A 230,686-nucleotide genomic window follows, 5' to 3' on the forward strand; every position below is an offset into this window, starting at 1 on the left:
TATCTGCGTCTTGCTCTATGGCGCCGGATTCACGTAAGTCCGATAATAAGGGACGCTTGCTTCCTCCTCTTGTTTCTACGGCTCGTGATAATTGAGACAGGGCAATTACAGGAATATTCAATTCTTTGGCCAGTGCCTTTAAATTCCTGGAAATAGTGGAAATCTCCTGCTCTCTGTTTCCAATACTTTTACCGGTATTTCCAGTCGTCATTAACTGCAAATAGTCAATCACAATGATTTTTACATTATGTTGAGATACCAACCGCCTTGCTTTTGCCCGCAAATCAAAAATAGACAGAGAAGGAGTATCGTCTATAAAAATAGGAGCATTGGATAATTTCTTTACTTTGACATTCAGCTGCTCCCATTCGTGCGGTTCCAGGTTTCCTTTACGCAATTTCTCCGAGGTCAGTCCGGTTTCAGAAGAAATCATTCTGGTAATAAGTTGTACCGATGACATTTCCAGCGAGAATATGGCTACGGGATACTCAAAATCAATCGCCATATTTTTAGCCATGGAAATCACAAAAGCTGTTTTACCCATACCCGGCCGTGCTGCAATAATCACCAGATCGGAAGGTTGCCACCCGGAAGTTAGCGCATCCAGTCTGTCAAACCCGGTAGCTAAGCCACTCATACCCTCCTGATTGGAAATATCCTGAATTTTTTTTAACGCTTGTTTTACCAGATCTCCTGCATCTTCGGAGCTTTTTTTAAGATTCCCTTGAGTTACCTCAAAAAGTTTTGCTTCCGCACTGTCCAGCAAGTCAAACACGTCAGTAGTTTCATCGTATGCATTTTCAATAATATCATTTGATATGGTAATAAGTTTGCGCTGAATATACTTTTGCAAAATAATACGGGCATGAAACTCAATATGTGCCGAAGAGGCTACTTTTTGAGTCAGTCGGATTAGATAAAAATCACCGCCTATAATATCTAACTTTCCGTCTTTTTTTAATTGATTGGAAACCGTAAGTAAATCAATCGGTTTTGATTCCCGGAATAAATCAAAAATTGCCCGATAGATTTCCTGATGCTTTATTTCATAAAAAGCATCGGGGTGTAAAATATCAATCACATCATCAATGCCTTTTTTATCAATCATCATAGCACCAATTACAGCCTCTTCCAAATCAACAGCTTGTGGTGGAATCTTCCCTTTTTCAAGGCTGATGATTCTCGATTTTTCTATTTTTTTTCCTGTAATCGGGTTTGCTTTTTCCATAAGGGGCAAAGGTAGTTTTTTAATTGGTAAACTTTAAAACGTTCCTCCTTTTTATTGTGCACAAATTTTGTTAACCAAGTTGTTATTATCTTGTTAATAACCCCTAAAAATGTGAATTATGATGCCATTCAAAACCGGTATAACGTTACTCAAAAAATGAAGCTGATTTTCCCTATATACAGTTTGCGAACTTTTTATTTGAGACCTTTGCAAAATAGTGATATATTCTGTATTGAAATTGATTTGACTTCAAATTTCTTCCTTCTCGAAAATTTTAAATCCTCAAAAACCAATAGGTTATTCCGGTTCAAAATTTTCTTCGGGCGTCGAACTTTTTTGCCAAATCAATTCTGCAGAGGTCTCTATTTATTACTTTCAACTTTTAAACTTTCCAACTTTAAACAGTATTAGTACATTTATGCTAATGAAAAATAAAAAAATTAATTTATACCTGACACTATTTTTGGTGATTCAAATACTATTTATACAAATAGTTTCAAATACTCCCGAATTTATAGAGAGATATTATGCTAATGGCATTTATCCCATTATTAGTTCTTTTTTTAGAATTATTTTTGGCTGGATTCCTTTTTCCGTAGGAGATATATTGATTTTTTATTTTTTTTATATCGCTTTGCGATTTATTTATTTCCTTTTTAGAACTAAGTTTAAAAATCTAAGATTCAGATGTTTGCAAATTACGGCTTTCTGTTCTGTCGTTTATTTTTGTTTTTATCTTTTTTGGGGGCTGAATTATTACCGTCAGCCGTTATCAAAAAGCCTGGATTTAGAGCAATCCGGTTATACTACAAAACAATTACTTTCTTTATCCCGACGGATGATTTCGGAATTGAATGCTATACATTTGACGATTACTAAGAATGATTCCGTAAAAATAGTTGTCCCTTATTCACAAAAAGAAATGTATTCGATAGCTACAAACGGATATGACGACCTTTCTAAAAATTATCCTCAATTCTCTTATTCTTTTCGTTCGGTAAAAAGTTCTTTGATGAGTTTATTGCAATCTTATAACGGTACATCCGGGTATATGAACCCTATTACCGGTGAAGCACAGGTAAACCGTTTCATTCCAAAAACAGGATACCCTACTACCACCTGTCATGAAATGGCTCATCAAATAGGTTTTGCAGCGGAGAACGAAGCAAATTTTATAGGTTTTTTGGCGGCTATACATAATGAGGATACGTATTTTAAATATGCGGGTTACCGAATGGCAACACGTTATCTCATTTTTGAAATATACAAAAGAGATAAAAAGCAGTATAAAGAAATACTGCAAACCATCCATAAAGGAGTTCTAGCAGACTTTGAAGAAAGTGCAACATTTTGGGAGTCTTATAAAAACCCTTTTGAACCGATACTAAAAAAAGGGTATCATGCTTATTTAAAAGCGAACAAACAAGATAAAGGCATTCAGTCCTATAATTATGTAGTAGATTTATTGATTTGCTATTTTGAAAAAAAGCTATAAATTATATCCTATGGAAAACATAATTATTCTTGGTAGTATATACGTTTTTGTATCTGAGATCAGGTAATCTGAAAAACGATTACTTTGCTTAAAATTAGCATTAAAAAGGTTCTGTACACTAATTTTATAACTCCAGGAGCTGTTTTCATTTTTGTATGATAAAGTGGTATTGGCAATTTCATAAACATTTTTTTGTTGTAAAGTTTCATTTTGGTATGTATTTCCGGTATAATCAAAATTAAAAACAAATCCTTTCAAAAAATCATAATCTACAGTTACAAAAGGTTGATCTGTAATAAACTTAGATGTATTGCCGGATGAAATAAACCTTCCTACTTCTCTTTTAAAGCCGATTTCTATGGTTGGAAAATTATCAAATAAAGTTTCGAGGCCAATTGTATAATCGTAATTATTATTTTTATTGATTTGTATGTCTGTATCTGCTTCCTGGATGTATTTTGAATTGTTAAAACCTACATCAAATTTATATTTTATTTTCTTAATGCGTTTTTCCAGATGTATATTTCCTCTAATGCTTTCATACGGGTTGCCAAATAACTTTACTGTTATAAATTGATTGATACCATTAAAATCAACTGTATTCCTAACTCCTTTCACTTGTTTGTTATAATTTACACTTGCAAATAATAACAAACCCCTGTATAAACTAAATCTGCTATAATAAACTCTTGCATTATGAAATAAGTTATTTTCCAAATTTTCATTTCCTTTAAAAACCGAATTATAAGATTGTAAATAAAAGCGGCTGGCAAATTTGTTTGCATCGGAAAAAGAAGTTCTTAGGCTATAATTCAACTGTAGCTTTTTTGCTTTGTTAAACTCAATTTTTGCTAAAAAATCGGGTAATACAACCCATTTATTTTTATTTATACGGATTTGCCTGTTTAGTTTCCATTGATATTGGCGTAGATACATTCCTTGCTTAAAAGTAAAAATACCTGTCCTGAATTTATAATGTATGCCTACAAACAAATCATTGAGTGTAAAGTTGAAATTATTCCCAAATCCATCGGATGAAAAATTATTGATGGTACCATTATCTAATTCCTGACTGTCATCCGTTAGAAAATCTTCTTTTAAAAACTTGTTCCCAATGGTTGTATAGATATGATTGTTATGATTGAGTTCCCAAAAGTGTTTAAAAACAGCATCTGTATTTTGTTCTTTACTATTCTTTAGCTGATTTATTTTATAAAGGTTTTGTTGTCTTTCTACCGGAATTAATCCGTTAAAAACAGTGTCTTGTGTCTGCCAAAAATGGGTACTGTTGTTTTTATCAAAAATATAACTAAATACGGCAGAAAATGTATGTTTGTCTGACTGCCTTTTATGCCATTCCATATTCTGGTTTATATAAGTTGCCTTTAAGTTTCTGTCAGTTATAATAGTATTAGTATGGGTGTTAATTAAAGAAGTAATCATATTACCCTTGTCATTGTGGGTTCTTTTTACCTGGGTTCTTACATACCATTTTTCTTGTGTATCGGGTGTATATTCTGCAGTGAAGTTCCCTATGCCCAATAGATTATCTGCTTGTGTTGTATTCGTTTTCTGCTCTGTAAAACCGGCCCCCGTATAGTCATTAAAAGTTTCTAAAAAACTACCGGTATTTGTATTTGAAAAAATAGCATATCCGGAAACATCCAGTTTAGAAGTAGCTGTTTTGGTAATGTTTAGAGCCCCAAATTTTTGTTCGCTCCTTAGCAGATCTACGGTTTCCAAAAACTGAGAGAAATTTCCGCTTTGAAAATTAAAATTACCACTAAAAACAGCATTTATGCCTCCTGAAAAAGACAGATAATCTTTAAAAGTAAATGTTTTTTCGCCAATATTATTACTGTTTCCTATGAAATTCACATTGGTTTTGGGTGAATAGTAAAACAAATTCGCATTGGTTTTATAAAAATCCCGGTTTCCTCTTCCAGCCTCAACATCACCAAAAACAAAACGTTTTTTGTCTTCTTTTAATTGAATGTTCATTGCCATTTCTTCGGAATCTGACACGTTTTTTAAAAAAGCCACTTCATTATAATTGTCTATTACTTCCACATTGCCCACAGCGTCCGCAGGAATGTTCTCTACTGCTAATTTTGTACCGCCGTTAAAAAACTTTTTACCATCTACCAGCATTTTAGTAACTTTTTTGCCCTGTACGGTTACTTTACCATTTTTATCAACTTCAACCCCCGGCAGTTTTTTGAGAACATTTTTTAGTTTTCTTTCCGTACCATCTGTAAATTTTTCTGTTCTATAGATGGTGGTATCTCCTCTGACAGTTACAGGCATTTCTATAACTACTTCATCTAGTTGTTCTTCTGATTGTTGTAAAATGAAGTTCTTTTGTGTGTCTTTTGAAGCTATAAATTGATAGCTGATAGGTTTAAAACCCAAATAAGAAACAGTAATAGTTAGGGTATCTCCTTTTTTTAAAACTAATTTATAAAAACCTTCATTATCTGTAATAGCAAATAGTAGGTTTTTGGAAATATTTTTAGGTTTAGCAATTACATTTGCATAAGATAGAGCAGTTCCTAAACTATCTTTTACCTTTCCTTTTAATACTATTTTTTGAGTATAAATATTGTGTGAAAAAAGAAAAATTAATAAACATATTTTTTTCAAGTTGAATATTATTTTTTAGTAGATATATTTATTTCAAAATTATTAAAATCCAATACTTTCTCCAATTTCTAATGCCTTTTTGTAGTATTCTATTTCATTAATTTTTATACCACCACTAGGCTTTTTTAGTACAATTTTTTTTGTGGGGTTTAATATAATTTTAGTTACTTTAAAAACTATTTTTCCAAAATTTACTTCCAATACCAAACCTGGTAATCCATTATATAAATTAGGTCCATAAGGAACTGGAATCTGCAAAGTAAACCATGCTGAAATTCTTTTGCTATTTTTAGCACTTAGTTTAGAGTCCTTTTTTTCGTAATCTTTATATTTTCTAATAGCCTTATAGCAAGTGTATTCTCCAATTTTTTTTGTCTCTTGTGTAATTTCCCATTCAGCTATTTTATGAGTAATCAAAAATTCTTCGCCATAAGCTTCTTTCTTTAAAATTAACTCTCTACTGTTTCTATTTGTATAGAAAATACCGGAGCCACCACCAGTAAGGTCTAAAAAACTGATTTTAATCTTATTTTCATTTTCAATTTTCATACTTTTATTTTGTTTTTGATATAATGATTCATTTTCTGTAAATTTTAAAACAAAATTAGCAGGTATTGAAAAGAAAATAGGGAGGTTCTTTTTACCTTTATTAGACTGAAAGGTTTCATCTGCTTTTACAGTATATTCAATAATGCCTGAAAATTTCTGCTGTGAAAAGATAAAACTTGAGTAAAGTAATAGTATAATTTGTAATTTTTTCATTTCTAATTTATTTTTGTTATCGGTTTGTAAATTAATTTTTTTGTTACAAATAAATAACCAATTATCAAAACTCTAATTTTAAAAGTTTGATAATTGGTTAAAAAACAAGTCTATTAATTATAATAGCAATCAGCGTATATTGCATGATAAGCTTCCATCATCAATTCATAATGTGCTCCACCACGACTAATATCTAAATTATATTCTGCAGCTGCATTAAGTATTATTCCTCTTGCATAACTCGCACAATTAACAATCTCAGTAACCTTAATAGTTTCAGTTGCTTTTAAATTAGAAGAGTTTACATTCATCATGATTCCTGCTGTGAAAACAAAAGCAATAGATAAAAATAATTTTTTCATAATTTTTAGGTTTTATGAAATTAACCAACTTTCAAAAGTTGGGTTGGGAACTATTTCCCTTTTGATAACCATTTAACTTTCACATTTTGTTTACTCCTCTGAGTTCAATCTCTATTAAGTGAGTGACTTTGGTCATTTCATATTATGACTCTTTCTTTTCTGAACTTCTTATTTTTAACGTAATGTTTCTCTCAAATAGCTACCAACGATTGAATTTACCACTTTCAAACTTATCGTATCTTTTGGATAGTACCAAAAAAACAAATGGCTTTTTTGGACTAACGGTTTTCAGTGAAGGGAAGCCACTACCTGAAAACCGTTAGTCTTAAAAGTGTAAGCTTTATTTTCATTATTTCACTTAATATAACTGGTTAATTTTATAGTTTGATTATGGCCTGCTTCACAAAACATAAAAACAAACGACAAAAACTTAGCAAACCTTATTATTTTATACCCTTTTATATTATCTTTTATGATAGTTATGGATCATTTCTTTTGCAATATCATTATACTGTTCCAGCGTTACTTTCTTCCCTTTGGTTGGCTTTTGAATTTGAATATTTTTCTTGAGTGATATATTTATTTCAGACGCTCTGTAAAGTAAAGGCCCCTCTCTTAATTCTATTATCAATCCGGGTAATCCAAAATAGTCTTTCGGGCCGTAATTGACAGGCAGTTCAGGGGTATACCAGGCAGTAATTTTCTTAACAAACGTACCCCTCTTGTTTTCACCTTCTTTTTCCGTATTGGCTTTATAACAAATATAATTGCCTATCTTTTTGGTTTCTTGAGTTAAATTCCATTTTACTTTTGGAACATCAATGAGAAATAACTCACCAAAAGCTTCTTTTTGATGCACTATTTTTTTAGCATTTTTATCTGTATAAAATACTCCTTTACCAATCATTATTTTAATTAAATTAATTTTCCTTTCATTTATTTTAAGTTTTTTATCTTCTTTAAAAACAGATGCATTCTTATTAAAACGTAGTTTAAAATTAGCTTTCCCTTGATTTTTAATAGTAGAAATTGCCATGTCCTTGGCATATTTTGAACCATCAACCTTTTTACTGACTGCTTTTAATTTATCTTCATCAACTTTCATTGTTATTTCATAATTTATTTCACCACCGGAAACTTGTTTCTGGGAGAATACATTCATACTCAGGAAAAGGAAGGTGTAAATAATTTTTTTTGTAATCATTTTTAATTTTTATAAAAACCCGGAAATGCTTTCTTTTGCATCTTTTTAAATTCTTCCTGATTCACTTTTTTTACATCTTCAGGCTCTTTTATTACCATTTTTTTTGGTGGATTAATTTGAATTTTAATAGCTGTAATTAGAATAGTATTTCTACTGATTTCTAAAATCATTCCGGGTAAACCATAATAATCCATTATTCCATATCCGTATGGAATTTTTGGGGCATACCATGCCTGTACTGTTTTTTTACCGGTTCTCTTATTTCTTAAAATTGCTTTATAACACAAATAACCACTAATAAATTTTGTTTCTTGAGTCAGCTCCCATTCAGGCAATAAACTTTCAATTAAAAAACACTCTCCGAGTAGCTCACAATTTAATGTGCTGTTTTTATAGCCAGTATCTGATTTTTTCGTATAATATTTATTTTTTCCGCCGGACATGATATGAGTAAGGTTAAAGTTTTCTTGTGAAGAAGTAACCATTCTATCTACTGCCGTATATTCGGAAATTTTATTATTAAACTTTAGAAAAGCTTTAATATCCTTTGCATTTTTATAAAGATTGTTAACTTCTCTCTTTATTATTTTTTTGTCTTTATCCGATTCTTTTTCCTCTTTGACATATTTTATAGCCTTTTTCGAAGATGCTTTATAAGTAATTACTCCTTCTATATTTTGTGAATAAAATACAATTATATTAAAAAAAGCAAAAAAGAATATGTTTATATGTTTATTACTCATTTATATTAACAAGCTCTATAACAATCTGTAAAACCTAATATCTTACTTTTATATTTATTAATACTACTCTCTTTGAAAGGAGAATTTCTTCGTATTAAATCTTTATAATCTTCATCTGTTAATTTCTTTACCCCTTTAGGTTTAGTTAGTTTACTGTTTTTTATATTTAGCTTAATTTTAGAGATTGTAAAGGTATATCTAATGTATACCAAGCTTCTGTTTTTTGGTTTTTAGAATTTATATCAATTGCTTTATAACACAAGTATTTATCTATTTTTTTTGGTTTGCTGTGTTAATCTCCATTTTGTTGGTAGCATTTCAATTAATATTGGTTCTCCTAAAATTTCTGACTTATATCAGTTTTTATACTTATACCACCTTTTTGTCATTTTTCTATTTATCTCATTAAACTCCTCAAGTGTAACTAATTTACCTTTGCTCGGTTTATTTATTTCAATCCTTTTTGATGGATTTAAAATAATTTTTTTAACATAATACTGTATTTTACCTTCATTTAACTCTAGTATTAGACCAGGCAAGCCTCCATAGCCTTTTGGCCCAAAATTATATGGTAAACTAGGAGCATACCAAGCAACAATCTTCTTTCTAAATGTTCCTCTTCTACTTTTTATAATTTCAAAACTCATCGCTTTATAACAAATATAGCTCTCAATTTTTTTTGTTTCATTTATCAATGTCCATTCTTCATCAACAAGATTACTAGTAATATTAAATTCTTCTCCGTAAGCATTTAGCTTTTTAATTTTTGTTTTCTTGAGTAAATCTTGATAATATTCATCATCTCCTCCTGTTAGCATTATTGCAAATTTATCTATGTCCTTTTCAATACTAATCTCTCTTTTATAATAGGATTTGTTATCTTTAAATATCAAACTATATTCGAATTTATTAGAGTTTTTTTTCAAAACTTTATTGAACATTTCAATGTTTTCTCTAACCTTTCCCTCTTTAACACTATTACTACTAAATACTTTATTTGAAACCAGGCGTTGTTTATAAGTCACTATGCCTGTCTTATTTTGAGAGTATAATGAAAAATTGCAAAGACAAACAATTAAAAAATAATATTTAAAATTTCTCATATTTATTATTTTAAAGCAAAGGGTTTGTTATAACAAACCCTTTGCTTTTTTAATTATTAAGTTAATATATTACACACTAATTCAATAGCTTTAGCTATATCATTTGCCTGATTTGGATGAATACCATTATCAACTAAAAAGAAAAATATCTGACCACCTAACTGAAAACACGCATCTGGGTCTGATTCAATTTCTACTTGTTGAACTTCAACTTGTTTTATTAAATTAGAATTACTATCGATACTTCCCATAGTCGTAATTGTCATTCCCATAACGAAAACTAGGGTTAAAATTATTTTTTTCATCGTGTAAAAATTTAAATTGTTATTTATTTAATTTGAATTTTATCTGATTGAACAAGTTCAAAATTCCTAAAACTTGTAGAAAAAGGTTTATCTTTGCAAAACTTTCTCTGTTTGGTATTGTGTATTTACATAGGCAGTGGTTTTAAGCAATATTTCTATTTTCAGTTTTTGTATTCTTAAAATTTACAAGCGGAGAAAGCACGTAGCATTTTTTTAGCTATTGAATATATCACTTTCAAACTTATCGTATCTTTTGGATAGTACCAAAAAAGCAAATGGCTTTTTTGGACTAACGGTTTTCAGTAAGGAGAAATTACTACCTGAGAACCGTTAATCTTAGAAGTACAAACTTCATTCTTATACCAAAAAAGAATAAATAAACTAAGAATTATTTTTTTCATAGGTTATATTTAGAAGACTCACTTTTCAAAAAGTTTTTTATTTATTCTTTTTTTTAAAATAGCTAGGAAACATCTCTTTTGCTTTTTTCTTAACAAATTCATCAAACTCTTTTCTTGTTAGTTTAATTCCTTTCTTAAGGGGTTTGATATTTTTCTTTTTAGATTTCGAAAAATGAATTTTTGTAGCACGGAGAGTCATTTTACCATTATCTAACTCTAATATTAACCCCGGTAATCCGAAATAGCCGGCAGGGCCAAAAAAACCGGGCAATTCAGGGCAAAACCACGCAATAACTTTAAATCTGAAAGTTCCTTTGATATTAGTTACTATATCTTCTGAAATGGCTTTATAGCATTTAAAATCACTGATGAATTTGAATTCATCAGTGATTTTCCATTTTTTAACCTCTATTTCAGTCAGAAAATCTTCACCTAAAAAATGATATTCGTTAAGGTAAATAGCATCTTTTTTATTCACATAAAATTTTCCGTCTGTTCCTCCAATTGAGCCTGCTATCTCTTTAAGGCCATAATCGGATTTACCCATTTTAAGTTCATTTATAGTGAACAAAGAATGATCATTTTCTACAAGTAATTGATAAGAAACTTGTTTGGAGTACTTAGCAAGTAATGAGTTTAATTTACTGATCTCTTTCTTATAAGATTTAACTTTACTGGTGTCAAGTTTAGAGCGAAAATCTTTAACGTAAGTAATGCTTAAAAGTTTATCTTTCTGTGCAAAAGCATTTTCGGATTTACCTATAAGCACTAATAATATAGCAGGTAAAAGAAATTTCATAATCTAAAATAGAGGTTAATGATTATTTAAAGTATACTAATTGTTCAATGCAACTCCTAATACAAGTAAATATCTACACGCTTCCGTCGCAGCAATTCCTAATGCTATTGCTCTATTCCCTGGGTGCCCTGCTTCGTGTGCAGCTATAAAGACGGCTGCTCCAATTTCAACACAAATCTGTGGTATAAAAGTAGTTACTGTAGATTCTTTAGTATTTGTTGTAGTCTCTGACAAATTAATACAATTACTATAATCTGTTGTGACAATTAACTCTTCATTAGAAGAATCAGTATCATTGATTTTTAGTTCATTCGGATTCGTTCCATAACTTAATCCAAAAGTTAACAATAAAGTTAAAGTTAATACTATTTGTTTCATTTTATAAAAATTTAAATTGTTATTCATTTAATTTGAATTTTATCTGATTGAACAAGTTCAAAATTCCTAAAACTTGTAGAAAAAGGCTTATCTTTGTAATACTTTCTCTGTTTGGTATTGTGTATTTACATAGGCAATGGTTTTAACCGATATTTCTATTTTTAGTTTTTGTATTCTTAAAATTTACAAGCGGAGAAAGCACGTAGCATTTTTTTAGCTATTAATTTACCACTTTCAAACTTATCGTATCTTTTGGATAGTACCAAAAAAACAAATGGCTTTTTTGGACTAACGGTTTTCAGTGAAGGGAAGCCACTACCTGAAAACCGTTAGTCTTAAAAGTGTAAGCTTTATTTTCATTATTTCACTTAATATAACTGGTTAATTTTATAGTTTGATTATGGCCTGCTTCACAAAACATAAAAACAAACGACAAAAACTTAGCAAACCTTATTATTTTATACCCTTTTATATTATCTTTTATGATAGTTATGGATCATTTCTTTTGCAATATCATTATACTGTTCCAGCGTTACTTTCTTCCCTTTGGTTGGCTTTTGAATTTGAATATTTTTCTTGAGTGATATATTTATTTCAGACGCTCTGTAAAGTAAAGGCCCCTCTCTTAATTCTATTATCAATCCGGGTAATCCAAAATAGTCTTTCGGGCCGTAATTGACAGGCAGTTCAGGGGTATACCAGGCAGTAATTTTCTTAACAAACGTACCCCTCTTGTTTTCACCTTCTTTTTCCGTATTGGCTTTATAACAAATATAATTGCCTATCTTTTTGGTTTCTTGAGTTAAATTCCATTTTACTTTTGGAACATCAATGAGAAATAACTCACCAAAAGCTTCTTTTTGATGCACTATTTTTTTAGCATTTTTATCTGTATAAAATACTCCTTTACCAATCATTATTTTAATTAAATTAATTTTCCTTTCATTTATTTTAAGTTTTTTATCTTCTTTAAAAACAGATGCATTCTTATTAAAACGTAGTTTAAAATTAGCTTTCCCTTGATTTTTAATAGTAGAAATTGCCATGTCCTTGGCATATTTTGAACCATCAACCTTTTTACTGACTGCTTTTAATTTATCTTCATCAACTTTCATTGTTATTTCATAATTTATTTCACCACCGGAAACTTGTTTCTGGGAGAATACATTCATACTCAGGAAAAGGAAGGTGTAAATAATTTTTTTTGTAATCATTTTTAATTTTTATAAAAACCCGGAAATGCTTTCTTTTGCATCTTTTTAAATTCTTCCTGATTCACTTTTTTTACATCTTCAGGCTCTTTTATTACCATTTTTTTTGGTGGATTAATTTGAATTTTAATAGCTGTAATTAGAATAGTATTTCTACTGATTTCTAAAATCATTCCGGGTAAACCATAATAATCCATTATTCCATATCCGTATGGAATTTTTGGGGCATACCATGCCTGTACTGTTTTTTTACCGGTTCTCTTATTTCTTAAAATTGCTTTATAACACAAATAACCACTAATAAATTTTGTTTCTTGAGTCAGCTCCCATTCAGGCAATAAACTTTCAATTAAAAAACACTCTCCGAGTAGCTCACAATTTAATGTGCTGTTTTTATAGCCAGTATCTGATTTTTTCGTATAATATTTATTTTTTCCGCCGGACATGATATGAGTAAGGTTAAAGTTTTCTTGTGAAGAAGTAACCATTCTATCTACTGCCGTATATTCGGAAATTTTATTATTAAACTTTAGAAAAGCTTTAATATCCTTTGCATTTTTATAAAGATTGTTAACTTCTCTCTTTATTATTTTTTTGTCTTTATCCGATTCTTTTTCCTCTTTGACATATTTTATAGCCTTTTTCGAAGATGCTTTATAAGTAATTACTCCTTCTATATTTTGTGAATAAAATACAATTATATTAAAAAAAGCAAAAAAGAATATGTTTATATGTTTATTACTCATTTATATTAACAAGCTCTATAACAATCTGTAAAACCTAATATCTTACTTTTATATTTATTAATACTACTCTCTTTGAAAGGAGAATTTCTTCGTATTAAATCTTTATAATCTTCATCTGTTAATTTCTTTACCCCTTTAGGTTTAGTTAGTTTACTGTTTTTTATATTTAGCTTAATTTTAGAGATTGTAAAGGTATATCTAATGTATACCAAGCTTCTGTTTTTTGGTTTTTAGAATTTATATCAATTGCTTTATAACACAAGTATTTATCTATTTTTTTTGGTTTGCTGTGTTAATCTCCATTTTGTTGGTAGCATTTCAATTAATATTGGTTCTCCTAAAATTTCTGACTTATAAAAGAATTCTTTAGTTTCAGAATTTGTGTAAAATTTTCTATTACTACCTGCAAAAATTTTAGTAAAATTCATTCTTTTATTTGATTCGTTTTGCATCTTTTCTTTTACGCTATATAAAGATTCTTTTTCATTAAATAATAATACGGCTTCTATATCTTTTGAAAGTTTAATTAGTTTTTTAACATCTTCTTTACGTTTTTTTGATATTTTGGTATTTTTCTCTAACCTAGAGAGATCAGGTTTATTTATACTAACTTTGAACTCGTTTAAACTTTTTCAATTTGCTAAAAAATGGGTGTTTTTCACTCTGTTTTGTCTTTTTTTCCTTCCGTATTGCTGCTATGCAACTCAAAAAAGCCTTCAACAGAACTAAAAACTTCTAATTTTCGCTTAAATTCAAAAAGTTTAAACGAGTTCATTGCTAAGATTCAGATTTTTATAGCATTCGAATTATATATTATTTCTTTAGTATTAAACAGATGTCATACAATTTAGTTTTTCTTTTCAGTTTTTATACTACTTATACCACCTTTTTGTCATTTTTCTATTTATCTCATTAAACTCCTCAAGTGTAACTAATTTACCTTTGCTCGGTTTATTTATTTCAATCCTTTTTGATGGATTTAAAATAATTTTTTTAACATAATACTGTATTTTACCTTCATTTAACTCTAGTATTAGACCAGGCAAGCCTCCATAGCCTTTTGGCCCAAAATTATATGGTAAACTAGGAGCATACCAAGCAACAATCTTCTTTCTAAATGTTCCTCTTCTACTTTTTATAATTTCAAAACTCATCGCTTTATAACAAATATAGCTCTCAATTTTTTTTGTTTCATTTATCAATGTCCATTCTTCATCAACAAGATTACTAGTAATATTAAATTCTTCTCCGTAAGCATTTAGCTTTTTAATTTTTGTTTTCTTGAGTAAATCTTGATAATATTCATCATCTCCTCCTGTTAGCATTATTGCAAATTTATCTATGTCCTTTTCAATACTAATCTCTCTTTTATAATAGGATTTGTTATCTTTAAATATCAAACTATATTCGAATTTATTAGAGTTTTTTTTCAAAACTTTATTGAACATTTCAATGTTTTCTCTAACCTTTCCCTCTTTAACACTATTACTACTAAATACTTTATTTGAAACCAGGCGTTGTTTATAAGTCACTATGCCTGTCTTATTTTGAGAGTATAATGAAAAATTGCAAAGACAAACAATTAAAAAATAATATTTAAAATTTCTCATATTTATTATTTTAAAGCAAAGGGTTTGTTATAACAAACCCTTTGCTTTTTTAATTATTAAGTTAATATATTACACACTAATTCAATAGCTTTAGCTATATCATTTGCCTGATTTGGATGAATACCATTATCAACTAAAAAGAAAAATATCTGACCACCTAACTGAAAACACGCATCTGGGTCTGATTCAATTTCTACTTGTTGAACTTCAACTTGTTTTATTAAATTAGAATTACTATCGATACTTCCCATAGTCGTAATTGTCATTCCCATAACGAAAACTAGGGTTAAAATTATTTTTTTCATCGTGTAAAAATTTAAATTGTTATTTATTTAATTTGAATTTTATCTGATTGAACAAGTTCAAAATTCCTAAAACTTGTAGAAAAAGGTTTATCTTTGCAAAACTTTCTCTGTTTGGTATTGTGTATTTACATAGGCAGTGGTTTTAAGCAATATTTCTATTTTCAGTTTTTGTATTCTTAAAATTTACAAGCGGAGAAAGCACGTAGCATTTTTTTAGCTATTGAATATATCACTTTCAAACTTATCGTATCTTTTGGATAGTACCAAAAAAGCAAATGGCTTTTTTGGACTAACGGTTTTCAGTAAGGAGAAATTACTACCTGAGAACCGTTAATCTTAGAAGTACAAACTTCATTCTTATACCAAAAAAGAATAAATAAACTAAGAATTATTTTTTTCATAGGTTATATTTAGAAGACTCACTTTTCAAAAAGTTTTTTATTTATTCTTTTTTTTAAAATAGCTAGGAAACATCTCTTTTGCTTTTTTCTTAACAAATTCATCAAACTCTTTTCTTGTTAGTTTAATTCCTTTCTTAAGGGGTTTGATATTTTTCTTTTTAGATTTCGAAAAATGAATTTTTGTAGCACGGAGAGTCATTTTACCATTATCTAACTCTAATATTAACCCCGGTAATCCGAAATAGCCGGCAGGGCCAAAAAAACCGGGCAATTCAGGGCAAAACCACGCAATAACTTTAAATCTGAAAGTTCCTTTGATATTAGTTACTATATCTTCTGAAATGGCTTTATAGCATTTAAAATCACTGATGAATTTGAATTCATCAGTGATTTTCCATTTTTTAACCTCTATTTCAGTCAGAAAATCTTCACCTAAAAAATGATATTCGTTAAGGTAAATAGCATCTTTTTTATTCACATAAAATTTTCCGTCTGTTCCTCCAATTGAGCCTGCTATCTCTTTAAGGCCATAATCGGATTTACCCATTTTAAGTTCATTTATAGTGAACAAAGAATGATCATTTTCTACAAGTAATTGATAAGAAACTTGTTTGGAGTACTTAGCAAGTAATGAGTTTAATTTACTGATCTCTTTCTTATAAGATTTAACTTTACTGGTGTCAAGTTTAGAGCGAAAATCTTTAACGTAAGTAATGCTTAAAAGTTTATCTTTCTGTGCAAAAGCATTTTCGGATTTACCTATAAGCACTAATAATATAGCAGGTAAAAGAAATTTCATAATCTAAAATAGAGGTTAATGTGGACTTGCTACATTTAGAGTGACAAAGAGTTAAGCTAATTTTATCTAAAATAACTTAACCATATGAAACGAAGAAAATACAGTAAAGAGTTTAAAATTAAAGCAGTAGAATTAAGCAATGTACGAGGTAACACAAAGCAGATTGCCATGGAATTGGGAATCAGTGCAGATCTTATTTACAGATGGCGTAGAGAATTAGAACAGCGTCCTGATTTAGCTTTTAGCGGTAATGGCGTCAAACAACTCACAGAAGATCAGAAAGAGTTAGAGCGATTACGTAAACAGCTCAAGGATGTTACCATGGAGCGGGATATCTTAAAAAAGGCCGTGAGCATCTTCTCCAAGAGCGATCGGAAGTATTGAAATTTATCAAAGATTACAGTAGAGAATATCCGGTTGGGAAGATGTGTAAAATTTTTAAAATTAGTAGAAACAGTTATTACAGGAGTAAGAATTATGTTCCATCAGATAGAGATGGAAAAAATCGTATGCTACTCTCTGAGATTCACCGTATCTGTGAGCGAAGTAAATCTACTTATGGAAGTCCTAGAATTACAGAGGAACTCAAAGCTAAAGGGTTTAAAGTATCTAGGTCTAGGGTAGCACGATTGATGAAAAAACACGGGATTAAAGCAGTTCGTAAAAAGAAATTTGTTGTCACGACAGATTCTAAGCATCAATATCCAGTAGCTGATAATGTATTGGATAGAGATTTTAAAGCTACCGCTGCTGCACAGAAATGGGTTTCTGATATTACCTATTTAAAGACTGCACAAGGATGGCTGTACTTAACGGTAATTATTGACCTGTTTGATCGTAAAGTCATTGGTTGGTCTTTGAGCAATGGACTCAAAGCAAGACAAACTATCATTGCTGCATGGAGAATGGCTGTAAACAACAGAATGCCTTGTGAAGGTATGATTTTTCATTCTGATCGAGGTGTACAATACGCATCTCATGCGTTTGTTAATATCCTTAAAAGTTATCATGTAACACCCAGTATGAGTAGAAAAGGAAACTGTTGGGATAATGCAGTAGCTGAATCTTTTTTTAAAACAATCAAAACAGAACTAATGATAGACAATAAGTTTATATCCAACAAAAGTCTTCAAATTAAAGTCTTTGAATACATAGAAACTTGGTACAACAGATACAGAAGACATTCTGCTCTTGGTTACAAAAATATCATCGAATTTGAAAAATTATATCAAATCAAAAATGTAGCTTAACTTTTTGTACCATTTTTTGTTGCATATCCAAAACTACCAATACTATTAACTTTGAACCCTTATTATGCTTATACGTTGTTGGTAGCCGTTTTCATTCAAACGCAATTTCTATTATTTTAAAAATTCCATGTTAAATTTACTAAAAAATACATTGGTAATAGATTACTTCTAAATATTGCTGTCGATATGTCAGAAGTTTGAAATTGTTCAAAGTTCTTTTCATTAGTCAGGTTTCTAATAATAAAACTTGTTTCCCATTTTTTGTTTTTAGGTTTATGCCTTAAAGTTGCATCTAAAAAGAAAAACTGTTCATCTGATTTTTCAGTATTAGGTAAGTAATAATCAGACGAAACTATAAAAGACCATTTTTTATTAGTTTTTAAAATGACTTTGAAAGTGTTTTGCCAAGATTTATTTGTAAATGCTGCTTGATTTTCGTTTTTTGAATTGGAATATTGGTAAGTAAATGTATTTTTAAAATTAATAAAAATATCAAACGCTGTTTTCCAAAAAAATGAATTGCTTAAAAATTGATTTTTATTTTGTCTTAAATCAGAATTATTTACCACATTTCTAAAGTTTGAAATAGAATAATTGCTTGTTAACTTTAAAGTAGATTCAATAAAAGGAATATATTTTGAAACTTGTATATTCATATTCCAATTGCTATTCTCTTGTGGTAGAAAGAAGTATTCTATTTGCGTGGTATTTTCTGTGATGTTTTGATTGGTAAAAAAGTTTCCTGTTGACTTTAGGTAACTTACATTTACATTAAGTTGAAACTGATTATATAAATCATTATTAAAATATAACAAACTATATCTTTGACTGTTCTGTAATTCTAAACTTGGTATATTATTTATGGTAGTTCTGTTATTAATTAAGACTTTATTTAAGAAAAAATATTGTTCTTCGTTGGTGTTTTGATTATAACCTAAACTGACAGATAAAAAGGAAATCGAATTCAATTTATATTTTAAGTTTAAAGCAGGTTCAAAAATAAAATCGTTTTTAGCTTCTTCTACATTTTCTATATTTTGTTTCAATTTTTGATTTAAAACACGAATAGAGTATGAAGGCGAAATTTGCCAATTTCCTCTATTAAAATTATACACACCCCTTTTGAAAATATTAGTTTGAGTATAAGAAAAATTGTTTTCAGAAATCGTTTGCACTGAATTAAATAATTTAGAAGCAAAAGGTGAGGAATTCAAATTTGCACCTACAGAAAAAATATATTTATCTCTTTTTCCTGAACCGAGATAAGTTGCTTTTCCTTCAAGGAATGTTTTTTGAAAATAGCTTTCTTGTGTGTCATTTAAAGCATTGCTATCAAATAGCGATGGTGTTACTAAAATTCTGTGGTAAATCATTAAACGAATGAAACAAAGAAACTTGTAAAGCTTTTTTATCAGATAGCTTTTTTGTCCAAAGTAAATCTTGCTTTAGATAAAAATCTTCTGTATTTAAAAATGTTGAAAACGTATCTGTTTGATTTTGAACAACTGTAGATGGTGTTTCAATGTTCTCTTGCCTTAATCTTAATTTGTATTCTAAAAGAGAGGTTTTAGATGTATTGTATTTTACTTTAACATCACCACGATATTGTTGAGGTTTTTTAGTTATAAAAGTATTGTCTGATGTTATAAAATTTTGATTATTTATTTCAAATTGATTTTCAAATAATTGATTAGTACTGATTCTATCTTTTAGATAGTAAAGATTAGTTTTGATACTCAAATTTGGTTTAAGTTTAAAAATAGCATTGTAATTCCCAAAGAACTGATTGTTAATATTAACTCTTTTATCATCTAACAAATTAGAGAATTGTGTTTCAGGAATTATTTTTTTTGTAGTGTAATTTGATTCTAAAAGTTGTTCAGTATTTAGGTTAAAACTGAAATAATCAAATGGAGAATGATTAATTCCAATATTATTTCTTGATATAGTTGAAAATGATTTTACTATTCTATTTATCAATAAAATGTTAGAATTTATATTTAATACGCCTTTATTTTCATTTTGCATACCTAAACCAACGTCAAAACTACCTGATAAATCAGTTTTTCCTTTTTTTAATTTTAAATTTAGAGAAACCTTACCACCTTGCTCTATACCTTTTAAAAGATGATTTTCTGAATAATTGTCTATTGCTTCTATTTGTTCTACCATATCTACATTGATATTTTTTGTACCTAATGTATAATTAAAACCAAAAAGATTATCTCCGTCTAACGTAACTGTTTCAATAGATTTTCCTTTATATTTTATTTCACCTGATTGTTCATTAACTTGAATGCCTGGTAGTTTTTTAATGACTTCTTCTATCTTACGTTCACTATCATCTGTATACTCTTTGACCCGTCCTGAAATATGTATACAAAAAACAACAAGTATATGTATAAAAATGATGGATATGTAAGACGTTATAGTGAGAGTTTTAAACTCAAAGTATTAGCAGAACTTACCAAAGGAAACCATTCCAAAAGACAAATTGCCTTAACTTACGGCATACAATCTAGTACGATAAACGTATGGATTAAAAAATATGACCGTAAAGATTTAATGAACACCCGTGTAACCGTGCAAACAGACGACGAATTATCCCGTATTAAAGCCCTTCAAAAAGAGCTAAAACAACTCAAAGATCTTCTTATTAAAAAGGATCTAGATAAACTTGTGAATGATAGTTATCTTGAAGTAGCTGCTGAAAATCTTGGCTATAAAAATGTTGAAGAATTAAAAAAAAACTTAAACATAAAGCCTTAATGAAAATAGCACCGATTAATAGAAAAAAAAGAAGGTACGCCATCGCTACTATTTGTAATGCTTTCGAGTTAAAAAGAGATGCTTATTACAAATATCAAAAAAGGTTTGTTCTTAAAAAACAAATAGAACAAAATGTAATAATGCTTGTTAAAAAAAGCAGGAAAACATTACCCAGAGAAGGTACTAGAAAGCTAATGAAATCCTTACATAATGATTTTAGGAAACAGAATATAAATATAGGTAGAGACCAGTTATTTAGAATCTTAAAAGAAAATAATTTGTTAATTAGAAGGAAAAAATATTCTTCTAAAACAACCAACTCTTACCATCGTTTTTATAAATATAAAAATATCATAAAAGACCTGATCATTAATAGACCTAACCAAGTTTGGGCTTCGGATATTACCTATATAAGAACTATAAATGGATTTTGTTATTTAGCACTTATTACTGATATGTATTCAAGAAAAATAGTAGGCTATGATATTAGTGATAGTTTAGAACTTAAAGGCTGTGTTAGAGCTTTAAATAAAGCTATTTATCAAACTAAAAATACCGAAGAAATCATACATCATTCTGATAGAGGAATACAATATTGTAGCAATGTTTATACTCAAATTTTGAAAAGAAAAAAGATACAAATCAGTATGACCCAAGAAAATCATTGCTACGAAAACGCAATGGCCGAAAGAGTTAACGGAATTTTAAAAGATGAATTCTTCCTCGACCAAACATTTACAAATATCAATCACGCCAAAAAAGCAACAAAAAATGCAATCAAATTATATAATAATAAAAGATTACATTTATCTTTAGATTATAAAACACCTAATTACGTGCACAAAAATGTAGCATAAATTTTAATAATTAACTGTAGCCCTATTTTAGGACGAGACACTTTTACACTATATCTTATAGTGTCCTTTTTTATTGTAAAGGGTCTTTTTTTAGATGTAATAAAAACTTCGTCTAAAAAGATCGTTCTTTCTATTAATTCAAATTTTAAATTGATAGTTTTCACATCTAATTTTTTTAATAAAAGAACTTCTTCCTCATAACCTAAAGTTTGAATAGTGATATAAAGACTATCATATTTTCTCTTTAAAATATGCTCAAAGTACCCATTTTTAGCAATGGTGAATTCTTCAAAAGTATTTGATTGTTTTTTTTTGTTAAAAAATACATTTGCTTGAGAGATATTATTTCCATAGCTGTCCTTTATTGTACCTTTAACTACTAGTTGACCTATCGTAGTTTCTGAAAAAAAAATAAAAAAAACGAATAATATTTTTTTCACTTTAAAACTTTAGTTTTTTAATGCCTAAATCCTCTATTCTGTCAGTAATTTCTATGCTTCCTGACTCACCTTCTCCTGATAGTGATTTCATTCGTTTTAATGCATTTAACAAAGTATTCCTGTATTGCTCTTTAAATTTTTCCCAGCTTATATTTTTTGTTTTTTTAAAAGGATTGCTAATTTTTAAATCCTTATTTTGTATGGAAAGTTTAAGTGCTTCAAATGATACATAACCATCCTCGCTTTTAACTGATAATATAACACCAGGTAAACCATCGAATTTCCACGGACCAGTGCTAATACCTTCAATCTCTGTTGTGAAGAAAGCGGTATATTCTCTACCGCGAAAGTCAGTTTTAGCAGAAATACAATTTTTTCCTAAAATCACTTTTTTTATATCACTATCAATTGTCCATTCTATTTTATTTATTTTCTCACCTATACATATCATTTTATTCATAATCAAATCATTAAGAAAAAGTGTATCTTTAAAATAATCCTTGTATAACATTTCATTAAATGAATAGTCGTAAGTGTTATCATCCATTTTAACAAGTCTTACAGCTCCGATTTTTTTCACATTTTCGATGAATTTTTTGTATTCATATTTAGTAGAATCATTTGAAATTCCATAAAAAATAGATTTATTTTTATTAAAAATCATTCTAAAAACCTCTGTTTTAGACAATAATGCTTCTTTAGTGTTTATTTTCTTTTCATATTCAACTGTTAATGTTTGAGCGTAAAAAAAAAACGTTTGTGAATAGAATAATTAAGGTTATATATGTTTTCATGAGACGTAGATTTATGTTAAATTTATAAACAGCACAATTAGGTTAAGAAATTTTTAAACTAATTGTACTGTCATAAAAATCAAAACTATTAGGTATAATATGGCATATTATTACCTCCACCAGAGGGTGCTCTCATAAATTGTGCAACCGCTCCTGCAAGTTTTTCGGCACATCTTCTCCCTGCTCTTTCGCATGAGCTTAGAAAGTTACCTGCACTAGCACTAAATTCAACACCTCCTATGTTTACAGAACATGAAACTCTACAGAATGATGATTTTGTATTATCATTGGTTGACAATTCTACATTATCTTTAGTAGATGATTTAGAAAATGTAATCCCATTAATATTGATAATTGATGAATTTTGGACTTTTGTGTTGTTTGCAAAAGCAAACGTTCCTACTAGCATAAACGCTAGTGCAAAAAATACATTTTTCATATTTAGTTTGTATTTAATGGTTAACCAACTTATTAAAGTTGGGGCGGGAAAAATTCCCTATGATCTTAATTCAACTCCAATATTTTGTTTATTCTCAAGGTTCTATCTCTATTAAGTGAATGGCTTTTGTTGTTTCAATTTACAGCTTTTTCTTTTTTCAGAACCTCTAATTTTTAACGCAATTGTCATCAAATGGCTACCAACTATTGAATTTACCACTTTCAAACCTATCGTATCTTTTGAATAGTACCAAAAAAACAAATGGCTTTTTTGGACTAACGGTTTTCAGTAAGGAGAAGCTACTACCTGAAAACCGTTAGTCTTAAAAGTACAAACTTCATTCTTATTTTTTTCCTTATCTTTGCGTAAATAAATTTTCAAATGAAAAGAAAACACCGCTCCCAAAATACTCAAGATAAGGTTGCTGTAATTTTAGAAAAAATTATAACTCGCAGAAAAAAATTAAAAATCACGCAAGCAGATTTAGCAAGTCAATTAAACATATCTCTTAGTGGATATTTCAAAATTGAAAAAGGGAACAACAAATTAGACATTTATCGCCTCATTGAAATTACAGAGATTTTACAAATTGATTTAGGCTCTTTTTTTAAAGGCCGGGACAAGCAATGAATTTCTTAAAATTATGTTAAAATTAAATTAAAAATTTAATACCAATCGAGTTCTCAATACATTTATAAATCAGAACCTGTTTAAGCGAGTTCTTAGTTAAATAACCAACCTTACATGAAAAAACCAATTTTAATATTCTTATTATTCGCTATTTCAATGGTGAATGCACAGGATTATTTTCCCTCCAATACCGGTGTAAAAACGACAGATAATAGTACAGTTGCATTTATCAACGCAAAAATTTATGTTTCTTCAACCGAAAGTATCAAAAAAGGAAGGTTACTGGTGAAAGACGGAAAGGTAGTCGACGTCGGTAGGTCTGTCGAAATCCCCAAAGGAACCAAAACAGTGGATCTTTCGGGAAAAACCATATACCCTTCTTTTGTAGAAGTTTATTCGGGTTTCGGGATAAAAAAGCCCTCCCGACCCAAAAACCCGAACAGAAAGCCGCAGTATGATGCCGGTAGAACAGGGTATTATTGGAATGACCATATTCGGCCGGAGATCGATGCTGCCACATTATTTAAATTCGATGATAAAAAAGCCAAGGAGTTACTGAATATCGGTTTTGGTGTTGTAAATACACACCTGCACGACGGCATTATAAGAGGTAATGGCATATTGGTTGCCCTCAACAGGCAATCTAATGATGCTTACAGAATTCTGGACAAACATTCCGCACAGTACCTGTCTTTTAGAAAGAGTGTGCAATCCGGGCAATCCTACCCTACCTCAAGAATGGGTGCAATGGCTTTATTGCGACAAACATATCTGGATGCGGATTGGTATGCCGGCGGAAATGCAAAAAACAAAGATGCATCCCTGGCAGCACTAAATAAAAATAAAGGGATGGTACAGATTTTTGATGCCGGCGGGTATTTAGATGCTTTAAGAGCTGATAAAGTAGGCGATGCATTTGGAATCCAGTATACCATTGTTGGAGCAGGTGATGAATACCAAAGGGTGAAAAACATCAAAGCAACTAATGCCACTTTTGTGATCCCGATCAACTTTAGAAAAGCCTATGATGTGAGCGACCCGTTTTTAGCAAATCAAATTGCGTTGAGTGATATGAGAAAATGGAATCAGGAACCTGCAAATCCGGCTATTTTAAGTAAAAACGGAGTGAATTTTTCCCTGACTACTCACGATTTGAAATCTCTGAGCTCTTTTCACAAAAACCTACGAAAAGCAATTGCACACGGATATGACAAACAAAAAGCGCTAGCTGCTTTAACAACCATTCCTGCTCAAATTTTAGGAAACCAAAAGATTGGAAACCTGAAAAACGGTTCTCATGCCAATTTCTTAATTACTTCGGGAGATATTTTTGATAAAGAAACGATCATCTATGAAAATTGGGTACAAGGAAATCAACATGTTGTGAACTCCATGAACAGCAAAAATATTTCAGGAGAATACACATTGGTTTTAGATGACAAAACATTCGACTTAACGGTTCACCGCACTGCTGCCAAACAAACAGGAAGTTTAAAAAAGGACGGTAAAAAAGTCAAATCTGCATTTTCTTTTAAAGATCAATGGATTCAGCTAACCATAAATGACAATGGAAAGTTTACAAGGCTCATCGGTAATGTTGCTGCTAATGGTAGTTTACAAGGAACTTATTATGATAACAAGGGGAATGAATCTACCTGGATAGCTACTAAGAAAAACACGGGCAAAAAAAAGAAGAAGGAAAAAAAGAAGAAAAAATCTGCTGTTCCCGAAGTAATTCCCGTAAGTTACCCGAACATGGGTTTAGGGAACTTTACGCAACCGCAACAAGAAACCATTTTAATTAAAAATACTACTGTCTGGACCAGCGAGAAAGAAGGCATATTAGAAAACACGGATGTATTATTAAAAAATGGCAAGATTGCAGAAATTGGTAAAAACATCAAAGCAAGAAGAGCAAGAGTGATTGACGGTACGGGAAAACATTTGACAGCGGGGATTATTGATGAGCATTCACATATAGCGGCATCGGCTATTAATGAAAGCGGCCATAATTCTTCAGCAGAAGTAACCATAGAAGATGTTGTAAATCCGGACGATATTAATATTTACAGAAACCTGACCGGTGGCGTTACCTCTATTCAAATTTTACATGGTTATGCAAATCCTATAGGCGGGCAATCGGCTATCATCAAACTAAAATGGGGTGAAAATGCAGATCATTTAATTTATAAAGATGCTCCCAAATTTATCAAATTTGCTTTGGGAGAAAATGTAAAACAATCCCGTTCCACAACAAGTTTCCGTTTTCCGCAAACAAGAATGGGTGTAGAGCAAGTATTTACAGATTATTTCCAAAGGGCAAAAGAATACGACAAACGAAAGAAAAGCGGAAAGCCCTATAGGAAAGATATTGAACTGGAAACGTTAGCCGAAATTTTAAACAAAGAGCGTTTTATTTCCTGTCATTCTTACGTTCAAAGTGAAATCAATATGCTGATGAAAGTTGCAGAAAAGTTTGATTTCAATATTAACACATTTACACATATTCTGGAAGGTTATAAAGTAGCAGACAAAATGCAAAAACACGGTGTAGGCGGTTCCACTTTTTCGGATTGGTGGGCCTACAAATATGAAGTGAATGATGCGATTCCATACAATGCTTCCGTCATGCATAATGCGGGAGTTATCGTAGCCATTAATTCCGATGACCGGGAAATGTCCAGAAGATTGAATCAGGAAGCAGCCAAGACTATCAAATACGGTGGTATGACTGAAACAGATGCCTGGAATATGGTAACTATCAACCCGGCAAAATTATTACATATAGATCACAGGGTTGGAAGTATTAAAGCGGGTAAAGATGCAGATGTTGTATTGTGGAGTGATCACCCGTTGTCTGTCTATACCAAAACGGAAAAGACCATTATAGAAGGGAAAGTATTTTTTGATATTGAAGAAGATATGAAAAAACGCAGAGCGATAAAAGAAGAGAGGAATAAGCTCATAAATATGATGCTAAAAGAAAAAATGAATGGAGGAAAAATGCAAACTCCCGGGAAGAAAACCAGTAGGAATTTTCATTGCGATACAGAAGAAATACAAAACTAAGAATCATGAAAAAACAATATATATACCACTTACTATTTTTCTTTTTAACCGTAAGTATAGTTGCGCAGCAGACTCCTGCTCCAAAACAGAGTACTGCTTATAGTATTGAAGGTGCTACCGCACATATAGGAAATGGGCAGGTGGTAGAAAATGCACTTATCATATTTGATAAAGGCAAAATTGCATTTATAGGGAATGCTAACACAAAAATCGCTCGTAAGGGTACCATTATAAATGCAAAAGGCAAGCACGTATATCCCGGTTTTATTGTTGCAAATACGTCTTTGGGCTTGGCAGAAATAGATGCGGTAAAAGCAACCAGAGATTTTCAGGAAACAGGCTCTATGCTACCCCATATAAGAAGTTTAATCGCTTATAATGCGGAAAGTAAAGTTGTAGAATCCATGAGGCCTAACGGCGTTTTAATTGCCCAGGTAACACCGAGAGGAGCTACTATTTCAGGAACTTCCTCCATAGTGCAATTAGATGCCTGGAATTGGGAAGATGCAGCGCTAAAAACAGATGACGGTATCCATATCAACTGGCCCGGTAGTTTTAAGAGAGGCAGATGGTGGCTGGGAGAAGATCCTGCATTAAAACCGGATCCAAAGTATGCGGAAAATAAACAATCTGTTAGTGATTTTTTTACGAATGCCAAATTGTATTTGGCCGGAAACCGTAAACAAAAGCACTTGCCATATGCTGCTACAAAAGGGTTGTTTAACGGAAATCAACAGTTATTTATTCATGTTAACAGGCAGCGGGAAATTGCTGATGCTGTCAATATGTTTAAAGAACTGGGAATAAAAAAAATGGTTATTGTTCGCGGTAATGAGGCGCATAAAGTAGCCGATTTGCTCGTAAAAAATAACATTCCTGTCATTCTGGACAGACCTCACAGAGTCCCTGCCAATGAAGATGACGACTATGATTTCCTTATAGAAATGCTAAAATACTGGTAGATAAAGGAATTACCGTTGCGATTGGCATGGAAGGGCAAATGGAAAGAATGAATACCAGAAATATACCCTTTTATGCAGGTACCTGTGCTGCTTATGGCCTTGGCAAAGAAGAAGCATTAAAATTGATTTCGGGAAATGCTGCTAAAATTTTAGGAATTGATGAAACTACAGGAACATTAGCCGTAGGAAAAGATGCCACCTTATTTATTTCCGAAGGAGATGCTTTGGATATGAGAACAAATATGGTAACAGCTGCATTTATACAGGGAAGAAAAATTAGTTTGGAAACACATCAAACGAAACTTTGGAAACGATACGATACAAAAGTCAAATTTGAAAGATTGAAAGATTGAAAGATTGAAAGATTGAAAGATTGAAAGATTGAAAGATTGAAAGATTGAAAGATTGAAAGATTGAAAGATTGAAAAATAATGATTTTTTTGACTCAAAAAAAGCAGTATAATCTTGATTTTGCCATCTCTGATAAAGGCAAGGTGGTAACACTTCACGCCAAAGATTGTTAAATCTCTGAGTATTGTACTTGTAATAACAGTACATATAATGGTCATTGCCATATTATACTATGCTGTTATTAACTAATTCCTGTTAAAGAATGAAAAAAGATTGGTATTCAAAAACAAAATGGGGAAATTAAACCAACAGCTAGCAATGGTAATCCTTGTATAATTTCGCAGGGATAAAATTTTCTGATTAAAAAAACACTTTCAAGGTGTTTTTCTATCAAACATTTTTTTGTTAAATACGAGTCAAGTCAACTTTTAACACGGAACTTTCTAACCTGAAACTTCTTAATTTGAAACCGTATGCCCTATGTGTATTTTAGCTATTCCTTTTTTATTGGAAATTTTCACATAATTATAACCCTGGTTTTTGAATGTTAATTCAAACCCGTCAGTTATTTCTTTTCTATTGATAATTTTAGAAGGGGTTGTCAATTTATAAATCAGGTCCTCATGGCCGGGTTTATCTTTAAGATTAGTAGCCAATTCTTTTTTAAACTTTTGTAAAACACTTTGTTCGTGTGCTGATAACTGGGGCGATGATTGCCCGAACAAAGTAAGCGGCGTGCTTGCCACTAGTGCAATTCCTGTTAAACTTGCGGTTGATAAAAATGAACGACGTTTCATATATAAGAGGTTTATTTATTAAAATTAATTCAAATAACTCCGGAAAAATCCCCAAGGTATGCTAACAAATATACAATTATTTCTGTTGAACTCATTTAAACTTTTTGGATTTAAGTGAAAATTAGAAGTTTTTAGCAATTCAAATACGGAATATATCGCTATTTTGACAAAGGTCTCACCATTCTATTTCACTTTTATGAATACTCTTTAAATATTGATTTGTTTTGGAGAAATGCTTATTTCCAAACCAATAGCCTTTGTTTGCACTGAGCGGTGACGGGTGCCCGAAAGACAAGACATAATGTTTTTGGGTATTGATTTTTTCTCCTTTTTTCTTTGCAAATCCGCCCCATAACAAAAAAACTACCTGTTTTTTCCGAGTTGAAATTTGTTCGATAACAGCATCTGTAAATTGCTCCCAGCCTTTCCTCTGGTGGCTTCCGGGTTGACGAGCCTTGACAGTCAGTGTGGCATTCAATAATAAAATTCCTTGTTTTGCCCAAAACGATAAATCTCCGGAAACAGGATATGGCTTCCGAATATCTGCTTCTATTTCTTTAAATATATTGACTAATGACGGCGGGTGCTGAACTCCGTCTGCTACTGAAAAGCACAGGCCGTTAGCTTGTCCAAAGCCATGATACGGATCCTGGCCGATAATAACTACTTTTACCTGATCAAAAGGACAGTGATTAAATGCCGCAAAAATAGCACTCCCCTTTGGGTAGCATCGATGATTTGTATATTCGTACTTTACAAAAGAAACCAATTCCCTAAAATAATTTTTTTCAAATTCCGGTTGAAGAATATTTTTCCAACTTTCATCAATATGGACTTGCATTGTTTATTATTTTTGTAAATAATCAAAGATAAAGGTTTTGAAAAATACCATCTCAAAAAAAGTATTATTAGATTTAGAATTTGAGACCGTCTTAGAACAAGTTGCTAATTTTGCTATTTCAGAACCGGGCAAACAGGAAATTAAACAAATTGTTCCCATCACTGAGAAAAAGTATTTATTGCAAGAGTTAGCATTGGTAAATGAGTACCTGGCTTCTTTTGAAAATGAAAACAGAATTTCAAACCACTATTTTGAAACTATTACTGTCGAAATTCAAAAATTAGGTATTGAGAACAGTTTTTTAGAGCCCCAACAGTATTTAAAATTAGCAACCATCTCGGAAACCGTCAATGAGCAAAAGAAATTTTTAAAAAAATTCAGTACGTATTATCCAACATTGTATGAGTTGAGCGAACATATTGAATTTACAAACCATATTATTGCATCTGTAAAACAAATCATTACTTCTTACGGAGAAGTTGTAAATTCGGCATCGCCTGTATTAAAACAGATTCGAAAAGAAATTGGTCTTGTCAGGAGTAAAATTGCGGCTAGTTTTAACAAAGAATTAAGTAAAGCCATCGCTGCCGGGTATTTAGCCGATATTAAGGAAACCATTATGGGCAGTCAGCGTGTTTTGGCAGTACAGGCCATGTACAGGCGAAAAATTAACGGTAGTATTCTAGGGTCATCAAAATCCGGAAGCATCGTATATATGGCTCCGCAATCGACTTTGAGTTTCAGCAGAGAGTTGCAAAATTTGGAATATGAGGAAAAGCAGGAAATTATAAAAATACTAAAAGATTTATCCGATGAGTTACGCCCTTTTCAAGATCTTTTTAAAAAATACTTTGCTTTTTTAACCCGTCTGGATGTGATAAGCGCAAAAGCCAAATATGCAGATTCAATTCATGCATTGCTACCTACCATTGTCAATGAAAAAAAAATATATTTTAAAAATGCCTTCCACCCTATTCTTTGGCTAAAAAACAAAGCACAAAAAATCGCCACTATTCCACAAACTATTGAATTGCATGATCAACAACAAATCATAGTGGTTTCCGGGCCCAATGCAGGAGGCAAAAGCATTACGTTAAAAACCGTGGGGCTCTTGCAGCTAATGCTGCAAAGCGGTTTGTTAATCCCTGTCGATGAACGTAGCGAAACCTGTGTTTTCGATACCATTTTGACAGATATTGGAGATAATCAATCTATTGAAAATCAGCTAAGTACATATAGTTATCGTTTAAAGAACATGCGTCATTTCCTGCGAAATTGTAATGAAAACACCTTGTTTTTAATCGATGAATTCGGTACCGGATCTGACCCCGAATTAGGGGGTGCTTTGGCAGAAATTTTTTTGGAAGAGTTTTATCATAAAAATGCCTTAGGTATTATTACTACTCACTATGCCAATTTAAAAATATTGGCAAATGAATTGGAAAATGTCGCAAATGCAAACATGCAGTTTAATGAACGTACGCTTGAGCCTTTGTATATCCTGGATATCGGGCAGCCCGGGAGTTCTTTTACTTTTGAAGTGGCTCAAAAAAACGGAATACCGTTTCGCTTGATTAACCGGGCAAAAAAGCGAATTGAGAGTGAAAAAATCCGATTAGATAAAACCATCTCGAAGCTGCAAAAAGAACGCAATAAATTGCAAAAGACCTCTCAAGGTTTGGAAAAGCAAAAATCAAAAGGACAAGAGCATATAGAAAATTTACAGGAGAAAGAGCAAAAAATTCAGGAAAAATTAGCCGGTTTTCAGGAATTATATGATAACAATCAGCGGATGTTATCTTTGGGAAGAAAAATTAATGAATTGCTAAATACATATTTCCAGACAAATAATAAAAAAGAATTGACTGTTAATTTCAATAAATGGGTTGCTGCCGAAAAAACAAAATATATAAAGAAAAACCCCGGAAAATCCGGTAAAACTCAAAAAAAAGAGATCAAAGCCCGAGAAAAAAAAGCAAAAGAGACGATTAAAAAAATAGAAAAAGAAGTCTTGCAAAAAGTAGTTAAAGTTCGTGCTGAAAAGAAAAAAGAAGCACTTAAAATTCAAAAAGCCAAAGAAAACTATATTTTTAATATCCATGACAGAGTGCGTTTGCCGGACGGAAACGCCGTAGGAACCATTGAAAAAATTGAAAAGAAAAAAGCATTTATCAACTATGGGATGTTTACTACCGAAGTATCTTTAAGTAAATTAGAGCTCGTTGAAAAAAGTAGCTGATACAGTGGAAAGTATAAAAGTTATAAAGTGTAAAAGTTTAAAAAAGCTTACGGGTTTTGAGGGAAAAAGTAAATTCGTTAATGCATGATCCTGAACAGTAGTTCTTTTAAAATATCTCCTTGACTTAGATGATATGCTCCCACTCCCTTACTTTTCATATCTGCTTCACGTAACCATGTGGTCACCTGTGCTACTTTACGCATCGGATAGTTTTTTGCCGCAATAACATATTCATCTGCAAAATAAGGGTTTATCCCCAGTGATTTGGCTACCGAGTGCTTCGATTTGTCTTTTAGTCCATGAAATGATAACAACTGTGTAAAAAATGTATTGAGCAAAGAAATGGTCATCACTATCGAATTTTTTCCAGGATTTTCAGAAAAATAATTGATAATTCTATTAGCCTTTACAATATTCTTTTTTCCAATGGCTTTTCTCAATTCGAAATTATTAAAATCTTTGGAAATCCCTATATTTTCTTCAATATGTTGCGAGTTAATGGTAGTTCCTGTCGGTAGTGTTAGCATCAGCTTATCCAGTTCATTACTGATCTTGCTTAAATCGGTTCCTAAAAACTCAACCAGCATTTGAGCTGCTTTGGGTGCTATCTGGTAATTTTTTTCGCTTAGCAAGCGACTGACCCAATCAGGTATTTGATATTCATACCATTTTTTACTTTCATAAATCAAACCGGACGCGGTGATAGCTTTATATAGTTTTTTACGTTTATCAAGTGTCTTATATTTGTAGTTGAGAACTAAAATAGTGGTGATTTGGGGATTCTCGGCATAACTTGTTAATTTTTCGATATGCCTGCTCAGATCTTGTGCTTCTTTTACAATCACCACCTGATATGGTGCCATCATAGGAAATCGCTTTGCAGAAGATACAATATCCTCTATGGTAACCTCTCTCCCGTATACTATTTGCTGATTAAATTCTTTTTCCGTTTCATTTAAGACCGTTTTTTCAATATAATCTGAAATTTTATCAATATAGTAAGGTTCATCGCCCATTAAAAAATAAATAGGTTTGACAGCACCTTTTTTAATTGTTGAAATGATTTCACTTATTTTATCCATATAAAATTATTACCTCGGTTTCAATGAACTCAAAAATTCAAGGGTTTAAAAAATGTTTTAATTACTCTTTTTATATCATTTTAACTTTCTTTCTCAAGAGAATAATTGTTGTTTTTTGTAATATTTTAAAAAAGTTGAGGAAACTTTTAACTTGATACTTTATAACTTTTTAACTTTATAGCTTTTAAACCATGCAGCCATTACATTTTCCGTCTTATACTTTTAAAATCAAAAATAGCGAAAATAAGGCGCTGATTTTTGATAATTTTAGAAAAAAATACATCATTTTGACTCCTGAAGAGTGGGTACGTCAACATGTGGCCCGATTTTTAACAGAAGCTAAAAAATACCCTGTTTCTCATATCGCTATTGAAAAACAGCTAATATTTAACAGGCTGAAAAAAAGAACAGATATTGTTGTTTATAATAAAGCAGGAAACCCGGAAATTATAGTGGAGTGCAAATCACCTGCTGTTTCCATAAAGCAGGAAATTTTTGATCAAATAGCGAGGTATAATCTAAAATTGAAAGCAAAATATTTAATGGTTACCAATGGATTGGAACATTATTTTTGTAAAATAGATACCAAAAACGAGTCTTATATTTTTTTAGAGGATATTCCCGAATATCAATTTTAGCGAATCTTTACCATTTTAAGTAACATTTAAAATGTAAGTTTGCATTCTTGAAAATAGCCATTGTCATATTAAATTGGAATGGTAAAAAATTGTTAAAACAGTTTTTACCATCTATCGTAAACTTTAGCTCGAATGCGGCTAAGATATACGTAGTAGATAATGCCTCTACGGATACTTCTGTTTCCTTTGTAAAAAAATATTTTCCGACGGTTTCTATCATTCAGAATACACAAAACGGGGGTTATGCAAAAGGGTATAATGATGCCCTGCATATTATTGATGCGGATATTTTTTGTTTGATAAATTCTGATGTAGTGGTAACCCGCAATTGGTTAGCTCCCGTTATAAACATTTTTAAAGAGAACAAAAATACGGCCATTGTACAGCCTAAAATTTTAGATAATAAAAACAAATCGTTTTTTGAGTATGCAGGTGCAGGTGGGGGCTTTATTGATTTATTTGGATATCCTTATTGCAGAGGAAGGGTCTTTAATACCTTAGAAGAGGATAAAGGTCAGTTTAATGATATTGTATCCATTTTTTGGGCTTCCGGTGCGTGTTTTTTTATTCGAGCTGAAGTATATCAACGCCTGAGAGGTTTTGACGAAGATTATTTTGCTCACCAGGAGGAAATTGATTTGTGTTGGCGTGTTCAGAATGAGGGCTATGATATAAAATACGTGGGAGGTGCTACGGTATATCACGTTGGTGGAGCTACACTAACAGAAACCAATCCCAGAAAAACTTTTTTGAACTTTAGGAACAGTTTATTAAATGTAGTAAAAAATGTACCTGAGCAGCGGTTTCTGTTTGTTGTTTTGTCTCGTTTAATTCTGGACGGGATTGCCGGGTTGAAATTTTTACTGGAATTAAGACCTATTCATACGTTTGCTATTATACAAGCGCATGTCAGTTTTTATAAAAACTGTTATCGGTTTTTAAAAAAGAGAAAAAAACTACAAAAAAAACCGAATTACCATTCGCATATAAGTGTTGTTTGGCAGTATTTTGTTTTGGGTAGAAGGAAATTTAAGGATTTAAAATAATGAGACCTTTGCAGCATTGATTTGACATAAATTGTTTATCATTCCTATTTTAAAAGTGCTTTTAACTCGCTTATATAAAAAGTGTAACAAATTCATCATAAAACCTCTAAACCTCCCTTTCCTTCTCTGATTATTTTTGGATCATTGTCTGTTAAATCTATAACTGTTGATGCCTGGTTATCTCCATACCCTCCATCAATTACAATATCAACAATAGTATTCCATTTCTCATAAATCAATTCAGGATCTGTGGTATATTCCAAGACATCGTCTTCATCGTGAATTGAAGTAGATACAATAGGATTCCCTAATGCTACAACTAAAGCTCTGGCAATATTATTGTCCGGTACGCGAATACCTACGGTTTTCCGCTTCTTAAATATTTTAGGTAATGAATTACTTCCCGGTAATACAAATGTATAAGGACCCGGTAAGGCTCTCTTTAAGATCTTATATGTAGAAGTATTTATTTGCTTAACATAATCGGATAAATGGCTCAGATCATTGCATACGAAAGAAAAATTAGCTTTGTCCAACTTAACTCCTTTTATTTTTGCAATTTTTTCCAATGCCCTGATATTGGTAATATCGCAGCCCAAACCATATACGGTATCAGTCGGATAAATAACCAGTCCACCGTTTTGCAATACTTTTACAACCTTATTAATTTCTTTTTGATTTGGGTTTTCATTATATATTTTAATGAGTGCTGCCATGACATAAAAACTGAAAAGCTTAGATTTATATTCGATCTAAACTTTATTTTGCATAGTTTGAGAAGTATATTTTCAGGACTTATCTACCATTCTAAATCCTTCTCCATGAATATTTAAAATTTCTACACTATCATCATCTTTCAAATATTTCCGAAGCTTTGCAATATAGACATCCATACTTCGGGAAGTAAAATAATTATCATCTCTCCATATTTTAGTCAATGCTAATTCTCTTGGCATTAAATCGTTTTTATGAACAGCAAGCATTTTAAGAAGCTTACTTTCTTTAGGCGATAATTTTTGAGGTTCACCATTCTTTCCTACTGACAAATGTCTCAGTTTAGAATTGAAAAAAAATTTACCTATAGAAAACTCAAATTGTTCGTTTTCCGTGGATTTATCAGATTCTTTACGTTGTAAAATAGCTTTGATTTTGAATAGTAATACTTCAGAATCAAATGGTTTATTCAAATAATCATCAGCTCCTACTTGATATCCTTTTAAAACATCTTCTTTAAGTGTTTTGGCTGTCAAAAAAATAATAGGTATTTCTTTGTTAGTAGCACGGATATCTTGTGCCAGAGAAAAACCATCTTTACGGGGCATCATCACATCCAAAATACACAAGTCATAATCGCTGTTTTTGAACATAATCAGCCCTTCTATTCCGTCTTTTGCATATGTGACGTTATAATCATTTAGTATTAAATAATCTTTTAAAACCGTTCCAAAATTCGGATCATCTTCTACTAATAAAATTTTTGTACTTCCCATAATTATTATATTTAAATTAACGGTAGTTTAATTGTGAAGATACTACCTACTCCCTTTTCGCTTTCAACAAAAACTGTTCCATGATGATTTGTTACAATTTCTTTTACATAGGCCAATCCTAATCCGTGCCCCTTAACGTTATGTATATTCCCTTTTTGCTCCCTGTAAAACTTATCAAAAACATATTTCTGTGCATTTTTGGTCATACCAATACCTTCATCCTTAATTTTAATAATGAAAAATTTATTGGTACTCTCTGTATATACATCAATTTTAGGAGGATCTACGGAATATTTTAATGCATTTTCCAACATATTTACCAATACATTTGTCAGATGAAACTGATTCGCAAAAACTTCGGTTTGCATTGCTTGAAAATGTGTAGAAATCGTTCCTTTTTTATCTAATACCAATAATTTTACATGTGTAATTGCATCTTCTATCAGGTCGTGAATATCTACTTCCTCTTTTGCAATTTCAATTTGATTTTTTTCTAACTTTGATATTCTCAATACATTTTCTACCTGACCATGCATTCTCTTATTCTCGTCTCTTATCATTTTCACGTAATGCATTACTTTATCGCTGTTACTGATAATTTTTGGATTTTTAATAGAGTCTAAAGCCAGGTTGATAGTTGCAATCGGGGTTTTAAATTCATGCGTCATATTATTTATGAAATCCGTCTTTATTTCCGATATTTTTTTTTGTTTTACCAGTTGATATAGCGAGCTTGAAAACGCCAGTATAATGATAAAAATGAAAAATAAGGACAGTAATAAGATATATGAAATTTCAGACAGAATATGTTTGTTTTTTGTTGGAAAAGTCACAAAAAGTTTATAATCACTCAACCCTTCCTCATTAATAAATAACGGGTAGCTATAACTTTCTTTTGTATCAATCGTATAATATCCCGATTTTAATTTGGTGGCCAACCCTTCATAATTATAAACCCCGTATTTAAAATCGATGTCTATATTTCTTTTTCCAAGTTCTTCTTTTAATGTTGTTTTTATTTCTTTATTGCTAATTCTTTGATGTATGGGTTTGTATTTTTTGTAATCACTCAAGTAATTGATAACGTCTTTTCCTCCCAACAGATCAAATTGTTTTGTTGTGGAAAACCTGCTTTCGCTTATTTGTTTTTTAAAGTCATTTGTTCCGCCAAGTAATTGTGCCTGAAAAAAATCTTTTTTGATGTTTATTCTTTTATAGATCACCGTATCACTGTCCAGAAAACCGAGTGGCATTTTAAAATCTTCCTCCAAAATAGTAGCACCAAAAGTGAATTTTTGTTTTTTGACAGTGTCTATTTGTTGTAAAAAAATATTTTTTATGCCTGCTTTATCTGCTAACTTTATATTCCTGAAAATAGGTTCGTATTCTCTTATAAATTGATCTTTTTCTCTTTCTGCTATTCTTTCCGATGTGCTTGCCAGAGATTTAATTACATCATTGTCAAGTTCCCTGTCTTTACTTTTTACGGCATTATCTATCCAATAAAGCTGCACAGAGATGATTCCTATCAAAGAAACACTCATAAGAACAACGATAAGAATAAACATTCTTTTCCCCATATATCAAAAATAGAAGATAATTTTTCGCAGCCGGGTAATTTAACTTAGATTAACAAAAAATATATTCTTCTTAAGAATATTTTAACAAAAATATTGGATTATTTTCAAATTAAGATTGCTTTTTTGTTAAAATATTATGAATTTTATCAACTTGAAGTGTTAATGAGTTTTTATAATTATTTGCAATCATATAATTAGATAACATTATTTTTTTTTCATCTCTCCATTGATTCTTTATTCTGGCAAGCACCTCTTTTTTAGAAACTCCATCTCTTTTCATGACCCGATAAATTCTTTCATCTATTTCGGTACAGACGGTGATTACAAAATCACAAAACCGATCGTTTCCTATTTCAAAGAGAATAGCATTTTCATATAAAATTAATTTGTCTTTATGAGTTTCTGAAAACTTTAAAAAATGAGTACGTACTTCCAGGTGTACAATAGCATTTAATTGATCTAGCTTATCTTTATTATTAAAAACTTGTATAGAAAGGTAGTTTCTGTTCAGCTCCCCATTATCATATGCTTTTTCACCAAAGTGCTTTTTAATCTTCTCAATAATGGTCAGGGAAGTATTAATTAATTTTTTAGCTTCTTCATCAGCTGTATAGATCACAACATTATCAAATTTCTTAAAGAGGTGTGCAACCGTAGACTTACCGCTTCCAATCCCGCCTGTAATTCCAACAACCATAAAGTCAGTTATTTTTGAATTAAAAAATCTATTTTATTGGGTGCAATCTTTACATTCTCAACCAAATCGGATTTCATCAATAATTTAGGAATCAAATAGGTTAAATTATTTTGTTGCGAAAATTCATAATCACAATGTATGCCAAATGAACTTGCGTGTATCCTATTAAAATTGGATAACCCTACTTTAAAAGAAACTTTAACTGTTTTAGGAAATGTATTAATCACAACATCTTTTGGTAAATTGTCTATGACAAAAGGGATATTCAAACTACCTTCCGTAAATTTATCTACTGCTGCATTTATTTTTATTTCTTTGAGGTTATCTGTGAATTTTATCGCTCCTGTTGGCAGTAATAATGAAACTTTTTGGTCAATAGAAGTATTTACATCACTCAGAAGTATTTTTTCGGTTTTAACATGTGTAATAGTATCTACTATTCCTTCCGGACCCGAAATCGTAATTGAGTCAGGTTTTGATATCAGTTTATCAGAAAAATCATATCCCGGCATAAAGGATATAGTAGCATCTACATATACAGGCACTTTTTTAGTTCCCAAATACCCCAAATCGAAAAATATGGAATCCTGTACAATATAATCGATACTCAACTCAGAGTTTAGTTGTTTTTTTATCTTGAGTTCCTGTAAACTTGCTAATAAAAAATATTTAGTTCCTTTTAACTTGGTTAACCCGGCAGCGTCAATAGTAAGCCGTTTACCAGATAGTTTTGCAGTAATCAACCTGAAACCTGTTCCTTTTACATGGATTGGGATTTCTTGTAAAGGTGGTGATTGAAGTATTCTACTCTCAGGTAAATTTTTATACTTTACTTTGAATAGCATGGTAGTCTCATATTCTTTGGAAAATTTAGTCAACATCCAAAAAACAAAAGCCAACGCTACAAATAGAAAAAAATTTTTGGGTAATGATCTTTTGAATAGCATAATTCACATGCGAGATATATTTAGCTACTAATTAAATACGAAAATAATCTAAGATGTCCAATGTCAAGTCAATAAAAATAACTACGATACCTTGCCAAATTCTTTTAAATTGAAATAAAGTTCCTCATTTTGACGATTTTTTGGAATTGTTATCGTTATTTTTTATTAATTGCAGACTGATACTTTTTGCTTAGTTCCAGTGATATAGCGGCTCTTTCAAATTTAATTCTTCCTGCCCCTGTTTCTATAGTAACAGTACCATCCTTATCATTCAATTCGGTTATTTTACCATGAATACCACTAGTAGTAATTACCTTGGCTCCTGTTTTAATATTATTCTGAAATTTCTTTTCTTTTTTTTGTTTGGATATTTGCGGTCTGATCATAAAAAAATACAAGACCAAAATCATTGCTATAAAAGGGAGCATACTAGTAAAACCGGATCCCTCTGAACTTGCTTGTAAAAAAATGGCTACATACATTACTTTTTTGTTTTAGGAATTACATTTCCAAAAATTCGAACTACTTCCCGACCTGTTGCCGTATTTGTATACAGAGTAATATCTTTACTCTGCCTGTTTGGTTTTCCCGCAGTATTAAATGTTACCTGAATTTCTCCGGATGTTCCGGATTTTATAGGTTCTTTAGGCCAGGCAGCAACAGTACATCCGCATGTTGCCTGTGCATCGGTAATAACCAAATCAGTTTTACCGGTATTTGTAATAACAAAAGTGGTTTCAATAACTTCCCCTTCGATAACAGTTCCAAAATCGTATGATGTTTTATCAAATTCAGCCGCCGCCGCTCCTTTTTTAATCGTATTATCTCTCTCTTTAGCTGTTACTAAATTTTGCTCTTTTACTTTACCTGATCCTTTTTTCTCTTTACAAGAAATACAAATAACAGTTGCCAGTGCAATGATTAATAAAAATGATATTTTTTTCATAATAGTATTAAATTTCCGTAAAAATACTAAATTATAGCAATCCTCTGCCCACTTTTACCAATCTTTTATCTTCGGTATATTCTCTGCACAATTTATCTAATACTCCATTGATAAAATAGCTACTTTTTTTAGTAGAATAGTCTTTGGATATTTCTATATACTCATTGATGGTTACTTTTGTCGGGATAGACGGGAAATTTAAAAATTCACAAATCCCCATCTTAATTAAAATCATATCTATATCTGCAATTCTATCACTCTCCCAGTTTGGAGTCTTACGCTCAATATCTTTTTCGTATTTTTTATGGTTTAGTATTGTTTTTCTAAAAATAGCCGAAACAAATTCCTCATCATCTTTGTCTTTATACAAACTTCCAATAAAAAATGGAGATACAGGGTTTAATTTATGTAGTGTTTTCACTATCCATGTATTTACAAAAGGTAGGTCATCTATCCAACTAATAGTAGTATCTCCAAAGTATTCAAAAAGTTTTTCATTAGGTGCTATGATTTCTTTAAAAAAATCTACTATAAAATTTCTATCTGACTTAAAAGAGCTTTCTTTGGTTTTTAAATAAGTGTCAAAAAGCCTGCTTTTTGCGAGGTTATCCCAGATAATTTTTACATATTCATCATCTTTTTTCCAATGGTCTAATGCGTGTTCTTTTGTATATTTTTTAATTACACTGCTTTCCGAAAGTATCTTAATTGCCGCATTTTCTATAAACTTGGTATTGGGGGCCAAATCTTCCCGGGTAGCTAAAAATTTTTTCTTAGAGATTTCCAGTTTTTGTTGTGCTAAGTTTTTAACTTCTACTAATAACTGCAAATACAGAACATATAAATCGAGCATTTTTTTTATACTGTGTTTTAAGAATTTTTCTTCTTTAACCACATCCGTATTTTCCGAATGGAGCATTGCATATACAGATTGCATTACTTTTATTCTAATATGTCTTCTGTTAATCATGTTAAAGAACTCAATTTAAAAAAAGAGCGAAAGAAAATCTAACGCTCTGTAAAAATAGAATTATTAAATGAGTTCATTATCTTATTCGGACTTTTTTTTAGTAGTGTCAATTCTTTTTTGAGCAATATTAAAAGCTGCCTTATATGTTGTTATATTTTCTACTTCCGATAATTGAAATATTTCTAAAGTCGTATTGAATATATTTTCTGTTTTTCGAATACTTTCTTCTTTATTATATCCTTCTAATTCTGCATATACATTGATAATGCCTCCGGCATTTATCAGGAAATCAGGAGCATAAGCAATTCCTCTTTCTCTTAATAATTTACCGTGTCTGATCTCATCTGCTAACTGATTATTTGCAGCACCTGCAATCACTTTAGCCTTTAATTGATCTATGGTACTGTCGTTGATAGTTGCTCCTAAAGCACAGGGCGCATATATATCCACATCCAATCCGTAAATATCATTTCCCAATACTACATTGGTGTTATATTTTTTACTCAGTTCTTCCAGTCTTTTCTCATTTATATCATTTATAATTACCTGAGCTCCTTCACCGGTAATGTGTTTTACAAGTATTTCGCCAACATGACCCATACCTTGTACCAGGATTTTTTTACCTTCTAATTTTTCAGTTCCGAATTTATATTTGGAAGCGGCTTTCATTCCCATATACACTCCGTAAGCAGTAACCGGGGAAGGGTTGCCTGATCCTCCGTTAGTTTTGGAAATGCCGGTTACATATGGAGTTACCTCTCTGATAATATCCATATCTCTCGTTTCCATTCCGACATCTTCGGCTGTAATATATTTTCCGCTTAAAGTGTTGATAAACGCTCCAAATCTACGCATTAGGTCGTCGTTTTTTTGAGTTTTAGCATCTCCTATAATAACGGCCTTGCCTCCACCAAGGTTTAAACCGGTAATCGCTGATTTATAAGTCATCCCTCTGGACAAACGCAATACATCATTTAATGCATCCCATTCGGAAGCATATGACCACATTCTAGTGCCTCCCAATGCAGGGCCTAAAGTTGTATTATGTATTCCGATAATTGCTTTTAAACCTATATCTTCGTCATTGCAAAAAACAACTTGTTCATGTCCTTCAAAAGAAGCCTGACCAAAGACCGGATTATTTTTTATGTCACTGATATTTATGATTTCTGATGTCATTCGTAGTAGTTTTTGATAAATTAAATATTTCTCAAAAATTGATATGCAAAAATAAGATTTTGTTAAATAGCAGCAAATAAAACAACATTTATTTATATATTTTTAAACAAGAATATATTAACAATTTTTTATAAATGAAAGCATTACGATACTTAAATACCTATTTTCTAAAATACAAATACAGGCTGCTTTTAGGTATCTTTATTACAGTGCTGTCTAAGCTTCTGGCATTAGAAATTCCGCAAATCATCCGAAAATCCTTAAATACGGTAGAAGATTATCAAAAAGGGATGGTTACTGATATAAAAGTAGTTGAATATGATTTATTTGTGAATGTCATCATCATCATTGGTATTGCCATACTCTCCGGCTTTTTTACTTTTCTAATGCGGCAAACAATTATCGTTACATCCAGGTTAATTGAATTTGATTTAAAAAACGAAATTTATCAGCAATACCAGAGGTTATCTCCTAACTTTTATAAAAAAAACAGAACAGGTGATTTAATGAACCGTATTAGTGAAGATGTTTCTAAAGTCAGAATGTATGCCGGGCCTGCTATCATGTATTCTATGAATATGATTGTGCTGTTTGTAGTGGGTTTCACCAATATGTTTAGAATTGATGCAAAACTAACTTTATATACCTTAATTCCTTTTCCAATATTGTCGATTTCCATTTTTATACTTAGTAAGAATATTAATAAAAGAAGTACTGTTGTACAACAATATTTATCTAAACTTACTGCTTTTAACCAAGAATTTTTCTCGGGTATCAATGTGGTAAAATCATATGGGATTAAAAATATGGTCATTTCAAATTTTGATACACTTGCCGACGAGAGTAAAGAAAAAAACATTCATTTATATAAAATAAACGCATTGTTTTTTCCGCTAATGGTGTTGCTCATTGGGTTTAGCAATTTGTTGGTCATCTATATTGGCGGAAAGCAATATATCTCAGGTGAGATTCAAATAGGTGTCATTGCAGAGTTTATCATTTATGTAAACATGCTTACATGGCCTGTTGCCGTTGTTGGGTGGGTTACGTCCATGGTACAACAAGCTGAAGTCTCTCAGCAAAGAATCAATGAGTTTTTACAACAAGAGCCCGAAATTAAAAATGAAAATACAGATGCTGTTGATATAAAGGGAGATATTGAGTTTAGGAATGTTACTTTAACCTATGACGATACCCATATTACCGCTTTAAAGCATGTGAGTTTTAAGGTAAATGCAGGAGAAACGATTGCCATTATGGGAAAAACAGGTTCCGGAAAATCCAGTATTGTACACTTGGTTTCCAGGCAGTACGATACCACAGAAGGTGCTGTATTGATTGACAACAGGGATGTTAAAAACTGGAATTTAAATACTATAAGAGCGCAAATGGGCGTTGTTCCCCAAGATCCGTTCTTGTTTTCAGAAACCATAGAAGATAATATTAAGTTTGGTAAAGCAGGCGCCACAACCGAAGTCATTATAACAGCGGCTAAAAATGCTGTTGTACATGATAATATTATAGATTTCAAAGAGGGCTACCGTACCGTTTTAGGAGAACGAGGAGTAACATTATCCGGGGGTCAGAAACAACGTGTTTCCATAGCCAGGGCAATTATTAAAGATCCTAAAATTCTAATTTTTGATGACTGTTTATCTGCTGTTGACACGGAAACAGAAGAAAAAATACTGGACAATCTGGCAAAAGTTTCTAAAAATAAAACCACATTTATCATCAGTCACCGTGTTTCTTCAGCAAAATATGCGGATAAAATTTTGATTTTAGATAAAGGGGAAATTATTCAGCAAGGCACTCATAACCAGCTAGTAACGAAAGAAGGGTACTATAAAGAATTGTACGATCAACAACTTTTGTAAAAAGAAATGTAACCTTGTTTTTGCTACCTGAAATATTTTGTTAGTTTTGTTTAAATAATTAATATATTATAACAATTATGGCAGAGAGAGTAGAACAAGAAGAAATCTTTTCACAAGTTTTAAGAGCAGGGAGAAGAACTTATTTTTTTGACGTTAGATCAACGAAAGCGGACGATTACTATTTAACTATCACGGAAAGTAAGAAGTTTACTCATGATGATGGTTCTTTCCATTATCAAAAACACAAGATCTATTTATACAAAGAAGATTTCTCTGATTTTCACGAAATGCTTACCAAAGCAACAGAATATATTATTGACAAAAAGGGGACTGAAGTAATTAGTGAACGTCATAAAAAAGATTTTAAAAAAGAAAGTACTTCGGAAAGTAAAACAGATAACAAACCCACAGAAAGTTTTACAGATGTTAGCTTTGAAGATATCTAGATTTTCTTAAAGCTGCTACAGTACATTTTTTAAAGTAGTTATCTTTAACTGTGTTTCTTCCCATTCTTTTTCGGGACTGCTGTGTAGGGTAATTCCTCCACCTACATAGAGGTTTGCCGTTTTTTCTTCGATTTCCATACAGCGGAGATTTACAAAGAATGAAGAAGTGTTCTCTAAATTCATTTCTCCCAGAAAACCTGTGTAGAATTTTCGATCATACCCTTCTTTTGTTAGAATAAACATTTTAGCTACCTCTCTGGGCAAGCCACAAACTGCCGGTGTTGGATGTAATCTTTTCAGTAGCGTTTGTAAACTTGCTTTCTGCACATCAAACTTCCCTGATATAAGCGTTCTTAAATGCAGTACATTGCCCGCCCGTATACTTTCTCTTTCTTGTATCTTTATGTCCTTAACAATAGGTGTCAATTGGTCTTGTATAAATGTGGTTACTAATTGTTGCTCTTCTAATTCTTTGGCCCCCCAAGATAAGGTATTAGCATTAAATACTTGTGTACCTGCCAATGACATAGTCAAGAAAGAAGAATTTTTTACCTGCAATAATGTTTCCGGGGTAGCTCCCATCCACATTCCTATTTTCGGATGATACCACATATATACCATAGCTCCTTTATAAGTAGCAAGCAGTTTTAAAAAGGTATTTATACAATTCCAATTCTCTATCCGTAATACTTCTTTTCTGGAAACTACAATTTTTTTTATGGTGCTTTTTTTGATATCTTCAATGGTCTTTTTAACCAAATTGATATAACTTCCCTTAGCACTTTGAATTGTTCTATATCCTGATTTTTCGTGGTGTTCAATAGTATCATCAGCAAGTTCAGATACAAAATTCGATGCCTGCATTGGAATTAAAACTGTCTTCTGAACAGCATCAAAAGGAGCAAAAACAAATCCGGATTCCCTGTATTTTGATGTGTGAAAAAGCATATCATTTTTTTGAAAGAAACCACAAACGTTTTTTGAATCGGGCTTTCTGTAAACCACAAAAGGAAGTTGTTTTTCCAATGCTTTTTCTATATGATTTACAATATTCAATCCAGCAGTTTTAAAAGTTCTTTTTTTATCAACTCTTTATGTGACCATACTAACTCATGACCGGCATCATCTACAGTAATTAATTTAAATTGCTTCCCGGGGAATTGTCTTTGTAAAAAAAGCGAATTTTCGTAGGGCACTATCCAATCCGTATTGCCGTGAATACTTAAAATTTGATTTTTATTTTGATTCCAATGATCTTCAAATTTAGATAAATCCTCCCGATGCGACATTTTTTCTTTAGCAGCTTGTTTCCATACGTGTGGCACTGTCCATCGAGTGAATCTCCACTTATAGATGTTCAACAAAAAAGGCATGGGTTCTACTTTACCATACACTGCCGGTGCAATTAATATTATATTTTTTATTCTAGTTTTAGCAGCCAAAGCTATAGGGCCTCCGTAAGAGTATCCGACAACAATAGTATTTGGATCATTGTCTATGATGCTATCTAACATTTCTGCTTCAAAAGCAATAGATTCCTGAACTTGATATTTGTCTTTATAATTATATCCAATCCTGTCATAAGAGATCAAATTTGCTTTTTGTAAAAGTGAGTTATCGATTAAATATTCTTTGAAATTCATAGCAGAGCCTATGGTTCCGTGAACAAAAATAATGGTGGGCAATGCGGTATCTTTTCGAATACTAACTTTTCTGTATTCAAAATTTTTAAAATGTCCTCTTGTCAGAGATACATCTGCAAAACCGGTTTTGAGTTCTTTGACAACTGTCTCATCAGATTCTGGTTTACTAAGCTGATAAAAAGCTATATACAAGCCTATAAAAGTAATGCATAGTATACCAAAAAAAAAATTTAACATTTTTTTTAACCGCTTCATTTCTGCCTTTTCTCTAATACAATATTTGTCATTTTGCAAACAGATATGAGCTGATTTTCTTCATCTACCACTTTCACTTCCCATAAGTGCGTTGAACGGCCTTTATGAATATTTTTAGCCGTTGCAAAAACAACTCCTTCTGTTTTGGATTTAAGATGATTGATGGTGAGTTCAATTCCATTGACAAATTGTGAAGAAGTGTCAATAAAAAAATTCGAGGCGACACTTCCAACACTTTCCGCCAGGGCGGCGGTAGCTCCTCCGTGCAATTTCCCATAAGGTTGATGAACCTTAGAGTTTACCGGCATTTTTGCCGTTAAAAAATCATCTCCGACAGCTATAAACTCAATTGCTAATGTCTCCATCAATGTATTTTTACAGCGGTCATTAAATTTTTGAAGTAGTTCTTTTTTATTCATTATAAAAACATGTAAAATGTAAAAATACACATAATACCATTTCTGATTTAAATTTATCCGCTAAAAATGGCACTTTTCGCTTACGGTTCAAAATAATAGCGTTTAAAGCTTGAAAGTTCCAAGTTAAAAGTAGTCAAGTTCACTCAAAGTTCACATTTAACTGAAAAAAAGCACTTTTAAAATACGGATGATGAGTATTTATAATAGATTTTATTCATAGTAATATTGATAAAATCTATTACACATCCAAAAGTTGGTATTAAAGTTCTCAAAGTTAAAAAATATAGGCTTTCATACTTTTCAACTTTTACACTTTCTAACTTTTCATAAATCAAAAATGGTATAAAAACCGTAATTTTGTAATTTGAAACCGAACTGAAGTATGTATAAAATCCGTATAGTTTTAGATACGCAGGAAGATGTTATCAGGACTCTATTGGTAAATGATACCATTACCCTGGAAGAGCTCCATTTTGCCATAGTAGATGCTTTCGGCTTCAACGATAAGGAAATGGCTTCTTTTTATTTGACAGATGACAACTGGAGTCAGGGAGAAGAAATTCCCTTATTCAATATGTCCGATAATCCTGCAACTCCGGCTATGGGTACATGCATTCTAAATGAAGTGCTACCCAATATTTCGGACAAACTCATTTACGTATACGATTTTCTAAAAATGTGGGTGTTTTACGTAGAAATTATTGACATACTGCCTGCTAAAAGTACAGATGCTCCTAAAACCATATTAGCTGTAGGCGAAATTCCAAAAGAAAAACCTCTAAAAGAATTTAATACGGAGTCATACGAAGAGAGTATTGATGATGATATCAGCGATGAGTTTGGAGAGTTGAGGGGTTTTGATTTGGATAATTATTAAATATTGTTGAAAGTTGAAAAGTGTAAAAGTTGAGTCGGATAATGAACTACCAGATTACTAAAATTTTTGCTAGCCTCAGTTTTTTTATTGCAAACTACTCCAATTCGTTGTAACAATTTTATATTTTATTCGTCATAGCTATACATTAATCAACAACAATTGTATCCTTGAAAACCATTCTATCTCTTAAAAATATCGATAAAAAATACGGGCAGATTCATGCGGTAAACAATTTGTCTTTTGATATACATAAGGGGAATGTTTATGGAATTTTAGGACCTAATGGCAGCGGAAAGTCCACCACTTTGGGAATCATCCTAAATGTTGTCAATAAAACTTCAGGAGCGTTTAGTTGGTTTAACGGAAACCTTTCTACACATGATGCACTAAAAAAAGTAGGAGCAATTATAGAAAGACCAAACTTCTATCCTTATATGACGGCCTGGCAGAATTTAGCATTGATCTGTATCATAAAAGGTATTTCTACGGAAAACATTGATGAAAAGCTGAAAACGGTAAATCTGTATGAAAGAAGGTTTAGTAAATTTAAAACCTTTTCACTGGGAATGAAACAACGTTTAGCCATTGCTTCCGCTTTACTGAACGATCCTGAAATTTTAATTTTAGATGAGCCTACCAATGGTCTGGACCCACAGGGAATCCACGAAATCAGAAGTATCATAAAACATATTGCGGGTACGGGAACTACCATTTTACTAGCCTCTCATCTGTTAGATGAAGTAGAAAAAGTATGCAGTCATGTCGTTGTTTTGGAAAAAGGAGTCAAACTATACAGCGGCTTAGTGGAAGAAATGACCGCTTCCAAAGGTTTATTGGAAGTAAAAGTTGACGGAGATGATACCGCGCTTATATCTCTCCTGGAAAACCACACCGGTATAGCCTCCGTAAAAAAAGAAGAAGCTATCATTATAGCTACTTTAAAAGATACGATTTCTGCTTCCGAAATAAATTCGTTTTTATTTGCCAATGGTATTGCAGTATCGCATCTCGTAAAACGCAAACCCAGTTTGGAACAACAATTTTTAAATCTGACCGGCAAGTAATCAATTAAAGTTCGGCATATAAAAAAATAACCTCATGATAAGACTGCTCACCATAGAATTTCATAAGTTAAAATACAATAAAGCCAGTAAAATACTATCCATTATCTATTTTGGCCTGCTGACTTCCATTGCATTAATTGCAGCCATCAAATTTGATATTGGCGTTATTCAATTTCACCTGGCAGATGCGGGGATTTTTAATTTTCCCTATATATGGCATTTTAACACCTATATGGCTGCCGTCTTAAAATTCTTTTTGCTTTTGGTGATTGTATCTATGATGTCAAATGAATATAGTTATAAAACGCTGAAGCAAAACCTTATTGACGGTTTGAGTAAAAAAGAATTTATTCTCTCTAAGTTTTATACGGTGATTGTTTTTGCAGCCATTTCTACCCTATTTATTTTAGTAGTGTCTTTAATTCTTGGGCTCATCTATTCCGATTACACTGAAATAAGCATTATCTTTTCCGATTTGGAATATTTATTCGCATTCTTTGTAAAGTTAGTTGGCTTTTTCTCTTTTGGATTGTTCTTCGGAATATTAATAAAAAGATCTGCCTTTGCCGTAGGTGCTATGGTGATTTGGTTTATTATAGAAAATATCATACGAGGGGTCTTATTCTGGAATTTTAGAGAGCTGGAACACAGAGTGGAAAATGTCAATGCTATTATGCAATTTCTGCCTTTTGAATCTATGGCTAATCTAATAAAAGAACCTTTTACAAGACTAGGTGCCGTAAAAACAGTAGCTAATCAGGTAGGAGAAACCTTTAACAAAAGTTATGATGTTAGTTTTTCCAGTATTGCCATTGTATCGGCTTGGACTTTTCTGTTTATCTATTGGTCTTATATTTTACTGAAAAAGAGAGATTTATAATATTTCTACCCATATAGAAATTCAAAAATTATAGTACGGATCAACTGAGTACTAATTAGAGATTTATGATTAGTACTCATACAAACAAGAGCCCTTTGCAAAATAGAACTACTGTTAAAAAATAAGGAAATACCGTACTTTTTAGATATATTTGACGTTTATAGTCTCAAACCTTAATTAGTATGAAGAAGGTAGTATTACTCCCCTTTATATTTTTTTCTTTACATTTTTATGCACAGAAAGAAGCCAATTTTTGGTATTTTGGGCAAAATGCGGCGTTGGATTTTAATTCCGGAACGCCTGTTCCTGTTACGGGAAGCCAACTGAATACGGTAGAAGGCTGTTCTTCTTTTTCAGATGCTAACGGCAATTTATTGTTTTATGTAGGAGCACCTAATACAAATGCCCGCGATTTAACTATTTGGAACAGGAATAATCAACCCATGCCAAGAGGTACCGGACTAAGAGGCGATTCTTCAAGTTCTCAATCGGCGCTTACCATTCCGGCTTCGGGCAGACCTAATATTTATTACTTATTTACCGTAGGAACTTCCTTAACCGGTAGTGCCGGTACAGGTATTCCGGGTTTTTTTTACTATGAAATTGATATGACAGCCGACGGAGGGCTGGGAGACGTTACTGTTGGCCCTGTCAATTTATCTAATGGTTTGGATGCCAATTGGACGGAAAAGGTAACTGCTGTCAGAGCAGATGCCTGCAATACTTTTTGGGCAATATCACTGATAGGAAATACTTTTTATGCATACAGATTAGATACAAGTGGTGTGGATGTTGCCAATCCGGTAACAAGTACCTTACCGGGATTTAGTGCCAATGACATAAGAGGGTATTTAAAAGTGTCTCCGGACGGCAGTACATTGGTAGCTGCAAACATGAATTCTGGAACCTATATCTTTCGGTTTGATGATGTAACAGGCAGGGTTACAAATTTTGAGAATCCGGCAGCGGCAAGCCAATTAAGTGTGCTAGGGCAAAGTGGTTATGGAGTTGAATTTTCCCCAACAAGCAGAGTATTATATGTTTCTACAGGGAATTTTACTCCCGGATCAACAGAGCATCTATATCAATTTGATTTAACTCAAACAAACATAGCCGATATTAACGCTTCAAGATATGAAGTTCACACCTATAATAACTCAAGAGGAGCTTTGCAATTGGGTCCGGATGGTAAAATTTACTGGACTAGTCATAATTCACGTAATATTAGTGTAGTCAATGCTCCTGATCAATTAGGTAGAGATTGCAATTATTCTCATCAAACTGTAAATCTTGGAACAACCATGGCAAGTCAGGGGCTACCTCCTTTTTTATCGTCCTTATTATTGCCGGTAGATATTACGGATGATGCTACCGGACAAACCGTTAATAACCAAACATTGCAATATTGTATTGGTGATACTAAAACATTGCTTCCCGGAACCGTTACCGGAACTAATATTTCCTATGAGTGGGCTTTTGATAATGGCACTTCTTCATCTGTCATATCTACAGATCCTTCATTAACACTCGCAGATATTGCACTTACAGATGCCGGTGACTATTCACTAACTATAAGACTCACTGATGATTGTAGTAATCTTGTGGAATTAAACGGAGTGTTTACTATTGATGTTTTTGAACCTCCTGTAGCTATTGATTCCAGTTTGATTAATGACATTCAGTTTTGCGATACGGATGGAGATGGCCTCCATATTTTTGATTTGTCTTCGATGAATACTACTATTTTAAACGGACAAGATCCTACGGTTTTTGAAGTCGTTTATTCAACTGTTTCTGATTTTTCCACATTGGTTTCTGATGCAGCTGCATATCAAAATTCAGCTCCTTTCAGCACTGATACCATATATATAAGATTGAGAAATAGCCGCGCTCCTAATGCTTGTTATGACGATGATTCTTTCACTCTTCAGGTTACCAGCGAACCGACCCCTGTTTCTCCTTCGGATTATGTGGTTTGTGATGTTGTCAATTCAGGGAGCAGTGATACTGACGGGATTTATCAAAGTTTTGATTTTTCGTCTAAAGATTCGGAAATCTTAGGCTCCTTGAGCAATACTTTATATTCGGTGAGCTATCACCTCAGCCAGTCAGACGCACAAACAAACACCAATCCTATAGACAAAACAACACCCTATACCAATACCACCGCTTTTTCTCAGGAGATATTTGTTCGGGTAGATAATAACAACAATACCAATTGTAATGCTTTTACCCTTGCAGACCAAACAGCGAGCTTTAATTCGTTTTTTCTGGTGGTGGTACCACAACCCAAGGCGACCCTACCTGCCGATATTCCGGAATGCTCCACCACTGGCAGAGTGAACTTTGACCTGAATAGTTTAAAAGACAACGAAGTGTTAAACGGACAAGACCCCGGTGTTTTCAATGTTGTCTATTTCCCTACCCGGCAAGATGCCATTGACAATACCAATCCGCTACCTAACCCCTATCAAAACCGTTCGGATTACAGTACTGAAACTATTTGGGTCAGAGTATTTCACACGATGTATCCAACCACTTGTAGTGATACAAACCAGACCATTACCAGCTTTCAATTATTCGTTACACAAAACCCTGACGGGCTCATACAAACCCTTGCTGATGTAAGCCGGTGTGATACTGCCTCAGCAGGAGGCACCGATACCGACGGTATTATCAATGATTTTATTACCCTGTCTTCCAAAGATGCTGAAATACTGGGAACGGATTTTTTTAACAGTGCCCTCTATACCGTATCCTATCATCTGACAGCTACGGATGCTACCAATGACACAAACCCTATTGATAAAATCAATCCCTATACCAATACGACTCCAAACGGTCAAACCATCTATGTACGAGTGGGGCACAATGACAACCCCACAGCTTGTGTTGCCTATACCAATTTTGATCTGATAGTCCATCCTTTACCTGTAATCACCACTCCTGTGGACTTACGACAATGTGATGATGACACCGATGGCTTTTCTGCTTTTAACCTTACAGAGGCCAACAGACTGCTATCTGCCGATTTTGCAAATGAAACCTTTGTGTACTATCCCACTATGGCAGATGCTCAGGCTAACACCAATGCCATTAACAATCCCACCGCTTTTACCAACAGAACCACCCCTACCGATACCCTATGGGTACGTATTAGCAATACTAACAACTGTCATCGAATTGCTCAACTCAACTTAATAGTTTCCACAACAGGTATTCCTAACACCTTTGCACGAACATTTAACACCTGTGATGATTTCCTGCCTACCGATGGAATCAACGGTACTAATGACGATACCGACGGGGTGAGTGCTTTTGACTTTAGCTCGGTCAACAGTCAGGTAAGGGCCCTATTCCCTCCTACTCAACAGTTGACCATTACCTACTACAGAAATGCTACAGATGCTTTGGCTGAAAATAATGCCGTCAGCGACATCAGCAACTATAGAAATATCGGCTATCCCAACTCCCAACAAATATATATCAGGGTCGATAGTCAGTTAGACAATGCCTGTTTGGGATTTGGGCCTTATATCACCCTTACCGTAGACCCCATACCTGTGGCCAACACCATATCCGATTATGAACTGTGTGAAACACTCGATGACGGAGACGGTACCAATGGTATCATTCAAACTTTTGATCTGCAAAGTCAAACTCCCGGTATTCTCGCCTCACAAGACCCTGCCCGGTTCTCGGTAACCTATCATCAGAGTGCCGGCGATGCACGAACAGGCAGCAACCCTCTTGCCTCTCCTTATACCAACACCACAAGAGACAGACAAACCATATATGTCAGAGTAACTAATAACAACACAGGATGTTATAACCATCATTCCACTTTTGATATTGTCGTTACTCCCCTTCCCATAGCTAATTTTGTCAATGACCTGGAAATATGTGATGATAATACCGACGGTTCTGCAAGAAACGGTTTCTCACAATCAATCAATCTGGAAAGCCAAACGCCCGGTATTCTCGCCTCACAAGACCCTGCCCGGTTCTCGGTAACCTATCACAGAAATCTCGCCGAAGCTCAAAGTGGCAGCAACCCGCAGATAAGTCCCTTTAGCAATACCACTCCACATAGACAAACCATATATGTCAGAGTAGTGAGTTCCGTAACCGGATGTGCCAATGGAATCTCTAACTTTGATGTGGTGGTCAATCCCGAACCGGTATTTACTCCCGTGTCCAATATCAGTATCTGTGATGATAATGCAGATGGTGATGATACCAACGGGTTTGTTCAGAATATTGACCTGCAAAGTGTTATCCCCATGTTGTTGCTACATCCTACTGACCCGTCGGTCATACAAGACCCCGATGATTTTAATGTAACCTTTCATGCTTCTCAGGCACAGGCAAGTGCTGCAAGCAACCCGCTGCCAAATCCTTTTGCCAACACCGTAGCCAATATGCAAACCATATATGTGAGAATTGAAAATAAAACAACAGGGTGTATCAATGACGATGCTTCTTTCAATGTCATTATAAACCCCTTACCTGACTTTAGGGTAAACTCTCCCCGGATTGTCTGTTTAAACGGCCCTCCCTTAACCCTCAGAGCAGAAAACCCTGCTGATACATATGACTATACGTGGACAGACCCTGTGGGAAATACCTCTTCGGGTAGTACTTTAACTGTAACCGCAGGAGGACACTATACCATAACAGCAACCACTACTAACGGTACGAACTGCTCCAGAGTCAGAACCATACAGGTCAATGAATCCATCATCCCTACCATTACTCAAAATGACCTGACCATTGTAGATGATTCCGACAATAATTCCATTACCGTAAACCCTGACAATTTAGGAATTGGAGATTATCAGTATGCACTGGCTGACCAAAATAATCTTATCATTCGTGATTTCAAGGATGAGCCTTTTTTTGACAGGCTGCAAGGAGGGTTCTATAACCTGATAGTCAGAGATAAAAACGGCTGTGGACAGGCAGCAATATCACTATCCATTATTGAGTTCCCTAAGTTCTTTACTCCTAATAATGACGGAATTAATGATACCTGGAGAGTAAAGGGAATCAATGCTGCGCTATTCCCTACAAATGCCATGTATATATTTAACAGGTATGGGAAAGTGGTCGCAACCATTTCAATAGACTCTCAGGGATGGAATGGAAATTATGGAGGAAAACCGCTCCCCTCAGACGATTATTGGTTCTCTGTCAATCTTACGGATTCCAATGGAAATACCAGATTGAGAAAAGGAAATTTCTCCCTGATTAGAAAATAAGGAAGTGTTAGTGTTTTTGTAAGGTTTTTATTATGGTATCCGTATTTTTGCTACATGCATTTTGAATTAGTATCAACATTTTCCCCGACCGGTGATCAGCCTCAAGCTATACAACAGTTATCAGAAGGTATTTTTAACGATGATAAGTTTCAGACTTTATTAGGAGTTACCGGATCAGGAAAAACATTTACTATTGCCAATGTGGTTGAGAAAGTCAACCGCCCTACTTTGGTTTTGGCACACAATAAAACATTAGCTGCACAATTATATTCGGAGTTCAAACAGTTCTTTCCAAATAATGCCATTGAGTACTTTGTTTCTTACTATGATTATTACCAGCCGGAAGCGTATATTCCTGTTACAGGAACTTATATAGAGAAAGACTTATCTATTAATGATGATATTGAACGACTTCGGTTAAGTACCACTTCTTCTCTACTCTCAGGTAGAAGAGATGTATTGGTTGTTGCCTCTGTTTCGTGTTTATATGGTATTGGAAACCCGGTAGAATTTAAAAAGAATGTCATTCCAATTGAAGTTGGGCAGCAAATTTCAAGGACAAAATTTCTTCATCAACTGGTAACCGGCTTGTATTCCAGAACAGATTTAGAAATAAAAAGCGGAAGTTTTAAAGTAAAAGGAGATGTCATTACCATCTTTCCTTCTTATGGTGAAAATGGATATCGAGTACATTTTTTTGGTGATGAAATTGAAGAGATAGAGTCTTTTGATATAGTTAATAATCAAATTATTGAAAAATTTAAAACCCTCACCATATACCCTGCAAATCTATTTGTAACCTCTCCGGATGTATTACAAAATGCTATCCATTCGATTCAAAACGATTTGGTAAAACAATATGATTATTTCAAAGAAATCGGAAAACATTTGGAAGCAAAACGTTTAAAAGAACGAACGGAGTTTGATTTGGAAATGATCCGCGAATTAGGTTATTGTTCGGGGATAGAAAATTATTCCAGGTATTTGGATGGCCGGGAAGCTGGTACAAGGCCTTTCTGCTTATTAGATTATTTTCCGGATGATTATTTAATGGTCATTGATGAAAGTCATGTAACCATTCCGCAAACACATGCGATGTATGGTGGAGACAGAAGCCGAAAAGAGAATTTGGTAGCATATGGATTTCGATTGCCTGCAGCCATGGATAACCGTCCATTGAAATTTGAAGAATTTGAAGCGTTGCAAAACCAAATCATATATGTAAGTGCGACTCCGGCAGATTATGAATTAAAAAATACCGAAGGCCTTTTCGTAGAACAAGTTATACGTCCTACCGGCTTACTGGATCCTGAAATTGAGGTTCGACCCAGTCTAAATCAAATCGACGATCTAGTTGAAGAAATTCAAATCAGAGTGGAGAAAGATGAACGAACCTTAGTAACTACTTTAACAAAAAGAATGGCAGAAGAGTTGACAAAGTATCTGACAAGAGTAGCTGTTCGTTGCAGGTATATTCATTCGGATGTAGATACCTTAGAACGTGTGGAGATTATGCAGGGTTTGCGTAAAGGTCTTTTTGATGTACTTATAGGTGTTAATTTATTAAGAGAAGGTTTAGATCTACCGGAGGTTTCTTTAGTGGCCATATTAGATGCTGACAAAGAAGGGTTTTTAAGAAGTCATCGTTCTTTGACACAGACTGTAGGAAGAGCAGCCAGAAATATAAATGGGTTAGCCATTATGTATGCCGATAATATTACAAAAAGTATGCAGTTGACGATTGATGAGACTCATCGTAGAAGGGAGAAGCAAATTGCTTATAATATTCAAAACAATATCACACCCAAGCCCATCCATAAAAAAATAGGTGAAACGTTGACCGGTAAAGCAGTGTCTTCTTATCAGTATAACAATGCAATACAAAAAGCAGCAGAACAAGATGTAGTATATCTTTCTAAGATTGAAATAGAAAAATGCATTCGAGAAAAACGGAAGCAGATGGAAGCCGCAGCTAAAGATTTGGATTTTATTATTGCAGCAAAACTAAGAGATGAGATAAAAGCTTTAAAAGAACACATATAATTTAGTATATTATCAATACGATCCCGGGTAGTTTAATAAATTACTTTTAATTTGAACTCGTTTAAACTTTTTGAATTTAAGCGAACATTAGAAGTTTTTAAGGCTGTTGAAGGCTTTTTTGAGTTGCATAGCAGCGCTACGGAAAGAAAAAAAGACAAAAACAGAGTGGAAAACAACAATTTTTCAGCAAATTGAAAAAGTTTAAATGAGTTCTTTATATCATTTTGAATTTTTCACCAAATAATATTGTCAAAAGTTGAGTTCCTTTATTGAAATAATTCCCTTACTAGATGCCTTTTTTTCAGGGGGTAATGTTTTTGTGATAGCTTACGTACTCATTACAGGGATTCAAAAAAAGGCTCTTTTCAATATTATAATTGCTATCACTTTGTTTACCTTTTTACTTGAGTTTATTTTTTCCTTTCTACATGTAAGCTCAGATTTTGATATAAACCTCAATTTTTATGCTATAGGGATTTTAATATTATTTAGTTATTCTCATTTTTTGATTTACAGGAAAGTGACATTAAAGTTCATATCTATATTGGTATTAAGTGTCGTAATACAACTTATTTTTCTAATCCGTATTGAAACCATTTTCCACGAAAAAGAATTAACTATTGTAGTTCTTAACTCCGCTATTAGTATACTTATTTTGGTACTTACTCTTTTCAACCTTAGAGTGTATCAAAAGAAATTAAAAAATTGTTATTCCTCTGTCAAACAAAAAAACCTATACGGATTACGATTAATTGTATTTCTATTACTATTTTTTAATATACTATGGTTAATTGATGATACTACCTTTTTACTTATTGGAGAAAACAGTGTTTCCGATGTATTAGCAATTTTATCTTTATTCTATTCTTATTTCTCGGTACTATTTCTGTCTATATATGCGATTAAAAACCAATATGTACTGGATGAAATAAAAAAAGCATCGAAGGAGATAAAAGAATTAATTGTAAAAGAGAAAAATTTGCAAACACTACAAAACAAAGAGTTGTTCGAAAAACTTAAACAGCTTTTATTAAAGGAAAAGTTATATTTGAATCCAGACTTATCTTTGAATTATCTAAGTAAAAAATTAGACTCTAAAGACAAAATAATTTCACATAACATTCATCATTTTTCGAATACTAATTTTTATAGTTTCATCAACCAGTACCGAATTGAACATTTTAAAAAACTAATTTTTGATGATAAAAACATAAAAATGAGTATTGATGGGATTATTGAACTCTGTGGTTTCAAATCAAAATCTACTTTTTACAGTCATTTTAGAAAAATTGAAAATACAACTCCTTTGGAATTCATTAAAAAATTAAAATACTGAATATTAATATTTTAATTATAGCAATAGTTTGTTTAGAAGCAAATGAACTAATATATCGGTAAAATTATTCCATTTTGAAATTACTTCAATTATAATTACAAAATCTAAAAACAATTATAATGAAATCTAATTATTTTTTAATACTATTTCTATTCGCATTATGTAACAGCAGTTATAGCCAAAATAGAACAATGGCAGAAGAATTAAGTTTTATTACTTCAAAAGCTAACTCTCTAACTCAAAATTCTCTTGGTTATTGGGAAGCGGATTTTGGTAATGGTATTGTACTGATATATATTCCGCAAGGCTCTTTTACTATGGGGAATAATATGCTTTCATCCATTGTAGTAACAAGCGGATATGCTTCGGCACCGGAACATACTGTAAATTTAAGTCATTACTGGATTTCAAAAAATCCAATAACCATAGGGCAATTTCGAACATTCGTACAGGCAACCAATTATGTAACTGATGTTGAAAGAGCCGGGAGTCAGGGATGCTATGTATACGATACCACACAAGAAGCTTTTGTGCCAAAAACAGGACGTAAATGGGACAATGCTTATCAGGATATCCTAGCTGCTTTTCCGGCAATTACGATAAACGATAATCATCCTGTAGCCTGTGTAAGCTGGAATGATGCCATTGCTTATACTAATTGGCTACGTCAACAAAAACAAGTGCAATTCACCATACCTACCGAAGCTGAATATGAATATGCATGTAGAGGTACAGATGGTAGAATCTACCCGTGGGGTAATAATGTGTCAGATGGAACAAGAGCAAATTATGCTGATGAAACTATGAATACTTATTTTCCAAATCTGAATCAAGCTCTGGTACATACGGGAGTAACTGATGGTTTTGCAATTACTTCTCCTGTGGGAAGTTTCCCTAATGGAGCTTCACCTATAGGAGCATTAGATATGGTAGGTAATGTAAATCAATGGGTTTATGATGCCGAGTATGATTATACTTCTGCTTCACAAACGAATCCGATTCATTTGACTGATAATGGCGTTCGAATGCAAAAGGCAGGAGATTGGTCCAGTTCAGCCGGCCGCACGGGTCAAACTCCAGATGAATTAGCTGAAGGCCATAATATTAGAGCTGAAGGTCGTTCAGGAGATGTGCCAAATAGTGCCGATGACCATTTAGGGTTCAGAATAGCCATCTCCTATGTTCAAAGGTTAGAGTCTTTATTATCTTTACATGATACAGCATTACATGCATCCAAAATTACATTACACCAAAACCCTGTTAAAAACGACAAATTAATTCTTAACAATGCTATATTTGACAGCTCATATGAGATTTATAATCTAAACGGTCAATTATTAAAAGCTGGCGATATTGGTACCGGAAATATTTTACTTAGCCATATTGGAAGTGGATTATATTTTATTAAAATTACCTCTAAAAGCGGAAAGTCAAATACTCATCTTAAGTTCATTATTGAATAACATCATAATTAAATCAAAATAACTTGACATAAAATAAGATCGCTTCGCTACTAGAATTAAGAATCAAGATGGTTATAGTTCTTGGCTCCAGGGTCAATAAATCTTTAAATGATGGCATTTTATATTGGTTCAGCTATATTTACAGAACTTATACCAGTAATTTCAAGTGATAAATGGTATTACTATTGACAATCTTTGTAAGCATTTTATGAACTCGTTTAAACTTTTTGAATTTGCTAAAAAATTGCTGTTTTTAGCTCTGTTTTTATCTTTTTTTCTTTCCGTAGTGCTGCTATGCAACTCAAAAAAGCTTTCAACATATCTAAAAACTTCTAATGTTCGCTTAAATTCAAAAAGTTTAAACGAGTTCATTAAATTGAGCCACAAAAATAAAATATTTAAACAATTTTCATAGTAATAATGAGCTCCAATTTTTAAAGTGTAGAATTGTAAATACATTCAATTTAAGGTTGTTCATAGGTTAGTAAAAATCTCTAAAATTAACACTATTTTTATTTATATTTACTTTTATGAATTTCCTCGCCCATCTATATCTCTCGGAAGATAATACCCATATGATTATCGGAAACTTTATAGCCGATAGTATTCACGGCAACCGATTTACCCATTTTGATAAAGAGATTCAACAAGGAATAAGACTACATCGGGAAATCGATACATTTACAGACGCGCATCCGATTACTAAAAAAAGTAAACGCAGGCTCAATAAACGTTACGGACTATATGCAGGAGTTATCATTGATATTTTTTACGACCATTATCTGGCTAAAAACTGGAAAAATTATTCTGCTATCCCCTTACACCTGTACGTAGATTCAATTTATCAGTTACTCCAAAAAAACTACGGTATATTACCAGAGAAAACACAGCATATGTTACCAATTATGATAGCATACAACTGGTTGTATAACTATCAATACAAGGAAGGTATCGAAAGTGTTCTGAAAGGAATGAATCGCCGTACTAAAAACAGGTCTCAAATGCATTTGGCAATTGAAGAGCTATATCGGTTAGATGATGCGTTTCAAAAAGATTTTACGGATTTCTTTAAAGAATTGTGTATCTTTTCGCATCGGAAATTGAACTCGTTTAAAGGAGTTCATTAATAAAGAAATAACATCCTTATAACTATCATGAAAATAATAATACTACTTTTTTCAGTCTCTTTTATACTATTCGATTGTACTCCGAAATCACCTCAAAAAATCACAGGTACAACTGCCGAAAAAGCCATGGTGGTTTCTGCTCGTAAAGAAGCTTCCGAAATAGGAGTCCAAATATTGCAAAAAGGAGGTAATGCCTTTGATGCTATGATGGCTACGGGATTTGCTTTAGCGGTAGCTTACCCGGTAGCAGGCAATATTGGTGGTGGTGGTTTTATGGTATACAGAATGGCCGATGGAAGTACAGGAGCCCTTGATTATAGAGAAAAAGCTCCTTTAGCTGCTATGAGAGATATGTATTTGGATTCCGAAGGCAATGTGATAAAAGGAAAAAGTACCGTTGGGTCAACGGCCGTAGGAGTACCCGGTGCTGTTGCAGGCCTGTTTGAAGCGCAGCGAAAGTATGGAAAATTATCCGTGGAAGAAATTTTAACACCCGTAATTGCCCTAGCCAAAAACGGAGTAATTGTTACCAAAAAGCAAGAAAAAAGAATCGGAAAATACCAGTCTGTTTTTCGTGAGGTAAATCCGGATTTTAACGTGTTTAAAGAAGGTATCTCAGAAAATGATACCATAAAATATCCCGCTCTGGCCACTACCTTAGAGCGTATCGCTAAAAATGGGAGAGATGAGTTTTACAAAGGTGAAACGGCACAAAAATTTATACAATTTATGCAGAAAAGCGGCGGTATTATTACGCTGGAAGACTTAGAGAGGTACCGTGCAAAATGGAGAACTCCTGTGAATTTCACCTATGATGACTTAAATATCATTTCCATGTCGCCCCCTTCGAGCGGCGGAGTTTGTCTGGCGCAAATTATGAATGGAATTGAACCTTATGATTTGCATTCATATGGGCATAACACCACCAAAGCAATTCAACTCATTGTAGAAGCAGAAAGAAGAGCCTATGCAGACAGAAGTTTTTATTTGGGAGATCCTGATTTTGTTACGATTCCTTTGGACATTCTGCTGAGTAAGGATTACACTAAAAACAGAATGACCGATTTTTCTTTTGATAAAGCCACGTTATCTCATGAGGTGTCTCACGGAACTATAGAAATAGTAGAGAGTAGTGAAACTACGCATTATTCTATCGTAGACCCGTATGGGAATGCAGTTTCGGTAACTACTACACTAAACGGTGCTTTTGGTTCTAAACTCTATTGTACGGAATTAGGTTTTTTCTTAAATAATGAAATGGATGATTTTAGCAGCAAGCCGGGAGTTCCGAATATGTTTGGCTTGATCGGTGCCAAAGCAAATGAAATAGTACCTGAGAAGAGAATGTTAAGCTCTATGACTCCTACTATTGTAGAAAAAAACGGAAAACTATTTATGGTGCTAGGTACTCCGGGAGGTTCTACCATTATCACTTCGGTACTGCAGACCATTTTAAATGTTCATGAATATGGTATGGGTATGCAGGAAGCTGTAAATCAGCCCAGGTTTCACCATCAATGGCTACCGGATGTCGTAGTTATTGAACCTAATAAATTTGACACTATTGTAAAACAAAATCTGAAAAAATTAGGATATGCAATAGATGAGCGCAATTCCAGAATTATAGGAAAAGTAGATGCCATTTTGGTATTAAAAAACGGGAAACTGGAAGGTGGGGCAGACCCTAGAGGAGATGATACGGCTGTTGGTTTTTAAATTGAAATAGTGAAATTAACGAGCTGTAAACATCCGGGTAATTGCCTTTATTTCTTGAATAAACAATAAAATAATAAACAATTATTACATCAGAACTCACACCTGAAGAATTTGATACGTATTATTCGAAATATATCGATAAACTTGGAAAAAATATTCGTCTTCGAGATAGATTTGACAGTGGTAAACAAAAAGTAATTGATTTTTTTAAATCGATACCGGAAGAAAAATTAACATACCGCTATCAGTCGGAAAAATGGAGTATAAAAGAAATACTACAACACCTTATAGATACCGAAAGGATATTTATGTATCGATGTTTTAGGATTGCCAGAAAAGATATGACCTCACTGGCGGGATTCGATCAAAATTCATACATAGAACCTTCCGGAGCAGATGATAAAACCATCGATGAATTGCTAAACGAGTTTATTGCCAATAGGAATAACTCCATTGCCCTGTTACAAGAGTTGTCTGATGAAAATTTAGCTTTTATTGGAAATGCTAACGGAGCAAAAATATCTGCCAGAGCAGCTGCATTTACTATTATTGGTCATGATATATGGCATATGGAAATTATAAAAGAACGTTATTTATAAAATGTTAGAAATTAGGCCCAACTGCGAACATTGTGGCAAAGGTTTACCCAATACTTCTACAGAAGCTATGATTTGCAGTTTCGAATGTACTTATTGTAAAGATTGTGCGATTGGTATTTTTGAAAATGTATGTCCAAGTTGTACGGGTAATTTTGTAGAGAGACCCATTCGACCGGGTAAAATGCTCGAAAAATATCCGGCATCAAAAAAGAGGATTTTAAATCGTAAAAATGTAGAAAAAGTGAAACTAATTACCGAACAATTTAAGCGCATTCTGCCTGAAAAAAGATGAATAGAAGAAATAATTGAATACTTCAAAGATAAAAATATGAAAGAATATCAAAAATCATCGTTAAACAGAATCAAAAGAGGGCAAAACAGGGCTACATATGATATAGAGAAAATCTACGCTATTTTAGATGCCGGCTTCATCGGTTTTGTAAACTATATTTATGAAAGAAAGCCCATTTCAATCCCTATGGGATACGGAAGAAAAGATGATAAGATATACCTGCATGGCTCACAGGCGAACAGGATGTTAACTTTCCTGTTAAAGACAAAAGAAATCAGCATGACCGTTATGCATCTGGACGGGTTGGTGTTGGCAAGATCCGGATTGCATCATTCTGTTAATTACCGTTCGGCAACACTCTTTGGTACTGTAAGAAATATAGAAAATGATGCAGAAAAAGAAACTGGTTTAAAATGTTTTATGGATCACATGATGAAAGGGCGTTGGGATGAAATTCGCCCGATGCATCAAAAGGAATTAGACAGAACCTTAGTTGTGGAAATGACTATAAAAACGGCATCTGCAAAAATCAGAGATGTAGGCGTAAATGATGAACCCGAAGATTATGATTTGGATGTTTGGGCAGGAGTTGTTCCTTTAAAGCAAGTTGCCGAATACCCAATTACAGATAAGTGTTTGAAAAAAGAAATAGAAACCCCAAAACATGTGTTAGACTATTACAATACATACAAATAATGGATGTTTTTTTTAGGAAAAAAATAAATTTTTTTGCGAACCGAAAAGCAATTAAAAACCCGTGTCTCCCTATAATTCATATTTAAGATTATTGCATAATTCAAAAATAAGGATCACTTTTATAAACGATTATAATTAGCGCCTGCAAGAAAACTTTTAACATATTGTTTTTCAATAAATTATATTTAAGAGCTTTCATGAATCTCTAAGAATAATTGAGTGTCATTTTCTCTAAAATGCTTATATTTAATCAATTAATCTATTTAGATTCGCCTTGATTATCAATGAGGTTTTAAAGATTCAGAACTATGCGCAATCGATTCGATCAACAAATTGTATTAGGAGTAAAACTTATTGAAGATACCCCTGTTTTGCAAAAAAGCAGAGATGATGTTCCTGCTTTGTTACAAGCATTATTAGAAATTTACAAAACACCAGAGTACAACGAACAGATTTTTGCGATTCTAGAAGATTCGATTGTCAAGGGTAAAAAGAGAACGGGTCGTAAAGGACTCACACTATGGCAAATTTTTGTATTGGTTCAGTTTCGTTTGGCTTTGAATTTAGATTATGATCGCCTTCACTACATGGTATATTCAGATTCGGTCTTACGTCAGCTATTGCAACCGAGATAGGTTTTGACAGGATAGAGATCGGTTATCAACGCATTATTGATAATCTACATTTACCGGATAATACTACTTTACTAAAGATCAATGATGTGGCGGTGAGTTTTGGGATCAGTCACAAAAGTTGTGTGTGAGTTCAGATGAAGATTAATTGTTAATTGAAGATTGAATGAAGTGTGTCTTTGCGAGTGAAACGAAGCAATTAGGGATCAGGGTCAAAAGTTTTGTGTGGATTGAATTAAAGTTTTGATCTTTGTAAAAAAAAACAGAGATTGGAATTATCCTTAGACCTTTTAAAATTCATCTTACCTGAGATGCTCGTAGAACATTTTGATTTGGTAAGACACACTCATCGAAATGAGGAACTTCATTTGTATTTTGAAGAGCGTAATGTTGTTCCTAAAGAAGTCATAAATCCTAATGTAATTGCTCATGGTTTCCACAAAGAGATTACTATTGAAGACTTTCCTTTGCGTGGAAACACTGTGTATCTTCACGTAAGGCGACGTAGATGGTTAGATAAAGAGACTAGGCAAATCATTCAAAGAGATTGGAATCTAGTAGCTCAGGGAACTCGCATGACAGGTGAGTTTGCTGCTTTTTTAAAAGAGATTAGTCGATACTGAGAAGAGTGATTGCAAAACCATTGCAAGAATCTATGGCGTGAATGGGAAGAAGTTCCAAAGGCAGTATCGAGATTATTTGAGTGAGTTTAAACAGTGGAAGGAAAAGTCTCATGCCAAAGAGTGGTTGATCTTCCCTGAGAATATAGGAACTCGATTATCTATCGACGAAGTAGCCTTATCAAAAGGAGAACTCTACACCATCGTTACCAATAAAAAAGCTAAAGGAAAGAAAGGAAGTATTGTGGCGATCATAGCTACTACCAAAGCAGAACCTATTATCAAACACCTATTTAAAATCTCATCTGCGAAAAGAAACAAGGTCAGAGAAATTACCCTAGATATGGCGAACTCCATGAAGCTGATTGCCAAACGGTGTTTCCCCAAAGCCATACAAGTAACCGATAGATTCCATGTACAGAAACTAGCTCTAGAAGCACTTCAAGAAATTAGGATCAAACATCGATGGGAAGCCATAGATACAGAAAATGAACGGATCAAACTTGCCAAAACCAATAACAAAGAATATTACCCTGAAATATTAGAAAATGGAGATACCATAAAGCAACTCTTGGCTAGAAGCAGATACTTACTCTACAAAGCACCAAGTAATTGGACAGAAGATCAAAGAGTAAGAGCTAACATCCTCTTTAAAAGATATCCTGATATCAAAACAGCTTTTAAGCTCGTACAAGGACTTAGAAATATCTTCAACACAGCAAACTCAATACAAGTCGCTTATACAAAACTAGCGCATTGGTATAAAGATGTAGAACAAACAGCATACAAGGCTTTTAATACCATAGCAAACTCTATCAGGCTTAACTATAGATCAATATTGAATTACTTCATTAATAGAAGTACTAATGCAGCGGCAGAATCTTTCAATGCCAAAATCAAAGCCTTTAGATTACAATTTAGAGGGGTCAAAAACACAGAATTCTTCCTCTATAGATTAACTACAATTTTTGCATAAACACAACAATTAGTCTTGATCCGTGATTATGTGGAAGTACACATTACTGAAAAATCAAATAAAGAAACCACTATTACCACACTAAAATCGGTGCATATAGCCATAAGTAATGCAAAACGCACTCTGTTAGGTATTTACCATAAAATTAAAGGAAAATATTTGCAGAATTATCTTGACGAGTTCTGCTATAAACTCAACAGACACTATTTCGCTGAAAGACTATTTGATAGACTGGTAGTAGCTGTCACTCATCAATACTGGTATAAAAGTGGGTAATCAATAAAATTTTCTACTATTTCCTATTTCAAAAATAGCTACTATATTTGGAGCCTCAAAAAAGGCCTCGTAGCATAACTGAATAGTGCACTTGATTACGGCTCAAGAGGTTGCAGGTTTGAATCCTGCCGAGGTCACCAAGAATAAATGCAACTGATTAAATAATAGTTAGTTGCATTTTATTATGCTACTTTAAGAAACATATCTGCTGCCATTTTGACAATCATTTACCATAATATCTGTCAAAAATTCATTAACTCATAGAGAATTATATCAATTATGCCATATAAATGTCTAATTTTAAATTTTTTAATTATGAGTAACTTAGTAACATTACCGAAAAATGGAAGTTTGGCAAAGACAAAGACAAACTTTCCAACCCTATCAACTTGGTTTGATGACCTATTTATGAGCGATTTACCTTCGTTCTTTTCTTCAAATTTTAACAATGGGATGTCGCTACCTAAAGTAAATATTAAGAAAAACGCAGATACCTACATAGTTGAAATGGCAGTTCCGGGGATGAAGAAATCAGACTTCAATATTAATTTAGATAATAATGTCTTTGTTATTTCAACAGAGCGTGAAGAAAGTAATGAAGAAAAGAATGAAAATTATACTCGCAGAGAGTTTGGATATTCTTCTTTTAAGAGGACTTTTACACTACCTGATACTATTAAGAAAGTAAAATTAAAGCCAGTTACAATGATGGTATTTTAAGTGTGCAACTTCCTAAAAGAGAAAAGGCAAAACAAAATCCAGCTAGAACCCAGGGCAAACGCATTAAACTTTTATGAATATATCAGTAAAACTAATTTTTCATTAAAGAATTGACATTTAATAATGGATTTTATTCGTAATTTTTTAAACTTATCTTTAATGATTATTCATTTTTTTGAAAATAATTACAGGTTAACTTGGATCAAAAAATCATAAAGTATTGATTAAAAACATGTTAACTTTAATGCGTTTACCCTGAGCTAGAACCATTAAAATTTTTTAGTGATTGAAAATTTATTTAGGGCGTGTTAACACTAAACGAGAATCATGGATTTTTTAGCTATTTTTTTTGGATTTTGAGGCAGTTTTTGCAGAACATAGCCGAGCTACGTTTAAAAAAACTAACGAAAAAAGGCAGAAAAAGAGCAAAAAAGACAATTTTTTGCTTAGTGTTAACACGCCCTAGTAAAAGGAAAGGGTTAAATATTTAATTTAGCCCTTTCTATAAAAAGTTTAAATGAGTTCAAAAAATAAAAATTATGAAGCAGTTAATTTTTGCATTTATTTTTACAATTAGCATTACGCAAGCGAATGCTCAAAAAATAGTAGTATCTGATTCACAAGGTGTAAAAGTTGGTGATGTTTTTGAGATAAATAAGCCTAAACACTCGCAAACATTTAAATATATTTATTTTCCCAGACCTAATTTTATTATTAAAAGAGGAGGGATAATCGATTATAAAAGAATTTATGGTAATAAAGTAGTTGTTACATCAATAAAGAAAAAAGATAATGTTTTAAAAGTAAGAATAAAAAAATATGATGGAGGTAAGTTCTTTAATAGTTATGATACTGTATTGGTAGATATAAAAGGTGCTTTAAAAGCAGGTGAACTTCAACGGATATGATTAGTTTAAAAATTCAAAAAAGGAGCAATTACGGATACTTTAAAATTAAACATTTTACGAAAGTGAATTTCAAGCAAAAAATACTATGATGAAGAAAGCATATTTAATTTCCGCATTAATGTAGTTGGTAATTAGTGAACTTCACCTCAAATGTAGTACAAAAAATAAACGTTTTAAACCACAAGTTTTTTATTCGGAGACCTTTGTAGCGTTGATTTGGCTTCAAATACAAAATATATCCCTATTCGGCAAATGTCTCTCGTTAAATTTTCCTCTTCTAAAATAGCTAATTCATTTAAAAAGGAATGTCTTCCTTATCTATTATCCCATGTTTCAATATATTCAAATTCCTCTTGGTGGAAAAATGAAAAGATTACCGTTGAATATTTTGTATTTTGCGGAACGTACTATCAAGTTCATTATGAATAAAAAAGAAATCATTACTATACTAGAAAACAAACATCTGGAATTATTCGATTGGCTGGAAAAGCAGTCCATAGAAAAATGGGAACAAGCAGTTGAGGGAAAATGGACAAGTGGGCAACATATTTTGCATCTGACAAACAGTATCAAATTATTGAATACGACTTTGAAAACTCCTAAATTCGTTCTAAAACGCAAATTTGGTATTTGTAACAGAAAAGTCAGATCTTACGAAGAAGTAGCTAAAAGGTATGATGAACGATTAGCAGAAAGCCGGGATAAAGCTGCTCTTTTTAATAAGAATTTGAAAATTCCTTCTAAAAAAGAGAAAGACCGCCTAATTATTACCTTACAAATTCAAAATAAAAAGCTGCAATACAAAACAAATAAGTGGTCAGATATACACTTGGATACGTTACTGATACCACACCCTCTGATGGGTAGAATGACCGTAAGAGAAATAATAATGTGGACAGCATGTCATACGGCACACCACACTCATATTCTAAAAGAAAAGTACTAAATGAAAAAAATTAGCAACACTCCGTATATGTTCTTTTTCGGGTTGGTTTTCTTCTTCTTAATCATCTCATTTTTTGTAGGAAATAAAACTTTTGATATACATATCTACAATACCTATTTTACTATTTCAAATACCCGTTTTTGTTATTTTTCATCTGTATTTTTCGGACTGATAGGAGTCAACTACTTTTCATTACATTGGGTACAAAAACCACCTAATAAATGGCTGACAGGCGTACATATTACTCTTCAAACAATTGCCATTCTGTTTTATATTTTATTCTTATTAGTACCTGACAAAGCACCTGAATCAGTCGGGCCGACACCCAATTCAGATACTATTTTATGGATTGGCTTTTTGGTTTTTTTAATAGCAACTTTAGTACATTTGATTACCTTTTTAATAGCTATAATGAAAAAGCAATAATCATGTGGTACGTTTTTATAAGCGGTGAGTAATTTTTATATTTACACCTTCTAAAAAGTTACATATATGTTTAATAATTTAAGCGAAAAATTAGATAAGGCCTTACATACGTTAAAAGGTCATGGCAGAATTACGGAAGTAAATGTTGCAGAAACATTAAAAGAGGTTCGCAGGGCATTATTAGATGCAGATGTAAACTTTAAAATTGCCAAAGAATTTACCAAAAGAGTTCAGCAAAAAGCACTGGGGCAAAATGTATTAACGACTTTGCACCCGGGACAATTAATGGTAAAGTTAGTAAAAGACGAACTCACGGAGCTTATGGGAAGTGATGCCGTAGGTATTCATTTGGATGGAAACTTTACGGTTATTTTAATGTCCGGTTTGCAGGGTTCGGGTAAGACTACTTTTTCGGGTAAACTGGCCAATTACTTACAGACAAAAAAGGGTAAACAGGTTCTTTTGGCGGGTTGTGATGTGTATCGTCCTGCAGCTATCAATCAATTACAGGTGATTGGAGAGCAAATAGGGGTGGAAGTATACGCTGAAGTTGAGAATCAAAATCCGGTGGAAATTTCTCAAAATGCAATCAAGCGCGCTAAATCAAATGGTAAAAATGTGGTTATTATTGATACTGCGGGCCGTTTAGCAATTGATGAGGAAATGATGACTGAAATTTCCAATATCCATAAAGCTGTTCATCCTAAAGAGACACTATTTGTAGTAGATGCTATGACAGGGCAGGATGCTGTAAACACGGCAAAAGCTTTTCATGATATCTTACATTTTGAAGGAGTAGTACTTACAAAATTAGATGGAGATACCAGAGGAGGTGCTGCTTTGTCTATTAAATCTGTTGTTGAGAAACCCATTAAATTTATTGGGACAGGCGAAAAAATGGATGCCATAGATGTGTTCTATCCGGATAGGATGGCCGATCGTATTCTTGGGATGGGAGACGTGGTTTCTTTGGTTGAAAGAGCACAAGAACAATATGATGAAGAGGAAGCGAGAAAATTACAAAAGAAAATTGCCAAGAATCAATTTGGTTTTGATGATTTTTTGAATCAGATTCAGCAAATTAAAAAAATGGGAAATATGAAAGATTTAATGGGGATGATTCCGGGAGCAGGCAAAGCCCTAAAAAATGTTGATATTGACGATAATTCTTTTAAGAGCATTGAGGCCATTATACACTCGATGACTCCATCCGAGAGAAGCATTCCCACAAGTATTAATACCAGTAGAAAAAAGCGAATTGCTAAGGGTTCCGGAACTTCAATTCAGGAAGTAAATCAGTTAATGAAACAATTTAATCAAATGAGTAAGATGATGCAAATGATGCAGGGCAAAGGGCTTGGAAAAATGATGCAAATGGTGCGGGGAATACAGTAAAATAGAAGCAGTTGTATGGTTATTTTAGACGGTAAAAAAACATCGTTAGACATTCAGAACGAAATAGCAATTGAAGTTGTTCAAATCAAGAAACAAGGTGGCAAAGTGCCTCATTTGGCTGCTGTTATTGTTGGCAATGACGGTGCTAGTATCACTTATGTAAATGCAAAGGTAAAAGCATGTGAAAAAGTGGGTTTTGAGTCTACATTGATCCGTTTGCCGGAACACACCTCGGAAGCCGAATTACTTTCTCAGATAACTGCTTTAAATACAGATGAGGTTATTGATGGTTTCATTGTTCAGCTTCCATTGCCCAAGCATATCAATGAGCAAAACATAATCATGGCCATAGATCCTGATAAAGATGTCGATGGATTCCACCCGAGGAATGTGGGTAAAATGACTCTAAACCTTCCTACCTTTATCTCTGCTACCCCGTTTGGAATCTTAGAATTGTTAGATCGTTATCATGTTGAAACCTCCGGAAAGCATGTAGTGGTCATTGGCAGAAGTCATATTGTGGGAAGCCCGATGAGTATCTTACTGGCTCAAAAAAGAAAAATTGGAAACGCTACAGTGACTATTACACACAGCAGAACAAAAAATTTAAAAGAAATTACCTTACAAGCTGACATTATTATTGCTGCACTTGGAATACCGGAGTTTTTAACGGCAGATATGGTAAAAGAGCACGTAACGGTTATTGATGTTGGTATTACCAGAGTAAAAGATGCTTCTAAAAAAAGCGGTTACCGCTTACTTGGAGATGTTGCCTTTGATGAGGTTTCCAAAAAATCAGATTTTATTACTCCCGTACCCGGAGGGGTCGGCCCGATGACCATTGCCATGTTATTAAAAAATACATTGCTGGCCAGACAAAGAAAACATTAATGAAACCAAACGATAAAAGATTTCATTTTTGCCAGATCAGGGATTTGATCTACACTTATTTTCTGTGTCGTAAATTGTCTTAAGCCCAACTGCTCTTTATCTATATCTATGGTAACATTTAAATCATCTATAAAGAGAGTTGCCGAATTGAGTGAGGTTTCAATTTTAGTAATTGTATTGTGCAAATTGATTTCTGAAAATGTAGAATTTATATTAATTCCCGTATCTGTTTCAAATCTTTCGTCAAATATTAGAAATTTAAACAGTTCTAATTAGGGGAAGCTTACATAAGTATTATAAGTGCAATATTAATGCGTATGCAGAATTATTTATTAGACATTACGAAAGATTTTATTCTATGTGTTTTCGCAAAAATATACAGCTAGCTGATGCAAAAAATATAATAATTGAGAGTTATCTTTCACTACACGAAAAATTTAATGTTTCTAAAAAGAAAAAGAACGAAATAAGAGATATTATAGGATATACAACAAGGGTAGTCCAAAATGAAATAAATTATTTTTTTAGGATAAAAAATTCCAATCTTCAACTTACCAATTCTTTTGAGTTTTTTGAGATAGTGAACGGAACTGATAACAGGTTAACAAAAGAAGAAAGAAATTTATTTTTACAGAAAGTTAAATAAGTTTTAGGGGAATTGGATTCTATATGAGTATCTAAAGATAAATAGGGATTAAAAGAATTGTTCACCTCAAGTTTTGTAAAAAAACACCTCCTTATTAATCAAAATTGCTTTTTCATAGAGTGCCATCATATCTTAAGTGTCTAAATCTTTTTGCAAGTGTAATGTGTTTTATTTTAAAAAAAATGTTGTACATATATTGTACAGGAAATAAAAAAGAGATTACATTTTCAATGTAATCTCCTGATAATCAAGTATCGGTAGCTGGACTCGAACCATCGACCTTCGGGTTATGAACCCGAAATGAATTACCTTAAAAAACATTAAAATAACTGATTATCAATATTTCAAAAATTTACAACTATCAGATAAAACCGTTTAAAACCATATAAAAACACAAAATGTTTAACCATTGTTTAACCAATTTTTATGATTTTTTTGTACCTTTATCTTTCAAAAAACTCAGTATTTATAGCTTCGGTAAAGGTAGTACTTCGAAAGGAAAAACAAAAAAAAGATGGCAGGCTGTACTACACAATGCATAAAAATGAAAGGCTCTAGTGTCAAGTCAATCATTTAATGTCGGATAAAGTTTTTTTAGTTTGATTCTAGAATCTTTGGTTGTAAACTGCTAATTTATTTTTGCCTTTTTTTGATTTCTATACTTTACCCAAGCATTGACTTCTGTTTTGACCGTTTCAATATTGTCTATTCTTCTATTTAAACATTGTCCACCTAGTACGTTGAGTTCTATTTCCGCCATATTGAGCCAACTACCGTGTTTAGGTGTATATACAAACTCAAACCTATCCCATAACTTTTTTGCTTGTTCTGGGTTTAAAACGTTCATATAAGGAAGATGGCTTGTGTGTATTTAAATTATCCATAACGAGTGTTATTTTATTCGCATTAGAATAACTTTGAGCGATATCATTCAAAAAATCAGCCCAATCTAATTTTGTTTTTCGTTCTGTGACTTTGACTATTCGTTTTCCTGAAAGCGGTTCATTAGCCATAAAGATATTACAAACTCCATTACGTTTATATTCATAGTCAACAACCTTACTGCCATCTTTCAACCTTATTGGATGTTTGATCTCTCCAATGAGTTGTTTGAGTGATTCATCCATGCAAACTACCGGATTCCCTGAACAATAAGGGCGTTTATAAACATCTAACACATTTTCCATATTGGCAGCAAAATCAGCATTTTGATTTGGAGGAATCACCCAACCCTTAACTTTCCAGGGTTTCAACTCGTTTTTTTAAAACTCGACGAACCGTTTCATAAGACAGACTCTCTACATAATTTAATTCCACCATTTTGTCTGCTAGAAGTCGAAGAGACCACTTTGCCATCCCTTTGGGGGGTTCACTACAGGCTATCGATATAAGCTTTGCTTCTTTGCCTCCATCAATCTTCCTTTCATAAACACGAGTAGTCGATTTACGTTGCAAACAAGATTCAAAGCCTTCCTCTACAAAACGTCTCTTTACTCTGTCAATAGTTCGCATCGATATTTGTAGAACTTTTGATACTTCTTCATTGGTGACTAATCCCTCTGAATGAACTCCCTCATCTTTGTTTAAAAGAATATAAGCACTGCGATAAGTTTGACTACTATGCTTCCCCTTTGAAATGATTTGAGATAACTCTTCTCGCTCTTGCTTGGTTAAGGTTATTGTATATTTTTTTGCCATGGTTTCTTTCAAAGATACTAAAAATATACGACTTTTTATTCATGACTTGACACTAGTTAATAACAGCTATTATTTGTATATTTAATACATGAGTTTACAAGAAATAAAGCGAGGAATTTCCATGCTTTCCCAATCTGAAAGGCAGGAATTGTTAAAAGAATTGTCAACATCACCAAAAGATTCAGTTCCAACGGTAAGAAGCCAAGAATCTAGGCGTTTTTTATTAGACAATAAGTTAGGTTGTTGCGCCCATTGCTGGCATCCAAAGTATGTAAAATTTGGTATTGACAAAGGCTCTCAGCGCTATAAGTGTAAATCCTGCAAACGCAGTTTTACAGAATACACAGGTACTTGGATGGCAGGTTTGCAACATAAGGACAAGATTGATGACTACCTTGAATTAATGCTAGAAGAAAAGAGCTTAGATAAGATAAAAGTAGCCTTATCGATAAACAAGAAAACGGCTTTTGACTGGCCTCATAAGATATTAGTCCCATTATCAGAAAACGATAAAGATGATTTTACAGGCATTACAGAAAGTGATGAGACCTTCTTTTTAAATTCAGAAAAAGGGCGACCAGTAAATCATCGGGAATCAAGAAAACGTGGTGGTAGCTCTAAAACCAAAGGCATCAGTAATGATCAAGTAGCTGTTATTGTAACCCAAGATAGAACATCTAATCCAGATATTACTGTAGCCACTATGGGAAGATTAAAGAAAATAGATATTGTAAATGCTATTGGCAGCAGAATAAAGGCAAGTAAAGCCATTTTATGTAGGGACACACATCTAAGCTACAAAGGATTTGCAATAGACAATAAAATAGAGCATCACACTCTAAAAGGCGTCATAAAACAACGTGTCAAAAACAAAGTGTATCATATACAACATGTCAACTCAACTCATAACAGAGTTAAGAAATGGATAGATAACAAGTTTTGGGGAGTATCTACCAAATACTTGCAACAATATTTGAACTGGTATCGCATCAAAGAAAAATTAAAATATAGAAACGATAAACTCAATGCCTTTGTAAATAAAGTGTCAGAACATATTAATGCGTATCAAAAATATCAAAATATTGGATTGAAGTATCAAAAATTAATATCAACGCAATTTTAAACTAGAGCCAAATGAAAAACCGATTTCTCTAAAAGTTCCAGAAAAAGCACAGATAATATTGGATTTCTACAAAATATCCAAAATTCGTAAAAAGGATTTTGTGTTTCTGTATCTTAAAAAAGCCAATCAAAACGATTCACACGATGTTTTTATAAAAACCCGCAACGCAACCAGTCTGCTAAACAAATACCTAAAACGCATTGCAAAGCATTGTCAGATAGACAAAAATTTATCCAATCATATTGCTCGTCATTCCTTTGGAAATATTGCCGGAGATAAAATTCATCCGTTGATGTTACAAAAACTCTATCGTCATAGTGATTTGAAAACGACTATTAACTACCAAGCGAATTTTATTCATAAGGAGGCTGATGATGCTTTGGATGCAGTCATAAATTTCTAAATATTTACGAATTAAATCAGTAACTCGTGAATTGAGGGATAAAAAAGATACTTCTTCACGAGTTAGAAAAGAGAATTTGATTTTTAAACCCCAATTTTCCACACTCCTTTTTCTAAAAATGCTTCAATGGTTTGACGATTTGCCTTGTTGAGTAAGTTTGAATGAGAAATCTTTTCTTGCTTCGCATAATCAGAAAGAGCGATTATTTTTTTACCTTCCAGGTATGCTAATCGCTTATGAAAACTTTGGCACAAAGCTTTTCCAACAATTTCTTCCATTATCGTAGTGGTCTTTTGTTGGTCAAACTCTTGAAAAGCATCGTAATACTCTTTTCGATTGATAAACTTTATATTAATAGGCACATAATTATCACGAAGTAAGGCATAATTATTAATCACACGTCCAATTCTTCCATTCCCGTCTACAAAAGGATGTATATGTTCAAAAGTAAGATGAAGTCTGGCAATACGCCGAATAATGTTATCCGCATCTTTTGTTTGGTACTGAACCAACATTTCTTTCAACAGTCCTAAAATTTCTATGGGATTAGGAGCAATATAATTGCCTACACGCACCCATTCATCTTCATTTCTAAATCGTCCAGCAATATCATCCCGAATATTACTGATAAGCATTTTATGCAGCAAAAGTATCGTATCTAAGGCGAGCCCTTTTTCGGTCGCTTTTTGATTGATATATTCTACAACACGTGCAAGATTTTTTGCTTCAAAGAGTTCTCGTTCGTTGATAAAACGGTCTAGGTCAATCCGCATCAGAATTTTTTCCGTTTCATCCAATGTCAAAGTGCTATTCTCGATAGCATTAGAATTATACACTTGTTCTGCTATTTCTGTTTCATTAATCAGCTTGATTAACGACTGTTTATCGGGAGCAAGACGACAATAACGCTCTTTGAGCAATTGTATTTGTTTGAGCATACGAGAAGATTGTTTCATACGTCAAAAATACTTATTTTCACGAAAAAATCAAATAATTCGTGAAATTAATCTGATAATCTCTCTTTATTCACGAGTTAAGCTCTTTTTATATCTTTATTTTAAGTTGGCAAATAAAGTTAAAATATATCAAATTATATTTTAAACTGCGGGTAAGTATCAGATATTTAGTACTTCTGTTTGTATAAGGAAACAGTGAATTTACCAAAATACCCACTTAGTGCAGAAAAATCATTAACCGTTTTCGAATTTGTGAGTATTGGAAAAAAAGGGCAAATTCCAAAACTTATTAAGTTCAGTGAAACTCATTTAAAAGATTTTTACAATCTTGGGTTTGGAGATAAAAAGGCAAATACAAACTAAATTAATGATTTGGTTATCTCAAATAATGACGATAGTGAAAAAATATTAGCCACTGTAGCAGCAGCAGTATATTGCCTTCACCGACAAAAATAGAAACGCTTGGGTGTATGCCACTGGAAGTACCGAGACAAGGATTCGGCTTTACCGAATAGGAATTACCAAGTATTATGAAGAAGCAAAAGAAGATTTTGAGGTATATGGTTTATATGAAAATCAATGGATTGTATTTGAAAAAGGCACAAATTTTGATGCGTTTTTAGTACGAAGAAAATAATTTAGAACAATATGAAATCAATAGAGGAATTAAATCAACGAAAAATACCTATTGTAAAAATTGACAATACCTTGAATAAATACAAACAAGATAGTTCCCTTTTTCAAGATAAGGTAGAAAAAGCCAATCAGGTATTAAAAGCCATTGGTCTCCCTTCAAAAGACAATATGGTGGTCAATAAATAAAAGTAAAAAGTATTTTTTCTTAAAAAAATGTTTGTAGCGAACTGATTTTTTCCATAAATACTTGCCCGCTCTAACGCCAAAAAACAAAAGCCTTCTGTTTCTTCAGAGGGCTTTTTTGTGGTGGATTCTTTTTTTTATTCGCAAAAACAAATACACATAGTTTCAAGCCTTACTTTTTTCTGGTGAATATGGAAAGGGGAAATACTGCTGCTTTTTGGTTGGACATTTTTCCTAACCCATTTTTTGATGAAAAAATCACCTGCTTTTATGGTCAAAACCAAAGAGCCTATTCATAATTTCTACAATGCAATTTACCTTGGAAAAGGTGCTTCTATCTGTTTGCTTCTGGCTTCCAGACCAATGATATTGGCACTTAGAAAAAAATATTTGCAAAACAAACATTCCTTGCAGATATCCAAGCGTAGCAAACGCTTCTTGTTTAGCTACAACGGATTTATCTCATGTAATGATTCTTTTTACTAAATACCTCTGCTCTTTTTTCTTCTTTCTAACTCCTTTTTAAATGAATTCTTCTTCTGAATCACAAACACAGTCGTTTTGTGAGCAGTCCTCACGCCTAAAATTGCATTCCCATATTGATAATTACAAATCCAAATTGCTCAAACAAATTCCTATTTCAAAGATTCAACTCAGTTACCAACCTGAGATTCCAGTCAAAGACCGCATTAAAATTTTGGATAGTGGGCAATCAGCTGAAACGCTCCGTTCTTTATGGAATCCCGACACACTGGAATTACAGGAACAGTTTATGGTTTTGTATCTCAACAACCGCAATCAGATTATTGGATATTACCCACATAGTTCTGGAACTATGACCCAGGCAATGATTGATATGCGTCTGATTTTAGCCACGGCTTTAGGTTGTGGGGCAGTATCGATGATACTATCACACAATCACCCGAGTTCGAATCCAAAACCCTCAAAAGCTGACCATATTCTTACCCAAAAAATTTCTAAGGCTTCTAAAACTATAGATATTACACTACTCGACCACATTATTTTAACCAAAGACAGTCATTATTCTTTTGCAGACAATGGAGAAATTGATTTTTGAAACCAAGCTAATTTCTCAAACTCAGCCTGAACTCACCTTTACACATTTCAAACAGGAATTACTCGATCATTGTGGAAAAAATCTGCAAAAGGTCAATTTTTCTGATGAAGAGTTAGAGTCTTTTCTCTTGCTAACGTATCTGCTTGGTGATATTGTTTCCGAACACGTTCTTCATCTCTCTTTCGATGAATAAAACTATCTACAAAGCTTGGATCGACTGCCGTGTTTCCTCCTATGACAGGGACAAGGATATCTTAAAGATGGACGACTTATGTATGTAATGAATAAAAACCAGAAACCATTGAGTCTAAAAGTTCCTGACAAAGCAGAACGAATTCTAGAAAAATATAAAGCGAATAAGAAGCAAAATAATGGCTATGTATTTCCTTTTCTTGCAAATGCTAATCAGAAAGACCCCAAAGATATTTTTATGAAATCCCGTAATGCCTCACGTTTATTTAACAAGTACCTAAAACGTATTGCAAAGCGTTGTGAGATAGACAAAAATTTATCCAATCATATTGCTCGTCATTCTTTTGGAAATATTGCAGGAGATAAGATTCATCCATTGATGCTCCAAAAATTGTATCGCCATAGTGATCTAAAGACGACCGTCAATTATCAAGCGAATTTTATTCACAAGGAAGCGGATGATGCTTTAGACACAGTGATTAATTTTTAAATATTGATATTCCATTCCAAATTCTCTAGTCGTTTTGCTATTAGTTTAAGAGTGTTCAAAATATCTGCCTCGTTCGGTAATTCTCCATATACCATTGCTTTAAAGCTCGATTGGTAGGTCTGTTCTAATTGATTCCACGTTTGCACTGGCTCGGCAAATAATAAGGCATCTTTTGGATGGTATTTCAGCCAATGGTTATCATTTTTGAAACTCACAACATCGTCATTCGCTACTTTTAAGAGCATTTTTTCAAACTCATCGGCGTTAAAAAATGTTGTTAATTCTTCGTTTTCCAATATTTTATGAATATCATACACATGACGGATTTTGTTGTTTAAAGTGATGATTGGATTTTCTGCATGAGAGAATCGTACCAAACTCATAATTTTTTCGCACAAAGTTCTTTTGGGGTCGAGTACTTTTACCAAAAAAGGCAACAAATTGTATTCTTGTATCAATTCATTTTGTTCAGTTCCAATCATCATATCGTAAATATACGATGATACTTCGGCAGTAGTATGAGGCTCAAAACTCCCCAACCAAGAAGATTCAATAATGATAGTATCTCGAACTTGTCCAAAATCACCTTTTAAAAAATGAGGATAGGTGTGTGCTGTTTTTCGAATCATTCCCATTTTATTCGTGATTCCGTCCAACTGAATTTCTGGTAAATTATTTGCAATAACGATTGTTATTTGTTTTAATTTTTTCTTTAATTGATGATCTGTATCGTTTTCGTAACGCAAAACAGTCAAATCAATATCTTCGGAAAAACGTTCAATCAACCCAAAACATTTCACCAAAGACGTACCTCCTTTAAAAATGACACTTCCTCCTATCTTGTTGGTAAAAATAGTGCGCAAGGCAAATGTTACCCAATAATCTTTCTCAAGATAAATATCTTTGATCCCCAAGCGTTCGGCGGTAATTTTTATAGCCTCTTTAAATAGCTCTGTGTTTTTGTGTAATCTCATCTGATATTCCAGTTTTTAGTAGTGGGTAAAATTTTCTCGGAAACCAATAGTTTGTAGGCTGTGATAGGATTTAGGGATCTTTTTAAATTTCCTAAATCCTGTGAGATTTTTAATTGTTCTAACAAAGCCCCCAGTAAAGCTCTGGTCATCGGAGGGTATTTTAACGCTAATTTTATCAATAATCTTCTTTCTTTTTCTCCTAATTCTTTGAGTAAAACCAGTAAGCGATAACAAGAAGTATCGATTGGGGCATCCGGGATTCTTTTTATATACCGAATGGTATCCAGTAAGCGTAATAAAGGAATATTTTGTTTGGTAATCGTATTTTTCTGTTTGATAAAAGAAATTTTAAAACGTCCTCTTTTCAAAGCTAGGCGTACTTCATTTTTTCCAATTTGGATGATATTACTCACTTGGGTGGTCAATCCGATAGAATTGTAATATCCATAGCCTGTGAGATAGCCAATAGTTTTTCCATTTTTCTCCAATAAATCTTTTACTATTTGATATTGTTCTACTGGCAAGTCACCAAATACGCTCTTTTCTGCTTTATAGTATTTGCCTTTGGAAAGCTTATTGATTTCTCCTGAAGCAACCATCCTATTGAGATATTTAATAACTGCCTCTCGCCTATTCACATCAGTAATAAAGTCAATATAGGTAAATACATAGCCTTTTGGAAGCCTATCTATCTTATCTCTTATATAATATGATGTTTTCATTACTTTAAGTTTATCACAAAGATATATAAATGTCCAGTTTATTTATAAATAAACTGGACATTTTTAATCAGTAAAAATCCTGTCAGAGATTAAAAACAGTTGGTCTCTCTTCCAAAAACAATATAATGCTTGATAAATAAAGTCTAAAAAAACAGCCGTCAGGCAAAATTTATGAACTCAACCTTAAAAACGCTCTTGAGCTGAGATAGGGTTCTGAGGTAAACCGCCCCTCGCTTTATCGCCAAAAGAAATGAGTGAACTTGCAACAAAAAAGTGGACAATTATTTAAGAGACTATGCTGCTAACTTTTGGTTATACATATTTAATTCAAATTCGTTAATAGTTTAAAATTGTTTCTTTAAACGAGCTATTTCTTTTTCCTCGTCTGTTTGCTTGGGATTACCCTTTCCCGGAAAACTATTTTTGCCATACTTTTTTTCTTCTCTACGCCAACGAAATAGAACCGAATAAGGAATATCTAATTCCTGGCAAACCTGTTTTACATTGCCGCGGGCATAACCTAATTCTACAGCTTTTTGTTTAAATGTGGGACTGTAATTACGTTTTTGTTTTTTCATAATTCAAAGTTAATTACGTTAACTCTAAATCTCGCTCCTTTATGTCCAGGCTAATGTAGTAAGTTCACTGTTCTATACGATGAATAAGAACGAAAAGCCTGTCAGCCTTAAAATTCCAGACAAAATAAAAAGCATTTTGGCTCAATACGAAGAAATAAAGAACTCAAAAAACGCTTATGTATTTCTGTTTTTGAGTAAAGCCAACAAAAAGGATCCCTATGATATTTTTGTCAAAACCCGTAACGCAACCAGTTTGTTTAATAAATACTTGAAACGTATCGCCGGACAATGTGAGATTGATAAAAACTTATCTAATCATATCGCTCGCCATTCATTTGAAAATATTGCAGGAGATGCGATACATCCATTAATGCTCCAAAAACTCTATCGTCATAGTGATTTAAAAACGACCATCAATTACCAAGCAAACTTTATTCATAAAGAAGCAGATGATGCACTTGATACGGTGATAAATTTCTAGGTTATTTCTGAAAACAAAGCCCATCCAATAAAGGCAGACATTATTTATTAGTAATTCAAAATATTATTTAATAATATTTTTGCTTTAGTAGTTTTTCAACAACATGTCCTGGATTGGGTTTTCAAATTTTGTTTCTTTCAAGAAAAATTACGTCCTTATACCATTTATCACTTGAAATTACCGTAATAAAATGCTCTTTTTTCCTTTTTTGTTCGCTATAAAAAGAAACCGTAACGAAGGCCTTTATTTTTCTAACTCCAATAAAGAAAAAAATCATCATTTTCTTTTGCAGTAATTTCAAATAATAACTGGTATTAGTTTCTCATAGCAATTAGTGAATCTTTTCAAATAGTCTTCTCTTTTTCACTCACTTCATATATTTGAAGTGGTTTTTTTAGAATTTTAACTTCTTTTTAAACCATAAAACTTTCTAAAAGAATTTGTTAGCCTAATTTTCTCTAATTTTATCATACATTTTTGATTGGTTTTAAAATAATAAAAATGTATCAAAAAGATTATTAATTGTATGTATTGTCCAATAATTTTTAAGAATCTTAATTATATATTTGTATCTAAAATTAATTAGACAAATAGAACATTTATTATACATATTAAGATGAAATTATTAATTGTAGGAGCACATGCTGCGGACTTTGTTTGGAGAGCAGGTGGAACAATAGCTAAAGTAGTTGAACAAGGAGGAGAGGTATTAAATCTCTCACTATCATATGGGGAAAGAGGCGAATCCGGTGTCTTATGGAAAGAAAACCCAAATCAAACTGTTGAAGAGGTAAAAAAATTACGTCATAAAATGTCCTCTAAAGCATCAGAAATTTTAGGATGCGAATACAAATGTTTAGATTGGGGAGATTACCCTATGATAGTAAATGAAGATCGAATAGATCAATTAGCAGAAATTATTCGAAATTTTGCGCCACAAGTAATTATTACGCATACTGAAAAAGACCCTTTTAATCCCGACCATCCTTTAACATTCCGTACAGTACAACAAGCAAGGTTGTTATCTGCAGGAGCTGGAGTTGCTGCCGCTTTTAAGAGAATATATCCGCCAAGATGGTTTTCTTTTGAGCCACACCAACCGGAATTATCCGGTTTCGTTCCAGATACATATATTGATATTACAAGTGTTTTTGATAAAAAAATTGCTGCAATGCAATGTATGAAAGCACAAGGTTATCTTGTAAATTATTATACAGAATTAGGATCAAGAAGAGGCAATCATGCAAGAAGAATTTCAGGAAAACAAGACATAAAATATGCAGAATCCCATCAAGCCATGGTGCCAGTAGTAGGAGGATTAGATAAATTATCAAAATTTGGAACTGCTACTATACATGAAGCACTTGGGCGCATAGGTAACTTACCATATCAAATTAAACCTTTACATAAAAAGCAACGTCTTTGTGGGTTAGCATATCCTGTTAAATTAAAACCTGGGAACAACGTACTTTTACATAGAGCTTATGCGTATGCAAAATCAGGAGATGTAATTATTGTTGACTGTCAAGGCGGATTTGAATATGGGTATTGGGGCGATTTATTGACCTCTGGAGCTATGCAACATGGTGTTAAAGGATTAGTAATAGACGGTTGTATTAGAGATGCAGATGAAATAGAAGAACTAGGTTTTCCAGTATTTTCACGTGGTTATTGTATAAAAGGAACAACTAAAGACCCAGAAGGAACCTTAAATAAATCCATTACTATTGGGGATTGTGTTATTAATCCGGGAGATATCATCGTTGGTGATAGAGATGGAGTTGTTGTAGTTCCAAAAGACCGAATTGATGAAGCTATTGAAAAATCTGAAGCCAGAGAAGAAAAAGAAGCTAGTGTTAGAGCACAACTATTAGAAGGCAAAACATCTTTACAAATTTATGAATGGGATAAAAAATTTGGATACTAAAAATAGAATTAGACCATGACATTTGAAGAAAAGAAAGCATTAAGAGAAGCATTCAATGACATACCAGGCACCTATGTCTTAACACCAGAGCATTCTAAAAAAGGATACCATCTAAACATGTTTTGCATGTCTTTGAACAAACAAGAGAATAGAGCTGAATTTAGAGAAAATGAAGTTGAGTATTTAAAACAATTTCCAATGTCTGATGAACAAAAACAAGCAGTTTTAAATCGTGAGTGGCTGAAATTATTACAATTAGGAGGAAACATTTATTACACTTTTAAGATCGCAATTTTCGATAAAAGATCCATGCAATATGTAGGAGGTAAAATGTCTAATATAACAGAAGAAGAATTTAGAGATATGATGCTAAGTGGCGGAAGATCAATAATAGGTAATAGGAGTAAAAAATCATTAAAAAAATAGTATGGCAAAAATAGTTGGCGGAATAGGTTGTAGTCACGTGCCTCCGGTTGGAGCTGCTTCAGACAATGATAAAACGCAAGAGGGTTATTGGACACCGCTTTTTAATGCTTTGCCTCCTGCAAGAAAATGGCTAGCAGACTTAAAACCAGATGTTATTGTTTTGGTTTATAACGATCACGCTTCTGCTTTTTCTTTAGAGTTAATACCAACTTTTGCCATAGGCACTGCAGATGTATTTAAACCTGCAGATGAAGGTTATGGGCCAAGAAAAGTTCCGGATGCAATTGGACATTCTGAATTAGCCTGGCATATTGCTGAATCTTGCATATTAGATGAATTTGATTTAACTATTGCCAATAAAATGGATGTTGATCACGGATGCACAGTTCCTTTAACTGTTTTCTTTGGTAAAGTAGACAAATGGCCAGTTAAGGTAATTCCAATTTGTGTTAATGTAATTCAATTTCCCCCACCAACTGCAAATAGATGTTTTAATCTTGGCAAAGCAATTAAAAAAGCAGTAGAAGAATTTCCTGAAGATTTAAATGTTGTTATTGCAGGAACAGGAGGAATGTCTCATCAGTTACAAGGAGAACGTGCAGGTGTTGTAAATACAGAATTTGACATAAACTACTTAAATAATTTAGGTGGTGATAATGATTTGAATAGATATAAACCACATTTAGATTATATAAGAGAAGCAGGATCTGAAGGAATAGAATTAGTCATGTGGCAAATTATGAGAGGTGCAATGGAAGACAAAGTAGTAGAAAAATTTAGAAAATATCATGTGGCAAGTAGTAATACTGCATTTGGTATTATTTGCTTCGAAAACGAAAATCAAAATGAATCTTAAAACACAAGTAGGTATAATAGGTGCTGGACCTGCTGGTTTAACATTGCAAAGATTGTTACATAATGCAGGAATAGAATCAATTATTTTAGAAAACAGAAATGAAGAATATTTGCGTAGAAGATTACGTGCCGGAGTAATGGAACAAGGCACAGTCGATACTTTTGTAAATGCTGGAGTTGGTGAAAAATTGCAAGCTAACAAAATGATTCATAATGGTATAGGCTTGCACTTTAATGGAGTCGCTCAAAGGTTAGATGTTAAAGGTTTAACTGGTGGAAAAGTTGTATCAGTTTATGGTCAAAAAAATATAACCAATGATATGATTGACCGTGCAAATAAAGATGGTCTTCAAATAATTTGGGAAGCAAAAGGTCAAAGATTGGAAGGATTTGATGATGAAACAAAAGATACAATTATCCATTATTCATTACACGGAAAAATGTACACCTTACAATGTGATTACATAATTGGTTGCGATGGATTTCATGGTATTTCGAGACCTTCACTTCCAATAACTGAAAAAAATATTTTCACTTATGAATTTCCATATTCTTGGTATGGTGTTTTAGCTGAAGCAAAACCAATTTCTCATGAAGTAATATATGCACATCATCCTGATGGATTTGCTTTGCAAAGTATGCGCGGATCTGAATTGTCAAGATTATATATTCAATGTCCGAATGGAACTGACCCTGATACTTATGAAGAAGAATGGGTTTGGGACGAATTAGACAAAAGGTTAGGAGTAAAACTTAACAGAGGAAATATAATAAACAGTGGAGTAGCTCCAATGCGATCATTTGTTTGCGATAAAATGCAACACGGAAAATTATTTATTGCTGGCGATGCTGCACACATTGTTCCACCAACCGGAGCAAAAGGAATGAACTTAGCTATTGCAGATATAAATGTATTATCAAAAGGATTAATAAATCATTACAACGAAAAAGATGACGATATTTTAAATAGATATACAGAAATTTGTTTGCGTCGTATTTGGAAAGTTGAACGCTTTTCTTGGTGGGTTACAACCACTTTTCATATCGATCCAAATCAAGATGAATTTAAAACTAAAATGCAAGAAGCCACTATTTCTTATCTCTTAGATTCTGAAGTAGGTGGACATTCTTTTGCAGAAAATTATGTAGGACTTCCTATTCTTTGGAATAAAAAATAAAAAAAATGAAAATTATTTTAGCAGGCTCAGGATCAATAGCCTTAAAACATATAAGTGCTATTCAAAATATTGAAGACGTAGAAATAACAACATTATTAGGAGCAGATGAAGAAGAATTAAAAGAAGTGTCTTCTAAATATAACATTCCAAACTGGTCTACCAATTTCGAAGAAACCATTGCTAATCCAAATGAAGCAGCCGTAATATTAGCAACGCCTACACCATTACATGCTAGCCAAGCAATCGCTTGTATGAAAGCTAGAAAGCACGTACTCATTGAAATACCAATGGCAGATAATCTCAATGATTCAAGAGAAATAGTACGTACACAGAAAGAAACTGGTAAAGTTGCAATGGTAGCGCATACCAGACGCTTTAACCCACCACATCAATGGATACATGATAAAATTAATAAAGGAGAGTTGCATCTTCATCATTTAGATGTACAGACATTTTTCCACAGAAGAGAAAATAAAAGTGCTTTAGGTAAATCAAGAAATTGGTCAGACCATCTTTTATGGCATCATGCCTGCCACAGTGTAGATTTATTTAGATATCAAACAGGTGAACCAGAAGTAAAACGTTGGGCAATGGAAGGTCCTGTTAGCCCAATAATAAAGGTTCCGTTAGATATGAATATTGGAATGAAAAGTACTTCAGGCAAATTACTAACAGTTGCTTTATCATTTAATAATGAGGGTCCATTGGGTTCTTGGTTCAGGTACATCTGTGAAGAAGGTACTTTTAAAGTAAGGTATAATGATATGACAGACGGATGGGATAAGAAGGTAGATTATGATTGGAGCGGTATCTCAGACAGTGGTATTGAACTTCAGGATAGAGAATTTTTTGAAGCCATTAGAACGGGTGAAGAACCAAATGCAAGTGCTTCGCAATGTTATGATACTATGGGAATTTTGCATAAACTTGAATATCTAGCAAAAAACTAAAATAAAGCTTATTAAAAATGAGTCAAACAGCTATTTCTTTCATGCAAATAAGAGCAGGAAGTTCCAAAGGAATATTCTTGAATTTTTCAGATTTACCAAAAGATATAGAATTAAGAAATAAAGTTATTTTGGCAATCATGGAAGGTGTTGGTAATGGAGACCTAAGGCAGATTGATGGCCTTGGAGGAGGCGATTCTTTAACAAGCAAAGTGGCCATTGTCGGACCGTCTAAAAAAGAAGGTGTCGTTCTAGAATACCTTTTTTTACAAGTGGTAATTGGAAAAGGAATTGTTATAGATGCTCAAAATTGCGGAAACATTCTTTCGGGAGTTCTCCCTTTTGCAATAGAAAAAGGAATGGTTGAAACTACACAAATGGATACTACAGCCGTTATTCACATGTTAAATAGTGACTCTTTTTGTGAGGTGACAGTCTTTCCTCATTGGGAAATAACTTATGAAGGTGATGCTAAAGTTGATGGTGTGCCGGGAACAGGATCTCCTATTTTTTGCAATTATTTAGATGTAGAAGGTGCCAGTACAGGAGATTTACTACCTACAGGAAACCTAATTGACCTAATAGATGGAATTGAAGTTACCTGTATAGACAACGGAATGCCAGTGGTTAATATAAGAGCAACAGATGTAGGAATTACAGGCTACGAAACAAAAGACGAATTAAATGATAATATAAAATTAAAAGAGAAGTTAGAAAAAATTAGACTTCAGGCAGGTATAAAAATGAATTTAGGTGATGTTTTAAATAAGACCGTTCCAAAAATGACACTCATATCAAAAGCCAAAAACGGAGGGCTTATTAATACAAGAACCTTTATCCCACACGTATGCCATACGGCAATAGGTGTATTGGGTGCAGTTTCTGTAGCAAGTGCTTGTATTCTTAAAGGCTCAGTAGCAGATAGAATTGCAAATATCGCAAAAGACATAAAAAAACAAATGTCTGTAGAGCATCCTTCAGGTGAATTTACAGTAAAGTTTGAATTAGAACAGCAAGATAATGTGATAAAATTTAATAAATCAGGAGTGTTAAGAACAGCACGTCCAATTAGTAAAGGAGTAGTTTATATTCCTGAATCTATCTGGAAAAATAAGAAAAAGAAAGATTTTCAATAATAATCTTGATGATTCAAAAAAATGAAATTTTTAATACATTAATTTTAGAAAAGTAAAAGAAAATGAAAAAAACCTGTATGGCTCCCAATGCCAAACCAAAGAAACCAAATTATACATTACCTAAAAATGCTACAGATGCACATTGCCATGTATTTGGTCCACGAGATAAATTCCCATACCGTCCAGATGCTACCTATTGGCCTCCGGATAATGGAAAAAATGAATTAAAAAAATTACATGACTTTTTAGGAATAGAACGTGCTGTTATAGTACAGGCTAGCTGTCATGACATAGATAACAGTGCTATGATTGATGCTATTGCATCCAGTAATGGTGCTTATAAAGGAGTTTGTATTGCTAATAAAAATTTTACAGACAAACAATTTGAAGAACTAAATAAAGGTGGAGTTCGCAGGGTTCGATTCAATTTTGTAAAACATTTAGGTGGTGCGCCAGATTTAGTGGGAATGAAAAATGTTTTAGAACGTGTAAAACAATACGGTTGGCATTTGGTAATTCATGTAAATGCAGAAGATATTATTGAGTACGAAAGTTTTTTTAATCAATTTAAAGACTTGCAAATTATTGTAGATCATATGGGAAGAGTTCCTACAGGTGGAGGCATAGAACAACCTGCATTTAAAGTGTTATTAGATTTTATGCAACGAGATAACTGGTGGGTAAAAGTAAGCGGTAGCGAACGTATTTCCAAAGCAGGACCTCCATTTTATGATGCCATTCCGTATGCTCAAAAATTAATTCAAACAGCACCTGATAGAATTCTTTGGGGAACAGATTTTCCGCACCCAAATATCAAAGAACACATGCCAAATGATGGGCATTTGGTTGATTTGGTAGCATTATTTACTTACGATAAAGATTTACAGAAAAAAATATTAGTTGATAATCCAGAACGCTTATATGGTTGGAGTTGATTTGGTATGGGAAAATTTCAAAAATTTAATATAGGTTCCTTAGAGTGTATAGCCCTCTATGACAGTGAAATAGAATTACCTTTTCATAAGGTGTTCCCCACAGCAAAATCATCAATATTAAAAAAAGTAGCACCTACAATACAGATGGGCTTTAATTATCTTTTTATAAAATCTGATAAATACAATGTGCTTATTGATACAGGAAGAGGAAACGGTGAATTATTAAATAGCATAGAAGAAGCAGGTGTTTTTCTATCAAGTATAGATTATATTATTTTAACACATTGTGATGCAGATCATGTAAGTGGTTTACAACAATATGCAATGGAAGATAGAAGGCTAAAGGCTTTTAGACAAACAAAAGTAATCATGCCAAAGCGCATGTGGAATCTATGGACAAAAAGAGCCTCTAAACAGAAATTAATAAAAGAGTTTGAAAATACACCCTTTATTAAAAATTCATCAGAAGAAAAAAAAGAAGTTTCTATTGTAGCAAGAAAAAGATGGGCAAATGAGCATTTGCCAAACTTAAAAAATAAGATTTCATTAGAAGAGGAAGAAAAAACATTTTTAGGAATCTTTAAATTTATATATGCTCCTGGGCATCGGTCTGATCATTTTGCAATACTCATTGAATCTGAAGGAGAACATCTATTACATATAGCAGATGCTTTTAGACATTCTTCTCAAATAACAGTTCCAAAATTGCATTCAATGTATGATTCATATCCTCAGACACTATACAAAACCATTCAGGAATTATACAATTTAGCAAAAACGAAAAAAGCAGTCATCTTTGGAACTCATTTTCCTTTTCCAGGTTTGTTTGAAATTAAAGAAAATGAAGTTTTATATAACAAGAATTTTTAGTGTAGCTAATTACTAAGAAAGTTATAAAATACATGCTCATAAGCGCTGCGAGTTTCTCGTTATTGAGTGCATTTGTAAAATACCTGACATATTTTAATGCCTATCAGCTTGTTTTTTTTCGTTCATTAGGTACACTAATTTTAACTTCAATATATCTTAGGTATTTTAGGATTCCTTATTTCGGCAAAAAGAAAGTACTACTTATTATTAGAGGTTTTGTAGGAGTAATATCTATGACCCTCTTTTTTATGGCACTAAAATATTTGACTTTAGGGTCTGCCATTACCTTGCGCTATTTGGCACCTATTTTTGCGACTATATTTGCTGCCTTTTTACTAAAAGAAAAGAGTAAGCCAGCACAATGGTTATTTTTTATAATTGCCTTTTCTGGTGTATTGGTTTTAAAGGGGTTTGACTCATTAATAAGCAATTTCGGATTGTTATTAGCTTTAGCTTCAGCAATTTTTAGTGGTTCGGTATATGTGATTATTCGTAAGATTGGAAAAACTGAACATCCAGTTGTAATAATAAACTACTTTATGGGAATTGCTACTATATTTGGAGGTCTTTTATGCATTCCGTATTGGAAAACGCCTATTCATACAGAATGGTTAGTACTTTGTAGTCTAGGGATTTTTGGTTTTTTTGGACAGCTGTTTATGACAAAAGCTTTTCAAATTGCGAAAACAAACAGAGTAGCTCCGCTAAAATATATAGAAGTTATTTTTACTGCTTTGCTAGGAATTTTTTGGCTTGGAGAAATTTACACAATAGGGAATATTGTGGGTATTCTTTTAATTTTAGTAGGATTAACGTTTAATTTCTTCTATAAACCTAGATGATACTGTAATTTATACTATTTTCAGATTTAAAAAAGTTCACTTTATTGTAAGTAATTTTAAGCTAAAAATGCTATTATTTATTCGAAGCCTCATCTTGAGATTGTCTATAAGCTTTTGGAGTTTTTCCTGTATGTTTTTTAAAAAATCGACAAAAATAACCCAAATCATTAAAATTTAATATATGAGATATCTCAGAAATGGTATGAGAAGTATAATTTAAATTACGTTTTGCTTCTAGTAAAATAAAATTTTGAATGACTTGAGAAGCGGCTAAACCCACATTCGATTTACAAATTCTATTAAGGTGTGTGGGTGTAATTCTAAGGTTATCTGCATATTCAGAAATTGTTTTAGAAATAGAATGCGTTTCTTTTATATTTTGCTGAAATTTCCTAAAATATAAATAACTTTTATTTTTTATTTTCTTTTGTACAACTGTACTTAAATTATCGTATTCCAATAACTTTAAAAATAATAAACTTAAGTAAGAATTAGCAGCTATCCTTCCTCTGGAGCTATTGATAGGTAAATAAGAATTAATTTTTTTTATAAAATAATTATTTTTACTATAATCTCCTATTTCGTTTACAAAATTAATACTGTCAGTAAGTTTCAATAAACCATTTGGCAACTCATTTAACAGTTGATCCAATAAATAATTTGCCAACGTAATTACTTTTCCGTCATATTCAGTATCTTCATTAAAATAGAGTTCATGAAGTGTGTATTCTGGAACGGTTATAATGCAAGGGCCATTAACCTCAATATAAGTTTGATCAGATTTAAAAAACCCCTTTCCCGATTTAATATACAGCACTTGGAATAAGTTTGAATGTACATGAGGTTTTATATGTCCATGAAATGCTTTCGCTGTTTTTTTAATAGATTCTACATTAATAAAATAAGAAGGTAAGGTATAATCTTCTTTTCCATAAACTACATAGTTTTTAATATTAAAATCCGGATTCATTATAAAAAAATATAAATGTTCTATTTGTCTTACAAAAGTACTAATTATTTATATGTCTTGATACTTATGTCTTGTATTTGAATTTTTTTCATAATTTATTGTATAAATCGCACATTTTTTCAAATTGCTAAATATATTTAGTTTATTTACAGAAATATGGAATTTTTTTAATAAAAAATGTAAATGATTAAACCAATTAAATAAACTAAAAAAATGAAAACTATTGCAAAAAAACACATTTTAATGCTCATTACCCTATTATTTTTCGGAATTACTTTAAGTGCACAAAACACTGTAAAAGGAACTGTAAAGGATGAAGGTTTTTGGAAGGCTTATAGTCGTTTACGTAATCAAGGCAAACCATGGAATCATAAACGATTGTATAGGGTTTACAAAGCATTAGGACTTCCTCTACGTGGTAAAGTAAAAAAACGATTACCATCTAGAGTGAAAGAACCATTAGAGGTTCCGGAAAATCTTAATGATACATGGAGTATGGATTTTGTTACCGATACCCTTGAGAACAAAAGACGTTTTAGAGCCTTTACTATTATCGATGACTGTAATAGAGAGGCATTACATATAGAAGTAGATTTTTCTTTACCAAGTAATCGTGTGTTTTGGGTACTTAACGATCTTGTTAATAGAAGAGGAAAGCCCAATAAGATACGTATGGATAATGGCCCGGAGTTCATTGCTAATATCACCGCTGTATGGAGCCAAATGCATGACATAGAGTTTACCTATATTCACCCTGTCAAACCAACTCAAAATGCATTTGTAGAGAGATTTAATGGAACTTATAGGCGAGGAGTTATTGATAAATATATTTTTGAGAACATTAACCAAGTAAGAGAACAAACCCAAGATTGGATGTATGATTATAATCATCATCGACCCCATGACGGGCTTGGTAGATTATCGCCAATAAAATACGCAGAAATTAATTCTCTTGGGGCTAGCTCCAAGAGAATTAAAACAATAAATTTATCAAATATTAGAAATTTAAACAGTTCTAATTAGGGGAAGCTTACAAGTACAGTAAGCGTACTTTTACCAAAGTAAAATCAGAAGTAATAAAGAAAAAGAAGGTAATATAGTTCTATTTAAGCATGTGCTGCCAACTATTTAATGTTCTTTTATAGCGGTCACTTATAGGGAGTTGCTTTCCTGATTGAAGATATACTGTGTTTTCAGTAAGGTTAAATTCTTTAATCTTATCTCCATTTACCAAGTATTTTCTATGTGTTTGTTCAAAGTTTTTGGTGCGTAGTATTTCTTTAATTTTTTTTAAAGATAAACGTATAAGGTGTTTGGACTTGCTACATTTAGAGTGACAAAGAGTTAAGCTAATTTTATCTAAAATAACTTAACCATATGAAACGAAGAAAATACAGTAAAGAGTTTAAAATTAAAGCAGTAGAATTAAGCAATGTACGAGGTAACACAAAGCAGATTGCCATGGAATTGGGAATCAGTGCAGATCTTATTTACAGATGGCGTAGAGAATTAGAACAGCGTCCTGATTTAGCTTTTAGCGGTAATGGCGTCAAACAACTCACAGAAGATCAGAAAGAGTTAGAGCGATTACGTAAACAGCTCAAGGATGTTAACATGGAGCGGGATATCTTAAAAAAGGCCGTGAGCATCTTCTCCAAGAGCGATCGGAAGTATTGAAATTTATCAAAGATTACAGTAGAGAATATCCGGTTGGGAAGATGTGTAAAATTTTTAAAATTAGTAGAAACAGTTATTACAGGAGTAAGAATTATGTTCCATCAGATAGAGATGGAAAAAATCGTATGCTACTCTCTGAGATTCACCGTATCTGTGAGCGAAGTAAATCTACTTATGGAAGTCCTAGAATTACAGAGGAACTCAAAGCTAAAGGGTTTAAAGTATCTAGGTCTAGGGTAGCACGATTGATGAAAAAACACGGGATTAAAGCAGTTCGTAAAAAGAAATTTGTTGTCACGACAGATTCTAAGCATCAATATCCAGTAGCTGATAATGTATTGGATAGAGATTTTAAAGCTACCGCTGCTGCACAGAAATGGGTTTCTGATATTACCTATTTAAAGACTGCACAAGGATGGCTGTACTTAACGGTAATTATTGACCTGTTTGATCGTAAAGTCATTGGTTGGTCTTTGAGCAATGGACTCAAAGCAAGACAAACTATCATTGCTGCATGGAGAATGGCTGTAAACAACAGAATGCCTTGTGAAGGTATGATTTTTCATTCTGATCGAGGTGTACAATACGCATCTCATGCGTTTGTTAATATCCTTAAAAGTTATCATGTAACACCCAGTATGAGTAGAAAAGGAAACTGTTGGGATAATGCAGTAGCTGAATCTTTTTTTAAAACAATCAAAACAGAACTAATGATAGACAATAAGTTTATATCCAACAAAAGTCTTCAAATTAAAGTCTTTGAATACATAGAAACTTGGTACAACAGATACAGAAGACATTCTGCTCTTGGTTACAAAAATATCATCGAATTTGAAAAATTATATCAAATCAAAAATGTAGCTTAACTTTTTGTACCATTTTTTGTTGCATATCCAGTTTTTTGTAACTAGTATAGATAGTACTATAAATATCATCAACAGAGAAATACTCAATATCATTTATGCTTATCTTGAATATTCTATTTTGTTCTTTTACAAAGAAATAATTAGCATTAAGAATAGCTTCAGATTTTTTAGGTAAAAACGCATCATCTTGAAAATGATATTTTTTAATGATCAGTTCTATTGTATACTGGAGCTCAAAACTATTGAAAGGTTTTAATAAATACGTATAAGGATTGGTTAGCTTGGCTTTTTCAAAAATAGCCCTTCCATGCATAGCCGTAAGAAAGATAAAGGGTAATGAAAGTTTATTTTTTACTAAATATTCTACAAACTCAATACCACTTGTTTTCTTTTCTAGACTGATATCTATAATTGCTATGTCGAATACGGTTTTATCAATCTCCTCTTTAGCACTTTTTACATCATAAAATGTAAAAACATTGTAATCCTCTTGAAGAGTTTCTTGAACTTTTTTGGCATCATTCCATTAAAAGGGAAATCTTATCTCTGTTCCAAATAGAATCTTTCCACATCATGCTCTTTTCAAAATAAGTCATACTATTCTTAAAGTTTCCTCTATTTTTCTCTACAATAGCCAAGTTTTCTGAAGTAACTTGCCTTACATTAAAATCAGAGATTAATGTTGATAGATTATATGCTTCTTCAAAAAAACCAATAGCGATGTCATCTTTATATTGTTCGTAGTATATATTTCCAAAGTCAAGTTTTGCGTATATAACACCTATAGTATCCTTATCTTGCTTACTAACTTCTATTTCTTTTTTCAAAAAACCTTTGGCTTTATTAAATTGCTTTAAATGCAAATGACATATTCCGATATTATGATAAATGATTTTAAGCTTTGCATTGCTTTTTATCTGCTGTGAAGCAATAGCTTTATTATAAAAAGATAATGCCTTTTGAAATTCTTCATTTTCTAAAGAGATACCTCCAAGATTATAATTTAAAAGATAATAATATGGAAAATTAAAACTGATGTCACTAAACTTATTTTGGGCAATTAAATCAAATTTCTTGCTATAAGCACACACTCCATAAATGAAGTTTAAATAATCATTTATTTCTTGTTTTTTGCTTGAAATAGACGCTTTACTGCAGTACAGATATGCGGAATCTATTTTATGTTCAAAATAAAATGAGTGGGCTTTATGGAAATAAGGATACTTTCCTTGACATATTTGCTCAATAGAATATTTAAGCTTCTCATCATCAATATTATTTTGAGAGTAAAGAAGTGTTGGAATTAATAATATAATAAACCATCTCATCTTTTTTCTCTTCTGACAGTCGTAACTGTTCCTCTTGAGGTTCTTGGGTCTATGTTTTCATTTCTAACTAAAATAGCTTCTGCATTAACACTATTATTCGGATTTTTTACAGAGTAATTAAATGAGGTTCTTACTAGATTAAAATCTTGAATATTTCTTTTAGCATTAAAAAGAACTTCGAAACTCCTGCAATGCACTCTTTTATTGTCTCTATCTGAATTAATCCAAGTTGATATAGCAACTAACCCATTATATTTTAAGTATAATATTGCCATTTCACTTCTTTTTTTTGTTTTGGATTCTTTATTGTCTGTATTATATTCTGACTCAAAATTCCCGTAATTTAATAACACTGAACTATCTAAATTTGACGTTTCTATAAGTAACTCATGATTAGGAATATTAGTAAAAATATTTACCCAATATTGATTATATGTACCTCCTTCTATAATATTATATACTGGCTCTGAAATAATTTCAGCAACAGGAATTTTCTCTTTTAATATCTCAACAGAAGTTGAATTTATTATAATGCCTCCAATTTGTGTGATTCTTTGCATGGTAGTTTAATTTTTGGTTATACAAGTTTAATATACAGTGTTTTAATCTTATTTTTAGCCATTTTAAGGGCTTTTAATGAGTTTTCTTCTCCTTGCACTTCATTACTCTATCTCTTAACCAAAGTGTTAAAAGCAAATCTACGTCTAATTCTAACACATCTGCTAGTTTGAGTATTTGAGGTCTTGTAGGGTTTCTATCTCCTTTTTCAAATTTACTAACAGCAATGGTATGACGCCCATTTGTAATATACGTTTGTGTGCTGAAAAACCTCATAGACTTCCCTTACCTGACCCACAAGATATGAGTTTAGGAGCAGAACTCAAAAGAGAACGACTGAAACGTGAATGGAGTCAAAAAGATACTGCCAAGTATTTCGGAGTACTTAAAGATTCGTATCAAAATTGGGAGTGGAATAAGTACATTCCCCATGTTAAGTATAGAAAAAAGGTTGTTGAATTTTTGGGATATAACTATTGGGAAGATGGGACTAATTCCCTATCAAATAAATGTTTATTATATCGCATTGAATATGGATTAACCATGAATGAATTAGCATTGCAAATTAATGTAAGTACACGGACTATTGAACGGATTGAGAATATGGAGAAAAATATTTCCTCAGAAATGAAAAATAGAATTATGAACTTATTATATAATAAAACAATTTTGCCTTAACTTATATTACATCAAGGGAAAAATACATATCCTAATTTAGAGTTAAGTTTTTATTGACTACAATTTCCATCAATTATATCTTGACGAGTTGGATTATATGCATTATTTTCAACTTGATATTTACTTCCGGTTGCTCCACCATTATTAATTAAACTTGTGATAGCACATAAATTTGAAAGAGAACTATTTGTCTTAATCTGTAAATTACCAGTTAATGTCATTAGGTTACTTATACCAGATATATTAGTTAATACTGTATTGTTTTGTATTGCTAAATAATGAAAAGAATTTAAACCAATTGAGTTAAGTGAATTTAAACCTGTTATTTCAATCAAATTACTATTATTATTTATTGCGCTAATACCTTCAATCGTAGTCAAGCTGTTAAAACCACTTATAGAAGTCAAAGACGAATTATTTTCAATATCAAATAAAGAGGCTACATAGATTAAATTATTTAATCCATCGATAGATGTTAAGGAATCATTACCAACGATAGTAAATACGTCACCAATTGTGGTGATCTCATTTAGACCATTAATATCTACTAAACTATTGTTAGAATTAATAGTTATGCTTTTTTGAGAGGCATTTAAATTACTCAAACCATCAACATTTAAGAGGTTAGAGTTATTTGTAATCCTTACAGTATATCTGTTAGGTCCACTACTGTAATAACCAATTGAGTTTAAACTATTAAGACCATTAATATTTGAAAGTATAGAATTATTATGAATTTTTAAGCCTCCTCCTAAAATACTTATAGAATTTAATGCATCTAATTGTTGAATATCAGTTGAATTTTCTATGAATAAATTACCAGTAATTTCAGTGTAACAATTAGCACCAAAATCATCAACTTGTTGTTGTGTCGTTAAGGTTATATTACCATTATATGTACTAGGGCTACATTCTGTTGTAAAAGAAGCCTCATTGTTACTATATACATATTGATTGTTATATTTTACATAGGCTCTTACATAATAAGTTGTGCTTGGAGAAAGACCTGTTAATTGAATAGAATATTCGCCAACTTCGTTATTATTGCTTGTTAAAAAATTGTTATTTATAGTAGGAGTTGTTACAGTACTCCAACATACACCTTTTTCGGTTACGATTGAGCTACATTCACTAGTTAAATTGCTTTCTACTTGGGCAGTGGTTGAAGTTATATTATCTACTTCATCTGCTACAACTGTGGGTTCATTAAATTCAATATAAATTATAAAAGCGGGGTCTATAAAATATTCTGGAAAAACAGGAACCCCTGAACACTCACAATTACCTTGATAAGCTGGCAAATGACCCCTAAAATAGGTTCATTTACAAGTATTACAGGATATAGATGAACCTTTCTGTTTAAATTTAATCCCTCATCATTTATATAATGTTTATAGGTGTGAAAATTTTTCATGGTATCAAGCATCTGTGTTAAGCCAAAGCTTTTATAGAACTTTTCCATATCCAAAGCTTTAAATTCTTCGATAGTTGGTAATAGCGACCAGAAGCCAACTTTGATTTAATACTTTCAGTTAATTGTAATGTTATTTTATACTTCTTATTCTTATCCCTCAATTCATCGTAATAACAAGCACCATATAGCTTTCTTTGATTATCAAAATAGAATCCTTCAAGAGTAATAAGTTGAGCATCTAAACTCGATGAAAGACTTTGAGAATATAAAGAAGTAAGTGTTGAGACTGAATATATGTTGGTGTTTTTCATACACGGTATTTTGATATAAATGTAATCTTTTTGATTAAATAAAACCTCAGATTTTCACATCTCCTATTACTCCAAATACTGATGCGTAAGCATTAATGCAAAGGCATCAAATACTCCCATTTGATAATGTTCCGCTGAAGAATTTTTTCTCAGGTCAGGCATGCGAGCTTGTAACTCTGGATACCACGAAGAAATTGTTTTAGAAATTTCATATTTAGAATTCCCTCCAAATTGTTTAAAAACAGTTTTAATATCTTCTCTTGAATAAGTGTGTATGGGTAAATCTAATTTTTCAGCTTCCTTTTTAAAAGCATCAATAACTTTTACGATACGTTTGCTAATACGATTATCTGCACCTGTATAATCCCTAAGAATGATTAACTGTGGCCTGTAGAGTTTTACAAAATGAAGAAGACGTTTTACATATCTATCTTTTGTTAAGGGTCTAATTTTTGCCACTCCATAATTGATGATTTCTTTTGGTGATTCGCTAATCAAATATCCCATTCCAAAAGCATTGGGGTACAGCGTTATGGTAATTGGATTAGTTGACATACTCCTTATCAAGAATTACAAGTCGGTCAATGATGGTGTCAATTTGTGTAATACGTTTTTTGATATGGGGTTTTTGTACCTCAGGAATTAACTCATCCTTTAGTGCCAAACTATTTCGTAAACAGCTTTTAATAGTTTCTGGATATTGATATTTGAAAAGTTTTTCAATGGGTATTTTTAAAATGAGGTGATAGGAAAGTATGACGAGAATATTAGGTTCTAACTTTCCATGTTCTATTTTTGATAGGTTTCCAGTATCAATGCCGATAAGGGTTGCCATGTCTTGCAGTGCAACGCCTGTGAGTTCACGATAGCTTTTAAGTAAGTGTATTGTATTGTTTATCATATTAAATTAAGGTGCGTGATTATTTTAAAGAACACCTGAGAACAATGATAAACGAACTGATTACAACACGATAGATTTGCCTTTTTGTAAATATTACAAAAAAAATCCGCTCTCTCTTTATTTTTAGTGGAAAGGCTGTGTACAAGTGGTATTTATGGGATATTGCTCTTTGGAAATTGTATTTTTTGAAATCCTTGTGAATTTACTTCACGGTACTTATTTGTATGTTTAATTATTGTAGTGTGAAGTTTCTTCACTGGTGTACTGCTGTTAAGTTCACTGGTCTTTAATTTCAAGGTACAAGAGAAATATAATTTTGATGCACGTTGACGCTCTGTTTTATTAAGCATAAGTCTTCCCTTTTTGTTTTAACTTCTATTAATCGCTTATATATTAATTTGGAAATGGCGGTCGAAACAGCTCTGTTTGAGAGTCCTGTTTTTCTCACGAAAAACTGTTGCGATATCCAATCCCAATGTTTATATGTTCCTGTTCGTTTGTCCTTCCATCCGTAGGTTTGACGTATGACCACTAGGAGTACTTTTAACTCAGCATAGCCTAAATTTTTAAGATAAGTATCAAATAGATTGTTTGGGACGTTTGTGTGGTAGATATAGCTCATTACTACAGTATATCTTCTGTCTTTGTTGAGCTATAGATATGCTTATTTGTAATTTTTCATTCTAAATTTAGAGGATGTTTAACTACTTGTGAACGCAAGTGTTCCGCTGTTGCAGAAAGATAGATAGTTGTCGTTTTAATATCGCTATGTCCCATCATTTTTGATAAGCTAAAAATATCACATCCACCCTCAAGCATAAGGGTTGCGAATGTATGACGTAGGGTATGAATAGTAAAATAAATTCCTGATGCTTGACGTAATTGATTAACAAGAAGTTTTAATCCATTTTCTGAATATCCTTTATTTCGATTTGATGAGGTGAAAAATTCTGAACAAGTCTTGCGTTGCTTTTTACGTTCTAAGAGGTATCTTTTTAAAGATTGAGCCAAAGTGTAACTCATAGGCACAATACGGTCTTTATTCCCCTTTCCTTGCCTTACAAAGACCGTTAAATTCTCTAAGTCAACATCAGTTAGCTTTAAATTTAATAATTCACTCTTTCGAAGCCCTGTTAATAAAAACATTGAAAATATAGCGTGATTTCTATATTTCAAAAATTGATGTGTGTATGGATAATTATAAGCCACTTCTAATAACAATAATGCCTCCTTCCTCTTAATTGCTTTCGGTAATGACTTCTCTAGTTTTGGGACTTCAATAGTTTCAGCAAAATTAGTTTCTAAATACCCCTTTTTAATGCACCAACGAAAAAAGACAATAAGCGTCATATAATAAGTTCTTTATGTTGCGGTTTTCCATTGTCTTTTTACTCTTCCGTGTAAAAAGAAGTTTTGAGTTATCTGCTCACTCACTTCTTCTATATCTTGAATATTCATAACCTTATAAAATGTTTTAATTTTCTCACGATAACGTTTTACCGTCATTGGAGAAACACCCCTTATATAACTTGAATAATGACAAAAATCCTCTAGTAATAATTCAATATTCATACTTGTTTCTAAGTAGATATATTACTATTTCTAAAGGATTCTTGAACCACCTAAGTTGGGCAGGTGGTTGCAAACGACTATTTTTTAAGCCCTCAATCTTCCTAAAACGGGAAAATATAAGGGCGATTTGTGGACCTGACAGGACTCGAACCTGCCACCTCGTCAGTGCAAGATTTGGAATACCGACCTAACCCCTCTAAAACGTTATTTTATAAGGGTTTTAGAGGGTTTGTTGTAGTATTTACAAGGTGCTTTTCTGCACCACCTATCTGCATAAATTTTATCCAAGAAATAGTAATACATCTACTATATGTTTACTTTTTTATTGGAATAAAAAAGTGCTAATTTATAAATGTATCGACTGTATGATTATACCATCATTTGATAGTTTTAAAAAGTCATATTTTGAATAAATACCCTTGAATTTTCAGCTTTGATAGAACGAAGATATTGTTCTGTCATTCTTGTTGTTGAGTGCCCCATTACATTCATTATGCTTACAATATCAGCATTTTGTTTTGCTAATTTACAAGCAAAAGTGTGCCTAAATCGATGTAAATGGAATCGAACACTTGAGAGTTCCGCATATTTTTTAACCCAAGATTTTAAACCGTGAACAGTATATGGAGTGTCAAATTGAGAAGAAACGATTAACATTTCACATTGTGTTTTTCTTTTTTCTCGTTCTTTTAGATATAGTTTTAATTGAGTTAATAAAGAAAAGTGAATAGGTATATATCTACTTTTTTTTGATTTTGATGTTTTTCCATTGATGAACAAAGTATTTGTTTGAAAATCAATATCACTAATGCGAAGCCCTAAAAGTTCTCCTCTTCGGATTCCAGTATATATAAGTAAACTAATGATAACTAAATCACGAGCGTATAAAAAATCATCTCTTCTTGAATATAGTGTTATTGATGCAATTATTTTAGAAACTTCATCATCTGTTAAAGCTCTTTCATCTTCATATTTTGGAATTGGAGGTTTTGTCATTTTTGAGCTTAATTTTCCTTCAATGTGATTATAATACTCAAGCCAACGAATGAATGCGACAATTTTATTATAATATGTTCGGATAGTTGAGGGTCTTATACCTCTGTTATCTATCTCAATGGGAATATATTCTGATTCATCTTTTTTAAGATATTTAATTAAAATAGCAGATATAACTATAATAATTCCAAGTAAGTAGTTTTTAAAAACTATAGATCCTACAAGAATACAACCCGTAATAAAAGCTAACCCAATTTGTAATTGAATATTATTTGTTTCATTTTCATATCGCAATGCTGTCCATGAAATTTTAGTTTTTTCTTTCATAAAAACATCATACCATTATTCAAGTTTTTAAAAACAAAAACCACTCCAAGTGATTTTTATTTCCCATCATTTTCATCATCAAGAACTAGATCACCCTCCTTAATAGCTTTCTTCAATACATCTTCAATTTTTCCTCCTTTTGCCTTTTGCCCTTTTAGAATTTTGTCAGTCACATCAGCAGTACTTGCTTTTGCAGCCGAAGTAGCCCTAGATTCATTTGCAGCTGCTTCACCAGCTGATTTTTGCTCTGCTCGTTTTTGATTAGCAGCAGCTTGTTTGTTATTGTAATCTGTAGAAATATTTTGAATATAGGTATCAGCAGATTGTTTGCTATTTTGAGAAACAGTGATTTTTGCTTCAATTTCTTTTATTTGTTTATCTTTTTCATCATGCTTTGAATTATCAGAATTAAACCCAGAACTTCTATCTCCTAAGTCCTTTCGTTCTTTTTGAAGCCCTTTGAGTGTTTTATTAAGATCTCCAAGTGTCTTGTTTTCATTATCACTTTGTGATTTTGCTTCTTTATAACCTCCGTTTTTTCCATCATTATCTATAAATCCATCTTTTTTCTCATTACGTTTTTTACGTGCTAATTCAGCATCAAATCGCTTTTGATAAAGTTCAGACTCATGTTTTGCCTCTGCTTTTCTTTGAGCAGCTTTTGCAGCATCATTTGCATCTTTTAACTCCTTATTTTCTTTATCAGAAGTTAACTTATCGTATTCACTACCAAAAGCTGTTTTAAGTCCACTTTTCTTTTTTGCATGGTCAATATGTCCTAATGCTGAACGTCCTGTAACCTTTCCAATCATATTTGTCGCTTTTTTACCAACTACTGTTTTGAAACCTGGCAATTTTGTAATATCTGCTTTTAAAGACATCGCCCGCTTTCCAAAAGAGCTTAACGATTTTGCAGCTCCTTTTTTACCAGCCATTGACGCAACACCACCTGCTGCACGTGCACCCATTCCAACGGCAGCAGCCCCTCCTGTTGCTGCAACAGCACCAACAGCGACCACAGCACCAACAGAGCCCATTACAGCCTTACTCAACATACCACCTAATTCTCCAGCCATATCTTTTGCTATTTTTTTAGAAAAATATAACAAGCCTCCAATCATAAAGAACAACATAAATACACTCATAATACCTCCGAAAAAGCTTTGATTACCTGAATTTAAACTCCCTAATATTGCTTTGTTGTTTATAAATGTAACAACGATATACATAAAGAATAAAAATATCGGAGCCATAAATGCTAGAGAAAACATCTGTTTAAACCAATTGCCTAACCCTATGTATTTATTATTCTCTAACCCAGGTATCAAAATACTAACAAAGGCGACAGGACCTAAAATTGCATACATTATTAATGCTAATGTTCTTCCTACAAAGAGAAACATAATAGACCCAAACAGATATATCAATAATATATTCATCAATCCAGACATAGTAACTATTATGAATGCTTGCCCAAAACTAAACGTTCCATTTTGATTGTTGTTAGGAGTAGAATTAATGATTTTTTGCGGATTAATATTTCCTGCAATTGCTAAAGAAACAGAACGTGTATCAGCGCCTACTCCTTCTAAAAACTGTTTTGTTATGTCAACCACATCAGAGCCTGATTCACTAATAGTAGTTCCCTCAACTTCAACTCCATCTTGAATTTGACTATTATAATCTTGAGCTTGTGAAGCATCAATTTTATTATAAAAAACATGAGCAAGAATATTAGAACTGTCAATAATAGCATATGATACAAAGAGGCTGAAATTTACGACTAATGCAACTAGAATTACCTTGACCAATTTATTTCGTGCTTTGGAAATATTTACTCCCAATACCATTTGAAATGCTTGGACAAGAAGAGCAAAGATAAACGCAATATTGGTGAAATCCCGTAATATTTCCCAACCAGCCTCAATCATACCAGTTCGATAAAATTGACTATCTATTGAAAAGAACAAAAAGGCGTCAAACATCAGTCCAACCAATACGACTAATATTTGGGTGGTATAAAACCAAATCAACTCAAAATATGTCAAAACAAAGTTTCCAATTCCACAAGCTGCAGTATCAATAAAATTAAACCACCCATCTTCACAAGGAACGCTTAGGGCATGTGCTGAGTTTTCAACTATTGAAATTGTAGGTAGTTCAGCATTCGTATTTGTAGTTGTATTAAATTGAAGACTCAAAGGGCTGAGAAAAACAATTAGAAGTAATAGTGAAGTAATAAATTTCTTTCCTATAATAAACATGAACATATTATAGAATAAAACAAAAAAAAGAGCACCTGTTTAAAGTGCTCTCGGTATTTTATTTCAATATCAATTATTTTTGATAAATAGCAAATTCTTTATCACTACTTTTTATTAATGCTGTTGTGCCTTTTGAAATTATTAATGTGCCAGCTTTAGATTTACGACCAACCCCCATTTTTCCAGAAAATGAAAAATAAGCTTTAATTGTACCTCTACGATCGCTTATTAATATAATCTCTAATGAACGTGGAACTGCTAAACCATTGTCTAAAAAATATTTTTGCTTAATTTCTTTTAAAAACTCAGCTTTCAATTTCTGTATTTCTGGTGAAACATTATCGTCTTTTGAAGATATTTTTTCAATTGCTGCAATGTCATTAATAGTTTTACTATTATCAACCATTGCAATGTCTTGTGCATTTACATTCATTCCGAAAGTAAACACAATTACTGCAAATAAATAAATTATTTTTTTCATTTTAAATTGTATTTGTGTTCCTTTTCAGGAACGATTGTGTGGCATCATTGCCATGTTTTTTATCATTATCGCCCATTTTTTAAGACCTGTAAAGTCAGTTCACGTTAACTTATCCACACTTTTTAACTTATATAGACCAATTAAAAACGCTTTACAGAACAAATATAATCTATTTTTTACAAACAGAACTTATATGTTCTGAATATTTTTCTCATAATCTAATAGATTGAGCGTTAATGGATCAAGACTAATTGTTGTGTTTTAGGCAAAAATTTGTGTTAATCTGAACAGGAAGAATTCTACATTTTTAACACCTCTAAACTGCGCTCTAAAGGCTTTAATCTTAGCATTAAAAGATTCAGCAGAAGCATTTGTACTCCGATTGATAAAATAATTGAGTATTGACCGATAATTTATAGAAATTGTATTTGCTATTGTATTAAAAGCTTTAAAACCAGATTTTTCTACATCATTATACCAATGTGCTAGTTTTGTATATGCAATTTGTATTGATTTAGCTGTATTGAATATATTTCTAAGGCTCTGATTTAAGTTAAAAGCCTTTTGAATATCAGGATATTTTTCAAAAAGTATTTTGCTTCTTAGATATTGATTTTGTGTCCATTTTTCAGGAGATTTATAGAGTAAATATCTACTTCTAGCTAAGAGTTGTTTTCTAGTGTCCCCATTGTCAAATATCTCAGGTTGATACTCTTTACCTTTTGTTTTTGCTAACTTGATTAGGTCATTTTCTAGGTCTATTGCATTCCATCGATGTTTTATTCTAATATCTTGTAGCGCTTCTAGAGCTAGTTTTTGCACATGGAATCTATCAGTTACTTGTATGGCCTTAGGGAAACATGTTTTGGCTATATTTTTCATAGAGTTCGCCATATCTAGTGTAATTTCTTTGACTTTGTTTCTTTTTTTAGAGGATATTTTAAGTAACTGTTCTATAATGGGTTCTATCTTAGTGCCTGCAAAAACCCCTACAATAGCTCCTTTTTTACCTTTGGCTTTTTTATTGGTAATAATGGTGTAGAGTTCTCCTTTAGACAATGCTGTTTCATCAATAGATAAATAAGCACCTATATTTTCAGGAAAAACATGCCACTCTTTAGCATGTTTTTTTTGTTTCCATTGTTTAAACTCACTTAAATAATCACGATATTGACGTCCAAGTTTTTTACCATCAACTCCGTAAAATCTACCTATAGTTCTACAATCACTGGTTTCTCTATCTACTAATTTCTTTTAAAAAAGCAGCGAACTGCTCTGTCATTCGAGTCCCCTGTGCTACTAAATTCCAATCTCTTTGTACAATTTGTTTGGTCTTCCTATCTAACCATCTACGACGTTTAATGTGAAGATATACTGTGTTGCCTCGTAATGGAAAGTCTTGAATGGTAAGCTCTTTATGAAATCCGTGAGCTATCAAGATACGTTCTGATTCTTCTTTGGGAACTATGTTACGTTCTTCAAAATACAAATGCATCACTTCATTTTCAACACTATGTTTTGACAAATCAAAATGTTCAACTAACAACTCTGGTAAAATTAATTTTAGTAAATCTATATAAGTATCCAACCTCCTTTTTTTACAAAGATCACAATACTATTTTAAATTCACACACAACTTTTGAGATTGATCCGGAATCTCCCTGATATCCAATAATATCTCCTGCATTAATTGTACCCGATACTCTGTTATTTTCCTGTAAGTGAAAATAAACCATTCTAACTGTTTGTCCATTCACATTTGATACTATTGCTACATAATGACCCGCACCACTTATTTCTCCATCTTTATATTGCGTGTATTTTGTTGCAGTTCCCCCATAAATGGCAAAAATAGGAGCACCGTAAGGGTTTTTTATATCTACACCATTATGCATTTTCTTCCTCTTATCTCTTTGCAGATATATTTTAAATTTTTTCTTGCGCAAGTATCATGTAGCCCTCCCTCAATACCGGAATTGGTCTGCGGTGCAATTTCAGGATTAGGAACCGGATATCCTTCACAAGGTTTATCTACACATACCCCCTGATAGTTTTCTATCTTGCCTTCCGGACATACACAATTTCCTCCGGCACCCTCTACTTTATTGGTATGTGGCGGACATACACAAACACCGTCTATCATCATCTTTCCGCTTCCCTCAGGACATCTTGGGGTCTGCGAACTCAACAGGAGCCGTAAGTGTTGGTTATGACCTCCATTACCAAAGTTTATAAAATCTATAATAGCGGCATTGTGTTTATTGCTTAGTATAAATAAATAATTTACCAATTCTCATCTCTCTCATAGATAAAGTCCTATTATTATCTGCATTAGCTCCATAAACTTCATAACATGCTTGATCTAAATACTCTTGATGAATTGTTTTTAAAAACCAGGCTTTTTCATCTGATTCCGAACCACACTGATGCGAAAAAGAATAAGTGTAAGTACCGGTTAGTTCATTGTCATAATAAGTTTTATATGTTCCGTCAGAATTAAAAACTAATTTTACATTTGGATCATCTTCTGCAAGCCAGGTTCCAATGATTGCTGTTTGTATATCAGGTTGCGGAGCTTGTGCTTTACAACTTATTGGTGTTAAAGCCATTATCATAAATATTGTTAAATACAAAAATTTTATTTTTTTCATTTTATTTTAATTTATACAAGTTATTGAATCTTTTGCTTTGTTAAAAATTTCTTTTCTATAGGGTAAACCATTCTCACCTCTGTTCACTCTATATGTGATTTTTTTCACAGTGGTTAATGAATCTATTCCGGGACTGATCCTATCCATTACTTCAGTTTTATAAAACCACAAGGCACTCATAACGGCTATAGTATCATTGCTGGTAATTAAACTCGGATTAGCAACAAAATCTTTATCAGGGTCATATTTGTTATTATACCAGGTTTTAAAAGCCGTATAATTATTTTTTCCGGTTAATTGAAAAATACCACGGCCTATGAATTTATAACCGTCTCCACTGGTTTTCTCTCCATTACCCATAGCTTTCTAGATTTGTTATAAAGTAAAAAAACTTATTTCAATAATTTTATCTGTAGTTTCATCAATTTTAAAATATAGGGAAGTACTTCTAGTATCTTGATCTGTAAAAACATAACTTTTAGAGTTTGTGTTAAAGGGTAAACTGCCAAATTTACTTCTGTCATCACCTAATCTTAATTCAATTCCTTTTACTTTTACTATAATCGATGAATCATAAATATTAATGAAAGTTGGAAAATAATTAGTTCCCTCGTCACTATCAAAATTAATATCAAAATCATCATTCCAAAATTGCTTTGAAATTAAAATATCATTTTTGAATTCATATGATAAATCATTTCCAAACAATGCTTTCATCTGAGTGAAATCTGCGTTCGTGTCATAAATTTCTTGAAAAGTAACTTCGTTAATTTTAATTCCATAATATTCTGACTGCGTTAACTCATTCATTTGTGCTCTGCAAGAATAAGCACTGAGTAATAAGATTGTTACAAGTAAATATGTTTTTTTCATAATTTCTAAAATTTTTAAATTTATTGACATGGGTTTGTTATTTGTCCTGTTACAGGGTCTATAGCCGTTGTTAGATAATCCAAAGGATTTGCCTTTGCACTATTTACCCTAGCTTTGATATGAACATGAGATTCTGTATGATTTTGGTGTATAGCTCTTCCTAAATTTCCGGATATTCCTTGATAGCCAATAATATCTCCTGCACTGACAGGCCCTGACTTTCGATTGTTTTGTTGTAGGTGAAAATAAACCAACCTGACGGTTTGACCGTTAACAGTTGAGGTTATTGATACATGATAACCTGCTCCATCAACATTTCCTTTACTATTATACTGAGTTGCTAATGTAGCAGTTCCGTCATACATAGCAAAAACAGGAGCTCCATATGGGTTTTTTATATCTACACCGTCATGAGCTTTTCTACTAGGATTTCCTGAGCAATTTGATCCCGAACGAGTACAGGTATTATGTAGCCCTCCCTCAATACCGGAATTGGTCTGCGGTGCAATTTCAGGATTAGGAACCGGGTCCCCTTCACAAGGTATATCCACACATACTCCCTGATAGGTTTCTATCTTGCCTTCCGGGCATACACAATTTCCGTCCGCATCTTCTACTTTGTTGGTGTCGGGAGGACATACGCATACTTCATTTATCATCACCTTTCCACTTCCCTCAGGACATCTGGGGTCTGCCAACTCAACAGGAGCCGTAAGCGTTGTATCTCCATCACCACCGGAGCTTCCTCCTCCGCTACCGCCTCCAATAAGCTGATCTCCTCCGGAGCCATCATCTCCTCCCAACGGGCCTCCCACAGGACTGTCCGGAACACCGTAGTTCTCACAATGTGAAAAATCTATATATAACAGCGGACTACCGCTACAATAGGTAAACCCATCGTTTTGCAAAACCGGCCAGTGTCCGTCCGCATTGCCTCCCAAATTACACCGGTCATATACCAAAATACCGTCACAAGGACCGCTACCCGTACCACCACCGTCATTCGGAAAAACCCAATCAAAAGCATCTCTGGAAGACAGGTTGAGGCCTTCCAGGCTTAGGTATTCTTCGGAAATCACATACGAAGTGGCTTTTTCATACAATGTTTCGGAATCGGTAAGGTCAGTGAACTCATAGGAAACCAAAAAATAGGTAAACACACCATTGTGTTTTTTTACCAAAAAGTTTTCAAAATCAGAAGTTTCCAAAACAGGGCTTTCTGTCTGAAATGTCCAGGTAATGACATCGTCTATGACAATTCTGTTAATCTCATCGGTAAAAATGGTGAGGCCTGCTGCAACCTCAGTAGCACTTCTGCTGTAGATGCTTTGTAGCGAGTGCTTAGAAAATCGTCTTTCAATCAGAGGTAAAGAGGGTTTTATTTCCTTGTCTGCAAGTAGTTCCCGGTAAGTTATTTTCGTTAAGGAATACTTGAGCTTGTTAGAGGTAACGGTGTTTTGAGGATTCATAAAGTCTTCTCGGATACAGTTCCATAAGAACAAAGATAGACTAAAGACGAAGACCCCGATTTTGATACATGAAGTTTTTTTCATTTTCATGATTTAAAATTGTTTAAATTAGTTAATACGCACCGGTTTTGCTGTGTTTCATATAAACCACAACTACCGGATATTTTTTTACAGACATTTCTTAGTATGCCTCTGTTTCATACCGGAACAATAAATATTTATGTACTGCCCGGTTTATGCCTTTTTGTTTTATTCAAAAAAAGGCGGTGTTAAAAATCGTACAACAAAACAAGACGTCTGAAAAGGTATGGGGGTTATTAAAATTTAACTGCTTTCAATTTTTTTAAGCCATAGCCCTTTTATTTCGTTTATCAAGTCAAACCTATAAAAATAATTCTTAATATCCAAATATATGAGGATATTTTTTTTCAAAGTCGGAAAATTATAAGATCATTTAGTTAAATTTCAATCATTTTTTAGAAAACTGAAAAAGTTAAGATGAGTTCTTTATGCTTGTTGATATTCAATGAATTTAAAAATTCAAAGATTTAAAAAATATTCCAATGATTCTGTTTAGGTATCTAAACAAATATCTAAAAAAACCTAAGTAACAGGTATATATTCCTTCTTATCAATAATTATTTTTGCGATAATTTCTTTTAAAATTTCAGAGGTACCACCTCCAATCGGGCCTAGCCTGCTGTCTCTGAGAAGTCGTGCCAGGGGGTATTCTTCCATATATCCATATCCTCCTAACATCTGTAATGCATCATAAATCACCTGATCTGCTACTTTAGTAGAAATCAATTTAGACATGCTTGCTTCTTTAACCACATACGCTCCTTCGCCTAATTTTTTAGCTACGGAATAGTTAAATTCCCTACACATCGCTACCTCACTCGCCATTTCGGCAATCTTATGCCGTAAGGCCTGAAATGTGTCAATGCTTTTTCCAAATGCCTGCCGTTCAGACATATATTCTAATGTATAATCGATTGCATATGCTGCTCTGGCATGTGCGTTGATTCCCATTAATAATCTTTCCAAAGCAAAATGTTGCATAATATAAGAAAAGCCTTTCCCCTCTTCGCCCAGTAAATTTTCAGCAGGAATTTTAACATTGTCAAACGAAATTTCACCTGTGTCCGAAGCTCTCCAACCCAACTTATCCAATTTAGTTGCAGAAATTCCCGGAGTATCTCTATCTATCACAAAGATACTCATACCGTTGTATTTTTCTTTCGGGTTTGTTCTTGCGGCAACAATTAAATAATCCGAATATACTCCGTTTGTTATAAATGTTTTTGATCCGTTTAAGATATATGTTTCTCCTTTCTTTATGGCTGTTGATCTCATTCCTGCCACGTCGGATCCTCCGGAAGGTTCCGTAATGCATAAACAGCCCACCTTGCTTCCTTCAATACTTGGAGTTAGGTATTTCTTTTTAATGGTATCGTTTCCTTCTTTGTTTAAATGTGTCATAGCCAAATAAACATGCGCCCAGATAGCTGCAGCAAATCCTCCCGAATTTATTTTCTGTAGCTCCTCTAAAAAAATAACCATATAGAAAATATCCAAATCTAATCCTCCGTATGCTTCGGGGTAGCTCAAACCAAAATATCCCATTTCTCCAAACTTAGCCCAGATAAATCTTTCTATGGTTCCTGTTTTTTCCCATTTCTCTATATGTGGTACTACTTCCTTTTGTAAAAAATCACGAAAACTCTTTCTAAACGCTTCATGTTCTTCTGTAAAATATACACCCTCCATTTATGAATTTAACATTTGTTTATTGTGCTAGCAAATATAAAACTATTCTATGGTATTTTTCTACAGGAAGCCCTTCTATATTTTTCAATTCCTCAATATCTTGAAGTTCTGCAACTTCATCTCTAAATTCGAATATTTTTTTACATAAGTCATAATTGATATAAGGAATAGAAAGTACTTCTTTAAAAGTAGCGGTATTGACATTTATTTTACGAATTACAGGTTTTTCATTTATGTTAAAAACCGTGAGTATTTGTTTAGCGAGCTTTTTATCTAATCCCCACACTTCAAATAACTGATCTTCATATGTAAAACCTTGTAGTTTATTTCTATACTTGATTATTCTCTCTGATAATTTTTCTCCAATCCCTTTAATAGTTTGAAAATCCAATGCTATGGCTTTATTAATATCCGTAGTAGTTATTTTGTATTTTTCTTTGTAATGGGCAACTTCTGTTTTACCGGTAACTTGTTTCTTTCTCTCATGGTGCAGTTTCTGATTCCTTTTCATTACCCATTCCGGGAATTTAAAATACGGTGCTATTTTTTTTAATAGAGAATCCGATATTTTAGTAATTTGTTGAAACTCTCTTGCTGAGTTAATGAATTTACCTGATTGTCTATAAGCTAATAATTTGTCAATTTCAGAAACGGTCATACCCAATTGATAGCCTTTATAATCATTTATATAGTTGGGATTAAAAGGGTATATTTTGGGGGTTGAGGTTTTAGTATTCAATGCTTTTAGGCTATCAAATTGTTTTTCAAAAAATGCCAAATCATCTGATGTATGGCTTGTTTCTTTAGAAAAATCAACAGTAATGTATACAACCTGAAAGATAACAATAAGCAAGAACAAATAAAAAATCCCATTTCGTTGACGCTTATTGTATCGGAAACGGGATTTTTTTCTTTTCATTTTCTCTTAGCAATTATTAAATATAGTATAAATCATTTCCCTTTAATAGCTGATAAATAGTTGACCAGCTCTTTTTTAACTTTTGGAAATAAGAAAAATAACCCAATCATATTCGGGAATACCAGTGCTAATATCATTGCATCCGAAAACTTAATTACTGCATCTAAAGTTGCTGCCGCACCAATAATGACAAACAATAAGAACAATAACTTATAAACCAAATCGGCTTTTCTTCCCTTGCCAAATAAAAATTTCCATGATTGCAATCCGTAATAAGACCAGGAAACCATCGTACTAAAAGCAAATAATACAATGGCAATGGTCAATACATATGAAAATCCGGGGATAACCGAATCGAATGCCCTGGAAGTTAAATCGACTCCTCCTAAGCTTTCTCCGGTTCCATTTAAGATCACATTGCTCCCTTGTACCGAACCATAGTCAAAAACGCTTTGTAAGTTTGTTCCGTCTATATTAAAAAAGATGATAACCAGAGCTGTCATTGTACAGATAACTACCGTATCAATAAAAGGCTCCAATAATGCTACAACTCCTTCTGAGGCAGGGTATTTGGTTTTCACTGCAGAATGAGCAATTGCTGCAGATCCTGCGCCCGCTTCATTAGAAAACGCAGCTCTTTGAAAACCCACTATTAAAACCCCTATGAAACCACCAAGTCCTGCCATCGGAGTAAACGCTCCTTTAAAAATTAAACCAAAGGCATCGTCTATATAGCTAAAATTAGCAAATATTATGATTACTGCAGCCAGTACATATATTCCTGCCATAAAAGGAACTATTTTTTCAGTGATACTGGCAATTCTTTTAATTCCTCCAATGATAACTATTGCAACTATAGCAGCTAAAATAAATCCAATAATAAACCCGGAAGCACTTCCTTGAATACCTAATAGTGAGGACAACTGGACAGCCGCCTGGTTGGATTGGAATGCATTACCCCCTCCAAATGAAGCTCCAATGCAAAGGATTGCAAATAAAATTGCCAATACTCTACCTATTCCTGCAAAACCTCTTTCTTTTAATCCTTTTGAAAGATAGTACATAGGGCCACCGTATACCGTTCCGTCAGGGCCAACATCTCTATATTTTACTCCTAATGTACATTCCACAAATTTTGTGGCCATTCCTATCAATCCGCAAACAATCATCCAAAAAGTAGCTCCGGGACCTCCTAAAGCAATGGCAACTGCAACCCCTGCAATATTGCCTAGTCCGACTGTACCGGATACGGCAGTTGCTAACGCTTGAAAATGAGAAACTTCGCCATCTTTACTTTCATCTTTAATGGTTCCTTTAATATCTCCGTCAATAGCCAATTCGGGATTACCGGAAGAATGATGATCCAACTCGTCATACTTTCCTCTAACAACATTAATTGCTAATCCAAATCTGACAACACTGGGGAATTTAAAATATATGGTAAAAAAAGTAGCTCCCGTAACCAATAAGATGACAACAATCGGCACCTGAATACCGGCAATTGAAACAGGGTATAATACAAAATTTTCCCAACCGGAAGCTATAGGCATAAACCAGTCATTTATTTTTTCATCTATTCCTTTATCTTTTGCGAATGTCAACATTGGCACTACTAACAGTAACAATGTAAGAAGTTTTTTCTTCATAAGAAATGGTTGTTTTTTTAATTAGTGATTTGCAATATCTTAAAAAAAATGCATTTTAAATAACTTTTTGAATATTAAAATCCATTTATTTAGAATAATCGCTCTTTAAATCGCTGTAAATCTTCTTTAAAACTCTTAGGATAAAACTCCAATTCAGTAGTTGTTTTGGTTAGATTAAAACCTGTTTTAAATGGCCTTTGCGCTGTTTGATTTAAAGTAGCCGTAGAAATGGGCTTAATTAGTTTGCTATCTAGGCCAAAAGCAGCTGCAATTTCCAATGCTATTTCGTATATGCTTACTAGTGTGTTACTGGAAATATTAAAAATTCCTTCGGCTTTTTTATCCATAGAAATTTTGCATGCAAGTGCCAAATCTTCAACATAAGTCGGCATTCTGTATTGATCTTTTACAATGGTAATTTCTTTATTATTTTCCAACATTTCTTTTATCCATAGTACAATATTATTTCTGGTTATATTTTTTACAAAGCCATATACTAAAATAGTTCTCAAAATGGTGAAGTTCGCCCGCGAGTTCTCTAAAATTTTTTCGGATTTTAATTTGGAATGCCCGTAATGACTTAATGGATTTGGAGTGTCTGTTTCTTTGTAATAACCACTTTTCCCATCAAAAATAAAATCCGTAGAAATATGTATGAGATGTGCGTTCACTATTTCCGATATACCTGCCAAATTTGAAACTACATTTATATTTAATACATCGCAAGCATCTTTATTTATTTCGCAAGCATCTACATTTGTCATAGCTGCCGTATGAATAATAACATCAGGGGCTATTTTGTAGAGTACCTTTTCTAATTTTTTAGTATTGGTTATATCAATAGGGTAATAGTGAAAATCATCTCTTTCCGCTCTGTTTTTTCCTCTGGATAAACCATATATGTCATATTGATTTTTCTCTTTCATCAATAGTTCTATGAGTGTTTGACCCAAAAGCCCGTTAGAACCGGTAATAACCACTTTTTTCATTAGAAGAATTCTTTCAGTTTATAAATCTGTTCCGGCTTCCCCAATACTATTAAGCTTGACCCTTCAACTAATACTGTGGATTCTTCGGGGTTAATTACGTATTCTTTTTGAGGTGTTTTATACCCGATTACAGTACACCCGGTTTTATTTTTCATATCCAGGTCTACAATCGTTTTACGGATGTACTTATGAGGCAAGTCATCAATCGAAATCTCTTTTAAATGGGTTGTTGTTTCTCCTGCAATAGTCAGCCTGTCTACAAAATCAATCACATCCGGGGTTACTACCAGTGAAGCCATATGATCTCCTCCAAGCTTATCAGGCATGATGACATTTTCAGCTCCGGCTATTTTTAATTTATTATAAGAACTTTCATCTGAAGCCCTGCTAATAATTGTACATTTTTTGTTGAGTTGACTTGCACTTAACACCACAAAGAGATTATCGGCATCGGAGGGTAAGGTAGTAATCAGGTTTTTTGCATTTTTAATTCCTGCTCTGACTAATACACTGTCAATAGTAGCATCTCCTTTAATAATGAAAATATCTTTGTCTTCATTGGCATCTGCAATACTTTCATTCTTCTCAATAATTACAAACTGTTCGTTATAATTTTTCAATTTTAACGCTGCTTGCTTTCCATTTCTGCCTAAACCACAAATTATGGTGTGATTTTGCAACTGTTCAATTTTCTTTTGCACTTTTTTCAATTTAAGTCGTTTAAACAATTCTCCACTCACAATATATTCCGTAAATGCAGAAACTATATATCCAAAAATAAAAATACTTGTAGATATTAAAAAAATTGTAAATATTTTATCTCCTTCTCTCAGTGGCCGTATTTCTGAAAATCCAACTGTAGAAATAGTAATTACAGTCATATACAAAGCATCTACAAAAGAATAATCAGACAGGAATACATATCCAAAAATTCCTATTCCTACTAATACCAGTAATAAGAAAATTGCTTTTTGTAATTTGGATTTAAATAGATTCATTATAAATCAAAAACCGAATTCCTTTTAGTGTATATCAAATCTTTTAGTTTTAACAAAAATGCTAAGACCAGGTAAAAACTAAAAGATAAACCAACAGTTATAAAGGAAATATAGATAAAAAACAATCGAACATTTACAGTCCTCACTCCTAACCTGTCTGCTAATCTGGAAGAAACGTGAAAACCATTTCTTTCAAAAAAATAACGTACGGAATGTATGAATTTCATATTAGATATTTACAGCTTGCAAGTTACTATTTTATAATGAGGTTATCCATCATTCTTAGTGAAACCTAAAATTGAAGAGATATTAAAAATTTTAAAGATTCAAAGATTTAAAAATGTACTAACGGTTCCATATTACATCCCTTTTACCTTTCTCAAAAAATAAAGTAGAAAAGTCAGAAAGTTGAAAAGTGCAAAAGTCTATATTGCATTAGCCACCCCCGAAAATTTGAATTTCATTTTTGCGAAGTATTGATTTCACTGAAGGCTTCAGAGGGTTTTTAATTTGGAAAACTTTTTTTGAGTTCAGGAAAATCAAATTTTTAAAATACTATAAATGAGTAGATTAATCATATTTATTTTATCTAAATTAGACTTTTTTCAAAAAAACGGGGGATGCCCAATTTTTTTAAAGTCGTAAAGTAGAAATAATTAATAATTTAATTTCCAAACCATTCCAAAATAAAATGTTCTATTAGAATAGTTGTCAAAGTGTCTGAGAGAGTAATCCTTATTGTATTGTACAACTCGTTGATTTTTTTGATTGAATATATTATTTACAGAAGCATAAAAGACAAAGGAGTTATTTTTTAAAGGTAAGAATTTACTGATATTAAAATTGAAAGTTGAATAACTTTTATATCGCTCACTGTACAAATTCTCCGCAAAAACAGGTTCGTAAAATTGGATTTCAGAATGATAATTACTTCCATTTATAGGGGTATAATAACCTCCCGGTCTGCCTATATAACCCAATGCAATAGTTAAGAATTTAAGACTGGTATATTGTAAATTTGTTTTAAAAAAATAATTCAAATCATAATTTCCGGGATAAGCAGTATCGTTAATTATTTGCTCTTGATTGATAAAGGAATTAGCGAATGTAAATTTAAAATACTTTAAAAATTGTTGTTCAATAAAAAATTCTACTCCAAAAGTAGTGGCTTTATCAAAGCTTGAAAAAACGTCTCTATTTTGTTCCCCTGTTTCTTTTTTAAAATAGGCAGCTATTTTTAAAAGTGTGTTTTTATAGTCAAAATGATAATCAAACGCCAACTGAAAGCTCTTTAGTAAATTATAGGAAGTTGCAAGGGAATTTGGCACACTATAACTGTGATATTCCCCTCCACTCAGCAAAAAATAATGCTTTTCACTGGGTTTGAATTTAAAACTCGTTTGAGAACTCATATAAGATTCTTGGTTATTTGTAGGAATATTACGTCGTATCGCCGAAGAAAAACTCCATTGATTATTTAGTTTCCAAAGCATATAAACATACCCTTCTACAATAGTATTTTCAATAGTTGTTTCTCTATAAAAACTGGGAGATTCTGGCGAAATTGCATAATAATAAGTAGGGATTGTATCTTTAAAAATATGACTGTGGTGATCGTGTGAAATACCAAATTGAATATCCGTATTGTCTAAAAGAAACCATTTGTAATGGATAGCCGTAAAAATATTTTTATAATTAGCCTTGTAATTTGAATTTCCATGTTCAAAACTTGTCTTGTCAATACTTATCCCGTTATTAATTTGCCAAGTACCTTTTTTGGTGTAAAATTTTACACTATTGACAGTAAAAAAACGCTTTCTACTGTTTTCTGAATCGCCTATATAAGTAAATGTTTCTATATTTTTTCCACTAAAATCTTCATCTATAAAATAACCAAACGAGTTGAATTCTACTTTTTCACTCAAATTACTGTGAAAATTAAGTCCAAAATCTTTAGTACTGAAACTTCTTATAGCAGGCAAATATTTTTCTTGTATGCCAATATAAGCCTCTGAAAATTGATAATTTCCATATACCTGAACAAACGATTTTTTCTTTATTTGTTGATGTAACATAAAACCAGTTCCCGCTAAGCCTGTCGATAATTGTAAGCTGTTGTTTTTCAATATTCTTTTGGTTTCTATCTCTACCAAACCTGCGGAAGTATTACCAAAAGTAAGCGAAGGGTTGCTGGCGTACACATATTGTTTTTCAATAATTTCAGGATTCAAAAGACTAAAAAAACCTTGGTTTTCAAGATTGGAGGCTCGTACAGGATTGATGATCGGCACACCGTTAAAAACAACCCTTGAACGATCACCACTACTACCTCTCAGTGAAGGGTTCGCCGTTTCGTCTGTATTAGTAGAAAAAGGTTGTATGGTAATGGCTTTTAGTGGGTCGCCCTGAGCAACAGGATTAAGATATACATCTTTTAGCATATCCATTTTTACTACTGAAAACTGCTCAGAAATGGGATCCGTATATTTTATAACAATTTCTTCTAAGGTGTTTTTAGCCTCTAAAAGTGTGATTTCTAAAACTTTTTCTGTGTCAATAACATTTAATAGAATCTCTAAAGTTTGAAAACCCACATAAGAAACTACCAACGTGTCTTCTTTGTGAATTGGCAAACTAAATTTTCCATCAAAATCAGTAACTGTACCTTTTTCCGGAGCAGATTTTACATATACATTTGCAGCAAAAACAGGGCTTCCTTGCTTCTCTTTTACAATGCCTTTTAGCAGGGTTTGTGAAAAGCAATGAAAGGAAGCAAAAAGAAAAATCTTGAAAAATAGAAATCTCATCGAACCTTAAAAAAATCACTTGCCTTTCAATCTATTAGCCAACGCTTTTATATTATAAGAATTTGGATAAAGTTTTATTCCTTCTTGAAAATATTGTACGGCTTCTTTCCAACGCTCTTCTCTGATATAAAATCGAATTAAATATTCATAAGCATCGTCTTTTCCCCAGGAAGGCAAATAAGGGTTTTTAATTTTTTGATTGGGCAATGAAATCGCTTTTTTAAAATACCCCTCTGCTTTTTTACCTCCTCCATACATTTTAGGGGTAAAAAAATCATTAGACCCTAAAGCATAGTAAGCCCTTAAATTGTCAGGATCCAAAGCAATTGCCTTTTTTCCATTTTTTTTAACACTATTAGAAATAAAAATAACTTTCATCCCTTTAAACTGTATGGAAAAATTTTGTGAGGTCGCTAACAGTGCATAGTCCTCAGAATTTTTATTTTCAATACCTTTTAAAATTTCAACGCCTTTATCAATTTCTTTTTCCGCCAGTTTTTTATCTTGTTCAATGGTATAAAAAAGAGATAAATAATATTGCAAATACGATTGCCAGTATAATATCAGATTTTGTTCTTTTTTTCGATACAAATCCTCCAATTTTCCTCTGAGCACTAAAAGTTCTGCATTTTTTTTGGTTCTAATTCCTAATACAAAAGCGTCAGTTATTTTGCTTTGAATGTTTACGAGCAAAGTATCGGATACTACGGTTTTCTGTATTTGCAAGGGGTTGTTTTTAGACCTGTCCGTTACGGAAGCATTTCCCGGAAAAGAGGCTAGCAATAATGAAATCAATAATAAGCGTGTCATACTATAAAATTGTTTTTAAGGGTTATCAATACATAAATGAAAGTTATCCATATACTAAAATGAACATACCAACCAAGACCGAATGCATATTTCGTATAAACTTTTTGATAATAATTTTCATCGATGGCAATTTTTTGTTTTTCTGCAATATTTGTAACTATAGCAATGGTAAAGTCTGAAAAAAAGGGATTGGTTTCAAAAATAAGTTGAATGATAAAAGCATAAAGAAGATGCTGTAATTCAAAAAAATCGAAGGCAAAAGAAATAGAAAACAATGTTAGGGTAACTGTAATCCCTGAAAATAAATAAATAAATCTCTTTAATTTTTCTCTTGTCCATTCTACGGCTACAAAAACGTGAGGATAAGGTTTTAAACTTATTCCTATTTTTTTTATTTCTAACCTCATTATTTTGGCAGCTATTATATGCCCGATCTCGTGTAAAATGAGTAGACCGATAACGAAAAGAAATACTGATAATGCTGCTATCATTACTAGCGATTTGTTTTTATATTATGAAATATAAAATAGAATAGTACAGGAGGAATTACAAGCCAGGGCAGAAGATTCCAATAATATCCTTCATCCCTTAGAATATGTAATATTGGGTTTAAAGGCAAACTATTACCGATACCGGCAATAAAATCATTAGCACTACTCGCAGGATAAAAGGCATCACTTGTAAACAACATTATAAAATAAAATAAGTTGGTAATACCATTGGCAGATTTATATTTAATTCCTATAAAGTTAAAAACCAATCCTATAAAAGAAAAAGCAAAAAGACCGATTAAAGTACCTAGCATATAATTGGTGAATTCTACTATACTAACCCTATGATCAAACACCAATTTTGAAACAATACAAAGTAGTATAATAATAAATACCAAAGAGAGCACTCTACTTATAATCAAGCCTAAAAAGTGTAAAATAATATTAAAAGGTAACTTTCTTAAATATTTAAGTAACCCGCTGGAATAATAATCTTTTATTACAGGACCAATCGCATTTAAACCGTCACTTGCAACGGTCATTCCTATAATTCCTGACAAAAGAAAAGAAAAGAAAAGTATTCACTGTCACTCCCTCCCCAAATATTTCCAAATACCACAAAAAGCACAACGGGGAAAACAAACGTAAAAAAAACAGCGATTTTTATTCTTAAAAAAATTACAGTTTGGTAATATATAGATGAAAATAAAATTCGTAACATTTTTTATGATTTTTTAATCAAACTTATAAAATATAAATAGGCATCTTTTAAGCCTGCATTTTGAATGGAGTAGTTGCTTGTTGTTTTGCTAATTTCAGTTAGCAAATTACTGTTTTCATCATAAAAGAAATGCACTGTTTTGTCGTGAATAAAATAGTCGTAATTTTTAAACCTGTCTACTATTGTAAGATCGTTTTCTATAGCTATTTTTTTAGTTGCAGGAAGTTTCGCTATAAGTTGAGCAGGAGAAAGTGGTTTTTGCAGAATTTTACCTTGATAAATAAAACAAATTTTGTTTGCTATGGTTTCTACTTCTTTCCAATTGTGAGAAGTAAAAAAAATTGTTTTTGATTTTTCTTTTAAAGCACTCCACAATTTATCAATGATTGTGGGGTCTAAATTTGCAAAAGGCTCATCCAATACCAATAATTCGGAAGGTTTGAGAATAGACAATACCAAGCCAAATTTCTTTCTCTCTCCTTGTGATAGTTCTCGAGTTAAAGAATTTTTAATTTTTCTAAGATGAAACAAGTCATAATACTGATCTTTAATATCTTTGCTTTTTAATTTATGAATCGCACAAAAATAATTGATGATCTCATCTACTTTTAGCATTGGAAAAACAGGTAGTTGGTCATAAACAACCCCTACTTTACTAAAGTCTTTTTTTGGTTTTTCAAAAAAAGAAACATGGCCGCTATTAGGTTTTAAATCGCCTAACAAAAGGTCGATGAGCATAGATTTTCCTGAGCCATTTTCACCCAATAAGGCAAAATAGTCACCTTGTTGTACGTGAAAGCTTATGTCTTTTACTATTTCTTTTTGTTTGATATAATAACTAATATTTGAAAGTTTTATGACATTCATAATGAATCCGAAACTGTTTTTTCTTGTTTTTTACCGATGATAATAACATTGTTGATGGTTTCAAAAACACCATCTATCCCTAAAAATTCGTTGAGTTTGTCATCTAAATATCCCCCTACCCAACATGCACCAAGCTGTAAGGTTTCTGCAATAAGGCTTATATTTTGCCCAACAGCCCCGGACTCCTGCATTAAAAAGCGGTAAGCTCTTTCACCATATTTAATAGTTTGTCGTTCTATAAGTCCCGTAGTCATCACAATTGCAGAAGCATTTTGAATAGCTGTATAAGGTTCTGCCTGTATTACTTCTGAAAGTTCTTTGAGGAACAGCCCTTGTTTTATTTCTTCCAAACAGTTTATATCCGGTCGGTAATGATACAGACCTAAAGGAATATGAGATTTAAACAGCACAATATACATCTCCAGAGGATACAATCCTCCTCCGGAGGGTACATTTCGGAAACCTAAATGAGCTTCTTTGTCTAATCCTTCTATTTTTGATTTTTTGGTAACGCCATAACTATTATACAAGAGTATGCCCAATTCATTTAAAGAAATTTTGTAATCTTTTTGATAATCACGAATGCTTTTTCGTCGATGTAAAATCGTAAAAAAATCTTTTGCAGGATTTGATTTGATATACGCATTTAAATCAATTTGTACTTGCCCCGGGTAACACTTATAAGGTTGGACACATCGTTCCGTAATAAAAGGACTGGAAAACGAACCTATAATTTCTCCCTGTGTTCTAAGAGAATGAGATGTAAATTTTGAATTTTCATGATACAACATTGCCAAAGAATCTTCAATGTTATTTTTGCCGTATAAAGAGCCATCCTTCTTATCGTATTTTTCTTTAATTTTTTGTATATGCATCATTTATTTTTATGGAAATGGATGTGGATATGTGTTTAAATTTTCAAAATGATTCGATTCAAACCCCATCTTTTTTGGAACAGAATACAATCTTTCGCCTCCTGAAAAATAAAAAGAATAGCCTCCTGATAAGGGGATTAATTGAGGTACAAAAACTTTGACGCTGTAAAAACCCAATTGCCTGATATCGGGAGTTGTAACATCTTTAAACAATACATTGTACTTTTTATCTTTTAACAATGTAACAATATGTCTGATTTCTTTAACGTCGGGTCTTTTAGCTGTTTCGGAAAAATCAATTTCCTTAGTCTCTTTTGCATCTCTCCATTTGTCAAATACATGCCAAAGATCGGGTCTTAGCGTATAAAAAATGGAATGGTCTTCAAAATTTTGAATGGATCCAAAATCATTGGAAGGTCTCCATCCTTTTTTTTCTCCTAATAAATGTCTAAAATAGGGAACTGCCTGGCCTATTTCCTGAATGGCTTTTTTTAAGGCTTCTCCGTAAGTAGCCCTTGTGGCCGAACTTACGGCTACAAATTTTCCATACTCTGCCTCTCCAAAACATATTCCAAACACGGTAGGTACTTCTATATCATAACGTATATCAAAAAAGTGCCATTCATATTGACAGGGAAAAAGATTAGAAATATAGGATTGTATTTCCCGGGAGAGTTTGATTTTTTGGGGAACTAAATTTTGCATCCACGTAATGACAAAGCTATCTCGTTCAATCACTTCATACAGTCCCGTGAGTATTGCCTTATAATAATTTGTATGAGCAGCCAATCCTGTGGATGTATTTACGGTGATGTAATTTTCGTCACCCCTAAAAGGCATATAAATAAATTGTCCGGGCACCCATGTTTCTTTTCCATTGGTTAAATCATACATAGAAAACCATGTAAGCTCAATATCTTCATCGAATTTTTTTAGTTTAAAGCCATCGTCTTCAAATTGTTTGTTATGAAACAGCGCAAATTCTTTGGGATGTACGGCTAATATGTCAATATTTTTAAATGTAGTTTTTTTGCCTTTTTTAATATCGTAAAATAAAGGAGCATATCGTTCTACAATTTCCCCTATGGTTCCTAAAATGCTTTCCTCCCAGGAAGGGCTGCACCCGGATCCTCTTATATTATACTTGACTCCTAATAAGGGCTCAGTATTCGAGGGCCATACCCCGAAACCAAGTAACAAAGGGTCTAAGTTCATCGTAGGTATTTTTATCATTTGATGTAATAATCCGATTTCATCGGATATAAGATCATTTCCATTGAATAGCGTACTTAGATTGTTCATTATTTTAAGGTGACGGGTTCTAACCAAGGAGAAGCATTGTATAGCAATTCAGGTTTACAAATTTCACAAAAAGGTTTTTTTAATAACTTGTGTTTCGTTGTTTCAAAATTAATCGTATCTATTTTTAAAACCGTTTTCCATGTTACAGGCAAACTCCAAACTTCTATAAAGTTGAGCACCTCTAAAAGAGCCATATTTGCAACAATATTATTTAAAATGCTTTTATTAGAAACAGCATCAGGTTTCGATGCTATTTTATGTTTTCTTAAATATGCTTCATAGGTATTCAAATAAGAAAGGGTATCGGAATGGCTTTTTATACGGCTCATCAAACAATTGTAGCATCCCGTTTCTTTCCCATAAAACAAAGGTCCTATTTTAATAGCAGTTTCTTCTATACCCCCTATATACAACCACGGAGTATTTTTTGTTAATGCAATGCTATTTATTTCTTCCAAATGGTATGGTGACCATTGTGTTGCACCTGCAATAATAAAATCACTTTTCTCTATCATTTTTTCGATATCCATATCCTTATCTATAGGAAATACATTTACTTTTTTAAAGTGATACGATTTTGCAAGTTGCTTGATTTTATTCCCAAAAACAAGATTTCCAAAAACAGAAATAACGGTGTTGGAAACCTTATGGGTATTATATAGGAAAATGCCATCATTTCTTTTCTTTATGTAAGTTGCTAGCGTATTCTACAGGAAGTAACTCACTGTCATGAAGCGTTTTTAAAACATCTATGACTTTAGCACGATTTTTTTTAGTGGCAAGTTTATGAATAAGTGTTTGAAAAGTAATGGTATTGTCTTTTTTAAACGCTTCCGTAATGCTTACAAAAATGGCTTCCTTTTCGGCATCTTCAAACTCAAGAGCATATAAGGTATTTTTTGTTCTTAATTGGTAACAATTATTTTTAGTATCTTTTATAACATCAAAATCGAAGATCATATTTTTTTATATTTTGCTACTTTATTATTGACAAAAAAAGCTATCTGAAAAGTCTTTGCCGATGTCATATTGAGTCTTTCGATTTCGTTCAGGGCAGACTTAGCCGAAAAATCTTAATTATTTAATTATCAATAATTAAAAGATTCTTCATTTTTATTTAGAATGACACTTTTCAGACAGCCTCTTAGTCATTAAGGCATCTTAATGAATCTGAAAACAGCAGCAGCAGGAGCAGCAGCCACCAGATGCAATCAGATATCCTTTTTTGAAGGACGATTTCGATAATTTCGATATTTTCATACCATAAATATTTAAATGACAGATGATTTTTATAACGAGTACATCATATCCCCGCATGGAATGGCAAAGTAAATACTTCAAGAGGACAAATTTTGTCCCTTTGAGATATTTATCCGTTTTTTTTGAACAAGAAAATCAACTTCCCTTAGAAATCATTTTATTCAAATAATTATAAAGATTGATTATAATATGTTTCTCCCTTTTTCTCATTTTTTATTCTTCTTTAATCCAAAATTTACCGGTAACTCTACAGTATATAATTTTATACCCTTCTTCTCGTAAACAGGCAATCATTCTTTTTGCAGTTCTTTTGCTAACTTCAAACTTACCGGAGATTTGTGATAATGAAAAACATCGTCCGTTTTGTATCATTTCCAACAGATAATCCAGTTTTTGTTTTCGTTCAATAAACTTCATTTTAATGGATCAATCCGAAAACTTGTGGGATTTTAAAGATATTATTGAAAACATTTAAGTTGAGTCAATCGCAAAAGCATCATTCAATAGAGTTTAAAAACTTAATAAACAGTTATTTAATGGATATTCATTTAAAAAAAATCTGAAATGATAAAATTTTTATTCAAGTCTTCCCCACAACTTTTTTGCTTGATCCATTTTAATTACCTTATTTTAAAAAGTTAATTAAGGACTTAAGATCCCCTTATTCATTCCAATAAAGTTTTGTGGAGTGCAAAATAGAGGGCATGTTCGGTAAAGATACGATTTTTTAAAAAATCGGATGTAACGCCTCAATCAATTCATGTAATTCTCCGGGGCACTCTGTGATATCTTTCCGTCTGAGAAATATGTTGATGCTGACTAAACTACGATGTAGAACTAACTAATTAACAATTTGATTGATGAAACAAACAAGAATAAAAAACATTCAAAAAAAACTCGAAATAATCCAACAAAACCGAATTTCTTTTAGTGTATATCAAATCTTTTAGTTTTAACAAAAATGCTAAGACCAGATAGAAACTAAAAGATTTAAAGATTTAAAAATGTACTAAGGGTTCCATATTACATCCCTTTTACCTTTCTCAAAAAAATACAGTTGAAAAGTCAGAAAGTTAGAAAGTTGAAAAGTGCAAAAGTCTATATTTTAAAATTGAGATCTTTAATACCAGCTTTTTGATATATGATAGATTTTATCTATGGTACCATAAGAGAAATCTGTTATAAAATACTCTCATCAACTTATTTTAAGAGCATTCTTAATCTGTTTCTTTCAAAAAACAAATCACTGAGCAAACTTTAACCTTGGAACTTTCTAACTTTAAACTACATTAAGACATTCGTTTTCCGATGAATTGTTTCCTAATCCGAGTTAAAAATAACACAGGATTACGTACCTTTGCTTTTTTCCAAAATTTTTCATGCCGGAAGAACACAACTATATAGAAGTTTTTGGAGCCAGAGCTCATAATTTAAAGAATATTGATGTAAAAATTCCGCGCGAAAAATTAGTAGTTATTACAGGTTTAAGCGGCAGTGGAAAATCTTCTTTGGCTTTTGATACCATTTATGCCGAAGGGCAGAGGCGGTATATTGAGACTTTTTCGGCATATGCGCGTCAATTTTTAGGAGGATTGGAACGCCCTGATGTCGATAAAATCGACGGGCTTTCTCCTGTCATTTCCATAGAGCAAAAAACAACTAATAAAAGTCCTCGTTCTACCGTAGGAACCATCACGGAAATCTATGATTTTTTACGTTTATTATATGCCAGAACTGCTGAGGCTTATTCGTATAACACCGGTGAAAAAATGGTCAGCTATTCCGATGAGCAAATCAAACAGTTGATTCTTTCTGAGTTTAAAGGTAAGAAAATTGCCATCTTAGCACCATTGGTAAAATCCAGAAAAGGGCATTATAGAGAGTTATTTGAGCAAATTTCCAAGCAAGGTTTCATCCGCGTTCGGGTAGACGGTGAAATTAAAGAAATAGAAAAAGGCATGCGTTTAGATCGCTATAAAATGCACGATATTGAAGTAGTCATTGATCGAATGAAAATGGATGAAAAAACATCGAAAAGGTTGGAGGACACCATTAAAACCGCATTATATACAGGAAATAATATTTTAATGGTAGTGGATATGGATGTTGCTGATAAACCCAGGTTTTTTAGCAGGGAATTAATGTGTCCAACAACCGGAATAGCATATCCGAACCCCGAACCTAACACTTTTTCATTCAATTCACCTAAAGGAGCATGCCCTAACTGCAATGGTTTGGGAATTACGAATGAAGTAGCTATTTCAAAAGTGATTCCCGATGATACTATTTCCATAAAAAATGGCGGTATTGCTCCTCTGGGAGAGCAAAAAAATAGTTGGATATTTAAACAGTTACAACTTATTGCGGAGCGATATCATTTCAAATTAAGCGAAGCTATTAGAGACATACCCGGGGAAGCTATGGATGTCATTTTGAACGGAGGTAATGAGAAGTTTACTATTCAGTCAAAAGCTGCAGGTGTGCATAGGAATTATGAAATAGATTTTGAAGGTATCATCTCATTTATTCACAATCAATTTAAGAATACCGAAAGTACCTCTATCAGACGTTGGGCAAAAAACTTTATGGATGAAATTTCCTGTGCCGTATGTGAAGGAAAGCGACTACAGAAAGAAAGCTTACATTTCAAAATTCTGGGGAAAGATATTTCACAATTAGCTCAGTTTGATATTCATGAATTAGCAGTTTGGTTTCAGAAAATAGATACCAAACTTTCGAAAAAACAAATGGCCATTGCTTCCGAAATTCTAAAAGAAATTCGTACCAGGGTTCAGTTTCTGTTAGATGTCGGCCTGGATTATTTGACTTTAGACAGAACTTCCAAATCTTTATCAGGCGGGGAAGCACAACGTATCCGTTTAGCTACACAAATAGGATCTCAATTGGTTGGTGTATTATATATTTTGGATGAACCAAGTATAGGCTTACACCAAAGAGACAATCAAAAGCTTATTCATTCCTTGATAAAATTAAGAGATATTGGAAACTCTGTCTTAGTAGTGGAACATGATCAGGACATGATTGAGCACGCTGATTTTGTATTAGACATTGGGCCCGGTGCCGGTAAGCATGGAGGAGAAATAGTGAGCGAAGGTACTTTTGACAATTTAAAAAAACAAAGCACCTTAACTGCTGATTACTTGACAAAAAAAAGGCAAATTCTCATTCCAAAAAAGCGAAGGGAAGGAAATGGGAAATGTATTGAACTCTCGGGAGCTACAGGAAATAATTTAAAAAATGTGTCGGTATCATTTCCTTTGGGAAAAATGATTTGTGTAACAGGCGTATCGGGAAGTGGAAAATCAACATTAATCAATGAGACACTATACCCTATTTTAAATGCACATATTTACAGAGGAGTCAAAAAGCCCATGCCTTATAAAAAAATATCCGGTATAACATCTATTGATAAAGTAATTGATATTGATCAATCTACTATTGGGAGGAGTCCACGCTCTAACCCGGCAACCTATACAGGCGTTTTTAGTGAAATACGAAGCTTGTTTGCCAAAACTCCGGAAGCAGCCATTAGGGGTTATAAACCCGGTCGTTTTTCTTTTAATGTAACGGGGGGCATATGCGAAACCTGCCAGGGAGGTGGAGTAAGAATTATTGAAATGAGCTTTTTACCGGACGTACATGTAGTGTGTGAAACATGCCAGGGGAAACGGTTTAATCGTGAAACATTGGAAATTCGTTATAAGGGAAAATCTATTTCCGATGTATTAGATATGACAATTGATGATGCGGTAGCTTTTTTTAAAAAACTTCCGAGAATATATAAAAAATTAAAAACCATACAAAATGTTGGTTTGGGTTATATTACATTGGGTCAGCAATCTACCACTTTATCAGGAGGCGAAGCGCAGAGGATTAAACTAGCTTCCGAGCTTTCCAAAAGAGATACGGGAAATACTTTTTATATTTTGGATGAACCTACCACAGGTCTTCACTTTGATGATATCAGAGTGTTAATGGAAGTATTAAATACATTGACCGACAAAGGAAACACCATTCTTATTATAGAACATAATTTGGATGTTATCAAATTGGCCGATCATATCATTGATATGGGTATGGAAGGCGGAAAAAAAGGAGGGCAGGTTTTGTGTACCGGTACTCCGGAAGAAATGATCAAACACAAAACCAGTTATACGGCAAAGTTCCTTAGAAAAGAACTAATTTAGTAATCATATAAACACTATGAAATATCATGATAAATGAAGACAGAAAAATAAGAGAAAAGTTACAGCAGAAAACGTGGAATGAAATTAAAACCAACGATTCCTGGGCCATTTTTAAAATCATGTCCGAATTTGTTGACGGTTATGAAAAATTAAGCAAAATAGGCCCCTGTGTTTCTATTTTTGGATCTGCAAGGACAAAAACCGAAGATAGCTATTATAAGCTGGCAGAAAAGATTGCGTATAAGTTAACGCAAAACGGTTACGGAGTCATTACCGGCGGAGGGCCCGGAATAATGGAAGCAGGAAATAAAGGAGCTTATAGAGGAAAGGGTACTTCCGTAGGTTTAAATATCGAATTACCTTTTGAACAACACGATAATCCCTGGATTGACAGTGATAAAAACCTGGAATTCGATTACTTCTTTGTTCGTAAAGTAATGTTTGTCAAATATTCGCAAGGATTTATTGTAATGCCCGGAGGTTTTGGAACCTTAGACGAGTTGTTTGAAGCAATCACCTTAATCCAGACCGATAAAATTGGCCGTTTTCCCATTATTTTAGTGGGCTCGGGTTTTTGGAGCGGACTCATTGACTGGATTAAAAATACACTACTTAGTAAAAGAAATATCAGTGATAAAGATTTAAAACTATTTAGAATTGTCGATACTGCTGACGAAGCGATAACACATCTGAATAAATTCTATGCTAAGTACAGCCTAAAACCCAATTTCTAAATATGTTCTTTTTAAAACCTGTACAGAAATCAATTATACTACAGTCAGTATTTGTTTGTGTACTTCAAATACAACAAATGTCTATCAATTTCTTATAAAAAATATGTGAAAAGCATTCTTAACATATTTAAAACAGGTAGCTTTTTTTTACTTTCTTTTGCTGTAAATGCACAAGAGAATAAAATAAACGTCAAAGCTTCATTAGATACTGAAAAAGATATTTTGAGAATACAGCAGTACATGGTATTCCATAATAAGACACAAACAAAATTAAACGAAATCTTTCTTCATAATTGGGCCAATAGTTATAAAAATAACAAAACAAGGCTGTCCAAACGTTTTATAGAAGACTATAAGAAGAATCTATATTTTGCCAAAGAAAAAGACAGAGGGTCTACAAAGATTTCAAACCTATCTGTCAATTATGAAGTAGCCGATTTTCAAGAGCTTACAGAGCAGATTGATGTCTTAAAAATAACATTAAAAAAAACCTTGTTGCCCAGAGATTCTATTATCATTACCGCTTCTTATGATATTAAAATTCCAAATGCAAAATTTACGGGATACGGAAAAACCGAAGGAGGATATCATCTTCGGTTTTGGTATCTGAATCCCGCTGTTTATGATGAAGAATGGAAGGTCATGAGCAATTTAAATATGGATGATCTGTACTCGGATATTTCAGATTTTCAAATTGAAATTGATATTCCGGACACCTATACATTGGAAAGTAATTTATATCAATACGTAACTCAAAAAGATAGTCTAAAAACCTATTTTTTAATTGGAAAAAAGAAAACCAATATCATTTTAAATATTGACAAGGAAGCAAATTTTAAATCCTTTAAAACAAAGGCTGTTCATGTAAAAACAGATATTGTTAATGAAAGCATCGATCATAAAACGGGAGTATCTATATTGGATAGGGCGCTATTATTTATTGAAAAGTACCTAGGAAAATACCCTCATAAAGAGTTATTTGTAGACAAAATTACTCAAAGAAAAAACCCGATATACGGATTGAATCAGTTGCCAAAATTTGTACGTCCGTTTTCCGATGTTTTTAAGTGGGATATTGCCATGTTTAAGGCTATCAGTAAAAAATATATAGAAAACACTTTATTGCTGAATACCAGAACCGATTACTGGCTGACAGACGGTATACAGTATTACCTGATGATGGAGTATGTAGAAAAATATTATCCGGAATTAAATTTACTGGGAAATCTTTCAAAGGTTTGGGGTATTCGCAGTTTTAATTTTTCCAAATTAAAATTCAATGACAAATACCCTTTTACGTATGAGTTTAGTGCCAGGAAGTTTTTAGATCAATCTCTTACTACCAGGGCAGACTCTCTCTCAAACTTCAATAGAAAAATAGTAAGCAAATACAAAGCCGGTTTGGGATTACGCTATTTGGAAGATTTTTTGGAGGAAAATGTAGTAAAAAATGCGATACAAGAATTTTATATCAACAATCACTTAAAAATCACTACCAATAATGCTTTCGCAAATATTGTTGCCGGCAAAACAAAAAAAGATATTCGTTGGTTTTTCGGAGATTATATTAAAACGAATAAAAAAATAGATTATACCATTAAAAAAGCAACCCCTGTTGGAGATTCAATTGATGTAACTATCAAAAACAAAAGAAATATTACGGCTCCAATTGCCTTATATGGAATCAAAAATAAAAAAGTAATCTTTAAAAAGTGGTATACAAATATTGATAGTATAAGAACGGTGAGAATTGCCAAAGGAAATTTTGATCGCTTATCATTAAATTATGAGAATACATATCCCGAGTATAATACCATAGACAATTCTAAAAACCTTAAAAAAGGCTTATTTAATAAGCCGCTTAAATTAACCTTCATAAAAGACATCAATGACCCGTATTATCATCAATTATTTTATCAACCTGATTTGAGATATAATTTATATGACGGGCTTTTAATAGGTTTAAAATTACATAATAGACCCATATTGACCAGAAACCTGGAATTTAGCCTTACACCGTCATACGGTACGGAAAGTAAATCATTAACAGGAACTTTTTTTACACGTTATTATCAATATTTTGAAGACACAAGTATCAATAAAATTCTTTATTCCGTAAGCGGAAGTCGCCTACACTATGCACGAGATCTGGCATATACATCTTTTAACCAAAGCATACAAGTTGAATTTAAAAGAAAAACATTGAGAGATGCCGGAGGGCGTTTTTTATCCGCCAGATTATTTAATGTGGACAAAGAAGTTGCTCCGGGCATAATCAAAACAGATCAGGACAAGTATAGTATTTTTACCTTGAGTTATTTTTATAACAGACCGGATATTATCAAAGGATTTCGATACATTCTAAGTACAGAGTTTGGAGGAAAGTTTTCCAAAGTATCTGCGGATATTCGCTACAGAAGTCTGACCGACAGAAATACACAACTTGATTTTAGAGTATATATCGGCGCATTTTTAAATAATAATACTAAGGGTAATTATTTTAGCTTTGGATTAGACAGGGCAAATGATTACTTATTCCAATTAAACTATATAGGGAGATCAGAAAATTCAGGTATTTTTAGCCAACAGTTTATTGCAACGGAAGGGGGATTTAAATCCGTACTCCCTGTAAGATTTGCTAATGAATATATGGTTTCTTTTAATTCTAATATAGGTCTATGGAGATGGCTGGAAATATATAATGATGTTGCTTTTCTAAAGAATCGAAACAATGCTATTTATTTTGCTTATGAAAATGGAATCCGGTTAAATTTTATTCATAATATTTTTGAGTTGTATTTTCCCTTGTACTCAAATAACGGCTGGGAGATAGGACAAGATGCGTATTCGAAGAAAATACGATTTGTACTGACCGTAAATCCAATAGCTATTTTTAACTTTATCAGAAGAGGTTTTTTATAAAGTTCGTATTCAATTAACTGTTTTTATGGTTTTTATTGAATTATATTCAATAATCTCATCAATTTTTAAATTTCAGAGACCTTTGCAGTGATATATTGCGTATTTGAATTGATTTGACTTCAAATTTCTTCCTTCTCGAAAATTTTATACCAAAATGAATATTAAAGTGGTCTAAAGATTGTGTGAGGAAAATTTCAAAATTCGAGTTAAAAAACACAGGCATAGCCTTAGTTACGCCGAGTATTTTTAGCGATGAAATTTGGAATTTTCATAGCAAGATTGGACTATTTTAGTATTCTTTTTGGTATTAAATCCTCAAAACCAACAGGTTATTCCGGTTGAAAATTTTCTTCGGGTGTCGAACTTTTTTGTCAAATCAATTCTGCAAAGATCTCTTTCATTTAAAAAAACTATCTTTGCAAGATATCATACCATTTATCAGACACACTATGTTGACTACTGCCGAGCCAAGTACCGAAGAGCTTTCTTTTAAAGATTTTAAAAACGAAGTTTTACGAGATTATAAGATTGCTCGTATCAGCAGAGAGTGCAGTTTGTTGGGTCGTAGAGAGGTTTTAACCGGTAAAGCCAAATTCGGAATTTTTGGAGACGGAAAAGAAGTTCCCCAATTGGCCTTGGCAAAAGCCTTTAAAAATGGTGATTTTAGATCGGGCTACTATAGAGATCAGACATTTATGATGGCAATAGGAGAATTAGATCCGCAACAGTTTTTTGCGGGTTTATATGCACATACTGATATCGATATAGAGCCTATGTCTGCCGGCCGTCAAATGGGAGGGCATTTTGCTACTCATAGCTTACATGAAGATGGGAACTGGAAAAATTTAACTGTTCAGAGAAATTCAAGTTCAGATATTTCTCCGACCGCTGCTCAAATGCCCAGACTTCTGGGATTGGCACAAGCTTCAAAAGTTTTTAGAAATGTAGATCTCTTAAAAAAAAACACTGATTTTTCTATTAATGGAAATGAAATAGCCTGGGGGACGATTGGGAATGCAAGCACAAGCGAAGGCCTGTTTTTTGAGACTATCAATGCAGCCGGTGTCATGCAGGTTCCAATGGTCATTAGTATTTGGGATGATGTATATGGAATCTCGGTACATGCAAAACACCAAACCACTAAAGAAAGTATTTCCGAAATCTTAAAAGGTTTTCAGAAAGAAAATAACACCAATGGTTATGAAATATTTGTGGTAAACGGGTGGGACTATGTGCAGTTAATCAATGTATATAATAAAGTGTCCAAAATAGCAAGAGAACAGCATGTTCCTGTTTTGATTCACGTTAAAGAGCTGACACAACCTCAAGGGCATTCTACCTCCGGATCTCACGAACGTTATAAAAGTTCCGAAAGATTACAATGGGAGCAAAATTTTGACTGTATCGCCAAAATGCGTCAATGGATTTTGGAATTTGAGTTAGAAAATAACCAGGGCGATGTTCTAAAATTTGTATCATCCGAAGAAGACTTAGTAGCCATCGAAAAAGAAGCTAAAAAAGAAGTAGCTATGGCAAAAAGAAATGCATGGAATGCTTTCCTGAATGAAATCAAATCAGACAGGAACACACTATCTGAATTAATTGATAAAATTGCTACAAAAAGTAGTAATGCTACCTCTATCTTAAAACTAAAAAATGACTTAAACGCTATTGTAGAACCCATTCGAAAAGACGTCCTCAGTACGGCCAGAAAAGTGATACGCTATATCAAAGATGAAAATTTTACAGAAAAAACAGCATTACAACATTTCATCAAATCCTATTTAAAGGATGCAGCGTTTAAATATTCATCTCATCTAATAAGTGAAACTGAAAAAAGTGCTTTACACATACCTGAAATAAAAGCCGAATATCCCGAAGAAGAAAATTTTACAGATGCCAGAATAATTATGCGTGATAATTTCGATGCACTTTTAAAAAAGTACTCTGAAGTACTAATCTTTGGAGAGGATGTAGGATATATTGGAGATGTAAACCAGGGTTTGGAAGGATTACAGAAAAAATACGGTAGATTTAGAGTTTTTGATACCGGAATTCGCGAAGCTACCATTATTGGGCAGGGAATCGGAATGGCCATGCGAGGCTTAAGGCCCATTGCGGAAATTCAATATTTAGACTATCTTATGTATGCATTACAAATCATAAGTGATGATTTGGCAACAGTACGTTACAGAACTTTCGGAAAACAAAAAGCACCCTTAATTATCAGAACTCGCGGGCATAGATTGGAGGGCATCTGGCATTCCGGATCTCCCATGGGGGGCATTATTCATAACGTCAGAGGCATTCATGTACTCGTACCAAGAAACATGACCAAAGCAGCGGGATTTTACAATACCTTACTACAATCAGACGACCCTGCATTGATCATAGAATGCTTAAACGGATACCGGTTAAAAGAACGATTACCTGTAAACTTAGGTGAATTTACAACACCCGTTGGAGTTGTGGAAACCATCAAAGAGGGAAAAGATATGACCATTATCTCTTATGGTTCTACTTTACGAATAGTAGAAGAAGCTACTAAAGATTTGGAGCAGGTAGACATTGATGTGGAAATCATTGACATACAAAGTTTATTACCTTTTGATATACAACATGATACTGTAAAATCCATCGAAAAAACAAATCGTTTATTAATAGTAGACGAAGACGTTCCCGGAGGGGCTTCGGCATATTTATTACAGGAAATTGTAGAAAAACAAAACGGATATCAATATCTGGACAGCAAACCTGCTACTCTAACGGCTAAAGCGCACAGGCCGGCATACGGAAGTGACGGTGATTATTTTTCCAAACCTTCCGCAGAAGATATCTTTGAAAAAGTATATGAAATGATGCATGAAACTGACCCGATTAAATTTAAGCATTTATATTAATACTGTTTCAAGTTAGAAAGTTTCAAGTTAGAAAGTTTCAAGTTCCAGGTTTGAGCATTGAGCAGATCTAAATAAGGTTGTTTTACATTTGTAACTTATCGTCATAAAATAACCATACTAATATCCTTATTAAGATATAGAAATCATCTTGAATTATCAAATTTAAGCAAGAATTAAAGATTTTGTGTCCGGGTGAAGACTTTTTTGAGTTGCATAGCAGGGCTACGGAACAAGAAAAAGACAAAATATGGGCGCAAAAGATAAATTTAAAGCAAATTTTCAGAACTTAAAATGAGTTCATAAGTTAAGTCACGGTATTTTCATAAAAATAATTTTCACTTATTTAATCTGGATTTGACGTGATTTTTGTAACAAAAATTAATCACATAGGATGTAATATCAAATTCAGTATGATAATTTGAGCCAAAAAAATGATGTTTTTTTCATCTAAAAATTTTTTATGAAAATGCCGTGTAAGTTAAATTATCAATTCTTTTAACTTCTTAATGGTGTAATCCAATTCTTCCTTAGTAGTATCTCTGCTAAAAGAAAAACGAATAGCTGTTTTGAGTTTATCTTCTTCATTTAACAATTCGTTTAAAACATGAGATCCTGCATGGCTTCCACTCTGACAGGCACTACCTCCGGAAACAGCTATTCCGTGTAAGTCCAAACTAAATAACAGCATATCATCTGTAAACGGGAAAAGTACATTTAAAATGGTACAACTGCTCTTGGTGATATTGCCTGAGCATCCGTTAAATGTTATATCGGGAGGCAGTGCTTTTAGTTCAGTTATAAAATATTGCTTTAAAGTATTCAGATATATTTCATCTTTTTTCATGGAATCACAAGATAGTTCCAGTGCTTTTTCCATACCTGCAATAGCATGTACATTTTCCGTACCGGATCTTACTCCTTTTTCCTGATTCCCTCCATGCAATATTGGCTTTATGCCATATCCTTTTTTAAAATAAGCAAAACCAACTCCTTTTGGACCGTTAAATTTATGAGCACTGGCAGCAATAAAATCCACAGGTGTTTTTTGCAAATCAATAGCATAATGACCTATTGCCTGTACTGTGTCCGAATGAAACAATGCTTTGTATTTTTGACATAATGCAGCTACTTTATTTATAGGTAATACATTTCCTATTTCATTATTTATATATAACAGGCTTACCATGGTTTTTTTACCTGAAGTTTTTAGTTTCTCTTCCAAATCTTCCAAATGAATACTACCATCAGCGTGTATATCGATATATTCAACAATAATTCCAAATTCTTTTTTTAAGAACAGTACCGTATGTAAAACCGCATGGTGCTCAATTTTAGAAGTAACGATTCGCTGTACATCCAAATTAGTAACAGCATTGTGTAAAATCAGATTATCTGCTTCCGTTCCTCCGGCAGTAAAAATAATTTCACCGGCCGTTACATTAAAATGACTTGCTATATTTTTTCTTGCTACTTCTACTACAGCTCTTGCTTTTCTGCCAAATTGGTGTGTGGAGGAAGGGTTGCCGAAAACAATTTGCATTGATTCGGTCATTACCTTAATAACTTCCTTGTTTACAGGTGTTGTCGCAGCATTATCCAAATATACTTTTAACATAAAGCAAAGGTAAACATTATATAAATTATGAATTTTAAATTTATGATTATGAATTTTTACTTCTTCAATACCAACTGCTTACATTTAATTTTTGTGAAATTAACTTTAGGTCCATTATAATTTACGAGCTTGTACATTGAACTCGTTTAGACTTTTGAATTTGCTAAAAAATTGCTGTTTTCTGTTCTGTTTTTGTCTTTTTTTCCTTCCGTAGCAATGCTATGCAACTCAAAAAAGCTTTCAACAGAGCTAAAAACTTCTAATTTTCACTTAAACCCAAAAAGTCTAAACGAGTTCATTGACAGATAACTACCTCAGTAGCTCCCCATCCGTATTTTTGATAAGAAGCATCATCATATGTTACGGGATATTTATCCAGTAAGTGCCTCAATTCGGTTTTAAGAACTCTCTCTCCTACTCCATGAATAAAAATAATTTTAGAAACTTTTTTTCGTATGGCGCTATCTAATTTGGCTTTGGCAGTGTTTAGCTGAAACATGAGCATATCAAAATTATCCATTCGTTGAGTTGTTTTTTTTAATTGATGCATGTGCAAATCAACTTCTATAACGGTTTGAGACTTTACTGCTTTAAGAGTATTTTTTTTGATGGTATGGTTGTCTTTATCAGACAGAAAAGTGCTATCGTTATCATTAAATTTTGATAACTCGTATCGGTTTCTCCGAATGCTTATTAATTCGGAAGCATTATAAAAATAGGTCATGCCATCCAAACCTTTGATTTCAACAGTATTTTTATCAATAGCCATAACGGTACCTTTTAAGGTATCATCTAAAACAGCAACTGTATCGCCAATTTTAAAGTGCATTTAACTTTTATTTAATTTTAGATTAATAATTTAATACCATTTATCACTTGAAATTATCGTAAAAGAAAATGCTCTTTTTTCCTTTCTTGTTCGCCATAAAAAGAAACCGTAACGAAAGCTATACTTTATTTTTCTGACTCCAATAAAGAAAAAAATCATCATTTTCTTTTACGATAATTTCAAATAATAACTGGTATAATACACTACTTTACAGTATTTTCGCTACAAAAATAATAATAATGATAACAGTTGAACCGCCCCATACAAAAGAATTCTTTGAAAGGTCTTTTGAAAGTGCTAAAATAACTGAAGATAGAAAAAGCAGTTTAATGCAAATAGCTGAAGTTGTTATTAATAGATATAAGATTGATAAAACCGTAAACTTGAATTTTATCTGCACATATAATTCCAGAAGAAGTCAGTTTGGCCAAGCCTGGAGTTATTTTGCATCTCATTATTTTAATGTAAACATCCATTCTTTCTCAGGTGGGACAGAAATTACGGCTTTTCATGCAAATACTGTTGAAGCACTACAAAAAGCCGGTTTCATTTTTAAGTTAATCCATTTTTCACATCGAAACCCGGTATATGATATTCGATTTGAGGGAGCAGAGAAGGGTATTTCAGGGTTCTCAAAAATGTATCATGACAAAATCAATAAAAAACCGTTTATAGCCATCACTACCTGTAATAGTGCTGATGCGGAGTGTTCTTTTATTCCGGAAGCAATACAGAGGTTTCATTTACCGTATACAGATCCAAAATTTTCTGACAATACCGAAAAACAGGGTAAAACATATTTAAAAACAAGCAGACAGGTGGCAGCCGAGATGTTTTATTTCTTTTCTGCGATTAAAATAGCTGTGTAAAATTTGGTAAGGAGAATTTATTGAAAATAGCTGTTTCAAAGATAAAACCGACAGGCTAAACTTCTATATTTTTATCGTAGGGAATGCTTTTTAAGATATGGTTGATTGCATTAATCCTGGCCGTTGTTTTCCTATTGGCTCGTATGACTTTCCACGGAGTAATTTGGGTATTTGTTTTTGTAAACATGGCTCTTTTATAGGTTGTATAGTCATCCCATAATTCCTGGGCGCGCCTATCCACATCTGTCATTTTCCACTGTTTTAGAGGGTCTTTTTTAATTTCATCGAATCTTTTAAATTGTTCTTTTTTTGAAATAGACATATAGATTTTTACCAAGTAAATCTCTGATTCCAAAATCATTCTTTCAAAATCATTTACCTGATTCATAAAAATATGATATTGTTCCTGGGTACAAAAATGATTCACAGGTTCTACAACAGCTCTGTTATACCAACTTCTATTGAAAAAAACCATTTCTCCAGCTTTTGGCAATTGATTTATATAGCGTTGAAAATACCATTGCGATTGTTCGTCTTCCGTAGGTTTGGGTAAGGCAACAATTCTAATATGTCTAGGGTTAATCCTCTCTGTAATTCTTCTGATGGCTCCTCCTTTTCCCGCAGCATCTCTTCCTTCAAATACAATGACTATTTTTTTATTTTCCCGAATCGCCCAATTTTGAACTTTAATAATTTCCAATTGGAGTTTCTTTAATTTCTTTTCATAGTTTATATATCTAATGGCTCTTTCATAGTTTAGTTGTTCCCTGGATAAAAGCGCAACCAATCCTTTCATAGCATTTAATTTATTTATTTCCGATGTTTTCAATTCCAAATTCATCTCAGCTAGGTTTAAAAGAAGACCTGTAATATCTCATCACTGTGTTAGGATCAGGAGTTAAGGTAGTTAGTACTTCCTCCTTGCCTTTATATTCGAAACTGGAAAGTACGTGTCTCATAGTTTCAAGCCTTGCTACTTTTTTATTATTTGATTTAATAATGGTCCAAGGGCTATAACTGGTATGTGTTTTACTGAACATTTCATTTTTATAATGCGTATATACGTCCCATAACTCCTGTCCTTTTCTGTCTACCGGGCTAAACTTCCATCTTTTTAGAGGGTTTGCATTTCTTCTGTCAAACCTTCCGGATTGCTCTTCTTTGGAAATAGACAGCCAGAACTTTATGATGATCATCCCGTCTTCATATAGCATATGCTCAAATTCAGGTACTTGTACCATAAATTCTTTGTACTCTTTTTTGGTACAAAATCCCATTACTGGCTCTACAACTGCTCTGTTATACCAACTTCTGTCAAAAAAAACAATTTCTCCCGGATTGGGTAACTCTTTAATATAACGCTGAAAATACCACTGTCCTTTTTCTACATTAGTAGGTTTGTTTAGTGCTACTAATCGGGAGGATCTGGGGTTTAAGTGTTCCATAAACCTTCTGATGCTTCCTCCTTTTCCCGCAGCATCTCTTCCTTCAAAAATAACAGCAACCCGTTTATTATTTTTTAAGACCCATTGCTGCAATTTTACTAATTCAATTTGTAATAATCTCAATTCTTCATTATATATTAATGTCTCTTCTACTTTCTGAAAAGGAATTTTTTTCTGTTTAATAATAGCAATTAGCTCGGCTTTCGTTGTTGCATTATTAAAATCTTCCAGAAGTAATTGAGGTTCTGTTTCTATATTCATTTGTCTCACACTGATTATGAACTCTAAAATAATATCTTTTTTTTAATCGTATTGTTTAACATTTAATTTTAGTACAAATTTTTAGTACATGACAAAAATATAATTCATTGAATATCAATAAATTAAATATTAAATTATTAGAATAAAGCATTGATTTTCATTATATTAGAAGAATAACGTCAATCATTTTTCTAATGGAGAAAACCAATGCTATCACTAAAAGTAGTGAATTAAATTCAGTTTTAAGCTCTCATTTTCAAGGCAAGATCAATTTGGCAAGAATCAAACTCATATCACATTTCATTATTGCTCTTTGCAAGGTGCAGACCGTTACATTTGAAAAGTTAGCCAGTGCTGTTAAACCCTGTAAATCAAAACAATATAAACCTGACTAAATTTTTGTCATGTACTTAGATACAAATTATATATTTGCTACGTCTTATGAATATTAGGTATACATTCTTTTTTTTCTTTATCTCTATTACTTCTTTAGCACAATATCAGTATGGTAAGGAATTTAGTTTTGTTAATGATAATGACCTGTTTACTTCCATATCCAAAGATCGGTATTATACAAATGGGGTGTTTTTTACTTATAGATATCTGGCAAAAAACAAAAACGAATTACTGAAAAAAAAATATACGAATGGCAGTTAGGGCATTTGATATTTACGCCTCATAAGTCAATTGTTCAAGACATATCAGAACACGATAGGCCATTTGCTGCTTATTTGTATGCCGGTTTGGGAGTAAAAAAGGTATATGCATCTCAGCAGATTTTAAAAATAGCATTGCAATTAGGAGTTATTGGCCCTTTGGCATTAGGAAAAGACTTACAAAATCTTATTCACGATATATATAATTTCACTCCTTCTGTTGGTTGGAAATATCAGATAAAAAATGCCCTGGGAGTGAATCTGAGCGGGCATTATACAAAACAATTAATTCCTTCGGGAGCTAATTATTTTGATGTTAGCTGGATGAACTCATTAAGAGTAGGTACGGTTTTTACAGATGCTACTTCCGGATTTTATGGCAGATTGGGTTTTAACAAGCTTCAAAAAATATCCAATTCCATTGCTTATAATACTCACTTAAATAATAATACTACCAAATCGGTCAACGAAGTTGAATCTATGCTCTATTATAAAATGACTGTAACGTATGCGTTATACGATGCTACCATACAAGGAAGTTTTTTAAATACAACAAGCCCTGTTACCTACACGGTGAACCCTTTTCGTTTTGATTTTGAAATAGGTTTTCTATTTACACTTCGCAGGATAAATTTAGGATATGCTTACCACTTTCATACCAGTAAATTAGAAAACTTAAGATTCCCCAATGGCAACTCTTACGGCAGTATCAGAATCCAGTATCTTTTTTAGGAAATAGAAAAAGTCAAAATGAGTTCAATTCAAAAAAATCATCTTTAAAACCAATTAAATACAGCTTTTTTCGGGCCCTTGTAATGGCTGTATACAACCATCGTAAATATTCTTTATCCGGGCCTGTTGGTAAATAAGGTTGCTCTATAAAGACCGTATTCCATTGTCCGCCCTGAGATTTATGACATGTTATAGCATAAGAAAACTTGATTTGCAGCGCATTGAAATACTTATTCTCTTTTATGGATATTACTTGCTTATACCGGGGTTTTTCATGAGCATAATCTTCTTTTACGGCTTCATATAACTTCGTTGAATCTTCATGCGATAGTGAAGATTTTTCGCTGGTTAATGTATCTAAAAGTAAGATGGTTTCAAATGGCTTCTGATCCGGATAATCTATCATTCGTATTTCAACCTCGACAAACCTAAATCCGTACAATTCTTTTATAGCTCTAATTCTCAATATCTCACAGATATCTCCATTAGCTATAAAATGCGCCATTGAAGCGTTTTTTAGCCAAAAATAATTATTCTTTACCACCATAATATGATCTCCTGTTGAAATCTCATTTTCCTGGCCTACGATCCGTGTCCTTATTTGCTGATTATATTGGTTAGCTCTCTTATTAGTTCTTACAATAAAAACTGTATCTTCTATCCCTTCATTATTGTATGCTGTAACCATTGCGTCTTCCATATCATATCCGTCTGTTAATCGAATCACGTCCGGATACTCAATATCAAACTTAAAATGAAAAGCGTTATTATCAATTAGCATTCTCAATAAGGTAGCATTTGCAAGAATCCCTGAATATTCCTGCTGCCGTACCACTTCATCCAATTCTATTTCTATGATTTCTTTGTGATATGTGGTTTCCAGCCTTTCAGCTTCCAATGCAGGACTTATTATTGACTTTACCGGGGGTAATTGAGCAGTATCTCCAATAAAAATCATTTTACAATTACGCCCTGAATATACATACGAAACAAGGTCATCTAATAGAACGCGTTTGTCAAAAAAACGGGTATCCTGAAATGTATCGGAAATCATAGAAGCTTCGTCTATTATAAACAGTGTATTTGTATGCCTGTTGGGTTGTATAACAAAATCTACAGTACCATCTTTTTGTTTCTTAGGAAAGTAAATTTTCTTATGTATGGTAAATGCCTGCTTTTTAGTGTTTACAGAAATCACTTTTGCTGCTCTTCCGGTAGGTGCCAGTAACACGGCTTTTTTTCCTGTTTCCCATAAATTATTTACGACTGTACTGATAACCGCTGTTTTTCCGGTACCTGCATATCCTTTTAGTAAAAAAATAGAATCAGTGTTGCTGTCAAATATAAAGCTTGTAAGTAAACGAAATGATTTCGCCTGTTTATTTGTAGGTGAATAAGGGTGCTTTTTTATAAGATCTTCATAAAAATCCGTTGTTTTTTTTGACGAACTCATTTAAATTTTTTCAATTTGCTAAAAAATTGCTGTTTTTAACTCTGTTTTTATCTTTTTTTCCTTCCGTAGCGCTGCTATGCAACTCAAAAAAGCTTTCAACATATCTAAAAACTTCCAATGTTCGCTTACATCCAAAAAGTTTAAATGAGTTCGACATGAAAAAATAAAATATCAAAGATATACTGATTTATCTTTAAAAGTTTTTATCGTTAAAAAAAAATTGTAGCTTTGCTAACAACGTATAAAACAAAAATAATATAATATGGTGTCATATGTGCTAATCGCAATAGGTATTATAATAACTATTGTACTTGCTTATTTAATTGTAAAGTTTCTACCGTTAAAATATAGAGCTTTAACATCCGCAGCACTACTTCTTTTATCGGTTTTTTTAGCTTATAAAATTTATAAAGGCGTTATGGAACCTATCAATTTTGATAAAGAAAAGGTGGTAAAATATGCCAGGGTAATTAAAAATTTAAAAATTATCAGAGATGCGGAAATTGCCTATAAAGAAGTGAATGGTAATTATACGGATGATAGAGCACTCCTTATTCGATTTATTGACACGGCTCAATTTGCCATTACCGAAACCAGAGATACTATCATAAAAGTAAATGAAGGTACCCGATGGCAACCCTTATGGGTCGATAAAGAAAAACGAATCATAGACACTACCGGCTATGAACCCGTATTAAAAAATTTTGAAGGGAAGGATTATAAAAACATGTTTAAAGTTTCGGGCCTTGAAGACAGAGAATTTGAACTTCAGGTGGGTATGGTTGAAAAAGTACAAGGCCTGAAAGTACCGGTATTTGAAGCCAGGATAGACAAGGCCTCCATCTTGAAAGGAATGGATTCTTCTTTGGTAAAACGAGAAAAAGAAGCTATCGCAGCTGATCAGGTCAAAGGGGAATATATATCGGTAGGTTCTTTGGATGATGTTACTACGGGTGGTAATTGGCCCCCTCTTTATGATAAAAATGACCGTGCAAAAGAGAGCAGTAAGTAAAAATATTTCAGAAGAAAAAATTACATCAAAAAATTTATCCATCCAATTTAGTTTGGATGGATTTTCTTTTTCTATCTCAAATCAACACGACGAAATATATCTTTTAAAAGAGTATTCTTTTCGGGAAACGGTATCTATAGCTGTATGTTTAAACAAAATTGTTACCACATTTAAAACCGAAAAAGAATTACAATCCGATTTTAAAAATGTTTCCGTAATTCATCAAAACTATTTAAACACTCTGGTTCCGGATAGTTTGTTTGATACCAATGAATTGAAATCTTATCTTAAATTTACCGTAAAAATATTGGCTACGGATCGTATTGATTCTGATTCAATTTCCAAAACCAGAGTCAAGAATGTATATATTCCCTACATCAATATTAACAATTTTTTGTTCCAAAATTTTGGGCCGTTTGAATTTAAACACCATATGACCGTGTTGATAGAAAAATTATTATTGAAAAATAATGGCTTTCGGTTTTATATTCATGTATCCAAACATCACGTTGATATTATTGTTATAGAGGGTATTTCACTTATTTTTGCTAATTCTTTTGAATATCATTCCAAAGAAGATTTCATTTATTATATTTTGTTTGTCGCAGAGCAACTAAAATTAAATCCCGAAAAATTAAAAGTGATTTTATTAGGAGAAATTGAAAATGAATCTGACCTTTTTAGCATCGTATACAAATACATCCGAGAGGTATCATTTTTAAAAAATGACCATTTCCTTCTCTCCAATACACCTGATTTTTCTAGGCATTCAAATTTCATCTTACTAGGATAATTGAGAATCATATCAGGCACATACAAAGGCAGGAGAATTACAGTACCAAAAAATTTGCCCGTTAGGCCCACAACAGGTATGGCTAAGGAATCTTTATTCAACATTCTTCACAATCATTTTTATTTTGAAGATGTTTCCGTAATCGATCTATTTGCCGGAACCGGTAATATAAGCTATGAATTTGCTTCACGAAGCACAACAGATATCTATGCAATAGATAGTCATTTTGCTTGTATAAAATTCATTCGCGATACAGCTAATAAATTTGAGTTTTCAATTCACCCTTATAAAAGTGATGTTTATAAATTTTTAGAGAAAACTTCTTTAAAAACAGACATTATTTTCGCAGACCCTCCTTATGATTTCAAAATTGAAAAACTCATAGAGATAGCAGATTTAGTTTTCCAAAATAAAATATTAAAGAGTCAGGGAATATTGATCATCGAACATTCAAAACATACGGATATGAGCGATCATCCGAATTTTAGTTATAGCAGAAAATATGGTGGAAATAAGTTTAGTTTTTTTAAAGAACTAAAGTAATGAATTGATAATCTCGGTTAAGGTGATTCCTTCTGCTTCGGCCTTATAGTTTTTTACTATCCTATGAGATAAAATAGGTACTGCCACTACTTTCACATCTTCTATGTCCGGAGCGTATTTTCCCTGAATAACCGCATGCCCTTTGGCAGCCAATATTAAATTTTGAGAAGCTCTTGGGCCTGCTCCCCAATCTAGGTATTTTCTCGCCATATCCGTAGCTTCCTTAGATTTTGGGCGTGTTTTTCCTACTAACGAAACGGCATATTCAATAACGTTGTCTGTAACAGGAACTTTTCTTATTAGCTTTTGTGCTTCAATAATTTCAGATGCAACAAAATAAGAACTCAAAGAAATATCCATATCGGAAGTAGTATTTTTTACCACTTTAACTTCTTCGTTAAATGAAGGATAGTCCAAGTGAATAGAAAACATAAACCTGTCCAATTGGGCTTCAGGCAGCGGATATGTTCCTTCTTGTTCTATCGGGTTTTGAGTAGCCAATACATAAAAAGGTGTGTCTAATTTATAATGTGTTCCGGCTATTGTTACAGAGTGCTCTTGCATTGCTTCCAGTAAAGCAGCTTGCGTTTTAGGCGGTGTCCTGTTAATCTCATCCGCAAGAATAATATTAGAAAATATGGGGCCTTTGATAAATTTGAATTGCCTTTTCTCATCTAATATTTCACTGCCCAGAATATCTGAAGGCATTAAATCCGGTGTAAATTGAATCCTCTTAAAATGCAATCCTAAAACATCGGAAATAGTATTCACCAACAATGTTTTAGCCAAACCCGGAACACCAATCAATAAAGAATGCCCTCCGCAAAAAACAGATAGCAATACCAAATCAATTGCTTCTTCCTGCCCTATTATTATTTTTCCTATTTCAGTTTTTAGCTTCTTATAATTGGAAACTAATTGGTCTACAGCAGCTACGTCAGACATTATCTATTTGCTAATTTTTTCCAGTTTCTGTCAAAAGTACATTTATCATACTCCCGGCCAATTTTAACATAGGTATCTACTATTTTTTCTTTAGCCCATTTAGCAATGGTTTCTTGTTTTTTCTTTTGCAAAGCAAGGTCATGTATTTTTACATAATCATCAACAAGGTCTGCTATATGTGTATCTGTACGGTCTCTCATCATGATCACTTTATGCATTTTTTCTCCTGTCCGGGTCTCATCGTAAAAGGGCTCTGTCATTTTTCCGCTTTGTAAATTATTGACTCTTGCATATAGTGCAGGATCCATTCTGGTCAAATCAAAAGTAGATTCTCCGGTATATGGATTAACAATCAAACCTCCGTTATTTTTTGTGTCCTTATCTTCGGAATATTTTTTAACTGCTTCTTCAAAAGTTATTTTTCCTGCCGTAATATCCTTTCTAATTTGGGTGACTAAATTTTGAGCAGCTGTTAGTTTATTATCATCAATTTGTGGTCTCAACAGAATATGAGAAGCACTTCGGGTATTTCCTTTAATTTCATGTAACTGAATAATATGATATCCAAAATCTGTTTCAAAAGGCTCGGATACCTCACCTATCTCTAAGGAAAAAACCGTTTCTTTAAATTCTTTAATAAAAGGACTGTCTTTTGTAATTTCATATTTCCCTCCATTAGTAGTAACAGCAGGATCCTCAGAATTAATGATGGCTTTCATGCGGATACTAGCCCCCTCTTCTATATCTTTTTTTAATTTAGAAAGCTCATTAATAACTCTCTGATTTTCTTCCTCCGTAGGTTTTGCATACACAACAATTTGAGCTAATTGAATTTCAGCAGGAAACTCCGGCAACTCATTTTTTTCTTTTAATCCATTATAATACAAACGCACTTCTTCCGGGGTCACGTCAATTTTTTCAGTTAATTTCTGTTGTTCTTTTTTAATTAATACATTTTCTTTTTCAATTTTAAAGAGCTCTGTTTTTAACTCTCCTATACTATTAAAACCGTAAATTTCAGGGACTTTATCTTTTCCTCCATATTGTTGAGCAAAATAATTAATATTATTCTCAACGGCAGCATTCACCTCCGTATCTGTTACTACAATACTGTCAATCACTGCGTGATGTGCTAATAGTTTTTGTAACATCAATTGTTCCAACATTTCGCAATCCGAGATTTTTATTTTTCCCTCACTGTTATTTTCCAGTTCTAATTTAAATTTTTCTATGTCAGAATCCAATACAATATTTTTGCCTACCACAACTCCCACTCCGTCAATCTTAATTTTTTGAGAATGCGCTTGTTGAATGCATACAACAGTATATATAAGTGACAGGCTAATACATTTTAAAATTTTTACTTTGTGTAGCATCTTTAAGGATAATTTTTTCTATTTCTCTAATTAAATCTAATTTTCTTTTATGCAAAATCATTTGTTTTATAGTTGGAGTAATATAGCTCTTAGGAGCTATTTGATTCCTTAACAATACGTCTTTTACTGCAACCAAATATAAGTCTAATGAATCTTCTTTTGGAAGATATTTTGTTTTTTTTAACAGTTTCTCCTTGGAAAAAGGAATTTTTAACAAAACATTTTCAAGGGGAACCCAAGTAGAATCATTCAATCTATATGATTTAAACCCTAGTTGTTGTTGTTCCAATTCTTCTATATCTTCCGGTTTGGAAGAAGCAAATAGCTTAATGATACGCATTTTATCCAAAATCGTATTTCCAAACCGTAAGTATCTGATTTTGACAAGCTCTTCATTTAGTCTAAAATTAAAACTATTGCTTTCATAATAAGCATCTATCTCTTCCTCCGAAACTACAGTATCTAACTTTTGCTTTACCAGCTTTTCCTTATAGTTATTAATAATAAGACTGTTTCTGTAATCCGTAACTAATTTGTTAATTTCTTTATTGCTTTCCAGAGTACTATTCTCCTCAGCTTTTTTTAATAGTAATTTTTGAGTTGCCCAATTTGTTATAATACTTTTCAATAATACCAGGCTATCTTCTTTGGATATCGTACCGGGAAACAAATTTTCGATATCACTCTTTGTAAGTTTTTCATTCCCAACACTAGCGACAATAGCTACTTTTGCAACTTGTTTTTGTTGTAAATCAAAATAATCACAAGAAGAGCATAACATACATAATACTATTAAAACAGCACCTTGCTTCATTCTTCTTTTCTGTAGTATTTAATCAGTTTTTTAAGTGCTCTTTTATTAATTTTCACACTATTATTCTCTCTTAACCTTGCAATCCATCTCTTCTCTAAATAATCCTGATAATCACTAATGACCTTTCCTCTGATTTTACTTAGATATTTTTCCGTGTAGTTTGCTCTGTTAGCATCAAAATAGGTTTGCAAGCCTATGGTATCTTTAGAAGATTTTTCCCATATTTTTTGATTCATCAATTCGAATAATAAAATCCCGTCTTTATACTCCTGCAACTGGTATGCATATTCAAGTTCCGTATGCACCAGATTTTCTTTAAAATATGTTTTTACCTGAGCATCTATAAAATCATTAAAAAGAAACTCGGTAGATTTATTAGTCCTATATTTAATATATGAAACAAATGTTTCTTGTTTTATGTCTTTCCCGTTAATACTAAGTATAATATCCTGTAAAGAGTCTTTAGAAATGTCCCGAATGTCTTCTCTTTTAAAAATTTCTTTTGCAGCTTCATACTCGGTTATCTCATATTCTTTTTTAAGCTTATTTAAAACAGCAATATCCGATAGTTTTGCTCTTCCGTTTCTTTTAATTTTAGAGCTCATTTCTTCTTTCATTTTTTCAAAGGGTAAAACAGGATATTTACCAATTAATTTTATAATATGCCAACCAAATTGCGTTTGGAAAGGCTTGCTATAATCACCTACATTTTTCAAGGAAAATCCAATATCTTCAAAAGGTCTTATCATTCTTCCCGATCCGAATCTATTTAATTTACCACCTTTATTTTTTGTGTTTACATCATCAGAATATTCTTTTACCAAAACGTCAAATGAAGTTCCGGCGAGTAATTTATGATATACGGAATCTATCTTTTGCTTCCCGGCTGCCGTTTTATCGGATAGTAAGATATGAGCAACCTCTATTTCGCCTCTGGAGGGTCGTTCTGCTATTTTTTTAACAATATGGTATCCAAATCTGGTTTTAAATGGCATGGAAACTTCTCCAATAGGTGTTTTATAAGCCATATCTTCAAAATCATACACCATCCGAAATGCACTAAAAAAGCCTAAATCACCTCCGTTTATTTTCACCGAACTGTCTTCCGAATATTTTTTAGCTACTTCAGAAAAATTTGCCTTTTCGCCAACTATAGAATCTCTGATGTGCATTATCTTTTTGTAAACAGATAAAGTATCTTCGGGTTTGTAATTGCGTGGAAACTTCAATAATATATGACTTGCTCTTATTTCTTTTTTTGTTCTATCGTACGCTTCTGTTACCAATTTTTCCAAAACCTTTTTATCTTGTAAATAAGGAGCTATTAGTTGATTCCTATAAGTATTTATTTCTCTCTTATACGGTCGGGACGTATCTAACTTCAACTTATACGCTTCATTGACCTTAAGTTTATAATTAATAAAGAGCTCTAAATTCTTTAAGACATCCCTTCCTTCTTTGGTTTCTATGGTTTCCAGATTCTTTTCAAAAACCCGTTTAAATTCTGAAACTTTGATTTCTTCATTATTAATGGTAACCAGTATTTTATCTTTTTTTTGACCATACGAATTTGTCATCAATAATGTAAGACAAATGAGAACTATTATTTTTTTCATGTTAAGCTTAATTTATAACGATATAATTCCTTCAATTTTTTCAGCCTTTCTGTAATACTTTATCACTTCGTCTGCAGTAAGTACACTAATGATTATAGATACACTGACATACTTTCCTGTTTTAGATTTTTTAGTGTTTACTACAACTCCTCCTTTGTCAAATATTTGCTGTACCTCTTGTACCTGATTTCTATCGGCAGGAACAATAAATTTATACATATAATCTGTAGGAAATGTTGTTGTTTCTTTCAGTTGAGTTTTTAATTTTTTATAAAATACCTCTTCTTTACCGGCCATGAAAAGTATAAAATTATTATTATTTTTAATAATCACAAAATTACACTAAATATTATTTTAATAAATAGAATCTTATATTTTTGTTTTATGCAACAAAAAATTGTTTTAATAGGCGGGCCGGGTACGGGAAAAACTTCTGTAGTGAATCAATTAGTTAAGCAAGGATATTATTGTATGCCGGAAATTTCCAGAGAAATTACGCTAAATGCTCAAAAAGAAGGCATTGACCAGCTTTTCTTAACCGATCCGTTATTGTTTAGCAAACTTTTACTGGAAGGTAGAGAAAAACAATTTTTAAATGCTGCTGAGGTAACTGATGAGTGGGTATTTTTTGACAGGGGCTTACCGGATATATATGCCTATCTGGAGTTCAGCAATACAAAATACCCTCCATATTTTAAAGAGAAGTGTACGTTTCACAAGTATGATAAAGTATATCTTTTTTTACCGTGGAAAGAAATTTATCACAATGATAATGAACGGTATGAAGCCTTTGAAGGTGCAAAAAAAATCAATTCTTTTATCGAAAAAGCATATCGGGAATTAGGTTATACCCTGATAAATGTTCCTTTTGGTTCTCTTAAAGAAAGAACCGATTTCATTATTAATTCGCTTAAAAGCGATATATGAAGAAACCCATAGACATACTTCAACGATATTGGAAACATACTGAGTTTAGAGACACTCAGGAAGCTATTATTTCGTCCATTTTAGAAAAAAAGGATACCCTTGTTGTTTTGCCAACCGGTGGAGGGAAATCTATTTGTTTTCAAATTCCTGCACTGCTATCAGACGGAGTATGCATTGTCATTTCACCTACTATCTCTTTGATGAAAGATCAGGTGAAACACCTAAATGAAAAAGGAATTACAGCAGTTACCATAAATGCCGGTAGCAGTCAGGGTGAAGTAATTACTGTCTTCGATGCCTTAAAATCAGAAGTTTCTAAGTTCTTGTATATTTCGCCCGAAAGGCTCTCCGCTACATTTATTAAAGAAAAAATAAAAGAGTTAAACGTACATTTAATTGCCATTGATGAAGCACATTGTATTTCCGAATGGGGGCACGATTTCAGACCTTCGTATAGAAATATCAATACTCTTAAAGAAATACATCCAAAAGCCACCTGTGTTGCCCTTACCGCAACAGCAACATTAAAAGTAATAGATGATATCATTAAAAATCTGGATATTCCAAATGCTGCTATTTTTAAAAAATCGATGAAAAGAGCACAGCTGGCATATCGGGTAATTGATGCCGAAGATAAATTGGGCAAACTACTGCAGTTTTTTTCAAAAAAAAAAAGTCCGGCTATTGTATACGTAAATTCCCGCAAAAAAACGCAAGAAATAGCTTCTTTTTTAAATGCAAACCATATCAGAGCTTCTTTTTATCACGGAGGGTTAAGTTTCCCGGAAAAACAAATCGCCTATGATGACTGGATTCGCGAAAAAACCAAAATTATGGTTGCCACCAATGCTTTTGGAATGGGTATTGATAAAGCCAATGTCGGCCTTGTTATTCACTTAGACATACCCAATAGCATTGAAAATTATGTACAAGAAGCAGGCAGGGCCGGTAGAAACGGAAATAAGGCTTTCTCTGTTGTTTTACAAAACAACAATGATACCCGGAAATATAAAGAACAATTAGAAAGTGCATTGCCCACTATAAAAGAAGTAAAAGAAGTATATAAAAAACTCAATCAATATTTTGGTATTGCTTACGGCGAACTTCCCGGAAATGCTTTTCATATACATTTTTCCGAATTTTGTCATCGCTATCATCTTTATTTTTCAAAAACTACTACCATTTTTAACCTATTAGTGAATAATGGTATTATAGCAATAAATACTGCTTTCAACAAAAAGTCAACATTGCAATTTAGGATTAGTTCCGAGAGATTGATCCGTTATAAAAAACAATCCTCAACTATTAAAAAAATCATAGATACTATTATACGAAACTATACCGGAATCTTTGATCATAAAATAAAAATTGATGAATTTTTCATCGCAAAAAAAGCACAAACCACGTCAAAAAATGTAACAAATGTGCTTACAAAATTGCACCGTGAAGAAATAGTACGATACAAAGCAACGGCAACGGCAAATACTATCTATTTTTTAGTTCAGAGAGAAGATGACAGAACTATTAACCGAATCTCAAAAAATATAACTATATATTTAAAACAACGAAAACAAAAAGGAATAGAGCTCATACATTTCATTAAAAATAAAACCGTATGCAGAAGTGCACAACTTCTATTTTATTTTGGAGAAATAACCACTGTTGATTGTGGGGTTTGCGATGTTTGTCTAAGTCAAAGGTATCAAACAACAGATTATTCTCCGGAGATATTAAAACTTCTTAAAAGGCATCCTGAACTATCATCGGCAGAAATTCAGACATATATAAATGCAAACGAAAAAGACATTTTAATATATTTGCAACACCTCTTGTCAGAAGAAAAAATTGGCATTAGTGATTACAATAAATACTATATAAAATGAAAGACATCAGAATCGTTTTTATGGGGACTCCTGATTTCGCTGTCACTATTTTAAGAACTTTAATTGAAAATAATCATCATATTGTTGGTGTCATTACCGCACCGGACAAGCCTTCGGGAAGAGGAAGAAAATTAAACGAATCCGCCGTTAAAAAGTATGCAAAATCACAGGGGTTACTTGTGTTGCAACCCGCTAACCTTAAAAAAGAAGTTTTTTTATCCGAATTAAAAGAATTGCATGCTGATTTGCAGATCGTTGTAGCTTTTAGAATACTTCCTAAAGTTGTTTGGAATATGCCAAAAATGGGTACATTTAACCTGCATGCTTCATTGCTTCCAAACTATAGAGGAGCAGCTCCAATACATTGGGCCATTATGAATGGAGAGCATAAAACAGGGGTTACCACTTTTTTTATTGATGATAAAATAGATACCGGAGCAATTATCTTACAAAAAGAAATTCATATTAAAAATGATGAAACCACAGGGCAGTTACATGACAGATTAATGTATCTCGGAGCTGATTTGGTTCTCAATACCGTTCGTTTAATTGCAAAAGGCAATGTAATGATCATTAAACAGCCGAAAACAGAAGTAAAAACGGCTCCGAAGCTCTATCCGGGTGATTGTAAAATAGACTGGAATGACACCTTATCCAATGTATATAACAAAATCAGGGGGCTTGATCCGTTTCCTACAGCATGGACTACTTTAAAAAATGGTAAAGACCATATTTTAACCAAAATTTACACTATTGAGAAAGTTGAGGAACCACACGACCTTATACCGGGAAAAATAATTAGTTACGGAAAAGAATTACGGGTAGCCGTAAAAAACGGGTTTATCCGCATCATTGAAATAAAATTATCAGGAAAGAAAAAAATGAATAGCATTAGTTTATTAAATGGTTTCTCATTTGACCGGAATGCTATGATGTGCTAGCACTATTATTTAATTATATAAATTTTAAATTCACAATTACGAATTTTTATACCTCAATATCAACTGATTGAATTTAATTTTTGTAAAATTAATTTTTTGACTCAATGTATATAGCCATTCGATATAAACTCTTTTAGAGATAAGGCCTGTAGGTTTTTTAGTACCCATTCCACGTCTTTATTAACAATTTGTCTTCATTTATCAACAAAACAGCATTTTTTTAGTCCTTAAACTTGCACGAAGCCACAATCCGTCTATATTTGTCCAACTTATATAAGTTAAAAATATCAATTAATTTTTTAAATTCTATTTATTATGAACAAATCAGATTTAATCGATGCAATAGCTGCTGATGCAGGTATCTCTAAAGTAGCCGCTAAAGCAGCTTTGGAATCTATTACAAATAACGTTACTGCTACTTTGAAAAAAGGTGGTAAAGTTGCTTTAGTAGGTTGGGGAACTTGGTCAGTATCTAAAAGAGCTGCAAGAAATGGAAGAAACCCTCAGACCGGAGCAGAAATCAAAATTGCAGCTAAAAATGTTGTTAGGTTCAAAGCTGGAGCTGGATTAAGTGACTCTGTAAACTAAATCATACTTTAGAAAAAGTGTAAAAAGCTCTCTTTTTAAGAGAGTTTTTTTATCTAAAATTGTTTAATGTTTAAGAAAATGAGACCTTTGCAGAATTGATTTGGCAAAAAAGTTCGACACCCGAAGAAAATTTTCAGCTGGAATAACCTGTTGGTTTTGAGGATTTAAAATTTTCGAGAAGGAAGAAATTTGAAGCCAAATCAATTTAAATACGGAATACATCACTATTTTGCAAAGATCTCAAAATATTAATTCCAAAAACAAAAAATAGTGCAGCTAACCAAAGGAAAGTTGTTAATAGCCGAGCCCTCTATTTTAAATGACCACTCTTTTAACAGGGCAATTATTCTATTAACGGAACACACCGAAAATAGCACTATTGGTTTTATTCTTAACAAACCTTTAGATTATACCGTAAAAGACCTCATCCCGGAGATTGATTGTAATTTCTTAGTATACCAGGGAGGTCCCGTGGATCAGGATAGTCTGTTTTTCATACATAAATCTCCCGATCTAATACGAGATGGTATAAAAGTTACTGAAGATATTTACTGGGGAGGTGATTTCAATTCGTTAAAAGATGCTTTAATCAATCAAGAAATCAGCCCCTCTCAAATACGATTTTTCTTAGGATATTCGGGTTGGATATCAAATCAATTAGACGATGAAATAGCAGCTAATTCCTGGTTTATATCTGAAAACGATTTTACAAATATTTTAAATGAGGACAACAAAAGTCTTTGGAAAAATAAACTGCTGCAAAAAGGAGGTGAATATAAAATCTGGGCAAATGCTCCTGGCAATATCAACTTGAATTAACCTTTTTCTTTGGCTTCTAACAGCTGTAAACTCTTGATGAGTTTTTCCGAAACTTTAGTGGCAAATGCTTTTTTTCTGTAATTTGTTACCGGTTGAATCCCAATAATAGCATTCGTAATAAAAACTTCATCCGCTTTTTGAATTTCAAAGGGTGTTATAGCTGTTTCTTCAACTGTAAAATCTTCATCAACAGTTATAATTTCTATTATTTTTTTTCTTAAAATTCCTTTTAAACAGCCTTCGGTCAAACGCGGAGTTTTAATGGTGTACCCTTTCACTATAAAAATATTTCCATTTGTAGCCTCTGTAATATTTTTTTTTTCATTTAACAAGACACAATTATCCAAACCGTTATCCTTAGCATAAACAGATGCAAGAATGTTTAAAATTTTGTTATTTGTTTTTAATGTCGAAAGTAGTCCGGAATAATGATAAAAATCCTTAAATAAATCTATACGGTATACATTTTTCCTTTGTACGATTGATTCCGAAACATCAATTAAATAATCCACCTCATTGGAATCAGGCATATAATATCCTCCATCTTTTCTATATATACTAAATCTTGCTCTGAGAACTTTTGAATTTGAGATAGGCAAAACGGTTTTTAAAATCTCTTCTTCCAAATTTTCCAGTGTAAAATTCATAGGAATTTTCATACGTAACATACGCATGGAAGCCATTAGTCTAAAATAATGGTCTTCCCAAAAAATAACCTTGCCATGATATATTTTTACAGTTTCAAAAAGAGCATCTCCATATTTGAAACCCCTGTTATCAACTGTAAGTTTTACCCTTGTGCCGGAAATTAAGTCGCCGTTAAAATTTAGTGGCATACATTAGCTATCATAATTATCAGCACAAAAGTACATGAATTTTTTCATTTGAAAATTCACAAAAAACAAATGAAAAAAATTTATAGACTAACGAAGTGGTTACTGAAGTGAAACTAAATTTTGTGTTTTTTAACTAAGTACATGACAAAAATTTAGTCAAGTTCATATTGTTTTGATTTACAGGGTTTAATAGCACAGAAGCGATATAATCTAATCCATATTTGAATATGCTTTTAGCCATTCTTCCATGCTTTTTTATTTTGATAGGCTTAATCTGATGTAAATATATACCAACTTTGTAACACCATACGAAAGCCATCATTACAAGCAGTACTAATTTTTCAATACGCTTAATATCTTGCAGGTGTGTGTTTTCAATATCAAAGCCACTGGCTTTCATTGCTTTAAAACACATCTCTATCTGCCATCGTTCTTTGTATTGTTCAAAGGCCTTATCAGGAGCGTTGAACGATACAATGATTAAGAAATCAGGCTTTCCATTTTTTGGGTACAACTTGCATCCGGAAAGGAAACAAAGCTGACCATTAACACGTACAATTTTAGGATAATACACAAACTCATTGATCTTATGTGGATTAAACAAGTGAAATACTTTGATGGTTTTGTTCTTATCAGGAAGCTCTACCTTAAAGTTGTTTCGAATGCGGATATAATATTTGATTCCATTTGTATTCAAGAAATCCAACCAATGATTACCTACAAACTCTCTATCGGCTACAATGGATTTAATAACATCTTTGCCAAAAAGTCTTATGAAACGATTCACAAGATCAATACGCTCCTGACTGTTAGAGTTCCCTGGCTTATCTAACATAGTAAATAACAATGGGAAGGCAACACCTTTATAGACAACTCCCAACTTAAAAATGTTGATGTTGGTCTGACCAAACTTCCAATTGGTCCTATCAATACTCAAGATCAATCCCTCTTGCTTAGGAAGGAGACTAAATATAAGACGAGCGATCAAATCTCCATCCAACGAATAATCAGCAATAAATCTTTGAATACGTCTGAGTGATGACTTCGAATCTACTGAGGTCTCAAAAGCGTTGGCTACCTTTTCAAAGGTAACTGTCTGTACCTTACAGAGGGCGATAATGAAATGTGATATGAGTTTGATTCTTGCCAAATTGATCTTACCTTGGAAATGAGAACTTAAAACTGAATTTAATTCACTACTTTTAGTGGAAGCATTGGTTTTTTTCATTAGAAAAATGAGTGATGTTATTCTTCTAATATACTGAAAATCAATGCTTTATTTTAATTATTTAACATTTAATTTACTGATAATCAATTAATTATATTTTTTGTCATGTACTAAAGTTTTTTAATCAAAATTTAGTTTTTTACAGAAGAAATTTAATGAACTCATTTAAATTTTTTGGATTTAAGCGAAAATTAGAAGTTTTTAGCAAATTGAAAAAGTTTAAATGAGTTCAATGTAAAAAAGAAAGATATAAACACTATCGGGAGTCCTTTTAAATTAACATAGCAAACCCACATAGTACGCAACCGGTTTTTCAAACCCTATGCTCCTATTCTGTGTTTTAATTCGTCAATTTGATTTTCCCACAGTAATTTAGATTCTTCTATTTCATCTTCATCCACAAAATCAGTAATAATTAAAGAAACATCTTTGGTGATAGCGTCTACTTGAATTTTAAATTCAAAATATGTTTCATCTCCTTCGCTTTCCAGCCATTTATAACGTACTTTTTCATCTTGTTTTTTAGAAACGATGATTGCTGTTTCTTCAGAGTCTTCCCACATAAATATAATCAATTTTCCTCTTGAATTTACCCCGTCCGCAAACCATTCTTCCAAACCGGAAGGAGAAGTAAAATATCGATATAACATATTCGGAGAAGCATGAATTGGAAACTCTATTTCGTATTTTATTTTACCCATTTACTCGCCTGAATTTATATAAAAAAACAAGAATTTTTTATAGTATAATTCAAGCAATATAACTAATAAATTCATTTAAAAAAAATTAAAAGTGTATCTTGTGGAAAGGTAAAAATCAATTATATTCGCAGCCTCTTAATTATGGCGAGGTAGCTCAGGTGGTTAGAGCGCAGGATTCATAACCCTGAGGTCACGGGTTCAAATCCCGTCTTCGCTACTTAATTATTAAGCAGTTACATGAATTTTGTAACTGCTTTTGTTTTTTTAGACAACTATCGGACAACAAAGTAGCGTTCCTCATTTATGTTATACTATCTCAGGCAGGGTTTTTAGGGAGGTACTCCCTAAACAAGGTGCAAGACATATATTTCTAAGATGTGTATTAAAATGTGCTTGACTTGCATACTTGCTGTAATGTTCCTGTAATGTTCTTCACAAAATTTTGAAATATATTGCGTAATGTTTACTGCATATCTTTTTCTTGTCACAATCAATTTGCGTTCATCCGCGGATTCCAAAGGTCTCCTTTGGCAAGTAGGCGAAATCATCAATCTATATAGATTCCATATTGATTTCACGTTCTTGCTTAGAAATACTCCATTTCTTTTTTTTGAGTTTTTTCCTCTCATATTTTGGGTATAAAAAAATCATTTCCCATAAGGAAAGTTCTCAATTCTTCCCGCCACGCGCTCCAGACAAAACCATCAACCACCTTTTCACGATTTAGGCTTTTTGTAGAACGAGAATGTTTAGGTTCGACCTATAATTTCCCCCAAAAATCGGACAGTAATTTAAGTTAGATTTTTAATTATAAATTTACTGTATCATGAGTAGAAGAAGATTCACATCAGAGTTTAAATTCAAGGTGTTTTTAGAATCCTTGAGCGAGCGTTATACGATTCAAGAGTTGGGTTCGTAAATATGAGATCCATCCAACCCAAATTACCAATTGGAAGGCTCAATTTTTAAAGAATGGTCAAGCTGTATTTGATGATCGTCCGGTAAAGGATTCAAAAACAGAGTCATAAGAGAAAGAAGATCGTTATTTAAAGAAGATCGGTCAGCAAAAGATGGAGATTGATTTTTTAAAGAAAGCCTTGTCATGAATAAGAGTTCAAAACAGCGTAAAGAACAGGTTGACAAGGCAAGTAAGCTGTCTATTGTAAAGCAATGTGATTTATTACAAATTCATCGTAGTAGTGTGTATTACATTCCAAAGGGAGAGAGTTCATTGAATCTGGAGATCATGAGATTGATAGATGAGGAGCATCTGCTTCACCCATGGCTTGGAGTTCCTCGTATAACTACTTGGCTCAATATGGATAAGGGTTATAAGATCAACAAAAAGCGCATAGAACGCCTTTACAGACTCATGGGGTTGTCTGCCGTTGGCCCCAAGCCTAATACTTCCAAAAGAGGTAAAGGGGCTTTGCATAGAATCTATAAGTACCTGTTGAGTAAGTTAAAGATTAGACATTCCAATCAAGTGTGGGCAATGGATATTACCTACATTCCAGTTCAGGGAGGGTATTTGTATTTATGTGCTATTATAGACCTTTACAGTCGTTATGTAGTGGGTTGGTCATTATCCAACACGATGACAAGTAACCGGTGCAGAGAAACCTTACAAGAGGCTATTGAAAAACATGGAAAACCAGAGATTCTCAATACAGATAAGGGGAGTCAGTTTACTGCCTATGAGTTCTGCCATTGGGTAACTCATCCTGATAGAGCCATCAAGCTCAGTATGGATGGTAAAGGAAGAGCTATTGATAATATTTTCATTGAACGATTATGGCGTAGTGTCAAATACGAACATGTATATTTGTTTCCAGCTAGTGACGGTAGAGAATGTTATAGAGGTTTAAAGGAGTATTTCGAGTATTACAATACACAAAGAAGGCATCAAAGTATCGGTAATCAACATCCTCAAACCATTTATCAACAAACCCTAAAAATAGCAGCATGAGATATGATGATACTTTGGGGAGTTATTCACAAAAAATGAGAGTTATCAGTCTCCTCCCGGACCCCCCTCTTTCAACATCATTATCTCATTTAAGTTTTAATAAAATCTGTCCTATCAATGGGGGGAATTATACAATGTGGAAAGTCAGGCTCGAAAGTTAAGTCGTTTTCTCCGTTACTTGAGCCAAAAGTATAAGTCCTTGTTGAAGTTAAATTATTTATATATAGGTATATCCAATCTCCATTAGTATCTTTTAAGTTAGTAGCATCAATAATAAAGTTCTTATTATCTCTGTACTTGACCATAATTCCTTTTGGTTGAGGTACACCTGTACCGTCTTTTGGAATAAGTACTTTACCGTTAATTAAACATCCAAAAGTGTTAGCTCCAGTTTGTGTTATCGGAGGTAATTGGTCTTGTTCAATGGGGTCATCATTATTTGAGCAATTAAAAAATGTAATTACTACAAATAATAAAACTGTTTTTAAAATGTTTGTTTTCATATTTTAATTTTAAGTGGTTAAAAAAATTATTAAGGAAATTTGTTTTTAGTACATGACAAAAAATATAATTAATTGATTATCAGTAAATTAAATGTTAAATAATTAAAATAAAGCATTGATTTTCAGTATATTAGAAGAATAACATCACTCATTTTTCTAATGAAAAAAACCAATGCTTCCACTAAAAGTAGTGAATTAAATTCAGTTTTAAGTTCTCATTTCCAAGGTAAGATCAATTTGGCAAGAATCAAACTCATATCACATTTCATTATCGCCCTCTGTAAGGTACAGACAGTTACCTTTGAAAAGGTAGCCAACGCTTTTGAGACCTCAGTAGATTCGAAGTCATCACTCAGACGTATTCAAAGATTTATTGCTGATTATTCGTTGGATGGAGATTTGATCGCTCGTCTTATATTTAGTCTCCTTCCTAAGCAAGAGGGATTGATCTTGAGTATTGATAGGACCAATTGGAAGTTTGGTCAGACCAACATCAACATTTTTAAGTTGGGAGTTGTCTATAAAGGTGTTGCCTTCCCATTGTTATTTACTATGTTAGATAAGCCAGGGAACTCTAACAGTCAGGAGCGTATTGATCTTGTGAATCGTTTCATAAGACTTTTTGGCAAAGATGTTATTAAATCCATTGTAGCCGATAGAGAGTTTGTAGGTAATCATTGGTTGGATTTCTTGAATACAAATGGAATCAAATATTATATCCGCATTCGAAACAACTTTAAGGTAGAGCTTCCTGATAAGAACAAAACCATCAAAGTATTTCACTTGTTTAATCCACATAAGATCAATGAGTTTGTGTATTATCCTAAAATTGTACGTGTTAATGGTCAGCTTTGTTTCCTTTCCGGATGCAAGTTGTACCCAAAAAATGGAAAGCCTGATTTCTTAATCATTGTATCGTTCAACGCTCCTGATAAGGCCTTTGAACAATACAAAGAACGATGGCAGATAGAGATGTGTTTTAAAGCAATGAAAGCCAGTGGCTTTGATATTGAAAACACACACCTGCAAGATATTAAGCGTATTGAAAAATTAGTACTGCTTGTAATGATGGCTTTCGTATGGTGTTACAAAGTTGGTATATATTTACATCAGATTAAGCCTATCAAAATAAAAAAGCATGGAAGAATGGCTAAAAGCATATTCAAATATGGATTAGATTATATCGCTTCTGTGCTATTAAACCCTGTAAATCAAAACAATATGAACTTGACTAAATTTTTGTCATGTACTTAGGATATTTTTAGTTAAAATTTCTTCAAAAAAATAATACTGTAAGAGCTTACATTAGATATATTATTAAAACTGTAATTTAAATTTCCTCCTAAAGAAAAAGATTGAGATGTATAAAATAACAACTTTAATTTCAAAGGAAATGCTATAGACCCAACCCGAATGTTATTTTTAGTATTGTTTTGATTTTTAATAAACCCCCATCTATTTTCCCAAGTTTCATAATCTCTCTTATAGTAGCTTCCATTAAAATAACCTATTCCTAAATGTGTTTGTAAAAAAATCCATTTATATATTTTAAATTCTCTTCCATAAAGAAAATCTAACTCGATGTTATACCTTGAACCTTTAATCAAGATATCCCAATCAAAGCCTCTATTTAATGAAGCAGAAAATAAATTTCTTTTCCAATTGAACGTTGCATCAGTACTAAAATAAAAATTAGCATTACCATTTGGTCCTTTTGAGGGTTGGTATCCGCCAAAAGCAATAGAAACAGATTCAAACTTAATTTTATTATTTTGCGAACTTAAATTTATTATATAAAAAACAGTAAATAGAAAAAATAGAATCTTTTGCATAATTATACATTTGGAATAAATTTTATTCTGCTAAGTAAATAAAGAAAAGTGCACTATACAATTATTATATTTTGATATTTATAAATTGCTGTCTGATATTTATAAATATCAAGTATGTGTTTAACTTTTATTAAGATAAACAAGATACTGATAGCTTAGGGGTTATTACTTCTATTTATATAAGCAATATAAAATGATTACTTTTGCTCTTAAGTAGTATAAAAATGACCTTTAAAAATTGAGTGTAGAAGATTTTTTTAATTTATTCTTGCTAATTAGTGCAATTCATGGTTTTGTTTTTTGTTTGGTTTTATACTTTTCAAAAGAAGGCAGGAATAAAGTATTGATTTTCATTAACCTTTTAGCCTTAGCTATATCTTTAAACAATTTTCAATCTTGGGTCTTAGTTAAAGATTTTTTTCGAGGTAATGTTTTTCTAAGGTATTTTGAAGTCTCTTGGCATTTTTGGGTTGCTCCTTTTTTTTACTTATTTCTCTGTCATTATTTAAATTTAAATAAAAAGAGTATCCAGATTTTAAAAATTATTATACCCTCTTTCTGCATTTTTTTAATAATGAGATTTGGATTTTATATATACAACCAAGAAGTAAATAGTGATGCCTTAAGTTTTTTTAGAAAGTATGTCATAATTGAGGAAATCATTAGTAGTATATTTTCTTTGTCTATTTTTATTTATTCCTATAAAATATATAAAACAGTTAAAGAGTCAAAAAAACAATCTAATGTAACCTCGTATGATGATTTAAACTGGATTCGTGTATTTTTTAGATTAGGGTTTGTAAGCTTCCCCTAATTAGAACTGTTTAAATTTCTAATATTTGATAAATTTATTGTTTTAATTCTCTTGGAGCTAGCCCCAAGAGAATTAATTTCTGCGTATTTTATTGGCGATAATCTACCAAGCCCGTCATGGGGTCGATGATGATTATAATCATACATCCAATCTTGGGTTTGTTCTCTTACTTGGTTAATGTTCTCAAAAATATATTTATCAATAACTCCTCGCCTATAAGTTCCATTAAATCTCTCTACAAATGCATTTTGAGTTGGTTTGACAGGGTGAATATAGGTAAACTCTATGTCATGCATTTGGCTCCATACAGCGGTGATATTAGCAATGAACTCCGGGCCATTATCCATACGTATCTTATTGGGCTTTCCTCTTCTATTAACAAGATCGTTAAGTACCCAAAACACACGATTACTTGGTAAAGAAAAATCTACTTCTATATGTAATGCCTCTCTATTACAGTCATCGATAATAGTAAAGGCTCTAAAACGTCTTTTGTTCTCAAGGGTATCGGTAACAAAATCCATACTCCATGTATCATTAAGATTTTCCGGAACCTCTAATGGTTCTTTCACTCTAGATGGTAATCGTTTTTTTACTTTACCACGTAGAGGAAGTCCTAATGCTTTGTAAACCCTATACAATCGTTTATGATTCCATGGTTTGCCTTGATTACGTAAACGACTATAAGCCTTCCAAAAACCTTCTTCTCAATGTTGAACTGCTTTTTCTTGTAAAGCGAGCTCTATCTCAGTATCGGCTTTGGGTAACGGTTTATAATAATAAACACTCTTGCTCATATTTAAGACTCGGCACGCCCTGCTAATACCATAATGTGCAAGTGTTTTACTTATCGTTCTCTTACGGCAAGGCTTTAAAGCTTTTTTGCAATAACCTCTTTTGCCATTTGATGATCTAAGGCTAGAGAAGCATACATCTGGTTGAGCATCCGGTTCTCACCCTCAAGCTCTTTGACGCAACGTAACTCTCCGGAACTCATCCCGGCATATTTAGAACGCCACTTGTAAAAAGTTGCTGAAATAAACCCATGTTCCCTGCTAATCTCTACAACTGTTTTCCCTTGATCAAACTCTTTCAAAATCTTTGCAAGATGTGAAGGTGAAAATTTACTCTTTCGCTTTGTTTGTCTATTGAAAGTTAAAATTAATCTTTCTAATTTTAAACAGTTCGGTTTTTAGGGAAGATTACACTTGTACCATCTCATCAGTAATGTTTCCTGTACTCCAAACGCCATAACCAATAGCCCAAAAATGTCTACCCCAATAACGTTTACTCAATTCTGGATATTCTGCTTGAAGTCGTCGAGATGTTCTTCCCTTCAAGCGTTTAACAATATCACTAATATTTTGAGACGGTCGGTATTCGATGTGAATATGTACGTGATCCTTGCTTATCACCCCTTTAAGAATTCGTACACCCTCAGAATCGCAAACTTGTTTAACCAAATCTCGTTTAACCAAATCTCGGCAACGTTTCTGAATGTCACCTTTGAGAACATGATAACGATATTTTGTAACCCAAACTATGTGCGCAGTAAGCCAAGATACAGTATGTCCAAGTCGCATTTGTTCTTTCACAATTCAAAGATACAAAAGTGTGTAGCAACTGAAAGTCTTGCACTGAAAGTGCATAGTTTCAACTAACGATTGAGACCAATGAAATAAAAAAATTTGGAGAATTTTCGCTTTATTCCTTGTCTTGCAAACTCTCCTCAAAAGCCAATAATTCTGTCCGTTCTTGCAAAATTTCTGCAATTAATTCTTGTTGCGGAAGTTTTGTTAAATCAATCTGTTGGTTGAGGCGATGGGAAAACCAGTTGTGTGTATCCATAAGGGTAAATGCTAAGAGGCAATGAAAACCTTACAGATTATTGAACTCAGTAAGGCTGGCGACCCTTTCGAATCATTCCGCCCGAGGGCGGAATATTGCAACGACAATACCAGCCTTACAAAGGCCAATAATTAGATTGTCGTTGCAATCTAATACCAGAGGGTTAGGAGAAAGAAGTGTTACCACTTGGTTTTCCGTCCTTGGCTTATGATAACAGTATCATAAGACAGAAAAATATTGTCAAATATTTTTGGGGTTGTGAGGGGCATCACCCCGCCCAAGTGCAAACTGTTTTACGAATTTTTTTCGTAAAACTTGCATACTTGCACTACAATTTCCGTTTCTTAACTTTATATGACAATACTTCTCTTTCTAAATATGACTGGAGCAATTTTTTAAAAATCCTCTTAAATTATTTTGCTTTCCCTCTCATTTGTGAGAGGATTTCAATAGTTTTGTGAGAGATAAAATTTACCACTATGCAATTCACCAATCGCCAACAAGCTATTATAACCCTGATTCAAGAAAATCAACCCATAGGAATATCCGCAATTAAGGCACAATTACCTGATCCTATCAGTACGCAAACCCTTAACCGTGATTTAGCTGATTTGGTAGCCCAAAATGCCCTCCAAAAACTCGGCAAGGGTCGCGCCACGACCTATCAAATATCATCTCATTATCAACTATTTGCCCCTTTTTCTGATCAGTATTTTTTACAAGACCCAGACCAGCGTGGGGGTGCAACCAGTTTTAATTTCGGCATTATTCCTCTCCTGAGCGACATAGCCATATTTACTCCTCATGAGCAACAAGAATTAGCTCAATACCAAGCGCAATACCAACACAACCGTTCGCAATTATCAGCTGTTTTACGTAAGAAAGAAACCGAACGTCTCACTATCGAACTGAGTTGGAAATCGGCTCAAATCGAGGGGAATACTTATTCTTTGCTTGATACAGAAAGATTATTTCAAGAACAACAAGCCGCCAAAGACAAAACAGCAGAAGAAACCCAAATGCTCCTCAACCATAAATCTACCCTCCAATATTTATGGAAAGAACAAGATGTAGCCAAAACGCTCACCGTACGATTACTAGAAGAAATTCACAGTTTACTCATGGAAGATCTTGGTATCAATCGCAATATTCGATCTCGATCAGTCGGTATTACGGGAACTTCCTATCGACCATTGGATAATGAGTTTCAGATTCGGGAGCAACTAGAAGCCATGTGTCAGCTCATCAATGACAAAGACAATGTTTTTGAGAAAGCCCTCTTAGCCCTCGTGCTGATTTCCTACATTCAACCTTTTGAAGATGGGAACAAACGAACTGGACGCATGATTAGCACTGCCTTACTCTTAGCAGGTGATGCCTGTCCACTCTCATACCGAAGTGTTGATTCGCTCGATTACAAAAAATCAATGCTGTTCTTTTATGAGCAAAACAACATCGGTGCCTTTAAAAAAATATTCCTGGAACAAAGCCAGTTTGGGGTCAACAATTATTTTCTTTAAAAATTCACCACTTTTTCGAGGGCTTCATCGGTTTCTTCGTGAATAAAGTTCCGCTGATAGTTCACCGTCGTGGTAATTGAGGAATGACGGTAGAGTTTCTGGAGAACTTGGACCGGAATACTCCCCCTGCCAAACTTCTAAAGGTATGGCGAGCAATGTGCATCGAGAGTTTTTTCTCTATGTCCGTTTTTTGGCGAATTTTTTCCAGATGTCGATTAAGATTTCTGGTAATGGTTTTGATTCTCATAGCAACTTGAGTGGGGTTGTTGAGGTTTGTTGCCTGTCAGATTCGGGAGGACAAAGTCCTGTGCGCTTTGTTTCTCTGCTTCGTAGTATCTGAGAATTCCTTCAGCTTTTTTTGGAATTTTGAGGGAAACGAGTTTTGGTTTTTATTCATACGGTAGTACAAACGACCGTCTCTGACGTACTGCCACCGGATCTGGAGTAAGTCCCCACTCTGACACCTGCCAAGTAAAAACTGAGCAACCACACCCGTCTGGCGTGGTCTTGGGCGGGGGTAAGATTGTCTATTCGTTCCAGTTGTTTTACCTCGGCTTTATTCAGCCCCACTTTTTCTGATTCGGGGAGTTTTATCTGGATTTTGCCTTTGCCAAACGCATAGTATTGACGGTCTATATATCCTTGGTTGATGGCACGGTTATAAATAGTCCGTATCAAGATAAAATAATTCATCACTGTTCTCTGTGATGCGTTACGTTGTTGTTTGAGGTGGGCTTCGAAACGTTCTAAATACGGAACGGTGATCGTGGTCAATGGCAACGGGTCTTGTTGGGTAAATGCTCGCCAAATTTTGAGGCGTCCTTGGACGATCTTATACTGGTTGATTTGTTTTCTGTCCTTCAAGCGTTGGAGATGTTGCTCGGCAAAGGTGAAGAAATAATTGATAGCTGTTACACAAAAAAACTTCAACAAAGCTAAAACTTCTGATTTTCGCTTAAACCCAAAAAGTCTAAACGAGTTCAATTTACCAAAGTTATTGAAATATTATTTTTGACAAAAAATAACAAAAAGAATACTTTTGTGCTAACCTTGCCAAGATTTATCTCCTGTACAGAAATGACCATTTTTAAATCAGAAATAGCATACGTTAGGTAAATGGAGGTAAAATAGTATATTTGCAGCCACAAAATTTTTAGAATGAAAGCCGGAATTGTAGGATTACCCAATGTAGGAAAATCAACCTTGTTTAACTGCTTATCCAATGCAAAAGTGCAAAGTGCAAACTTTCCTTTTTGTACGATAGAACCTAACCTGGGTGTTGTAAATGTTCCGGATATACGATTAGAAAAATTAGAAAAACTGGTAGCACCGGAAAAAGTGATTCCTGCTACGGTTGAAATTGTAGATATTGCCTTTAGATTAGCAAATAGAAATAATTACTTAAAATAAAAACATAATAGTTATGATGAAATTTCTTTTTTTGCTTCTTTTTTTCTTTGTTAATAACTCTTATTTTGTTGATAACCAAAAACACAAAAGAACGGAGTGAACTTTAGCGGCCAGCTAGCTTTTTAGAGCCATCCCCCGTATTAGTCTCCGTTCTTTTTAAAAGTTACTTAGAACCATATAGAATTTCAGTTTCTGCCCTTATTAAAGGTCTTAGTTTAAGTAACTATTATTAATATCTAATTACAAAATTATGAAAACAAATGAAATTATCGGAATCGATGTCAGTAAATTATTAATTGATGTTTGTATCTATTCTAAACAAATTGTTCAACAGTTTGAGAACAGTAAATCTGGATTTAAATTAATGCTAAAGTGGAGTTTTAAAAATTCGTCTTTCTCTAAAGAAGAAACCATGTTTGTATTTGAACATACAGGAATGTACTCTCATTTATTATCTGTGTCTTTAACTGAACAAAAATTATCTTTTTTCATAGCTTCTGGTTTAGAAATTAAAAGATCTATTGGTATTGCTCGTGGAAAGGATGACCAAATTGATGCCAAACGCATTGCTCTATATGGGTATCGATTAAAAGAAGAACTTAAACCCAGTAAGCTACCTAAAAGAAGTATATTACAACTAAAAAGTCTCTTATCTTTAAGGACAAAACTTAACAAACAAAGAGCTGGTTTTAAAGTTACTTTGAAAGAACAAAAAAGAATTTATAAAGCAAAAGAGTATAAAATAATCTTTGACGTTCAACAAAAAATGATTGCAGAACTAACCAAACAAATACACAAGATTAATACTCAAATGCAAGCTATTATTGACCAAAATATAATGTTAAAAGAAACCTATAAACTTGTTACTAGTGTTAAAGGTATAGGAATGCAAACTGCTATAATGATGATTGTGTTTACTGACAATTTTTCAAAATTTGAAAACTGGAGAAAGTTTGCCTCTTATTGTGGTGTTGCTCCTTTTCCTTACCAATCTGGAACTAGTATTAAAGGACGTACAAAAGTCTCTCATTTGGCTAATAAAAAATTGAAAGCAATTATTAATATGTGCGCTATTTCTGCTATACAACATAACCCAGAAATGAAATTATACTATCATAAAAGAATAAAACAAGGCAAAAGTAAAATGAGTACCGTTAACATTATTAGAAACAAATTAATAGCAAGAGTGTTTGCCGTTGTCAAACGACAAACACCCTATGTAGATACTTTTAAATTTGCTGCATAAATTAGTAAAAATAATATCTCAACTTTTACTTGTTTTTATCATAGAATACGGGGTTGGTAAAAGGAGCCAGCAAGGGAGAGGGCCTGGGGAATCAATTTTTAGCAAATATTCGCGAAACAGACGCTCTTTTACACGTATTGCGGTGCTTTGACAATGATAATATTGTTCATGTCGACCACACTATCAATCCTGTAAGAGATAAAGAAACCATTGATATTGAGCTACAACTAAAGGACTTGGATACCGTTCAAAAGCGCCTGGAGCGTGTTAAAAAAATTGCCAAAACAGGCAATAAAGAAGCTCAAACCGAACTGGAAGTACTGTTGCAAGCTGAAGAAATCTTATTGGCAGGAAATTCCGTAAGAGCTATCAATTTCAGGGAAAAAGAAGAACAATTTGTAAAACCCTTGCAACTTATTACATCCAAGCCCGTGTTATATGTATGTAATGTAGACGAAAACTCGGTGGTTTCCGGAAATCAATATATAACTGCAGTAAAAGATGCCATAAAGGAAGAAGGATCCGAAATGATTGTTTTAGCCGTTGCTACGGAAGCTGATATTACCGAATTAGAAGATTATGAAGAACGCCAGTTGTTTTTGGAAGATATGGGGTTGAAAGAACCCGGAGTTTCCCGTTTAATCCGGTCCGCATATAGATTATTAAACTTACAAACCTATTTTACTGCGGGACCAAAAGAAGTCCGTGCCTGGACCGTATCTATAGGGGTTACAGCACCTCAGGCTGCCGGAATAATCCATACTGATTTTGAAAAAGGATTTATCAGAGCAGAAGTGATCAGCTATGAAGACTATGCTAATTACGGAACAGAAACCAAAGTAAAAGAAGCCGGTAAGATGAGAATAGAAGGCAAGGATTATATTGTACAGGACGGAGATGTGATGCATTTTAGATTTAATATATAGTATTTTTTAACTTCTACCGTATAAACTAATTCAATTTATAATGGATATAATGCTTTTCAAGTGTATTGAGGAGTTTGGAGGTTACCTTTATTTTTGTATTTCTACTAGGTACATTTAATTCGATTTCTTCTTCTTCATCCCATATATTGAAATATAAAGATTGTTTTCCTTTTTTAGCAGTAAATAGTTTGGTAAAAGCAGCAATTGATTTTTCATTTACTTGCTGAACCGGGATGTTTACAGTAACTTTTTTACACAATTCATCCAAAATATCTTGTAGTAATTTAAAATCGACGAATTTTAACCTGGGATCGCCTTCAACACCGTCTTTATTAATCCAGCCTTTTTGAATGGTTACTCTTATAAATAAAAAAGAATTAGGAACTAAAAAGTGTTTGAATTTTAGGTAGTCCTCACCAAAAATCTTGAACTCAAAACTATCGGAATAATCTTCCACAAAGAAAGAACTCCAACCTTTTCCGGACTTTGAAATACGGTGCTGTACTTCTGTTATGATTCCTGCAAAAGATAAATTTGCACCTATATGCTTAGACAGATTTTCTTTAAAATGGCTCACTTTTGCATTACAAAATTTTAGTTCATTCTTAAAGTCATCCAAAGGATGTGCAGAAATATAAATACCCACAACTTCTTTTTCTTTAGCCAATTGTTCTATAGTTCCCCAAGGTTCCGAAAAGGGCATTTCCGGTTCCGGAAATTGAATATCAGAAGTTTCTCCGAATAAAGAAACCTGAGCAGAATTTTTGTTTTCCTGGTATTTATTTCCGTAACGAATGGCTTTTTCTATAAAGCCTTGCCCTTTTTCATCCAAGTAAAAATATTGCGATCTATGTGTCCCGGAAAAAGAGTCAAAGCCTCCTGCCAGTGCCAAACTGTCAAAAGCTTTTTTGTTTGCAGCACGCAGATCTACCCGTTTGGTAAGATCAAAAATAGAATGGTAATTTCCATTACTTTTGCGCTCTTCAATAATCGCTTTTACAGCAGCTTCTCCAACGCCTTTTACAGCACCCATTCCAAAACGAATAGCTCCTTTTTTGTTGACAGAAAATTTTAAATAAGATTCATTTACATCCGGCCCCAAAACTTCCAGTCCCATACGTTTACACTCCTCCATGAAAAATGAAACCTGTTTGATATCATTCATATTATTGGATAACACGGATGCCATAAACTCAGCAGGGTAATGGGCCTTTAAATACGCTGTTTGATAGGCAATCCACGCATAGCAGGTTGAATGAGATTTGTTGAAAGCATAAGATGCAAACGCTTCCCAGTCTTTCCAAATTTTTTCTAATTTTTCAGCACTATACCCTTTTTTACCGGCTTGTTCAATAAATTGTGGTTTCATCTTTGCCAATACGGCTGCTTGTTTCTTACCCATGGCCTTACGCAATACATCTGCCTCTCCTTTAGTAAAATCGGCTAATTTTTGAGAAAGTAACATCACTTGCTCCTGGTATACGGTAATTCCGTAGGTCTCAGCAAGGTATTCTTCCATTTCAGGAAGATCGTATTCAATATCCTCTCTTCCGTGTTTCCTGTTAATAAAAGAGGGAATATACTCCATGGGTCCCGGGCGATACAACGCATTCATGGCAATCAAATCTTCAAAAACAGTTGGCTTTAATGTGCGCATGTGTTTTTGCATACCGGGAGATTCGTATTGAAATATACCCACTGTTTCCCCTCGTTGGAAGAGTTCATACGTTTTTTTATCGTCCAGCGAAAAACTTTCGGGATCTAATTCAATTCCCTGTCGTGCTTTTATAATCTTAATGGTATCTTTAATTAGTGTCAATGTTTTTAAGCCCAGGAAATCCATTTTTAGCAGGCCGGCATTCTCAACAACCGAATTGTCAAACTGAGTTACATACATATCCGAATCCTTTGCAGTAGCAACAGGAACAAAATCGGTAATATCCGACGGTGTAATGATCACTCCACAGGCATGGATTCCGGTATTTCTGACGGAACCTTCCAAAACCATAGCTTTGTTAATGGTTTCGGACTCTATTCCGTCACCATTAGCAATTGTTCTCAGCTCGTTTACCATCTCTTTTTCTTCGGAACGTAAGCCGGCTATTTTGGCCTGATTTTTATCATCGTTATTAAAAATATCTTTCAGTTTGATATTTGGAATTAATTTGGCAATCCTGTCTGCTTCATACAGTGGCAGGTCTAACACACGGGCTGTATCTCTAATAGAAGATTTGGCAGCCATGGTACCATACGTAATGATCTGTGCTACCTGATTAGACCCATATTTATTGATTACATAATTCATGATACGACCTCTTCCCTCATCATCAAAATCAATATCAATATCAGGCATGGATATACGTTCCGGGTTTAAGAAACGCTCAAAAAGCAAATCGTATTTAATGGGGTCTATATTCGTGATCTTTAAACAATAGGCTACCACAGATCCCGCAGCCGAACCACGCCCGGGGCCTACCGAAACATTCATTTTTCTCGCTTCGGAGATAAAATCCTGCACAATTAGGAAATATCCGGGATATCCGGTATTGGCAATCACTCTCAATTCAAAATCTATACGTTCTTTAATTTCATCGGATATGTCACCATAGCGCTCTTTAGCTCCCACATAGGTAAGGTGCTTTAAATAATTATTCTCTCCTCTTTTTCCGTCATCTTCCGTATCTTTTGAGTCCTGAAATTCTTCGGGAATATCAAACGCAGGTAACAAAACATCTCTCGCCAGTGAAAAGACCTCGATTTTATCAACAATTTCCTGGATATTAATAATCGCTTCGGGAATGTCAGCAAACAGGCTTTTCATTTCTTCCGTAGACTTAAAGTAATATTCGTCATTTGATAAACCATAACGATATCCTCTTCCGTTTCCTTTAGGAGTAGCCTGCTTTTCGCCATCTTTTACACACAATAAAATATCATGTGCATTTGCATCCTCTTTAATGAGGTAAAAGGTATTATTGGTAGCCACCGTTTTAATGTTGTGTTGCTTTGAAAACCTCAATAAAACATCATTGACCACTTTTTCTTCTTCCAGGTGATGGCGCATTAATTCGAGATAAAGATCATCTCCAAATTGTTCTTTCCACCAAAGCAAGGCTTCTTCTGCCTGTTTTTCTCCTGTTTTTAAAATTTTACCGGGGATTTCACCGTACGTATTTCCCGTCAGCACAATAATATCTTCTTTATATTGCTTAATTACTTTTTTGTCAATTCTCGGAACGTAATAGAATCCGTCTATAAAAGCAATAGAGGACATTTTAGCCAGATTGTGGTACCCTTTTTTTGTTTTAGCTAAAAATACAACCTGAAAACCATTATCTTTTCTCGATTTATCCAAGTGATTTTCACAAACATAAAACTCACAACCTATAATGGGTTTTAGAGTCGTTTCGGTAGAAATATCTCCTTTTTCTTCTGCAAGTTTATTTGTAACGGAAACCTTTTTATTATGATTTAGTATTTCTCTCACAAAGTGAAAGGAAGCCATCATGTTTCCGGTATCTGTTATGGCTACTGCAGACATATGGTCTTTTGCGGCAGCTTTTACAATACTGCTAATTTGGATGGTAGACTGTAGTATTGAAAACTGCGTGTGATTGTGCAGATGAGCAAACCGAACGTTTTCCAATGCCGTTAGGCTTGCTGAGGTAGCTTCTGTAGTTGCTGCTTCTTTTTCAGAAGCCAGCCGTTTTCTGATGTTATCGCTTTCTTTTTTTAAGTTCCGATGTTTTAAACCGATAACCTGGACGGGTTTGGGATTTGCTTCGGAGAAAGCCTTAAAATAATCCGTATCAACACCCAGCTGTTTCTTTGTAAATGCTCCCAAACGAATGAGCTCAAAAAAACAACGGGTAGTTGCTTCCACATCAGCAGTTGCGTTGTGTGCTTCTTCAAAGCCAATGCCAAATAAGTGGTGGTGTAGTTCTGTTAATGTCGGTAATTTGAATTTCCCGCCCCGACCTCCCGGGATTCGACACATTTGTGCCGTGTGTTCCGTACAAGTATCTAAAACAGGGAGGTCGATCAGGTTATTTTCTACACCTAGCCTGTAGAATTCACACCCTATAATATTAATATCAAATCCTACATTTTGACCAACAATATACTTGGTTTTTTTTAAAACTTCATTAAACAATGCCAGTCCTTCATTTAAAGGAATCCCTTGTTCCCGGGCCAAATGAGTGGAAATGCCATGAACTCTCTCCGCATCATATGGAATATCAAATCCGTCCGGTTGAACCAAGAAGTCATGATGCTCCTTCAAATTCCCCACCTCATCATGCAGTTGCCAGGCAACTTGTATACACCTTGGCCAATTATCCGTATCGGTAACAGGGGCATTCCAACTCTTAGGCAGGCCAGTGGTTTCCGTATCAAAAATTAAGTACATATATGAATTTCCGGTATTTTAAAAAGTTCATTATAAAATTACTAAAAAGACACAGAACATAAATAGAAGAGTTATTGTGTTTTATTAACACTGAGACCTTTGCCGAATTGATTTGCCAAAAAAGTTCGACACCCAAAGAAAATTTTCAACTATGTATTTTGTATAAAATCGAATGTTTTCTCCAAAACAGTAACAAAATGTTCGGGAAAGTTCACTTCTGTCCAAGGTTGTCTGGCACCAAAAACGTGATCGGCTTTTGGCACTATATACAATTCACTGTTTGGGTTCCATTTGTGTAAATTTTTACTGTGCTCAACAGGAACCGAAGTATCCGCATCTCCGTGAATAATAAGATGTGGGATGGAAATACGCTCTATAGCCTTTTGAATGTTTAAATGATCTTTATTTTCTTTATAGTTATCATAAAACTGGATATAATGTGGCATTTGTTGTCCGGTTCTTCCGTTTTCCACGTAGCAAACCCCGTCTTTTTTCCATTGCTCCAGATCATCTCCTTCTTCAAACATGGTTCGATGTAAATCACAAACCGATGCCCAGGTAATGAGTTTTTTTATGCTGCGATCCCGAGATGCTTTTAAAATAGAAATACCCCCTCCCCTGGAATGACCTATCAGTATGATGTTTCTTATATCCATTTCATTATGCCATTCTTTACTTGATGTTACCCAATCCAATACCGAAGTCAAATCATCTAACTCTATCATATAGTTATTGTTTCCGAACGCTTCTAAATCCGGAAAATCAACAGGTTGTTCAAGAGTTCCGCCATTATGAGAAAAATTGAATTTTAACAATATAAGACCTTTATCGACAAACCATTTTGACGTCTTGTCAAAAACACCCCAATCTTTATACCCTTTATAACCATGACAGAAAATAACCAGAGGTTTGGGAACTGCTGTTTTTTTGTAATAGATATCCATTATGATGGATTTACCATGTTTGCTTTTGAGTGGAAAATTTTTTAGCGTTTGCATTCTTACGGAAAAAGTATGTATGCAAAGTTAAAATATTTAAAAGAGGTTATGACTTAAGTTGAAAAAGAATTTGTACATTTGCGCCCACTTACTACGAGATAGTAAGATGATTAATAATTTAAGGTCGAGAACCTTTAAAAATTAACAAATTATGCCTGTAAAAATTAGATTACAAAGACACGGTAAAAAAGGAAAACCATTTTATTGGATTGTTGCAGCAGATGCAAGAGCTAAAAGAGATGGCCGCTATTTAGAGAAACTGGGAACTTATAACCCTAATGTGAATCCGGCAAAAATTGACCTGGATGTTGATAGTGCTGTAAAATGGCTGCAAAATGGGGCGCAACCTACAGATACTGCAAGAGCTATTTTGTCTTACAAAGGAGCTCTATTGAAAAAGCATTTGGCAGGAGGGGTTCGTAAAGGAGCTTTAACGGAAGAACAAGCGGGAGAAAAATTTAATGTATGGTTAGAAGAAAAAGCAGGTAAGATTACTTCTAAAGAAGGTCGTTTGGCAAAAAAGAAAACAACTGCAAAAGCAAAAGCGCTGGAAGCTGAAAAAGTGGTAAATAAAGCACGTGTTGAAGCTGCCGCCACGCCTGTTGTAGAAGAAGTTTCCGAAGACACTCCTGCTGAAACAACAGAAGCTACGGAAGAAGTTGTTGCAGCAACAGAAACTGAAGTCAAAGAAGAAAGCTCCGAAGCTTCTGAAACTACAGAAGAGGAAACCAAGAAAACAGCTACCGAGTAATTTTGGTGCGGAAATGCGCAAAGAAGAATGTTTTTACTTGGGTAAAATTGTAAGAAAGTATAGTTTTAAAGGAGCTGTAGTAGTTAAATTAGACACTGACGAACCCGAGCTGTATGAAAATATAGAGTCGGTTTTTGTTGAATTAGGAACTAATTTAATTCCCATTTTTATAAAAAAAAGTTCATTACATAAGAGAAATCAATTACGTGTTCAGTTTGAAAACCTGCACACGGAAGCGGAGGCAGATTCCATTTTGAACTCAGATATTTATTTACCATTAGATGTACTTCCAAAATTATCCGGAAATAAATTTTATTATCACGAAGTCGTCGGATTTACAATTACGGATATACATTTTGGAAGTGTAGGTAAAATCATAGCTATTAACGATAGAACTGCACAACCTCTTTTTGAGATAGAGAGAGAAGGTAAGGAGATTTTTATCCCCATAACCGATGATTTTATCAAAAAGGTAGATAGAAAACAAAAAACAATTACTGTTGAGACACCGGAAGGATTGATCGATTTATATATAAGTTAAACATATATTTTTGAGAAACTATCAAAACCCTTTATTGTCAACGATAGTAAATTAGAGAGGTGGCCGAGTGGTCTAAGGCGCACGCCTGGAAAGTGTGTATACCTCAAAAGGGTATCGAGGGTTCGAATCCCTTCCTCTCTGCTAAATAGTTAACCCTTAAAAATAGGCTATTTGTTGATTAGGTTTTATTATTAGAGTCCGATTTTTCTCTAACAAATTTTTGCACAGGTAACCAAAGATATTAAGAATAAGCCAAAGGATTTCTTATTTTTGCGCTGTTACGTTTTTGAGCGTAACACTTTTTCTTTTTCATAGCAATTTTTCCCGCTCACTTTTGAGGGATCAAGCAAAAAAGTTGTGGGGAAGACTTGAATAAAAATTTTATCATTTCAGATTTTTTTTAAATGAATATCCATTAAATAACTGTTTATTAAGTTTTTAAACTCTATTGAATGATGTTTTTGCGATTGACTCAACTTAAATGTTTTCAATAATATCTTTAAAATCCCACAAGTTTTCGGATTGATCCCTTTTGAGCGGGTTTTTATTTTTTAAAGAAATTGGCAACTGTATACAAGTTGGGATAAGACATCTCAGATATTGATTATTGACAATACAAATACAGAGAATATACCTATTTTGCAAAACCCAAATTGCTCCTTGGAAAACACAAAGAAAAAATAGTAGAAAAACCAAGGCAATCCGTAGGCATTTTAGATTACCTTGGTGGACTTATAATAGCACTAAAAAAGTGCATTAAGATTTATTATTAAGGATTCTCTGTTTTTGTTGTTTTTGAAAATCAATTTCCTTTTGTTTTTTACTGGCTAACTGCCAAATGGCTGCTTCAATATCCGAGTTTTTGCGAATGCCCTGAAAGACCATTCTAACGTATTGCACATTGTGGGGTTCTCCATTTCTGTTTAGAACCATTTTCTGGGATAAGATATTTAAAACATCCTCAGCATAATGCCCTTGAAACAAATCTTTCAATTGCTTCCTTTCTAATTTTGTAATCATAGTAATTCTTATTTGGCATTAGTAATAATTGTTGTTATATTGTTAATGTTTTATGATTTACAATATAAGAAAGTAAAATTACAAATCAAAAGATAATGAAAAATATATTTTCAAATATTAAAGAAAGAGTAGTAGAAATTGCTGAAAAACAGTCAATTACTAAAGAAGAATTTTTTCGAAGTATAGGAATGACTTCAGCAAATTTTAGAGGAAAAGCTAAAAACTCACCTTTAAATTCCAACGCCATTGTAAATATAGTTACAAAATATCCCGATACAAATCTTCACTGGTTGCTATTCGGAGATAGCAATTTGGCAGAAGAACCGGCAAAACAATACGAATTGCAAAACAAAACTTCGGATGATAAAGATAAATTGATTGAAGTATTATTAGAACAAATAACAGAATTAAAATCGGATAAAGAAACACTTAAGAAATTATTAGGACTTCAAAACGAATAGCTGTTATTACCTGTTGTGCATTATGATTTAGGACAAAAAAGTTGTTCATCTTACTGAAAATCAGTAAATTGATTTAATCACAAATCATTTATAATGAACAACTTAAATGCAAATTACGAAAGAATATTGGAAGTATTAAGAAAAATATTAAAAGAACAACTTTTAATTTATCAAAGGCGTGAACCTAAACTTAGTGATTTAGAACTCATCAGTTTAAGTTTAACGGTAGAATTTATGGGAATTGATAGCGAGAATGATTTGTTTAGGAAACTCCCAATTGCAATTTACCAGAAAATAGAACGAAGTGTTTATAACAAAAGAAGGCGTAGATTATTAGATCATTTGGACAGTATTCGATTAAAATTAGCTTCCTACTTTAATGAATTTGAGAATTATTTTATCGTTGACAGTATGCCTTTGGAAGTTTGCAAATTATCAAGGAGTTATCGTTCTAAAATCTGCAAAGAAACAATGCATACCTTTCCAGACAAAGGTTATTGTGCATCTCAAGGTACTAATTATTACGGGTATAAGTTGCACGCAATTTGTTCTGTGAGCGGTGTTTTTCAGAGTATCGATTTTAGTCCAGCATCTGTACATGATATCAATTATCTTAAAGCGGTTAAAATGCAGATTAAAAGCGCTACTTTAATTGGTGATAGAGGATATTTATCCGCAGAAGTTCAACTTAATTTATTTGAAACCTATGATATTAAATTAAATACACCAATGAGAAATAATCAAAATCAGTATAAGAAACAAGCTTATATTTTTAGAAAATCTAGAAAACGTATAGAAACTTTGTTCTCACAATTATATGGGATCAATCTCAAAAGTTGTGTGTGAATTTAAAATAGTATTGTGATCTTTGTAAAAAAAGGAGGTTGGATACTTATATAGATTTACTAAAATTAATTTTACCAGAGTTGTTAGTTGAACATTTTGATTTGTCAAAACATAGTGTTGAAAATGAAGTGATGCATTTGTATTTTGAAGAACGTAACATAGTTCCCAAAGAAGAATCAGAACGTATCTTGATAGCTCACGGATTTCATAAAGAGCTTACCATTCAAGACTTTCCATTACGAGGCAACACAGTATATCTTCACATTAAACGTCGTAGATGGTTAGATAGGAAGACCAAACAAATTGTACAAAGAGATTGGAATTTAGTAGCACAGGGGACTCGAATGACAGAGCAGTTCGCTGCTTTTTTAAAAGAAATTAGTAGATAGAGAAACCAGTGATTGTAGAACTATAGGTAGATTTTACGGAGTTGATGGTAAAAAACTTGGACGTCAATATCGTGATTATTTAAGTGAGTTTAAACAATGGAAACAAAAAAAACATGCTAAAGAGTGGCATGTTTTTCCTGAAAATATAGGTGCTTATTTATCTATTGATGAAACAGCATTGTCTAAAGGAGAACTCTACACCATTATTACCAATAAAAAAGCCAAAGGTAAAAAAGGAGCTATTGTAGGGGTTTTTGCAGGCACTAAGATAGAACCCATTATAGAACAGTTACTTAAAATATCCTCTAAAAAAAGAAACAAAGTCAAAGAAATTACACTAGATATGGCGAACTCTATGAAAAATATAGCCAAAACATGTTTCCCTAAGGCCATACAAGTAACTGATAGATTCCATGTGCAAAAACTAGCTCTAGAAGCGCTACAAGATATTAGAATAAAACATCGATGGAATGCAATAGACCTAGAAAATGACCTAATCAAGTTAGCAAAAACAAAAGGTAAAGAGTATCAACCTGAGATATTTGACAATGGGGACACTAGAAAACAACTCTTAGCTAGAAGTAGATATTTACTCTATAAATCTCCTGAAAAATGGACACAAAATCAATATCTAAGAAGCAAAATACTTTTTGAAAAATATCCTGATATTCAAAAGGCTTTTAACTTAAATCAGAGCCTTAGAAATATATTCAATACAGCTAAATCAATACAAATTGCATATACAAAACTAGCACATTGGTATAATGATGTAGAAAAATCTGGTTTTAAAGCTTTTAATACAATAGCAAATACAATTTCTATAAATTATCGGTCAATACTCAATTATTTTATCAATCGGAGTACAAATGCTTCTGCTGAATCTTTTAATGCTAAGATTAAAGCCTTTAGAGCGCAGTTTAGAGGTGTTAAAAATGTAGAATTCTTCCTGTTCAGATTAACACAAATTTTTGCCTAAAACACAACAATTAGTCTTGATCCATTATATGACCAGTTTATGATTCGAAGAAACTATGCTAAAACTTTTGAAGGATTTAAAACAAGAATAATATCTAAGATATCTGCTTTAACTGTAATTCAATACATCAACAAATTTTTCTTTGATAGAAATATCAACAATATTAAAATCAGCATTATTTAAAATGCACAACAGGTGTTATTATTATTTTTTACTTTAAAAAAGCTTTTTTTACAGACTTTTAACCGAAACTTTCCAGCTTTAAAACTTTTACATTTTCCAGCTTTTACAATCATAGTAATTCTTATTTGACATTAGTAATAATTGTTGTTATATTGTTACTGTTTTATGGTCCGCAATCTAAGAAAATAAAATTACAAATCAAAAGATAATGAAAAATATATTTTCAAATATTAAAGAAAGAGTAGTAGAAATTGCTGAAAAACAATCGATTACTAAGGAAGAATTTTTTAGTAGTATAGGAATGACTTCAGCAAATTTTAGGGGAAAAGCAAAAAACTCTCCTTTAAATTCCAATGCTATCGTAAATATAGTTACAAAATATCCCGATACAGATCTTCACTGGTTGCTATTCGGAGATAGTAATTTGGCGGAAGAAGAACCATTAAAACAGTACAAATCACCAAACAAAGCTTCAGACGATAAAGATAAACTGATCGAAGTATTATTAGAACAGATAACAGAATTAAAATCAGATAAAGAAATACTTAAGAAATTATTAGGACTTCATAACGAATAGCTGCCATATTATTTTTATTTTCTTTAAAAAATGGCATCTCCTTAACTTTAAAAGTGTTTTTTACAGATTTTTAACCCGAAACTTTTACATTTTTCAACTTTAAAACCGCATCCTATACAATTTTGAAAAAACCTCAACCATTCCAATTTAAAAAATTTGCTATCCATCAGGATAAAACGGCTATGAAAGTGGGAACAGATGGTGTTTTGCTAGGTGCCTGGTGTTCAATAGACCACAGTCCGAAAACAATTTTAGACATAGGTTCCGGAACAGGGGTTATTACATTGATGCTCGCTCAGCGTTGTAGTAATGCGATTGTTAATGCCGTAGAAATTGATAAAAAAGCGTATCAACAATCAGTAGAAAATTTTAAACGATCAAACTGGAGCCACCGGTTATTTTGTTACCATAGCGCTTTTCAGGATTTTACCCAAAAAATGGTAAAAGAAGCATACGATCTCATTATTTCCAACCCTCCTTTTTATTCGGATGCCTACGAAACAAAAGATACTGCAAGAAACAAAGCCAGGTTTACTTCATCTCTGTCGTTTCGGGAATTGATTACAAGAGCAACAAACCTGCTTTCTGCAACAGGGAAATTTGCCGTCATTCTTCCATATAAAGAAGAACAAAGGTTTATTGCATCTGCTTTGGAAAATAAGTTATTTCCAAATAAAGTTTGCAGCGTAAAAGGAACCCCGTATTCCAGAACCAAACGGAGTTTGTTAGAATTTTCTTTTGGAAAAAAAGAAATAATAGAAGAGCAGTTGATTATTGAAACTGCCCGCCATCAGTATACTCAAAAATATATGGAATTGACAAAAGGTTTTTATTTAAAATTATAATTGTTATTCAGCTAATACTCCATCCCTTTTTTTACCCTGCTATATTTTCCGGATTGTACCCCAAATAGGGCACTTTTTTTCGTAAAATTGAATTCCATATGCTTCCAATTCCCGTAAAATAGGAACATACACTTCTTTAGTGATAGGAATTTGAACACCCGGAGTGGTAATCTCTTTATTTAATATCTTTAAAGAAGCAATCGCAACAGGTAACCCTACTGTTTTAGCCATGGCAGTAAAAGTTTGATTTTCTCCTTTTACTATCAGGCTGCTTTCTATTTGACGTTTTTCACCATCAATTTCATAACCGAATTTATGATGCATCACAATCATGTCTTTGTCCTCTTCTTGTAATGTCCAGGAATCAGATACTATTTTTTGCAGCATTTGCGCCGGGGTTGCATTTTTCAGACCTATTTTTTTATTAGGATTGAAGAGGTCTAGCTCAACTAACTTATCCCACATTACATCATCTTGATCGATTTTTAAATAGGAACGCAATTTTAACTCTACGGAATCATTTGGAGAATAGGCTAAAAACAAGTTTACAAAATCACGATAACTCATATTTTCAGAACCTTCTATGGTATACGTGTCGTCTGTCATCCCCAGTTGAATAAAAATATTCCAGGCCCTGGAAAAACCAACTTTTCTGATAGTACCTCTATACATGGTTGGAATGTCTTCCAAACCATACACATTTCTGTATTTCAGTGAGTCGCGATTTGCATACGCTTCAAATTTTTCATTTCCATTTAGTGTTAAAAATTCTGTTCTCCGAAATAATTTATGGTAAGGAATATACTTATAAGTACCTTCCTGAATAAACATGGCAGCAGTACCTTGCCCGGCAATAACTACATTTCGGGGATTCCAGGTAAATTTGTAATTCCAAAGATTATCATCACTCTCAGGAGCTACCAACCCACCCGTAAAAGATTCAAATAACAAAATTTTTGCGTTATTATCCCGAATCCTGTCAATGACTTGCATTGCACTCATGTGATCAATTCCGGGATCCACCCCCATCTCATTCATAAAAATCAACCCTTTCTTTTTGACCTCTGCGTCCAACGTTTTCATTTCCTTAGAAACATAGGAAGCAGTTATCATATGCTTGCCAAATTCAACACAATCTTTTGCCACTTGAATGTGAAACCTTGCAGGTAACATGGAAATGACCATATCCGCTTTTTGAATTTCCTTTCTTCTTTGCCTTTCATCAAAAATATCAAACACCAGGGCAGTAGATCTCGGGTTTTTCCCGGCTCTTATTATGGCATTTTCAATAGAAACGTCTGCAATTGTAATATGTAAATTTTCCTGCTGCGATTTTTTTTGAAGGTAATCTATCAAGTAAGAACTCGATTTTCCGGCACCGATAACTAAGATGTTTCTCATCGCAGAATTGTATTATTTTTGTTGTATATAACGAAAATATAAAAAAACACCATTTTGTAGTTTTTTTTTTCGAATGAATATGAGCAAAAATTTAAGCATTACTGCATTATTAGGATTAATGGCTATTATATTAGGCGCCTTTGCAACACATAGTGTAAAAGAAAAGCTAGTGCCCGATGCTATGGAAAGCATACAAACGGCTATCCGTTATCAGGTATATCACGTACTGGTGTTACTTTTTATAAATACCTATAAAGAGTTTTCAAAAACGTTTAAAAATAACTTAAGCATTCTTTTCTTTCTGGGGATATTCTTCTTCTCAGGTTCTATTTACACAATTTATTTACTCAAAATTCCTGCAAATAGTATCTGGTTCGTTACTCCCTTAGGAGGATTATTATTTGTACTGGGATGGTTCTTGCTATTTTTTCATTTTGTAAAAAAAGTAATTGACAAAAAATAAAATGTCTTTATATATTCCTTGAATCCAACATTACTACATTATCACATTGAACTCATTTGAACTTTTTGGATTTAAGCGAAAATTAGAAGTTTTTAGATATGTTGAACAGGGTAAACGCATTAAAGTTAACATGTTTTTAATCAATACTTTATGATTTTTTGATCCAAGTTAACCTGTAATTATTTTCAAAAAAATGAATAATCATTAAAGGTAAGTTTAAAAAATTACGAATAAAATCCATTATTAAATGTCAATTCTTTAATGAAAAATTAGTTTTACTGATATATTCATAAAAGTTTAATGCGTTTGCCCTGATATGTTGAAAGCTTTTTTGAGTTGTATAACAGCGCTACGGAAGGAAAAAAAGATAAAAACAGAGCTAAAAACAGCAATTTTTTAGCAAATTGAAAAAGTTTAAATGAGTTCATTGTTACATTTTTAAAATTCTTCAACCTTTTAATCTTTTAATCTTTCAATTCATTAAATATCAATAAAAATAATGAAGAAAAAAACCGTATAGACAATGTTGTGTAAAAAATATCCCTAATTTTGCCTTACAAACAAACTTAACTTAAAAATTAAGAAATGGTAAGCCTAGATACGAAAACGTTTTCGTTAATCCATTCGGGGATAGAAAATGCCACCGTGCACTATCAGCTAATTCCCGACGAATTACACGCAATTACATTAGAGAAAAAGCAGGGAAGAGTATCGTCTTTAGGGGCTCTTGCAGTGAATACAGGTGAATTTACCGGTAGATCGCCAATGGACCGTTTTATTGTGAAAGATGAAATTACCAAAGATGAAGTCTGGTGGGGAAATATTAATATTCCATTTGATCCCGATAAGTTTGATTCACTATGTGACAAAGTAGTTTCATACCTGTCAAATAAAGAAATTTTTGTAAGAGATAGCTATGTGTGTGCAGACCCGAATTATCGGATGAATATCCGTGTTATTAACGAATATCCATGGAGCAATCTATTTGCTTATAATATGTTCTTGCGCCCCACAAAAGAGGAACTTACAAATTTTCAACCGGAATGGACGATCATCAATGCTCCCGGTTTTATGGCAGATGCAAAAGCAGATGGAACCCGGCAGCATAACTTTGCCATTTTGAACTTTAACAAAAAAATAGCACTGATTGGAGGAACCGGCTACACTGGAGAAATTAAAAAAGGTATCTTTTCCGCATTGAACTTTATCCTTCCGGTATTCAAAAACACACTGCCAATGCATTGTTCTGCAAACGTTGGAAAAAAAGGAGATACCGCCATATTTTTTGGATTATCAGGAACAGGAAAAACAACCTTATCCGCAGACCCCAAACGTAAATTGATCGGAGATGATGAACATGGCTGGACAAACGAAAATACCGTGTTTAATTTTGAAGGAGGATGCTATGCAAAAGCAATTGATCTTACAGAAGAAAAAGAACCGGAAATTTATCGTGCCATCAGAAAAGGAGCCATTCTGGAAAATGTAATGATGGATGAAAATGGTGTGGTAGATTTTACAGATATATCTATAACTCAAAATAAACGTGTAAGTTACCCAATTTATCATATTGATAATATTCAGGAAGGATCAATAGGAAGAAACCCCAAAAATATTTTCTTTTTAACAGCCGATGCATTTGGCGTATTCCCTCCAATTTCCAAATTAACTCCAGGCCAGGCGGCTTATCATTTTATTTCCGGTTACACGGCTAAAGTTGCAGGAACAGAAGCGGGTGTTACAGAACCTCAACCCAGTTTTTCAGCTTGTTTTGGAGCACCTTTTATGCCATTACACCCGGTGAGATATGCAGAAATGTTAAGTACAAAAATGCAGGAAACAGGTGTTACTGTCTGGCTGGTAAATACGGGTTGGACCGGAGGGCCTTACGGAATTGGTCATCGAATGGCTCTAAAATATACCCGTGCGATGATTCATGCTGCAGTAGATGGGAGCCTGGAAGAAGCAAACAAAGATAACTATCATATCCATTCTGTCTTTGGAGTACAACAGCCGAGAATATGCCCCAATGTTCCGACAGAAGTGTTAAGCCCCAGGAAATCATGGCGTAATGATGAAGGATATTATAAGACAGCTCAAAAATTAGCAGATTCTTTTAAATCTAATTTTAAAAAGTTTGAAACATATGCCGATGAAGAAATAATGGCCGGAGGGCCATTGGTTTGAATTTAATCACTTTTCATAAAAAGCATCTTGAATTATTGAGGTGCTTTTTTTATGGAATCTTTTTTCTACTTTTAACCTGAATTATTACCTTAATGATGAAGCACTTATCTATTATCTTAGCTACTATTTTGTTATGGACGTGCGATGATGTGGTTCAAAAAGAAAATAAAGTTACTTTAACGGAACAAATTAAGATTCCCGAATTAAATTTGGAACAGGCCGAAAGGTTAGTTACTTTGCCCATTAGTTGTATTCAAGTGGAATTTCCCAATAAACCGGGACAAACAATAGGGGGAGTAGAAGATCTCCAATCACCAAAAGAGCTACACCCTGCCTTTTATGGTTGTTTTGACTGGCATTCTTCTGTACACGGACACTGGAGCCTGGTGTCTTTGCTGAAACGGTTTCCTGCCTTAAAAAATGCTTCTGAAATCAAAGCCCGGTTACTTCAGAATATCTCAAAGGAAAATATAGAAAAAGAAGTTGCTTATTTTCATGGAAAACACAATAAAAATTACGAGCGTACCTATGGTTGGGCCTGGCTGTTAAAACTGGCAGAAGAGCTTCATACCTGGGACGATGAAACGGCACGACGGTTAGAAAATAACCTGCAACCGCTAACGGATGTAATGGTTTGGAAGTACATCGACTTTTTACCAAAATTAAACTATCCGATTAGAGTAGGAGAGCATACGAATACGGCATTCGGCTTGACTTTTGCCTGGGATTATGCGGAAACACTGAAAAATCAAGCTCTAAAAGATATCATTGAAAAAAGAGCAAGGGAATTTTATACAAAGGATGTTGAATGCCCCATGTTGTGGGAGCCCAGCGGATACGATTTTCTTTCCCCTTGCTTGCAGGAAGCGGCCATTATGAAAAGAGTATTGCCAATATCGGAATTTAAAACGTGGTTTGCCTCGTTTTTGCCACAATTAAAAGATAAAAACTATACACTGCAGGTCGGTAAAGTTTCCGACAGAAAAGATGGTAAACTGGTACATCTGGATGGGGTGAACTTTTCCAGGGCCTGGGCCATATATGATATTGTAGAAGGTCTTCCGGAATACGATCATTTAAAAAATATTGCTAACAAACACATCAATTATTCATTGCCAAACCTTGTAGGGGATAGTTATGAAGGCGGGCATTGGTTAGGAAGTTTTGCCATTTATGCTTTAAACGCTGCAAATTATGATTAAGAATTTGTACAAACATACCGGGCCGGGAACACTGGTTGCCGCTGCTTTTATCGGGCCGGGAACCGTGACCTTATGTACACTGGCAGGAGTGCATTTCGGGTTTGATTTATTATGGGCAATGACTTTATCCGTCGTTGCTACCATTGTGCTACAGGAAATGGCAGCGCGTTTGGGAATTGTCTCTCAAAAAGGATTGTCGGAAGTAATTAAATCGGAAATTAAAAACCCAGTCATTAACCAATTGATACTCTTGCTAATTCTTTTAGCGATTGTTATCGGAAATGCTTCTTATGAAGCCGGAAATATCAGTGGAGGGATTCTGGGGCTTGAAGCCGTTTTAGGATCGTTTTCAATAACCATTTTCGGTGCTGCGATTAATATTTTTAGTATCATTATCGGATTATTGGCATTTATGTTATTATATATCGGGGATTACAAGTTTTTAGAGAAAGCACTGGTTGCTTTAGTAGTCGTAATGAGTGTCTCTTTTATCATTACTGCCTTCATAACGAAACCTGATCTTTTTGATATTCTGAAAGGAGTTTTTATTCCAAAATCACCTAAAGGAAGCTTACTGACAATTATAGGGTTAATAGGTACTACGGTAGTGCCTTACAATCTTTTTTTACATGCGTCTTTAGTAAAAGAAAAGTGGAGTAAACACGAAGATTTAAAAGCCGTTAGAAAAGATACCGTGATTGCTATTATTTTAGGAGGCTTGGTTTCCATGGCAATCATCATTTCGGCAGCTTCTATTACCACAGGAGAAATTTCCAACGCTATTGACCTGGCCCAAAGCTTAGCTCCTTTATATGGAGATTTTTCAAAATACTTTTTGGCAATCGGACTGTTTGCCGCGGGAATCACTTCAGCAATTACAGCCCCATTAGCAGCTGCCTATGTGGCCAAAGGTTGTTTTGGGTGGAAAGGAGGCTTAAAATCTAAAAAATTCAGAACCGTTTGGATATGTATTCTAATGCTTGGAGTCGTATGTTCTTGCCTTGGTATCAAACCCATAGAAATCATCAAATTTGCCCAGGTAGCTAACGGCATTTTACTACCTGTCATTGCGGGAGTCTTGCTGTGGGTTGTCAATAAAAAATCTGTCTTGGGAGATTTTGTAAATTCAAAACTTCAAAATATACTAGGAATTGTCATTCTGATAGCAACTGTTTTTTTAGGGTTAAGAGGGCTTGATAGCGTTTTTGGATTTAGTTTATTTTAATCTTAAAAAACAAAATATTGAAAATTGATTTAAATTGTGATGTAGGAGAAGGGCTAAACAATGAACATCTGCTGATGCCGCTTACCTCTTCTTGTAATATTGCCTGTGGCGGACATGCAGGATCGGTTGAAATAATAGATCGGGTGATGGAGCTTGCCATTAAAAATAAAGTAAAAACAGGAGCACATCCTTCATTTCCGGATCGAATCAATTTTGGAAGAAAAGTGATGGGTATTTCAAATAACCAATTACAGCAGAGTTTAGAAGAACAAATGCAGCTTTTTAAAGAAAGAGCAATTTTTCATCATACGCAGGTTCATCATATAAAACCACATGGAGCTCTGTATAATTTGGTTGTTGTAAACCGGGAAAAAGCAGAAGTCGTTTGCAAAGCTATTCGAAATGTTTTTGAAAAGATAAAAATATACGCCCCTTACCGCTCTAAGGTTGAAGAGGTAGCGCAGGAATATGAAATTGAAGTCGTATATGAAGCTTTTGCAGACCGTAATTATAATGACGATTTAACGTTGGTTTCAAGAAGTGATCCTCATGCGGTTTTAACGGATCCGGGAGCAATAATCACCCATGTTTCCGGAATGCTAAACAAGTCAAAAGTAAAAACGATTAGCGGCAAAGAACTCATGATAAAAGCACAGACATTCTGCGTTCATGGCGATAATGAAAATGCAATTGCTATTTTAAAAGCATTGCATCAATATTTAGATATGTGATGGTGAGTAAAAATTTGTATCAACTTACATATAAACCTTTTGGAGATAGTGCCATTTTGATTGAATGGCCTGCAAAAACGGATGAAAAAATCATTAAAGATATTATCCGTTTTGAAAGCATCATTTCCAACAACCAGAATAATATAGATACCATTATTGCTTACCATTCCCTAACTGTCAAATATCAAAACAGTATTGATTTTGATTTTCAGATTTCGCAACTAAAGGAGTTGTATTTGTTAAAACGGGAAAATCAAACTCAAAAACAAAGAATCTGGCAAATTCCTGTTTGTTACGACATGATATTTGGACCGGATTTGGGAGCGATTTCCAAATTGAAAAGGATTTCCATTGCTGAAATAATTCAATTACATACTTCACCGGATTATTTGATTTATTTTCTCGGTTTTCAACCCGGATTTCTTTATTTGGGAGGATTGCATACAAAAATTCATATGCCAAGAAAACCCAACCCCAGGCTGCGGGTAGCAAAAGGTACTGTCGGAATAGGAGGTGCACAAACCGGCGTATACCCTCAGGATAGTGCAGGCGGTTGGAACCTCATAGGCAAATCGCCTGTCAATTTTTTTGACGTTACAAAATCGCCACCTTGTTTTGCCAAAGCCGGAGATCGGGTTCGGTTTCACGCTATTGATTTGGAAACCTTTTATGAAGTAGAAGAAAAGGTAAAACAAGGAGTTTTTCAATTAAAATTTCAGGAGCTATGATCAAAGTATTGAATCCCGGAATGTATACGTCAATACAAGATAAAGGGCGCTTTGGTTTTGCAAAAATGGGAGTCGCAGCGGCCGGAGCGATGGATGCATATGCCGCTGAACTCGCAAATGTATTATTGCAAAACGATTCGAAAGATGCAATTTTGGAAATCACTTTCGGGCAGGGGGTCTTTGAATTTACAACAGCTACATTTTTTTCTTTAACAGGAGGAGATTTTTCTCCAAAACTAAACAGTCTTTCCATAGCATTAAACAGAGTATATTTTGCTGAAAAAGGGTCTATCCTGTTTTTTGAAAGACGACATTACGGAGCCAGAACTTATTTGGCCGTTCAGGGAGGTATCCGATCGACTATTGTTTTTGGAAGCAGGAGTTTTTCTCCCGGAATTACAAAGCCCAGATTGGAGAAAGGCGATGAATTGAATATAAAACCCACAACCGCTACTCCCAATGACCGGTTTTCTAAAGTCAAGATTCAAAAGAACCACTTTATATCCCCCGGTTTAGAATGTTCTCCCGGTCCGGAATTTGATCGGTTAAATAATAAGCAAAAACAACAATTATTCGAATCTTTTACAATTTCCGAAGATAACAATCGCGTGGGGTATAGATTAAACGAACCCGTTAAAAACGATTTACAACCGATCTTAACCTCTGCCGTACTGGCGGGAACAGTACAACTAACACCTTCCGGAAAATTGATCGTATTGATGAGAGATGGCCAGGTAACGGGAGGATATCCCAGAGTATTACAGTTATCAGAATACGCTATCTCCAGGCTGGGGCAGAAAATTACCGGAGAGAAAATTCAGTTTAAAGTTTGAAAGATCCTAATTTTTTATATTCGTGAAAAATTTTAGTAAGCGAACTCATTTAAACTTTTTGAATGTAAGCGAAAATTAGAAGTTTTTAGCTCTGTTGAAGGATTTTTTGAGTTGCATAGGCAGCGCTACAAAGGAAAAAAAGACAAAAACAGAGCGGAAAACAGTAATTTTTTAGCAAATTGAAAAAGTTTAAATGAGTTCAGCGTGAAATTTAAAAGAAGGCTTGGCAAACAAAAAAAGTCGAATCCAAAAAAAGGGTTGATACTGGTTATTTTATTGATTGTAGCCTTGCTCTTATGGTACAATGCAAAAAGAATTATAGCCACCTTTTTTATTTGGAAAGAAACCAATTAAAAACCCTATTAAAGTAGGGGTGATAAGTATTTAACTATAAATTTTTCTTATAGTTATAAATAAATAAAATTGATAGTATTATTAAAACCGAAACTTGGAACTTTCAAACTTTAAACAGTATGATAACCTCCATGAGAATTTGTTTAGATTTGTATCATCCGAGCGGTTAAAAACAAAATCATATATTGAGTATGGAAAAAATCATTTTAGGTATTGATCCGGGAACTACCGTTATGGGATTTGGATTGATTAAGGTCATGGGAAGTAAAATGCAATTTATTCAAATGAATGAATTACAACTTCAAAAATACGACGACCATTATGTAAAACTTAAATTGATTTTTGAGAGAGCTATAGAGCTGATAGATACATATAATCCTGATGAAATAGCCATTGAAGCTCCTTTTTTCGGTAAAAATGTACAATCGATGTTAAAACTGGGCAGGGCTCAGGGTGCCGCCATTTCAGCAGGATTATCCAGGGAAATTCCAATTACCGAATACCTGCCTAAAAAAGTAAAAATGGCTATTACCGGAAATGGAAATGCCAGCAAAGAACAGGTAGCTAAAATGTTACAAAGTTTACTGGATTTAAAAACGTTACCCTCAAATTTAGATGCTACCGACGGTTTGGCTGTTGCAGTATGCCATTTTTATAATGCAGGAAAAGTTGCAAAAGAAAAAAGCTATACCGGTTGGGCAAGTTTTGTAAAGCAACATCCAAAAAAAATAACATAAACCATTCATCATCGCCGGAATTTATATTCATATCCCGTTCTGTAAACAAGCGTGTTACTATTGCGATTTTCATTTTTCCACCTCTTTAAAAAAGAAAAAGATGCTTATAGAGGCATTAATAAAAGAAGTTCAACTTCGTAAAGAGGCATTAAACAATCAAATGGTAACAACGATTTATTTTGGCGGCGGAACACCGAGCCTATTGAGTACTTCTGAACTGGAAGCTATCATCAATAGTGTTTACAGTTATCATTCCGTAATTAAAAATCCTGAAATTACACTGGAAGCAAACCCGGATGATCTTTTATCATTTCAAAAATCATCGGGAACCGTTTTTGAACATTATAAAACAATCGGTATTAATCGTTTGAGTATTGGCATTCAATCTTTTTTTGATGATGATTTACAATTGATGAATCGTGCTCATAAGGCATCGGAAGCCATAAATTGCCTGACAACGGCAACCCAACATTTTGACAATATTTCCGTAGATCTAATCTATGGAATACCGGGAATGACCAATAAAAAATGGATAGATAACATTCGCAAGGCTTTATCTTTTAAAATTCCGCATATTTCCAGTTATGCATTAACTGTTGAACCTAAAACAGCTTTGAAAACCTTTATTAAAAAAGGGGTAATTCCACAAGTAAATGACGCACAGGCGCAAGAGCAGTTTTACCTGCTGGTTGATGTATTAGAACAGCATCATTTTATTCATTATGAATTATCCAATTTTGCAAAAAAAGGTTTCTTTAGTGAAAACAATTCAGGATATTGGCAAGGAAAACCATATATAGGAATCGGGCCGTCAGCACATTCTTTTGATGGGAAAAAGCGAAGTTGGAATATTCATAATAATGCAAAATACATTGCCTCTTTGAAAGAAAACCGGCTTCCGGCAGAAGAAGAAATATTAACGGTTACGGATGGTTATAACGAATATATAATGACAGGTTTAAGAACTATGTGGGGAGTATCACTACAAAAAGTAGCAAAAGATTTCGGAAAAACATACCTAACATATCTTATAAAACAGTCAGAAAAATATATTTTGGAAGAATTGTTGTATATTGAAGGAGAAACATTAAAAGCCACTGCAAAAGGAAAATTTTTATCTGACGGCATTGCATCTGATCTTTTTAAATTAAACCTGTCTTGAGAGCACATATACAATACCATTCCAAAAAATATACAATCGACTTATCAAAACCTATCGATATTTCCATTGCCATAGATCCGGAAAAGCAAAATGTAAATGCCTGGCATATCGGTCCTCCGGAGATATATCCGGTAGCTACAGATGAATGGATTGGAAGTGTTGCCAAAGGAGCCGATGTAAATTTTAACATGATAACATTTAATCCGCATGCTCATATTACACATACCGAAACAGTTGGGCATATTACAGAAAAAATACATTCTATCAACCGGAATTTACGGCAATACTTCTTTCTGTCCGAAGTCATAACAGTTGCTCCGGAAGCAGAAAGTGGCGATTTTTTTATATCTAAAAAACAACTGCAATATGCACTGGGAAATAAAAAAAGAGAGGCCGTTGCCATTCGTACCATTCCAAATACGGAAGATAAAAAAACGTTGCAGTACTCAAATACCAACCCTCCTTATGTGTTAGAAGATGCAACCATTTATTTAAGAGAAAAAGGCGTCAAACATTTATTGGTTGATCTGCCTTCTGTGGACAAAGAAAAAGACGGAGGGAAATTAGTAGCGCATCATGCTTTTTGGAATACCGCCGGAAAATTGCGATTAGATGCTACCATCACGGAATTTATTTTTATACCAAATGCCGTTGAAGACGGAACGTATTTTCTAAACCTGATGATTGCTCCTTTTGAAAACGATGCAAGCCCCAGCAAACCTGTATTATACCAAATTATAGATGATTAAAAAAATCTACAGGGCGCCTCTAATAAAAAAATTGCTAATCATCCAGAATCGCTTTGATGTTGGGTTTGAAATAATTAGGGCCTTTTAACACCTTTCCGTCTTCCCGATATATAGGCTTTCCGTTTTCACCCAGCTTGCTCATATTGCTTCGTTGAATTTCATTAAATACCGCTTCTATTTTGTCCTGCATTCCATGTTCCAGGATGGTACCACATAAAATATACAGCATATCCCCCAGCGCATCAGCTACTTCCTCCAAATCATTATTTTCTGCAGCTTCCAAATATTCTTCATTCTCCTCTTTCATCAAATTAAAACGAAGCCTGTTTCTTTCCGAACCGATATTAGCTGTAGGTGTCTCTTTAATTCCCAGATTAAAAGCCGTGTGAAATTCACGTACGGCAGCGATTCTTTTTTTCATTTTATCTATATATAATTCCTACTTATTTTTCCGTTTTTATTGAACTCGTTTAGACTTTTTGGGTTTAAGCGAAAATTAGAAGGTTTTAGCTCTGTTGAAGGTTTTTTTGAGTTGCATAGGCAGCGCTACGGAAGGAAAAAAAGATAAGAACAGAGCAGAAAACACCCATTTTTTAGCAAATTCAAAAAGTCTAAACGAGTTCATTATTTTGATCGCCATATATGACTGTTTTTCAATATCTTATTAAAGAGGTTTTTAGTTCTGAAATTTTTTGAAAAAAACTTGAAACCTAAAACCTTTACACTTTCCAACTTTCATACTTTCAAACTATTGACAACCCCCATTAAGAATTGTAACTTTACCAAAAATACAAATTATGTTTACGACAGGCAGGATAATTTTCATGGTGCTATTTGTTATCGCTTTTATTGGTTTAATGATTATAAGTTATAAGAAAGATGCCAAAAAGCACCGAAGTTATTATAAAAACACTGCGAAAAAAGTGGCCATATACAGTATACTTGTGATTGCTATTTTTGTGCTTTTGCGTTATTTTACCAGTAACTAAACTGCAAATAATACCGTTTCCGATAAAATACTTAACCCGATAAAAAATGGCTATTGATCAGGTGTTAAAAAATTATAATTTTTCGAATAAAATAGCATTTGCTCTTCGAAATCTTTAGGTTGATTTATAGAAATTTCAGTAATATTACCATCGTCATCGGTAACAGGCTTCAATACCGGATTTACAAAACCACTGTAGGGTGCCGAGGTAAATTGCTTATTACGATTGAGGATATCTTTGTGTATCTGTTGGTCTACCTTTACACCATATCCTTCTACCAGTGCTTTTGCTGCTTCAAAATCACCTTCGGATTTGATACGTTGTGTTTCTCTTAATAAACGTCCAAAAATTTGACGTAACTTATCATAATCGTTGATATTGAAATAGGTTTTTCCATTTTTCATCACTTTTTCAATTACATTTTCTTTTGCTCCCTGTTCAAAAGCCCAGGCGGAAACCCACTGGCGGTTTACCATATGGTCTTCTTCAACATCATCTCCTAATTTAAGCCTGATTAACTGTGTCAATAATCCATTTCTGATATAGCCGTCATAAGCTGCCATTCCTAATTTTTTCCAATCATCTGTCAGACCTAATTCCTGTATTTTGGGATCCATTAAATAATAGAGTCCAACCAAATCAGCTCTTCCCTCTTCCATGGTAGAAGCATAGTGTTGCAACGTTTCTTTAGGTTGCCCCACCCCTTCATTAATAACTCCGGACGCATGCCCTACCACCTCATGTAAAGCCGTGTGTAACTTATCTGCAGTCTGGCCATATGCTAATTCCAAATCTATTTCTTCCTGGTCATGTGCAAATTCTTTTAATCTTCCGGAACCTCCGGCATTATTGTACGCTGCAATAATATTACCTAATGAAACAGATTTCGAGCCGTGTTGCTGACGAATCCAGTTGTTATTTGGTAAATTGACTCCAATGGGGGTACTGGGTGATGCATCTCCTGCTTCTCCTGCTACATTTACCGTTTTATATGAAACACCAACCACATTTTCCTTTTTGTGTTCATCTTGCAGAGGCGAGTTGTCTTCAAACCATTGTGCATTCTCAGATAATACGGCCATCTTACGGGACATATCAAAATCTTTTATCTCTACTATGGTTTCATAAGAACCTCTATATCCTTTCGGATCATTATATACTTCTACAAAACCATTAATCCAGTCAATATTTCCTTCTGTTGATGTTACCCAAGCTATACAGTAGGCATCCCACGTATCCAGGCTCCCTGTTTTATAATAGCTTACCAACAATTCCAATGCTTTTGCCTGTTTTTCATTCTCTGCCACTTCTTTTGCTTTTGCTAGCCATCCGATAATTTGATCTATGGCACTGCCATACATACCACCGGATTTCCATACTTTCTCCACCAGTTTTCCATCCTCTCTTACCAATTTGGAGTTTAATCCTGCTTCTACAGGCATTCCTTCAGGGCCTCTATATGCTGTTTTGTAGAATGTAACCACATCTTCATCGGTAATATCCGGGCCGTAAAAATTAACTGCAGATGCCAAAATATTGTCAACACCTTCTTTTTTATTTACCTTTTTATTGTCCACATCATTAAACAGTATATCAACAATTTCTTTAGCCAATGCCGTATTTGATTCTTTTAATAGAACATCTTCAAAATAAGCTTTGCTGAATCCGGGTTTTATTTTATCATTTGAATAGTGATGATGAATTCCGTTTGAAAACCAAATTCTTTTTAAATAGGTTTTAAAAGCTTTATAGTCATCGGTGTTTTTATCACCCGGAAAATGAGCATTGATATTTTCAAGAGCTGTTCTGATGGTCAAATTATACCGATAATTCTGATCCCACATGATATCTCTACCTGCCAAACCCGCCTGAGTTAAATAGTACACCAGTTTTTTCTCTTTAAGTGTAAGTTCATCAAACCCCGGTATTTGGTATCGCAATATCCTGAGGTCAGCAAATTGTTCTGCTACGTGGTCGAATGGATCATTATTAGTAGCTTTTGTGTCAGCCTTTTTATCTTGATTACAAGAAAATAAAATAACACCAACTACCAGGGCAAGAATGATTTGTTTTAATTTCATTTTATGATTGGTTTTAATTTGGTCTGCAAATGTACTATTTTTTATACTTCTTTGTAGCGAAAGCAATCTGTTGTATGGTCATTTACGATTCCCACTGCCTGCATATATGCATATATTACCGTAGATCCTACAAATTTAAATCCTCTTTTTTTTAAATCTTTTGAAATGATATCCGATACTGCTGTAGTAGCCGGTACTTCTTCCTTCTTATGAAATGCATTTACAATGGGTTTTCCGTCAGTAAACCCCCATATATAGTTGGAGAAAGTTCCAAATATCTCTTGTATTCTCATAAATGCTTGTGCATTAGATATCGTTGCTCTGATTTTTAGCTTGTTTCTGATAATTCCTTCATTCCGGAGCAATGACTCAAATTTAGATTCCGGATATACTGCTATTTTTTTATAATCGAAATGATCGAATGCTTCTCTGAAGTTCTCTCTTTTCTTAAGAACCGTTATCCAGCTTAAACCTGCCTGAAAAGTTTCCAATATCAAAAACTCAAAAAGACGATCATCGTCATAGACAGGTACTCCCCACTCTGTATCATGGTATGCATTATATAACGGATCTTCACTTACCCAAAAACACCTTTTCTTCATTGATTTAATAAATTTTAATAGGTTTAATCTTTGTTTTACCTGTTGTTTACATACAAACTCATTTTGACTTTTTCTATTTCCGGAATAAGCCAGGTAGCATATATTTTTGATTTTATAAATATAAGGAGGCCTTTGCAAAATAGTGATATATTCTGTATTGAAATTGATTTGACTTCAAATTTCTTCTTTCTCGAAAATTTTAAATCCTCAAAACCAATGGGTTATTCCGGTTGAAAATTTTCTTCGGGCGTCGAATTTTTTTGTCAAATCAATGCTGCAAAGGTCTCAATATAAGTTTTCCTTATAAAATGTTAAAGTTTTATGATAAGTGGTATTTTTTTCGGAACTTTATAAAATTAAAATTAGTTGACTATGAGGTATATCGTTAGAATAACAGGTATCTTTTGTGTAGTTTTATATATTTGGAATTGTAGTTCTTCTCAGATAGAGACCAAATCGAAAAAAGAAGAACCTGTCGTTATTGCAAACGACAGTTTAGAGTATGAAATTATAATTATTGATGTAGGTTTTAATACCTATTTGAATACTATTGCAAAACCGCCGGGATATCATAACCAAACCTATTTGGAATTAAAAAACAGAAATTATGTAATTGCCTGGAATTACAGGGCTAGAAATATCCCCAGATTTAATGAAGGTATCTATGAGAATGAGATAAATTATGATCCTTCTATTGACTATGGATATGATGTAAATTACAAATTGTTTAATTATTTTGAATTCGCGCAGCGGAAATATAACATCAGATTAATTCCCGGTTACTCCCTTCAAAACCTCAGGTAGTTCTTTCATATAAGAAATAAAACTGTAATCGTATTTGTTTTTAGCGTCGGCTTTGAAATCTTGTTTGGAGGCCACCTTCCATACGGTTTCATCTATTTCCGGAAAAAACACATCGGCATCAAATCTCTGATGAATTAAAGTGATATCCAATTTGTCAACCAGATCTCTTTCAATACATTGCTTATATATGGCCGCACCTCCAATAATAAAAATTTCAGATGGCCCGTCAGCAATTTCTATACCTGTTTCAATACTATTTACTACCAGGCAACCTTTTTGTTCATACAACTTATTTCTTGTAACTATAATGGTCGTTCTGTCAGGTAAGGGTTTTCCAATAGATTCAAAGGTTTTTCTTCCCATAATAATATGACTGCCTGTAGTTACTTTCTTAAACCTCTTCAGATCAGCCGGTAAATGCCAAATTAAACCATTGTCTTTACCTAGTTCATTTCGGGTACCAATAGCTGCAATAATCGTTATCATTTTGTATTGTAACTTGAATTTACCTTTTTAACTTGAAACTTTCAAACTTTTGACTACATAAAACAACCTCCAAAATCTTCAAAAAAACAAAATTACCATAAATGTTTTTGAGATTTGATATTTTAGATAAGTTTTCAGTCAAAATAACCGATATACGAAATCGATAGAGGGAAAAATATCATAAATAGTTAGAAAAACACAACTGATTTTTGTAAAAATGAATATAAAACAACTGCTTTTTAAGAAAATAATAATTCTTTTAAAACATAGTACATCTAGTTTGTATAAGTGATTTTGTTCTTTACATTTGCCCGAAAAATAAACAAGTAATTATGGCTATTAAAAAACAATTTTTAAAAAGCAAACCCATTTGTAAAGTAACTTTTTCAGTTGAAGCTAAAGAAGCTAAGCATGTTTCCGTAGTAGGAAATTTTAATGATTGGAATACAAGTTCTACCAGCTTGAAAAAACTTAAAAACGGTACCTTCAAAGGAACTGTGGATTTGGAAACCGAAAATTCATATGAATTTAGATATGTTGTGGACGGTACATATATAAATGACGATCACGCCGACGGATATGTTTGGAATGATTTTGCTGCCGCAGACAATAGTGTCTTAAATGTATAGTTAAGAATCTCCGCTTTTAATTAAGAATTTTAAATTAAAAGACGGGGATTCGTACTCGTATTAGAATTAAGAATCAAAACAGTCATGGTTTTTGGTTGCAGAGTCAATAGGTTTAAATAATGACATTATAATTCCCCCAAAAAATCGGACAGTAATTTAAGTTAGATTTTTAATTATAAATTTACTGTATCATGAGTAGAAGAAGATTCACGTCAGAGTTTAAATTCAAGGTGTTTTTAGAATCCTTGAGCGAGCGTTATACGATTCAAGAGTTGGGTCGTAAATATGAGATCCATCCAACCCAAATTACCAATTGGAAGGCTCAATTTTTAAAAAATGGTCAAGCTGTATTTGATCGTCCGGTAAAGGATTCAAAAACAGAGTCATAAGAGAAAGAAGATCGTTATTTAAAGAAGATCGGTCAGCAAAAGATGGAGATTGATTTTTTAAAGAAAGCCTTGTCATGAATAAGAGTTCAAAACAGCGTAAAGAACAGGTTGACAAGGCAAGTAAGCTGTCTATTGTAAAGCAATGTGATTTATTACAAATTCATCGTAGTAGTGTGTATTACATTCCAAAGGGAGAGAGTTCATTGAATCTGGAGATCATGAGATTGATAGATGAGGAGCATCTGCTTCACCCATGGCTTGGAGTTCCTCGTATAACTACTTGGCTCAATATGGATAAGGGTTATAAGATCAACAAAAAGCGCATAGAACGCCTTTACAGACTCATGGGGTTGTCTGCCGTTGGCCCCAAGCCTAATACTTCCAAAAGAGGTAAAGGGGCTTTGCATAGAATCTATAAGTACCTGTTGAGTAAGTTAAAGATTAGACATTCCAATCAAGTGTGGGCAATGGATATTACCTACATTCCAGTTCAGGGAGGGTATTTGTATTTATGTGCTATTATAGACCTTTACAGTCGTTATGTAGTGGGTTGGTCATTATCCAACACGATGACAAGTAACCGGTGCAGAGAAACCTTACAAGAGGCTATTGAAAAACATGGAAAACCAGAGATTCTCAATACAGATAAGGGGAGTCAGTTTACTGCCTATGAGTTCTGCGATTGGGTAACTCATCCTGATAGAGCCATCAAGCTCAGTATGGATGGTAAAGGAAGAGCTATTGATAATATTTTCATTGAACGATTATGGCGTAGTGTCAAATACGAACATGTATATTTGTTTCCAGCTAGTGACGGTAGAGAATGTTATAGAGGTTTAAAGGAGTATTTCGAGTATTACAATACACAAAGAATACATCAAAGTATCGGTAATCAACATCCTCAAACCATTTATCAACAAACCCTAAAAATAGCAGCATGAGATATGATGATACTTTGGGGAGTTATTCACAAAAAATGAGAGTTATCAGTCTCCTCCCGGACCCCCCTCTTTCAACATCATTATCTCATTTAAGTTTTAATAAAATCTGTCCTATCAATGGGGGGAATTATAGTAGCATTTCTTAATTCCAGTTTTGGGCAATTACAACTGGAAAGAATATCAAGCGGTTCAATATTACAAAGTATCAGGTCTTCTGACTTGAAAAAAATTATGGTAATCCTTCCGCCGATAGATGTTCAAATCAAAATTGGTTCGGAAATAAAAAATGCTGTTTATGCAAAAGCGGAAACTAGAAAAAAATTGAAAAATGCAGATAAACAAATCGGTAAATTACTATAAACAATGCAAAGCATTTACACCAAGACTGATTGACAAACTGAATGGAAAATGTACGATCTTATTTCGTAAACTAGCAGTATTACTAAGCTCGCTACAAACTCTGGATATGCAACAAAAAATGGTACAAAAAGTTAAGCTACATTTTTGATTTGATATAATTTTTCAAATTCGATGATATTTTTGTAACCAAGAGCAGAATGTCTTCTGTATCTGTTGTACCAAGTTTCTATGTATTCAAAGACTTTAATTTGAAGACTTTTGTTGGATATAAACTTATTGTCTATCATTAGTTCTGTTTTGATTGTTTTAAAAAAAGATTCAGCTACTGCATTATCCCAACAGTTTCCTTTTCTACTCATACTGGGTGTTACATGATAACTTTTAAGGATATTAACAAACGCATGAGATGCGTATTGTACACCTCGATCAGAATGAAAAATCATACCTTCACAAGGCATTCTGTTGTTTACAGCCATTCTCCATGCAGCAATGATAGTTTGTCTTGCTTTGAGTCCATTGCTCAAAGACCAACCAATGACTTTACGATCAAACAGGTCAATAATTACCGTTAAGTACAGCCATCCTTGTGCAGTCTTTAAATAGGTAATATCAGAAACCCATTTCTGTGCAGCAGCGGTAGCTTTAAAATCTCTATCCAATACATTATCAGCTACTGGATATTGATGCTTAGAATCTGTCGTGACAACAAATTTCTTTTTACGAACTGCTTTAATCCCGTGTTTTTTCATCAATCGTGCTACCCTAGACCTAGATACTTTAAACCCTTTAGCTTTGAGTTCCTCTGTAATTCTAGGACTTCCATAAGTAGATTTACTTCGCTCACAGATACGGTGAATCTCAGAGAGTAGCATACGATTTTTTCCATCTCTATCTGATGGAACATAATTCTTACTCCTGTAATAACTGTTTCTACTAATTTTAAAAATTTTACACATCTTCCCAACCGGATATTCTCTACTGTAATCTTTGATAAATTTCAATACTTCCGATCGCTCTTGGAGAAGATGCTCACGGCCTTTTTTAAGATATCCCGCTCCATGGTAACATCCTTGAGCTGTTTACGTAATCGCTCTAACTCTTTCTGATCTTCTGTGAGTTGTTTGACGCCATTACCGCTAAAAGCTAAATCAGGACGCTGTTCTAATTCTCTACGCCATCTGTAAATAAGATCTGCACTGATTCCCAATTCCATGGCAATCTGCTTTGTGTTACCTCGTACATTGCTTAATTCTACTGCTTTAATTTTAAACTCTTTACTGTATTTTCTTCGTTTCATATGGTTAAGTTATTTTAGATAAAATTAGCTTAACTCTTTGTCACTCTAAATGTAGCAAGTCCACTCTTTAATTCGGCTAAAATTATCGTTTAAGTAATTATCTTAAATATCTGTTAAACTCTTATATATACCGTAACACAACAAATTTTATACAGTCTTATGTGTAGAAACAAATTATAAACCTAAAAAATATAATAAGATGATAAATAGTAATATTTCCATAAAAAAGAACCAGAATGAAGCCCTAAATTCCAAAAGATTAATTTGGAATACCAGAAGAAATTATAACTATAAGTTTAGAACGGCTTACTTTAGTTAGTTACAGCATAATTAGTTAGTTTTTAATAGTGAGAAAGGGTTAAAATAGTTAATGTTTTAGCCTTTTTTCTTTTTTTCGGGAAGCTTGCTTCGCTCTATTTTACCCTTTTTAAGAGCTTTGTAATTTTCATAACAATCAAGAATAGCTTCAATCATTTGCAGGTCACTGGCTTTTTTAGTAAAATAATCGGAATAATTACAGTCAGATATCAGCTCCATCAGTTCTTGCCTATCCATTTCCAGGTATTCCATCATAATTTCACGGTCAAATTTACCGGCCATAATTTTACGTAAATTATCTTCCTTCTTTATTTTTTGAAGTTTTTGAAGTTGTTTGGGCTTTTTCCCAAAATGATTATATAAAAAGTCTACCGGTTGAAACAATGCAGTCAAAGGAGATTTAAAATTTCTTGCTTTAAGCCGGCCGATTTCATAGGTCTGTGGTAGTCCGTTTATTCTTATTCGTGTAAATTTATCTTTGGGAACCTGTTTTACATCAATCTCCAAAACACCTATAAGTTTGGTTGATTTAATAATGACCTCTTTTACTTCTTCTGCTTTCTCGTACAACTCTATTAACAATTCATTTCCTTTTAATAGATCATTCGTAACTTTAATTTTAATAGAGGAATAACCTAAATAAGATACAATAATCGTATCATTTGCCTTAGCACTAATATCGAATAATCCTTTGTCATTGGTAATAGTACCCACTACGGAATTTAAATTCAAGATATGAGCAGCACTCAATACTTTTTTATCCAAGGCATCTATAACCTGGCCTTTTAATGATTTTATTTCTAAAGAATCTGTTTGTGAAAAGACACCGGTTGAAAAAAGGATAAGAAAAAATAGTAGAAGTTTTCGCATGTACAAATGTAACGATTAGCGCAACAATTTAAGTTAATAAACTGTAAAAAAGAAATGGATTATCCATTATAAGAGGGCAAATTCTGTTACTACAATTTTTAATGCTGCTTTTCTCATCATCTTTAAATCATTAAAAAAAGGGCAGTATATTACAATTATACTACCCCTGAATTTTATTGTTTAGTGAAATGTATATAACTAATTTTAGGTTTAAGGACTGTTAATGTCATTTTATCATCTCCCAGACTGTTTATCTCATATTCAACTATTTCCCCTAGATTATACACATCACTACTTACAGCAACTAATTTAAGAAAGGTAAGTTCTAGCCCGCTTGTAGAAAAACTATTGCGAATCGAGTAAGTAAATTCCTCTGTTGGTTCTCCGGTGTAATATTGATAACAAGTACCATTACTTTCAAATTTATAGAGATCAGTAGTTAGTTACATATAATTTCACTTTGATAAATTTTATCACTCATGACCATTTTAGTTATTAAGTTATTGAATATTGTGTTTTTGTTTTGCGAGCGATTAATTCTAAAACAAAACTCATTAAAGTATCGGTTTAGATTAAACTCACTTACCCAAGAATAAGTTGTCCTAATCCATGATTTTATTTGATGAATCATCGTATGTAAGGCTTTAAAGTTTAATCCTTTGTCGCTATCAATCTGGGTAATGTTATAGGCTTTTGCAATAGGCCTGTAGCCTTTCCATTTGTGAGTGATTACTTGAGCCTTTCTATCAATATGCTTAATGAACATATATTGCAACGATTGTGCAGAAAAATCTTTGATGTTTAAAGCATACATACGCTTTACTTTGCCCTGGTCTGTGAACTCAACAGCAGTAATAGCCTTCTTTTTCTTAGCATCATAACTACGACCTATCTTGTTTTGCTCATAACCACCCAACACAAATTCATCAACCTGTACATGACCATCCATAGGGTTATGGATATGCAACAAAAAATGGTACAAAAGGTTAAGCTACATTTTTGATTTGATATAATTTTTCAAATTCGATGATATTTTTGTAACCAAGAGCAGAATGTCTTCTGTATCTGTTGTACCAAGTTTCTATGTATTCAAAGACTTTAATTTGAAGACTTTTGTTGGATATAAACTTATTGTCTATCATTAGTTCTGTTTTGATTGTTTTAAAAAAAGATTCAGCTACTGCATTATCCCAACAGTTTCCTTTTCTACTCATACTGGGTGTTACATGATAACTTTTAAGGATATTAACAAACGCATGAGATGCGTATTGTACACCTCGATCAGAATGAAAAATCATACCTTCACAAGGCATTCTGTTGTTTACAGCCATTCTCCATGCAGCAATGATAGTTTGTCTTGCTTTGAGTCCATTGCTCAAAGACCAACCAATGACTTTACGATCAAACAGGTCAATAATTACCGTTAAGTACAGCCATCCTTGTGCAGGCTTTAAATAAGGTAATATCAGAAACCCATTTCTGTGCAGCAGCCTTTAGATTAGCAAATAGAAATAATTACTTAAAATAAAAACATAATAGTTATGATGAAATTTCTTTTTTTGCTTCTTTTTTTCTTTGTTAATAACTCTTATTTTGTTGATAACCAAAAACACAAAAGAACGGAGTGAACTTTAGCGGCCAGCTAGCTTTTTAGAGCCATCCCCCGTATTAGTCTCCGTTCTTTTTAAAAGTTACTTAGAACCATATAGAATTTCAGTTTCTGCCCTTATTAAAGGTCTTAGTTTAAGTAACTATTATTAATATCTAATTACAAAATTATGAAAACAAATGAAATTATCGGAATCGATGTCAGTAAATTATTAATTGATGTTTGTATCTATTCTAAACAAATTGTTCAACAGTTTGAGAACAGTAAATCTGGATTTAAATTAATGCTAAAGTGGAGTTTTAAAAATTCGTCTTTCTCTAAAGAAGAAACCATGTTTGTATTTGAACATACAGGAATGTACTCTCATTTATTATCTGTGTCTTTAACTGAACAAAAATTATCTTTTTTCATAGCTTCTGGTTTAGAAATTAAAAGATCTATTGGTATTGCTCGTGGAAAGGATGACCAAATTGATGCCAAACGCATTGCTCTATATGGGTATCGATTAAAAGAAGAACTTAAACCCAGTAAGCTACCTAAAAGAAGTATATTACAACTAAAAAGTCTCTTATCTTTAAGGACAAAACTTAACAAACAAAGAGCTGGTTTTAAAGTTACTTTGAAAGAACAAAAAAGAATTTATAAAGCAAAAGAGTATAAAATAATCTTTGACGTTCAACAAAAAATGATTGCAGAACTAACCAAACAAATACACAAGATTAATACTCAAATGCAAGCTATTATTGACCAAAATATAATGTTAAAAGAAACCTATAAACTTGTTACTAGTGTTAAAGGTATAGGAATGCAAACTGCTATAATGATGATTGTGTTTACTGACAATTTTTCAAAATTTGAAAACTGGAGAAAGTTTGCCTCTTATTGTGGTGTTGCTCCTTTTCCTTACCAATCTGGAACTAGTATTAAAGGACGTACAAAAGTCTCTCATTTGGCTAATAAAAAATTGAAAGCAATTATTAATATGTGCGCTATTTCTGCTATACAACATAACCCAGAAATGAAATTATACTATCATAAAAGAATAAAACAAGGCAAAAGTAAAATGAGTACCGTTAACATTATTAGAAACAAATTAATAGCAAGAGTGTTTGCCGTTGTCAAACGACAAACACCCTATGTAGATACTTTTAAATTTGCTGCATAAATTAGTAAAAATAATATCTCAACTTTTACTTGTTTTTATCATAGAATACGGTAGCTTTAAAATCTCTATCCAATACATTATCAGCTACTGGATATTGATGCTTAGAATCTGTCGTGACAACAAATTTCTTTTTACGAACTGCTTTAATCCCGTGTTTTTTCATCAATCGTGCTACCCTAGACCTAGATACTTTAAACCCTTTAGCTTTGAGTTCCTCTGTAATTCTAGGACTTCCATAAGTAGATTTACTTCGCTCACAGATACGGTGAATCTCAGAGAGTAGCATACGATTTTTTCCATCTCTATCTGATGGAACATAATTCTTACTCCTGTAATAACTGTTTCTACTAATTTTAAAAATTTTACACATCTTCCCAACCGGATATTCTCTACTGTAATCTTTGATAAATTTCAATACTTCCGATCGCTCTTGGAGAAGATGCTCACGGCCTTTTTTAAGATATCCCGCTCCATGGTAACATCCTTGAGCTGTTTACGTAATCGCTCTAACTCTTTCTGATCTTCTGTGAGTTGTTTGACGCCATTACCGCTAAAAGCTAAATCAGGACGCTGTTCTAATTCTCTACGCCATCTGTAAATAAGATCTGCACTGATTCCCAATTCCATGGCAATCTGCTTTGTGTTACCTCGTACATTGCTTAATTCTACTGCTTTAATTTTAAACTCTTTACTGTATTTTCTTCGTTTCATATGGTTAAGTTATTTTAGATAAAATTAGCTTAACTCTTTGTCACTCTAAATGTAGCAAGTCCAGTATTTTCACTAGAAGCCATAGCTTCTCTTACTTTAAGCATAAACAATCGTGCTGTCTTTTCTGTAATACCATAGCGTACACCCATTTGTGTAGCTGATAAACTCTTGGTGGTAGTTGCCATTTCAAAACAGATAAAAAAGGCTTTTCGTACACCAAATCGCACTCTGTGAAAAATGGTGTTAGCCGTTGGGCTTTCTGTATCACCACATTTATTGCATGTTCTTGAAAAGTTCTTACGTACTTGGTAACTGGTATTACCACATTTACGACATACATAACCCTCTTTCCACTTGATTTGACCTAGATATGCTTTGCAATCTACATCTGTTTTAAAGCGTTCAGCGAACTCTAAAAGGTTTTGACCCTTGAAAATTTCCATAAAACCCCTATTTTTATTGACATACAAGTTATGAAATTATCTACTGACCTCTACAAATTTAATTTTATAATTAGCATCATCATCTATAACCCAAGTACCTATAATTTGTTGTTGTTGTTGTTCCTGTACTAAAGCGGATTGTTGAAAAAGTAAAAATCCTGCAGTACTAATAAAAAGCAATCCTATTGCTGTTACCCCTATTTTTAATGCTGCTTTTCTCATCATCTTTAAATCATTAAAAAAGGCAGTATATTACAATTGTATTGCCTTTGAATTTATTTTATTCTTTAGTAAAATGAAAATAATCTATTTTAGGTTTAAAACTTGCCAAAGTCATTTTATCATCTCCTAGACTATTTATACCGTATTCAATAATTTCTCCTGTTTCATAAATATCACTATTTACAGTAGTCAGTTTTATGTGAGTACGCTCTGAACCATTATCAGAAAACCTACTCCCAATAGTATAAGTAAATTCTTCTGTTGTCCCATCTGAAGAATGCCAAAAACAAGTTCCGCTATTTGTAAACTCAAGCTTTCAATTAGGTGCACTATCGCAAGCCCAAGTACCTATAATATTTTGCTTTCTATCTTGCAACCATTGAGACTGATATATGGTGAACCCTGCTATTAGAATTATTGTTATTATTCCTATAATTTTTAATACTGTTTTATTGATTGTTTTTTTCATGATATGTTAATTTTAATTACATGTTATGGAGTCTTTTATTTTATTGAATAAATTTTTTCTATGTGATGCCCCTTTAGTTTCATCTCCATTTACAAGTTTGGTCACTTTTGCAACTGAAGTAGAACTACTCATAGCAGGATTTAATTTATCTAATACGTTATTTTTATAAAACCACAAGGCACTGATTACGACAATTTCTTTATCAGAAGCAACCAAGCCCGGATTGGTAGTAAAATCCAGTGTGCTGCCATACCTGTTTTGATAATATGTAGTAAATTGCTGGTAATTATACCTTCCTGTTAGTTGAAAAATACCACGCCCTCTGAATTTATAACCGTCTCCGGTATTTGCATTTCCCATTTTATAATCCGGATCCCGATTTGCATCATCATATACATAATTGGCAAATTTTTGTTTGTTTACATATACAGATGTAGAATCTCGCTTATAATCATTGGGGTTTGCTTTTGTGGAAGCTGCCGTAGGGCTAGTGACAGGATTAAAGTATTTTTTCCAATACCCTTTTTTACCAAGTTTAGCCCATTTATAATTCAGATTTTCTTCAAAAGCTTCAAACTCGTCTTTTCCTGCGGGAGCAAAACTACTTTCATGTCCGGCTTGTGCCAGAAAGTGTTGTAGTTTTTCATCAGTATCAATACCGTAGTCTTTTCCGTGTTTGTTAATAGCATCTGCTATTTCTTCTAAAATATCTTCATCCGTATCCGTAAATACTTTTTTAAAATCGGCCAGTAGTTTCGTATTTATGTTTGTTCTATATATATGATTTTTGTTATTTCATTAGATGCATTAATATATATAGATATAAAATTGTTGCATCCATCACAATATTGATAGACAATACTTCTACTCCCATTTGTTTGTGTATTAAATATAACATTGCCTAAAACACTTATATTATCTCCAATAGTTACGGTAACTCCTTGTATAGTTATATTCCAATTATTTTTGGTAATTTCAAACCCTCCTAAAATAAGGTGTTCTGTACCTAAATTTCCTGAAAAGCCAATCTCAAACCCATCATAAGTATAGTAACAAAACTCTCCGTCCGGATCTATATTGCTTTCTTGAATAGTTGCAGGTATTAGGTTTATAAGTTCTATTTGATTTCCTTCAGTACCCTGAATATCATCTAATGTGATGTTATTTATTTTAATATTATAAAATTCCGTTTTAGATATAATATTTGACGTTACTTGGCATCTTACTAAATTGCTCGTTAGTATTAGCGTTAAAATGAATAATATATTTTTCATGTTTTTACATTTTTTAGTTACAATTTGTATTTGTTTGTGAAACTCCATTATCATCAATAGTAGTAGAAAGATAATCTCTTGGGTCAACTAATTTATAATGACTATAGCCCCAAGAATTACTACCGTCATGTTCTCTAACTTCTATATGGACATGCGAGTCAACTGTATCGTCTGCAATAGCACTCTTTAGATTCCCTGAATCTCCCTGATATCTGATAATATCTCCTGCTTTTACATAGGTTAAAGGATTACTTGTTTGTAATATTCGATTGTTCTTTTGTAAGTGAAAATAAGAAATGAGAATATTTTTACCATTTACAGTGCTATATATTCTGGTATAATAACCTGCTCCATCTTTATCATATCTGGTAGAGTAAATATATCCATCATACATGGCGAAAATAGGATCACCTTGTTCATTTTTTAAATCTATACCTCCATGTTTCTTTTTACCTGTGACACCTCCACATGTAGTATCAGCTTTTCTTTTACAACCATATAAAGCCCCTTGAATTCCGGAAACTCCTTTTTGCGGTGCAATTTCAGGATTAGGAACCGGATCGCCTTCACAAGGTTTATCTACACATACCCCCTGATAATTCTCTACTTTGCCTTCCGGGCATACACAATTTCCTCCGGCACCCTCTACTTTATTGGTATGTGGCGGACATACACAAACACCGTCTATCATCACCTTTCCGCTTCCCGTAGGACATCTGGGGTCTGCGAACTCAACAGGAGCCGTAAGCGTTGTATCTCCATCACCACCGGAGTTTCCTCCTCCGCCACCGCCTCCAATAAGCTGATCTCCTCCGGAGCCATCATCTCCTCCGGAGCCATCATCTCCTCCCAACGGGCCTCCCACAGGACTGTCCGGAACACCGTAGTTCTCACAATGTGAAAAATCTATATATAACAGCGGACTACCGCTACAATAGGTAAACCCATCGTTTTGCAAAACCGGCCAGTGTCCGTCCGCATTGCCTCCCAAATTACACCGGTCATATACCAAAATACCGTCACAAGGACCGCTACCCGTACCACCACCGTCATTCGGAAAAACCCAATCAAAAGCATCTCTGGAAGACAGGTTGAGGCCTTCCAGGCTTAGGTATTCTTCGGAAATCACATACGAAGTAGCTTTTTCATACAATGTTTCGGAATCGGTAAGGTCAGTGAACTCATAGGAAACCAAAAAATAGGTAAACACACCATTGTGTTTTTTTACCAAAAAGTTTTCAAAATCAGAAGTTTCCAAAACAGGGCTTTCTGTCTGAAATGTCCAGGTAATGACATCGTCTATGACAATTCTGTTAATCTCATCGGTAAAAATGGTGAGGCCTGCTGCAACCTCAGTAGCACTTCTGCTGTAGATGCTTTGTAGCGAGTGCTTAGAAAATCGTCTTTCAATCAGAGGTAAAGAGGGTTTTATTTCCTTGTCTGCAAGTAGTTCCCGGTAAGTTATTTTCGTTAAGGAATACTTGAGCTTGTTAGAGGTAACGGTGTTCTGAGGGTTCATAAAGTCTTCTCATATACAGTTCCATAAGAACAAAGATAGGCTAAAGACGAAGACCCCGATTTTGATACATGAAGTTTTTTTCATTTTCATGATTTAAAATTGTTTAAATTAGTTAATACGCACCGGTTTTGCTGTGTTTCATATAAACCACAACTACCGGATAGTTCTTTTTACAGGTATTTTTTGAATGCCTTCATTTCATACCGGAACAATAAATATTTATGTACTGCCCGGTTTATGCCTTTTTGTTTTATTCAAAAAAAGGCAGTGTTAAAAATCGTACAACAAAACAAGACGTCTGAAAAGGTATGGGGGTTATTAAAATTTAACTGCTTTCAATTTTTTTAAGCCATAGCCCTTTTATTTCGTTCATCAAATCAAACCTATAAAAATAATTCTTGATATCCAAATATATATTGAGGATATTTTTTTCAAAGTCGGAAAATTATAAGATCATTTAGTTCAATTTCAATCATTTTTTAGAAAACTGAAAAAAATTAAAATGAGTTCTTTATACTCATTGATATTCAATGAATTAAAAGATTGAAGGATTGAAAGATTTCCAAAATGTTCTGATAACCTTTCTTTTAACTTTCTAACTTTTTAAACTTTAAAATATACACAACCCAAATGCACGACAAAAATTGATGACAGATATCCTAATTTCAACTTTTGTTATGCATGCTGAGCAATTTTTACATGATGTATTAGCCAGAATAAAATAACCTACTGTGTTACCAAATCGGATTGATTTCTAAAAACCAATTGCTCGTCAAAAGCATCCAGTAAAATAATACTATCGGTAGTAATAGTACCTGCAAGTATCTCTTTGGACAACTGGTTCAACACTTCTTTTTGAATCACCCGTTTTACAGGTCTTGCACCATACTCCGGCAAATACCCTTTTTTAGCTAAATAGGCAATTGCTTCATCTGTGGCATCTAATGTAATTTCTTGTTTAGCCACCATTTTTTTTACATGATTTAATTGAATTTTTACAACAGATTTAATATCCTCTTCTGTTAACGGAGTAAACATAATGATATCATCTATCCTGTTTAGAAATTCCGGGCGTACAGACTGTTTTAACAAATTTAAAACTTCATCTTTAGCTATTTCCATAGCTGTTGTTACAATTCCTTTGAGGTTGTCAAATTTTTCCTGGATAACAGAACTGCCTATATTAGAAGTCATAATGATGATGGTATTCTTAAAATCAGCAACCCTGCCTTTGTTATCTGTTAGCCTTCCTTCATCTAATACCTGTAACAATATATTAAAAGTATCCGGATGCGCTTTTTCTATCTCATCTAATAAAATAACGGAATAGGGTTTTCTTCTGACAGCTTCTGTTAATTGCCCTCCTTCGTCGTATCCGACATAACCCGGAGGTGCCCCAACCAGTCTACTTACGGAATGTCTCTCTTGGTATTCACTCATATCAATTCTGGTCATCGCATTTTCATCATCAAATAAATAAGCTGCCAGTGTTTTTGCCAATTCGGTTTTTCCGACTCCTGTTGTCCCTAAAAATAAGAACGATCCAATAGGTTTTTCTGCATTTTGCAATCCGGATTTAGAGCGTCTAACCGCATCTGAAACTGCTTCTATAGCCTCATTTTGCCCAATAACTCGTTTGTGTAATTGATCCTCCAACTTCAGCAGTTTTTCCCTTTCGGATTGTACCATGCTGGTAACGGGAATACCGGTCCATTTGGCAACTACTTCTGCGATATCTTCAAAAGTAACTTCTTCTTTAATTAATGAATTTTCTTGTTGAGTATCGAGTTTTTGTTGCTCTGTTTCCAGTTTTTCCTGAGCTTCTTTTATTTTTCCGTAGCGCAATTCGGCAACTTTTCCGTAGTCTCCGTCTCTTTCTGCAGTATCTGCTTCTTGTTTATAGTGCTCAATAGTCGTTTTGAGATTTTGAATCACATCTATGACTCCCTTTTCGGATTGCCATTTTGCATTGATATTGTTTCTTTCTTCTTTAAAGTTGGCCAAATCAGCATTTAAAGATTTTAGTTTACCGGCATCTTTTTCTCTTTTAATGGCTTCTATTTCAATTTCCAGTTGCATGATTTTTCTATCCAGAGCGTCTAATTCTTCAGGCTTGGAATTAATTTCCATACGCAGCTTGGAAGCCGCTTCGTCCATCAGGTCAATTGCTTTATCCGGTAAAAATCGATTCGTAATATATCGTTGTGATAATGCTACTGCACCAATAATCGCATTGTCTTTTATTCTTACTTTATGATGTGTTTCGTATTTTTCTTTAATACCTCTTAAAATGGAAATGGCACTTTCCGTATCAGGTTCATCAACCAGTACTTTTTGAAAACGTCTTTCCAAGGCTTTATCTTTTTCAAAATACTTTTGATACTCGTCCAAGGTAGTAGCACCAATAGCTCTTAATTCGCCCCGAGCCAAAGCCGGTTTTAAAATATTTGCGGCATCCATGGCACCTTGACCACCTCCGGCACCCACCAATGTATGAATTTCATCTATAAATAGTACAATATCTCCATTGGAAGTAGTGACTTCTTTTATCACGGATTTTAAACGTTCTTCAAACTCTCCTTTATATTTGGCTCCGGCAATGAGGGCTCCCATATCCAGCGAGAAAATTTGCTTCTCTTTGAGATTTTCAGGGACATCTCCCCTGATAATTCTATGTGCCAAACCTTCGGCAATAGCCGTTTTACCCGTACCCGGCTCGCCGACCAATATAGGGTTGTTTTTAGTACGTCTAGATAATATTTGTAGCAATCTTCTAATTTCTTCATCACGTCCAATCACGGGGTCTAACTTCCCTTCTCCGGCCAATTTGTTTAAATCATTTGCGTATTTGTTTAGAGCATTATAGGTTCCTTCTGCATTTTGAGAGGTTACATGTTGCCCTTTTCTTAATTCGACTATGGCACTTTCCAAATCTTTTAATTGTATACCCTGATCTTTTAAAATTCCGGAAATAGCACTTTTTGATTTCAAAATAGCTAATAGCAAATGCTCGATGGATACATATTCATCCTGCATTTTTTTAGCAATGACGGATGCTTCTGCTAATGTTTTTCCCGCTTCGCGAGATAGCATCAGCTCAGCACCGGAAACTTTCGAAAAGCGCTCTAATTGCTTATCTAACAACTGATTTATCACATCAAGGCTTACCTGTAATTTCTTCAAAAGAAAAGGCAGCACATTTTCGTCTACAATGGTGATTGCCTTAAAAATATGTTCATTTTCTATTTGATTATGTTCAAAACCCTGAGCAAGCTGCTGTGCCTGTTGTATGGTTTCTTGTGATTTTGTAGTATAATTATTAAAATTCATTGCGCTTATTATTTTTTATATCATTTTAACTTTTAAACTGCATTACTTTTACTCTATCTTCAAAAGGAATACCAATATAAAAAGCAACGCACAACACTGACAAAAAGTCTCTTAAAATTTAAAAACACTGACTTTTTGACACTGTGTAAATCAGATTATAAAATGGTTATTGATTTAGGTGTTATCAATAAGGACAGATGTTACTTAGTTCATCATCAAACTTTCTGTTCAAGCGGATCTAAAAATTTTGCTTTCAATTCCGGAGTAGGAATCATACAACTTTCTTTTTTTCCAAACCATTTATATCTGTGCCTGGCAATAAAATCATATACGATATCGCTGATTTTAGAAGGTATGATAGTAAAAACCTGTGTTAATTTCCATAGGCCGCCAAAACCATTCATAATCTGTAAAGCAGCTTCGGACTTTAGGTAATATGCTACTGTTGGACGATATAAAACGATAGAATCGGTTTTAGAAACTTCGATTTTTAAATGATCAACGATCTGTTTCCCTATATCAGATTGTAACGATGCAAAGAGAAACCGGTTCTTTGTATCGTATTTACTAATTTTTATGACAGTACTGCTACAGAGGTTACAAACTCCGTCAAAAAGAACAATTTGTTTACCCTCGGAAATGTTTAACTCCATTAACATTTATGATGAGTTCAGATATAAAGATACTATATAAAAATCTAAAAACCATGTAACATTTTTATTTTAAGGCCGTCTTATGGTTTAAAAGTATAAAAGTATGATATATCAAAGATTCTTTTAACAAAAAATTAGTAATAGCAATTGGGAGCTTTCCATACTTTTATATAAAAATTAACCAACGCAGATGATTCGAATAGAAAAACTTCATAAATCTTACCCAATAGGAAAAGATTCACTTCACGTTTTAAAAGGAATTGATTTACATATAAAAGAAGGCGAGTTTGTTTCCATTATGGGTTCTTCGGGTTCGGGAAAATCCACTTTATTAAATATCGTTGGTTTATTGGATACCCATGATGAAGGTAATTTTTATTTGGATGGGCAATTGATCCAAAATTTAAATGAGAAAAAAGCCGCTGTTTTACGCAATAAGTTTTTAGGGTTTGTTTTTCAGTCTTTCAATCTCATATCTTATAAAACGGCTTTGGAAAATGTTGCACTGCCCCTTTATTATAAAGGTGTAGGGAGAAAAGAACGGTTAAGAACCGCACTGAAATATTTGGATAAAGTAGGAATTAAAAATTGGGCATCTCATTTGCCAAATGAACTTTCGGGAGGCCAAAAACAACGGGTAGCCATAGCAAGAGCTTTGGTAACCAAACCAAAAGTAGTTCTAGCCGATGAACCTACCGGGGCTCTTGATTCTGCAACGTCTAACTCGGTTATGGAATTACTCAAAGAAATTAACGAGGAAGGAATGACTGTTTTTGTAATTACTCACGAAGAAGAAATTGCAGCACAAACAAAGCGGGTGGTGCGCTTAAAAGATGGTGTGATTATAAAAGACGAACAGCCAGCAAAACTTCAAAAAGTATAAGCGATGTTTGATATTGACAGATGGCAGGAAATATTTCAATCACTTAGTAAAAATAAACTCAGAGCTTTTTTGGGCGCCTTTACGGTAGCACTGGGAATCTTTATTTTTACGGTGCTTTTTGGCATGGGAAACGGTCTTAAAAATACATTTAAAGAACTGTTTACCGATGATGCTACAAATACTATTTTTATCAGAGCAGGCAGAACTACTAAAGCTCATAAAGGTTTTAAGGAAGGAAGAAGAATCCAGTTTAAAAATGAAGACCTCGAATTGCTAAAAAAAGAGTTAGGTAACAGAGTTGAGTATATCACAGCCAGATTATATAAAAATGTTCAGGCCCGGTATAAAAAAGAATCAGGGAGTTATACTGTAAGAGCAGTACATCCGGAACATCAGTTTTTGGAAAATACCATCATGGACCAAGGAAAATTTATTGACTATGGAGATATAAAAAATAAAAACAGGATTGTTGTTATTGGCAGATTGGTAGCACAAGATTTGTTTAAGAATAAACCGGCATTAGGTAAATTCTTGGAAATGAATGGTATAGCATATAAAATAGTGGGTATATTTAGTGATTCGGGAGGCGATAATGAAGAGAGAATGATTTATGCACCTGTTTCTACCATACAACTTATATACAAAAATACAGATCATATAGACCAAATTAATTTGTCGTTTAATAAAGCTTTGGGAACTTCAGGCGCAAAGAAATTAGCCAGAGATATTACTAAAATCCTAAAAGAAAAGCACATGATAGCGAAAGATGACAGGGGTGCTATCAGAGTCCATTCTGTTTTTGATAACTATCAACAGAATATGCAGTTTGCAAATATGTTACAATTTATAGTACTTTGCATAGGAATCGGAACCCTATTTGCCGGAGCTATTTCTATTGGGAATATCATGGTTTTTGTAGTAAAAGAGCGCACCAAAGAACTGGGTATCAGAAAAGCTTTGGGAGCCAGTCCGGGCGCTATTGTCGGTTTAATTCTACAGGAGTCGATATTAATAACCGCCATTGCAGGTTATATAGGTTTGCTAATTGCTGTTTTTACCTTAAACAAAATGGGCAATGGCTTGAAAGATTATTTTATTACCGATCCGCAAGTAGATTTAAGTACCATAATATGGGCAACATTAATTTTAATTTTGGTAGGCGCAGTTGCAGGTTTTATTCCGGCAAAAAGAGCTGCCAGAATCAGGCCGGTGGTTGCCATGAGGGAAGATTAAAAAATTTAACATTATGAAGTTTATTTTTGACAAAGATTCGTGGCAGGAAATATTCGGTTCTATTAAGAAAAATAAATTAAGAACAGTAATTACCGTAATAGGCGTACTCTGGGGTATCTTTTTATTTATTTTTCTTTTGGGCTTAGCAAGAGGAATGGAAAATGGTTTTGACAGGGAGTTTAAAAACCTGGCTACCAATAGTATTTTTCTATGGGCTCAACGAACTGAAATGCCCAATAAAGGATTTCAAAGAGGAAGAAGGCTGAGGTTAAAAGTTCAGGATGCCGAAGCTATTAAAAAACAAGTACCTGAAGTTGAATTTGTAGTGCCGAGGAATGTACAAGGGGTTTTTGGTGGCGCACCTGCTCAAATTAAAAGAAAAACAGATGCCAAGACATATAAGTTATTTGGAGATTACCCGAATTTAGATAATGTGAATAAAGTAAAATTACTGGACGGTAGATTTCTAAACAACACTGATATCAACGAGAGCAGAAAAGTGTGCATTATTGGCGAAAAAATAATAGATGAACTTTTTGAAAAAGATGAAAAACCCGTTGGAGATTTTTTGGAAATTAATGGAAGTTTCTTTCAAATCGTAGGTACTTATAAAGATAACGGAACAAGTTTTGAAGGAGATGATTCCGTATATATTCCGTTTTCTACCTATCGGAAAATAAACAATATGGGGGATTTTATTGGTTGGATGGTTATTGCAGCTAATAAGCAGGCAGATATTGAGAGGATAGAAGACGAAGTAAAGTCCATATTAAAGAGAAGACACAACGTACATCCGGATGATAAAAGAGCTTTTGGAGCATTTAATTTTGGAGAAATGTTTGGTAAGATAATGGGCTTTATAACAGGAATGAAATTTCTGACGTGGTTTGTTGGTATTTCTACACTAATAGCCGGTGTTATTGCCATAGGGAGCATTCTATTAATTACTGTAAAGGAACGTACAAAAGAGATAGGAATTAGAAGAGCCATAGGAGCAACACCGGGTAAAATCCGAAGTCAAATCGTTTTGGAATCCGTATTTCTTACACTATTGGCGGGAATTTTAGGAATTATACTAGCCGGAGGGTTTCTTATGGCTACCAACGCACTTTTTACCGAGGGAGATGGTATTCCATTTGTAAATCCAACAGTGAACATAACCATAGCTTTGGGATCTGTAATTGCATTGGTCTCGTTCGGAACTCTTATAGGAATGGTTCCGGCCCAGATAGCAGTCGTCATAAGGCCCATAGAAGCATTAAGAGAAGAATAACCGATATAAATAAATTAAACAACTGAAAATCAATCAACAATGAAGAAGGCAATCATATTTGGAGGCATCGCAATCGTTTTTATAGCAGTACTTATTTGGTTTGGGAAAATGAACAGCAAATCACCTGTAAAATTTGAAACAGAGAAAGCTTTTAAAACGACTATCATCAAAAAAACGGTAGCTACCGGTAAAGTTACACCTTTAGAAGAAATTGAAATCAAACCCCAAATTACGGGTATTATAGATAGAATTTATTTACTGGAAGGTACAAAAGTAAAAAAAGGGGATTTAATTGCTACGGTACGAGTAGTACCTAACGAGCAAGCTCTGATTAGCGCACAAGGTAGGGTAAATAATGTAAAGATCAGATTAAAAAATGCAGAGATATCTTATAATAGAAATAAGAAATTATTTGACAGGGGTGTCATTTCCGCATCGGCATTTGAAGCTATTGAATTAACATACAATCAGGCGACACAAGATTTGGAGAATGCTAAAAACGACTACCAAATTATTAAAAGCGGATCTTCCGGTTCGGGAGGTTTGGCCAATACAAATATCAGAGCGCAAATATCCGGAACCATTCTGGAAATTCCGGTCAAAGAAGGAGACCAGGTAATACAGAGTAACAACTTTAATGCAGGTACTACCATAGCTTCCATAGCAGATATGAGTAAAATGATATTTGAAGGAAAAGTAGATGAGGCGGAAGTAGGTAAAATTCAAAAGAATATTGATTTGGATATTACTCTTGGGGCGGTAGATAATAAGAAATTTCCTGCCAAGTTAAACTTTATCGCTCCTAAAGGAACGGAAGAAAGCGGGGCTGTACAGTTTACTATAAAGGCTGATGTAACACTGGATGAAGATTATTTCTTACGCGCAGGGTATAGTGCAAATGCTGAAATTGTATTAGAGCAAAAAGACAGTGTGTTAGCCATTAAAGAATCTACTTTACAATTTGACAAAAAAACCGATAAACCTTATGTAGAGGTAAAAGCCGGCGAAAGCAAATTTGAAAGAAAAGATGTAAAGTTGGGAATTTCAGATGGTATTAATGTGGAAATTATTTCTGGTATTACTGTTGCCGATGATATTAAAATATGGAATAAAAAAGCAAAAAAGAAAGAAGATAACTAAACTATATAATTGACTAACCATAAAAGATCTTGACAAAAAGCGTCAAGATCTTTTTATTTTAAGTGATATCTGAAACCTATTTCATACCCGAGAAGATTATATCCGTCATTGGGTTGCTTAAAGTCAAAATTAGAAACATGGCCTATATTGCCTCCAATATATAGGGAACTGTTTTTAGCCATTTGAAGAGAAAATCCAATAGAACCGTTTTCTATAAAAGTAAACCCTTATGCCAGGCGTTCGGTTTCCGTATCTATATAAGCAAAACCAAGCCCTGCAGTTATTTCTATACGAGTACCTTTAAAAAGTGCTCTGCTTACGGAGAATCCAAATTCCAGAGCATATAAATGGATGTTTTTTAACGCCGTAAACTGATCTCGTATAGCCAAATAATTAGGAACTTCCGGTGTAATATATTGCGGGTTTAGCAATTGATGTTTTATGAAATGATATTGAGGCTGAACCATCAAATCAAAATTCGTTTTTCCCAAATCAAATAGCGGATAAAAGAATTGCGATTTAACGATAGTAGATTCATAGAAATAATCCGTATCGTCAAACCAAAAGTTCTTTTCATTGGTTTTGTTAAAGAGTACCCCGATTTTTTCCGGTTTCAAAAATGAGTGATTTGAGTTTTGTGCCTTACAGATTAAGGTTATGCCTATAAGAAATATGATAAAAAAAACTCTTAACACTAAATGACAGCTATATATAGATTAAGAGAATTGTTTTGAAACCTGCTCTGCTTTTTTATTTTCGGAGTAATCATAAAAACCTTCTCCTGATTTTACCCCTAATTTTCCTGCTGTTACCATATTAATCAGTAATGGACAAGGAGCATATTTAGGTTTTTTAAACCCTTTATACATCACATTTAAAATGGCCAAACAAACATCCAAACCAATAAAATCTGCTAATTGTAAAGGCCCTATAGGGTGCGCCATTCCTAATTTCATAACCGTATCAATTTCTTTTACACCGGCCACATTTGTATATAAGGTTTCAATAGACTCGTTAATCATAGGCATTAGTATTCGGTTGGCAACAAATCCGGGATAGTCATTTACTTCCACAGGAACTTTATTTATATCTTTTGCCAGCTCAATAATACAATTTGTTACCTTATCGGAAGTGTTATATCCTCTGATAATTTCAACTAATTTCATGATTGGTACGGGATTCATAAAATGCATTCCTATAACCCTATCCGGCCTGTTTGTAGCCGCCGCAATTTGAGTGATGGAAATAGAAGAAGTATTGGTAGCTAAAATGGTATTATCAGCACAAATAGTATCTAATTCCCGAAAGATATTTAATTTTAACTCAAGGTTTTCCGTAGCTGCTTCAACTATCAGGTCGGCATTCTGCACACCCTCTTTTATAGAGGTATGTGTTGTTATATTTTCTAAAGTTCTTATTTTATCTGACTCGGAGATTTTCTCCTTGGCAAGCATTCTATCTAGATTTTTAGAGATCGCTACTATTCCTTTATCCAGGGAGGATTTGGAAATATCAATTAACTGCACACCATAATCAAATTGAGCAAACGTATGTGCAATGCCACTCCCCATTGTACCGGCACCAATTACAGCTATATTTTTCATACGAATAATTTATGTTTAAAGTTTTTATTATCAATGTTTTAGGTTAAACTGTTAAGAATACCATTTAGGTAAAATTTTCATACACATGCTCTATGGCAATACTCTTTTGTGCTTAACAGTTTGAGGTCAGTTTCATGTCCGTGGTTTTCTCAACAGTAAAAATCGACCTTTATTTGTTTTTAGGCTACTTGAATAACTTCTTCACCAAGATTAGCCAATTGTTTTTTGTAATAGGCTACAAGTTTGTCTCTTCTAAAATTGTTGAGATGGTCTGGGCCTAATTCTTTGAACTCTGCTTTCTCTTTTATGATATGGTAGGCGGAAATGAGGATCTTATGTCCTAAAGCGATTATGGTTTTCTTTTTGCCTCGTCTACCCAACATGGATTTGAATTTGGATTCAAAGTAGGTGTTCTTTGTTCTTGATGCTACCCAACCTAATTCTACTAAAGTTGAACGCAGATATTTATTACCATAGGTAATTCTACCACTTTTGTTTTTTCCTGCACTTTGATACTGCCTGGACACATTCCTGCCCAAGAGGCCAAATGCTTATGGTCTGGAAACTGAATCATATCTGCACCTATTTCTGAGATGATACCGATAGCACCTTTTTTTACCTACACCTGGGATTTGTTCTAATAAATCTAGCTCAATCTGTAAAGATTTTATGGCTTTTTCTATAGAACGATCTACTTCTGATAGTGTGGTTTCTAATCGGTGCATATTTTTCCATATCTTTTTTAGCATTAAGCGATGATGAGCAGTAACATATCCTGTTAAAGATTCTTCTATGGCTTTTCGATTTGCTTTTACGCATCCATGTACCATACTTAACAATTGCTTGGGATTATAAATCGGTTTCCAATAAACCCCTGTACTCTCCATAGCTATATGGGTAATCTTATGCTTTTTTAACCAATCTCTCAATTTTATCAAAGAACTTGTATAGGTATGAAAACTCTTTGTCATGGTTTTTATACCTTTACCTTGGATGGTTACTACTACAATCTCTTTGTGGACGTCCAGCCCACATCCACGAGATACTAATTGCTCAAAGGCAACGGTGTCTTTTTTCATCATCCGTCTGTTTTTAATTGTTAATTGTTAAAAAACAAATAGACGGATTTTTTTTATATCTACTTATTCATCCCCTTTTGTGACGGATTCCTCTAAAATTATTTTGCGCCGTAATCAAGGTTTCATGGGTTTTTATTTAATGAACTCATTTAAACTTTTTCAATTTGCTAAAAAATTACTGTTTTCCGCTCTGTTTTTGTCTTTTTTTCCTTCCGTAGCGCTGCTATGCAACTCAAAAAATCCTTCAACAGTCCTAAAAACTTCTAATGTTCGCTCACATCCAAAAAGTTTAAATGAGTTCAATAGATTATAAGATTAAAAGACGAATTCTTCTTTAGAAACAATCAATAATTTGTTGTGCAACCCTTAACGCATTTGCCCCATGGCTTAATGTAACGATAGGAGTCGTATTATTTTTAATAGCATTTGCGAAACTGTTCAATTCATCTAAAATGGCATTGTTTTTTATAATTTCCTGATTGTCAAAATAGATTTGTTTTTTTACTCCTTCTGCATTTTCCAAAATCATAGCAAACTCATCCGGATTTTCAGGAGCGTCTTTCATTCTTACAATTTCAGCTTTTTTTTCCAGAAAATCTACGGAAATATAGGCATCTTTTTGGAAGAACCTGGATTTTCTCATGGTTTTCATAGAAATTCTACTAGCCGTTAAATTGGCGACACAGCCATTTTCAAATTCAATTCTTGCATTTGCAATATCCGGTGTATCAGAAATTATTGAAACCCCACTTGCTTGAATACTCTTAATATCAGCATTTACAACACTTAAAATAATATCGATATCGTGAATCATTAAATCCAAAACCACAGGAACATCGGTGCCTCTTGAATTGAATTCGGCTAAACGATGTGCTTCTATAAACATAGGGGCATCAATTTCATTTTTTACGGCAGTAAATGCCGGATTAAAACGTTCTACATGGCCCACTTGACCTTTAATGTGATTTTGACTGGCCAGGGTTCTAATGGCTTCAGCTTCCATAACAGTATTGGCAATGGGTTTTTCGATAAAAATATGACAGCTTTTTTCTATGGCTAATTTTGCACACTCAAAATGGGAAAGTGTAGGAGTTACGATGGTTACAACCTCTACATGATCTATTAGCTCCTCAACAGAATCAAACGATCTGTAACCAAATTCTTCAATGACTCTTGCAGTGTTTTCTTTTGAAGGGTCATAGAACCCTGTTAATTCATATTTTTCGGAAAGTTGTAATAACTTTAAATGAATTTTTCCCAGATGTCCTGCGCCCAATACGCCAACTTTAAGCATAATTTTGAGTTGTTTTGAAGTTGAGATATTAATGATAACAAAGATACTCTTTTATAGGAATTTATTAAGAGAGATTATCACTAGTGGGCACTAAAAATAAATAAAAGTTCTTTGAAATTCTTTGTTAATCGTATATACAGCGATTTTTGATAGCGTGACGATTTGAAATGATTCACGGATTTTTGATTTTTTAAATCAAAGACCATGCATCAAGGCAAATATATTTTCGCTCAACTCACTGATTTTCTACCCCGTAGTATTTTTGATAGACTTGTCAATCAATACAATGGTAATAAATATGTGAGAAGTTTTACCTGTTGGAATCAGATATTATGTATGGTTTTTGGTCAGTTAACAGCTAGGGATAGTATGAGAGGTTTACTATTGAGTCTTGAGGCTCATAAATCTAAATACTATCATTTAGGTTTTGGACCGTCCATATCAAGACGTAACCTTGGTAAAGCGAATGAAAGTCGCAGCTATAAAATATTTGAAGCATTTGCTTATGTCTTGATTGCAAAAGCTAGAGAGAGTTGTTATAAATCAGATTTTGAACTCAACATCAAAGGTAATGTATATGCTTTTGATTCCTCTACTATCGATCTGTGCTTGAGTGTATTTTGGTGGGCTGAGTTCAGAAAAACCAAAGCAGGCATCAAACTTCATACATTGTATGATGTAAAAACATCTATCCCTGCCTTTATACATATAACCAGTGACAAAGCACATAATGTAAGCGCATTGGATGTATTAGTGTATGAAGTAGGTAGCTTTTATATATTAGATAGAGCTTATGTTGATTATGAACGTTTGTACCTTTTACACAAATAGCAAGCTTTCTTTGTTACCCGAGCAAAATCTAATATGAAGTTTGCCCGAATGTATTCTAATGCTGTCGATAAAACTAAAGGTGTAAAGTATGACCAAATAAGCAAACTGACCTCCTACACTATCCAAGAAAGAAGTATCCAGAAAAACTCAGACATATTTGAGGATTTAAAATTTTCGAGAAGAAAGAAATTTGAAGCCAAATCAATTTCAATACAGAATATATCACTATTTTGCAAAGGTCTCTAAGATTTATTCTACTTTTAATGCAGTGTAATAAGACTTATTTTGAAAGATACTGCAAAACATCAAGGACTTAGAAATCAGTTAGCTACTACAATAGCAGCTAAAGGAATTACGGATAAAAATGTTCTAAAATCTATTAAAAAAACCCCAAGACATTTGTTTATGGATAGTAGTTTTGAAGACCATGCGTATCAAGATAAGGCGTTTCCCATTGCTGCCGGACAGACAATTTCTCAACCTTATACCGTAGCATTTCAGACACAGGCACTGCGCATAGCACCCAATGATAAAGTGTTGGAAATTGGAACGGGTTCCGGGTATCAGACCGCAATACTATTAGAATTAAAAGCCAGGGTATATTCAATAGAGCGTCAACAGGAGTTGTTTAAAAAAACGTCCATGTTTTTACCAAAATTAGGCTATCATCCTAAAAAGTTTATTTTCGGGGACGGTTATAAAGGGCTGCCGGAGGAATCTCCGTTTGATAAAATTATAGTAACTGCCGGAGCTCCCTATGTACCAAAATCACTACTCAGCCAGCTAAAAATAGGGGGGATGCTGTTAATACCGGTTGGAGAGGTCAAACAAAAAATGACACTATTTACCAGAAAATCTTCTAAAGAATTTGTGAAAAAAGAGCTGGGTGATTTTAATTTTGTCCCAATGCTTCAAAAGAAAGTGTGATTTTGATTGTTCCCCATGATACCTGCTTATCTTTTTTGGCCGGATATTGAAAGGTGTTTGATGAATTGAAAAATTAAAAAATTGAAAGATTAAAAGATTTAAAAAATGTTTTAATGATTCTTTTTACTATCATTTTGACTTTAAACTGTATTAACATTTAATTATACTCAAAGCTACCTATTGAAGTGATTTAAACTTTTTATAGAAATAAAAACGGGTTGTGGATATTTGCGTTACGACACGTAAAATATTCAAAAACAACCCGTTATGTACACAGTACTAGACAAAGATACGATAGAAATGGAAATAGTTCTTCTTTTACCAAAAACAAAACGAGGTTTTCCACCAACGGTTCCGCTGGTTGAGATTATTAATGCTATACTTTATAAGCTCAAGACTGGTATGCAATGGAATCAACTCCCAGTCAAAGCATTATTTGAACATCAAGCCATTACTTGGAATGCAGTCTATTATCATTATAGAAAGTGGTGTTTATCAGATACATTAAAGCATAGCTGGATTACATTCCTTAAGCATCATAAAAAAGAGTTAGATCTTTCTAGCGTTGATTTAGATGGCAGTCATACGCGAGCTTTAAGTCGTCACAGGCACACTTGAAGAAGCTGATATTGCAGTTGAGGGTTTATTTCTAAACGCAGACACTGGCTTTGATTCAAAAAACTTTCGACAAGCTTGTGGTAAAAAAGAAATTATTCCCAATGTATGTTTCAATAAACGGAATGGAAATACTCAGGATAGAGAGGAGTACTTTGACCAAGATTTATATGACCAACGTTATGCGGTGGAATGCACCAATGCTTGGATGGATAGCTTTCGATCTTTGTTAAATCGCTTTGATACTACAATAGAAAGTTGGAAAGGATTTAACTACTTGGCTTTCTTTGTTATAGCTCTGAGAAAATTTAAAAAAAGAAAAACTAAAAAAGTTTAAATGAGTTCACTGTATAAAATAATTTTTTGTAATTCTATGAAAATAAAAGAGACAAATATTCAAAAAGTAATTACCCTAAGTAAAAGTAACCCCTCTAATTATATTGTTTTGGAAGATGGCGGAGTAGTGTATAATGATTATATTTTTAAAGGCTATAGGGAATTAGTCGACTATTTACTTTGCATAAAAAAACACTATTGTTTATTGATAATTTAAAGCCTTTGAGACCTTTGCAGAATTGATTTGTCAAAAAAGTTCGATGCCCGAAGAAAATTTTGAGTCGGAATAACCCGTTGGTTTTGAGGATTTAAAATTTTCGAGAAGGAAGAAATTTGAAGCGAAATCAATTCAAGTACGGAATATATCACTATTTTTGGCAAAGGTTTCTTGATGATAAATACGAACAATTAAATACCTTTATCCTTTATAAACAACATTCTAAAATGGGAGATATTAATATATTATGGGTAGATGATGAAATAGATTTATTAAAACCTCATATTCTTTTTTTAAAAGAGAAAAACTATTCTGTTACTACTTGTACGAATGGCGTAGATGCAATAGATTTAGTAGACAAAAAGTTATTCGATATTATTTTTTTGGATGAAAATATGCCTGGTATTTCGGGTTTGGATACACTAAATGCTATCAAGCAAAAATATCCAAACCTTCCTGTGATTATGATCACTAAAAATGAGGAGGAGTATATTATGGAAGAAGCTATCGGGTCTAAGATTTCAGATTACTTAATTAAACCTGTAAATCCGAATCAGATATTGTTAAGTTTAAAAAAGAATTTGGATAATTCCAGATTAATTTCAGAAAAAACCACTTCTGATTATCAACAAGAATTTAGAAAAATTGCAATGGATTTAGCTTCGGCAAATTCTTACAAATGTTGGATTGAACTATATCATAAACTTGTACATTGGGAGCTAGCTTTAGAAAATATTAATGATACGGGAATGCTGGAGATTTTGGAGAGTCAAAAATCAGAAGCTAATAATTTATTTTACAAATTCATAAAAAAAAATTATCAGAAAGGATTAACTTCAGATGATAAACCGACATTTTCACATACCTTTTTTAAAGATTTTGTAGTACCGACTTTAGATGACCGGCAAGGGGTACTTTGGGTAATTATAGATAATCTCAGGTTTGATCAATATAGAGTTTTAGAACCCGCCATAAATAATTATTATAAGAAAGAAGAAGAACATTTATATTTTAGCATCTTACCTACAGCCACCCAGTATGCAAGAAATGCTATTTTTTCCGGTTTAATGCCATCTGAAATGGAAAAAAGATACCCTGATTATTGGAAAAATGATACGGATGAAGGTGGAATGAATTTATTTGAAAATGAATTTTTGACTGCTCAAATTAAACGATTGGGGTTACCTATTGAACATCAATATTATAAAATATCCAATTTAAAAAGAGGAAAAGGGTTAGTCGACAATTATCACAACACCAGGCAAAATAACCTGACCGTTGTTGTATATAATTTTGTAGACATGTTATCGCATTCTAAAACAGAGATGGAAGTTATTAAGGAATTGGCTCGTGATGATAAAGCATATCGCTCACTCACTGTTAGTTGGTTTAAAAATTCACCCTTGTATGAGATCATACATAAAGCGCAGCAATTAGGTCAAAAATTAATTATTACTACCGATCATGGTACCATTAATTGCAAACACCCGACAAAAGTAATCGGAGATAAAAATATCAGCTCAAATTTAAGATACAAGACCGGAAAAAGTCTTACTTATGAAGAAAAAGATGTATACACCGTTAGAAATCCAAAAGATATTTTCCTACCTAGTTTAACGATAAACAGCCCGTTTATTTTTGCTAAAGAAAACTTGTTTTTTGCATATCCGAATAATTTCAATCATTTTGTAAAATATTATCGAAATACGTATCAACACGGAGGTATTTCTCTGGAAGAAATGATTATTCCTTGTGCTATTTACAGTCCTAAATAAATAATATGTGGTTTTCAATCCATGAATAAAGAATTCACATTAGAAAAGATTCCTGAAATTTCACAAGAAATTTTAAATCAATCTCAACACAAAATACTACTATTTTATGGAGATATGGGTGTTGGAAAAACGACTTTAATTAAAGAAATATGTAAGAATCTTGGTGTAGCAGATGAAACCTGTTCTCCTACTTTTTCAATTGTCAATGAGTATGTGATTAACTCTGAATCAACGATCTATCATTTTGATTTTTACAGACTTAAAAATGAAGATGAAGCTTATGATATCGGATTTGAAGATTATCTGTTTTCTGATCACTGGTGTTTTATTGAATGGCCGGATGCTATTAAAAATTTAGTACCTTTAGAGTCAACTGAAATTCATATATCGGTTTTAGAAAATGGTAAAAGGAATATCCGGTTAAAAAATGTATAGATGAGTTTGTATTCGCCCTTTAGTAAAGAAGAACTTTTACCGC

Annotated in this window: 226 protein-coding genes, 3 tRNA genes and 17 pseudogenes (2 of these 246 cut by a window edge); 114 read left to right on the forward strand and 132 right to left on the reverse strand. The window is 33.2% G+C overall.

What is annotated here, in order from left to right; genetic code table 11:
- On the reverse strand, positions 1–1,228 hold the 5' portion of the coding sequence (gene dnaB / locus GKR88_13300) for a replicative DNA helicase (protein QMU65171.1). It extends 299 nt beyond the left edge of the window; the window shows 1,228 of its 1,527 coding nt (coding positions 1–1,228); its start codon is at positions 1,226–1,228; its stop codon lies beyond the left edge, outside the window.
- A gap of 424 nt (positions 1,229–1,652) precedes the next feature.
- Between dnaB and GKR88_13305 the strand changes: the two genes are divergently transcribed.
- Positions 1,653–2,723 carry a DUF3810 family protein gene (locus GKR88_13305; protein QMU65172.1) on the forward strand — a complete coding sequence of 357 codons (1,071 nt, stop codon included), beginning with the start codon at positions 1,653–1,655 and terminating at the stop codon, positions 2,721–2,723.
- Here GKR88_13305 and GKR88_13310 read toward each other — a convergent pair.
- From GKR88_13310 to GKR88_13390, 17 genes are all read right to left on the reverse strand, one after another.
- Positions 2,718–5,366 carry a carboxypeptidase-like regulatory domain-containing protein gene (locus tag GKR88_13310; GenBank protein ID QMU65173.1) on the reverse strand — a complete coding sequence of 883 codons (2,649 nt, stop codon included), beginning with the start codon at positions 5,364–5,366 and terminating at the stop codon, positions 2,718–2,720. The two genes, GKR88_13305 and GKR88_13310, sit on opposite strands and share 6 nt — an antisense overlap.
- A 42-nt stretch (positions 5,367–5,408) precedes the next feature.
- Complete coding sequence (locus tag GKR88_13315; GenBank protein QMU65174.1) at positions 5,409–6,128, reverse strand: GLPGLI family protein; 720 nt, start codon at positions 6,126–6,128, stop codon at positions 5,409–5,411.
- Between the two features lie 113 nt (positions 6,129–6,241).
- The gene (locus GKR88_13320) at positions 6,242–6,490 is read right to left on the reverse strand and encodes a hypothetical protein (protein ID QMU65175.1); all 249 of its coding nucleotides are present in this window, start codon (positions 6,488–6,490) and stop codon (positions 6,242–6,244) included.
- A 463-nt stretch (positions 6,491–6,953) separates the two neighbouring features.
- On the reverse strand, positions 6,954–7,691 hold the full coding sequence (locus GKR88_13325; protein QMU66720.1) for a GLPGLI family protein: 738 nt from the start codon (positions 7,689–7,691) through the stop codon (positions 6,954–6,956).
- Between the two features lie 5 nt (positions 7,692–7,696).
- Positions 7,697–8,437, reverse strand: a complete 741-nt coding sequence (locus tag GKR88_13330; protein ID QMU65176.1) for a GLPGLI family protein — start codon at positions 8,435–8,437, stop codon at positions 7,697–7,699.
- A 5-nt stretch (positions 8,438–8,442) separates the two neighbouring features.
- Positions 8,443–8,649 (reverse strand): hypothetical protein, encoded by a 207-nt coding sequence (locus GKR88_13335; protein QMU65177.1) that lies wholly within the window; start codon positions 8,647–8,649, stop codon positions 8,443–8,445.
- 144 nt (positions 8,650–8,793) lie between these two features.
- Positions 8,794–9,540 (reverse strand): GLPGLI family protein, encoded by a 747-nt coding sequence (locus GKR88_13340; protein QMU65178.1) that lies wholly within the window; start codon positions 9,538–9,540, stop codon positions 8,794–8,796.
- A gap of 56 nt (positions 9,541–9,596) precedes the next feature.
- Complete coding sequence (locus GKR88_13345; protein ID QMU65179.1) at positions 9,597–9,845, reverse strand: hypothetical protein; 249 nt, start codon at positions 9,843–9,845, stop codon at positions 9,597–9,599.
- Positions 9,846–10,283: 438 nt separating this feature from the next.
- Complete coding sequence (locus GKR88_13350) at positions 10,284–11,045, reverse strand: GLPGLI family protein (GenBank protein ID QMU65180.1); 762 nt, start codon at positions 11,043–11,045, stop codon at positions 10,284–10,286.
- A 36-nt stretch (positions 11,046–11,081) separates the two neighbouring features.
- Complete coding sequence (locus GKR88_13355) at positions 11,082–11,450, reverse strand: hypothetical protein (protein QMU65181.1); 369 nt, start codon at positions 11,448–11,450, stop codon at positions 11,082–11,084.
- A 446-nt stretch (positions 11,451–11,896) separates the two neighbouring features.
- Entirely contained in the window at positions 11,897–12,634 is a 738-nt protein-coding gene (locus GKR88_13360; protein ID QMU66721.1) for a GLPGLI family protein, read from the reverse strand.
- Between the two features lie 5 nt (positions 12,635–12,639).
- The gene (locus tag GKR88_13365) at positions 12,640–13,380 is read right to left on the reverse strand and encodes a GLPGLI family protein (GenBank protein QMU65182.1); all 741 of its coding nucleotides are present in this window, start codon (positions 13,378–13,380) and stop codon (positions 12,640–12,642) included.
- Between the two features lie 5 nt (positions 13,381–13,385).
- On the reverse strand, positions 13,386–13,592 hold the full coding sequence (locus tag GKR88_13370; GenBank protein QMU65183.1) for a hypothetical protein: 207 nt from the start codon (positions 13,590–13,592) through the stop codon (positions 13,386–13,388).
- A gap of 54 nt (positions 13,593–13,646) precedes the next feature.
- On the reverse strand, positions 13,647–13,832 hold the full coding sequence (locus GKR88_13375) for a hypothetical protein (GenBank protein QMU65184.1): 186 nt from the start codon (positions 13,830–13,832) through the stop codon (positions 13,647–13,649).
- A gap of 420 nt (positions 13,833–14,252) precedes the next feature.
- Positions 14,253–14,990, reverse strand: coding sequence for a GLPGLI family protein (locus tag GKR88_13380; protein QMU65185.1), 738 nt, complete (start codon positions 14,988–14,990; stop codon positions 14,253–14,255).
- Positions 14,991–15,046: 56 nt separating this feature from the next.
- A complete protein-coding gene (locus GKR88_13385) occupies positions 15,047–15,295 on the reverse strand; it encodes a hypothetical protein (GenBank protein ID QMU65186.1) in 249 nt (82 codons plus the stop codon).
- 438 nt (positions 15,296–15,733) lie between these two features.
- A complete protein-coding gene (locus GKR88_13390) occupies positions 15,734–16,495 on the reverse strand; it encodes a GLPGLI family protein (protein ID QMU65187.1) in 762 nt (253 codons plus the stop codon).
- 84 nt (positions 16,496–16,579) lie between these two features.
- Between GKR88_13390 and GKR88_13395 the strand changes: the two genes are divergently transcribed.
- Positions 16,580–17,745 (forward strand): IS3 family transposase gene (locus GKR88_13395; GenBank protein ID QMU65188.1). Its coding sequence is split into 2 segments (ribosomal slippage): positions 16,580–16,829 and positions 16,829–17,745, totalling 1,167 coding nucleotides; the frame shifts between segments, so codons are not numbered across the junction.
- Between the two features lie 116 nt (positions 17,746–17,861).
- Here GKR88_13395 and GKR88_13400 read toward each other — a convergent pair.
- Positions 17,862–19,118, reverse strand: a complete 1,257-nt coding sequence (locus GKR88_13400) for a hypothetical protein (GenBank protein QMU65189.1) — start codon at positions 19,116–19,118, stop codon at positions 17,862–17,864.
- Positions 19,078–19,917: a hypothetical protein gene (locus tag GKR88_13405; GenBank protein ID QMU65190.1), complete on the reverse strand. Its 840-nt coding sequence runs from the start codon at positions 19,915–19,917 to the stop codon at positions 19,078–19,080. The genes GKR88_13400 and GKR88_13405 overlap by 41 nt, the downstream gene beginning before the upstream one ends.
- A gap of 225 nt (positions 19,918–20,142) precedes the next feature.
- On the opposite strand from GKR88_13405, the gene GKR88_13410 reads away from it, so the two are divergent.
- Complete coding sequence (locus GKR88_13410) at positions 20,143–20,514, forward strand: transposase (protein ID QMU65191.1); 372 nt, start codon at positions 20,143–20,145, stop codon at positions 20,512–20,514.
- Positions 20,514–21,371, forward strand: coding sequence for an IS3 family transposase (locus GKR88_13415; GenBank protein ID QMU65192.1), 858 nt, complete (start codon positions 20,514–20,516; stop codon positions 21,369–21,371). Before GKR88_13410 ends, GKR88_13415 begins: the two co-directional genes overlap by 1 nt.
- On the opposite strand, the gene GKR88_13420 is transcribed toward GKR88_13415, so the two are convergent.
- From GKR88_13420 to GKR88_13430, 3 genes are all read right to left on the reverse strand, one after another.
- The gene (locus tag GKR88_13420; GenBank protein ID QMU65193.1) at positions 21,347–21,811 is read right to left on the reverse strand and encodes a hypothetical protein; all 465 of its coding nucleotides are present in this window, start codon (positions 21,809–21,811) and stop codon (positions 21,347–21,349) included. The genes GKR88_13415 and GKR88_13420 overlap by 25 nt on opposite strands.
- Position 21,812: 1 nt before the next feature.
- Complete coding sequence (locus GKR88_13425) at positions 21,813–22,520, reverse strand: GLPGLI family protein (protein QMU65194.1); 708 nt, start codon at positions 22,518–22,520, stop codon at positions 21,813–21,815.
- A 173-nt stretch (positions 22,521–22,693) separates the two neighbouring features.
- Positions 22,694–23,044, reverse strand: coding sequence for a hypothetical protein (locus tag GKR88_13430; protein ID QMU65195.1), 351 nt, complete (start codon positions 23,042–23,044; stop codon positions 22,694–22,696).
- Positions 23,045–23,425: 381 nt separating this feature from the next.
- Between GKR88_13430 and GKR88_13435 the strand changes: the two genes are divergently transcribed.
- The 3 genes and pseudogenes from GKR88_13435 to GKR88_13445 all read left to right on the forward strand — a co-directional run bounded on the left by GKR88_13435 (position 23,426) and on the right by GKR88_13445 (position 28,058).
- Complete coding sequence (locus GKR88_13435) at positions 23,426–23,674, forward strand: helix-turn-helix domain-containing protein (GenBank protein ID QMU65196.1); 249 nt, start codon at positions 23,426–23,428, stop codon at positions 23,672–23,674.
- 114 nt (positions 23,675–23,788) lie between these two features.
- Entirely contained in the window at positions 23,789–26,743 is a 2,955-nt protein-coding gene (locus GKR88_13440) for an amidohydrolase family protein (protein ID QMU65197.1), read from the forward strand.
- A 5-nt stretch (positions 26,744–26,748) separates the two neighbouring features.
- Positions 26,749–28,058 (forward strand): annotated as a pseudogene (locus GKR88_13445) (amidohydrolase family protein).
- 456 nt (positions 28,059–28,514) lie between these two features.
- On the opposite strand, the gene GKR88_13450 reads toward GKR88_13445, so the two are convergent.
- Positions 28,515–28,853 (reverse strand): hypothetical protein, encoded by a 339-nt coding sequence (locus GKR88_13450; protein QMU65198.1) that lies wholly within the window; start codon positions 28,851–28,853, stop codon positions 28,515–28,517.
- A 175-nt stretch (positions 28,854–29,028) separates the two neighbouring features.
- A complete protein-coding gene (locus GKR88_13455; GenBank protein ID QMU65199.1) occupies positions 29,029–29,694 on the reverse strand; it encodes a uracil-DNA glycosylase in 666 nt (221 codons plus the stop codon).
- 37 nt (positions 29,695–29,731) lie between these two features.
- Here GKR88_13455 and GKR88_13460 point away from each other — a divergent pair, with 37 nt between their 5' ends.
- A complete protein-coding gene (locus GKR88_13460) occupies positions 29,732–31,933 on the forward strand; it encodes a DNA mismatch repair protein MutS (GenBank protein QMU65200.1) in 2,202 nt (733 codons plus the stop codon).
- A gap of 77 nt (positions 31,934–32,010) precedes the next feature.
- On the opposite strand, the gene holA is transcribed toward GKR88_13460, so the two are convergent.
- Positions 32,011–33,015 carry a DNA polymerase III subunit delta gene (holA, locus tag GKR88_13465; GenBank protein ID QMU65201.1) on the reverse strand — a complete coding sequence of 335 codons (1,005 nt, stop codon included), beginning with the start codon at positions 33,013–33,015 and terminating at the stop codon, positions 32,011–32,013.
- Between the two features lie 191 nt (positions 33,016–33,206).
- On the opposite strand from holA, the gene GKR88_13470 reads away from it, so the two are divergent.
- On the forward strand, positions 33,207–33,653 hold the full coding sequence (locus GKR88_13470) for a restriction endonuclease subunit R (GenBank protein QMU65202.1): 447 nt from the start codon (positions 33,207–33,209) through the stop codon (positions 33,651–33,653).
- Positions 33,654–33,700: 47 nt separating this feature from the next.
- Positions 33,701–34,699, forward strand: coding sequence for a glycosyltransferase (locus tag GKR88_13475; protein QMU65203.1), 999 nt, complete (start codon positions 33,701–33,703; stop codon positions 34,697–34,699).
- A gap of 95 nt (positions 34,700–34,794) precedes the next feature.
- Here GKR88_13475 and GKR88_13480 read toward each other — a convergent pair whose 3' ends face one another.
- From GKR88_13480 to GKR88_13520, 9 genes are all read right to left on the reverse strand, one after another.
- Entirely contained in the window at positions 34,795–35,415 is a 621-nt protein-coding gene (locus GKR88_13480) for a threonylcarbamoyl-AMP synthase (protein QMU65204.1), read from the reverse strand.
- 72 nt (positions 35,416–35,487) lie between these two features.
- On the reverse strand, positions 35,488–36,189 hold the full coding sequence (locus tag GKR88_13485; protein ID QMU65205.1) for a response regulator: 702 nt from the start codon (positions 36,187–36,189) through the stop codon (positions 35,488–35,490).
- A gap of 11 nt (positions 36,190–36,200) precedes the next feature.
- Complete coding sequence (locus GKR88_13490) at positions 36,201–37,769, reverse strand: GHKL domain-containing protein (protein QMU65206.1); 1,569 nt, start codon at positions 37,767–37,769, stop codon at positions 36,201–36,203.
- A 109-nt stretch (positions 37,770–37,878) separates the two neighbouring features.
- Positions 37,879–38,466, reverse strand: coding sequence for a dephospho-CoA kinase (locus GKR88_13495; protein ID QMU65207.1), 588 nt, complete (start codon positions 38,464–38,466; stop codon positions 37,879–37,881).
- Between the two features lie 8 nt (positions 38,467–38,474).
- Positions 38,475–39,413 (reverse strand): hypothetical protein, encoded by a 939-nt coding sequence (locus GKR88_13500; protein ID QMU65208.1) that lies wholly within the window; start codon positions 39,411–39,413, stop codon positions 38,475–38,477.
- Positions 39,414–39,568: 155 nt separating this feature from the next.
- On the reverse strand, positions 39,569–39,895 hold the full coding sequence (yajC, locus tag GKR88_13505) for a preprotein translocase subunit YajC (protein ID QMU65209.1): 327 nt from the start codon (positions 39,893–39,895) through the stop codon (positions 39,569–39,571).
- Positions 39,895–40,359 (reverse strand): DUF1573 domain-containing protein, encoded by a 465-nt coding sequence (locus GKR88_13510; protein QMU65210.1) that lies wholly within the window; start codon positions 40,357–40,359, stop codon positions 39,895–39,897. The genes yajC and GKR88_13510 overlap by 1 nt, the downstream gene beginning before the upstream one ends.
- Positions 40,360–40,390: 31 nt before the next feature.
- The gene (gene nusB, locus GKR88_13515) at positions 40,391–41,329 is read right to left on the reverse strand and encodes a transcription antitermination factor NusB (GenBank protein ID QMU65211.1); all 939 of its coding nucleotides are present in this window, start codon (positions 41,327–41,329) and stop codon (positions 40,391–40,393) included.
- Between the two features lie 81 nt (positions 41,330–41,410).
- The gene (locus GKR88_13520; GenBank protein QMU65212.1) at positions 41,411–42,508 is read right to left on the reverse strand and encodes a leucine dehydrogenase; all 1,098 of its coding nucleotides are present in this window, start codon (positions 42,506–42,508) and stop codon (positions 41,411–41,413) included.
- A 134-nt stretch (positions 42,509–42,642) separates the two neighbouring features.
- On the opposite strand from GKR88_13520, the gene GKR88_13525 reads away from it, so the two are divergent.
- Both GKR88_13525 and GKR88_13530 read left to right on the forward strand, forming a co-directional pair.
- On the forward strand, positions 42,643–44,385 hold the full coding sequence (locus tag GKR88_13525; GenBank protein ID QMU65213.1) for an ATP-binding cassette domain-containing protein: 1,743 nt from the start codon (positions 42,643–42,645) through the stop codon (positions 44,383–44,385).
- A gap of 77 nt (positions 44,386–44,462) precedes the next feature.
- Complete coding sequence (locus GKR88_13530) at positions 44,463–44,831, forward strand: DUF3276 family protein (GenBank protein ID QMU65214.1); 369 nt, start codon at positions 44,463–44,465, stop codon at positions 44,829–44,831.
- 15 nt (positions 44,832–44,846) lie between these two features.
- Here GKR88_13530 and GKR88_13535 read toward each other — a convergent pair whose 3' ends face one another.
- From GKR88_13535 to GKR88_13545, 3 genes are all read right to left on the reverse strand, one after another.
- Positions 44,847–45,779 (reverse strand): isochorismate synthase, encoded by a 933-nt coding sequence (locus GKR88_13535; GenBank protein QMU66722.1) that lies wholly within the window; start codon positions 45,777–45,779, stop codon positions 44,847–44,849.
- Between the two features lie 104 nt (positions 45,780–45,883).
- Positions 45,884–46,729 (reverse strand): alpha/beta fold hydrolase, encoded by an 846-nt coding sequence (locus tag GKR88_13540; protein QMU65215.1) that lies wholly within the window; start codon positions 46,727–46,729, stop codon positions 45,884–45,886.
- The gene (locus tag GKR88_13545; GenBank protein QMU65216.1) at positions 46,726–47,148 is read right to left on the reverse strand and encodes a hotdog fold thioesterase; all 423 of its coding nucleotides are present in this window, start codon (positions 47,146–47,148) and stop codon (positions 46,726–46,728) included. Before GKR88_13545 ends, GKR88_13540 begins: the two co-directional genes overlap by 4 nt.
- 382 nt (positions 47,149–47,530) lie before the next feature.
- On the opposite strand from GKR88_13545, the gene GKR88_13550 reads away from it, so the two are divergent.
- The 24 genes and pseudogenes from GKR88_13550 to folD all read left to right on the forward strand — a co-directional run bounded on the left by GKR88_13550 (position 47,531) and on the right by folD (position 72,292).
- Complete coding sequence (locus GKR88_13550) at positions 47,531–48,025, forward strand: hypothetical protein (protein QMU65217.1); 495 nt, start codon at positions 47,531–47,533, stop codon at positions 48,023–48,025.
- A gap of 167 nt (positions 48,026–48,192) precedes the next feature.
- On the forward strand, positions 48,193–49,089 hold the full coding sequence (locus GKR88_13555; GenBank protein QMU65218.1) for an ATP-binding cassette domain-containing protein: 897 nt from the start codon (positions 48,193–48,195) through the stop codon (positions 49,087–49,089).
- 34 nt (positions 49,090–49,123) lie between these two features.
- Positions 49,124–49,969 (forward strand): ABC transporter permease subunit, encoded by an 846-nt coding sequence (locus tag GKR88_13560; GenBank protein QMU65219.1) that lies wholly within the window; start codon positions 49,124–49,126, stop codon positions 49,967–49,969.
- 182 nt (positions 49,970–50,151) lie between these two features.
- Entirely contained in the window at positions 50,152–55,230 is a 5,079-nt protein-coding gene (locus tag GKR88_13565; protein QMU65220.1) for a T9SS type B sorting domain-containing protein, read from the forward strand.
- 54 nt (positions 55,231–55,284) lie between these two features.
- Positions 55,285–57,273 carry an excinuclease ABC subunit UvrB gene (gene uvrB / locus GKR88_13570; protein ID QMU65221.1) on the forward strand — a complete coding sequence of 663 codons (1,989 nt, stop codon included), beginning with the start codon at positions 55,285–55,287 and terminating at the stop codon, positions 57,271–57,273.
- Between the two features lie 51 nt (positions 57,274–57,324).
- Positions 57,325–57,468 (forward strand): hypothetical protein, encoded by a 144-nt coding sequence (locus tag GKR88_13575; GenBank protein ID QMU65222.1) that lies wholly within the window; start codon positions 57,325–57,327, stop codon positions 57,466–57,468.
- A gap of 61 nt (positions 57,469–57,529) precedes the next feature.
- Positions 57,530–58,609 carry a helix-turn-helix domain-containing protein gene (locus GKR88_13580; protein ID QMU65223.1) on the forward strand — a complete coding sequence of 360 codons (1,080 nt, stop codon included), beginning with the start codon at positions 57,530–57,532 and terminating at the stop codon, positions 58,607–58,609.
- Positions 58,610–58,728: 119 nt separating this feature from the next.
- Positions 58,729–60,072 carry an SUMF1/EgtB/PvdO family nonheme iron enzyme gene (locus GKR88_13585; GenBank protein QMU65224.1) on the forward strand — a complete coding sequence of 448 codons (1,344 nt, stop codon included), beginning with the start codon at positions 58,729–58,731 and terminating at the stop codon, positions 60,070–60,072.
- A 530-nt stretch (positions 60,073–60,602) separates the two neighbouring features.
- Positions 60,603–61,199 (forward strand): DUF479 domain-containing protein, encoded by a 597-nt coding sequence (locus GKR88_13590; GenBank protein ID QMU65225.1) that lies wholly within the window; start codon positions 60,603–60,605, stop codon positions 61,197–61,199.
- Between the two features lie 27 nt (positions 61,200–61,226).
- Positions 61,227–62,915 carry a gamma-glutamyltransferase gene (ggt, locus tag GKR88_13595; GenBank protein ID QMU65226.1) on the forward strand — a complete coding sequence of 563 codons (1,689 nt, stop codon included), beginning with the start codon at positions 61,227–61,229 and terminating at the stop codon, positions 62,913–62,915.
- An 80-nt stretch (positions 62,916–62,995) separates the two neighbouring features.
- Entirely contained in the window at positions 62,996–63,514 is a 519-nt protein-coding gene (locus tag GKR88_13600) for a DUF664 domain-containing protein (protein QMU65227.1), read from the forward strand.
- 1 nt (position 63,515) lies between these two features.
- Positions 63,516–63,806, forward strand: a complete 291-nt coding sequence (locus GKR88_13605) for a DUF1272 domain-containing protein (protein QMU65228.1) — start codon at positions 63,516–63,518, stop codon at positions 63,804–63,806.
- Positions 63,807–63,842: 36 nt separating this feature from the next.
- Positions 63,843–64,502, forward strand: a complete 660-nt coding sequence (locus GKR88_13610) for a pyridoxamine 5'-phosphate oxidase family protein (GenBank protein QMU65229.1) — start codon at positions 63,843–63,845, stop codon at positions 64,500–64,502.
- Between the two features lie 308 nt (positions 64,503–64,810).
- Positions 64,811–65,137 (forward strand): hypothetical protein, encoded by a 327-nt coding sequence (locus GKR88_13615; protein ID QMU65230.1) that lies wholly within the window; start codon positions 64,811–64,813, stop codon positions 65,135–65,137.
- A 266-nt stretch (positions 65,138–65,403) separates the two neighbouring features.
- Positions 65,404–65,757 (forward strand): transposase, encoded by a 354-nt coding sequence (locus GKR88_13620; GenBank protein QMU65231.1) that lies wholly within the window; start codon positions 65,404–65,406, stop codon positions 65,755–65,757.
- A gap of 19 nt (positions 65,758–65,776) precedes the next feature.
- Positions 65,777–66,730, forward strand: a complete 954-nt coding sequence (locus GKR88_13625) for a DDE transposase (GenBank protein ID QMU65232.1) — start codon at positions 65,777–65,779, stop codon at positions 66,728–66,730.
- A 12-nt stretch (positions 66,731–66,742) separates the two neighbouring features.
- Positions 66,743–67,006, forward strand: a pseudogene (locus tag GKR88_13630) (IS1595 family transposase).
- Positions 67,007–67,069: 63 nt separating this feature from the next.
- Positions 67,070–67,146, forward strand: a tRNA-Arg gene (locus tag GKR88_13635).
- Positions 67,147–67,321: 175 nt separating this feature from the next.
- Positions 67,322–67,803, forward strand: a pseudogene (locus GKR88_13640) (Hsp20 family protein).
- Positions 67,804–68,265: 462 nt separating this feature from the next.
- Positions 68,266–68,634: a hypothetical protein gene (locus GKR88_13645; GenBank protein QMU65233.1), complete on the forward strand. Its 369-nt coding sequence runs from the start codon at positions 68,266–68,268 to the stop codon at positions 68,632–68,634.
- Positions 68,635–69,055: 421 nt separating this feature from the next.
- Complete coding sequence (locus GKR88_13650; protein QMU66723.1) at positions 69,056–69,580, forward strand: DinB family protein; 525 nt, start codon at positions 69,056–69,058, stop codon at positions 69,578–69,580.
- Entirely contained in the window at positions 69,581–70,006 is a 426-nt protein-coding gene (locus GKR88_13655; GenBank protein ID QMU65234.1) for a hypothetical protein, read from the forward strand. It begins immediately after the preceding gene.
- Between the two features lie 66 nt (positions 70,007–70,072).
- Positions 70,073–71,401 (forward strand): signal recognition particle protein, encoded by a 1,329-nt coding sequence (locus GKR88_13660; protein QMU65235.1) that lies wholly within the window; start codon positions 70,073–70,075, stop codon positions 71,399–71,401.
- Positions 71,402–71,416: 15 nt separating this feature from the next.
- Complete coding sequence (gene folD, locus GKR88_13665) at positions 71,417–72,292, forward strand: bifunctional methylenetetrahydrofolate dehydrogenase/methenyltetrahydrofolate cyclohydrolase FolD (GenBank protein ID QMU65236.1); 876 nt, start codon at positions 71,417–71,419, stop codon at positions 72,290–72,292.
- On the opposite strand, the gene GKR88_13670 is transcribed toward folD, so the two are convergent.
- Positions 72,289–72,477: a hypothetical protein gene (locus GKR88_13670; protein QMU65237.1), complete on the reverse strand. Its 189-nt coding sequence runs from the start codon at positions 72,475–72,477 to the stop codon at positions 72,289–72,291. The genes folD and GKR88_13670 overlap by 4 nt on opposite strands.
- Positions 72,478–73,503: 1,026 nt before the next feature.
- Positions 73,504–74,636: pseudogene (locus GKR88_13675) on the reverse strand (IS630 family transposase).
- Positions 74,637–74,724: 88 nt separating this feature from the next.
- On the opposite strand from GKR88_13675, the gene GKR88_13680 reads away from it, so the two are divergent.
- Both GKR88_13680 and GKR88_13685 read left to right on the forward strand, forming a co-directional pair.
- Positions 74,725–75,759: an IS1595 family transposase gene (locus GKR88_13680; GenBank protein ID QMU65238.1), complete on the forward strand. Its 1,035-nt coding sequence runs from the start codon at positions 74,725–74,727 to the stop codon at positions 75,757–75,759.
- A 22-nt stretch (positions 75,760–75,781) separates the two neighbouring features.
- Complete coding sequence (locus GKR88_13685; protein ID QMU65239.1) at positions 75,782–76,162, forward strand: tyrosine-type recombinase/integrase; 381 nt, start codon at positions 75,782–75,784, stop codon at positions 76,160–76,162.
- An 83-nt stretch (positions 76,163–76,245) separates the two neighbouring features.
- On the opposite strand, the gene GKR88_13690 is transcribed toward GKR88_13685, so the two are convergent.
- Positions 76,246–77,118 (reverse strand): Fic family protein, encoded by an 873-nt coding sequence (locus GKR88_13690; protein QMU65240.1) that lies wholly within the window; start codon positions 77,116–77,118, stop codon positions 76,246–76,248.
- Between the two features lie 195 nt (positions 77,119–77,313).
- On the opposite strand from GKR88_13690, the pseudogene GKR88_13695 reads away from it, so the two are divergent.
- The 4 genes and pseudogenes from GKR88_13695 (at position 77,314) to GKR88_13710 (ending at position 79,697) form a co-directional block, all read left to right on the forward strand.
- Positions 77,314–77,755: pseudogene (locus GKR88_13695) on the forward strand (hypothetical protein).
- 431 nt (positions 77,756–78,186) lie between these two features.
- The gene (locus GKR88_13700) at positions 78,187–78,423 is read left to right on the forward strand and encodes a hypothetical protein (GenBank protein QMU65241.1); all 237 of its coding nucleotides are present in this window, start codon (positions 78,187–78,189) and stop codon (positions 78,421–78,423) included.
- A 40-nt stretch (positions 78,424–78,463) separates the two neighbouring features.
- Complete coding sequence (locus tag GKR88_13705) at positions 78,464–79,015, forward strand: DNA repair protein (GenBank protein ID QMU65242.1); 552 nt, start codon at positions 78,464–78,466, stop codon at positions 79,013–79,015.
- A 271-nt stretch (positions 79,016–79,286) separates the two neighbouring features.
- Positions 79,287–79,697 (forward strand): tyrosine-type recombinase/integrase, encoded by a 411-nt coding sequence (locus GKR88_13710; protein QMU65243.1) that lies wholly within the window; start codon positions 79,287–79,289, stop codon positions 79,695–79,697.
- Here GKR88_13710 and GKR88_13715 read toward each other — a convergent pair.
- The 3 genes from GKR88_13715 to GKR88_13725 all read right to left on the reverse strand — a co-directional run bounded on the left by GKR88_13715 (position 79,694) and on the right by GKR88_13725 (position 81,971).
- Positions 79,694–80,671, reverse strand: coding sequence for a nucleotidyl transferase AbiEii/AbiGii toxin family protein (locus GKR88_13715; protein ID QMU65244.1), 978 nt, complete (start codon positions 80,669–80,671; stop codon positions 79,694–79,696). The two genes, GKR88_13710 and GKR88_13715, sit on opposite strands and share 4 nt — an antisense overlap.
- On the reverse strand, positions 80,668–81,393 hold the full coding sequence (locus tag GKR88_13720) for a hypothetical protein (protein QMU65245.1): 726 nt from the start codon (positions 81,391–81,393) through the stop codon (positions 80,668–80,670). Before GKR88_13720 ends, GKR88_13715 begins: the two co-directional genes overlap by 4 nt.
- 344 nt (positions 81,394–81,737) lie before the next feature.
- Positions 81,738–81,971, reverse strand: a complete 234-nt coding sequence (locus GKR88_13725; GenBank protein ID QMU65246.1) for a transposase — start codon at positions 81,969–81,971, stop codon at positions 81,738–81,740.
- A gap of 79 nt (positions 81,972–82,050) precedes the next feature.
- Between GKR88_13725 and GKR88_13730 the strand changes: the two genes are divergently transcribed.
- The 10 genes from GKR88_13730 to GKR88_13775 all read left to right on the forward strand — a co-directional run bounded on the left by GKR88_13730 (position 82,051) and on the right by GKR88_13775 (position 91,568).
- A complete protein-coding gene (locus tag GKR88_13730; protein ID QMU65247.1) occupies positions 82,051–82,452 on the forward strand; it encodes a tyrosine-type recombinase/integrase in 402 nt (133 codons plus the stop codon).
- 616 nt (positions 82,453–83,068) lie between these two features.
- A complete protein-coding gene (locus GKR88_13735) occupies positions 83,069–84,379 on the forward strand; it encodes a 4-carboxy-4-hydroxy-2-oxoadipate aldolase/oxaloacetate decarboxylase (GenBank protein ID QMU65248.1) in 1,311 nt (436 codons plus the stop codon).
- A gap of 15 nt (positions 84,380–84,394) precedes the next feature.
- On the forward strand, positions 84,395–84,805 hold the full coding sequence (gene ligA / locus GKR88_13740; GenBank protein QMU65249.1) for a protocatechuate 4,5-dioxygenase subunit alpha: 411 nt from the start codon (positions 84,395–84,397) through the stop codon (positions 84,803–84,805).
- Position 84,806: 1 nt separating this feature from the next.
- On the forward strand, positions 84,807–85,661 hold the full coding sequence (locus GKR88_13745; GenBank protein ID QMU65250.1) for a protocatechuate 3,4-dioxygenase: 855 nt from the start codon (positions 84,807–84,809) through the stop codon (positions 85,659–85,661).
- Positions 85,594–86,838, forward strand: a complete 1,245-nt coding sequence (locus GKR88_13750; GenBank protein ID QMU65251.1) for a 4-hydroxybenzoate 3-monooxygenase — start codon at positions 85,594–85,596, stop codon at positions 86,836–86,838. Before GKR88_13745 ends, GKR88_13750 begins: the two co-directional genes overlap by 68 nt.
- A gap of 5 nt (positions 86,839–86,843) precedes the next feature.
- Complete coding sequence (locus tag GKR88_13755; protein QMU65252.1) at positions 86,844–87,788, forward strand: oxidoreductase; 945 nt, start codon at positions 86,844–86,846, stop codon at positions 87,786–87,788.
- A 17-nt stretch (positions 87,789–87,805) separates the two neighbouring features.
- Positions 87,806–88,921, forward strand: a complete 1,116-nt coding sequence (locus GKR88_13760) for a 4-oxalomesaconate tautomerase (protein ID QMU65253.1) — start codon at positions 87,806–87,808, stop codon at positions 88,919–88,921.
- A gap of 62 nt (positions 88,922–88,983) precedes the next feature.
- Positions 88,984–89,856: an amidohydrolase family protein gene (locus tag GKR88_13765; protein ID QMU65254.1), complete on the forward strand. Its 873-nt coding sequence runs from the start codon at positions 88,984–88,986 to the stop codon at positions 89,854–89,856.
- Positions 89,857–89,862: 6 nt separating this feature from the next.
- Positions 89,863–90,726: an MBL fold metallo-hydrolase gene (locus GKR88_13770; protein QMU65255.1), complete on the forward strand. Its 864-nt coding sequence runs from the start codon at positions 89,863–89,865 to the stop codon at positions 90,724–90,726.
- 32 nt (positions 90,727–90,758) lie between these two features.
- The gene (locus tag GKR88_13775; GenBank protein ID QMU65256.1) at positions 90,759–91,568 is read left to right on the forward strand and encodes an EamA family transporter; all 810 of its coding nucleotides are present in this window, start codon (positions 90,759–90,761) and stop codon (positions 91,566–91,568) included.
- Between the two features lie 73 nt (positions 91,569–91,641).
- On the opposite strand, the gene GKR88_13780 is transcribed toward GKR88_13775, so the two are convergent.
- On the reverse strand, positions 91,642–92,538 hold the full coding sequence (locus tag GKR88_13780; GenBank protein ID QMU65257.1) for a helix-turn-helix domain-containing protein: 897 nt from the start codon (positions 92,536–92,538) through the stop codon (positions 91,642–91,644).
- 315 nt (positions 92,539–92,853) lie between these two features.
- Between GKR88_13780 and GKR88_13785 the strand changes: the two are divergent.
- Positions 92,854–93,561: pseudogene (locus tag GKR88_13785) on the forward strand (IS3 family transposase).
- Positions 93,562–93,640: 79 nt separating this feature from the next.
- Here the strand turns inward: GKR88_13785 and GKR88_13790 are convergent.
- Entirely contained in the window at positions 93,641–93,904 is a 264-nt protein-coding gene (locus GKR88_13790) for a hypothetical protein (GenBank protein QMU66724.1), read from the reverse strand.
- A gap of 11 nt (positions 93,905–93,915) precedes the next feature.
- Here GKR88_13790 and GKR88_13795 point away from each other — a divergent pair.
- A protein-coding gene (locus GKR88_13795; GenBank protein QMU65258.1) for an IS3 family transposase occupies positions 93,916–95,081 on the forward strand; the annotation gives its coding sequence in 2 pieces (ribosomal slippage) (positions 93,916–94,165 and positions 94,165–95,081; 1,167 coding nt in all).
- Here GKR88_13795 and GKR88_13800 read toward each other — a convergent pair.
- The 3 genes from GKR88_13800 to GKR88_13810 all read right to left on the reverse strand — a co-directional run bounded on the left by GKR88_13800 (position 95,065) and on the right by GKR88_13810 (position 96,969).
- Complete coding sequence (locus GKR88_13800) at positions 95,065–95,394, reverse strand: hypothetical protein (protein ID QMU65259.1); 330 nt, start codon at positions 95,392–95,394, stop codon at positions 95,065–95,067. The genes GKR88_13795 and GKR88_13800 overlap by 17 nt on opposite strands.
- A gap of 205 nt (positions 95,395–95,599) precedes the next feature.
- Positions 95,600–96,409, reverse strand: coding sequence for a hypothetical protein (locus GKR88_13805; protein ID QMU65260.1), 810 nt, complete (start codon positions 96,407–96,409; stop codon positions 95,600–95,602).
- Positions 96,406–96,969, reverse strand: coding sequence for a hypothetical protein (locus tag GKR88_13810; protein ID QMU65261.1), 564 nt, complete (start codon positions 96,967–96,969; stop codon positions 96,406–96,408). Before GKR88_13810 ends, GKR88_13805 begins: the two co-directional genes overlap by 4 nt.
- A 229-nt stretch (positions 96,970–97,198) precedes the next feature.
- Between GKR88_13810 and GKR88_13815 the strand changes: the two genes are divergently transcribed.
- On the forward strand, positions 97,199–97,645 hold the full coding sequence (locus tag GKR88_13815; protein ID QMU65262.1) for a helix-turn-helix domain-containing protein: 447 nt from the start codon (positions 97,199–97,201) through the stop codon (positions 97,643–97,645).
- Between the two features lie 50 nt (positions 97,646–97,695).
- Here GKR88_13815 and GKR88_13820 read toward each other — a convergent pair whose 3' ends face one another.
- The 35 genes and pseudogenes from GKR88_13820 to GKR88_13990 all read right to left on the reverse strand — a co-directional run bounded on the left by GKR88_13820 (position 97,696) and on the right by GKR88_13990 (position 127,348).
- Positions 97,696–98,946, reverse strand: coding sequence for a hypothetical protein (locus GKR88_13820; protein QMU65263.1), 1,251 nt, complete (start codon positions 98,944–98,946; stop codon positions 97,696–97,698).
- A gap of 130 nt (positions 98,947–99,076) precedes the next feature.
- Positions 99,077–99,370 carry a hypothetical protein gene (locus tag GKR88_13825; GenBank protein ID QMU65264.1) on the reverse strand — a complete coding sequence of 98 codons (294 nt, stop codon included), beginning with the start codon at positions 99,368–99,370 and terminating at the stop codon, positions 99,077–99,079.
- A 66-nt stretch (positions 99,371–99,436) separates the two neighbouring features.
- Positions 99,437–99,925 (reverse strand): hypothetical protein, encoded by a 489-nt coding sequence (locus tag GKR88_13830; GenBank protein QMU65265.1) that lies wholly within the window; start codon positions 99,923–99,925, stop codon positions 99,437–99,439.
- Complete coding sequence (locus tag GKR88_13835) at positions 99,915–100,271, reverse strand: hypothetical protein (protein QMU65266.1); 357 nt, start codon at positions 100,269–100,271, stop codon at positions 99,915–99,917. Before GKR88_13835 ends, GKR88_13830 begins: the two co-directional genes overlap by 11 nt.
- 292 nt (positions 100,272–100,563) lie before the next feature.
- On the reverse strand, positions 100,564–100,893 hold the full coding sequence (locus GKR88_13840) for a hypothetical protein (protein ID QMU65267.1): 330 nt from the start codon (positions 100,891–100,893) through the stop codon (positions 100,564–100,566).
- A 56-nt stretch (positions 100,894–100,949) separates the two neighbouring features.
- Complete coding sequence (locus GKR88_13845; protein ID QMU65268.1) at positions 100,950–101,621, reverse strand: tyrosine-type recombinase/integrase; 672 nt, start codon at positions 101,619–101,621, stop codon at positions 100,950–100,952.
- 12 nt (positions 101,622–101,633) lie between these two features.
- Positions 101,634–101,843 (reverse strand): hypothetical protein, encoded by a 210-nt coding sequence (locus GKR88_13850; protein QMU65269.1) that lies wholly within the window; start codon positions 101,841–101,843, stop codon positions 101,634–101,636.
- A 390-nt stretch (positions 101,844–102,233) separates the two neighbouring features.
- The gene (locus GKR88_13855) at positions 102,234–103,166 is read right to left on the reverse strand and encodes a tyrosine-type recombinase/integrase (protein ID QMU65270.1); all 933 of its coding nucleotides are present in this window, start codon (positions 103,164–103,166) and stop codon (positions 102,234–102,236) included.
- Positions 103,167–103,222: 56 nt separating this feature from the next.
- Positions 103,223–105,430, reverse strand: coding sequence for a hypothetical protein (locus GKR88_13860; GenBank protein ID QMU65271.1), 2,208 nt, complete (start codon positions 105,428–105,430; stop codon positions 103,223–103,225).
- Between the two features lie 73 nt (positions 105,431–105,503).
- Entirely contained in the window at positions 105,504–105,911 is a 408-nt protein-coding gene (locus GKR88_13865; protein ID QMU65272.1) for a hypothetical protein, read from the reverse strand.
- 261 nt (positions 105,912–106,172) lie between these two features.
- Positions 106,173–107,126 (reverse strand): DDE transposase, encoded by a 954-nt coding sequence (locus GKR88_13870; protein QMU65273.1) that lies wholly within the window; start codon positions 107,124–107,126, stop codon positions 106,173–106,175.
- A 22-nt stretch (positions 107,127–107,148) separates the two neighbouring features.
- Entirely contained in the window at positions 107,149–107,499 is a 351-nt protein-coding gene (locus tag GKR88_13875; protein QMU65274.1) for a transposase, read from the reverse strand.
- 19 nt (positions 107,500–107,518) lie between these two features.
- Complete coding sequence (locus GKR88_13880; GenBank protein QMU65275.1) at positions 107,519–107,806, reverse strand: peptidoglycan DD-metalloendopeptidase family protein; 288 nt, start codon at positions 107,804–107,806, stop codon at positions 107,519–107,521.
- A complete protein-coding gene (locus GKR88_13885; protein ID QMU65276.1) occupies positions 107,791–108,099 on the reverse strand; it encodes a hypothetical protein in 309 nt (102 codons plus the stop codon). The genes GKR88_13880 and GKR88_13885 overlap by 16 nt, the downstream gene beginning before the upstream one ends.
- Before the next feature lie 70 nt (positions 108,100–108,169).
- Positions 108,170–108,562, reverse strand: coding sequence for a hypothetical protein (locus GKR88_13890; protein ID QMU65277.1), 393 nt, complete (start codon positions 108,560–108,562; stop codon positions 108,170–108,172).
- Positions 108,563–108,568: 6 nt separating this feature from the next.
- Positions 108,569–108,922 (reverse strand): hypothetical protein, encoded by a 354-nt coding sequence (locus GKR88_13895; GenBank protein QMU65278.1) that lies wholly within the window; start codon positions 108,920–108,922, stop codon positions 108,569–108,571.
- A 15-nt stretch (positions 108,923–108,937) separates the two neighbouring features.
- A complete protein-coding gene (locus GKR88_13900) occupies positions 108,938–109,465 on the reverse strand; it encodes a hypothetical protein (GenBank protein ID QMU65279.1) in 528 nt (175 codons plus the stop codon).
- Positions 109,456–110,994, reverse strand: coding sequence for a peptidoglycan DD-metalloendopeptidase family protein (locus GKR88_13905; protein QMU65280.1), 1,539 nt, complete (start codon positions 110,992–110,994; stop codon positions 109,456–109,458). The genes GKR88_13900 and GKR88_13905 overlap by 10 nt, the downstream gene beginning before the upstream one ends.
- Before the next feature lie 513 nt (positions 110,995–111,507).
- Positions 111,508–112,674 (reverse strand): acyl-CoA dehydrogenase, encoded by a 1,167-nt coding sequence (locus GKR88_13910; GenBank protein QMU65281.1) that lies wholly within the window; start codon positions 112,672–112,674, stop codon positions 111,508–111,510.
- Positions 112,675–112,693: 19 nt separating this feature from the next.
- Entirely contained in the window at positions 112,694–113,593 is a 900-nt protein-coding gene (locus GKR88_13915) for a hypothetical protein (GenBank protein ID QMU65282.1), read from the reverse strand.
- Between the two features lie 32 nt (positions 113,594–113,625).
- Positions 113,626–115,239, reverse strand: a complete 1,614-nt coding sequence (locus GKR88_13920; GenBank protein QMU65283.1) for an amino acid carrier protein — start codon at positions 115,237–115,239, stop codon at positions 113,626–113,628.
- 89 nt (positions 115,240–115,328) lie between these two features.
- Complete coding sequence (locus GKR88_13925; GenBank protein ID QMU65284.1) at positions 115,329–116,228, reverse strand: sugar nucleotide-binding protein; 900 nt, start codon at positions 116,226–116,228, stop codon at positions 115,329–115,331.
- Entirely contained in the window at positions 116,228–117,226 is a 999-nt protein-coding gene (locus tag GKR88_13930; GenBank protein QMU65285.1) for a potassium channel protein, read from the reverse strand. The genes GKR88_13925 and GKR88_13930 overlap by 1 nt, the downstream gene beginning before the upstream one ends.
- Entirely contained in the window at positions 117,226–117,453 is a 228-nt protein-coding gene (locus tag GKR88_13935) for a PspC domain-containing protein (protein ID QMU65286.1), read from the reverse strand. Before GKR88_13935 ends, GKR88_13930 begins: the two co-directional genes overlap by 1 nt.
- A 429-nt stretch (positions 117,454–117,882) precedes the next feature.
- On the reverse strand, positions 117,883–120,033 hold the full coding sequence (locus GKR88_13940; protein ID QMU65287.1) for a TonB-dependent receptor plug domain-containing protein: 2,151 nt from the start codon (positions 120,031–120,033) through the stop codon (positions 117,883–117,885).
- A gap of 15 nt (positions 120,034–120,048) precedes the next feature.
- Positions 120,049–120,843 carry a hypothetical protein gene (locus GKR88_13945; GenBank protein QMU65288.1) on the reverse strand — a complete coding sequence of 265 codons (795 nt, stop codon included), beginning with the start codon at positions 120,841–120,843 and terminating at the stop codon, positions 120,049–120,051.
- Complete coding sequence (locus GKR88_13950; GenBank protein ID QMU65289.1) at positions 120,840–121,250, reverse strand: hypothetical protein; 411 nt, start codon at positions 121,248–121,250, stop codon at positions 120,840–120,842. The genes GKR88_13945 and GKR88_13950 overlap by 4 nt, the downstream gene beginning before the upstream one ends.
- Before the next feature lie 86 nt (positions 121,251–121,336).
- Positions 121,337–121,876, reverse strand: a complete 540-nt coding sequence (locus GKR88_13955; GenBank protein QMU65290.1) for a hypothetical protein — start codon at positions 121,874–121,876, stop codon at positions 121,337–121,339.
- Between the two features lie 182 nt (positions 121,877–122,058).
- Positions 122,059–122,922: an ATP-binding cassette domain-containing protein gene (locus GKR88_13960; protein QMU65291.1), complete on the reverse strand. Its 864-nt coding sequence runs from the start codon at positions 122,920–122,922 to the stop codon at positions 122,059–122,061.
- Complete coding sequence (locus GKR88_13965) at positions 122,919–123,800, reverse strand: SagB/ThcOx family dehydrogenase (GenBank protein ID QMU65292.1); 882 nt, start codon at positions 123,798–123,800, stop codon at positions 122,919–122,921. Before GKR88_13965 ends, GKR88_13960 begins: the two co-directional genes overlap by 4 nt.
- 6 nt (positions 123,801–123,806) lie before the next feature.
- Positions 123,807–125,099, reverse strand: a complete 1,293-nt coding sequence (locus GKR88_13970; GenBank protein QMU65293.1) for a hypothetical protein — start codon at positions 125,097–125,099, stop codon at positions 123,807–123,809.
- Positions 125,099–125,629, reverse strand: a complete 531-nt coding sequence (locus tag GKR88_13975) for a TOMM precursor leader peptide-binding protein (GenBank protein ID QMU65294.1) — start codon at positions 125,627–125,629, stop codon at positions 125,099–125,101. The genes GKR88_13970 and GKR88_13975 overlap by 1 nt, the downstream gene beginning before the upstream one ends.
- 142 nt (positions 125,630–125,771) lie before the next feature.
- Positions 125,772–126,059 carry a hypothetical protein gene (locus GKR88_13980; protein QMU65295.1) on the reverse strand — a complete coding sequence of 96 codons (288 nt, stop codon included), beginning with the start codon at positions 126,057–126,059 and terminating at the stop codon, positions 125,772–125,774.
- Positions 126,060–126,572: 513 nt separating this feature from the next.
- Entirely contained in the window at positions 126,573–126,776 is a 204-nt protein-coding gene (locus tag GKR88_13985; protein QMU65296.1) for an HTH domain-containing protein, read from the reverse strand.
- A gap of 497 nt (positions 126,777–127,273) precedes the next feature.
- Positions 127,274–127,348 (reverse strand): annotated as a pseudogene (locus GKR88_13990) (PspC domain-containing protein).
- Between the two features lie 390 nt (positions 127,349–127,738).
- On the opposite strand from GKR88_13990, the gene uvrA reads away from it, so the two are divergent.
- The 4 genes from uvrA to GKR88_14010 all read left to right on the forward strand — a co-directional run bounded on the left by uvrA (position 127,739) and on the right by GKR88_14010 (position 137,123).
- Positions 127,739–130,567, forward strand: a complete 2,829-nt coding sequence (gene uvrA, locus GKR88_13995; GenBank protein QMU65297.1) for an excinuclease ABC subunit UvrA — start codon at positions 127,739–127,741, stop codon at positions 130,565–130,567.
- A 26-nt stretch (positions 130,568–130,593) separates the two neighbouring features.
- On the forward strand, positions 130,594–131,301 hold the full coding sequence (locus tag GKR88_14000; GenBank protein QMU65298.1) for a TIGR00730 family Rossman fold protein: 708 nt from the start codon (positions 130,594–130,596) through the stop codon (positions 131,299–131,301).
- Positions 131,302–131,415: 114 nt separating this feature from the next.
- Entirely contained in the window at positions 131,416–134,223 is a 2,808-nt protein-coding gene (locus tag GKR88_14005; protein QMU66725.1) for an aminopeptidase, read from the forward strand.
- Between the two features lie 449 nt (positions 134,224–134,672).
- On the forward strand, positions 134,673–137,123 hold the full coding sequence (locus tag GKR88_14010; GenBank protein ID QMU66726.1) for a transketolase: 2,451 nt from the start codon (positions 134,673–134,675) through the stop codon (positions 137,121–137,123).
- Positions 137,124–137,601: 478 nt separating this feature from the next.
- Here the strand turns inward: GKR88_14010 and GKR88_14015 are convergent, their stop codons facing one another.
- Both GKR88_14015 and GKR88_14020 read right to left on the reverse strand, forming a co-directional pair.
- The gene (locus tag GKR88_14015; protein QMU65299.1) at positions 137,602–138,738 is read right to left on the reverse strand and encodes an aminotransferase class V-fold PLP-dependent enzyme; all 1,137 of its coding nucleotides are present in this window, start codon (positions 138,736–138,738) and stop codon (positions 137,602–137,604) included.
- Between the two features lie 295 nt (positions 138,739–139,033).
- Positions 139,034–139,567, reverse strand: coding sequence for a DNA mismatch repair protein MutS (locus GKR88_14020; protein QMU65300.1), 534 nt, complete (start codon positions 139,565–139,567; stop codon positions 139,034–139,036).
- Positions 139,568–139,806: 239 nt separating this feature from the next.
- Between GKR88_14020 and GKR88_14025 the strand changes: the two genes are divergently transcribed.
- A complete protein-coding gene (locus GKR88_14025; GenBank protein QMU65301.1) occupies positions 139,807–140,436 on the forward strand; it encodes a hypothetical protein in 630 nt (209 codons plus the stop codon).
- A gap of 55 nt (positions 140,437–140,491) precedes the next feature.
- Here the strand turns inward: GKR88_14025 and ppk2 (GKR88_14030) are convergent, their stop codons facing one another.
- The gene (gene ppk2 / locus GKR88_14030; GenBank protein QMU65302.1) at positions 140,492–141,277 is read right to left on the reverse strand and encodes a polyphosphate kinase 2; all 786 of its coding nucleotides are present in this window, start codon (positions 141,275–141,277) and stop codon (positions 140,492–140,494) included.
- Between the two features lies 1 nt (position 141,278).
- Entirely contained in the window at positions 141,279–142,142 is an 864-nt protein-coding gene (ppk2, locus tag GKR88_14035) for a polyphosphate kinase 2 (protein QMU65303.1), read from the reverse strand.
- 194 nt (positions 142,143–142,336) lie between these two features.
- Here ppk2 (GKR88_14035) and GKR88_14040 point away from each other — a divergent pair.
- Positions 142,337–142,498 (forward strand): annotated as a pseudogene (locus GKR88_14040) (IS4 family transposase).
- Positions 142,499–142,583: 85 nt separating this feature from the next.
- Positions 142,584–143,530: pseudogene (locus tag GKR88_14045) on the forward strand (DUF2219 family protein).
- 13 nt (positions 143,531–143,543) lie between these two features.
- Here the strand turns inward: GKR88_14045 and GKR88_14050 are convergent.
- Positions 143,544–144,983: an AAA family ATPase gene (locus tag GKR88_14050; GenBank protein QMU65304.1), complete on the reverse strand. Its 1,440-nt coding sequence runs from the start codon at positions 144,981–144,983 to the stop codon at positions 143,544–143,546.
- A gap of 262 nt (positions 144,984–145,245) precedes the next feature.
- On the opposite strand from GKR88_14050, the gene GKR88_14055 reads away from it, so the two are divergent.
- Genes GKR88_14055 through GKR88_14065 form a run of 3 tightly spaced genes read left to right on the forward strand, consistent with a single transcriptional unit; the run spans position 145,246 to position 147,331 of the window.
- On the forward strand, positions 145,246–145,995 hold the full coding sequence (locus GKR88_14055; GenBank protein ID QMU65305.1) for a hypothetical protein: 750 nt from the start codon (positions 145,246–145,248) through the stop codon (positions 145,993–145,995).
- Entirely contained in the window at positions 145,967–146,788 is an 822-nt protein-coding gene (locus GKR88_14060) for a DUF3822 family protein (GenBank protein QMU65306.1), read from the forward strand. Before GKR88_14055 ends, GKR88_14060 begins: the two co-directional genes overlap by 29 nt.
- A complete protein-coding gene (locus GKR88_14065) occupies positions 146,789–147,331 on the forward strand; it encodes a methyltransferase (protein QMU65307.1) in 543 nt (180 codons plus the stop codon).
- On the opposite strand, the gene GKR88_14070 is transcribed toward GKR88_14065, so the two are convergent.
- From GKR88_14070 to GKR88_14090, 5 genes are read right to left on the reverse strand one after another with little or no spacing between them, the layout of a single operon-like run.
- Positions 147,323–148,276: an AAA domain-containing protein gene (locus GKR88_14070; GenBank protein ID QMU65308.1), complete on the reverse strand. Its 954-nt coding sequence runs from the start codon at positions 148,274–148,276 to the stop codon at positions 147,323–147,325. The genes GKR88_14065 and GKR88_14070 overlap by 9 nt on opposite strands.
- A complete protein-coding gene (locus GKR88_14075; GenBank protein QMU65309.1) occupies positions 148,276–149,652 on the reverse strand; it encodes a peptidylprolyl isomerase in 1,377 nt (458 codons plus the stop codon). The genes GKR88_14070 and GKR88_14075 overlap by 1 nt, the downstream gene beginning before the upstream one ends.
- Entirely contained in the window at positions 149,618–150,433 is an 816-nt protein-coding gene (locus GKR88_14080; GenBank protein ID QMU65310.1) for a hypothetical protein, read from the reverse strand. Before GKR88_14080 ends, GKR88_14075 begins: the two co-directional genes overlap by 35 nt.
- Positions 150,434–150,462: 29 nt before the next feature.
- Positions 150,463–152,082 carry a peptidylprolyl isomerase gene (locus GKR88_14085; protein ID QMU65311.1) on the reverse strand — a complete coding sequence of 540 codons (1,620 nt, stop codon included), beginning with the start codon at positions 152,080–152,082 and terminating at the stop codon, positions 150,463–150,465.
- A 12-nt stretch (positions 152,083–152,094) separates the two neighbouring features.
- On the reverse strand, positions 152,095–152,379 hold the full coding sequence (locus GKR88_14090; protein ID QMU65312.1) for a DUF493 family protein: 285 nt from the start codon (positions 152,377–152,379) through the stop codon (positions 152,095–152,097).
- 87 nt (positions 152,380–152,466) lie between these two features.
- Between GKR88_14090 and GKR88_14095 the strand changes: the two genes are divergently transcribed.
- From GKR88_14095 to GKR88_14115, 5 genes are all read left to right on the forward strand, one after another.
- Positions 152,467–153,009 (forward strand): AAA family ATPase, encoded by a 543-nt coding sequence (locus GKR88_14095; GenBank protein QMU65313.1) that lies wholly within the window; start codon positions 152,467–152,469, stop codon positions 153,007–153,009.
- On the forward strand, positions 153,006–154,892 hold the full coding sequence (locus GKR88_14100) for a RecQ family ATP-dependent DNA helicase (GenBank protein ID QMU65314.1): 1,887 nt from the start codon (positions 153,006–153,008) through the stop codon (positions 154,890–154,892). Before GKR88_14095 ends, GKR88_14100 begins: the two co-directional genes overlap by 4 nt.
- 20 nt (positions 154,893–154,912) lie before the next feature.
- On the forward strand, positions 154,913–155,833 hold the full coding sequence (locus GKR88_14105; GenBank protein QMU66727.1) for a methionyl-tRNA formyltransferase: 921 nt from the start codon (positions 154,913–154,915) through the stop codon (positions 155,831–155,833).
- Positions 155,834–156,148: 315 nt separating this feature from the next.
- Complete coding sequence (locus tag GKR88_14110; protein QMU65315.1) at positions 156,149–156,421, forward strand: DNA-binding protein; 273 nt, start codon at positions 156,149–156,151, stop codon at positions 156,419–156,421.
- A gap of 267 nt (positions 156,422–156,688) precedes the next feature.
- The gene (locus GKR88_14115; protein QMU65316.1) at positions 156,689–157,240 is read left to right on the forward strand and encodes a YqgE/AlgH family protein; all 552 of its coding nucleotides are present in this window, start codon (positions 156,689–156,691) and stop codon (positions 157,238–157,240) included.
- Here the strand turns inward: GKR88_14115 and GKR88_14120 are convergent.
- The 3 genes from GKR88_14120 to GKR88_14130 form a co-directional block, all read right to left on the reverse strand.
- Positions 157,237–158,076, reverse strand: coding sequence for an aminotransferase class IV (locus GKR88_14120; GenBank protein ID QMU65317.1), 840 nt, complete (start codon positions 158,074–158,076; stop codon positions 157,237–157,239). The two genes, GKR88_14115 and GKR88_14120, sit on opposite strands and share 4 nt — an antisense overlap.
- 133 nt (positions 158,077–158,209) lie before the next feature.
- On the reverse strand, positions 158,210–159,304 hold the full coding sequence (locus tag GKR88_14125) for an IS4 family transposase (GenBank protein ID QMU65318.1): 1,095 nt from the start codon (positions 159,302–159,304) through the stop codon (positions 158,210–158,212).
- A gap of 320 nt (positions 159,305–159,624) precedes the next feature.
- Positions 159,625–160,005, reverse strand: coding sequence for an SRPBCC domain-containing protein (locus GKR88_14130; GenBank protein QMU65319.1), 381 nt, complete (start codon positions 160,003–160,005; stop codon positions 159,625–159,627).
- 143 nt (positions 160,006–160,148) lie between these two features.
- Here GKR88_14130 and GKR88_14135 point away from each other — a divergent pair.
- Both GKR88_14135 and GKR88_14140 read left to right on the forward strand, forming a co-directional pair.
- A tRNA-Met gene (locus GKR88_14135) sits at positions 160,149–160,222 on the forward strand.
- 885 nt (positions 160,223–161,107) lie between these two features.
- Entirely contained in the window at positions 161,108–161,974 is an 867-nt protein-coding gene (locus GKR88_14140) for an IS3 family transposase (protein QMU65320.1), read from the forward strand.
- Positions 161,975–162,063: 89 nt separating this feature from the next.
- Here GKR88_14140 and GKR88_14145 read toward each other — a convergent pair whose 3' ends face one another.
- A complete protein-coding gene (locus tag GKR88_14145) occupies positions 162,064–162,477 on the reverse strand; it encodes a hypothetical protein (protein QMU65321.1) in 414 nt (137 codons plus the stop codon).
- A 159-nt stretch (positions 162,478–162,636) separates the two neighbouring features.
- On the opposite strand from GKR88_14145, the gene GKR88_14150 reads away from it, so the two are divergent.
- Positions 162,637–163,731: an IS4 family transposase gene (locus GKR88_14150; protein ID QMU65322.1), complete on the forward strand. Its 1,095-nt coding sequence runs from the start codon at positions 162,637–162,639 to the stop codon at positions 163,729–163,731.
- Between the two features lie 11 nt (positions 163,732–163,742).
- Here GKR88_14150 and GKR88_14155 read toward each other — a convergent pair whose 3' ends face one another.
- Positions 163,743–164,309, reverse strand: a complete 567-nt coding sequence (locus GKR88_14155; protein ID QMU65323.1) for a hypothetical protein — start codon at positions 164,307–164,309, stop codon at positions 163,743–163,745.
- A 238-nt stretch (positions 164,310–164,547) separates the two neighbouring features.
- Between GKR88_14155 and GKR88_14160 the strand changes: the two genes are divergently transcribed.
- Complete coding sequence (locus GKR88_14160) at positions 164,548–165,123, forward strand: hypothetical protein (GenBank protein QMU65324.1); 576 nt, start codon at positions 164,548–164,550, stop codon at positions 165,121–165,123.
- On the opposite strand, the pseudogene GKR88_14165 reads toward GKR88_14160, so the two are convergent.
- The 3 genes and pseudogenes from GKR88_14165 to GKR88_14175 all read right to left on the reverse strand — a co-directional run bounded on the left by GKR88_14165 (position 165,120) and on the right by GKR88_14175 (position 166,971).
- Positions 165,120–166,285 (reverse strand): annotated as a pseudogene (locus GKR88_14165) (IS3 family transposase). The gene GKR88_14160 and the pseudogene GKR88_14165 sit on opposite strands and share 4 nt — an antisense overlap.
- A gap of 40 nt (positions 166,286–166,325) precedes the next feature.
- Positions 166,326–166,706 carry an IS200/IS605 family transposase gene (tnpA, locus tag GKR88_14170; GenBank protein ID QMU66728.1) on the reverse strand — a complete coding sequence of 127 codons (381 nt, stop codon included), beginning with the start codon at positions 166,704–166,706 and terminating at the stop codon, positions 166,326–166,328.
- Between the two features lie 121 nt (positions 166,707–166,827).
- Complete coding sequence (locus GKR88_14175; GenBank protein QMU65325.1) at positions 166,828–166,971, reverse strand: hypothetical protein; 144 nt, start codon at positions 166,969–166,971, stop codon at positions 166,828–166,830.
- A gap of 479 nt (positions 166,972–167,450) precedes the next feature.
- Between GKR88_14175 and GKR88_14180 the strand changes: the two genes are divergently transcribed.
- Positions 167,451–168,491, forward strand: a complete 1,041-nt coding sequence (locus tag GKR88_14180; protein QMU65326.1) for a cell filamentation protein Fic — start codon at positions 167,451–167,453, stop codon at positions 168,489–168,491.
- 393 nt (positions 168,492–168,884) lie between these two features.
- Here the strand turns inward: GKR88_14180 and GKR88_14185 are convergent, their stop codons facing one another.
- Positions 168,885–169,475, reverse strand: a complete 591-nt coding sequence (locus GKR88_14185; protein ID QMU65327.1) for a hypothetical protein — start codon at positions 169,473–169,475, stop codon at positions 168,885–168,887.
- Between the two features lie 174 nt (positions 169,476–169,649).
- Here GKR88_14185 and ychF (GKR88_14190) point away from each other — a divergent pair.
- From ychF (GKR88_14190) to ychF (GKR88_14200), 3 genes and pseudogenes are all read left to right on the forward strand, one after another.
- Positions 169,650–169,883 (forward strand): annotated as a pseudogene (gene ychF / locus GKR88_14190) (redox-regulated ATPase YchF).
- A 268-nt stretch (positions 169,884–170,151) separates the two neighbouring features.
- On the forward strand, positions 170,152–171,147 hold the full coding sequence (locus tag GKR88_14195) for a transposase (protein QMU65328.1): 996 nt from the start codon (positions 170,152–170,154) through the stop codon (positions 171,145–171,147).
- A 53-nt stretch (positions 171,148–171,200) separates the two neighbouring features.
- On the forward strand, positions 171,201–172,073 hold the full coding sequence (ychF, locus tag GKR88_14200; GenBank protein ID QMU65329.1) for a redox-regulated ATPase YchF: 873 nt from the start codon (positions 171,201–171,203) through the stop codon (positions 172,071–172,073).
- 25 nt (positions 172,074–172,098) lie between these two features.
- Here the strand turns inward: ychF (GKR88_14200) and dnaE are convergent, their stop codons facing one another.
- Both dnaE and GKR88_14210 read right to left on the reverse strand, forming a co-directional pair.
- Entirely contained in the window at positions 172,099–176,481 is a 4,383-nt protein-coding gene (gene dnaE / locus GKR88_14205) for a DNA polymerase III subunit alpha (GenBank protein QMU65330.1), read from the reverse strand.
- A gap of 149 nt (positions 176,482–176,630) precedes the next feature.
- Positions 176,631–177,479 (reverse strand): prolyl oligopeptidase family serine peptidase, encoded by an 849-nt coding sequence (locus GKR88_14210; protein ID QMU65331.1) that lies wholly within the window; start codon positions 177,477–177,479, stop codon positions 176,631–176,633.
- Between the two features lie 151 nt (positions 177,480–177,630).
- Between GKR88_14210 and GKR88_14215 the strand changes: the two genes are divergently transcribed.
- The 3 genes from GKR88_14215 (at position 177,631) to GKR88_14225 (ending at position 178,912) form a co-directional block, all read left to right on the forward strand.
- Positions 177,631–178,230 (forward strand): 30S ribosomal protein S16, encoded by a 600-nt coding sequence (locus GKR88_14215; protein QMU65332.1) that lies wholly within the window; start codon positions 177,631–177,633, stop codon positions 178,228–178,230.
- A 13-nt stretch (positions 178,231–178,243) separates the two neighbouring features.
- Positions 178,244–178,771: a 16S rRNA processing protein RimM gene (gene rimM / locus GKR88_14220; GenBank protein ID QMU65333.1), complete on the forward strand. Its 528-nt coding sequence runs from the start codon at positions 178,244–178,246 to the stop codon at positions 178,769–178,771.
- 53 nt (positions 178,772–178,824) lie between these two features.
- A tRNA-Ser gene (locus GKR88_14225) sits at positions 178,825–178,912 on the forward strand.
- A gap of 615 nt (positions 178,913–179,527) precedes the next feature.
- On the opposite strand, the gene GKR88_14230 is transcribed toward GKR88_14225, so the two are convergent.
- Entirely contained in the window at positions 179,528–179,791 is a 264-nt protein-coding gene (locus GKR88_14230; protein ID QMU65334.1) for a hypothetical protein, read from the reverse strand.
- 95 nt (positions 179,792–179,886) lie between these two features.
- On the opposite strand from GKR88_14230, the gene GKR88_14235 reads away from it, so the two are divergent.
- From GKR88_14235 to GKR88_14265, 7 genes and pseudogenes are all read left to right on the forward strand, one after another.
- On the forward strand, positions 179,887–180,252 hold the full coding sequence (locus GKR88_14235; protein ID QMU65335.1) for a hypothetical protein: 366 nt from the start codon (positions 179,887–179,889) through the stop codon (positions 180,250–180,252).
- A 93-nt stretch (positions 180,253–180,345) separates the two neighbouring features.
- Entirely contained in the window at positions 180,346–181,098 is a 753-nt protein-coding gene (locus tag GKR88_14240) for an IS982 family transposase (GenBank protein ID QMU65336.1), read from the forward strand.
- A gap of 38 nt (positions 181,099–181,136) precedes the next feature.
- Positions 181,137–181,487, forward strand: a complete 351-nt coding sequence (locus tag GKR88_14245; protein QMU65337.1) for a transposase — start codon at positions 181,137–181,139, stop codon at positions 181,485–181,487.
- 22 nt (positions 181,488–181,509) lie between these two features.
- A complete protein-coding gene (locus tag GKR88_14250; protein QMU65338.1) occupies positions 181,510–182,463 on the forward strand; it encodes a DDE transposase in 954 nt (317 codons plus the stop codon).
- Between the two features lie 30 nt (positions 182,464–182,493).
- Positions 182,494–182,646, forward strand: a pseudogene (locus tag GKR88_14255) (IS982 family transposase).
- Positions 182,647–182,854: 208 nt separating this feature from the next.
- On the forward strand, positions 182,855–183,223 hold the full coding sequence (locus GKR88_14260) for a hypothetical protein (GenBank protein QMU65339.1): 369 nt from the start codon (positions 182,855–182,857) through the stop codon (positions 183,221–183,223).
- A gap of 182 nt (positions 183,224–183,405) precedes the next feature.
- On the forward strand, positions 183,406–184,068 hold the full coding sequence (locus tag GKR88_14265) for a methyltransferase (protein QMU66729.1): 663 nt from the start codon (positions 183,406–183,408) through the stop codon (positions 184,066–184,068).
- A gap of 31 nt (positions 184,069–184,099) precedes the next feature.
- Here the strand turns inward: GKR88_14265 and GKR88_14270 are convergent.
- Positions 184,100–185,469: pseudogene (locus GKR88_14270) on the reverse strand (saccharopine dehydrogenase).
- A 79-nt stretch (positions 185,470–185,548) separates the two neighbouring features.
- On the opposite strand from GKR88_14270, the gene GKR88_14275 reads away from it, so the two are divergent.
- The 10 genes from GKR88_14275 to GKR88_14320 all read left to right on the forward strand — a co-directional run bounded on the left by GKR88_14275 (position 185,549) and on the right by GKR88_14320 (position 195,840).
- Positions 185,549–185,932, forward strand: a complete 384-nt coding sequence (locus GKR88_14275; protein ID QMU65340.1) for a DUF423 domain-containing protein — start codon at positions 185,549–185,551, stop codon at positions 185,930–185,932.
- Between the two features lie 585 nt (positions 185,933–186,517).
- Positions 186,518–188,119, forward strand: coding sequence for a phosphoenolpyruvate carboxykinase (ATP) (gene pckA / locus GKR88_14280; GenBank protein QMU65341.1), 1,602 nt, complete (start codon positions 186,518–186,520; stop codon positions 188,117–188,119).
- 95 nt (positions 188,120–188,214) lie between these two features.
- Complete coding sequence (locus GKR88_14285; GenBank protein ID QMU66730.1) at positions 188,215–189,321, forward strand: DUF2891 family protein; 1,107 nt, start codon at positions 188,215–188,217, stop codon at positions 189,319–189,321.
- Positions 189,314–190,546 (forward strand): divalent metal cation transporter, encoded by a 1,233-nt coding sequence (locus GKR88_14290; GenBank protein QMU65342.1) that lies wholly within the window; start codon positions 189,314–189,316, stop codon positions 190,544–190,546. Before GKR88_14285 ends, GKR88_14290 begins: the two co-directional genes overlap by 8 nt.
- A gap of 17 nt (positions 190,547–190,563) precedes the next feature.
- Positions 190,564–191,277, forward strand: coding sequence for a 5-oxoprolinase subunit PxpA (gene pxpA, locus GKR88_14295; protein ID QMU65343.1), 714 nt, complete (start codon positions 190,564–190,566; stop codon positions 191,275–191,277).
- Between the two features lie 2 nt (positions 191,278–191,279).
- A complete protein-coding gene (gene pxpB / locus GKR88_14300; GenBank protein ID QMU66731.1) occupies positions 191,280–192,005 on the forward strand; it encodes a 5-oxoprolinase subunit PxpB in 726 nt (241 codons plus the stop codon).
- Positions 192,002–192,838 carry an allophanate hydrolase subunit 2 family protein gene (locus tag GKR88_14305; GenBank protein ID QMU65344.1) on the forward strand — a complete coding sequence of 279 codons (837 nt, stop codon included), beginning with the start codon at positions 192,002–192,004 and terminating at the stop codon, positions 192,836–192,838. The genes pxpB and GKR88_14305 overlap by 4 nt, the downstream gene beginning before the upstream one ends.
- 545 nt (positions 192,839–193,383) lie before the next feature.
- A complete protein-coding gene (gene ruvC / locus GKR88_14310; GenBank protein QMU65345.1) occupies positions 193,384–193,929 on the forward strand; it encodes a crossover junction endodeoxyribonuclease RuvC in 546 nt (181 codons plus the stop codon).
- A 10-nt stretch (positions 193,930–193,939) separates the two neighbouring features.
- Positions 193,940–195,091 (forward strand): radical SAM family heme chaperone HemW, encoded by a 1,152-nt coding sequence (gene hemW, locus GKR88_14315; GenBank protein QMU65346.1) that lies wholly within the window; start codon positions 193,940–193,942, stop codon positions 195,089–195,091.
- On the forward strand, positions 195,088–195,840 hold the full coding sequence (locus tag GKR88_14320) for a cyclase family protein (GenBank protein ID QMU65347.1): 753 nt from the start codon (positions 195,088–195,090) through the stop codon (positions 195,838–195,840). Before hemW ends, GKR88_14320 begins: the two co-directional genes overlap by 4 nt.
- Positions 195,841–195,874: 34 nt before the next feature.
- Here the strand turns inward: GKR88_14320 and GKR88_14325 are convergent, their stop codons facing one another.
- The 3 genes from GKR88_14325 to tag form a co-directional block, all read right to left on the reverse strand.
- Complete coding sequence (locus tag GKR88_14325; protein ID QMU65348.1) at positions 195,875–196,261, reverse strand: hypothetical protein; 387 nt, start codon at positions 196,259–196,261, stop codon at positions 195,875–195,877.
- A gap of 618 nt (positions 196,262–196,879) precedes the next feature.
- A complete protein-coding gene (locus tag GKR88_14330; protein ID QMU65349.1) occupies positions 196,880–198,910 on the reverse strand; it encodes a dihydrofolate reductase in 2,031 nt (676 codons plus the stop codon).
- A gap of 41 nt (positions 198,911–198,951) precedes the next feature.
- Positions 198,952–199,512, reverse strand: a complete 561-nt coding sequence (tag, locus tag GKR88_14335) for a DNA-3-methyladenine glycosylase I (GenBank protein ID QMU65350.1) — start codon at positions 199,510–199,512, stop codon at positions 198,952–198,954.
- 372 nt (positions 199,513–199,884) lie between these two features.
- Here tag and GKR88_14340 point away from each other — a divergent pair, with 372 nt between their 5' ends.
- Positions 199,885–200,316, forward strand: a complete 432-nt coding sequence (locus GKR88_14340; protein ID QMU65351.1) for a hypothetical protein — start codon at positions 199,885–199,887, stop codon at positions 200,314–200,316.
- Here GKR88_14340 and GKR88_14345 read toward each other — a convergent pair.
- The gene (locus GKR88_14345) at positions 200,281–200,802 is read right to left on the reverse strand and encodes a dihydrofolate reductase (protein ID QMU65352.1); all 522 of its coding nucleotides are present in this window, start codon (positions 200,800–200,802) and stop codon (positions 200,281–200,283) included. The genes GKR88_14340 and GKR88_14345 overlap by 36 nt on opposite strands.
- A 332-nt stretch (positions 200,803–201,134) precedes the next feature.
- On the opposite strand from GKR88_14345, the gene GKR88_14350 reads away from it, so the two are divergent.
- From GKR88_14350 to GKR88_14365, 4 genes are all read left to right on the forward strand, one after another.
- A complete protein-coding gene (locus GKR88_14350; protein QMU65353.1) occupies positions 201,135–201,431 on the forward strand; it encodes a glycoside hydrolase in 297 nt (98 codons plus the stop codon).
- 191 nt (positions 201,432–201,622) lie between these two features.
- Positions 201,623–201,820 (forward strand): transposase, encoded by a 198-nt coding sequence (locus GKR88_14355; GenBank protein ID QMU65354.1) that lies wholly within the window; start codon positions 201,623–201,625, stop codon positions 201,818–201,820.
- 74 nt (positions 201,821–201,894) lie between these two features.
- Positions 201,895–202,761, forward strand: a complete 867-nt coding sequence (locus GKR88_14360) for an IS3 family transposase (GenBank protein QMU65355.1) — start codon at positions 201,895–201,897, stop codon at positions 202,759–202,761.
- A gap of 117 nt (positions 202,762–202,878) precedes the next feature.
- Positions 202,879–203,121, forward strand: coding sequence for a hypothetical protein (locus GKR88_14365; GenBank protein QMU65356.1), 243 nt, complete (start codon positions 202,879–202,881; stop codon positions 203,119–203,121).
- Between the two features lie 131 nt (positions 203,122–203,252).
- On the opposite strand, the gene GKR88_14370 is transcribed toward GKR88_14365, so the two are convergent.
- The 4 genes and pseudogenes from GKR88_14370 to GKR88_14385 all read right to left on the reverse strand — a co-directional run bounded on the left by GKR88_14370 (position 203,253) and on the right by GKR88_14385 (position 207,096).
- A protein-coding gene (locus tag GKR88_14370; GenBank protein QMU65357.1) for an IS3 family transposase occupies positions 203,253–204,418 on the reverse strand; the annotation gives its coding sequence in 2 pieces (ribosomal slippage) (positions 203,253–204,169 and positions 204,169–204,418; 1,167 coding nt in all).
- A 375-nt stretch (positions 204,419–204,793) separates the two neighbouring features.
- Entirely contained in the window at positions 204,794–205,606 is an 813-nt protein-coding gene (locus GKR88_14375) for a carboxypeptidase-like regulatory domain-containing protein (protein QMU65358.1), read from the reverse strand.
- Between the two features lie 439 nt (positions 205,607–206,045).
- Positions 206,046–206,564 (reverse strand): annotated as a pseudogene (locus tag GKR88_14380) (IS1595 family transposase).
- 28 nt (positions 206,565–206,592) lie between these two features.
- Positions 206,593–207,096 carry an IS3 family transposase gene (locus GKR88_14385; GenBank protein QMU65359.1) on the reverse strand — a complete coding sequence of 168 codons (504 nt, stop codon included), beginning with the start codon at positions 207,094–207,096 and terminating at the stop codon, positions 206,593–206,595.
- A 288-nt stretch (positions 207,097–207,384) separates the two neighbouring features.
- Between GKR88_14385 and GKR88_14390 the strand changes: the two genes are divergently transcribed.
- Positions 207,385–208,380: a transposase gene (locus GKR88_14390; protein ID QMU65360.1), complete on the forward strand. Its 996-nt coding sequence runs from the start codon at positions 207,385–207,387 to the stop codon at positions 208,378–208,380.
- 25 nt (positions 208,381–208,405) lie between these two features.
- Here GKR88_14390 and GKR88_14395 read toward each other — a convergent pair whose 3' ends face one another.
- From GKR88_14395 to GKR88_14440, 10 genes and pseudogenes are all read right to left on the reverse strand, one after another.
- On the reverse strand, positions 208,406–208,750 hold the full coding sequence (locus tag GKR88_14395; GenBank protein QMU65361.1) for an IS3 family transposase: 345 nt from the start codon (positions 208,748–208,750) through the stop codon (positions 208,406–208,408).
- Positions 208,751–208,791: 41 nt separating this feature from the next.
- A complete protein-coding gene (locus GKR88_14400) occupies positions 208,792–209,091 on the reverse strand; it encodes a transposase (GenBank protein QMU65362.1) in 300 nt (99 codons plus the stop codon).
- Between the two features lie 71 nt (positions 209,092–209,162).
- A pseudogene (locus GKR88_14405) lies at positions 209,163–209,534 on the reverse strand (IS1595 family transposase).
- Positions 209,535–209,570: 36 nt separating this feature from the next.
- Positions 209,571–209,759: a hypothetical protein gene (locus tag GKR88_14410; GenBank protein ID QMU65363.1), complete on the reverse strand. Its 189-nt coding sequence runs from the start codon at positions 209,757–209,759 to the stop codon at positions 209,571–209,573.
- A gap of 313 nt (positions 209,760–210,072) precedes the next feature.
- On the reverse strand, positions 210,073–210,225 hold the full coding sequence (locus GKR88_14415) for a hypothetical protein (GenBank protein QMU65364.1): 153 nt from the start codon (positions 210,223–210,225) through the stop codon (positions 210,073–210,075).
- 12 nt (positions 210,226–210,237) lie between these two features.
- A complete protein-coding gene (locus tag GKR88_14420) occupies positions 210,238–210,585 on the reverse strand; it encodes a hypothetical protein (GenBank protein ID QMU65365.1) in 348 nt (115 codons plus the stop codon).
- 401 nt (positions 210,586–210,986) lie between these two features.
- On the reverse strand, positions 210,987–211,499 hold the full coding sequence (locus GKR88_14425; GenBank protein QMU65366.1) for a hypothetical protein: 513 nt from the start codon (positions 211,497–211,499) through the stop codon (positions 210,987–210,989).
- Between the two features lie 13 nt (positions 211,500–211,512).
- The gene (locus tag GKR88_14430; protein QMU65367.1) at positions 211,513–213,018 is read right to left on the reverse strand and encodes a peptidoglycan DD-metalloendopeptidase family protein; all 1,506 of its coding nucleotides are present in this window, start codon (positions 213,016–213,018) and stop codon (positions 211,513–211,515) included.
- 726 nt (positions 213,019–213,744) lie between these two features.
- Positions 213,745–216,348, reverse strand: a complete 2,604-nt coding sequence (gene clpB / locus GKR88_14435; GenBank protein QMU65368.1) for an ATP-dependent chaperone ClpB — start codon at positions 216,346–216,348, stop codon at positions 213,745–213,747.
- Between the two features lie 215 nt (positions 216,349–216,563).
- On the reverse strand, positions 216,564–217,001 hold the full coding sequence (locus GKR88_14440) for a DUF393 domain-containing protein (protein ID QMU65369.1): 438 nt from the start codon (positions 216,999–217,001) through the stop codon (positions 216,564–216,566).
- Positions 217,002–217,191: 190 nt separating this feature from the next.
- On the opposite strand from GKR88_14440, the gene GKR88_14445 reads away from it, so the two are divergent.
- Genes GKR88_14445 through GKR88_14460 form a run of 4 tightly spaced genes read left to right on the forward strand, consistent with a single transcriptional unit; the run spans position 217,192 to position 221,530 of the window.
- Entirely contained in the window at positions 217,192–217,884 is a 693-nt protein-coding gene (locus GKR88_14445; protein QMU65370.1) for an ATP-binding cassette domain-containing protein, read from the forward strand.
- 3 nt (positions 217,885–217,887) lie between these two features.
- Positions 217,888–219,117: an FtsX-like permease family protein gene (locus GKR88_14450; protein QMU65371.1), complete on the forward strand. Its 1,230-nt coding sequence runs from the start codon at positions 217,888–217,890 to the stop codon at positions 219,115–219,117.
- Positions 219,118–219,130: 13 nt separating this feature from the next.
- Complete coding sequence (locus GKR88_14455) at positions 219,131–220,390, forward strand: FtsX-like permease family protein (GenBank protein ID QMU65372.1); 1,260 nt, start codon at positions 219,131–219,133, stop codon at positions 220,388–220,390.
- A 39-nt stretch (positions 220,391–220,429) separates the two neighbouring features.
- Positions 220,430–221,530 carry an efflux RND transporter periplasmic adaptor subunit gene (locus GKR88_14460; GenBank protein QMU65373.1) on the forward strand — a complete coding sequence of 367 codons (1,101 nt, stop codon included), beginning with the start codon at positions 220,430–220,432 and terminating at the stop codon, positions 221,528–221,530.
- Positions 221,531–221,583: 53 nt separating this feature from the next.
- On the opposite strand, the pseudogene GKR88_14465 reads toward GKR88_14460, so the two are convergent.
- From GKR88_14465 to GKR88_14495, 7 genes and pseudogenes are all read right to left on the reverse strand, one after another.
- Positions 221,584–221,997 (reverse strand): annotated as a pseudogene (locus tag GKR88_14465) (hypothetical protein).
- A 249-nt stretch (positions 221,998–222,246) separates the two neighbouring features.
- The gene (locus GKR88_14470) at positions 222,247–223,134 is read right to left on the reverse strand and encodes a 3-hydroxybutyryl-CoA dehydrogenase (GenBank protein ID QMU65374.1); all 888 of its coding nucleotides are present in this window, start codon (positions 223,132–223,134) and stop codon (positions 222,247–222,249) included.
- 179 nt (positions 223,135–223,313) lie between these two features.
- A complete protein-coding gene (locus GKR88_14475; protein QMU65375.1) occupies positions 223,314–223,673 on the reverse strand; it encodes a transposase in 360 nt (119 codons plus the stop codon).
- Positions 223,580–223,738, reverse strand: a complete 159-nt coding sequence (locus GKR88_14480) for a transposase (GenBank protein ID QMU66732.1) — start codon at positions 223,736–223,738, stop codon at positions 223,580–223,582. The genes GKR88_14475 and GKR88_14480 overlap by 94 nt, the downstream gene beginning before the upstream one ends.
- On the reverse strand, positions 223,686–224,216 hold the full coding sequence (locus tag GKR88_14485; protein ID QMU65376.1) for a hypothetical protein: 531 nt from the start codon (positions 224,214–224,216) through the stop codon (positions 223,686–223,688). Before GKR88_14485 ends, GKR88_14480 begins: the two co-directional genes overlap by 53 nt.
- A 156-nt stretch (positions 224,217–224,372) precedes the next feature.
- Entirely contained in the window at positions 224,373–224,516 is a 144-nt protein-coding gene (locus tag GKR88_14490) for a hypothetical protein (GenBank protein ID QMU65377.1), read from the reverse strand.
- A gap of 31 nt (positions 224,517–224,547) precedes the next feature.
- Entirely contained in the window at positions 224,548–225,507 is a 960-nt protein-coding gene (locus GKR88_14495) for a gfo/Idh/MocA family oxidoreductase (protein QMU65378.1), read from the reverse strand.
- A gap of 204 nt (positions 225,508–225,711) precedes the next feature.
- On the opposite strand from GKR88_14495, the gene GKR88_14500 reads away from it, so the two are divergent.
- The 6 genes and pseudogenes from GKR88_14500 to GKR88_14525 all read left to right on the forward strand — a co-directional run.
- The gene (locus GKR88_14500; protein QMU65379.1) at positions 225,712–226,338 is read left to right on the forward strand and encodes an IS4 family transposase; all 627 of its coding nucleotides are present in this window, start codon (positions 225,712–225,714) and stop codon (positions 226,336–226,338) included.
- Positions 226,339–226,623: 285 nt separating this feature from the next.
- On the forward strand, positions 226,624–227,265 hold the full coding sequence (locus GKR88_14505; GenBank protein ID QMU65380.1) for a protein-L-isoaspartate(D-aspartate) O-methyltransferase: 642 nt from the start codon (positions 226,624–226,626) through the stop codon (positions 227,263–227,265).
- 267 nt (positions 227,266–227,532) lie between these two features.
- Positions 227,533–228,217: pseudogene (locus GKR88_14510) on the forward strand (transposase).
- A 443-nt stretch (positions 228,218–228,660) separates the two neighbouring features.
- Entirely contained in the window at positions 228,661–230,208 is a 1,548-nt protein-coding gene (locus GKR88_14515) for a PglZ domain-containing protein (GenBank protein ID QMU65381.1), read from the forward strand.
- A 21-nt stretch (positions 230,209–230,229) separates the two neighbouring features.
- Positions 230,230–230,643: a tRNA (adenosine(37)-N6)-threonylcarbamoyltransferase complex ATPase subunit type 1 TsaE gene (gene tsaE / locus GKR88_14520; GenBank protein ID QMU65382.1), complete on the forward strand. Its 414-nt coding sequence runs from the start codon at positions 230,230–230,232 to the stop codon at positions 230,641–230,643.
- Positions 230,644–230,686 carry the beginning of an alanine dehydrogenase gene (locus GKR88_14525; GenBank protein QMU65383.1) on the forward strand. 1,154 nt of this gene lie beyond the right edge of the window, so only the first 43 of its 1,197 coding nucleotides appear in the window; it begins with the start codon at positions 230,644–230,646; the stop codon falls past the right edge of the window.

The organism is Flavobacteriaceae bacterium (assembly GCA_014075215.1).
In the GTDB taxonomy this organism is placed as follows: Bacteria; Bacteroidota; Bacteroidia; order Flavobacteriales; family Flavobacteriaceae; genus Polaribacter.

Coding starts and splice junctions, on each gene's coding strand:
- GKR88_14275 (QMU65340.1), top strand. CDS start 185,549: ATGAGCAAAAATTTAAGCATTACTGCATTATTAGGATTAATGGCTATT.
- GKR88_13485 (QMU65205.1), bottom strand. CDS start 36,189: ATGGGAAGTACAAAAATTTTATTAGTAGAAGATGATCCGAATTTTGGA.
- GKR88_14400 (QMU65362.1), bottom strand. CDS start 209,091: ATGAAACGAAGAAAATACAGTAAAGAGTTTAAAATTAAAGCAGTAGAA.
- GKR88_13480 (QMU65204.1), bottom strand. CDS start 35,415: ATGGCAGCACTCATTAAAATATATAATGAAAACCCAAATCAAAAAGAA.
- GKR88_14080 (QMU65310.1), bottom strand. CDS start 150,433: ATGTTATGCTCTTCTTGTGATTATTTTGATTTACAACAAAAACAAGTT.
- GKR88_14125 (QMU65318.1), bottom strand. CDS start 159,304: ATGAAAAAAACCAATGCTTCCACTAAAAGTAGTGAATTAAATTCAGTT.
- GKR88_13945 (QMU65288.1), bottom strand. CDS start 120,843: ATGACACGCTTATTATTGATTTCATTATTGCTAGCCTCTTTTCCGGGA.
- GKR88_14090 (QMU65312.1), bottom strand. CDS start 152,379: ATGGCCGGTAAAGAAGAGGTATTTTATAAAAAATTAAAAACTCAACTG.
- GKR88_14445 (QMU65370.1), top strand. CDS start 217,192: ATGATTCGAATAGAAAAACTTCATAAATCTTACCCAATAGGAAAAGAT.
- GKR88_14515 (QMU65381.1), top strand. CDS start 228,661: ATGGGAGATATTAATATATTATGGGTAGATGATGAAATAGATTTATTA.
- GKR88_14285 (QMU66730.1), top strand. CDS start 188,215: ATGAAGCACTTATCTATTATCTTAGCTACTATTTTGTTATGGACGTGC.
- GKR88_13660 (QMU65235.1), top strand. CDS start 70,073: ATGTTTAATAATTTAAGCGAAAAATTAGATAAGGCCTTACATACGTTA.
- GKR88_14330 (QMU65349.1), bottom strand. CDS start 198,910: ATGAAATTAAAACAAATCATTCTTGCCCTGGTAGTTGGTGTTATTTTA.
- GKR88_13440 (QMU65197.1), top strand. CDS start 23,789: ATGAAAAAACCAATTTTAATATTCTTATTATTCGCTATTTCAATGGTG.
- GKR88_14195 (QMU65328.1), top strand. CDS start 170,152: ATGAAAACAAATGAAATTATCGGAATCGATGTCAGTAAATTATTAATT.
- GKR88_13750 (QMU65251.1), top strand. CDS start 85,594: ATGTGGCAAGTAGTAATACTGCATTTGGTATTATTTGCTTCGAAAACG.
- GKR88_14060 (QMU65306.1), top strand. CDS start 145,967: ATGACCGTGCAAAAGAGAGCAGTAAGTAAAAATATTTCAGAAGAAAAA.
- GKR88_13840 (QMU65267.1), bottom strand. CDS start 100,893: ATGAGCTATATCTACCACACAAACGTCCCAAACAATCTATTTGATACT.
- GKR88_13585 (QMU65224.1), top strand. CDS start 58,729: ATGAAATCTAATTATTTTTTAATACTATTTCTATTCGCATTATGTAAC.
- GKR88_13525 (QMU65213.1), top strand. CDS start 42,643: ATGAAAGCATTACGATACTTAAATACCTATTTTCTAAAATACAAATAC.
- GKR88_14215 (QMU65332.1), top strand. CDS start 177,631: ATGCCTGTAAAAATTAGATTACAAAGACACGGTAAAAAAGGAAAACCA.
- dnaE (QMU65330.1), bottom strand. CDS start 176,481: ATGTACTTAATTTTTGATACGGAAACCACTGGCCTGCCTAAGAGTTGG.
- GKR88_14305 (QMU65344.1), top strand. CDS start 192,002: ATGATCAAAGTATTGAATCCCGGAATGTATACGTCAATACAAGATAAA.
- GKR88_13985 (QMU65296.1), bottom strand. CDS start 126,776: ATGAAGTTTATTGAACGAAAACAAAAACTGGATTATCTGTTGGAAATG.
- GKR88_14145 (QMU65321.1), bottom strand. CDS start 162,477: ATGAAAACAAACATTTTAAAAACAGTTTTATTATTTGTAGTAATTACA.
- GKR88_14070 (QMU65308.1), bottom strand. CDS start 148,276: ATGTCTGACGTAGCTGCTGTAGACCAATTAGTTTCCAATTATAAGAAG.
- GKR88_14375 (QMU65358.1), bottom strand. CDS start 205,606: ATGCGAAAACTTCTACTATTTTTTCTTATCCTTTTTTCAACCGGTGTC.
- GKR88_14420 (QMU65365.1), bottom strand. CDS start 210,585: ATGGGAAATGCAAATACCGGAGACGGTTATAAATTCAGAGGGCGTGGT.
- GKR88_14425 (QMU65366.1), bottom strand. CDS start 211,499: ATGAAAAATATATTATTCATTTTAACGCTAATACTAACGAGCAATTTA.
- GKR88_13830 (QMU65265.1), bottom strand. CDS start 99,925: ATGTCAACTAATCCAATTACCATAACGCTGTACCCCAATGCTTTTGGA.
- GKR88_13930 (QMU65285.1), bottom strand. CDS start 117,226: ATGAATCTATTTAAATCCAAATTACAAAAAGCAATTTTCTTATTACTG.
- GKR88_13690 (QMU65240.1), bottom strand. CDS start 77,118: ATGAAACAATCTTCTCGTATGCTCAAACAAATACAATTGCTCAAAGAG.
- GKR88_14440 (QMU65369.1), bottom strand. CDS start 217,001: ATGGAGTTAAACATTTCCGAGGGTAAACAAATTGTTCTTTTTGACGGA.
- GKR88_14025 (QMU65301.1), top strand. CDS start 139,807: ATGATAACAGTTGAACCGCCCCATACAAAAGAATTCTTTGAAAGGTCT.
- GKR88_13850 (QMU65269.1), bottom strand. CDS start 101,843: ATGAATATTGAATTATTACTAGAGGATTTTTGTCATTATTCAAGTTAT.
- GKR88_13405 (QMU65190.1), bottom strand. CDS start 19,917: ATGGTAGAACAAATAGAAGCAATAGACAATTATTCAGAAAATCATCTT.
- GKR88_13845 (QMU65268.1), bottom strand. CDS start 101,621: ATGACGCTTATTGTCTTTTTTCGTTGGTGCATTAAAAAGGGGTATTTA.
- GKR88_13500 (QMU65208.1), bottom strand. CDS start 39,413: ATGCTATTCAAAAGATCATTACCCAAAAATTTTTTTCTATTTGTAGCG.
- GKR88_13605 (QMU65228.1), top strand. CDS start 63,516: ATGTTAGAAATTAGGCCCAACTGCGAACATTGTGGCAAAGGTTTACCC.
- GKR88_14180 (QMU65326.1), top strand. CDS start 167,451: ATGCAATTCACCAATCGCCAACAAGCTATTATAACCCTGATTCAAGAA.
- GKR88_13430 (QMU65195.1), bottom strand. CDS start 23,044: ATGAAAAATGTATTTTTTGCACTAGCGTTTATGCTAGTAGGAACGTTT.
- GKR88_13545 (QMU65216.1), bottom strand. CDS start 47,148: ATGAATAAAAAAGAACTACTTCAAAAATTTAATGACCGCTGTAAAAAT.
- GKR88_13715 (QMU65244.1), bottom strand. CDS start 80,671: ATGAGATTACACAAAAACACAGAGCTATTTAAAGAGGCTATAAAAATT.
- GKR88_13960 (QMU65291.1), bottom strand. CDS start 122,922: ATGAATGTCATAAAACTTTCAAATATTAGTTATTATATCAAACAAAAA.
- clpB (QMU65368.1), bottom strand. CDS start 216,348: ATGAATTTTAATAATTATACTACAAAATCACAAGAAACCATACAACAG.
- rimM (QMU65333.1), top strand. CDS start 178,244: ATGCGCAAAGAAGAATGTTTTTACTTGGGTAAAATTGTAAGAAAGTAT.
- GKR88_14495 (QMU65378.1), bottom strand. CDS start 225,507: ATGCTTAAAGTTGGCGTATTGGGCGCAGGACATCTGGGAAAAATTCAT.
- GKR88_13890 (QMU65277.1), bottom strand. CDS start 108,562: ATGAAAAAAATAAAATTTTTGTATTTAACAATATTTATGATAATGGCT.
- holA (QMU65201.1), bottom strand. CDS start 33,015: ATGGATAAAATAAGTGAAATCATTTCAACAATTAAAAAAGGTGCTGTC.
- GKR88_13730 (QMU65247.1), top strand. CDS start 82,051: ATGAATAAGAACGAAAAGCCTGTCAGCCTTAAAATTCCAGACAAAATA.
- GKR88_13390 (QMU65187.1), bottom strand. CDS start 16,495: ATGAAATTTCTTTTACCTGCTATATTATTAGTGCTTATAGGTAAATCC.
- tag (QMU65350.1), bottom strand. CDS start 199,512: ATGAAGAAAAGGTGTTTTTGGGTAAGTGAAGATCCGTTATATAATGCA.
- GKR88_13745 (QMU65250.1), top strand. CDS start 84,807: ATGGCAAAAATAGTTGGCGGAATAGGTTGTAGTCACGTGCCTCCGGTT.
- GKR88_14050 (QMU65304.1), bottom strand. CDS start 144,983: ATGAGTTCGTCAAAAAAAACAACGGATTTTTATGAAGATCTTATAAAA.
- GKR88_14020 (QMU65300.1), bottom strand. CDS start 139,567: ATGCACTTTAAAATTGGCGATACAGTTGCTGTTTTAGATGATACCTTA.
- GKR88_13450 (QMU65198.1), bottom strand. CDS start 28,853: ATGAAACGTCGTTCATTTTTATCAACCGCAAGTTTAACAGGAATTGCA.
- GKR88_14120 (QMU65317.1), bottom strand. CDS start 158,076: ATGCCACTAAATTTTAACGGCGACTTAATTTCCGGCACAAGGGTAAAA.
- GKR88_13470 (QMU65202.1), top strand. CDS start 33,207: ATGCAGCCATTACATTTTCCGTCTTATACTTTTAAAATCAAAAATAGC.
- GKR88_13560 (QMU65219.1), top strand. CDS start 49,124: ATGATAAGACTGCTCACCATAGAATTTCATAAGTTAAAATACAATAAA.
- GKR88_14350 (QMU65353.1), top strand. CDS start 201,135: ATGGCTATTAAAAAACAATTTTTAAAAAGCAAACCCATTTGTAAAGTA.
- GKR88_14000 (QMU65298.1), top strand. CDS start 130,594: ATGATAAATGAAGACAGAAAAATAAGAGAAAAGTTACAGCAGAAAACG.
- GKR88_14010 (QMU66726.1), top strand. CDS start 134,673: ATGTTGACTACTGCCGAGCCAAGTACCGAAGAGCTTTCTTTTAAAGAT.
- ggt (QMU65226.1), top strand. CDS start 61,227: ATGAAAATAATAATACTACTTTTTTCAGTCTCTTTTATACTATTCGAT.
- GKR88_13510 (QMU65210.1), bottom strand. CDS start 40,359: ATGAAAAAAATATCATTTTTATTAATCATTGCACTGGCAACTGTTATT.
- ppk2 (QMU65302.1), bottom strand. CDS start 141,277: ATGAATTTGGAATTGAAAACATCGGAAATAAATAAATTAAATGCTATG.
- GKR88_13380 (QMU65185.1), bottom strand. CDS start 14,990: ATGAGAAATTTTAAATATTATTTTTTAATTGTTTGTCTTTGCAATTTT.
- GKR88_13780 (QMU65257.1), bottom strand. CDS start 92,538: ATGAATCCGGATTTTAATATTAAAAACTATGTAGTTTATGGAAAAGAA.
- GKR88_14355 (QMU65354.1), top strand. CDS start 201,623: ATGAGTAGAAGAAGATTCACGTCAGAGTTTAAATTCAAGGTGTTTTTA.
- GKR88_14470 (QMU65374.1), bottom strand. CDS start 223,134: ATGAAAAATATAGCTGTAATTGGTGCCGGTACAATGGGGAGTGGCATT.
- GKR88_13755 (QMU65252.1), top strand. CDS start 86,844: ATGAAAATTATTTTAGCAGGCTCAGGATCAATAGCCTTAAAACATATA.
- ppk2 (QMU65303.1), bottom strand. CDS start 142,142: ATGAATATAGAAACAGAACCTCAATTACTTCTGGAAGATTTTAATAAT.
- GKR88_13815 (QMU65262.1), top strand. CDS start 97,199: ATGACGCCCATTTGTAATATACGTTTGTGTGCTGAAAAACCTCATAGA.
- GKR88_13760 (QMU65253.1), top strand. CDS start 87,806: ATGAGTCAAACAGCTATTTCTTTCATGCAAATAAGAGCAGGAAGTTCC.
- GKR88_13920 (QMU65283.1), bottom strand. CDS start 115,239: ATGAAGAAAAAACTTCTTACATTGTTACTGTTAGTAGTGCCAATGTTG.
- GKR88_14455 (QMU65372.1), top strand. CDS start 219,131: ATGAAGTTTATTTTTGACAAAGATTCGTGGCAGGAAATATTCGGTTCT.
- pckA (QMU65341.1), top strand. CDS start 186,518: ATGGTAAGCCTAGATACGAAAACGTTTTCGTTAATCCATTCGGGGATA.
- GKR88_13540 (QMU65215.1), bottom strand. CDS start 46,729: ATGAAGCGGTTAAAAAAAATGTTAAATTTTTTTTTTGGTATACTATGC.
- GKR88_14085 (QMU65311.1), bottom strand. CDS start 152,082: ATGAAAAAAATAATAGTTCTCATTTGTCTTACATTATTGATGACAAAT.
- GKR88_14410 (QMU65363.1), bottom strand. CDS start 209,759: ATGATGAGAAAAGCAGCATTAAAAATAGGGGTAACAGCAATAGGATTG.
- GKR88_13865 (QMU65272.1), bottom strand. CDS start 105,911: ATGAAAAAAATAATTTATTTATTTGCAGTAATTGTGTTTACTTTCGGA.
- GKR88_14290 (QMU65342.1), top strand. CDS start 189,314: ATGATTAAGAATTTGTACAAACATACCGGGCCGGGAACACTGGTTGCC.
- GKR88_14130 (QMU65319.1), bottom strand. CDS start 160,005: ATGGGTAAAATAAAATACGAAATAGAGTTTCCAATTCATGCTTCTCCG.
- ruvC (QMU65345.1), top strand. CDS start 193,384: ATGGAAAAAATCATTTTAGGTATTGATCCGGGAACTACCGTTATGGGA.
- uvrA (QMU65297.1), top strand. CDS start 127,739: ATGCCGGAAGAACACAACTATATAGAAGTTTTTGGAGCCAGAGCTCAT.
- GKR88_13385 (QMU65186.1), bottom strand. CDS start 15,295: ATGAAAAAAATAATTTTAACCCTAGTTTTCGTTATGGGAATGACAATT.
- GKR88_13720 (QMU65245.1), bottom strand. CDS start 81,393: ATGAAAACATCATATTATATAAGAGATAAGATAGATAGGCTTCCAAAA.
- GKR88_14155 (QMU65323.1), bottom strand. CDS start 164,309: ATGCAAAAGATTCTATTTTTTCTATTTACTGTTTTTTATATAATAAAT.
- GKR88_13965 (QMU65292.1), bottom strand. CDS start 123,800: ATGATGCATATACAAAAAATTAAAGAAAAATACGATAAGAAGGATGGC.
- GKR88_13975 (QMU65294.1), bottom strand. CDS start 125,629: ATGGATATCGAAAAAATGATAGAGAAAAGTGATTTTATTATTGCAGGT.
- GKR88_13550 (QMU65217.1), top strand. CDS start 47,531: ATGTATAAAATCCGTATAGTTTTAGATACGCAGGAAGATGTTATCAGG.
- GKR88_13365 (QMU65182.1), bottom strand. CDS start 13,380: ATGAGTAATAAACATATAAACATATTCTTTTTTGCTTTTTTTAATATA.
- GKR88_14075 (QMU65309.1), bottom strand. CDS start 149,652: ATGCTACACAAAGTAAAAATTTTAAAATGTATTAGCCTGTCACTTATA.
- GKR88_13775 (QMU65256.1), top strand. CDS start 90,759: ATGCTCATAAGCGCTGCGAGTTTCTCGTTATTGAGTGCATTTGTAAAA.
- GKR88_13610 (QMU65229.1), top strand. CDS start 63,843: ATGAAAGAATATCAAAAATCATCGTTAAACAGAATCAAAAGAGGGCAA.
- GKR88_14230 (QMU65334.1), bottom strand. CDS start 179,791: ATGATTACAAAATTAGAAAGGAAGCAATTGAAAGATTTGTTTCAAGGG.
- GKR88_14110 (QMU65315.1), top strand. CDS start 156,149: ATGAACAAATCAGATTTAATCGATGCAATAGCTGCTGATGCAGGTATC.
- GKR88_14365 (QMU65356.1), top strand. CDS start 202,879: ATGGGGGGAATTATAGTAGCATTTCTTAATTCCAGTTTTGGGCAATTA.
- GKR88_13330 (QMU65176.1), bottom strand. CDS start 8,437: ATGAGTAATAAACATATAAACATATTCTTTTTTGCTTTTTTTAATATA.
- GKR88_13410 (QMU65191.1), top strand. CDS start 20,143: ATGTATAAAAATGATGGATATGTAAGACGTTATAGTGAGAGTTTTAAA.
- GKR88_14140 (QMU65320.1), top strand. CDS start 161,108: ATGAATAAGAGTTCAAAACAGCGTAAAGAACAGGTTGACAAGGCAAGT.
- GKR88_13950 (QMU65289.1), bottom strand. CDS start 121,250: ATGAGGTTAGAAATAAAAAAAATAGGAATAAGTTTAAAACCTTATCCT.
- GKR88_13345 (QMU65179.1), bottom strand. CDS start 9,845: ATGAAAAAAATAATTTTAACCCTAGTTTTCGTTATGGGAATGACAATT.
- GKR88_13805 (QMU65260.1), bottom strand. CDS start 96,409: ATGAGATGGTTTATTATATTATTAATTCCAACACTTCTTTACTCTCAA.
- ligA (QMU65249.1), top strand. CDS start 84,395: ATGACATTTGAAGAAAAGAAAGCATTAAGAGAAGCATTCAATGACATA.
- GKR88_13940 (QMU65287.1), bottom strand. CDS start 120,033: ATGAGATTTCTATTTTTCAAGATTTTTCTTTTTGCTTCCTTTCATTGC.
- GKR88_13970 (QMU65293.1), bottom strand. CDS start 125,099: ATGAACAATCTAAGTACGCTATTCAATGGAAATGATCTTATATCCGAT.
- GKR88_13915 (QMU65282.1), bottom strand. CDS start 113,593: ATGAAAAGAAAAAAATCCCGTTTCCGATACAATAAGCGTCAACGAAAT.
- GKR88_13895 (QMU65278.1), bottom strand. CDS start 108,922: ATGGGTAATGGAGAGAAAACCAGTGGAGACGGTTATAAATTCATAGGC.
- GKR88_13765 (QMU65254.1), top strand. CDS start 88,984: ATGAAAAAAACCTGTATGGCTCCCAATGCCAAACCAAAGAAACCAAAT.
- tsaE (QMU65382.1), top strand. CDS start 230,230: ATGAATAAAGAATTCACATTAGAAAAGATTCCTGAAATTTCACAAGAA.
- GKR88_13535 (QMU66722.1), bottom strand. CDS start 45,779: ATGCTTTTTCACACATCAAAATACAGGGAATCCGGATTTGTTTTTGCT.
- GKR88_14175 (QMU65325.1), bottom strand. CDS start 166,971: ATGGATACACACAACTGGTTTTCCCATCGCCTCAACCAACAGATTGAT.
- GKR88_14210 (QMU65331.1), bottom strand. CDS start 177,479: ATGCAAACGCTAAAAAATTTTCCACTCAAAAGCAAACATGGTAAATCC.
- GKR88_13925 (QMU65284.1), bottom strand. CDS start 116,228: ATGAAAAAAGTGGTTATTACCGGTTCTAACGGGCTTTTGGGTCAAACA.
- GKR88_14240 (QMU65336.1), top strand. CDS start 180,346: ATGAACAACTTAAATGCAAATTACGAAAGAATATTGGAAGTATTAAGA.
- GKR88_13645 (QMU65233.1), top strand. CDS start 68,266: ATGAAGCAGTTAATTTTTGCATTTATTTTTACAATTAGCATTACGCAA.
- GKR88_14415 (QMU65364.1), bottom strand. CDS start 210,225: ATGAAAAAAACAATCAATAAAACAGTATTAAAAATTATAGGAATAATA.
- GKR88_13495 (QMU65207.1), bottom strand. CDS start 38,466: ATGGTTGTTGGAATTACAGGCGGGATTGGAAGCGGTAAGTCTACGGTT.
- GKR88_13725 (QMU65246.1), bottom strand. CDS start 81,971: ATGAAAAAACAAAAACGTAATTACAGTCCCACATTTAAACAAAAAGCT.
- GKR88_13435 (QMU65196.1), top strand. CDS start 23,426: ATGAAAAGAAAACACCGCTCCCAAAATACTCAAGATAAGGTTGCTGTA.
- GKR88_14265 (QMU66729.1), top strand. CDS start 183,406: ATGAAAGTGGGAACAGATGGTGTTTTGCTAGGTGCCTGGTGTTCAATA.
- GKR88_14360 (QMU65355.1), top strand. CDS start 201,895: ATGAATAAGAGTTCAAAACAGCGTAAAGAACAGGTTGACAAGGCAAGT.
- GKR88_13340 (QMU65178.1), bottom strand. CDS start 9,540: ATGAGAAATTTTAAATATTATTTTTTAATTGTTTGTCTTTGCAATTTT.
- GKR88_13490 (QMU65206.1), bottom strand. CDS start 37,769: ATGGGGAAAAGAATGTTTATTCTTATCGTTGTTCTTATGAGTGTTTCT.
- uvrB (QMU65221.1), top strand. CDS start 55,285: ATGCATTTTGAATTAGTATCAACATTTTCCCCGACCGGTGATCAGCCT.
- GKR88_13705 (QMU65242.1), top strand. CDS start 78,464: ATGAATTCTTCTTCTGAATCACAAACACAGTCGTTTTGTGAGCAGTCC.
- GKR88_14105 (QMU66727.1), top strand. CDS start 154,913: ATGGGGACTCCTGATTTCGCTGTCACTATTTTAAGAACTTTAATTGAA.
- GKR88_13455 (QMU65199.1), bottom strand. CDS start 29,694: ATGCAAGTCCATATTGATGAAAGTTGGAAAAATATTCTTCAACCGGAA.
- GKR88_14395 (QMU65361.1), bottom strand. CDS start 208,750: ATGTGTAAAATTTTTAAAATTAGTAGAAACAGTTATTACAGGAGTAAG.
- GKR88_14235 (QMU65335.1), top strand. CDS start 179,887: ATGAAAAATATATTTTCAAATATTAAAGAAAGAGTAGTAGAAATTGCT.
- GKR88_13615 (QMU65230.1), top strand. CDS start 64,811: ATGCGCAATCGATTCGATCAACAAATTGTATTAGGAGTAAAACTTATT.
- GKR88_13400 (QMU65189.1), bottom strand. CDS start 19,118: ATGATTTACCACAGAATTTTAGTAACACCATCGCTATTTGATAGCAAT.
- GKR88_14450 (QMU65371.1), top strand. CDS start 217,888: ATGTTTGATATTGACAGATGGCAGGAAATATTTCAATCACTTAGTAAA.
- GKR88_14325 (QMU65348.1), bottom strand. CDS start 196,261: ATGAAAAAAAGAATCGCTGCCGTACGTGAATTTCACACGGCTTTTAAT.
- GKR88_14095 (QMU65313.1), top strand. CDS start 152,467: ATGCAACAAAAAATTGTTTTAATAGGCGGGCCGGGTACGGGAAAAACT.
- GKR88_14055 (QMU65305.1), top strand. CDS start 145,246: ATGGTGTCATATGTGCTAATCGCAATAGGTATTATAATAACTATTGTA.
- GKR88_13530 (QMU65214.1), top strand. CDS start 44,463: ATGGCAGAGAGAGTAGAACAAGAAGAAATCTTTTCACAAGTTTTAAGA.
- GKR88_13800 (QMU65259.1), bottom strand. CDS start 95,394: ATGCATGGAAGGGCTATTTTTGAAAAAGCCAAGCTAACCAATCCTTAT.
- GKR88_13910 (QMU65281.1), bottom strand. CDS start 112,674: ATGGAGGGTGTATATTTTACAGAAGAACATGAAGCGTTTAGAAAGAGT.
- GKR88_13350 (QMU65180.1), bottom strand. CDS start 11,045: ATGAAATTTCTTTTACCTGCTATATTATTAGTGCTTATAGGTAAATCC.
- GKR88_13700 (QMU65241.1), top strand. CDS start 78,187: ATGAAAAAATCACCTGCTTTTATGGTCAAAACCAAAGAGCCTATTCAT.
- nusB (QMU65211.1), bottom strand. CDS start 41,329: ATGATTAACAGAAGACATATTAGAATAAAAGTAATGCAATCTGTATAT.
- GKR88_13565 (QMU65220.1), top strand. CDS start 50,152: ATGAAGAAGGTAGTATTACTCCCCTTTATATTTTTTTCTTTACATTTT.
- GKR88_14430 (QMU65367.1), bottom strand. CDS start 213,018: ATGAACCCTCAGAACACCGTTACCTCTAACAAGCTCAAGTATTCCTTA.
- GKR88_14260 (QMU65339.1), top strand. CDS start 182,855: ATGAAAAATATATTTTCAAATATTAAAGAAAGAGTAGTAGAAATTGCT.
- GKR88_13735 (QMU65248.1), top strand. CDS start 83,069: ATGAAATTATTAATTGTAGGAGCACATGCTGCGGACTTTGTTTGGAGA.
- GKR88_13315 (QMU65174.1), bottom strand. CDS start 6,128: ATGAAAAAATTACAAATTATACTATTACTTTACTCAAGTTTTATCTTT.
- GKR88_13935 (QMU65286.1), bottom strand. CDS start 117,453: ATGAAATTCATACATTCCGTACGTTATTTTTTTGAAAGAAATGGTTTT.
- GKR88_13955 (QMU65290.1), bottom strand. CDS start 121,876: ATGACCGTTGCAAGTGACGGTTTAAATGCGATTGGTCCTGTAATAAAA.
- GKR88_13835 (QMU65266.1), bottom strand. CDS start 100,271: ATGATAAACAATACAATACACTTACTTAAAAGCTATCGTGAACTCACA.
- GKR88_13305 (QMU65172.1), top strand. CDS start 1,653: ATGAAAAATAAAAAAATTAATTTATACCTGACACTATTTTTGGTGATT.
- GKR88_14485 (QMU65376.1), bottom strand. CDS start 224,216: ATGATGAAAAAAGACACCGTTGCCTTTGAGCAATTAGTATCTCGTGGA.
- GKR88_13810 (QMU65261.1), bottom strand. CDS start 96,969: ATGCAAAGAATCACACAAATTGGAGGCATTATAATAAATTCAACTTCT.
- GKR88_13355 (QMU65181.1), bottom strand. CDS start 11,450: ATGAATAACAATTTAAATTTTTATAAAATGAAACAAATAGTATTAACT.
- GKR88_13650 (QMU66723.1), top strand. CDS start 69,056: ATGAATAAAAAAGAAATCATTACTATACTAGAAAACAAACATCTGGAA.
- GKR88_14390 (QMU65360.1), top strand. CDS start 207,385: ATGAAAACAAATGAAATTATCGGAATCGATGTCAGTAAATTATTAATT.
- GKR88_13320 (QMU65175.1), bottom strand. CDS start 6,490: ATGAAAAAATTATTTTTATCTATTGCTTTTGTTTTCACAGCAGGAATC.
- folD (QMU65236.1), top strand. CDS start 71,417: ATGGTTATTTTAGACGGTAAAAAAACATCGTTAGACATTCAGAACGAA.
- GKR88_14150 (QMU65322.1), top strand. CDS start 162,637: ATGAAAAAAACCAATGCTTCCACTAAAAGTAGTGAATTAAATTCAGTT.
- GKR88_13590 (QMU65225.1), top strand. CDS start 60,603: ATGAATTTCCTCGCCCATCTATATCTCTCGGAAGATAATACCCATATG.
- GKR88_13980 (QMU65295.1), bottom strand. CDS start 126,059: ATGATCTTCGATTTTGATGTTATAAAAGATACTAAAAATAATTGTTAC.
- GKR88_13680 (QMU65238.1), top strand. CDS start 74,725: ATGAGTTTACAAGAAATAAAGCGAGGAATTTCCATGCTTTCCCAATCT.
- GKR88_14500 (QMU65379.1), top strand. CDS start 225,712: ATGCATCAAGGCAAATATATTTTCGCTCAACTCACTGATTTTCTACCC.
- GKR88_13520 (QMU65212.1), bottom strand. CDS start 42,508: ATGACATCAGAAATCATAAATATCAGTGACATAAAAAATAATCCGGTC.
- GKR88_13375 (QMU65184.1), bottom strand. CDS start 13,832: ATGCAAAACGAATCAAATAAAAGAATGAATTTTACTAAAATTTTTGCA.
- GKR88_14100 (QMU65314.1), top strand. CDS start 153,006: ATGAAGAAACCCATAGACATACTTCAACGATATTGGAAACATACTGAG.
- GKR88_13415 (QMU65192.1), top strand. CDS start 20,514: ATGAAAATAGCACCGATTAATAGAAAAAAAAGAAGGTACGCCATCGCT.
- GKR88_13825 (QMU65264.1), bottom strand. CDS start 99,370: ATGAAAAACACCAACATATATTCAGTCTCAACACTTACTTCTTTATAT.
- yajC (QMU65209.1), bottom strand. CDS start 39,895: ATGTATGTAGCCATTTTTTTACAAGCAAGTTCAGAGGGATCCGGTTTT.
- tnpA (QMU66728.1), bottom strand. CDS start 166,706: ATGCGACTTGGACATACTGTATCTTGGCTTACTGCGCACATAGTTTGG.
- GKR88_13770 (QMU65255.1), top strand. CDS start 89,863: ATGGGAAAATTTCAAAAATTTAATATAGGTTCCTTAGAGTGTATAGCC.
- GKR88_14460 (QMU65373.1), top strand. CDS start 220,430: ATGAAGAAGGCAATCATATTTGGAGGCATCGCAATCGTTTTTATAGCA.
- GKR88_13855 (QMU65270.1), bottom strand. CDS start 103,166: ATGAAAGAAAAAACTAAAATTTCATGGACAGCATTGCGATATGAAAAT.
- GKR88_13710 (QMU65243.1), top strand. CDS start 79,287: ATGTATGTAATGAATAAAAACCAGAAACCATTGAGTCTAAAAGTTCCT.
- GKR88_13860 (QMU65271.1), bottom strand. CDS start 105,430: ATGTTTATTATAGGAAAGAAATTTATTACTTCACTATTACTTCTAATT.
- GKR88_14345 (QMU65352.1), bottom strand. CDS start 200,802: ATGATAACGATTATTGCAGCTATTGGTACCCGAAATGAACTAGGTAAA.
- GKR88_13655 (QMU65234.1), top strand. CDS start 69,581: ATGAAAAAAATTAGCAACACTCCGTATATGTTCTTTTTCGGGTTGGTT.
- GKR88_13905 (QMU65280.1), bottom strand. CDS start 110,994: ATGAAAATGAAAAAAACTTCATGTATCAAAATCGGGGTCTTCGTCTTT.
- GKR88_14015 (QMU65299.1), bottom strand. CDS start 138,738: ATGTTAAAAGTATATTTGGATAATGCTGCGACAACACCTGTAAACAAG.
- GKR88_13900 (QMU65279.1), bottom strand. CDS start 109,465: ATGTCAATAAATTTAAAAATTTTAGAAATTATGAAAAAAACATATTTA.
- GKR88_14340 (QMU65351.1), top strand. CDS start 199,885: ATGAGGTATATCGTTAGAATAACAGGTATCTTTTGTGTAGTTTTATAT.
- GKR88_13880 (QMU65275.1), bottom strand. CDS start 107,806: ATGCATAATGGTGTAGATATAAAAAACCCTTACGGTGCTCCTATTTTT.